Origin of the sequence: Streptomyces sp. CBMA152 (assembly GCF_014596475.1) — a bacterium.
Classification (GTDB): domain Bacteria; phylum Actinomycetota; class Actinomycetes; order Streptomycetales; family Streptomycetaceae; genus Streptomyces.
In genome coordinates this window covers 230,687-448,844 of record NZ_MECJ01000015.1, presented here as the reverse complement: position 1 = coordinate 448,844, position 218,158 = coordinate 230,687, and the positions used below count along the sequence as shown (strand labels likewise).

The 218,158-nt window shown below is 69.6% G+C and carries 257 protein-coding genes, 1 tRNA gene and 2 pseudogenes (2 of these 260 cut by a window edge); 65 read left to right on the top strand and 195 right to left on the bottom strand.

All coding sequences use genetic code 11. The features are described from left to right. A protein-coding gene (locus tag BG418_RS15630; RefSeq protein ID WP_188274445.1) for a hypothetical protein crosses the window boundary here: on the bottom strand, positions 1–143 show its 5' portion. Its footprint begins 994 nt before the window's first position; the window shows 143 of its 1,137 coding nt (coding positions 1–143); its start codon is at positions 141–143; its stop codon lies off the left edge, out of view. Then, positions 140–1,144: a 5-dehydro-4-deoxyglucarate dehydratase gene (locus BG418_RS15625; protein WP_317453661.1), complete on the bottom strand. Its 1,005-nt coding sequence runs from the start codon at positions 1,142–1,144 to the stop codon at positions 140–142. The genes BG418_RS15630 and BG418_RS15625 overlap by 4 nt, the downstream gene beginning before the upstream one ends. A 247-nt stretch (positions 1,145–1,391) precedes the next feature. On the opposite strand from BG418_RS15625, the gene BG418_RS15620 reads away from it, so the two are divergent. The 3 genes from BG418_RS15620 to BG418_RS15610 all read left to right on the top strand — a co-directional run bounded on the left by BG418_RS15620 (position 1,392) and on the right by BG418_RS15610 (position 4,689). After that, positions 1,392–2,216: an NAD(P)-dependent oxidoreductase gene (locus BG418_RS15620; RefSeq protein ID WP_188274444.1), complete on the top strand. Its 825-nt coding sequence runs from the start codon at positions 1,392–1,394 to the stop codon at positions 2,214–2,216. Positions 2,217–2,294: 78 nt separating this feature from the next. After that, positions 2,295–3,494, top strand: coding sequence for a TerD family protein (locus BG418_RS15615; protein WP_188274443.1), 1,200 nt, complete (start codon positions 2,295–2,297; stop codon positions 3,492–3,494). A gap of 568 nt (positions 3,495–4,062) precedes the next feature. Continuing rightward, complete coding sequence (locus BG418_RS15610) at positions 4,063–4,689, top strand: GntR family transcriptional regulator (RefSeq protein WP_188274442.1); 627 nt, start codon at positions 4,063–4,065, stop codon at positions 4,687–4,689. 400 nt (positions 4,690–5,089) lie between these two features. Here BG418_RS15610 and BG418_RS15605 read toward each other — a convergent pair whose 3' ends face one another. Continuing rightward, positions 5,090–5,440, bottom strand: coding sequence for a hypothetical protein (locus tag BG418_RS15605; protein WP_188274441.1), 351 nt, complete (start codon positions 5,438–5,440; stop codon positions 5,090–5,092). A gap of 135 nt (positions 5,441–5,575) precedes the next feature. Between BG418_RS15605 and BG418_RS15600 the strand changes: the two genes are divergently transcribed. Both BG418_RS15600 and BG418_RS15595 read left to right on the top strand, forming a co-directional pair. Then, positions 5,576–5,821, top strand: coding sequence for a GntR family transcriptional regulator (locus BG418_RS15600; protein ID WP_188274440.1), 246 nt, complete (start codon positions 5,576–5,578; stop codon positions 5,819–5,821). Between the two features lie 241 nt (positions 5,822–6,062). Then, complete coding sequence (locus tag BG418_RS15595; RefSeq protein ID WP_188274439.1) at positions 6,063–6,260, top strand: hypothetical protein; 198 nt, start codon at positions 6,063–6,065, stop codon at positions 6,258–6,260. Positions 6,261–6,379: 119 nt separating this feature from the next. Here the strand turns inward: BG418_RS15595 and BG418_RS15590 are convergent, their stop codons facing one another. Beyond that, positions 6,380–6,520, bottom strand: a complete 141-nt coding sequence (locus tag BG418_RS15590) for a hypothetical protein (RefSeq protein WP_188274438.1) — start codon at positions 6,518–6,520, stop codon at positions 6,380–6,382. Between the two features lie 23 nt (positions 6,521–6,543). Beyond that, positions 6,544–7,347 carry a phage antirepressor KilAC domain-containing protein gene (locus tag BG418_RS40885; protein ID WP_188274437.1) on the bottom strand — a complete coding sequence of 268 codons (804 nt, stop codon included), beginning with the start codon at positions 7,345–7,347 and terminating at the stop codon, positions 6,544–6,546. Positions 7,348–7,489: 142 nt separating this feature from the next. Between BG418_RS40885 and BG418_RS40880 the strand changes: the two genes are divergently transcribed. Beyond that, complete coding sequence (locus tag BG418_RS40880) at positions 7,490–7,951, top strand: DUF6233 domain-containing protein (RefSeq protein ID WP_188274436.1); 462 nt, start codon at positions 7,490–7,492, stop codon at positions 7,949–7,951. Positions 7,952–7,970: 19 nt separating this feature from the next. Here BG418_RS40880 and BG418_RS15575 read toward each other — a convergent pair whose 3' ends face one another. Next, positions 7,971–8,945 carry a tyrosine-type recombinase/integrase gene (locus tag BG418_RS15575; RefSeq protein WP_188274435.1) on the bottom strand — a complete coding sequence of 325 codons (975 nt, stop codon included), beginning with the start codon at positions 8,943–8,945 and terminating at the stop codon, positions 7,971–7,973. A gap of 391 nt (positions 8,946–9,336) precedes the next feature. Beyond that, positions 9,337–10,170 (bottom strand): hypothetical protein, encoded by an 834-nt coding sequence (locus tag BG418_RS15570; protein ID WP_188274434.1) that lies wholly within the window; start codon positions 10,168–10,170, stop codon positions 9,337–9,339. Between the two features lie 155 nt (positions 10,171–10,325). Between BG418_RS15570 and BG418_RS15565 the strand changes: the two genes are divergently transcribed. The 5 genes from BG418_RS15565 (at position 10,326) to BG418_RS15545 (ending at position 15,223) form a co-directional block, all read left to right on the top strand. After that, the gene (locus BG418_RS15565) at positions 10,326–10,547 is read left to right on the top strand and encodes a hypothetical protein (protein WP_188274433.1); all 222 of its coding nucleotides are present in this window, start codon (positions 10,326–10,328) and stop codon (positions 10,545–10,547) included. Positions 10,548–10,863: 316 nt separating this feature from the next. Continuing rightward, positions 10,864–11,712: a hypothetical protein gene (locus tag BG418_RS15560; protein WP_188274432.1), complete on the top strand. Its 849-nt coding sequence runs from the start codon at positions 10,864–10,866 to the stop codon at positions 11,710–11,712. Continuing rightward, positions 11,712–11,972, top strand: coding sequence for a hypothetical protein (locus BG418_RS15555; RefSeq protein WP_188274431.1), 261 nt, complete (start codon positions 11,712–11,714; stop codon positions 11,970–11,972). The genes BG418_RS15560 and BG418_RS15555 overlap by 1 nt, the downstream gene beginning before the upstream one ends. 56 nt (positions 11,973–12,028) lie before the next feature. After that, positions 12,029–12,592 carry a hypothetical protein gene (locus BG418_RS15550; RefSeq protein WP_188274430.1) on the top strand — a complete coding sequence of 188 codons (564 nt, stop codon included), beginning with the start codon at positions 12,029–12,031 and terminating at the stop codon, positions 12,590–12,592. 132 nt (positions 12,593–12,724) lie between these two features. Then, positions 12,725–15,223 (top strand): DEAD/DEAH box helicase, encoded by a 2,499-nt coding sequence (locus BG418_RS15545; protein ID WP_188274429.1) that lies wholly within the window; start codon positions 12,725–12,727, stop codon positions 15,221–15,223. Positions 15,224–15,340: 117 nt separating this feature from the next. Here BG418_RS15545 and BG418_RS15540 read toward each other — a convergent pair whose 3' ends face one another. The 18 genes from BG418_RS15540 to BG418_RS15455 form a co-directional block, all read right to left on the bottom strand. Beyond that, the gene (locus tag BG418_RS15540) at positions 15,341–15,820 is read right to left on the bottom strand and encodes a hypothetical protein (protein WP_188274428.1); all 480 of its coding nucleotides are present in this window, start codon (positions 15,818–15,820) and stop codon (positions 15,341–15,343) included. A gap of 121 nt (positions 15,821–15,941) precedes the next feature. Further along, positions 15,942–16,166 (bottom strand): hypothetical protein, encoded by a 225-nt coding sequence (locus tag BG418_RS15535; RefSeq protein WP_188274427.1) that lies wholly within the window; start codon positions 16,164–16,166, stop codon positions 15,942–15,944. Beyond that, positions 16,163–16,852, bottom strand: coding sequence for a collagen-like protein (locus BG418_RS15530; protein ID WP_317453660.1), 690 nt, complete (start codon positions 16,850–16,852; stop codon positions 16,163–16,165). Before BG418_RS15530 ends, BG418_RS15535 begins: the two co-directional genes overlap by 4 nt. Then, positions 16,849–17,163 carry a hypothetical protein gene (locus BG418_RS15525; RefSeq protein ID WP_188274426.1) on the bottom strand — a complete coding sequence of 105 codons (315 nt, stop codon included), beginning with the start codon at positions 17,161–17,163 and terminating at the stop codon, positions 16,849–16,851. Before BG418_RS15525 ends, BG418_RS15530 begins: the two co-directional genes overlap by 4 nt. Positions 17,164–17,175: 12 nt before the next feature. After that, the gene (locus BG418_RS15520; RefSeq protein WP_188274425.1) at positions 17,176–17,532 is read right to left on the bottom strand and encodes a hypothetical protein; all 357 of its coding nucleotides are present in this window, start codon (positions 17,530–17,532) and stop codon (positions 17,176–17,178) included. Between the two features lie 12 nt (positions 17,533–17,544). Next, complete coding sequence (locus BG418_RS15515; RefSeq protein ID WP_188274424.1) at positions 17,545–18,402, bottom strand: glycoside hydrolase family 25 protein; 858 nt, start codon at positions 18,400–18,402, stop codon at positions 17,545–17,547. Positions 18,403–18,449: 47 nt separating this feature from the next. After that, complete coding sequence (locus BG418_RS15510; protein WP_188274423.1) at positions 18,450–18,980, bottom strand: hypothetical protein; 531 nt, start codon at positions 18,978–18,980, stop codon at positions 18,450–18,452. Positions 18,981–18,992: 12 nt separating this feature from the next. Further along, the gene (locus BG418_RS15505; RefSeq protein ID WP_188274422.1) at positions 18,993–22,442 is read right to left on the bottom strand and encodes a hypothetical protein; all 3,450 of its coding nucleotides are present in this window, start codon (positions 22,440–22,442) and stop codon (positions 18,993–18,995) included. 39 nt (positions 22,443–22,481) lie between these two features. Further along, entirely contained in the window at positions 22,482–25,772 is a 3,291-nt protein-coding gene (locus BG418_RS15500) for a phage tail tape measure protein (RefSeq protein ID WP_188274421.1), read from the bottom strand. Positions 25,773–25,816: 44 nt separating this feature from the next. Further along, entirely contained in the window at positions 25,817–26,263 is a 447-nt protein-coding gene (locus tag BG418_RS15495; RefSeq protein ID WP_317453659.1) for a hypothetical protein, read from the bottom strand. 247 nt (positions 26,264–26,510) lie between these two features. Beyond that, positions 26,511–26,855 (bottom strand): hypothetical protein, encoded by a 345-nt coding sequence (locus BG418_RS15490; protein WP_188274420.1) that lies wholly within the window; start codon positions 26,853–26,855, stop codon positions 26,511–26,513. An 83-nt stretch (positions 26,856–26,938) separates the two neighbouring features. Continuing rightward, on the bottom strand, positions 26,939–28,084 hold the full coding sequence (locus BG418_RS15485; RefSeq protein ID WP_188274419.1) for a phage tail tube protein: 1,146 nt from the start codon (positions 28,082–28,084) through the stop codon (positions 26,939–26,941). Further along, a complete protein-coding gene (locus tag BG418_RS15480; protein ID WP_188274418.1) occupies positions 28,081–28,293 on the bottom strand; it encodes a hypothetical protein in 213 nt (70 codons plus the stop codon). Before BG418_RS15480 ends, BG418_RS15485 begins: the two co-directional genes overlap by 4 nt. Before the next feature lie 65 nt (positions 28,294–28,358). After that, positions 28,359–28,841, bottom strand: coding sequence for a hypothetical protein (locus tag BG418_RS15475; protein ID WP_188274417.1), 483 nt, complete (start codon positions 28,839–28,841; stop codon positions 28,359–28,361). Between the two features lie 6 nt (positions 28,842–28,847). After that, a complete protein-coding gene (locus tag BG418_RS15470; protein ID WP_188274416.1) occupies positions 28,848–29,381 on the bottom strand; it encodes an NUMOD3 domain-containing DNA-binding protein in 534 nt (177 codons plus the stop codon). A gap of 2 nt (positions 29,382–29,383) precedes the next feature. After that, on the bottom strand, positions 29,384–30,046 hold the full coding sequence (locus tag BG418_RS15465) for a hypothetical protein (protein ID WP_188274415.1): 663 nt from the start codon (positions 30,044–30,046) through the stop codon (positions 29,384–29,386). A gap of 44 nt (positions 30,047–30,090) precedes the next feature. Further along, positions 30,091–30,375 (bottom strand): hypothetical protein, encoded by a 285-nt coding sequence (locus BG418_RS15460; RefSeq protein WP_188274414.1) that lies wholly within the window; start codon positions 30,373–30,375, stop codon positions 30,091–30,093. Further along, positions 30,362–30,619 (bottom strand): hypothetical protein, encoded by a 258-nt coding sequence (locus BG418_RS15455; protein WP_188274413.1) that lies wholly within the window; start codon positions 30,617–30,619, stop codon positions 30,362–30,364. Before BG418_RS15455 ends, BG418_RS15460 begins: the two co-directional genes overlap by 14 nt. 733 nt (positions 30,620–31,352) lie before the next feature. Between BG418_RS15455 and istA the strand changes: the two genes are divergently transcribed. Beyond that, positions 31,353–32,891 (top strand): IS21 family transposase, encoded by a 1,539-nt coding sequence (gene istA / locus BG418_RS15450; protein ID WP_188274506.1) that lies wholly within the window; start codon positions 31,353–31,355, stop codon positions 32,889–32,891. Continuing rightward, entirely contained in the window at positions 32,891–33,682 is a 792-nt protein-coding gene (gene istB, locus BG418_RS15445; RefSeq protein ID WP_188274412.1) for an IS21-like element helper ATPase IstB, read from the top strand. The genes istA and istB overlap by 1 nt, the downstream gene beginning before the upstream one ends. A 237-nt stretch (positions 33,683–33,919) precedes the next feature. On the opposite strand, the pseudogene BG418_RS41190 reads toward istB, so the two are convergent. From BG418_RS41190 to BG418_RS15320, 28 genes and pseudogenes are all read right to left on the bottom strand, one after another. Beyond that, positions 33,920–34,039, bottom strand: a pseudogene (locus BG418_RS41190) (HNH endonuclease signature motif containing protein); the annotation flags it as partial. A gap of 276 nt (positions 34,040–34,315) precedes the next feature. Then, positions 34,316–35,671: a hypothetical protein gene (locus BG418_RS15440; protein WP_188274411.1), complete on the bottom strand. Its 1,356-nt coding sequence runs from the start codon at positions 35,669–35,671 to the stop codon at positions 34,316–34,318. Between the two features lie 116 nt (positions 35,672–35,787). After that, complete coding sequence (locus tag BG418_RS15435; RefSeq protein ID WP_188274410.1) at positions 35,788–37,548, bottom strand: hypothetical protein; 1,761 nt, start codon at positions 37,546–37,548, stop codon at positions 35,788–35,790. Beyond that, the gene (locus BG418_RS15430; protein WP_188274409.1) at positions 37,548–37,763 is read right to left on the bottom strand and encodes a hypothetical protein; all 216 of its coding nucleotides are present in this window, start codon (positions 37,761–37,763) and stop codon (positions 37,548–37,550) included. Before BG418_RS15430 ends, BG418_RS15435 begins: the two co-directional genes overlap by 1 nt. A gap of 7 nt (positions 37,764–37,770) precedes the next feature. Beyond that, positions 37,771–38,262 (bottom strand): hypothetical protein, encoded by a 492-nt coding sequence (locus BG418_RS15425; protein WP_188274408.1) that lies wholly within the window; start codon positions 38,260–38,262, stop codon positions 37,771–37,773. Positions 38,263–38,278: 16 nt separating this feature from the next. After that, the gene (locus BG418_RS15420) at positions 38,279–39,040 is read right to left on the bottom strand and encodes a hypothetical protein (protein ID WP_188274407.1); all 762 of its coding nucleotides are present in this window, start codon (positions 39,038–39,040) and stop codon (positions 38,279–38,281) included. 14 nt (positions 39,041–39,054) lie between these two features. Next, positions 39,055–39,336 (bottom strand): hypothetical protein, encoded by a 282-nt coding sequence (locus tag BG418_RS15415; protein ID WP_188274406.1) that lies wholly within the window; start codon positions 39,334–39,336, stop codon positions 39,055–39,057. A 76-nt stretch (positions 39,337–39,412) separates the two neighbouring features. Further along, a complete protein-coding gene (locus tag BG418_RS15410; RefSeq protein ID WP_188274405.1) occupies positions 39,413–39,571 on the bottom strand; it encodes a hypothetical protein in 159 nt (52 codons plus the stop codon). Positions 39,572–39,597: 26 nt separating this feature from the next. Beyond that, a complete protein-coding gene (locus BG418_RS15405) occupies positions 39,598–41,121 on the bottom strand; it encodes a phage portal protein (RefSeq protein ID WP_188274404.1) in 1,524 nt (507 codons plus the stop codon). Next, positions 41,109–42,656: a terminase large subunit domain-containing protein gene (locus tag BG418_RS15400; RefSeq protein WP_188274403.1), complete on the bottom strand. Its 1,548-nt coding sequence runs from the start codon at positions 42,654–42,656 to the stop codon at positions 41,109–41,111. Before BG418_RS15400 ends, BG418_RS15405 begins: the two co-directional genes overlap by 13 nt. Positions 42,657–42,678: 22 nt before the next feature. Next, positions 42,679–43,179 (bottom strand): hypothetical protein, encoded by a 501-nt coding sequence (locus BG418_RS15395; RefSeq protein WP_188274402.1) that lies wholly within the window; start codon positions 43,177–43,179, stop codon positions 42,679–42,681. Between the two features lie 10 nt (positions 43,180–43,189). Further along, the gene (locus BG418_RS15390) at positions 43,190–43,591 is read right to left on the bottom strand and encodes a hypothetical protein (protein WP_188274401.1); all 402 of its coding nucleotides are present in this window, start codon (positions 43,589–43,591) and stop codon (positions 43,190–43,192) included. Positions 43,592–43,701: 110 nt separating this feature from the next. Continuing rightward, positions 43,702–43,860: a hypothetical protein gene (locus BG418_RS15385; RefSeq protein ID WP_188274400.1), complete on the bottom strand. Its 159-nt coding sequence runs from the start codon at positions 43,858–43,860 to the stop codon at positions 43,702–43,704. Positions 43,861–44,001: 141 nt separating this feature from the next. Next, entirely contained in the window at positions 44,002–44,196 is a 195-nt protein-coding gene (locus tag BG418_RS15380) for a hypothetical protein (RefSeq protein ID WP_188274399.1), read from the bottom strand. 74 nt (positions 44,197–44,270) lie between these two features. After that, entirely contained in the window at positions 44,271–44,786 is a 516-nt protein-coding gene (locus BG418_RS15375) for a hypothetical protein (protein ID WP_188274398.1), read from the bottom strand. Then, positions 44,783–44,941 (bottom strand): hypothetical protein, encoded by a 159-nt coding sequence (locus BG418_RS39875; protein WP_223184813.1) that lies wholly within the window; start codon positions 44,939–44,941, stop codon positions 44,783–44,785. Before BG418_RS39875 ends, BG418_RS15375 begins: the two co-directional genes overlap by 4 nt. 63 nt (positions 44,942–45,004) lie before the next feature. Next, on the bottom strand, positions 45,005–45,577 hold the full coding sequence (locus BG418_RS15370) for a ParB N-terminal domain-containing protein (RefSeq protein WP_317453658.1): 573 nt from the start codon (positions 45,575–45,577) through the stop codon (positions 45,005–45,007). Between the two features lie 323 nt (positions 45,578–45,900). Beyond that, on the bottom strand, positions 45,901–46,224 hold the full coding sequence (locus BG418_RS15365; protein ID WP_188274397.1) for a MerR family transcriptional regulator: 324 nt from the start codon (positions 46,222–46,224) through the stop codon (positions 45,901–45,903). Positions 46,225–46,314: 90 nt separating this feature from the next. Beyond that, positions 46,315–47,022 carry a hypothetical protein gene (locus BG418_RS15360; protein ID WP_188274396.1) on the bottom strand — a complete coding sequence of 236 codons (708 nt, stop codon included), beginning with the start codon at positions 47,020–47,022 and terminating at the stop codon, positions 46,315–46,317. Between the two features lie 237 nt (positions 47,023–47,259). Continuing rightward, the gene (locus BG418_RS15355; RefSeq protein ID WP_188274395.1) at positions 47,260–47,739 is read right to left on the bottom strand and encodes a DUF6221 family protein; all 480 of its coding nucleotides are present in this window, start codon (positions 47,737–47,739) and stop codon (positions 47,260–47,262) included. A gap of 2 nt (positions 47,740–47,741) precedes the next feature. Beyond that, positions 47,742–48,173: a hypothetical protein gene (locus BG418_RS15350; protein ID WP_188274394.1), complete on the bottom strand. Its 432-nt coding sequence runs from the start codon at positions 48,171–48,173 to the stop codon at positions 47,742–47,744. Beyond that, on the bottom strand, positions 48,170–48,367 hold the full coding sequence (locus tag BG418_RS15345; protein ID WP_188274393.1) for a hypothetical protein: 198 nt from the start codon (positions 48,365–48,367) through the stop codon (positions 48,170–48,172). Before BG418_RS15345 ends, BG418_RS15350 begins: the two co-directional genes overlap by 4 nt. Positions 48,368–48,422: 55 nt before the next feature. Beyond that, on the bottom strand, positions 48,423–48,827 hold the full coding sequence (locus BG418_RS15340) for a hypothetical protein (protein ID WP_188274392.1): 405 nt from the start codon (positions 48,825–48,827) through the stop codon (positions 48,423–48,425). A 55-nt stretch (positions 48,828–48,882) separates the two neighbouring features. Next, positions 48,883–49,116 carry a hypothetical protein gene (locus BG418_RS15335; RefSeq protein WP_188274391.1) on the bottom strand — a complete coding sequence of 78 codons (234 nt, stop codon included), beginning with the start codon at positions 49,114–49,116 and terminating at the stop codon, positions 48,883–48,885. Further along, positions 49,113–49,313: a hypothetical protein gene (locus tag BG418_RS15330; protein ID WP_188274390.1), complete on the bottom strand. Its 201-nt coding sequence runs from the start codon at positions 49,311–49,313 to the stop codon at positions 49,113–49,115. The genes BG418_RS15335 and BG418_RS15330 overlap by 4 nt, the downstream gene beginning before the upstream one ends. Before the next feature lie 27 nt (positions 49,314–49,340). After that, complete coding sequence (locus tag BG418_RS40535; RefSeq protein ID WP_262928586.1) at positions 49,341–49,475, bottom strand: hypothetical protein; 135 nt, start codon at positions 49,473–49,475, stop codon at positions 49,341–49,343. Then, positions 49,472–49,834 carry a hypothetical protein gene (locus BG418_RS15325; RefSeq protein WP_188274389.1) on the bottom strand — a complete coding sequence of 121 codons (363 nt, stop codon included), beginning with the start codon at positions 49,832–49,834 and terminating at the stop codon, positions 49,472–49,474. The genes BG418_RS40535 and BG418_RS15325 overlap by 4 nt, the downstream gene beginning before the upstream one ends. Positions 49,835–49,882: 48 nt before the next feature. Beyond that, positions 49,883–50,269 (bottom strand): hypothetical protein, encoded by a 387-nt coding sequence (locus tag BG418_RS15320; RefSeq protein WP_188274388.1) that lies wholly within the window; start codon positions 50,267–50,269, stop codon positions 49,883–49,885. Positions 50,270–50,380: 111 nt separating this feature from the next. Here BG418_RS15320 and BG418_RS15315 point away from each other — a divergent pair, with 111 nt between their 5' ends. The 3 genes and pseudogenes from BG418_RS15315 to BG418_RS40530 all read left to right on the top strand — a co-directional run bounded on the left by BG418_RS15315 (position 50,381) and on the right by BG418_RS40530 (position 51,324). Continuing rightward, positions 50,381–50,599 (top strand): hypothetical protein, encoded by a 219-nt coding sequence (locus tag BG418_RS15315; protein WP_188274387.1) that lies wholly within the window; start codon positions 50,381–50,383, stop codon positions 50,597–50,599. After that, positions 50,596–50,850, top strand: a pseudogene (locus tag BG418_RS41185) (endonuclease domain-containing protein); the annotation flags it as partial. The gene BG418_RS15315 and the pseudogene BG418_RS41185, both read left to right, overlap by 4 nt. A gap of 210 nt (positions 50,851–51,060) precedes the next feature. Further along, positions 51,061–51,324 carry a hypothetical protein gene (locus BG418_RS40530; protein WP_262928585.1) on the top strand — a complete coding sequence of 88 codons (264 nt, stop codon included), beginning with the start codon at positions 51,061–51,063 and terminating at the stop codon, positions 51,322–51,324. A gap of 110 nt (positions 51,325–51,434) precedes the next feature. Here the strand turns inward: BG418_RS40530 and BG418_RS15305 are convergent, their stop codons facing one another. The 23 genes from BG418_RS15305 to BG418_RS15195 form a co-directional block, all read right to left on the bottom strand. Next, positions 51,435–51,599 (bottom strand): hypothetical protein, encoded by a 165-nt coding sequence (locus tag BG418_RS15305; protein ID WP_188274385.1) that lies wholly within the window; start codon positions 51,597–51,599, stop codon positions 51,435–51,437. Positions 51,600–51,602: 3 nt separating this feature from the next. Next, positions 51,603–51,908, bottom strand: a complete 306-nt coding sequence (locus tag BG418_RS15300; RefSeq protein WP_188274384.1) for a hypothetical protein — start codon at positions 51,906–51,908, stop codon at positions 51,603–51,605. Between the two features lie 11 nt (positions 51,909–51,919). Next, positions 51,920–52,138, bottom strand: coding sequence for a hypothetical protein (locus BG418_RS15295; RefSeq protein WP_188274383.1), 219 nt, complete (start codon positions 52,136–52,138; stop codon positions 51,920–51,922). 69 nt (positions 52,139–52,207) lie between these two features. Further along, positions 52,208–52,510, bottom strand: a complete 303-nt coding sequence (locus BG418_RS15290; protein ID WP_188274382.1) for a hypothetical protein — start codon at positions 52,508–52,510, stop codon at positions 52,208–52,210. A gap of 2 nt (positions 52,511–52,512) precedes the next feature. Then, positions 52,513–52,701, bottom strand: coding sequence for a hypothetical protein (locus tag BG418_RS15285; RefSeq protein WP_188274381.1), 189 nt, complete (start codon positions 52,699–52,701; stop codon positions 52,513–52,515). A gap of 16 nt (positions 52,702–52,717) precedes the next feature. Then, positions 52,718–53,230 (bottom strand): hypothetical protein, encoded by a 513-nt coding sequence (locus tag BG418_RS15280; RefSeq protein WP_188274380.1) that lies wholly within the window; start codon positions 53,228–53,230, stop codon positions 52,718–52,720. Next, positions 53,230–53,634 (bottom strand): hypothetical protein, encoded by a 405-nt coding sequence (locus BG418_RS15275; protein ID WP_188274379.1) that lies wholly within the window; start codon positions 53,632–53,634, stop codon positions 53,230–53,232. The genes BG418_RS15280 and BG418_RS15275 overlap by 1 nt, the downstream gene beginning before the upstream one ends. 202 nt (positions 53,635–53,836) lie before the next feature. Continuing rightward, positions 53,837–56,017 carry a hypothetical protein gene (locus BG418_RS15270; RefSeq protein ID WP_188274378.1) on the bottom strand — a complete coding sequence of 727 codons (2,181 nt, stop codon included), beginning with the start codon at positions 56,015–56,017 and terminating at the stop codon, positions 53,837–53,839. 61 nt (positions 56,018–56,078) lie between these two features. Next, complete coding sequence (locus tag BG418_RS15265; RefSeq protein ID WP_188274377.1) at positions 56,079–56,690, bottom strand: hypothetical protein; 612 nt, start codon at positions 56,688–56,690, stop codon at positions 56,079–56,081. Between the two features lie 24 nt (positions 56,691–56,714). Further along, a complete protein-coding gene (locus BG418_RS15260; protein WP_188274376.1) occupies positions 56,715–58,070 on the bottom strand; it encodes a hypothetical protein in 1,356 nt (451 codons plus the stop codon). 85 nt (positions 58,071–58,155) lie between these two features. Beyond that, positions 58,156–58,335, bottom strand: a complete 180-nt coding sequence (locus BG418_RS15255) for a hypothetical protein (protein WP_188274375.1) — start codon at positions 58,333–58,335, stop codon at positions 58,156–58,158. 32 nt (positions 58,336–58,367) lie between these two features. Further along, positions 58,368–58,529 (bottom strand): hypothetical protein, encoded by a 162-nt coding sequence (locus BG418_RS15250; protein ID WP_188274374.1) that lies wholly within the window; start codon positions 58,527–58,529, stop codon positions 58,368–58,370. A 17-nt stretch (positions 58,530–58,546) separates the two neighbouring features. Further along, positions 58,547–58,990: a hypothetical protein gene (locus BG418_RS15245; protein ID WP_188274373.1), complete on the bottom strand. Its 444-nt coding sequence runs from the start codon at positions 58,988–58,990 to the stop codon at positions 58,547–58,549. Continuing rightward, positions 58,990–59,190, bottom strand: a complete 201-nt coding sequence (locus BG418_RS15240) for a hypothetical protein (protein WP_188274372.1) — start codon at positions 59,188–59,190, stop codon at positions 58,990–58,992. Before BG418_RS15240 ends, BG418_RS15245 begins: the two co-directional genes overlap by 1 nt. Before the next feature lie 37 nt (positions 59,191–59,227). Then, positions 59,228–59,440 carry a hypothetical protein gene (locus tag BG418_RS15235; RefSeq protein WP_188274371.1) on the bottom strand — a complete coding sequence of 71 codons (213 nt, stop codon included), beginning with the start codon at positions 59,438–59,440 and terminating at the stop codon, positions 59,228–59,230. A 103-nt stretch (positions 59,441–59,543) separates the two neighbouring features. After that, complete coding sequence (locus tag BG418_RS15230) at positions 59,544–59,753, bottom strand: hypothetical protein (RefSeq protein WP_188274370.1); 210 nt, start codon at positions 59,751–59,753, stop codon at positions 59,544–59,546. Position 59,754: 1 nt separating this feature from the next. Continuing rightward, positions 59,755–60,039 carry a hypothetical protein gene (locus BG418_RS15225; protein ID WP_188274369.1) on the bottom strand — a complete coding sequence of 95 codons (285 nt, stop codon included), beginning with the start codon at positions 60,037–60,039 and terminating at the stop codon, positions 59,755–59,757. Next, the gene (locus BG418_RS15220; protein WP_188274368.1) at positions 60,039–60,380 is read right to left on the bottom strand and encodes a hypothetical protein; all 342 of its coding nucleotides are present in this window, start codon (positions 60,378–60,380) and stop codon (positions 60,039–60,041) included. Before BG418_RS15220 ends, BG418_RS15225 begins: the two co-directional genes overlap by 1 nt. Next, positions 60,380–60,595 (bottom strand): hypothetical protein, encoded by a 216-nt coding sequence (locus BG418_RS15215; RefSeq protein ID WP_188274367.1) that lies wholly within the window; start codon positions 60,593–60,595, stop codon positions 60,380–60,382. The genes BG418_RS15220 and BG418_RS15215 overlap by 1 nt, the downstream gene beginning before the upstream one ends. Continuing rightward, the gene (locus BG418_RS15210; protein ID WP_188274366.1) at positions 60,592–60,804 is read right to left on the bottom strand and encodes a hypothetical protein; all 213 of its coding nucleotides are present in this window, start codon (positions 60,802–60,804) and stop codon (positions 60,592–60,594) included. Before BG418_RS15210 ends, BG418_RS15215 begins: the two co-directional genes overlap by 4 nt. Next, positions 60,804–61,073, bottom strand: coding sequence for a hypothetical protein (locus tag BG418_RS15205; RefSeq protein WP_188274365.1), 270 nt, complete (start codon positions 61,071–61,073; stop codon positions 60,804–60,806). The genes BG418_RS15210 and BG418_RS15205 overlap by 1 nt, the downstream gene beginning before the upstream one ends. Then, a complete protein-coding gene (locus tag BG418_RS15200; protein WP_188274364.1) occupies positions 61,073–61,495 on the bottom strand; it encodes a hypothetical protein in 423 nt (140 codons plus the stop codon). Before BG418_RS15200 ends, BG418_RS15205 begins: the two co-directional genes overlap by 1 nt. Further along, positions 61,495–61,695 (bottom strand): helix-turn-helix domain-containing protein, encoded by a 201-nt coding sequence (locus BG418_RS15195; RefSeq protein ID WP_188274363.1) that lies wholly within the window; start codon positions 61,693–61,695, stop codon positions 61,495–61,497. Before BG418_RS15195 ends, BG418_RS15200 begins: the two co-directional genes overlap by 1 nt. Positions 61,696–61,870: 175 nt before the next feature. On the opposite strand from BG418_RS15195, the gene BG418_RS15190 reads away from it, so the two are divergent. From BG418_RS15190 to BG418_RS15165, 6 genes are all read left to right on the top strand, one after another. Next, positions 61,871–62,401 (top strand): GntR family transcriptional regulator, encoded by a 531-nt coding sequence (locus tag BG418_RS15190; RefSeq protein WP_188274362.1) that lies wholly within the window; start codon positions 61,871–61,873, stop codon positions 62,399–62,401. A 1-nt stretch (position 62,402) separates the two neighbouring features. After that, entirely contained in the window at positions 62,403–63,164 is a 762-nt protein-coding gene (locus tag BG418_RS15185) for a GntR family transcriptional regulator (protein WP_188274361.1), read from the top strand. Positions 63,165–63,309: 145 nt separating this feature from the next. After that, entirely contained in the window at positions 63,310–63,813 is a 504-nt protein-coding gene (locus BG418_RS15180) for a hypothetical protein (RefSeq protein ID WP_188274360.1), read from the top strand. A 339-nt stretch (positions 63,814–64,152) separates the two neighbouring features. Beyond that, a complete protein-coding gene (locus tag BG418_RS15175; RefSeq protein WP_188274359.1) occupies positions 64,153–64,587 on the top strand; it encodes a hypothetical protein in 435 nt (144 codons plus the stop codon). A 455-nt stretch (positions 64,588–65,042) separates the two neighbouring features. Next, entirely contained in the window at positions 65,043–65,333 is a 291-nt protein-coding gene (locus BG418_RS15170) for a hypothetical protein (RefSeq protein WP_188274358.1), read from the top strand. 704 nt (positions 65,334–66,037) lie between these two features. After that, positions 66,038–66,319 (top strand): hypothetical protein, encoded by a 282-nt coding sequence (locus BG418_RS15165; RefSeq protein ID WP_188274357.1) that lies wholly within the window; start codon positions 66,038–66,040, stop codon positions 66,317–66,319. Positions 66,320–66,375: 56 nt separating this feature from the next. Here BG418_RS15165 and BG418_RS15160 read toward each other — a convergent pair whose 3' ends face one another. Both BG418_RS15160 and BG418_RS15155 read right to left on the bottom strand, forming a co-directional pair. Continuing rightward, complete coding sequence (locus BG418_RS15160; protein WP_223184812.1) at positions 66,376–66,852, bottom strand: DUF6083 domain-containing protein; 477 nt, start codon at positions 66,850–66,852, stop codon at positions 66,376–66,378. A 178-nt stretch (positions 66,853–67,030) separates the two neighbouring features. After that, positions 67,031–67,411: a DUF732 domain-containing protein gene (locus BG418_RS15155; protein ID WP_188274356.1), complete on the bottom strand. Its 381-nt coding sequence runs from the start codon at positions 67,409–67,411 to the stop codon at positions 67,031–67,033. A 409-nt stretch (positions 67,412–67,820) separates the two neighbouring features. Between BG418_RS15155 and BG418_RS40525 the strand changes: the two genes are divergently transcribed. After that, positions 67,821–67,955: a hypothetical protein gene (locus BG418_RS40525; protein WP_262928584.1), complete on the top strand. Its 135-nt coding sequence runs from the start codon at positions 67,821–67,823 to the stop codon at positions 67,953–67,955. Here BG418_RS40525 and BG418_RS15150 read toward each other — a convergent pair. From BG418_RS15150 to BG418_RS15035, 24 genes are all read right to left on the bottom strand, one after another. Next, positions 67,952–68,395 (bottom strand): RNase adapter RapZ, encoded by a 444-nt coding sequence (locus tag BG418_RS15150; RefSeq protein WP_223184811.1) that lies wholly within the window; start codon positions 68,393–68,395, stop codon positions 67,952–67,954. The genes BG418_RS40525 and BG418_RS15150 overlap by 4 nt on opposite strands. 65 nt (positions 68,396–68,460) lie before the next feature. Continuing rightward, the gene (locus tag BG418_RS15145; protein ID WP_188274355.1) at positions 68,461–68,751 is read right to left on the bottom strand and encodes a hypothetical protein; all 291 of its coding nucleotides are present in this window, start codon (positions 68,749–68,751) and stop codon (positions 68,461–68,463) included. Positions 68,752–68,803: 52 nt separating this feature from the next. Further along, complete coding sequence (locus BG418_RS15140) at positions 68,804–69,256, bottom strand: hypothetical protein (RefSeq protein WP_188274354.1); 453 nt, start codon at positions 69,254–69,256, stop codon at positions 68,804–68,806. A 114-nt stretch (positions 69,257–69,370) separates the two neighbouring features. After that, positions 69,371–69,604, bottom strand: a complete 234-nt coding sequence (locus BG418_RS15135) for a hypothetical protein (protein WP_188274353.1) — start codon at positions 69,602–69,604, stop codon at positions 69,371–69,373. Next, positions 69,601–69,750 (bottom strand): hypothetical protein, encoded by a 150-nt coding sequence (locus BG418_RS15130; protein WP_188274352.1) that lies wholly within the window; start codon positions 69,748–69,750, stop codon positions 69,601–69,603. The genes BG418_RS15135 and BG418_RS15130 overlap by 4 nt, the downstream gene beginning before the upstream one ends. Then, positions 69,747–71,195: a hypothetical protein gene (locus BG418_RS15125; protein ID WP_188274351.1), complete on the bottom strand. Its 1,449-nt coding sequence runs from the start codon at positions 71,193–71,195 to the stop codon at positions 69,747–69,749. Before BG418_RS15125 ends, BG418_RS15130 begins: the two co-directional genes overlap by 4 nt. Beyond that, the gene (locus tag BG418_RS15120) at positions 71,192–71,416 is read right to left on the bottom strand and encodes a hypothetical protein (protein ID WP_188274350.1); all 225 of its coding nucleotides are present in this window, start codon (positions 71,414–71,416) and stop codon (positions 71,192–71,194) included. The genes BG418_RS15125 and BG418_RS15120 overlap by 4 nt, the downstream gene beginning before the upstream one ends. Further along, entirely contained in the window at positions 71,413–71,727 is a 315-nt protein-coding gene (locus tag BG418_RS15115) for a hypothetical protein (protein WP_188274349.1), read from the bottom strand. The genes BG418_RS15120 and BG418_RS15115 overlap by 4 nt, the downstream gene beginning before the upstream one ends. Beyond that, entirely contained in the window at positions 71,724–71,948 is a 225-nt protein-coding gene (locus BG418_RS15110; RefSeq protein WP_188274348.1) for a hypothetical protein, read from the bottom strand. Before BG418_RS15110 ends, BG418_RS15115 begins: the two co-directional genes overlap by 4 nt. After that, positions 71,932–72,213 carry a hypothetical protein gene (locus tag BG418_RS15105; protein ID WP_188274347.1) on the bottom strand — a complete coding sequence of 94 codons (282 nt, stop codon included), beginning with the start codon at positions 72,211–72,213 and terminating at the stop codon, positions 71,932–71,934. Before BG418_RS15105 ends, BG418_RS15110 begins: the two co-directional genes overlap by 17 nt. Positions 72,214–72,367: 154 nt before the next feature. Continuing rightward, on the bottom strand, positions 72,368–72,610 hold the full coding sequence (locus tag BG418_RS15100) for a hypothetical protein (protein WP_188274346.1): 243 nt from the start codon (positions 72,608–72,610) through the stop codon (positions 72,368–72,370). Further along, complete coding sequence (locus BG418_RS15095; protein ID WP_188274345.1) at positions 72,610–72,795, bottom strand: hypothetical protein; 186 nt, start codon at positions 72,793–72,795, stop codon at positions 72,610–72,612. The genes BG418_RS15100 and BG418_RS15095 overlap by 1 nt, the downstream gene beginning before the upstream one ends. Further along, complete coding sequence (locus tag BG418_RS15090; protein WP_188274344.1) at positions 72,792–73,280, bottom strand: helix-turn-helix transcriptional regulator; 489 nt, start codon at positions 73,278–73,280, stop codon at positions 72,792–72,794. Before BG418_RS15090 ends, BG418_RS15095 begins: the two co-directional genes overlap by 4 nt. Beyond that, a complete protein-coding gene (locus BG418_RS15085; protein ID WP_188274343.1) occupies positions 73,277–73,483 on the bottom strand; it encodes a hypothetical protein in 207 nt (68 codons plus the stop codon). Before BG418_RS15085 ends, BG418_RS15090 begins: the two co-directional genes overlap by 4 nt. Beyond that, positions 73,480–73,932 (bottom strand): LuxR C-terminal-related transcriptional regulator, encoded by a 453-nt coding sequence (locus tag BG418_RS15080; RefSeq protein WP_188274342.1) that lies wholly within the window; start codon positions 73,930–73,932, stop codon positions 73,480–73,482. The genes BG418_RS15085 and BG418_RS15080 overlap by 4 nt, the downstream gene beginning before the upstream one ends. Then, entirely contained in the window at positions 73,929–74,366 is a 438-nt protein-coding gene (locus BG418_RS15075) for a DUF4326 domain-containing protein (protein WP_188274341.1), read from the bottom strand. The genes BG418_RS15080 and BG418_RS15075 overlap by 4 nt, the downstream gene beginning before the upstream one ends. Beyond that, positions 74,366–75,112: a hypothetical protein gene (locus tag BG418_RS15070; RefSeq protein WP_188274340.1), complete on the bottom strand. Its 747-nt coding sequence runs from the start codon at positions 75,110–75,112 to the stop codon at positions 74,366–74,368. The genes BG418_RS15075 and BG418_RS15070 overlap by 1 nt, the downstream gene beginning before the upstream one ends. Further along, on the bottom strand, positions 75,097–75,357 hold the full coding sequence (locus BG418_RS15065) for a hypothetical protein (RefSeq protein WP_188274339.1): 261 nt from the start codon (positions 75,355–75,357) through the stop codon (positions 75,097–75,099). The genes BG418_RS15070 and BG418_RS15065 overlap by 16 nt, the downstream gene beginning before the upstream one ends. 94 nt (positions 75,358–75,451) lie before the next feature. Then, the gene (locus BG418_RS15060) at positions 75,452–75,685 is read right to left on the bottom strand and encodes a hypothetical protein (protein WP_188274338.1); all 234 of its coding nucleotides are present in this window, start codon (positions 75,683–75,685) and stop codon (positions 75,452–75,454) included. A 290-nt stretch (positions 75,686–75,975) separates the two neighbouring features. Then, the gene (locus BG418_RS15055; protein ID WP_188274337.1) at positions 75,976–76,455 is read right to left on the bottom strand and encodes a hypothetical protein; all 480 of its coding nucleotides are present in this window, start codon (positions 76,453–76,455) and stop codon (positions 75,976–75,978) included. Continuing rightward, positions 76,452–76,733 carry a hypothetical protein gene (locus BG418_RS15050; protein WP_188274336.1) on the bottom strand — a complete coding sequence of 94 codons (282 nt, stop codon included), beginning with the start codon at positions 76,731–76,733 and terminating at the stop codon, positions 76,452–76,454. The genes BG418_RS15055 and BG418_RS15050 overlap by 4 nt, the downstream gene beginning before the upstream one ends. Then, positions 76,730–77,368 carry a hypothetical protein gene (locus BG418_RS15045; protein WP_188274335.1) on the bottom strand — a complete coding sequence of 213 codons (639 nt, stop codon included), beginning with the start codon at positions 77,366–77,368 and terminating at the stop codon, positions 76,730–76,732. The genes BG418_RS15050 and BG418_RS15045 overlap by 4 nt, the downstream gene beginning before the upstream one ends. Positions 77,369–77,478: 110 nt before the next feature. Continuing rightward, the gene (locus BG418_RS15040) at positions 77,479–78,894 is read right to left on the bottom strand and encodes a DnaB-like helicase C-terminal domain-containing protein (protein WP_317453657.1); all 1,416 of its coding nucleotides are present in this window, start codon (positions 78,892–78,894) and stop codon (positions 77,479–77,481) included. Next, the gene (locus BG418_RS15035; protein ID WP_188274333.1) at positions 78,891–79,253 is read right to left on the bottom strand and encodes a hypothetical protein; all 363 of its coding nucleotides are present in this window, start codon (positions 79,251–79,253) and stop codon (positions 78,891–78,893) included. The genes BG418_RS15040 and BG418_RS15035 overlap by 4 nt, the downstream gene beginning before the upstream one ends. Before the next feature lie 703 nt (positions 79,254–79,956). Between BG418_RS15035 and BG418_RS15030 the strand changes: the two genes are divergently transcribed. Beyond that, complete coding sequence (locus BG418_RS15030) at positions 79,957–80,217, top strand: type II toxin-antitoxin system prevent-host-death family antitoxin (RefSeq protein ID WP_188274332.1); 261 nt, start codon at positions 79,957–79,959, stop codon at positions 80,215–80,217. A gap of 119 nt (positions 80,218–80,336) precedes the next feature. Here the strand turns inward: BG418_RS15030 and BG418_RS15025 are convergent, their stop codons facing one another. The 29 genes from BG418_RS15025 to BG418_RS14885 form a co-directional block, all read right to left on the bottom strand. Beyond that, positions 80,337–82,022, bottom strand: a complete 1,686-nt coding sequence (locus BG418_RS15025; protein ID WP_188274331.1) for a DNA cytosine methyltransferase — start codon at positions 82,020–82,022, stop codon at positions 80,337–80,339. Then, positions 82,022–82,999 carry a hypothetical protein gene (locus BG418_RS15020; RefSeq protein ID WP_188274330.1) on the bottom strand — a complete coding sequence of 326 codons (978 nt, stop codon included), beginning with the start codon at positions 82,997–82,999 and terminating at the stop codon, positions 82,022–82,024. The genes BG418_RS15025 and BG418_RS15020 overlap by 1 nt, the downstream gene beginning before the upstream one ends. Further along, complete coding sequence (locus tag BG418_RS15015) at positions 82,996–83,301, bottom strand: hypothetical protein (RefSeq protein WP_188274329.1); 306 nt, start codon at positions 83,299–83,301, stop codon at positions 82,996–82,998. Before BG418_RS15015 ends, BG418_RS15020 begins: the two co-directional genes overlap by 4 nt. Next, complete coding sequence (locus BG418_RS15010; protein WP_188274328.1) at positions 83,298–83,513, bottom strand: hypothetical protein; 216 nt, start codon at positions 83,511–83,513, stop codon at positions 83,298–83,300. Before BG418_RS15010 ends, BG418_RS15015 begins: the two co-directional genes overlap by 4 nt. Then, a complete protein-coding gene (locus BG418_RS40875) occupies positions 83,510–83,959 on the bottom strand; it encodes an SLOG family protein (RefSeq protein WP_188274327.1) in 450 nt (149 codons plus the stop codon). The genes BG418_RS15010 and BG418_RS40875 overlap by 4 nt, the downstream gene beginning before the upstream one ends. Continuing rightward, positions 83,956–84,294: a hypothetical protein gene (locus BG418_RS40870; RefSeq protein ID WP_188274326.1), complete on the bottom strand. Its 339-nt coding sequence runs from the start codon at positions 84,292–84,294 to the stop codon at positions 83,956–83,958. Before BG418_RS40870 ends, BG418_RS40875 begins: the two co-directional genes overlap by 4 nt. Further along, complete coding sequence (locus BG418_RS40865) at positions 84,291–84,698, bottom strand: hypothetical protein (protein WP_188274325.1); 408 nt, start codon at positions 84,696–84,698, stop codon at positions 84,291–84,293. Before BG418_RS40865 ends, BG418_RS40870 begins: the two co-directional genes overlap by 4 nt. Then, positions 84,695–85,129 carry a hypothetical protein gene (locus BG418_RS14990; RefSeq protein WP_188274324.1) on the bottom strand — a complete coding sequence of 145 codons (435 nt, stop codon included), beginning with the start codon at positions 85,127–85,129 and terminating at the stop codon, positions 84,695–84,697. Before BG418_RS14990 ends, BG418_RS40865 begins: the two co-directional genes overlap by 4 nt. Continuing rightward, a complete protein-coding gene (locus BG418_RS14985) occupies positions 85,126–85,428 on the bottom strand; it encodes a hypothetical protein (RefSeq protein ID WP_188274323.1) in 303 nt (100 codons plus the stop codon). Before BG418_RS14985 ends, BG418_RS14990 begins: the two co-directional genes overlap by 4 nt. Further along, positions 85,425–85,919, bottom strand: a complete 495-nt coding sequence (locus BG418_RS39865; protein WP_223184810.1) for a hypothetical protein — start codon at positions 85,917–85,919, stop codon at positions 85,425–85,427. The genes BG418_RS14985 and BG418_RS39865 overlap by 4 nt, the downstream gene beginning before the upstream one ends. Next, a complete protein-coding gene (locus BG418_RS14975) occupies positions 85,916–86,266 on the bottom strand; it encodes a hypothetical protein (protein ID WP_188274322.1) in 351 nt (116 codons plus the stop codon). The genes BG418_RS39865 and BG418_RS14975 overlap by 4 nt, the downstream gene beginning before the upstream one ends. 63 nt (positions 86,267–86,329) lie before the next feature. Then, the gene (locus BG418_RS14970) at positions 86,330–86,953 is read right to left on the bottom strand and encodes a hypothetical protein (protein ID WP_188274321.1); all 624 of its coding nucleotides are present in this window, start codon (positions 86,951–86,953) and stop codon (positions 86,330–86,332) included. After that, complete coding sequence (locus tag BG418_RS14965; RefSeq protein ID WP_188274320.1) at positions 86,950–87,840, bottom strand: hypothetical protein; 891 nt, start codon at positions 87,838–87,840, stop codon at positions 86,950–86,952. Before BG418_RS14965 ends, BG418_RS14970 begins: the two co-directional genes overlap by 4 nt. Further along, complete coding sequence (locus BG418_RS14960) at positions 87,837–88,715, bottom strand: PD-(D/E)XK nuclease-like domain-containing protein (protein ID WP_317453656.1); 879 nt, start codon at positions 88,713–88,715, stop codon at positions 87,837–87,839. Before BG418_RS14960 ends, BG418_RS14965 begins: the two co-directional genes overlap by 4 nt. Further along, positions 88,712–89,056: a hypothetical protein gene (locus BG418_RS14955; RefSeq protein WP_188274318.1), complete on the bottom strand. Its 345-nt coding sequence runs from the start codon at positions 89,054–89,056 to the stop codon at positions 88,712–88,714. Before BG418_RS14955 ends, BG418_RS14960 begins: the two co-directional genes overlap by 4 nt. Positions 89,057–89,172: 116 nt before the next feature. After that, the gene (locus BG418_RS14950; protein WP_188274317.1) at positions 89,173–89,361 is read right to left on the bottom strand and encodes a hypothetical protein; all 189 of its coding nucleotides are present in this window, start codon (positions 89,359–89,361) and stop codon (positions 89,173–89,175) included. Further along, positions 89,358–89,693 (bottom strand): HU family DNA-binding protein, encoded by a 336-nt coding sequence (locus BG418_RS14945; RefSeq protein ID WP_188274316.1) that lies wholly within the window; start codon positions 89,691–89,693, stop codon positions 89,358–89,360. Before BG418_RS14945 ends, BG418_RS14950 begins: the two co-directional genes overlap by 4 nt. A 105-nt stretch (positions 89,694–89,798) precedes the next feature. Further along, entirely contained in the window at positions 89,799–90,263 is a 465-nt protein-coding gene (locus tag BG418_RS14940; RefSeq protein ID WP_188274315.1) for a hypothetical protein, read from the bottom strand. After that, complete coding sequence (locus tag BG418_RS14935) at positions 90,260–90,631, bottom strand: hypothetical protein (RefSeq protein ID WP_188274314.1); 372 nt, start codon at positions 90,629–90,631, stop codon at positions 90,260–90,262. The genes BG418_RS14940 and BG418_RS14935 overlap by 4 nt, the downstream gene beginning before the upstream one ends. Next, the gene (locus BG418_RS14930) at positions 90,628–91,014 is read right to left on the bottom strand and encodes a hypothetical protein (protein WP_188274313.1); all 387 of its coding nucleotides are present in this window, start codon (positions 91,012–91,014) and stop codon (positions 90,628–90,630) included. Before BG418_RS14930 ends, BG418_RS14935 begins: the two co-directional genes overlap by 4 nt. After that, on the bottom strand, positions 91,007–92,086 hold the full coding sequence (locus tag BG418_RS14925) for a phage Gp37/Gp68 family protein (RefSeq protein ID WP_188274312.1): 1,080 nt from the start codon (positions 92,084–92,086) through the stop codon (positions 91,007–91,009). Before BG418_RS14925 ends, BG418_RS14930 begins: the two co-directional genes overlap by 8 nt. Next, positions 92,086–92,625 carry a hypothetical protein gene (locus BG418_RS14920; protein ID WP_188274311.1) on the bottom strand — a complete coding sequence of 180 codons (540 nt, stop codon included), beginning with the start codon at positions 92,623–92,625 and terminating at the stop codon, positions 92,086–92,088. The genes BG418_RS14925 and BG418_RS14920 overlap by 1 nt, the downstream gene beginning before the upstream one ends. Beyond that, complete coding sequence (locus BG418_RS14915; protein ID WP_188274310.1) at positions 92,626–92,940, bottom strand: hypothetical protein; 315 nt, start codon at positions 92,938–92,940, stop codon at positions 92,626–92,628. Then, a complete protein-coding gene (locus tag BG418_RS14910; protein ID WP_188274309.1) occupies positions 92,937–93,164 on the bottom strand; it encodes a hypothetical protein in 228 nt (75 codons plus the stop codon). Before BG418_RS14910 ends, BG418_RS14915 begins: the two co-directional genes overlap by 4 nt. After that, a complete protein-coding gene (locus BG418_RS14905; protein WP_188274308.1) occupies positions 93,161–93,730 on the bottom strand; it encodes a hypothetical protein in 570 nt (189 codons plus the stop codon). Before BG418_RS14905 ends, BG418_RS14910 begins: the two co-directional genes overlap by 4 nt. A 208-nt stretch (positions 93,731–93,938) precedes the next feature. Continuing rightward, positions 93,939–94,181 (bottom strand): hypothetical protein, encoded by a 243-nt coding sequence (locus BG418_RS14900; protein WP_223184885.1) that lies wholly within the window; start codon positions 94,179–94,181, stop codon positions 93,939–93,941. Between the two features lie 5 nt (positions 94,182–94,186). Then, the gene (locus tag BG418_RS14895; RefSeq protein WP_223184809.1) at positions 94,187–95,014 is read right to left on the bottom strand and encodes a BRO family protein; all 828 of its coding nucleotides are present in this window, start codon (positions 95,012–95,014) and stop codon (positions 94,187–94,189) included. Positions 95,015–95,117: 103 nt separating this feature from the next. Beyond that, on the bottom strand, positions 95,118–95,393 hold the full coding sequence (locus BG418_RS14890) for a hypothetical protein (RefSeq protein WP_188274307.1): 276 nt from the start codon (positions 95,391–95,393) through the stop codon (positions 95,118–95,120). Positions 95,394–95,395: 2 nt separating this feature from the next. Further along, positions 95,396–95,641, bottom strand: a complete 246-nt coding sequence (locus BG418_RS14885) for a helix-turn-helix domain-containing protein (protein ID WP_188274306.1) — start codon at positions 95,639–95,641, stop codon at positions 95,396–95,398. A 162-nt stretch (positions 95,642–95,803) separates the two neighbouring features. Here BG418_RS14885 and BG418_RS14880 point away from each other — a divergent pair, with 162 nt between their 5' ends. The 3 genes from BG418_RS14880 to BG418_RS14870 all read left to right on the top strand — a co-directional run bounded on the left by BG418_RS14880 (position 95,804) and on the right by BG418_RS14870 (position 99,507). After that, positions 95,804–96,253, top strand: coding sequence for a helix-turn-helix transcriptional regulator (locus BG418_RS14880; protein WP_188274305.1), 450 nt, complete (start codon positions 95,804–95,806; stop codon positions 96,251–96,253). 424 nt (positions 96,254–96,677) lie between these two features. Beyond that, the gene (locus tag BG418_RS14875) at positions 96,678–97,985 is read left to right on the top strand and encodes an integrase (protein ID WP_188274304.1); all 1,308 of its coding nucleotides are present in this window, start codon (positions 96,678–96,680) and stop codon (positions 97,983–97,985) included. A gap of 301 nt (positions 97,986–98,286) precedes the next feature. Next, the gene (locus tag BG418_RS14870) at positions 98,287–99,507 is read left to right on the top strand and encodes a beta-ketoacyl synthase (protein WP_188274303.1); all 1,221 of its coding nucleotides are present in this window, start codon (positions 98,287–98,289) and stop codon (positions 99,505–99,507) included. Positions 99,508–99,519: 12 nt separating this feature from the next. Here BG418_RS14870 and BG418_RS14865 read toward each other — a convergent pair whose 3' ends face one another. Next, complete coding sequence (locus BG418_RS14865) at positions 99,520–100,074, bottom strand: TetR/AcrR family transcriptional regulator (protein WP_223184884.1); 555 nt, start codon at positions 100,072–100,074, stop codon at positions 99,520–99,522. Between the two features lie 204 nt (positions 100,075–100,278). Here BG418_RS14865 and BG418_RS14860 point away from each other — a divergent pair, with 204 nt between their 5' ends. Then, the gene (locus BG418_RS14860; RefSeq protein ID WP_188274301.1) at positions 100,279–101,736 is read left to right on the top strand and encodes an MFS transporter; all 1,458 of its coding nucleotides are present in this window, start codon (positions 100,279–100,281) and stop codon (positions 101,734–101,736) included. A gap of 188 nt (positions 101,737–101,924) precedes the next feature. After that, positions 101,925–104,036, top strand: a complete 2,112-nt coding sequence (locus BG418_RS14855) for a protein kinase domain-containing protein (RefSeq protein ID WP_188274300.1) — start codon at positions 101,925–101,927, stop codon at positions 104,034–104,036. 114 nt (positions 104,037–104,150) lie between these two features. On the opposite strand, the gene BG418_RS14850 is transcribed toward BG418_RS14855, so the two are convergent. After that, complete coding sequence (locus tag BG418_RS14850) at positions 104,151–105,590, bottom strand: hypothetical protein (RefSeq protein ID WP_188274299.1); 1,440 nt, start codon at positions 105,588–105,590, stop codon at positions 104,151–104,153. Positions 105,591–105,951: 361 nt separating this feature from the next. On the opposite strand from BG418_RS14850, the gene BG418_RS14845 reads away from it, so the two are divergent. After that, the gene (locus tag BG418_RS14845) at positions 105,952–107,790 is read left to right on the top strand and encodes an endonuclease/exonuclease/phosphatase family protein (protein ID WP_188274298.1); all 1,839 of its coding nucleotides are present in this window, start codon (positions 105,952–105,954) and stop codon (positions 107,788–107,790) included. A gap of 191 nt (positions 107,791–107,981) precedes the next feature. Further along, positions 107,982–109,541, top strand: coding sequence for a N,N-dimethylformamidase beta subunit family domain-containing protein (locus BG418_RS14840; protein ID WP_188274297.1), 1,560 nt, complete (start codon positions 107,982–107,984; stop codon positions 109,539–109,541). A gap of 9 nt (positions 109,542–109,550) precedes the next feature. On the opposite strand, the gene BG418_RS14835 is transcribed toward BG418_RS14840, so the two are convergent. Together BG418_RS14835 and BG418_RS14830 are read right to left on the bottom strand one after the other, a co-directional pair. Then, entirely contained in the window at positions 109,551–110,213 is a 663-nt protein-coding gene (locus BG418_RS14835; protein WP_188274296.1) for a hypothetical protein, read from the bottom strand. Then, positions 110,210–110,392, bottom strand: a complete 183-nt coding sequence (locus BG418_RS14830) for a hypothetical protein (protein WP_188274512.1) — start codon at positions 110,390–110,392, stop codon at positions 110,210–110,212. The genes BG418_RS14835 and BG418_RS14830 overlap by 4 nt, the downstream gene beginning before the upstream one ends. Before the next feature lie 156 nt (positions 110,393–110,548). Here BG418_RS14830 and dapA point away from each other — a divergent pair, with 156 nt between their 5' ends. After that, the gene (gene dapA, locus BG418_RS14825; RefSeq protein ID WP_188274295.1) at positions 110,549–111,421 is read left to right on the top strand and encodes a 4-hydroxy-tetrahydrodipicolinate synthase; all 873 of its coding nucleotides are present in this window, start codon (positions 110,549–110,551) and stop codon (positions 111,419–111,421) included. Between the two features lie 109 nt (positions 111,422–111,530). Here dapA and dapD read toward each other — a convergent pair whose 3' ends face one another. Both dapD and BG418_RS14815 read right to left on the bottom strand, forming a co-directional pair. Continuing rightward, complete coding sequence (gene dapD, locus BG418_RS14820; protein ID WP_188274294.1) at positions 111,531–112,526, bottom strand: 2,3,4,5-tetrahydropyridine-2,6-dicarboxylate N-succinyltransferase; 996 nt, start codon at positions 112,524–112,526, stop codon at positions 111,531–111,533. Between the two features lie 10 nt (positions 112,527–112,536). After that, the gene (locus BG418_RS14815) at positions 112,537–113,769 is read right to left on the bottom strand and encodes an MFS transporter (protein ID WP_188274293.1); all 1,233 of its coding nucleotides are present in this window, start codon (positions 113,767–113,769) and stop codon (positions 112,537–112,539) included. Positions 113,770–113,873: 104 nt separating this feature from the next. Between BG418_RS14815 and BG418_RS14810 the strand changes: the two genes are divergently transcribed. After that, complete coding sequence (locus BG418_RS14810) at positions 113,874–114,761, top strand: winged helix-turn-helix transcriptional regulator (protein ID WP_188274292.1); 888 nt, start codon at positions 113,874–113,876, stop codon at positions 114,759–114,761. A 3-nt stretch (positions 114,762–114,764) separates the two neighbouring features. Here the strand turns inward: BG418_RS14810 and BG418_RS14805 are convergent, their stop codons facing one another. The 10 genes from BG418_RS14805 to BG418_RS14760 all read right to left on the bottom strand — a co-directional run bounded on the left by BG418_RS14805 (position 114,765) and on the right by BG418_RS14760 (position 122,421). Continuing rightward, positions 114,765–115,088, bottom strand: a complete 324-nt coding sequence (locus BG418_RS14805) for a multidrug efflux SMR transporter (RefSeq protein ID WP_188274291.1) — start codon at positions 115,086–115,088, stop codon at positions 114,765–114,767. Between the two features lie 54 nt (positions 115,089–115,142). After that, entirely contained in the window at positions 115,143–115,679 is a 537-nt protein-coding gene (locus BG418_RS14800; RefSeq protein WP_188274290.1) for a TetR/AcrR family transcriptional regulator, read from the bottom strand. Positions 115,680–115,851: 172 nt separating this feature from the next. After that, entirely contained in the window at positions 115,852–116,190 is a 339-nt protein-coding gene (locus BG418_RS14795; protein WP_067157773.1) for a metal-sulfur cluster assembly factor, read from the bottom strand. Beyond that, a complete protein-coding gene (gene sufU, locus BG418_RS14790; RefSeq protein WP_188274289.1) occupies positions 116,187–116,651 on the bottom strand; it encodes a Fe-S cluster assembly sulfur transfer protein SufU in 465 nt (154 codons plus the stop codon). The genes BG418_RS14795 and sufU overlap by 4 nt, the downstream gene beginning before the upstream one ends. A 12-nt stretch (positions 116,652–116,663) precedes the next feature. Continuing rightward, positions 116,664–117,920 carry a cysteine desulfurase gene (locus BG418_RS14785; protein ID WP_188274288.1) on the bottom strand — a complete coding sequence of 419 codons (1,257 nt, stop codon included), beginning with the start codon at positions 117,918–117,920 and terminating at the stop codon, positions 116,664–116,666. Further along, positions 117,917–118,681, bottom strand: a complete 765-nt coding sequence (sufC, locus tag BG418_RS14780) for a Fe-S cluster assembly ATPase SufC (RefSeq protein ID WP_188274287.1) — start codon at positions 118,679–118,681, stop codon at positions 117,917–117,919. The genes BG418_RS14785 and sufC overlap by 4 nt, the downstream gene beginning before the upstream one ends. A gap of 7 nt (positions 118,682–118,688) precedes the next feature. Then, the gene (locus BG418_RS14775) at positions 118,689–119,009 is read right to left on the bottom strand and encodes a non-heme iron oxygenase ferredoxin subunit (RefSeq protein WP_188274286.1); all 321 of its coding nucleotides are present in this window, start codon (positions 119,007–119,009) and stop codon (positions 118,689–118,691) included. After that, the gene (gene sufD, locus BG418_RS14770; protein WP_188274285.1) at positions 119,009–120,190 is read right to left on the bottom strand and encodes a Fe-S cluster assembly protein SufD; all 1,182 of its coding nucleotides are present in this window, start codon (positions 120,188–120,190) and stop codon (positions 119,009–119,011) included. Before sufD ends, BG418_RS14775 begins: the two co-directional genes overlap by 1 nt. A 63-nt stretch (positions 120,191–120,253) precedes the next feature. Then, positions 120,254–121,675: a Fe-S cluster assembly protein SufB gene (gene sufB / locus BG418_RS14765; RefSeq protein ID WP_188274284.1), complete on the bottom strand. Its 1,422-nt coding sequence runs from the start codon at positions 121,673–121,675 to the stop codon at positions 120,254–120,256. Beyond that, positions 121,672–122,421, bottom strand: a complete 750-nt coding sequence (locus tag BG418_RS14760) for an ArsR family transcriptional regulator (protein ID WP_188274283.1) — start codon at positions 122,419–122,421, stop codon at positions 121,672–121,674. Before BG418_RS14760 ends, sufB begins: the two co-directional genes overlap by 4 nt. A gap of 350 nt (positions 122,422–122,771) precedes the next feature. Here BG418_RS14760 and BG418_RS14755 point away from each other — a divergent pair, with 350 nt between their 5' ends. From BG418_RS14755 to BG418_RS14745, 3 genes are all read left to right on the top strand, one after another. Continuing rightward, positions 122,772–123,695, top strand: coding sequence for an ABC transporter ATP-binding protein (locus BG418_RS14755; RefSeq protein ID WP_188274282.1), 924 nt, complete (start codon positions 122,772–122,774; stop codon positions 123,693–123,695). Beyond that, a complete protein-coding gene (locus BG418_RS14750) occupies positions 123,695–124,462 on the top strand; it encodes an ABC transporter permease (protein ID WP_188274281.1) in 768 nt (255 codons plus the stop codon). Before BG418_RS14755 ends, BG418_RS14750 begins: the two co-directional genes overlap by 1 nt. 109 nt (positions 124,463–124,571) lie before the next feature. Further along, positions 124,572–125,567 carry a COX15/CtaA family protein gene (locus tag BG418_RS14745; protein WP_223184806.1) on the top strand — a complete coding sequence of 332 codons (996 nt, stop codon included), beginning with the start codon at positions 124,572–124,574 and terminating at the stop codon, positions 125,565–125,567. On the opposite strand, the gene BG418_RS14740 is transcribed toward BG418_RS14745, so the two are convergent. The 3 genes from BG418_RS14740 to BG418_RS14730 all read right to left on the bottom strand — a co-directional run bounded on the left by BG418_RS14740 (position 125,541) and on the right by BG418_RS14730 (position 128,130). Continuing rightward, positions 125,541–126,644: an amidohydrolase gene (locus tag BG418_RS14740; RefSeq protein WP_188274280.1), complete on the bottom strand. Its 1,104-nt coding sequence runs from the start codon at positions 126,642–126,644 to the stop codon at positions 125,541–125,543. The genes BG418_RS14745 and BG418_RS14740 overlap by 27 nt on opposite strands. An 88-nt stretch (positions 126,645–126,732) precedes the next feature. Further along, a complete protein-coding gene (locus tag BG418_RS14735) occupies positions 126,733–127,083 on the bottom strand; it encodes a hypothetical protein (protein WP_188274279.1) in 351 nt (116 codons plus the stop codon). Between the two features lie 93 nt (positions 127,084–127,176). Further along, entirely contained in the window at positions 127,177–128,130 is a 954-nt protein-coding gene (locus BG418_RS14730) for a heme o synthase (protein WP_188274278.1), read from the bottom strand. Positions 128,131–128,486: 356 nt separating this feature from the next. On the opposite strand from BG418_RS14730, the gene tkt reads away from it, so the two are divergent. From tkt to pgl, 5 genes are read left to right on the top strand one after another with little or no spacing between them, the layout of a single operon-like run. Next, the gene (gene tkt / locus BG418_RS14725; protein ID WP_188274277.1) at positions 128,487–130,574 is read left to right on the top strand and encodes a transketolase; all 2,088 of its coding nucleotides are present in this window, start codon (positions 128,487–128,489) and stop codon (positions 130,572–130,574) included. A 35-nt stretch (positions 130,575–130,609) separates the two neighbouring features. Continuing rightward, a complete protein-coding gene (gene tal, locus BG418_RS14720) occupies positions 130,610–131,728 on the top strand; it encodes a transaldolase (RefSeq protein ID WP_188274276.1) in 1,119 nt (372 codons plus the stop codon). A gap of 4 nt (positions 131,729–131,732) precedes the next feature. After that, positions 131,733–133,265, top strand: a complete 1,533-nt coding sequence (gene zwf, locus BG418_RS14715) for a glucose-6-phosphate dehydrogenase (protein ID WP_188274275.1) — start codon at positions 131,733–131,735, stop codon at positions 133,263–133,265. Further along, positions 133,262–134,329: a glucose-6-phosphate dehydrogenase assembly protein OpcA gene (opcA, locus tag BG418_RS14710; RefSeq protein WP_188274274.1), complete on the top strand. Its 1,068-nt coding sequence runs from the start codon at positions 133,262–133,264 to the stop codon at positions 134,327–134,329. Before zwf ends, opcA begins: the two co-directional genes overlap by 4 nt. Next, complete coding sequence (gene pgl / locus BG418_RS14705; protein ID WP_188274273.1) at positions 134,326–135,108, top strand: 6-phosphogluconolactonase; 783 nt, start codon at positions 134,326–134,328, stop codon at positions 135,106–135,108. The genes opcA and pgl overlap by 4 nt, the downstream gene beginning before the upstream one ends. Positions 135,109–135,184: 76 nt before the next feature. On the opposite strand, the gene BG418_RS14700 is transcribed toward pgl, so the two are convergent. The 15 genes from BG418_RS14700 to BG418_RS14630 form a co-directional block, all read right to left on the bottom strand. After that, positions 135,185–136,030 carry a poly-gamma-glutamate hydrolase family protein gene (locus BG418_RS14700; RefSeq protein ID WP_188274272.1) on the bottom strand — a complete coding sequence of 282 codons (846 nt, stop codon included), beginning with the start codon at positions 136,028–136,030 and terminating at the stop codon, positions 135,185–135,187. Positions 136,031–136,151: 121 nt separating this feature from the next. After that, positions 136,152–137,813: a glucose-6-phosphate isomerase gene (gene pgi / locus BG418_RS14695; RefSeq protein WP_188274271.1), complete on the bottom strand. Its 1,662-nt coding sequence runs from the start codon at positions 137,811–137,813 to the stop codon at positions 136,152–136,154. A gap of 57 nt (positions 137,814–137,870) precedes the next feature. Further along, the gene (locus BG418_RS14690; protein ID WP_188274270.1) at positions 137,871–139,094 is read right to left on the bottom strand and encodes an MFS transporter; all 1,224 of its coding nucleotides are present in this window, start codon (positions 139,092–139,094) and stop codon (positions 137,871–137,873) included. Positions 139,095–139,261: 167 nt separating this feature from the next. After that, complete coding sequence (locus BG418_RS14685) at positions 139,262–139,597, bottom strand: RNA polymerase-binding protein RbpA (protein ID WP_003976875.1); 336 nt, start codon at positions 139,595–139,597, stop codon at positions 139,262–139,264. 110 nt (positions 139,598–139,707) lie between these two features. Continuing rightward, the gene (gene secG / locus BG418_RS14680; protein ID WP_188274269.1) at positions 139,708–139,944 is read right to left on the bottom strand and encodes a preprotein translocase subunit SecG; all 237 of its coding nucleotides are present in this window, start codon (positions 139,942–139,944) and stop codon (positions 139,708–139,710) included. A 109-nt stretch (positions 139,945–140,053) separates the two neighbouring features. After that, on the bottom strand, positions 140,054–140,830 hold the full coding sequence (tpiA, locus tag BG418_RS14675; protein WP_188274268.1) for a triose-phosphate isomerase: 777 nt from the start codon (positions 140,828–140,830) through the stop codon (positions 140,054–140,056). 5 nt (positions 140,831–140,835) lie between these two features. Beyond that, positions 140,836–142,047 (bottom strand): phosphoglycerate kinase, encoded by a 1,212-nt coding sequence (locus BG418_RS14670; protein ID WP_188274267.1) that lies wholly within the window; start codon positions 142,045–142,047, stop codon positions 140,836–140,838. Positions 142,048–142,164: 117 nt separating this feature from the next. Then, positions 142,165–143,172, bottom strand: a complete 1,008-nt coding sequence (gene gap, locus BG418_RS14665; protein ID WP_188274266.1) for a type I glyceraldehyde-3-phosphate dehydrogenase — start codon at positions 143,170–143,172, stop codon at positions 142,165–142,167. 258 nt (positions 143,173–143,430) lie between these two features. After that, positions 143,431–146,379 carry a M14 family metallopeptidase gene (locus BG418_RS14660; RefSeq protein ID WP_188274265.1) on the bottom strand — a complete coding sequence of 983 codons (2,949 nt, stop codon included), beginning with the start codon at positions 146,377–146,379 and terminating at the stop codon, positions 143,431–143,433. Positions 146,380–146,603: 224 nt separating this feature from the next. Further along, the gene (whiA, locus tag BG418_RS14655; RefSeq protein WP_188274264.1) at positions 146,604–147,593 is read right to left on the bottom strand and encodes a DNA-binding protein WhiA; all 990 of its coding nucleotides are present in this window, start codon (positions 147,591–147,593) and stop codon (positions 146,604–146,606) included. After that, positions 147,584–148,606 (bottom strand): uridine diphosphate-N-acetylglucosamine-binding protein YvcK, encoded by a 1,023-nt coding sequence (gene yvcK, locus BG418_RS14650; RefSeq protein WP_188274263.1) that lies wholly within the window; start codon positions 148,604–148,606, stop codon positions 147,584–147,586. The genes whiA and yvcK overlap by 10 nt, the downstream gene beginning before the upstream one ends. Continuing rightward, positions 148,603–149,544, bottom strand: a complete 942-nt coding sequence (gene rapZ / locus BG418_RS14645) for an RNase adapter RapZ (protein WP_188274262.1) — start codon at positions 149,542–149,544, stop codon at positions 148,603–148,605. The genes yvcK and rapZ overlap by 4 nt, the downstream gene beginning before the upstream one ends. Beyond that, positions 149,541–151,592 (bottom strand): excinuclease ABC subunit UvrC, encoded by a 2,052-nt coding sequence (gene uvrC, locus BG418_RS14640; RefSeq protein WP_188274261.1) that lies wholly within the window; start codon positions 151,590–151,592, stop codon positions 149,541–149,543. The genes rapZ and uvrC overlap by 4 nt, the downstream gene beginning before the upstream one ends. Before the next feature lie 133 nt (positions 151,593–151,725). After that, the gene (locus tag BG418_RS14635) at positions 151,726–152,532 is read right to left on the bottom strand and encodes a hypothetical protein (RefSeq protein ID WP_188274260.1); all 807 of its coding nucleotides are present in this window, start codon (positions 152,530–152,532) and stop codon (positions 151,726–151,728) included. 5 nt (positions 152,533–152,537) lie between these two features. Then, positions 152,538–153,203, bottom strand: coding sequence for a papain-like cysteine protease family protein (locus tag BG418_RS14630; protein WP_188274259.1), 666 nt, complete (start codon positions 153,201–153,203; stop codon positions 152,538–152,540). 365 nt (positions 153,204–153,568) lie between these two features. On the opposite strand from BG418_RS14630, the gene BG418_RS14625 reads away from it, so the two are divergent. After that, positions 153,569–154,495: a hypothetical protein gene (locus BG418_RS14625; RefSeq protein ID WP_188274258.1), complete on the top strand. Its 927-nt coding sequence runs from the start codon at positions 153,569–153,571 to the stop codon at positions 154,493–154,495. A 21-nt stretch (positions 154,496–154,516) separates the two neighbouring features. Here BG418_RS14625 and BG418_RS14620 read toward each other — a convergent pair whose 3' ends face one another. Then, on the bottom strand, positions 154,517–154,945 hold the full coding sequence (locus tag BG418_RS14620) for a Rieske (2Fe-2S) protein (protein WP_188274257.1): 429 nt from the start codon (positions 154,943–154,945) through the stop codon (positions 154,517–154,519). A 335-nt stretch (positions 154,946–155,280) separates the two neighbouring features. Between BG418_RS14620 and BG418_RS14615 the strand changes: the two genes are divergently transcribed. Next, entirely contained in the window at positions 155,281–156,183 is a 903-nt protein-coding gene (locus BG418_RS14615; RefSeq protein ID WP_188274256.1) for a carbohydrate kinase, read from the top strand. Between the two features lie 241 nt (positions 156,184–156,424). On the opposite strand, the gene uvrA is transcribed toward BG418_RS14615, so the two are convergent. Next, positions 156,425–159,370 (bottom strand): excinuclease ABC subunit UvrA, encoded by a 2,946-nt coding sequence (gene uvrA / locus BG418_RS14610; protein WP_317453655.1) that lies wholly within the window; start codon positions 159,368–159,370, stop codon positions 156,425–156,427. Between the two features lie 196 nt (positions 159,371–159,566). Between uvrA and BG418_RS14605 the strand changes: the two genes are divergently transcribed. From BG418_RS14605 to BG418_RS14595, 3 genes are all read left to right on the top strand, one after another. Next, complete coding sequence (locus tag BG418_RS14605; protein ID WP_188274254.1) at positions 159,567–160,253, top strand: maleylpyruvate isomerase family mycothiol-dependent enzyme; 687 nt, start codon at positions 159,567–159,569, stop codon at positions 160,251–160,253. A gap of 21 nt (positions 160,254–160,274) precedes the next feature. Then, on the top strand, positions 160,275–160,931 hold the full coding sequence (locus tag BG418_RS14600; RefSeq protein ID WP_188274253.1) for an MBL fold metallo-hydrolase: 657 nt from the start codon (positions 160,275–160,277) through the stop codon (positions 160,929–160,931). 164 nt (positions 160,932–161,095) lie between these two features. Beyond that, positions 161,096–162,373, top strand: coding sequence for an MFS transporter (locus BG418_RS14595; protein WP_188274252.1), 1,278 nt, complete (start codon positions 161,096–161,098; stop codon positions 162,371–162,373). A 6-nt stretch (positions 162,374–162,379) separates the two neighbouring features. Here the strand turns inward: BG418_RS14595 and BG418_RS14590 are convergent, their stop codons facing one another. The 6 genes from BG418_RS14590 to BG418_RS14565 all read right to left on the bottom strand — a co-directional run bounded on the left by BG418_RS14590 (position 162,380) and on the right by BG418_RS14565 (position 169,912). Continuing rightward, positions 162,380–162,685: a hypothetical protein gene (locus BG418_RS14590; RefSeq protein ID WP_188274251.1), complete on the bottom strand. Its 306-nt coding sequence runs from the start codon at positions 162,683–162,685 to the stop codon at positions 162,380–162,382. A 128-nt stretch (positions 162,686–162,813) separates the two neighbouring features. Further along, positions 162,814–163,794: a TerC family protein gene (locus BG418_RS14585; protein ID WP_188274250.1), complete on the bottom strand. Its 981-nt coding sequence runs from the start codon at positions 163,792–163,794 to the stop codon at positions 162,814–162,816. A 312-nt stretch (positions 163,795–164,106) separates the two neighbouring features. Beyond that, positions 164,107–166,026: a TerD family protein gene (locus BG418_RS14580; protein WP_188274249.1), complete on the bottom strand. Its 1,920-nt coding sequence runs from the start codon at positions 166,024–166,026 to the stop codon at positions 164,107–164,109. Positions 166,027–166,148: 122 nt separating this feature from the next. Beyond that, positions 166,149–166,727: a TerD family protein gene (locus tag BG418_RS14575; protein WP_188274248.1), complete on the bottom strand. Its 579-nt coding sequence runs from the start codon at positions 166,725–166,727 to the stop codon at positions 166,149–166,151. Positions 166,728–166,846: 119 nt separating this feature from the next. Next, positions 166,847–168,979: an excinuclease ABC subunit UvrB gene (gene uvrB, locus BG418_RS14570; RefSeq protein WP_188274247.1), complete on the bottom strand. Its 2,133-nt coding sequence runs from the start codon at positions 168,977–168,979 to the stop codon at positions 166,847–166,849. A gap of 72 nt (positions 168,980–169,051) precedes the next feature. Continuing rightward, positions 169,052–169,912: an MHYT domain-containing protein gene (locus BG418_RS14565; protein WP_188274246.1), complete on the bottom strand. Its 861-nt coding sequence runs from the start codon at positions 169,910–169,912 to the stop codon at positions 169,052–169,054. Positions 169,913–170,213: 301 nt separating this feature from the next. Here BG418_RS14565 and BG418_RS14560 point away from each other — a divergent pair, with 301 nt between their 5' ends. After that, entirely contained in the window at positions 170,214–170,792 is a 579-nt protein-coding gene (locus BG418_RS14560) for a methylated-DNA--[protein]-cysteine S-methyltransferase (RefSeq protein ID WP_188274245.1), read from the top strand. Positions 170,793–170,864: 72 nt separating this feature from the next. Here the strand turns inward: BG418_RS14560 and BG418_RS14555 are convergent, their stop codons facing one another. Then, complete coding sequence (locus tag BG418_RS14555) at positions 170,865–171,254, bottom strand: cupin domain-containing protein (protein ID WP_188274244.1); 390 nt, start codon at positions 171,252–171,254, stop codon at positions 170,865–170,867. Between the two features lie 186 nt (positions 171,255–171,440). Between BG418_RS14555 and BG418_RS14550 the strand changes: the two genes are divergently transcribed. Together BG418_RS14550 and BG418_RS14545 are read left to right on the top strand one after the other, a co-directional pair. Beyond that, entirely contained in the window at positions 171,441–172,346 is a 906-nt protein-coding gene (locus BG418_RS14550) for a pseudouridine-5'-phosphate glycosidase (RefSeq protein WP_188274243.1), read from the top strand. 98 nt (positions 172,347–172,444) lie between these two features. Beyond that, positions 172,445–173,335, top strand: a complete 891-nt coding sequence (locus BG418_RS14545) for a carbohydrate kinase family protein (protein WP_223184868.1) — start codon at positions 172,445–172,447, stop codon at positions 173,333–173,335. Positions 173,336–173,380: 45 nt separating this feature from the next. On the opposite strand, the gene BG418_RS14540 is transcribed toward BG418_RS14545, so the two are convergent. Continuing rightward, positions 173,381–174,019 carry a uridine kinase gene (locus tag BG418_RS14540; protein WP_188274241.1) on the bottom strand — a complete coding sequence of 213 codons (639 nt, stop codon included), beginning with the start codon at positions 174,017–174,019 and terminating at the stop codon, positions 173,381–173,383. 82 nt (positions 174,020–174,101) lie between these two features. Next, positions 174,102–174,761, bottom strand: coding sequence for a helix-turn-helix domain-containing protein (locus tag BG418_RS14535; protein ID WP_188274240.1), 660 nt, complete (start codon positions 174,759–174,761; stop codon positions 174,102–174,104). Positions 174,762–174,888: 127 nt separating this feature from the next. On the opposite strand from BG418_RS14535, the gene BG418_RS14530 reads away from it, so the two are divergent. After that, positions 174,889–176,100 carry a pyridoxal phosphate-dependent aminotransferase gene (locus BG418_RS14530; RefSeq protein WP_188274239.1) on the top strand — a complete coding sequence of 404 codons (1,212 nt, stop codon included), beginning with the start codon at positions 174,889–174,891 and terminating at the stop codon, positions 176,098–176,100. A 411-nt stretch (positions 176,101–176,511) separates the two neighbouring features. On the opposite strand, the gene BG418_RS14525 is transcribed toward BG418_RS14530, so the two are convergent. Then, complete coding sequence (locus BG418_RS14525) at positions 176,512–177,246, bottom strand: hypothetical protein (RefSeq protein ID WP_188274238.1); 735 nt, start codon at positions 177,244–177,246, stop codon at positions 176,512–176,514. A gap of 143 nt (positions 177,247–177,389) precedes the next feature. On the opposite strand from BG418_RS14525, the gene BG418_RS14520 reads away from it, so the two are divergent. Continuing rightward, positions 177,390–178,139, top strand: a complete 750-nt coding sequence (locus BG418_RS14520) for a DUF2293 domain-containing protein (protein WP_317453664.1) — start codon at positions 177,390–177,392, stop codon at positions 178,137–178,139. Here BG418_RS14520 and BG418_RS14515 read toward each other — a convergent pair. The 5 genes from BG418_RS14515 to BG418_RS14495 all read right to left on the bottom strand — a co-directional run bounded on the left by BG418_RS14515 (position 178,037) and on the right by BG418_RS14495 (position 186,080). Further along, entirely contained in the window at positions 178,037–179,281 is a 1,245-nt protein-coding gene (locus BG418_RS14515) for an SWIM zinc finger family protein (RefSeq protein ID WP_188274237.1), read from the bottom strand. The genes BG418_RS14520 and BG418_RS14515 overlap by 103 nt on opposite strands. Next, a complete protein-coding gene (locus BG418_RS14510; RefSeq protein ID WP_188274236.1) occupies positions 179,278–182,124 on the bottom strand; it encodes a DEAD/DEAH box helicase in 2,847 nt (948 codons plus the stop codon). Before BG418_RS14510 ends, BG418_RS14515 begins: the two co-directional genes overlap by 4 nt. 101 nt (positions 182,125–182,225) lie before the next feature. Continuing rightward, positions 182,226–183,710 (bottom strand): carboxylesterase/lipase family protein, encoded by a 1,485-nt coding sequence (locus BG418_RS14505; protein WP_188274235.1) that lies wholly within the window; start codon positions 183,708–183,710, stop codon positions 182,226–182,228. A gap of 16 nt (positions 183,711–183,726) precedes the next feature. Beyond that, complete coding sequence (locus tag BG418_RS14500) at positions 183,727–184,776, bottom strand: alpha/beta fold hydrolase (protein ID WP_188274234.1); 1,050 nt, start codon at positions 184,774–184,776, stop codon at positions 183,727–183,729. Positions 184,777–184,814: 38 nt separating this feature from the next. After that, entirely contained in the window at positions 184,815–186,080 is a 1,266-nt protein-coding gene (locus BG418_RS14495; protein WP_317453654.1) for a lipase, read from the bottom strand. A gap of 268 nt (positions 186,081–186,348) precedes the next feature. Here BG418_RS14495 and BG418_RS14490 point away from each other — a divergent pair, with 268 nt between their 5' ends. After that, positions 186,349–186,738, top strand: a complete 390-nt coding sequence (locus BG418_RS14490; protein WP_223184804.1) for a hypothetical protein — start codon at positions 186,349–186,351, stop codon at positions 186,736–186,738. Positions 186,739–186,802: 64 nt separating this feature from the next. On the opposite strand, the gene BG418_RS14485 is transcribed toward BG418_RS14490, so the two are convergent. Next, positions 186,803–187,720 carry an acyltransferase domain-containing protein gene (locus BG418_RS14485; RefSeq protein ID WP_317453653.1) on the bottom strand — a complete coding sequence of 306 codons (918 nt, stop codon included), beginning with the start codon at positions 187,718–187,720 and terminating at the stop codon, positions 186,803–186,805. Positions 187,721–187,839: 119 nt separating this feature from the next. On the opposite strand from BG418_RS14485, the gene BG418_RS14480 reads away from it, so the two are divergent. Beyond that, positions 187,840–188,100: a DUF6343 family protein gene (locus BG418_RS14480; RefSeq protein WP_188274233.1), complete on the top strand. Its 261-nt coding sequence runs from the start codon at positions 187,840–187,842 to the stop codon at positions 188,098–188,100. 58 nt (positions 188,101–188,158) lie between these two features. Here BG418_RS14480 and BG418_RS14475 read toward each other — a convergent pair whose 3' ends face one another. The 5 genes from BG418_RS14475 to rpsA all read right to left on the bottom strand — a co-directional run bounded on the left by BG418_RS14475 (position 188,159) and on the right by rpsA (position 192,454). After that, positions 188,159–188,533 carry a tetratricopeptide repeat protein gene (locus BG418_RS14475; protein WP_188274232.1) on the bottom strand — a complete coding sequence of 125 codons (375 nt, stop codon included), beginning with the start codon at positions 188,531–188,533 and terminating at the stop codon, positions 188,159–188,161. A gap of 94 nt (positions 188,534–188,627) precedes the next feature. Then, entirely contained in the window at positions 188,628–189,014 is a 387-nt protein-coding gene (locus BG418_RS14470) for a DUF3592 domain-containing protein (protein WP_188274231.1), read from the bottom strand. Between the two features lie 98 nt (positions 189,015–189,112). Next, positions 189,113–189,715, bottom strand: a complete 603-nt coding sequence (coaE, locus tag BG418_RS14465) for a dephospho-CoA kinase (protein WP_188274230.1) — start codon at positions 189,713–189,715, stop codon at positions 189,113–189,115. A 36-nt stretch (positions 189,716–189,751) separates the two neighbouring features. After that, on the bottom strand, positions 189,752–190,633 hold the full coding sequence (locus tag BG418_RS14460) for a PAC2 family protein (protein ID WP_398998950.1): 882 nt from the start codon (positions 190,631–190,633) through the stop codon (positions 189,752–189,754). A gap of 312 nt (positions 190,634–190,945) precedes the next feature. After that, positions 190,946–192,454 carry a 30S ribosomal protein S1 gene (gene rpsA / locus BG418_RS14455; RefSeq protein ID WP_101387822.1) on the bottom strand — a complete coding sequence of 503 codons (1,509 nt, stop codon included), beginning with the start codon at positions 192,452–192,454 and terminating at the stop codon, positions 190,946–190,948. A gap of 369 nt (positions 192,455–192,823) precedes the next feature. Between rpsA and BG418_RS14450 the strand changes: the two genes are divergently transcribed. Together BG418_RS14450 and BG418_RS14445 are read left to right on the top strand one after the other, a co-directional pair. Continuing rightward, positions 192,824–193,642, top strand: a complete 819-nt coding sequence (locus BG418_RS14450; RefSeq protein WP_188274228.1) for a class I SAM-dependent methyltransferase — start codon at positions 192,824–192,826, stop codon at positions 193,640–193,642. Positions 193,643–193,787: 145 nt separating this feature from the next. Beyond that, positions 193,788–196,448, top strand: a complete 2,661-nt coding sequence (locus tag BG418_RS14445) for an ATP-dependent RNA helicase (RefSeq protein WP_188274227.1) — start codon at positions 193,788–193,790, stop codon at positions 196,446–196,448. A 105-nt stretch (positions 196,449–196,553) separates the two neighbouring features. Here the strand turns inward: BG418_RS14445 and BG418_RS14440 are convergent, their stop codons facing one another. From BG418_RS14440 to polA, 4 genes are all read right to left on the bottom strand, one after another. After that, positions 196,554–197,543, bottom strand: a complete 990-nt coding sequence (locus BG418_RS14440) for a DUF3068 domain-containing protein (protein WP_188274226.1) — start codon at positions 197,541–197,543, stop codon at positions 196,554–196,556. 15 nt (positions 197,544–197,558) lie between these two features. Next, positions 197,559–197,714, bottom strand: coding sequence for an SPW_0924 family protein (locus tag BG418_RS14435; RefSeq protein ID WP_188274225.1), 156 nt, complete (start codon positions 197,712–197,714; stop codon positions 197,559–197,561). A gap of 154 nt (positions 197,715–197,868) precedes the next feature. Beyond that, positions 197,869–199,557, bottom strand: coding sequence for a lytic transglycosylase (locus BG418_RS14430; RefSeq protein ID WP_188274224.1), 1,689 nt, complete (start codon positions 199,555–199,557; stop codon positions 197,869–197,871). A gap of 312 nt (positions 199,558–199,869) precedes the next feature. Beyond that, the gene (gene polA / locus BG418_RS14425; RefSeq protein WP_188274223.1) at positions 199,870–202,581 is read right to left on the bottom strand and encodes a DNA polymerase I; all 2,712 of its coding nucleotides are present in this window, start codon (positions 202,579–202,581) and stop codon (positions 199,870–199,872) included. A gap of 132 nt (positions 202,582–202,713) precedes the next feature. Between polA and BG418_RS14420 the strand changes: the two genes are divergently transcribed. From BG418_RS14420 to BG418_RS14385, 8 genes are all read left to right on the top strand, one after another. Then, positions 202,714–204,996 (top strand): FdhF/YdeP family oxidoreductase, encoded by a 2,283-nt coding sequence (locus tag BG418_RS14420; protein ID WP_188274222.1) that lies wholly within the window; start codon positions 202,714–202,716, stop codon positions 204,994–204,996. A gap of 53 nt (positions 204,997–205,049) precedes the next feature. Then, positions 205,050–205,517 carry a PaaI family thioesterase gene (locus tag BG418_RS14415; RefSeq protein WP_188274221.1) on the top strand — a complete coding sequence of 156 codons (468 nt, stop codon included), beginning with the start codon at positions 205,050–205,052 and terminating at the stop codon, positions 205,515–205,517. Between the two features lie 55 nt (positions 205,518–205,572). Then, the gene (locus tag BG418_RS14410; protein WP_188274220.1) at positions 205,573–206,232 is read left to right on the top strand and encodes a hypothetical protein; all 660 of its coding nucleotides are present in this window, start codon (positions 205,573–205,575) and stop codon (positions 206,230–206,232) included. A 617-nt stretch (positions 206,233–206,849) separates the two neighbouring features. Beyond that, on the top strand, positions 206,850–208,073 hold the full coding sequence (locus BG418_RS14405) for a branched-chain amino acid ABC transporter substrate-binding protein (RefSeq protein WP_188274219.1): 1,224 nt from the start codon (positions 206,850–206,852) through the stop codon (positions 208,071–208,073). Between the two features lie 143 nt (positions 208,074–208,216). Then, entirely contained in the window at positions 208,217–209,149 is a 933-nt protein-coding gene (locus BG418_RS14400) for a branched-chain amino acid ABC transporter permease (RefSeq protein WP_188274218.1), read from the top strand. 5 nt (positions 209,150–209,154) lie between these two features. Next, positions 209,155–210,942, top strand: a complete 1,788-nt coding sequence (locus tag BG418_RS14395; RefSeq protein WP_188274217.1) for a branched-chain amino acid ABC transporter permease — start codon at positions 209,155–209,157, stop codon at positions 210,940–210,942. Positions 210,943–210,947: 5 nt separating this feature from the next. Further along, positions 210,948–211,898 carry an ABC transporter ATP-binding protein gene (locus BG418_RS14390; RefSeq protein ID WP_188274216.1) on the top strand — a complete coding sequence of 317 codons (951 nt, stop codon included), beginning with the start codon at positions 210,948–210,950 and terminating at the stop codon, positions 211,896–211,898. After that, positions 211,895–212,611, top strand: coding sequence for an ABC transporter ATP-binding protein (locus BG418_RS14385; protein ID WP_188274215.1), 717 nt, complete (start codon positions 211,895–211,897; stop codon positions 212,609–212,611). The genes BG418_RS14390 and BG418_RS14385 overlap by 4 nt, the downstream gene beginning before the upstream one ends. A 179-nt stretch (positions 212,612–212,790) precedes the next feature. On the opposite strand, the gene BG418_RS14380 is transcribed toward BG418_RS14385, so the two are convergent. Next, positions 212,791–213,444, bottom strand: coding sequence for an ANTAR domain-containing response regulator (locus BG418_RS14380; protein WP_188274214.1), 654 nt, complete (start codon positions 213,442–213,444; stop codon positions 212,791–212,793). A 102-nt stretch (positions 213,445–213,546) separates the two neighbouring features. Here BG418_RS14380 and BG418_RS14375 point away from each other — a divergent pair. After that, positions 213,547–213,619: transfer RNA gene (locus BG418_RS14375), tRNA-Leu, on the top strand. Positions 213,620–213,639: 20 nt separating this feature from the next. Here BG418_RS14375 and BG418_RS14370 read toward each other — a convergent pair. Together BG418_RS14370 and pyk are read right to left on the bottom strand one after the other, a co-directional pair. After that, positions 213,640–214,605 carry a DUF4331 family protein gene (locus BG418_RS14370; protein ID WP_188274213.1) on the bottom strand — a complete coding sequence of 322 codons (966 nt, stop codon included), beginning with the start codon at positions 214,603–214,605 and terminating at the stop codon, positions 213,640–213,642. Positions 214,606–214,753: 148 nt separating this feature from the next. Next, on the bottom strand, positions 214,754–216,190 hold the full coding sequence (gene pyk, locus BG418_RS14365) for a pyruvate kinase (RefSeq protein WP_188274212.1): 1,437 nt from the start codon (positions 216,188–216,190) through the stop codon (positions 214,754–214,756). 238 nt (positions 216,191–216,428) lie between these two features. Between pyk and BG418_RS14360 the strand changes: the two genes are divergently transcribed. Continuing rightward, positions 216,429–218,158: the 5' portion of an NPCBM/NEW2 domain-containing protein gene (locus BG418_RS14360; protein WP_188274211.1), read on the top strand. The gene runs 400 nt beyond the window's last position; only the first 1,730 of its 2,130 coding nucleotides appear in the window; its start codon is at positions 216,429–216,431; its stop codon lies off the right edge, out of view.

Below are 218,158 nucleotides of genomic sequence, written 5' to 3'. Positions count from 1 at the left end.
CGCGGGTGGCGCGGAGTGAGGGCCCGGGTCGAGTGGTACGCGGCGGCCAGCGTCACCTGCCGCACCCCGAGGTCCGCGATCCGCGCGGCCGCGTCCGGGTCGCCGACGACGTCCCAGGGGTAGAGGAACGCCGACGCCTTCACGAGCCCGCGCCGCCCGACTCGACGACGCCCGTCCCCGAACCCGGCTCCGCCAGCAGCGCCCGCCCCCGCTCGATCAGCGTCCCCAACTGCTTCACGTGGTACGCATCCGGCTCGCTCAATGGCGGACGCACCTCGCCCACGTCCAGACCGGCCAGCCGCACCCCCGCCTTGACCAGCGAAACGGCGTATCCACGGCCCTGGTTGCGCAGTTCGACGAGCGGGACGTAGAAGCCGTCCAGGAGGCGGTTCACCGTGTCGTCGTCGCCGCTGTTCAACGCCCGGTGGAAGGCCAGCGCGATGTCGGGCGCGAAGCAGAAGACCGCCGAGGAGTAGAGCGTGACGCCGATGCCCCGGTAGGCGGGGCCGGTCAGTTCGGCGGTGGGCAGGCCGTTGAAGTAGAGGAAATCCCGACCGGGGAGCTCCCTGCGTACCGTGCTGACGATCCGCTGCATCAGATCGAGGTCGCCGATCCCGTCCTTGAGGCCGATGACGCCGTCGACTTGCGCGAGCCGGACCACGGTCGCGGGCGTGAGGACCGCGTTGTCGCGCTGGTAGACGATGACGTCTAGGGAGGTCGCGGCGGCGAGCGCGCTGTAGTGGCGCAGCAGGCCCTCCTGGTCGGCGACGACGAGGTACGGCGGCAGGGCGAGCAGCCCGTCGGCGCCCGCGTCCTCGGCGAGCTTCGCGTACTGGATGGCGACGGCCGTCCCGTATCCGGCGCCCGCCACCACCGGCACCAGCCCCGCGGCCTCCTCCACGGCGGCCGCCACGCACGCGTGGAACTCGTCCGGCGTGAGCGCATGGAACTCACCGGTCCCGCAGCACGCGAACACCGCGCCCGCGCCTGCCTCGATGCCGCTTCTGACGTGCGTACGGAAGGCATCGAGGTCGAGGCCGCCGTCCGGCCCGAACGGGGTCACGGGAAAGAACAGCAGGCCGTCGAGCCGGGCGGCGAGCGGGGCCGCCGAGTTCACAGGCGTCGCGGGTGTCACGGGCGTCACGGGCGCTCCCAGGGCAAAGACCGGCGTGCACAATTCTGATTAGTGTACATATCTCTGAACGCCGCCACGCTAAGGCAGCCGCTCGACGGCGGTCAAGACGCGAAACGGCGGCGTGCGGGGCTTTTCACGGGCTCCGCGCCACACTTGACGAGCTTGAAGCACGCTCCTTAGCGTGACCATGGATATGAATGGCATTCATGAATACGTATCCCGCCGCGTCCCGCCCGCGCACCGAGGAGATCCGCCCATGCCCGCTCCCCGTACCGTCCTGCTGACCGGCGCCGCCGGCGGACTCGGCACCCTGATGCGCGAACTGCTCCCGGCGTACGGCTACGACCTGCGCCTCTTCGACGTAGTACCCATCCCCGGGGAGCCGGACGCGATCACCGCCGACCTCGCCGACAAGGACGCGCTGCGCGAGGCGGTACGGGGCGTCGACGCGGTCCTGCATCTGGCGGGCATCTCACTGGAGTCGTCGTTCGACAAGATCCTGCGGGCCAACATCGAAGGCACGTACAACGTGTACGAGGCCGCGCGCGAGGAGGGCGTCGCGCGCGTGGTCTTCGCCTCCTCCAACCACGCGGTCGGCTTCACCCCCCGGCCGGAGGGCGACACGCCGCTGGAGCCGGGCGCCCTGATCCCCGTCGGCACCCCGCACCGTCCGGACACGTTCTACGGCCTCTCCAAGGCGTTCGGCGAGGACCTGGCCCAGTACTACTGGGACAAGTACGGCCTGGAGACCGTCTCGGTGCGGATCGGCGCGTGCTTCAAGGAGCCGACTTCCGTACGGATGATGTCGGTCTGGATGAGCCCCGGCGACGGCGCGCGCCTCTTCCACGCGGCGCTGACCGCCGAGCGCGTCGGCCACACCGTCGTCTATGGCTCCTCCGCCAACACCCGCCTGTGGTGGGACCTCTCGTCGGCGCGGGCGCTGGGATACGAGCCCCAGGACGACTCCGAACCGTACGCGGAGAAGCTGATCGCCGAGGAGGGCGAGCTCGACCCCGGCAACCCTGAGCACGCCTGTCTCGGCGGCCACTTCACCACCGATCCGCCGATCTGGCCGCACTGAGCCAGGCCACCGGAAACGGGGGACGAGATTCGCGGGACGTTCAAGGAACCGTAAAGCCGCGCCGCTCGTTCCCGTGACATGACCGCTATGACACCTGGCTCGAACCTTCCGCTCCCGACCGCCCGCGTGGCGGTGGATGTCGCCGCTCCGGTGCGGCTCGACGTGTCGGGCCTGCTGCTCACCGCCGACGGCAAGGTGCGCTCCGACGACGACTTCATCTTCTACAACCAGCCGTCGGGCCCCGGTGTCACCCACCGGTCCGGCGGCGGCAGCGCGCCGGACGCGATCGTCGTGGACACGTCGACGGTGCCGCCGGGCATCGAGAAGATCGTGGTCACCGCGAGCCCCGACGCCGCGGGCCAGACCTTCCAGGGCATCGAGCCCACGGCCACCCTGCGCAACGCCGACGACGGCAGCGTGATCGCCACGTTCACCCCGCCGCAGCTCGGCTCCGAGACCGCGCTGGTCGTCATGGAGGTCTATCTGCGCGGCGGCGCGTGGAAGGCGCGCGCGGTGGGCCAGGGTTACGCGAACGGACTGGCGGGCATCGCCACGGACTTCGGCGTCTCGGTCGAGGAGGAGCCCGCCGCCGCGCCCGCGCCCGCAGCCGCCCCCGTCGCGCCCGTGGCCGCGCCGCCCATGCCCTCGGCTCCCCCGACTCCGGTCCCGGCTCCGGCCGCGCCCGCCGCCGCGCCGAGCGGGAAGATCAACCTGGACAAGGGCCGGGTCAGCCTCCAGAAGAACCAGACCGTGTCACTGGTCAAGGGCGGCCGTCCGCTGCTCTCGCAGGTCAAGATGGGCCTCGGCTGGGAGCCCGCGTTCCGGGGCAAGGACATCGACCTGGACGCCTCGGTCATCGCCTACGGCCCGCAGCGCAACCACCTGGACAGCTGCTACTTCGGCAAGCTCTCCATCCTGAACGGCGCGATCAAGCACTCCGGCGACAACCTCACGGGCGAGGGCGCGGGCGACGACGAGGTGATCGTCGTCGACCTGGGCCGTATCCCGGCCGAGGCGACGGGCCTGGTCTTCACGGTGAACTCGTTCTCGGGCCAGAAGTTCACCGAAGTGGCCAAGGCGTACTGCCGGTTGATCGACGCGAGCACGGGCGAGGAACTGGTCCGCTTCGACCTGACCAGCGCGGAGCCGCAGACCGGCGTCATGATGGCCAAGTTGATCAAGCAGTTCTCCGGCGAGTGGGAGATGACGGCGCTGGGGAACTTCGTGAAGTCCCGGACGGTACGGGGGATGGTGAAGCCGTCGGCCGAGGCGCTGTGAGTTTTCGCAGCTCAGAGCTGCATTCCTTACAGACAGCGGGCCCCGCTGGCGCACGTCGCCCCTTCGGGCCGTGAGTTGGAGATCGATTGGGCCTCGTAAGGTAACTAGCGTTTCCTCGCAGTATCTAGCAGTTTCGCGTAGCTGAGCGGAGATCATTGCCGGTCGGATTTCCCATTCGCTCCCCAGTCGATCACCTCCGCCCCCACGACAGCACAGAAAAGCCGCTCCCCGGATCGCCCACTTGGGAGGTGGGACGGCGTTCCAGGGAGCGGCCATCTGCACAACGAGCGTCATCCATCCGGATGGCGCTCGTTGCGGTCACCCGATCGTGCGATTTCCCCGCCTGTCTTGCCACGGCGAGAGCGGCCCGCCCGTCTTCCACTAAAGGGGTGCAGTGGCCGACGGGCGGGCCATCGCCGCTCCAGGCACCTGATCCCGAGGCGGCGAGCTGTACCCCTGCGGCATGCCTGTGGCACGTGATGGACCGCAGGGGAGATCTTGATATATCAAGGTGCTCTGGTGGCTTTTAGCCTGTCGACCTCATCAGCAAGATCGCCGAGGGGTCGCGATGTCAGCAGCTGCGGTGCACCGCAGCATCGCCGCCGCCCTCGCCCGCCGCATCCACGACGGCGAGTGGGCTCCGGGCGAACAGATCCCCTCCCGCGCCGACATCGGCGCCCAGTACGGGGTGCACGAGCAGACCGTCCGCCTGGCCATGCTGATCCTGCGGCGCCAGGGCCTGGTCGAAGGCGAGAAGCGCAAACGACTGTTCGTGGCCTACCCTCCGGCCGTGCGCACGCTGACCGACCCCGACGCCCCATGGCCCCACGGCTCGGAGACCTACGGCGTCGAACGCTGCCGCGCGAGCGACGACGTCGCCGACCGGCTGGGCATCGGAGTCGGGCTGACGGTGTACCGCGAGACACAGGAGTGCTGGGATCCCGGCGGCCGGTCGGCCATGCTGGTGACGACCTGGTGGCGCGGAAAGCGGCAGCCGCACGCGACGTGGCTGGCAGATCTCGGGATCGCCGCTCTGGCTGAGGTGCAGGCCCACGCCCTGGGACTGACGGTGGACACGCTCGCGTACCGAGTGGTGCGGACGCGGCTGGATGCGGCGGGACTTCCGGTGGAGACGGCTGATCTGATCCTCCCGATGGACCGGTGGCTGATCCGTCTGCGGCCGGCCTCGCCCTGACGGTGTATCGGGCGGGTGGGCGGGCGCGGCTCGCATGATGACCCCCGTGGACGCGCTGGCGGGTTCTGGGCAGGGCGGCGCTGTACGTCAGGTGCGTGTGCCTCGGGCGACCTTACGGTTGTCACCCTGCCTGGCATATGCAGCTGATCGCTAGAGGTGTGCAGTGCATATATCTACGTGAGCGCCAGGTACCCCCGCCTGCATTGTTCACACCCGGTGCGCAATTTTCACCGTATGTAGCGGCGATGGCCAATGGTCGACCGCGACTGCCGCCGTCCCCTCGATACGCAATCCGGGTGCCGGTACTGGTCGGGCCGCACGCCATCGGGCGCGTACTCGGCGCCGGGGACGATGACAGCGTCATCCTTGATCGCCTGATCGCAGATAACGCAGATCCGGATCACGACTCCATCCCCAGGGACGAGACCTCGGCGGCCGCGCAACCGTCGTGGACGTACCGGGCGACCATGCTGCCGTCCTCGCCGACGAGGAGGGAGTCGGCGACGCTGGCGCCCGGCTCACGGCAGACCGCGCACACGCGGTGCGACGCCGGGTCGGCAGTGGTCAGCCGGTAGAGGACCGGCACGCCCCGGTCGCGGGCGCACAGGCCGTGCGCGTACACGGACTTGTCGGGTCCGGAAGTGCTGGGGATGATGCCGACGCAGCAGTCGGCGCCGGGCTCGCTGCAGTAGGTACACAGATGGGTCTGCGCCTCTTCGCCAGCGGTCGTGGCGTCCGTAGAATTCGTCATGTCGACTCCCACACAGTCGTCCGCGCCCGGGGCCGGTCACACGGCCGCCGGGGTTAATTGAGACCGCAGGATACTGCGGTCTACCGCACTGTACTGCGGTCGCGCGGTGTACTGCAGGCACCTAGCGTCAACCGCATGAGTGTGGATCTTGACCGGACGCGGCCCATCTGGAGGCAGATCGCGGCGATCATCGCCGGACGGATCAACGACGGCACCTACCCCGTCGGCAGCAAGGTCCCGTCCGTCGTCGAGATCAGCACCGAGTTCGAGGTGGCCTCCTCCACCGTGCAGAAGGTGATGGCACACCTGAAAGCCGAGGGGTTCGTCCGCACCGAGGTCGGGCTTGGCACGTTCGTCGCCGACCGACCCGAAGAAGGCTGATCCCCGCACCTCGCTTGTCCGACCGTCGCCATAGACTTGATCTATGCCCCCGACTCCCCTGCCTGACGGCACTGTGCGCCCGTCTGCCGTGGTCAACGAGGAGATCAGGAGACTGTGGGAGCATGCGCCGCTGACGCCAGCCGACGAGGAGCACTACCGGTGGCTGCTCGTCGAATGGGCTGAGGCCACGCGGCGCGAGGCGGCTAGGGGCTCTGTCAGTCCCGCCGCTTAAGATCCGTCGGTGGCTATCGAACTGTCTGACGAGTTGATCGAACTGGAACGCGCGGCATGGACGGAGATCCAGGCCGGTGCGCTGACCGTGGACACCGCGAACGCGGCCCAGCTCGCCGTAACCGAGCACGCGACCGCGACCGGACAAGACCGGGCCGCGGTCGAAGCCGACCTGAAGAAGCAGGTCCGGCACACGGACGACGCGTAGGAACAGCAAGGCCCCGCCCCCGTGCGCTGTACGGGGGCGGGGCCTTCAGCAGCAGCATCCCGACTTGCTCGGAATGACTGTTGGGATCACGGTAGCGGGCGGGACTGACAACGGGTGGGTCAGCGGGGCCAAATCACGGTCGCGGCGAGCGTGACCGCGATGCCGCAGACGGTCAGCGTCACCACCACGTCGAGGTTGTCGGCGATGGCATCGGCCACCCGACTGTTCCACCGCCAGTACGCACGGATAGCGCGGAGCATGACGTGCACGATGCCCTCCTCGGTCAGGCGGCGGACCGCTTCTCCCACATGTCGACGACCAGGTCGATGCCCTGCGCGGTGGCGTAGGCCGTGGAGAAGGCCCAGCCGTTCTTCGTCTCCTGCTTCACGGTGAAGTGGCCCGAGTCCTGGTACGCCTTCCGCGGCATGTTCCGGTTGCCGCCGCCCTGGGACGTCTGCTTGCGGAAGACACCGTTCTCGACGAGCCAGCCGGTGAGGGACTTGACGTTGGTGTGGAGCAGGTCGGCGAGCTCCGTCATGCCGCAGAGCCCCTCGCAGTTGAGGAACTCCTCCCACTTGCCGGCCTTGGGGGCCAAGACCTTGTTCTCGGCTTCCAGGGCCTTGTTCTGCCGGACCTTGTCGAGGAGGGCGACGAGTGCCTCCTCGTAGTCCTGCGGGAGGACTGGTGCGGTGATGGCTGCGGTCTCGGCCTTGCGGGTCTGGATGGCGAAGTACGTCTGAGCGGCGGCGACCTCGGGCTTCCGGGGGTCACCGTTCATGGCGACCATGTACGCGCCGTACCGGGTGAGCTTGTAGTTGACGCGCTCCGTGTCAGGCACGTTTCCGCTGGTCGTGACGGGTTCCCGGCGCCGCGAAGCGTGCAGGTCGGCGGTCTGGCCGCTGTTTTCGATGGCTATCCGGGCGCGCTCGATGGAGTCGACGAAGCGCTCCCAGCGGAGGTAGCCGAGGAGAGGCTGGAGGTCGCGGGCGGACCACCATTCGCCAGTGGCGTCCTCGCGTCGGATCTGGTCGAAAGGACTTCCGTCCCCGCTGTTGACGTTAGGTACAGGAAGGTTAGGGTTGGGCACAGGAAACCTCATTCCTTGATCCAGGCCCCCGGCGGATGGCGTTCCGCGTGGGGGCTGATCTTTGTCCCGGTTCCGATCCGCGTGTGCGATTCGGTAGCGCAGCATTCTACGGCTCCGGGGCGGCACTGACGGGGAACCCCCCGTGGCGCAGTCGACGGCCCGCACGGGCGACCTCGTCCGTCTCCCCCGTCGGCATGGCGATCAGATCCGCCGTAAACTCGAACACGTGACCGATCAATCGCTTCGTCTGCACGAGCTGACCCTGCAGCTCGGCCAGCTGGAATTTCTGGCCCGCGTCCAGGAACAGCAGCTGGCGCAGACCCGGCGATGGATCACGGCGAAACAGAACGAGATCAGCAGCGAGGAGCATCGAGCAGCCCGCGCCGCCCAGCCGCCCCCGGAGTGGCTGATCCAGACGGGCATCGGGATCGGGCCGCCCACCGTCCACACCAGCCTGACCGACGGCGCCGACCAATGCTGGGCGCGGGCCGGCAACGAACGCTGTCGGCCTGCTACGCAGGAGCAGGCTCGGCAGGCGCTCACCGATGGCGGGCGGGCCTGCGAAACCTGCCGGCCCGACACCGCCCTCGGGATCCTCGACTGATCAGCGGTGTCGCGCTGGGTCAGCGCTGCGCGTCGCCCGGGGCGAGCAGGCTGGTGAGTTCGGCAATGGACTCGGCGGACGGCTTGAAGTACCTACGGACGCTCTCCGGCTTCTTGTGCCGGGACTTCGCCATCAGCATCAGCAGTGAGGCGCCCTGCTCGCCGAGGTGGGTGAGGCCGGAGCCGCGGTACTCGTGCAGGTCCCAGCCGGTCCCAGGCCCTGCTGTTGCCGTTGCCTCGTCGAGGAGGGCGCGGGCCTGGCCGTAGGAGAGGCGGACTAGACCGGTGTCAGGGCAGATGTCGCGGGGACTGAGGACCTTGCCCGGGCCGGGGCGTCGATGGGTGACGAACACCGGGCCTCGTGTTCGGCCGCGCAGCAGGCGCGGTAGGAGACGGGCGGTCCCGGCGTCCCAGTAGACGGTCTCCAGGACGAAGTCCTCCCGGGACTGGCCACGGCGGCGGACCTTACTTCGCGCGCCCTTGGCCTTGACTGGGCAGCGGCGCCCCGCGAAGTCGAGTTCCTCGATGTTGACGCCGAGGATCTCGTCCGATCGTGCGCACGTCTCGTAGAGCATCCGCCACAGCGTCTTCTCCCGCACGTGCACGTCGCGGCGGGCGATGAGCCGGTCGATGGCCATCTTGGAGCGGGTCGGGGTCTCGGAGTCGGGCACCGCCAGCCGCTTCACCCAGGCCGGGACCGCCGGGCCGTCGTATCCGTACTCCGCGCACCAGCCGAGCCACGAGAGCACTGACGCGCGCCGTGCGTTCCAGGTGTTCACCGCTGAGGTGCCCCACAGCAGTTCCAGGGCTTCGCCGATCTCGTCGTCCGTGACGGACGCCAGTGGCCGGCCCTCGCCGAGCTGCTCGGCGGTCTTCCCCACTCCGATCCCGTAGTTGCGGACCGTGTTCGGGTTGCCGAGCGAGTCGAGGAATGCGTCGGCCGCGGTGCGGACGGTCAGTGCCTTCCCGGTCGGCAGTTGTACGAGGGTGCCCACGATCCTCCTTGCCACAGATAACGGGGCCGCTTCGCGCACGCTCCGGGTGCCGTTCTCCCTGCTCGCATTCGGCTGTTCCACAGATAATAGGGCATTATCTGTGGGAAAATCAGGGGTACTTGCTACCGATCCGACCTCAAAGGAGCGTCATGGCAAACGCGTTTGAGTCCCTGAAGGTTCATGTGGAGGCCAGTGGGTGGGCGTTCGCGCTCGGCCACCTTGAGTAGTGGCGCCAGTCCCGTCCCGACGGCACCCTCGACGACTACCTCGCCGAGGTCCGCCAGGAGACCGCGAAAGCGAAGGCGCGCTTCGTGGAGATCGAGATAGAGAACGGCTCAACGCGAGAGTCCGCCGAGAGGGCGGCGCAGCTCATGCGCTGAAGCCAGGCGGGCTAGCCCACGTCGACCGTCGGGTCCTGAGCCCGGGCGAGGACGCTGCCTCCGTCGATGGGGAGGAGGAGTGTGAGGGCGTCGAGGAGCTTGTCGAGTGTGTCGGCGGCCTCGGCGCGGCCCCAGCTGCGGGCGGTCTCCACCCGGCTCATCTGCGGGTTGCTGTCGATCGCATCGGTGTAGGCGGCCAGCGCATCCCGCCGGGGCAGTGAGTCTCGGAGTTCTCCGAGCAGGGTGCGCATCTCATGGAGCGTGGTGGCGTAGCGCTCGGCGGCGATGACCCGCTCACCCTGGGGGACTGCCGGGTCGAGAGCCGTTTCCCGCAGGAATGAGTTGGCGGCGAGTCCGTCGAGCGCGTCAGCGAGTGCCCGGCGGCCGAGGTCGGTGAGGCCGGGGGTGGGCAAGGCCTGGTCGACGGCGTCACGCAGCCACTTTGCGCGCCTGATCTGCTGGCGGCGCGCGTCTTCCTCGACCCGGGCAAGAGTGTCATCTGGCAGGCGGACCTCGACCTTGGGGCCGACCGTGGGGCGGCCAACGGCGGCCGGCGGAGCGGCTTCCGCCTCGGCGGCGATCTCCGCACGGATGCGGGTCGCCTGCTCGGAGAGAACGTAGTAACAGCGCCCGTTCACCGCGATCTCGTCGATGAGTCCCTTCTCCCGCCACACGTCGACGCCGGGGAGCGAGGGGACCTTGAAGCCAGCGAGCGGGCAGGCGACGACGTAACGGCCAGCCAGCGCGGGGCGGTCGGCGCGGTGGCGTGTGTATTCGAGGCGGGCGCGCGCGATGTCGCGGAGGAGGGTCTGGTTCAGGTCGCTGGCGCTGATTCGGTCACTCATGTGCCGGTCCCCGATCTCGTCGTGGTGGCGGGCGTGGGCCGCTGCCCCTACGCGAATTTCCGCATGCGTTAATCCTAGCGAGGAGTTTCCGCATGCGTCAATCCTCTGAGCCTGCCCAGATGCTCGACGCCTGAGCGCAGCGCACTCTGGGATGTATGGACGGGGCGCCGATCGTCGTGCACCGGCCGCGTGGGACGGGTGGTCGGCGGGTGACGGTGCGCGGGCAGATCATCGGCCTCGCGCACTCCGACCGCGTCCTGGTCGAGTTCCTGCGGCAGGCCGGGATCGACGAGACGACAGCCGAGGCGATGGTCGACGGAGACTCGCGGCTGATCGAGTGGCGGGGCGGGCGGGCGCACGAGTACGAGGCGGCGTGAAGGCTGCCGGGCCTGGGGGAAGCAGTACGGCCGGGCCCGTTCCCTGCGAAGAACCCGACCCGGCCGTGTTGTAACTGGCGCTGAGGCCGGGCCCGTGTACTTCGCGAGGACCCGAGCCCGGCCTCGTCCCGGCAACGCAGTCACAGCCAGAACCGTGCTTGAGAGGACCAGTTCTGGCGAGTGCGCCACACGCGACTGACCTTATCCACGGGTGGGCGGCGGGGGTGGGAGTTCGGGAAAGAATCTTGGTTCACCCTCTTGCCAGTTCGCTGTACGTACAGCAATCTGAAAGTACCGCAAGGGAGAGGGGAATTCGATGAACACCACGACTGCCGCGCTCGAAGCCCGCGTCACCGTCCCCACCATCCGCACCTGGTGCCGGATCGGCGCCGTCGCCGCCATCAAGCAGGCCGGCCGCTGGGTCATCGACACCGCCTCCCTCCGCGCCCGCATCGCCATCGGCCACCGGAGGTCCCGCATGAGCGACCAGCCCACCTACCGCGTCCAGGAATCCCAGGTCACCCGCTACGGCAACGAGTACACCGTCTATCGCATCACTCGCACCGACGGCACCCCCGCAGGATTCGGTCCCGGCCAGGACAGCCGCATCTGGTCCGCCGAATTCAGCACCCGCAATCGTGCCGAGTTCTACGCCGAGTTCTACGAGCGCACCCCCGAGGGCTACCGCCTGGAGTACTACCGGCCCCCCGCCCGCTCCATCGGCGTCGACCCGGAGTGGCAGGTGAAGGGCGGCCTGACCGGCGACCCTCGCGACATCAACGCGAAGCTGCCAGCCGACTGGACCAGTGAGGGCACCAAGTGGGCGGAGGGCACCACACTCGTCGACGCACTCGTCAGCTGGGTGGAGCGGCACACTGCGGGAGCCGCCCAGCGAATCCAAGAGCAGGCCGAGAAGGACGCGATCGAAGCCGCCGAAGAGGCTGTCCGTGAAGCCCGCCGCGAGCAGCTCGCCGAAGCCCAGCGCCAGAAGGGGGCACTGGCCACGCCGCGCCAGGTCGACTACATCGTCCAGCTCCTCGCGGTCCGCGAGCGCACGGGCGAAGGCGGCGGCTTCTTCATCGGCCCCAAGGACCGGGCCGGCATCGAGCTGCTGTCCAAGGCTGAGGCCTCCTCCTACAGCACCTCCCTGAAGGGCGACTACTGATGACCGCCTCCTTCCGCGTCTCTCAGAACTCCAGCAAGGAAGACCTGCTGGAGAAGATCGACAGCCAGAAGCGTCACATCGCCAACCAGCTCAACAAGATCGAAAGGCAGCGCCATCAGATCAACATCCTGAACAACCGCGTCATCGAGCGGAACAACACGATCGCCGCGCAGGACCGGGTGATCGCGGAGCAGGGCGACGAGCTCCACGAGCTGCGCGGTGCGCTCGCCCGCCTACAGCAAGCCTCGAAGGCCGACTGAGGAACGCACGCCACCTCCCGCCCGCCCCGCCCCTCTCCCAGACAGGAACGATCACCATGTCCTACACGACGACCACGAGCTACGGCACCTGGTGCAACCGCGTCGCGCAGTACAGCACCAGCCCCGACGCCGACGTCGCCGACTACGTCGGCAGTGGCGACTCCGAGTGGGTGGAACGCCTGCAGGCGTCCGGCGCCCTGGAGCAGATGCAGAGCGACTTCCGGGCCGCGATCAACGCGGCGCTGCCCCCCAGCATCTCCCTGTGCGGCGACGAGTTCATCGGCCCCGCCTACCCCGAGGACGGCGAGTTCGACGACTACCCCAGCGACGAGGACGGCAGTCTCGACTTCAAGGCCATGGTCGAGGACATCGACCTCGCGGAGATCGTGGAACGCAACGACCCGGTCACCCTGGAGGAGATCGGACGCTGGGAGATGAAGTCGAAGGCCCAGAACCCCGCCAAGGCTGCTTCGATGGCGATGCACCGGGCGGGACTGAAGCCCCTCACCTACCTGCCCCACCCCGTTTCGGGACGACCCCAGGCCATCTACCTCAAAGGCGACGTGCAGGAAGCCCTCGCCAAGCGCCCGGGACGTGGCAAGCGCACCGAGCAGGCCTGATAGCGCGATGACGACTCAGGCGAGCTATTCACGCGCAATCCTGCCCTGGCAGCGCATGCCAGTCCGTATCGTGCCCGTATCTCGCCCGCTCACCGGCCGCCATCGTGGCGGACAACGCCCGAAGGGGGCTTCATGACCGTCCAGTTACGTCCCTACCAGCAGGAGGCGGTCACCGCGATCACCGCTGACCTGTCACGGGGAGGAACGGGGCAGCTGCGTGCGGCCTGCGGCAGCGGCAAGACAATGATGGGCGTGCACGCGGTGCGCCGCATGACCCCGGGCCGGGAGCCGGTGGCGGTCCTGGTGCCGTCGCTGGCGCTGGCCGCGCAGACCGTCCAGGTCTGGCGGTCCCAGCACGCTGAGGCGCTGTCCGTGCTGGCCGTGTGCTCGGACGACACGGTGACCGGCGACAGCCCTGTTCACATCGAAGACGTGGACGCCCCTGTCACCACCGACGCGGCACGCATCGCGCGCTGGCTGCAGGAGGAATCGACCGGCCCGCGGCTCATCGTGTCGACCTACCACTCCTGCCGACGCCTGTCCGAAGCCCTGCACCACACCGGCACCGTTCTGCACACGCTGATATACGACGAAGCGCACCACCTGACCGGGCCGACTGACGCGGCGCTGCGCGAGGTCACCCAGCCGCGCCTCCTCCCCGCCAAGCGACGGCTGTTCATGACCGCCACGCCGCGTGTGTACGCCGGCCAGGCACGCGCCGACCTGATCTCCATGGACGACACCGGTCTCTTTGGAGAGGTGCTGTACGACTACCCGTTCTCCCGGGGCATCGCGGAGGGCTACCTGGAGGACTACCGCGTGTTCGTGGTGGGGATCGCCGCCTCGGAGTCGAGGGCGCTGCTCGCCGACACCGAGCGCGACTACGTCGACGGGCCCGGCGCCCCGTCCTTGCAGACTCTGGTGGCCCAGGCCGCCCTGGTCAGGGCGGCCCAGCAGTTCGGGGTGCGGCGGGCCGTCGTCTTCCACCACCGGGTGCAGGACGCGGCCGAGTTCGCCCGCACGCTGCGCAGGACGGCGGCGATCGTGGCGCCGGAGCTGAGCCCACCGCAGTCTGCCATCGTGCACGGCACGATGGCGCAGGCGGTGCGCGAGAAGATCCTGGACCAGCTACGTCATCCAGGTCCGGGCGAATGGGTCAGCGTCTCCAACGTGCGCGTCCTGGGCGAAGGTGTCGACGTTCCGGCTATCGACGCGGTGCTGTTCGCGCACGCCAAGTCCAGCGCCGTCGACATCGTGCAGGCCGTCGGCCGGGCTTTGCGGCCTCACCCTGACACGCCGGGCCCCTCCACTGTCATCGTTCCTCTCATTCTTCCGCCCGAGGAGAATGAGGTCGGCGACCTGGAACCCGGTGACTACAGCACGGTCTGGGAAGTCCTTCGCGCTCTGCGCGCCCATGACGCGGTCCTCGGCAGCGAACTCGACCGCCAACGCAGCCATGGCCATTCTGACGAGGTGCGGCTTCCCTCGAAGATCACCGTGCAGTTGCCGCCCGGCACCAGCGCCGATGTCCTGCGTCAAGTCAGTCTGATGCTGGTCCGCCAGACCACGTCGTCGTGGTGGGACGGCTATGCCGCAGCCTCCACGTGGCACGCCGAACACGGGCACCTCGACATCCCCTTGCGCCACTCCACCGCCGCCGGCTTCAAGCTGGGGCAATGGCTGGCCAAGCAGAGAGAGTTCCGCCGCAAGGGCTGGCTCGCCCCCGACCGTGTCCAGTCCCTAGAGAAGCTGGGCATCACCTGGGACCCCAGCGAAGCGCGCTGGCAGGCCGCCTACCGCAAGGCCGTCGCCTTCCACGCCGAGCACGGGCACCTCGATATCAACTCCAAGCACCCACAACTCGGCAACTGGATCCTTCACCAGCGCCGCTACCGCCAAGAGGGGACGCTCGCCGAACACCGGATCGCCGCCCTCGACGAGATCGGCATGATCTGGCAGCACCGCACCAACGCCTGGCAGCGCAACCTCGACGCCCTGGCCGCCTACGCCGAGGAACACGGGACCACGCTGGTGCCCCAGCGGTACGTCACCCCCGAGGGGCTGCGCCTAGGCGCATGGCTGTCGCAGATGCGGGCCAAGCGCGCCGCCGGGAAGCTTCCCGCCCAGCGGATCGCCGACCTGGAGGACGCCGGTGTCGTCTGGCGGGTGGAGGTGCCCACGCGCACCGCCCGGGCGCTGGCCGCTGCCGCTTCCTGGCACGAGCAGCATGGGCACCTCGACGTCCCCTACACCGACCGGTATGACGACATACCCCTGGGGAACTGGCTCGCCCGTCAGCGGTCAGCGCACGCCAAGGGGGAACTCCCTACGACAGTCAAGGAGGCACTGGACGCCCTCGGTTTCTCCTGGGCCGACAAGCCGCCCCGCAAGCCCGCAGCCCGAGACCCCGAAACCGTTCGATCCCGCAGTAACGCAGTCTGGCAGCGCGGCTACGCCATCGCCGTCGCCTTCTTCGACCAGCACGGACACCTCACGCCACCCGCCAGGTGCACCTTCGGTGGGATTCGCATCGACGCATGGGTGGCCCGACAGCGCGCCGCACGCCGCCAAGGAAGCCTGTCCGACGACCGGATCCGCGCCCTGGACGCCCTCGGCATCAACTGGAACTGATCTCTCGCGAACAGCCGACGACGAACCCACAGGATTTCCTGCACGTCAAGTCTTCTTGCAGAACATGCAAACGGCCCCCGCCGCCCGAAGGCAGCGGGGGCACGACAACTAGCGCTTCTACGTGTCTGGTTGGGCGTCGTGGGCGGTGACGACTTCGGCGGGGGGCGCCATGTCGTGCCGCCACACCCGCAGCGGCTCCCAGAGTGGGCCCGGGAGGACGTGCACGCCTAGGTGCGTTCTGTGGTGAGTTGGGCACAATACTTCCAAATTGCCCGGTCCTTCGATCCACTCCGCGAACTGATCATCATTCTCGAAGTGATGCCCGAACGCCTGCGATGCGAGCTCCAGGTCGACGCCCCCGGCCAGCGAGAACTCCACGTGCGTGTGGTGGAGTTCCATCGGCCCCGGGAACGTGCAGCCGGGGATCGCGCACTTCAGTAGGCCGAGCCGTCGCAGCCGCTCCTTCGCCGCGTGGAACAGGTGATAGTGCGGATCATGCTCGCGCGGCTCGTGGGCAGGGATCGAGGCTATCCAGTGCGCCGAGCCAGCCTGTTGATGGGCCTCGACTATGTCGGGCGTCTCGTCGTGCTGCGTCATCAGACGCTCCAATCGGGGCCGGCGCCCCGCCGCGCCGGAGCGGGCGGGGCTGTTCGCCGCCGGGGTTCAGAGGGACAGGTTCAGCGAGAGCAGGAGGTGCAGGACCAGCGACAGCATGCGATCACCTCCCTCCCGAATCGGCTTCCCCGGCGATGACGGCCTGGGTTTCGGCGTGGCGGCGGTCGACGTGCCGACGCAGCGCCACGTGCTGGGCGACCAGCGCCGGAGTCCCCCAGATCACCGACGCCTCAAGGTTCCCGGCAACGTCCGGCCAGTGGCACAGCAGCAGGTAGGCGTCGAGACCAGCGACGACGAGGGCGGCGATCGCCCACCAGGTTCGGGTCACGGGAGCCTCCGGTACATCGACGACATCGCCAGCACCCCCACCCCGAGCAGGCCGCGCCTGCGCGACTTGGGCGACGGGGACGGCGAGGGGCTGCTGGTGGGCGTGCAGCTGTAGCGGGGCGCGTTCGGGTCGAAGCCGGAGACGGGCACGCAGCTGTAGGTCACGCCCTGCGGGTCGGTGTACGTCCAGCCGGCGGGCGGCTGGCCGTCCTTCCCGTCCTTGCCTGGTGCCCCGTCGGCGCCATCCTTGCCTGGATTCCCGGGAGTTCCGGGAGCTCCGGACGGGCCGACAATGCCCGGCTGGCCGGAGGGTCCCGCCGCCCCCGTCGGTCCGATGGAGCCGTTGATGCCCGGCGCGCCCGTGGCGCTGATCCCCGCCTGCCCGGTCGGGCCGACCGGTCCCGTGGGCCCGACGGGTCCGGGCTCGCCCTGCGGTCCGCGTGGTCCGGTGACGGACTGGCCCGGATCCCCCCGCGACCCAGGCGGCCCCGCGATCGGCTGATGCCCAAGCCCCTGCACCTGCCGGGCGAGCGCATCTCTGGCGCCGTTGGCGGTCCGCAGATCATGACCCAGGGACTGCATGGTGACGACGATCCAGCACAGCACCCCAACAGCGGCAAGGACCCCCAGGGCGAACCCGATGTCGGTGCGTCGGTGGCTCCCGGCCGGTGATGCGTGGTCACTCACACCCCGGCTCCCCTCGTCGAGAGGTACACCTGCAGCAGGATCACAAGGACAGGCACGACCAGGCCCGACAGGATCAGGCGTCGGTCGGCGGCGCGCAGCCGTTCCTGGTCCCGCCGCGCGTCCTCAATGCTCTTGACCCGCTCCAGGAGCGCCTTGTAGGCGTCGTCGCGTTGGGCCTGCTCGATCTGGTAGCGCTCCATGGAGACGCGGGAGTCGACCCGGGCGCCCATGACGTGAAGGTCGTCGCGGACATCGCCGTAACGGTCCTCTAGACGGCGGACCAGCTCGCCGATGGTCGGAAGGTCGGGCATGCCCGTCTCCGATCAAACAGCAGTCGGACGGCTGACGGCCGGGGCCGGGACCTTCGCGGTGACCTGGGTGCGGGTGTAGGCGGCGACGAGGGCGGAGGCGAACGTGAACACCACGGCCTGGGTATCGGCGGACCAGTGCAGACCAAAGCCGACGGCTGCGGCCATGGCTGCCTGGGTGAGGCCGAGGAGCGCCGCGCCGATTCCGTCGTGGACCTGGTAGGCGATGACGACCGCTACGGCTGCGGCGGCGACCGTGTTGACGGCGGCCTGCTGGTCTGCGGTGGTGTGGAGCCAGAATGCACTGACCAGCTTGACAGCGGCGGCGATGAGGCCGAGGACGAGGGCCGGCTCTCTCCCGAGGATCTTCATGGTGGCGGCCTTTCAGGCGTGAGGGTGGGCGAGGGCGTTGCCGAGCTCGGCGAGGGCCGCCTGGGCTCCGGCCTGGGCGGCGGCGGTGATTTCCTCGGCGGTGAGTCCCCCCTGCGCCGAGAGCGCGGCAACCTCGGTTGCCAGGGCGTCGACCTTGCCCGCGAGCGCCTTCACGGCCGCCGTAGCGCCGGCGGCATCGGCGAGGGTCTGGTGGACATCCGGGTGGTCGCCGTTGCTGTAGGCCCAGACGGCCTTGACGTCAGCGGGGGTGAGCGGCATTTCGGCCTCCGAGGATTGGAGCGCCCACGATCGGAGCGCATTGCTGTCGAGGTGGCAGTAGTCGTGATCGAGGCCACCGGACTCGCTGTACTGGTGGAAGAGCCACGGGGCCTGGATTCCGGGGTCGCCTGCGGGGCGTCCGGCGGTGGCGATCCACAGGAAGTCGCCGTAGAAGTTGCTGGTGTCGACGTTGTGCCAGTAGTCGGTGTTGGCGTACATCCCGACGGGGTTGTACGGCATGCGGCTCTTCACGTGGCGCAGCCACGCGTCCTTGTACGCGGCCTGCGCTGCCTTCGACACGTTCTGGTTGGCGTTGTCGTAGCCCTCCCAGTCGAGGACGATGACGTCTCCGTGCTGCCAGTTGACTTGAGAGAGGAAGAAGTCGGCTTCGTCCTGGGGGCTGTTGGCCATGTGTGGGTAGTGGTAGCCGCCCCACACCAGACCGGCGGCCTTCGCGTGATCCCGCTGGGTGATCCATACGGGGTTGATGTACGACAGTCCTTCGGTGATCTTGACGAAAGCGAAGGACAGGCCAGAAGTGTCAGGGGTCGCCGACTGGTACGAAGCCCAGTCCTGCCCGTAGGTCCCCACGTCACAGTCCCTTCTCAGTGATAGGTCGGGGGCGGGTGGTAACCGGATCAGCGGGAGATCCAGTAGACGCCCATGCAACTCGATGCGTCAGTGCCCACGAAAGTGTTGATCGCGCCGCCGGAATTCTGATATCCGGCGACGTCGACCCAATCGTTGACCGCACAGGTCTGGATGGCCCAGGAGGTGCCGGACCAGACGCCCGCGCTGGAGGTCTGCTGCTGAATGTGCGAGCCCCTGATCACGGTCCCATTGAGGCCCATACGGACACCGCGAACGCTCGTGGTGTTGGCGACGAACGCGCTAACACCGAGCAGGAGATAGGTACCTGCGACCTGAACCGTGTAGCGGTTCGTATTGGTGACGGTCGAGTGGCCACCATCCCCGTCCAATACCTCGGTGTCGAGCGTGAGCGACGTCCAGGTGTTATTTGAGATGGACTGGGCGCTCCCCTGATAGCCGAAGAACAGGGGCCGCAGAGTCTCGTAGTCGCCGAGCGCTTTGACGTTGGCATTCCACAAAGCGCCGGTGAGGAAATTACCCGGAGCCTCCTGGGCTATGACGGGCACGGTGCGGGCCATTTCCGCCCCCTCTCAGTAGGCAAAGGCAATCGCATCGAAAGCGCTGACGGCGTCCCAGGCGGTGGGGTCGGTGGTCCCGGCGGGCAGCGGCTCGCACACGGTGTCGCCGTTGGTGTGGGATTTGGTGGTGGCGCCGGTGAGGGTGACGGTCGCGGTGGTCCAGCCCGGCGATGTCGCGCCGACCGAGCCGATGGTGACCGTCTCCTGGTTGGCACTCCCCTGCCCGAGGACCAGCTGCTGGCCAGGCCACAACTGCTGCGAGGCCAAATTCGTCGTGTCCGCGCCTGCGTTGATGGTGATCGACGTGACACCCGATGCCGGGGAGCCGTTCAGGGTGGTGTGGAACGACGCGAAGATCCCGTAGGGGGTGAGGTCGGCCGGGGACAGCTGGAGCGTGACTGCCGCGCCGGCGGTGTCGTCGAGCTGCCAGTCGATCGCCTCGACGAAGCAATCCACTGTGATCGCGGGGACGCCCGGTGGGCGCCGCATCACCCGCACCCGGCTGCCGAGCTCCAGACTCAGCATCACCGGCCACAACGCCGGATTCGACGCCGGATTCAGCTTGATCGCACTCACGCGGGTTGCGGGCGCCTTGTACCGGGAGAGGAGATACGATGCCGCGTCCTGGCATTCGAGGGCTGACGACGCATTCACCGACCGGGTCAACGTGCTGGGAAAATACCGGGTGATTGACGCCTTGTCGTTGGCGGTGAAGGTCTGCCCGGTGCCAGTCTGCGTGACCGTGATTTGGTTGGCCAGTCGCGTCGGGTCGTAATCCATTTTGCAGTCTTCATACGGATACTCGCCGAGATCCGTCCGCTCCCCGAAGATCAATACGGGGGTGGTGGCGTTGTAGCGGGCGCTGCGCGGGCGGAACGTCAGCGTGCCGTCACGCGATACGAAGTGCTCGCCGTTCTCCGTCTCCACCACCGCCTGCAACGCGGTGACGACGTCCTGGCCCGAGAATGATGCCGGGCCCATCGACGTGGTCAGTCCGGCCTGGGCATTCCATGCGCCGGTGTACCCACACCAGCCAAGGATCCGCGTATACCTGAAATTCGTGGGGTCCCCTGTAAGGGAGTTCTTCCAGGCCGAGTAGATCGCCACATTGTCCGCATTGTTGAACCATACGGGCCACTCAGCAGCGAAGGCCACGTCGCCTTGGAAATTGTCGCCAGCCGCGCCGCCGAGGCCGAGGTCGTACCAGGCACCGATGGAGTCGGAGACGAGTCCGGTCGGCGTAATGGCGCTGCTGAGGCCGGTGTAGAACCAGTTGTTGCCGTCAAGGGACACGCGCGCCTGGGCGTTCGCGGCGTCGTAGGCGAAGAGGGCCCAGTGCCAGTTCCCATCGTTTACCGACGGGACGGAGCCATCGTTGGCGGTGAATGACATGACGGCTTCGACGTTCGTCGGGCCGCCGATGACCAGCACCAGCTTCCCGGTGCTGCTCACGGACAGAAAGATCCGCGACCCGGTGGCAAGGGCACCAGTTGGCGCATGCTGGCGGTCCATGCAGGACCAGATGCACGCCGCATCCGAGGGCAGCGGACCCGTGTAGCGGAAAGCGATGGCGCGCGTCCACTCTGCCGGGTTCGCCGGGCCGACGATTCCGGAAGTCGTCAGGTCGATGACACTGGACGCAACGACGGCGCCAACGCCGGGGCTGGGGTTGGTGATGGTGGTGACGGTCGCCCCGCCGCTGCCGGTGAAGATCCCGTTGACGGTGTCCGTCGCGGTGATCTGCGTGCCGGGTGCAACGGATCCGGCGCCGTTCTTCGACTTGGTGATCTTCGCGGCGGGGTAGACGCCGAGGCGGTCCACGAACGTCGTCGACCCGGAGGGGTCGCTGAGCGGGAAGAGGAAGCGGGGGCTGAATGCGGCGAGCGACAGTTGCTGGGTGAGGATGTCGGTCAGCAGCACCCGCGACAGCAGGGCGAGCGCGTCCACGCAGGTGGGGTTCACCGTGCCGTAGGTGCCCGACATCTCCCACTCGGGACTGAATCGTTCGACGTACCCGCTGTAGATCGGATACCAGACGCCGGGGACAGTCCACGACGATGCGGTAGCGCCCTTCTCCAACTGCCAGCCATCGACCTGCACACTGCACGTCGCGGCGGCCGTCACCGCGACCGCGACACCGACGTCGATGCCCATCGCACCCGTCGGCGCCGTCGCGGTGACGGTGAGCTGGGTCCATCCGGCCGTGGTGCTGCCCGTGAGCGTGGTGGTGGTGCCGTAGGTGAACGAGGTGGCTGACGCGCCGGCCGTCATATACCAGCCGACGAACGCCTGCACCGACAGCGATGTGGACGCGGTGATGTTCCTGACCTGCATCTGCATCGTGTACGTCTGGCCGGGGATCGCCGAGAACCGGGGCGTGTGCGCGATCCGCGTGGGAGCCGTCGACCCGGACGGCACAGCGAACTGCAGTACGCGGCCGCCCTGCCAGGCGTCCGTGGCCGCGACGATGGCACCGTTGGTGGAGTCGGTGACGCTGAAAATGTCGGGGCCCACGCCCGATCCGTCGACGGTGCCGAGCGGCCAGCCCCCCAAGTCGCCGCCGGTGGCGTGCACCTGGTCCAAGAGGTTTCGAGTCGGCGGCCACTGGGCGCGGAGCCGGTAGGGCTGATAGGGGGCGATCCGCCCGTACCAGGGGCCCGAGCTGTTGGTGGGGTCGAGGGCCGCGTCGGTGTTGGCGAGGCGGGTGGTGAGTTCCCCGGCGCGGACCTGGTCGAGTTCGTACTGGCGGCCGCGCCGCGTGGTGGTGGTGCCGCGCGTGCGGTTGGTGACCTCGACGTAGCGGTCGAGGGGGATGTCGCCGCCGTTGGCGTCCCAATATGCGCCCCAACCGTGTTCGAGCGTCGGCCAGTTGGGGTTCGCCGTCCCGCCGAGCGGGGTGTTGATGTGCGCGATCGTGGCGACGAGCCCGGCCACCTCGGTCGCACCGGCCGACGTTTGGATGGCGGCGGTCATGGCGGTGGCGCCCCAGCTGTAGGTGCTGGAAGTCTGCTGGGTCCAGGTGATGCCGTCGGGGGCGGTGTCGGCGTACCAGGTGCCGCTGTTCTCGCGGATGCGCCACCAGCGGTGGGCGTGCGGGTCGTAGGGCGGAAGCGTCGTGGTGGCGGTCGTTCCAGCTGTCTGGAGCGTCATCTTGAAGATGCCGCTCTCGACGCGGATGGCGACGGAGTTGTTGGCGTCGACGCGCAGCACGAGCGCGGTTTTGGTGGTGCCCGCGCCGTTGGGTACGGCGGCGATCTGCGCGTAGATGCTGGAGCCGGTGGCGTCGTACAGGCTGGTCGTGCCGAACGAGTTCGTGGTGCCGCTGACCGTGGGCTGGGCCAGCGTCACCAGGTCGTTCGTCGTGTCCAGCGTCGCCGTACCGGTGATGGAGTTCCAAAGCGTCGTGTTGATCGCCGCGCCGGTGAACGCGTCCGAGAATGTGGCCAGCTTGGGGTTGGGCACCAGGCACCTCCGGGGTGTGTCGGGGGCGCCTGGTGGCGCTCATCGGCCCCGGTAGCCGGGGTAGGTGGCGGAATTGCGCATACCGCGCCGCTCGAAGGACGCCTCGATCTCCCGGGCGATGCCGTCGATCGTGGCCACGCTGCCCGCAACCTTGATCTCGTAATGGTTGTGGACCACCGTGGATCCGCCACCACCACCGACCCCAGCCACAGCCGGACGGGAGGCGCCGAGCCCGCCGGAGGTGTTCAGCGAGAGGCTTGCGGAGGCGCTGCCGGTGAGGCGGGCCATGGCAGCGGCCACGTCACCGGTGCCACCGGTGATGCCCTGGGCCATCAGGCGCGCAATGTTCCTGCCGCCGATCTCCGGCGCACCGGAGCCCGACAGCGGGCCCTTTTTGGCTGGTGACCAGGGCAGGTACGACTTGATGTTGCTGACGACGCCGCTGATCGCGTTTCCGACAGAGCCGATCATGCTCCAGACCCCGTCGATCAGCCCCTGAATGATGTTCCGCCCCGCACTCCACAGCAGGGAGCCCGTGTTACCAAGGGCTCCCAGGATCCGTCCGGGGAGACCCCCCAGCCAGGAGACCATGCTGCGCGCGGTACTGGCCGCGCCGGACAGGGCCTGCCAGAAGGCGTTGCTGGCCCACGACCACAAGCGGCTTCCGAGGGAGGCCAGCGCGGAGAGGATGCGGCCCGGGAGTCCGGCAGTCCAGCTGATCAGTTGGCCGCCGGTGCTGACCACGGCGCGATAGGCGGAAGTGAACGCGTCGCTGATCTGCCGCCAGTATTTGACGATCAGCAGGACGGCGATGCCGATCGGGCCCGTCAAGATCGCCAGAAGTAGCGGCCAGTGCGCCTTCAGCCAGCCGACGACCGTACCCGCCGCCCCGACAATCGCGTCGAAGATGGTCTTGAGGAGCGTCCAGGCAGCCGACGCCGCAGCCTTGATCCCGCCCCAGGCCACCGACCAGGCGGTCTGGAACCACGTCGTCTTGGTCGCCACCCACACGATCGCCGCGACCAGCGCCGCAATCGCCAGGACGATCAACACAATCGGAAACGCGTCCATGACCACGTTCAGGACGGCCTGAGCACCCTCCCAGATGGTCGTGGCCACGGCAGCCAGTTTCTCCGCCGTGGCGAATTCCTTCACGGCCCGCCCGGCCGCGGCCATACCCTTCCCGGCCTCCTTGAGCCCCTTGAACGCATCCCTGATGCCCTCGATTTGCTTGAGCGGGAACCCGAGGATCGACGTCGCGAGATTGACGATGCCGGTGGCTGCCTTGACACCCCCGACAATCATGAGCTTCGCGGCCAGACCGCCAAGGACGACGTCGGCGAACGCCTTCACTAGGCCCTTGTTGTGGTCCAGGAAGTCCGCGAACCCCTTCAAAGCCGGGCCGACGACATCAGCGAGGATCTTCCCCGCCATCTGCAGGGCGCCAACGAGCGCCCCTCCGATCTGCGCGGCGACCGGACCAAGGGCCTGAGCCACGCCGTGCAGCGCCTTCCCCGCGTCCAAGGCAAACGACTTGAAGTCATCAGCGACGTGCCGCAGTTGCTGACCGAGCTTCTCCCAGCCCGTCATCTGCGGAGCACTGCCACCCTTGGACTTGCCTTCGTTGGCCTTGCCGGTGAAACCGGCAGCGATCCCGGAGAACATTCCGCCCAGGGACTTCGCGATAGGCGCGCCGTGCTTCTCGACCAAGGTGATGAATTTGCTCACCTGCGGGATCAGCGCGTCACCGATCCTGATGCCGAGGTTCTCGGCCCCTGCCTTGATCTGCTCGAACTGGAACTTCAGCGTCTTGGTGGTCTGCTGCCACGCCTGCTGGAAATGATCCATTGACGAGTCGTGGCTGATCGCGTTGAATTTCTGCTTCACCCCGTCGAGGTTCTGCATCAGCGACATGATCGCCTTGTCGGAGCGGCCACCACCAAAGACCTTCGCCAGGACACTGTCCGCCTCCGTGCCGGAAACCCCAGCCGCCTTGAGGTGGTCCTTCAAATCCTTGAGCGCGACGTACAGGCCATCGGGCTTCTTCAGATCCAGCGCGAGCTGGTTCTGCGTGATGTTGGCCTTCTTCATCGCCTCTTGCATGGCCGAGCTGGACGCCGAGACGTCCGAGGAAGCCACCCCAAGGCCCTCAAGCATTTTCGCGGCCTGCCCGGACGGCGTGGTCATCATCGAGATGCCCATCGTCAGCCGGGTCGCAGCGACCTCCGCGCTGTTGCCTCGGTCCGTCAGATAGGCCAGGCCGGCGCCCATCGAGTTGACGGAGATGCCCATCTGCGCGGCCGTCGGCGCCCAGTTCTTGATCGAGGCGTTGAGATCCTGGAAGCGCATGTCGCCCTCACCGACAATGGCGTTCAGGTCCGCCATCGTCGGCCCGGCCTGCGAGGCGGACATGTTGAACGCCTTCATCACCGATGACAGCGAGTAGGTGGTGTCGTCCAGCGACGCCCCGGAGATCTGCGCCTCCATCGCCGCGTACTTCACCGCCTGCAAAGAAGTCTTCAGATCCAGGCCGGCAGAGACCGGGTGGTACAAGGCCTCGGCCATCTGGGTGCCGGACACGCCCACGGACGTCGCGGTCTGCAGCACCTGGCTCCGCATCGCCTGAACCTGGGCGATCGGGGCGCCCGCTGCGGTGCTGATCCTGGTCATCTGCGTCTGGAAGTGCACCGCCAGATCGGTTGATGCGATCCCGATACCGGCGAGGCCGAGCGCACCCCACTTTTTGACCTTGTCGAACACCGGGCCCAAGCCGAGCCACTTTGCGCCCAGGGCGTCCGCGCCAGCGGCGGCCCGCCGTGACGACCGCTCGGAGGCGACGGCCATCTCGTCCATCGCTGTCGCGGCGGCCTTCGCGGACTCGGCCACCCGCACCAATGCCGCCGTGGCTTCGTCCGCGCCCGCCGCGACGCTGACGCCGACGGAACGGGCCTCGGTGTCCAGGGCTGTGATGCCCTCGCGGGCCGCAACGGTGGATGCCTCCACGGATACGGCCATCCGGTCCGCTGCCGTGCCGATCGAGGCCATACCTGCCTCGACCGATGCCGCAGCCGTATCCGTGGCCGTGGCGATCGACCGGCTGGCCCTCGCCACGCCCTGAAGCTGCTTTTTTGCGACGCCTGCAGACTCAGCGACGGACGAGAGCGAACTGGCGGACGCGCGCATGGCCGAGAACGCCTCGTCAGTTGCGGCGGCGGCGGCCCGCGCGGCCTCTCCGAGCCGTTCCAGGCCCGCGACCATCTTGTTGATCGCGGTCAGGACGCTGGTGGCACTGGCGGTGAACTCAACGGCGATCGGCGGCAAACCCGACACAACCCGCCTCCGATCCGCAGGAGAAGGGTGTGGTCGGGCGGCGCTCAGATACGAAGCGCGGTGCCCCAGGAACGCTCGAACACGGCAATCAGCGCCGTGTCCCGCAGCAGGTCATCGGCCGCAGGCCGCAGGTAGGGGCGCTTAGGGATCCGCGAACGGTGCCCGCGGCCTGCCATGCCGCCTTCTTCCTGGATCCGGGCGTATACGGTCGTCGGCCCTACTACCGCAGACCACATGCCCGCCCCGGCCTGCACCGGCGCCGTGCTCTGGAACGACGACCGCAGCCGGCCCGAAATCAGGGCCGGTGGCTGGCCGGGTGGGGACGGGGTGGGGGTGCCGCGTTGGTGGGAATAGCGGGACAGGTTCGACCGGGCTCGTCCCTCAAACAGGGCCATGCCCTGGTCGAGGGCCCTTGGGGTGGCCGCCTCTACCCGGGTCGCCATGGCGTGCAGGGCGGCGATGCACTCGCTGATGCCCGTTACTGCGCTCACGGGGCACCTGCCTTGGAATAGCTCCTGGTGTTTGCCTCGTGCTCCGCCTCGCGCCGCGCGCAGATGAGGTCCCAGACATAGCGGCGCACGTACCAGGGCGTTTCCTGGAGCGCCTGCCACGTCCAGCCCATCTCCCGCATCACCTCGAAATCAATGAGCTCCTCGGGTGCCGGGCCGGATGACCACGTGCCGTCGTAGATGCTCTGGGCTGGCCAGAGGACATCGTTGAGGTACGGGTCATCCAGCCCTAGATCCCCGGGGCGACGACGCCCTTGATGGCCTCGCTGATCTTGTTGAGTATTTCGAAGGGCAGCTTGGCCACCGACTGCGCGGTAGCGGGCAGCGGAAGAGGCGGCAGGTCGTCGGCGTTCGAAGTGCCGTCGTAGACATGCCAGGCCTTGATCATGCTGGCGATGACCGGGTACATGGCTTTGAGGGTGTCGATCCCAGACGCCTCGTCAGCAACATCGGGTGCCAGCTCTTCGACGGGCAGCGTCCGGGGGTTCTTAATGATCACATGGATGGGGGTGTCGCCTTCCTCGGTCAGGTCGGGGAAGTCGAAGCGAATGGTTCGGTTGGCGTACCCGGGCATGGTGGTGCTCCTTGCAGAGGGCGTTGAGGGCGTGGTCCCTGGCCGGGCGCGACGCCCTCACGCGCGGCCCGGCCAGGGAGTCGTCAGTACTGCGTCGAAGTGAAGTTCTTCAGGACGGCCTGGACGGCGCCGCCGTCGGTGGTGTTGTAGATCCCCGAGAGGCTGAAGTCGGCCTGCACGTAGGGCTGACTGAGGTCGCGCTTGCCCTTGATCCAGCCGGACTTGGACATGGTGAGCGACAGGGACTGGCCGCCGCGCGGAACCGGCTGAGCGAGGGAGGCGGTGCAGGCGGTCTGCGTGTAGTTGATGTACAGGTTCATGTCGAGCTGGTTCTCGAAAATGGCCTTGTAGGTGCCGTCCACCTCGATCGGCCCGGCGAAAACCTCGCGGGGCGTCTGAACGCCGTCCGAGGACGCAATGGCCTCCGTGGCGCGCTTGATGGTGGCGTCGTAGGTGAGGCCGCGCGTCGAGGACGAGCCGCCGTTGGTCATGTTCCAGGACCAGCCGAGCAGCGGGTCGTAGGTGGAGAACGTCTCCGTCTGCAGGGACTGGACGACGCTGGGGAAGCTGATGTACTTGAGGGACGCGGTGACCGCGCCCTTCGGGTCGATCTTCAGCTGGAGATCGGAGAGGCGGCAGTACGAGCACGACAGCGTCTGCGTCGTGTCGTAGATCGTCAGGGAGTATGTGGGCAGCGGCGTCGTGGACTGCTTGAACGTGTGCGTGGTCTGCCCGACGACGACAACCGAGGAGCTGTGCGCCTTGGTCAGGCCACCCGCCGGTACCGTGATCGGGATCGTGTACGGTCCCGACCCGGACGGCGTGCCCGTCGTGGCGTACTCCAAGTTCCCGGCGGTGTCGATCGCGATGGTCGTACCGAGCGGGATGCTGGCCGCCGTCGAGATCGACGTCGCACCCACGATCGTCGATGACGACAGGGTGGTCGACACCCCCGCCGACACCACATCGGGGCCGATGATCCCCGCGAGGAAATGCCCGGCCAGGTCCGGGTAGGCCATCACGTCCAGCTGCCACTCGCCGTGGACGACGCCCTGGTAGACGCCCTGCAGCACGGTGTCGTTGCCCCGGTACGACTCGTCCTTGACCTCGGTATACATGTCCTCAAAATCACCCTTGGTAAAGGGGATGCCGATGGTCGGCGCCAGCCATGTACCAGGGGTGACTTCTTTGGCGAGGCCGACTGTGGCAAGACGCGAGATCTGGGTCACGGCTGCGGCTCCTCACCGGTGGGCGCCGGCGCGGGCGCGGCCTTCTTGCTGCGGGGGGTCTTGGGGGCCTCCGCCTCGGGGGCCGGGGCGTCTTCGACGGACTCGAACCCCGCGACCGGATGGGGCCAGTCGACGGTTTCGCCGGGCTGGACCGTGGCCGGGATGTCCGGCACGTCCACCGCGGCCTCGTGGGTACTGCGCTGAAGCACGGGGGCCTCCGGGCATGCGAAAGGCCCCCGGCGTGGTCGCTCGGGGGCCTGGAAGGAGTGAGGGGTCAGCCGGTGATCTCGAAGTCGTCGGCGTAGTAGGTGATCTCGCCGTGGAATTCGCCGACGCTCAGCGTCTGCTCCGGGTCGGTGAAGCGCACGATCACGTACTCCGGATTCTCGGCAACGCTGCGGAACCGGCCGCCGTGCGACTTGTCGCCGACCAGCCCGCCGATGCGTTGCAGGAGCTTGTCCACGGCCACGTCGAACGCTCTTTGATCCGCCTCGGCGATGCCTTGCCCCGAGGACAGGGGCCAGACCATTTTCAGCACGAACTCGTGGGTGGCCATGCGGCGGACGTGCGCGAACCGCTTCTCGTGAATCTGCCGCCTCAGCACGAACACGTTCGTCGAGCGCTTGCCGGGGGTTCGGGGCTGGTACGCCTGGACGTTGCCCCACGGGCCTCCGCTGCTCGCCAGCAGTGCGGGTAGCCCGTCGCCTGAAGCGGTCAGCCACGCGACCTCGCGGTCCACGGCGTCGGAGGTCGACATGCTGGCTCACCTCCTGCGGCGGCGGATGCGGATGGGCTTCGACATCCTGATGTGGTGGCGGCCGAAGTGCGTGGCCCGGTGGTGTTTGATCAGCCCGAACCGCGTGTTGTGGGCATGGTGCTTGCGCAGCCCGAAATGCGTCGACGGGCGGAAGGCGCCATACCGCCGACCACGCCTGGTGCGGTGGGCCGCTGCGGCTGCGCTTGCGGCGGCTCGCGGATGCATCGTCGTCGGATGACGGCTACCGACAGCGGTGCGGTGACGGCCCTTCAGCCGTGCGGCGATCTTGGCGCGGGTCGCGGCGGAGAGCCGATGGCCCTTGTGGTGGTGGCCCTTCAGCCGGGCGGAGATCTTCGCGCGGGTGGTCGCCGACAGGCGATGCCCTTTGTGGCGGGGATGCTTGCCCTTCAAGGCGCGGGCGATCCGGGCACGCGTCGATGCCGAAATCTTGTGGCCCTTGTGGGGGTGCTGCTTCCCCTTCATCCGGGCCGAGGCCTTCGCCCGGGCCGTGGCGGAGACCACGCGCTTGCGGCGCGCCACCGTCAACGCCTGGTGTACGGGGCGAGCATCTCCAGCGCGTCCGAACGGAGCGCATCCGGATCATGCCCCGAGCGTCCGTCCACCGGATCGAGTTGCTTCACCGCCATGCTCGCGGCCATGTACTGACAGGCCTGCACCAGATCCGCCGGCACCGTCGCATAGCCGCCCGAGTAGATCACCTGGACTGTGGTGCCCGGTGGCACGAACGTGCCCAGGGCGAAACGGCAGTGGCCGGTGTCGGGCTCGTACTGGATCGTCGAGACGGACACGGACTGCTGCCCGGAGAAGGACCTGAACAGGTTGATCGCCGAGATGCTGCCCGTCCAGAGCTCCGGGTAGCGGGGCGGGTGCTCACGGACCCAGACGTGCCGGGTCAGCAGCGTCGAGCCGAGGGACTGCGCCCGGCTGAAGCCAAGCTGGCTCGTCGGGTCCAGCGGCACGTAGGCATCCATGGCGTCCTCAATATCCATGGCGTCCGCGCGCTGCGTTTCCACGATGTTCGTGAACGGGGCCAGCCTGCGGTCACACGCTGACTCGCACGCGCGGGTCGCCTGCAACATCAAGTTCGACTGCGCCTGCACCGAATAGCCAGAGACCAGGTTCGCGAAGGGGCCCTCAGTAAACGACGCCACCGATGCAAGAGGAATTGGGCTGTCCGCAGTCACGCCCGCTCACCCCCTTCTTCCGTGGGTGGACGGGCGGGCGGCTGCTACTCGCTGATCTCGGACTGTGTCGTCTTGCGGGGGCGTCCACGCTTCGGCGCGGTGGGTGCCTCCACGACCCCGCTGTCGTTCGGGATCGGCAGCGGCTCAACGCTGTCGGCTGACACCTCGTCCTCTCCATTCGGGGCGGGAGCCTCCACGAACGAGGCGCCCGGGATGGCGACCAGGTCCAGGCCCAGGTCGTCGGGAACGCCAACGACGTCGTCCAGGGTCTCCCACGTGTAGCCGCCCGGCGCCGACGCCGGTACCCCGGCGGTCTTACGGAGCCACATCGGACGTCCTTCCTGTCTGTGCTGCCTTCTTCACGGACTTCAGCAGCCTCTTCAACAGTTTCTTCTCTGTCTTGTCGAGCTGCTTGGGGTCCTGGATGGCCTCCCACCGGCGGAAAAAGTCCTCCTCGAAGGACAGGTGCTGCGGGCAGACCATGTAGCCCTTGACGATCGTCTCCGCCGGAACCTGATCACCGTGGAACAGATCCACGACGCACCAGCCAGGCGGAGGCGGCATATCCGCCATGGGAGACCTCCAGGAATGACGAAGGGCCTTGAGCAGCACGCCCAGGCCCTTCGGATGAACCGGTCAATCAGGAGACAGCCCTCTCAGACCGCCTCTTCTCCGTCCGCACCACCTCACGCGCCTTGTTGCACGTGCGGCACTGCCGGTGCCCCTTCGAGGTCACGTAGGTGTTGGCCTCGTCGTAAGCATGACCCTGCGGGCAGTGAGTGCGCTCCGCGAAAGCAGGCCCCCGATGGGCCTGCGTCCGCCTGTACGACTCCCGGGCTTTCTCCCGGCTGCACGCCCGACACGACCGCGTACCGTCCGCCGCGAAGTGCGAGTTCTCCTCGTCCATCGCGTGACCGTGCTTGCACACATCGACCCGGTGAACGACCTGCTTGTCCTCACGTGCCCGGTACTTTCGCACCTGGGCCCGCTTGCACTCGCGACACGACCGCACGCCTCGGTTCGGATCCACGTAGGTGTTCTCCGGCGTGAACTCGTGGCCGTGCTTGCAGAACTGCTTAGGCGCCTTCGGGGTGGGCGGGTTCTCGGCGCGCTTACGAGCTTGATACTGGGCCGACTTGAGCCGCCCACATGCTCGACAGCCTCGCGAGCCGTCTGAGGGCGGCCATGTCACGCTCCTCATAGGCGGCCATTTGCCGCCCCACTCGCGGCCAAGAGATTCCCCACGTACGGCTGGTTAGGCTCCCCGCCCGTCATGGATCTGTCCCGCTTTGGGAAGTCCCGGCGGGTGAAGAACAGCAGGGAGATCATGGAGATCCTTGAGGCATACGACCTCACTGGGAGTTACCGCGCCGCGGCCGAGCTCGCCGGGTGCGACCATCACACCGTGGCCCGCTATGTGAAGCTGAGGGCCGCCGGCCAGCACCCCGACCGCCGCCGTCACCGGGCTCGGGCCATCGACGACTATCTGCCGAAAATCGAAGAACTGGTAGTCCGATCGCAAGGCAAGATCCGGGCCGATGTGGTCCACAAACGGATCGTCGCGATGGGTTTCTCCGGCGGTGAACGAACAACTCGCCGCACCGTCGCGGAGGCCAAAACCCAATTCAGATCAGGAAGGCGGCGGGTTTACCGGCCCTGGGTGACCGAGCCGGGACTGTGGCTGCAATACGACTGGGGTGACGGCCCGACCATCCAAGGACGCAAGACGACACTGTGGTGCGCCTGGCTCGCCTGGTCACGATTCCGGGTGGTAATCCCGGTCTGGGACAAGACACTTCCGACGATCACCGCGTGTCTGGACGCCACGTTCCGCCGGGTCGGCGGGGTTCCAGCCTACGTCCTGACGGACAACGAGAAGACCGTCACCACGGATCACATTGCTGGAATCGCGGTCCGCAACCCCGAAATCGTGGAGGTCGCCCGACACTACGGAACGACCATGCGGACATGCATTCCAGCCGACCCGGAGACCAAGGGCGGTTCTGAGGCCACCGTTCGCATCGCTAAGGCCGACCTGGTGCCCACGGATGTCAACCTGCTGGACCACTACAAGACCTTCGGTGAACTGGAGGCCGCCTGCCGTCACTTCTGCGAGGAGGTCAACTCCCGTATTCACCGCGCCATTCGACGCAAACCGGTCGAACGGTTGGCAGAGGAACAGCAACGACTTCATCCTCTGCCCCGTCGTCCGTTCACCGCAGCTTTCGGCACCACACGACGGGTGACCTGGGAGTCGTGCATCTCCGTGGAATCCGTGCGCTATTCAGTCCCGCACGAACTCATCGACACCAGGGTCTGGGCCCGATTCCACGGCGACGAACTGATCGTCACCGCGGTCGACGAGGGTGGTTCGGCTCGCGAGGTCGCCCGCCATCGTCGGGGCCGCCCCGGTGATCCGGTCCTTGAGGACAGCCACTACCCACCCCGCGCGGACAAAGAAGCAGATCGCATCCCCAAAGCCCGGTCTGCTGAGGAGGCAGCCTTCCTCACCCTCGGTCCTGGCGCCGCATCATGGCTCGTGGAAGCAGGCGCGGCCGGCGCCCGCCGGGTCAAAGCAAAAATGACCGAAGCCGTCGCGCTCGCCAAGCTCTACTCGGCCGCGAAAGTCGACCGGGCCCTGGGCACGGCTGCGGTCACCGGCCGGTTCGCCGAAAAGGACCTGATGTCGATTCTCGACTACCAATCTGCCCACGGTCCCACGGAAGCTGTCCGCCGCGGCGAGGACCATTCACTGCAGCCCGGCACTTCCGCCTGGGCCTCCTTCGGCCAGCCCCACCAGCCCGCCTCGGACCCGTCTGAGTACGACGAAAGTGATCTCGCCTGATGGCCGCACCACTTCGCACCGTTCCCGGCACCAACGGCGACCCTCTGGCCGAGGCACTCGAACTGACCAAACGGCTCAAACTCCCGCACCTGCGACGGGCATTGGGCGACCTCATTCCCACAGCGAAAGCACAAAGATGGGACCCAGCCGAAGTCGTCCGCGTGTTGCTGGCTGAAGAAGCTGCCGGACGAGATCGGGCTAACCTTCACACCCGCCGCAAACGAGCCGGATTCCCCACCGGGAAGACATTCGGCGACTGGGACGAACTGAAGTCATCCATTCCACGACCCACACAGGACGCGCTTAAGACACTCGAATGGATCGGCCGCCGGGAAAACTTCTGCATTTGCGGCCCCAGCGGCACCGGAAAGAGTCACTTCACCGAGGCGCTGGGCCAGACCGCAGTCGAAGCCGGCCTGACCGTTGCCTGGTTCACCATCGAGGACCTGGGTGTCCTCGTCCGACGCCACCGAGCAGACGACTCCATCGCACGGGCACTAGCGAGAATTATTCGCTCGGACCTGATCATCGTCGACGACATCGGACTCCTGCCCGTTTCCCCGGATGCCGCGGAAGGCTTCTACCGGCTCGTCGACGCGGCTTACGAGCGACGCTCAATCGCTGTCTCCAGCAACCTGCATCCCTCGGGCTTCGACGAGATCATGCCCAAAACACTCGCCACGGCCACCGTCGACCGTCTGATGCACCATGCCCATATCGTTGTCACCCAGGGAGACAGCTACCGGCTCACCCAGGCCACCAGCGGGCAGGGGGTGAGGCCCTTCAGCTGAGCTCAGCAACCTCTCGGGCGGGGAATTTAAATGACTGCCAGCGGGGAGCACTTGACGGCCACACACGGGGAAACCGAACGGCCGCCAACGGGGAGCATGAGATGGCCATTGACAGCCGTCCTTTCGAACATACAGGTTGTCGCCCGAGTACGGATGGCCATGCGGGCAGTGGGTCTTGTTGCGCTGGAAGGCTGCCCCATCTCGGCCCCCCACTCCACGCCGGAAATTCTCCTGCTGCGTAACGGGCTCAAGGTGTTCCGGATTGCAGCACGTCCGGTTCAGACACAGGTGATCGAGAACATGGCTCTCAGGGATCGGGCCCACCAGCAACTCATACGCGAACCGGTGCGCGTACACCGTTTTTGTCTCGCCGTCATGCGTGGACGACCACAGGCCGTACCTGCTACGGGTGATGGACCCTCGCCACACCCAACAACCGGTGAGCGCCACCTTCTCCACGCGCTCCCAGAACCCCACCACGCAACGCTCACTCACGTCGGATACCGCCCCTAACGGTCTCCGGCAGATGGGCGGAGTGGTGACGCACTCCACCCGTCGCCGTCAGTGGACTAGATTGCAAAACAAGCCTAGCCCATCCGTGTGAAGGCGTCTCAAAAATGCTCTGACCAGGGACTAGAGGGCGGCCACGAGGCGGGAGAGCCTGCCGCCGTACTTGACGCCGCGGAACGCAAGCGTCGTGTCAGTCACACATGCGAAGGGGAGCGTGTCGGGCGCGGTGACGGTGGGCGCGAGCGGGATGATCTGCATGTCGCGCGTGTACGGGCGGACGAGGAAGTTCTCGTCACGCGGCACCAGGTAGATGTCTTCCTGGACGCCGTTGCGGGGCTTGGCGCCGGTGTTGCCGCCCTGGTAGCCGGTCGGGCCCGTGTTGCCGGAGCTGTTGGTGAGCAGGTTCGACCCGGTGTCGATGACGCTCGTGACAGCCGTGCCGGTGGTGTCGAAGGCGTCGACGGTACCGACCAGGGTCTCCGTACCGGACGAGGTGCCGCGGTACACCTTGTACAGGATCGGGCCAGCACCGTCGGGGAGGTTCGTGGGCGTGGAGAAGCTGAGCGTCACTGTCGAGGTCGCGCCAGTGGTGACCTGGGAGACCTCCACCGACGCCTGGACCTCGCCGAACCGGGCCGCGACGGCGGACACCTGGTAGTAGTAGGTCGCCGCGGCCAAGGTGCCGCCGGTGGTGGCGGTCGCGGTGGTGACGGTGCCCATCTGGTTGCTCCGAGGGCTCAGGAACGAACTCTTGATGATCGGCACGTCGCGGTAGGTCGGCACGTTCAGGCCGGCGCCCACGACGGTGGTGGGGGCGGCGAAGCGCTGCTGGGCGATGAATGCCTGCGACACAGCCGAGGCCATGCGCGGCGACATGACGAGCATGTACTGGGAGCCGATGGGCATCGCGGCGTTGGACTCGACGAGGTCGATGAGCTGGTCGAGGTAGTGCAGTGCGAAGTTGCCGTTGATGTCGACCGCGTTGGTGTAGTTGCTGGAGCCGGTGCCTGCGGTCCAGTTGGACACGAGGTAGTCGAGGCCGGAGCAAATCGGGTACGCGCCGTTCGCGGTGGCGCCGTCGTTGCCCCAGACGAAGGAGTTTTCCAGCGTCCACAGCATCGAGCTGACGGTGCCGTCGAGTTCGATCTGACGCAGGTCGCCGACGATGTCCCTGGTCACCGTCTGGGCGAACCCGGTGACGGAGCCTACGGCCTGGAAGAGCCTGATGTTGAAGACGGCCTGCTCGTAGACGGAGTTGCCGATGGGGCGGGCGCCGCCGTCGACGACGCCGCCGGAGTCGGGCCGGTTGACGCGCCTGTTGAAGAAGTACTGCGTGCTGTTCCACTGCCGGGCCGGGATCGCGGCGAGCAGCGGCGAGTACCGGCGCTGGTACTCCAGCAGGAGCGGGCTGATGGCCTTGGGGATAAGCGGGGAGACTGTGCCCGCCGTGGTGATGGCTTCCTCCAGCTCAGTGGGCATGGAGGCACCTCCTGTTCATGCAAAGAGCCAGCGCGGCATGGGGCCGGGCGGGCTCGAAAGGTCTGGGGTTATGCGAAAGCCCCGCGCAGTGGCGGGGCCGTGGAGGTGCTTGATGCCTACTGGGCGGGCTGCATGAGCCCGTAGTTGCCGAGCAGGGTGTTGGCGCGGTCCGCGAACAGGGCGTCGGCGTCGTCCTCGGACGCGGGACCGGCCTTGTCGTTCTCGTGGACGCGGTAGCCCTTGCGCTCGGGGAGGCCGTGCTCCTTGAGGAGCGTTTCGCGCAGTTCGTCACGCTGCTTGGCCAGTGCCTCGGTGAGCTTGGTGTCGAAGGTCGCCTGGAGTTCGGCGACGGTCTCTGCGAGGGCGGCCTTGCGGGCCTTCTTCGACTCCTTGGCCCGGTTGGCCGGCTTCGGGGCGGCGGGCGCCGACTCCTTGGCCTCCGTGTTCTTGTCAGCCTTGGGGGTGTTCTCGGCGAGGGCGGCGGTGACCGGTGCCATCGCTTCCTTCAGTGCGGTGCCGAACAGGGCGCCGAGGGCGGTGATGTCGGCGTCGGTGAGGCTGCGGGCGGGGGCCGCCGTGGTCTCGTCGGTCGGGGTGGGCTCGCCCATGGCGGCCTCCTCCTCGGTGTGGGTGGTGGCCGCGCCCTGGGTGGGCGGGGCGGTCTCGGTGAGGGCGAGGGCTTCGGTGACGACGGCCGAGGTGATGACCTGGCCGGGGGTCAGCAGTCCGGCGTCAGCGGCTGCTTCGAGTGCGGCGACGTGTTCCCGTGCGAGTGGCTGGCCCGCAGCGGGCGGCGCGCTCTCGCCGCTCCCCATGTCGCCGTCAGTGTCAGCGTTGGGGGCGCCGGGCACGTCGATGTCGGCGTCCATGTCCGGGTCCATGGCCTGGAGGGCGTCGACGGCCACGGTCATGGCGGCGGCGGTGATGGTCCGGAGTTCGGCGGGTTCGATTCCGCAGGCGCGCATGGTCAGGCTGATCGGCCCGTTGTAGGCGTCGATGCAGAAGCCGGCGCCGCCGCCGGGGCCGTCGGGGTAGTACTCGCGGATCTCCCCGAGGCGGGTCGTGGTTTCCTTCATCGATCCGTCCTTGTTCCAGGTGTCGGGGATCATCGATGTGAGTCCGAGAGCCTTGGCGCGGGCCACGATGTGGGCCCGGATTTTGTCGTGGTCGGCGCCGCCGCGACCGACAGCCTTGATTGCCTTGCGCAGGTCGGACTTGGACTTGATGGGGTACGACGGATCACCCGATGCGTTCTTCATCGCCTGGCCCTTGGCGAGCGCGTCCCGCTTCTGCTTCGCCGAGTACGCCTCGCCAGGATCCTCTTCAGTGACGGGCTCCAAGGTGACCTCGACACTCTCGCTGATGGCTGTGCGCCCGTCGACCGACTCTGCGGGCGCACGGCCGTCCAGGTAGGAGGCGACGGCCACCGAGGCGCCAGGTACGCCGGGGGTCGCGGTGAAGTCCAGCGCGTCGATCTCCAGGTCCGACCCCGTCGCGACCGTCTCGCCCTCGTACTGGACTCGCTTCACGGGCCCGAGCCAGTACCCGTGGATCGACACGGACTTGAGGGCCGGGTCCTTGCCGGTGACCAGGGCGGCGATGTCGCGTCCGGCGGCCGTGTCGTACAGGTCGGCGCGGTAGCGGGCCGCTCCGTCCTCGCCGACACGGACGTCCGTGAGGCGCCCCACGATGCGGGTGCTGTCGTCACCGGCCTCGTGATGCGACCGCATGACGATGGGCAGCCCGTCGGGGTCGGCGATCCGCTCCGTCATGCGTGCCGCGGCCTTGGCGATCAGTTCGCGGGAGTACAGGCGCTTGTTGCGGCTCACACCGGGGGTGAGCATCGTGCCGTGGATCGTGGCAATGCGCTTGTCCATCAGCGCCCCCTCCCCCGTAGCTGCGTGGTGGTGGTCGGGCGGGGCTGGCGGCGTGTCCCGGCGACGAGGCGCAGAATCGCGGCCCGTACCTGCTGGTCGGTGTCGATGGCTGCGAGGAGCCGGTCGGTGAATTCAGCGTCGGCGTCGGCGGCTTCGACGTCGGCGCGGGTCACGGCCTTGCGGACGGCGCGTCTCTTGGGTGGGATCTCGTACATGGGTGCGTCACCTGCCCTGCACGGACAGTTGGAACGTCAGGGCCGAGAATGTGCCGGTCAGCGTCCAGGTGAGTCGGTAGGAGCCGCCGGAGACGATCACCGCTCCGGTTGCCATGCCCGCGCCGACGGAGAACGTGGCAGCGCCAACGGCGGTGATCGGGGACGAGGAGCCGATGGTCTGCCACACGCCGTTGGCATCCTGCTGCTGGAGGCCAATGACGACATTGGTGCCGCCCGTGAAGGCCGTCACGTTCACGCCGACGATCACCTGCGAGACGTTGCTCGTCCACGTCTGTGTCGCGGTGTTGCCGGCGCTGGTCCTCGACTGGGCAGCCTCGGTGTACTGGGCGGTCGGCGGCTGCACGACGGTGAACACGGTGGGAGAGTTCGCGATGTTCACCGCTGCGGTATTGGTGACCGTCACCGAGGTCGGGCTGCCCGAGGCGCCGATCACGTTGCCAGATCCGTCGACCGGGGTGAACACCGGGTTCGTAGGCATGCGGTGGACCTCCAGGTCAGGACACAAGGACGCAGCGACAGCGAGGATGGGCTGGGAAAGTAGGCACTGCGAACGGGCTGTACGGGCCCGCGGCCTCGTTGGCCGAACAGCGGTCGCACACCCTGTCGTCCCCGGCTGCCATCCAGCTCACCGACTGTGTACCGGCGTCGAGGTAGGCGGCGAGGAGTCCGGCTCCGTAGGCGGCGGACGCGGCGACGTCGGCGGCGAGGGACAGGTCGTAGCCGTCATCGACGACGTCCTCGGCGTCGCCTTCGGAGTCGTCAGTGCCGTCCGCCATCGCGCGCCCGGCGCGGTTCGCGGTCGCGGCGAGGGCCGTGGTGAGTACGGCGGTGGCGGTGGCATCGGCGGTCGCATCGGGCATGTCCGGGGAGGTGATGCCGTACCCGCTGTCGGGGGTGTCGTCGTAGGGGGTGTCGTCGGCCTTGTCGCGGGTGACGAGAGTGTGGCCGGTGGCCCAGCCGATGCGGTGGGCTCGTTTGGCGGCGGTGGCGATGGCGGCCCGGGTGCGTCGCCACGGGTGGGCGTGGAGGGCCGTGAGGACGATCGCGGCGGCGGCCTGGCGCCGGTGGTGGTCGACTGTTTCACCGGTCGACTGCCGCCACGCGGCGATGACGTCGGCGAGGTTGAGGTCGGCAGCGTCACGCTTCCACGCGGCGAGGATGATCGCGTCGGCGGTGGCGTGGAGAGCGGTGCGGTGGGCGTAGACCGGGCGCCACACGCCTTTGAGGTTGCCGAGCTGGAGGGTGGCGTCGGGCATGGCCACCCCCTGCGTCAGCCCGCAGAGGAGATGCGGTACTCCTCGATCACCTCGCGTACATCGTTCTCATCCCAGTCACCGGAGTCCCACCACTCAACGGCCTTCCAGACATCTGCGAGTTCCTGCGCTGCCGCCTCAGCTTCGTCGAGCAGGGCCATGACGCGGCGCGTGGCCTCGGCGACCCGTTCGGCGTAGGGCAGGCCCGCGAGGCACTTTGCCATGGCCTCGATGTCGCCGCGCTGGTCTTCGAGTCCCCCAGCGTGTGTGTGCAGGTAGTTGTAGCTGCCGCCGCTCATCCGATCTGCTTCGCGATCAGCGGGAGTACGTCCTGGGCGCGTGTCGGGTGTCCGGGTCCCATGGCGGTCACCTCCCCTACGGCTCGATCGGCGCGAGGAACTCGTCGGGGCCCGGTAGGTCATGCCGGGCCATGTAGACGGTGAGCTCGTCCATGGTGAAGAAGGGGCCGGTCGTGCGGCCCCCGTTGTGGCTGTACCAGCGGACGTGGAACCCGTTGAGTCGGTCGGCGTCCACCTCGTCGGTGTGTCCGCGTAGTGAGGTCACAGCTTGGCCAGGGCCTCGTCGAGGCAGCGCCGGTACAGGTCGTCCCACAGTTCCTCCGGCGGCTCGCCCTGGGTAGCGTCCTTGGCGAGCCCGGGCTTGTCCTCGGGGTCCTGGGGTCCGTCGCCCGTCGAGGGCGGCGCCAAGTCGTTGGGGTCCTTGGGCGTCTGGTCGGGCTGCTGCGCCTGGGCACCCAGGTTCTTGATGATGAACGACTTGGCCATGTCTTGCATGCTGCCCCAGTCCGCGACGAACGTGCGTTCCATGAAGATGGGGTCGTCGCCGCCGTCGACGGGAGGTTCGCCGATCTCGGCACGCCACCGGTTGAGGGTGTAGGCGCCGTTGTGCAGCCTTTTCTCGCGGATTTCTTCGACGACCTTCGAGTCCCGGAAGTCGATCTCTTCGAACTCCAGGTGCCAGTCGGTGATCCCGAAGCCCTGCATCAGCAGGTGGAAGTTCAGCTTCTCCAGGATCAGGTTGGCGATCGGAATGATCGTGTTGACCCTGAACGTCTTATCCTGCGCCTCACCCGTGCCGCCGCCCAGGTTGCCGGTCTCAATGATGCCAAGCTTGGCCGGCGGGACCCCGAACGACGCGATGATCTGGTCCCGCAGCTGCCGGTCCGCGTCCAGATAGTCGGCGACCTTCCGCTGATCGAGTACCTGGATCACACCGCCCATGGTGGTGATCACCGGCTCGCCGACGGCCTTCGGGCCCAGATTGAAGACGCGGTACTGTTCCCGCCACCGCTGCACGTCCGCTTCCTGCTGATGCCCCAGGTCGACGTGCACGCGCGGCGGGTCGCCCCTGCGGAAACATTCCTTCAAGGTCGCCATCGTGAAAAGCCACGCCGTGACGGGCAGCAGTGCCTTCTGTGCCGGGCTGACGCCGTACAGACCGCCGCGCGGCGCATCCAGGCTGATATGGATCACCTGGTCGGCGCCGAACTTCACGGTACGCACCCCGTCGACGTCCTGGATGTAGCCGGACACCTCACCGTGCTGGTCGGCGACCACGGTCATGGTGGTGGCGTCCAGCGTGTACAAGGCGACCGGCTCCCCCAGCAGGAGCACCACTTCCAGGTAGGCATCGCCGAACAACAGCAGATCGGTGGCCACGTTCCGCAGCAGCTGGACCATGTCCTCGCGGGCGTTGCAGAACCTCATCAGGCGCCGCAGACGAGCGACTTGGGGAGTGTCCGCTGCTGTCCCGTCTCCGGTCGGACTGTTCTCGGGCACGGCCTGCAGGCCGCCGGCCGTCACCGTCCGCGCGATCAGGTCGACGCAGGCGGACACCCAGTTGCACGACATGTACGCCTGATGGAGCTGGGCGAGAACCTGCTGCCGCTCCGACGTCGCCGACGTCAGACTGCTCGTGTTCTGGATGTTGAGTGGGAGCCCGTACTCGTACCCGATACGGCGGACCTGCGCGGGAGTCGGTGCCTCCAGCGACTCCACGACCGGAGCCGACTCCGTCACGGGGGTGCGCCCGAAGCGCTCGCGCAGCCAGGTCACAGCGCCCACGGGTCACCCCCTGACAGGATCGGGAACCCGCCGATCGACGGCGGCGCCGCGACCGGCGCCGCACCCTGAACGTTCGGGTCGAGCGCCCGCACGGCAGGCTCGGGGGCCGGGAAGTGGAAGCGGGCCCCGCCACCCAAGTTGATCAATAGGTAGCGACCGGCGTCATAGGCGTGATCCTCTGCGTGCGTGTCGACGTCCTCGGGGTTGCCGCTCATGGCGTGCGGAAGGACCGGCAGCGTGCGGATCAGGTTGGCGCAGGTCGTGAACACGTGGACCTTCGGGCAGGTCTCCCATCCCTGAGCACGATGGTGCGGACAGGCCGGCGCTTCGGCGAGGTAGGAGTGCCAGCGTTGCAGCCCGGACAGACGCGAACCGGGTCCTTTACCAGCGGCGGTGAGTGGCACGCCGTGCTGCGCGTAGACATCGGCGACGGCCTGGGCATCGCCCCGGGTGGCCCACATTGAATCGTCCGCGTACCGGGCGGCGACCTGTTCATCTGCGGCTTCGGCGGCCAGGATCCGGCGCGCCTGTTCGGCCTCGCCAACCTGGGTGGCGTACAGCTCCCGGTAGAACCAGACGCGGCCGTCCTCGTCGACGGCCGCCCACAGCACACACCAAGGGGCGGTGTAGCCCCAGTCGATGCCGACGTAGCGGCGCCAGGAGGCGGGCAGTGCGATCGGGGCGATGGTGTGCCGTTCGTGCCGCCATTCGCTGAGGGCCTGCCCCATGAACGACTCCCAGTCCCCGTCGAGGAAGGCACGGCGGAGCTTTTCGGGGAGGGCTTTGAGGTCGTCGGCGTACTCCCTGTTCACGTGCGGGTTGTCGGCAAGCTTGGACGGGATGAAGCGGACTGTCCGGCCACGCTCGTCGATGACCACGCGCTCGCCGTAGCTGGTGGCATCGACATAGCGCTGCTTGACGCCGCCGTGGCCCGGGCCACCGGGATTCGTGCCGGCTCTTACTCCGATGACGGGGACGTCACCGCGGCCGGTCCGCAGCCGGGATTCCAGGAAGGCGACGACGTCCGGCGGGGTCAGGGTGAGCTCGTCGAAGACCAGGAGCTGGTACTGGCCGCCCTGGCGCCGGGTGGAGTCCTTGAGGGATTCGGCGTAGCGGAACATCAGCAAGGATCCGTTGGGGAAGCGGAGCTCGTACTCGGTGCCGTTCCAGGAGGCGCCGAGCGCTCCCGCGTAGCCGACCGACGCGAGTTCCGCGAGCAGGGATTCCTTCAGCTCGCCGTAGGTTCGGCGGAAGGCCCCAACACGGATGCCGGGGTAGCGGACGCAGGCCCGAATGGCTTCCATCGTGAGGGCTTTCGATTTCCCGCCGCCCGCCGCGCCTCCCATGAGCACGGCGAACTCTTCAGCATCGTGGAAGAGCTGCTGGCGGGCGGTGGGCACATAGTCGAGCAGGCCGAACACGTCGATCCGGCGGAGCCGTTCGGCCTCACGCTGTCGGATCTCGGCTTGGAGTTGCTTCAGTTCCCTCAGCCGTTGCAGCTTCAGCAGGCTGAGTGAGGGTGGGGGTGACGACATTGATCGCCATCACCCCCGCTTCTTACGAAGCCTCCGGAATGACGGGCTCGCCGAGCTCCGTTGACAGCCGTTCGATCTCCGCCTCAATCGCGTCGATCGTGAGGACCTGAACCTTGATCTGATCCAGGCCCCGCAGTTTCGCGATGCGGTCGAGGATTTTGACAAGCCGGTCGATGGCGGCGAGGACGGGCCCGTCGTCTTGCAGGGGCTGGCCGGTCTCGGGGTCCTCGACGATCCGTCCGCTGGCGGTGACGACGTAGTGGCGCGCGCGGAGGATCTTGTGGGCTTCCTCGGCGAGGTAGTCCAGTTCGATCAGCTGTTCCTCGCGGTAGACCTCGACACTGGCGTGCTGTGCTGCGATCGACTCTTCGAGGGCGCGGTGGAAGTCCTTGGAGGCGGCGTTCGCGTTGGCGTAGCCGAGTTCCTCGTAGATCTGCGTGTAGGGGATCTTTCGGCGCCGGTATTCAACGAGTTTGGCTCGCCGGTCAGCGGTGGCGGCGCGTTCGGCTCGGGGGCGGGGCATCGAATCCCCCTCAGTCCCAGCCGGGCGGCAGTTGCTGCGGCGTCGGGTCGGGTTCGGGCGCGGGTGCCGGCTCGGGGGTGCAGTTGCAGCCGGGCAGGTCGGCGACGGCCGGGGCTGTGCAGGTCTTGCTGTGGATGAGCGCGGCGGATTCCCGGCTGATGGCGTGGTTGACGCAGCCGTACACGGTGCGCAGGGTCTCGCCGGGTTCAGGCATCGGGCCGAAGTCGGGCACAGGCTGCTTCTTGTCGGCGAGGAGCAGGCGTTCGTCGCGGCGTTCCTGCTCCAGGGCAAGGTGCGCGGTGAACTCGTCGTCGGTGAGCCTGCGCCGCCAGTTGACGGCGGCACGCTGCCCGCACAGGCTGCACGTCGGTCCGGCGGGTGCTGGTGCCGGGCCGGTGGTGTCAGTGTTCACGTCGTCCTCCCTGACCGTGGGGGTGTTCCGTCGCCAGGCGCTGCTGGTGCACCATGACCCGGCCAGCCTGCGGGCCCTGTCCCGGCCCGGCCGGGCGACGGAAGTTGTGATCAGACGCGTTCGCGTTCCAGCAGCATCGCCGCCAGCTGCAACCAGGAAGCCGCTAGTTCGTCGAGGCGCTCCATGAGTGGCAGGTTCGTCAGTTCGATCTCGGCGCGGTCGAGGAGTCGGGCAGCGTTAGCGATGGCCTGGTCGGCTGTCACGGTCATGCGCGCCTCCGGCTCAGCATTCGTGGGGGTGTCCCGCTGCCGGTGGCGTGGGCGCGGTGGGCAGCGGGACGTCGGGGCTCCGCCGGGGGACGGCGGGAGAAGCGGCCCCGAGACTTGGGTTGTGTCCGCCTGGGCCCCGGTTCAGCGGACGTTGACGGTGGCCTCGGTGATGAACACCGCGCGGGCGCCGGTGGCGGCCTTGAGGGCGGCGAGCGGGTCGTAGTCGAGCCGCTCGATCGCGGCGTTCAGGTCCTGCGCCTGATCGAAGATCAGCACGAAGGGGGCGATCTCGTCGATGCTGTCGGGGAGTTGCAGGATCTGGATCCGTGCCACCATCGCCACCGCCTTCAGGGGGAGCGCCCGTCGCCTGGTCTGGGGTGCGCCATCAGGCGGCGGCCGTCCGTCGTGGATCAGGCCTCGTCCCAGTCGGGATCTGGCGAGTTCGGCGGATCCTCGATTTCGACGTGGTTGAAGACCTCGCGCTCGATCCGGCCCAGCAGCCACCCCGGATGTGTCTGGAATGCTTCTAGCCGCTCAGCCACGTATGCCTGGCGGGCCCCTTCGGCAACAGCGACGCGGGCCAGATTCTTTGTGGATTGGCGACCCCATTCGATGAGGTCGCGGTCGGTGGCCTCCGCCATCCAGATCCACTTGCCGTCGCCGAGCTTGAGGATGGACCTCGGGTGGAACATGCCCGATGGCCTGCCTGGCTTGGGGCTTCTGCGTTCTCCAAATCCACGGGCCAGACTTTCGGCGAGCCGATCGAGCGTGACAGCCCGGACGTGGTCCATCAGGCTGTTGTCGGCGAGGCGTTCACGGAGTTCGGCGACCAGTTCTTTCTTCTCAAGTCGGCCTGTCACTCCGTCTGTTACGGCCTGGGCGGCTTGTTCGACGATCTCCCAGAGGCGTGCGTCTGCGGTGCTCACGGCAGGTCACGCTCCTGCCACGCGCCCACCATCTCTTGCAAGGCGGCCATGGCCTTGGCGATGGTCTGGCGGGTGATTGCCCGACCAGGGAGCGCCTCGCCGGGGTCGTACTGACGGAAGGCGACCGTGCCTTGGGTCTGGGCCAGCGATGGCACGATCTCGCAGAGGAGGTGCGTGGAGACCTTCCGCTGCCGTTCCTCCTCAGCAGCGCGAGCCTTTCACTCCGCCCAGGCGCCAGGAAGGGTCAACTCGCCCTCGACGACGCGGTCTGCGAGTTCGGGGTCCTCTGCGCGGAGCCGCGCGAGTTGCGCCTCGACGCCTTCCGCCTTGGTCTTGTTCTCGCGCGCGATTTTGTACGCCTCATCCAGAGACATAGCCCCAGCAGTAACAGCGTCAGCGAGATCGGGAGCATGCTGGAGTACCGTGGCGGCATAAGCCACCCGCGAGGCGCTGATCTTCTGGTCGGCAGCGATGCCGCGCATCGTGTTTTGCGACAAAACAGCCCGCGATTTCGCGATCACCATTGCCTGCTGGCCCTTGGTCAAGTGGCGCCGCGTGATGTTCACCGAGACGGCATATCCGTCGGGGTCATCACCGTCATAGGTGGTGAACTCCGGCTCGACCCCTGCCCGTTCACACGCAGCGAGGCGGTTCCGTCCATCGAGGATGCGGCCTTGCGGGTCCAGAACGATCAGCTGGAGCAGGCCGCGCTGCTTGATGTCTTCCGCGAGGTCTGCCAGCTCGTCGTCGGCGAGCATCGGGAACAGGTCGGCGATGGGGTGGTGGTCCACTGGTCTCCTTGGGGAACTGCGGGGGAACTGGGGTGCGCACGGCCCGGCCTGTCCGCAGTTCCCCAACCGGAACAGGCGCGGGCCGTGGCACGAAAACGCCCGGCACGCACGGTGGCCGGGCAGGTCGGGGTGTCGGGGCTGCAAGGGGTCCCGCTGCCCCGGCGGATCGAGACCGGGGCAGCGGGCTTCGGGGCCTCAGCTGGGGGTGAATGAAGTGGCCCCGAGCGGGTGAGCCCGCCCGGCCCCCACGGCCGGGCGGACCGGGCCGAGCAACAGGGGGTACTCGGGCCCGGCCTGCGAGCCGCACCGCAGGCAGTTGGGGGTCAGGCGGCGTGGGCGTGGGGTCCGCGACTGTTGGCGGCCGGGTCTGCCGGGGTGAACTTGGCGCGGGCCTTGGCTGCGGCCTGAACGGTGGGGAGGTGAAAATACGTTCCGCCGTCGCCGGTGAGCACGGGTTCGATCTTGCCTCTGCTGACCCAGACGTGGATGGTGCCGGGCTTCACTCCCGCAGTGCGGGCGGCCTCCCAGAGGTCGCCGAGCTGACTGCCGTATTCGATTTGGGTGAAGTGCAGTTCGATGCCATCGGGGTTCGGGAAGGCGACCATGGCACCCCCCGGGTACGCGAAAGCCCCCGCCGGATTGTTCACGGCGGGGGCTCCATCAGCGTGTTGTGACTCGTGTGCCACGATCAATGAACAGATTTACAGCTCAACTAGCATCCGTCAAGGCGATGTCGCTCATGCTGCGACTCCAGCGTCCCGCTGCAAGGCCTTCTGTTGTTCGTCACGGAGGGCGTCCCAGCCGTCTTTCCCGATCCATGCGGCCCCGCATGCCGGGCAGCGGATTTGTTCTTTGCCGCTGCTGGCGGTCAGTTGGACGCCGCATGTTCCTTCCTCGGCGGGGGCGGGGCAAAGGCCGACCTTCACGCGGCCCGGCCGTCGTTCAGTAGTCACCGCGGCGGTCATCTCGCCGTGGAGGCGGCGGATGTCGTCAATGTCCTGCCCGACCTCCTCGTAACTGCCAGTCGCCCACGGCAGGTTGTTGGTCAGGAAGCGGACGTGCTCGGGAACGGCTTGGGCTGGTGATCCCCGCCAGGGTGCGATGGTCCAGCCGAGCGCGGCCCGCCAGGCGTCCTCAATGTCGCGGAGTCGGGCTGCTGCGCCGCCGGGGCCGGTGAGGGCGAGGACGTCCAGGCGGGGCGGGATCGGGGGTACGCGGCTGCCGGAGGTCGCGGCGCTGGGACTGCGGGAGCCGTGCATGAGGGTGGCGGTGCGGTTCAGCTCGGCGAACAGGCCGGGGAGGGCGGCGAGTCGGGTGCGGGCCTTGTCCTCGCAGGGGCGGCAGGCGTACCGGCCGTCCTCGATTTCACTGATCCAGAGCGGTTTGGTGCACGACGTACAGGCGGGCCACTGGTAGTCGTCCAGGTTCTCGGGGGTGTGGGGCACGGCTGGCTCCTCGGCGGTGAGGCGAGTGGCGGCTGAGCCAAGTGTGCACCTGGGGCGTGACGACGCCTGGGTGTCAGCCGTGGCCTTTGGCGATCTGCCGCATAAGTGCTTCCGTCTTTGCCTGCTCGTCGGCTTGGCATTGCGCGGTAAGGGCGCGTTCTCGTCGCCAGGTCCTCGTCACCGAGACGGCCGTCCAGACGACGCCAGCGAATGCGAAGGCCGCCCACGTCCAGGAGTTCACGGTGTCTCCTCGGTCCGGCCCCAGGATTCGGCGAGCAGGCGGACCCGGCGTGCAACGCGGGCGTCCCGGCCGCAGGTGCACTCTTGCGTGCCGAACTGGCCCGCCGCGTATGCGTCGCCAGCTGGGCAGCTGTAGTACTCGTCTTCACACGTCTGGTGCTTCTCTGCGAGGAGGTCGTCGAGGAGCTTCCGGTCGGCGGCGATCCGGTGAAGTACCGCAGCGGGGTCATGCCGGACGATGTGCTCGGCCATGTACAGGCCCTCGTAGGACCCGCTCCACCGCCTATGGATCTTCCGCTTCACGCCCGGATGCGGGTCGTTCACGATGAGGATCCGGCCTTCCGTCGCCTCGTCACCGAAGGCCCATGCCGGGGATGGCGGATGGCAGCCGCACAGCTCAGCAGCTTTCTGGGCCGCCAACTCGGCCGCGTCCATGGCTTCCCGCAGCCACACGACCATGCGGTCCGTGTCCGTCACCGTCACCACCTCGCCAGTGGATGCCGCGCCTCCGCTGGTGGCGGAACCGCCGCCTGCATCGCTCCAGCCAGCGTCGCTATCAGATCATCCCCACCATCCTCGGGCCGTGTCCGCATCTCCAGCTCCCGCCAGTACGGGCCCAGAGGGTCGTTGCTCCACTCGACGGCCACCGCCGCAACCTCGCTCACCGGCTTGTCGGATGCCGAGTCGAGCGAGTGAAGGACGAACCGGGACTCCCAAATCCAGATCCCGAGCATGCTGGAGCGGCAGTCGTAGCACTCGCGTAGGAGCCACCGGTTGGGGCGCCAGGTCCCCTCACGCCATCGGCGAATCCAGTACACCGCGCGGTCAGAGGGGGCGGGCGGGGCGTCGCTCCAGTAGGCGTACCGATCGGCGACCGGGGCGGGTTTGTGGCCCCAGCGTGGAGTGGTCACGCGTTCTCCTCTGCCTGCCGTTCGCTGGCGTAGTCGGCCGCCTCGACCAGCGCTGCCGCTATTTCCCTCGCCTCGGCGTTCGAGAGGTGGATGGGGCCTTGCACGTCGAGGTACACCTGACCGGTGCCGTTTACGTGCTCAGGGCCGAGGATGACGCGATCCCCGACAAAGCCATCTTTCGCGAAGTTGCTCACCGGCGGTTCTCCATCTCGCGCATGACCTGGATGTTCTCCTGCTCGTCTTCGCCCATCAGTAGCAGCCTCGGTTCATGTCGCCGATGCAGGTGGTGTTGGCGCGGACGAGCCGGATGATGTTCTGTGCGCGTTCGGCGGCATCGCTGGCGTGGCCGCCCGGGTCGACGAGCGCGGCGACTACCAGGACGAGTTGATCGTCCGGGAGGACGCCGTAGCCCGGCATAGTGCTGTACCTGTACTCGCTGACCCATTCGATCACGGTGACCGGCCCATAGTTTCCGGCGATCTTTGTCCAGGATTCGGGGTCGTGGACGTCGGCGTCGGGCTCAACCCAGCAGGCCGGGTAGTGGCCGTCGTTCTTCCATATCGTGCCGCAGTCGTCCCGCACGACGGTACCGGCGGGCGGCTCCGGGTCGCTGGCGGTCAGGACGCGGTCGACCATCGGATGCTGTGCGCTCACCGCTCCTCCAAGGCGTCGCTGGCCGGGGCGAGTTCCTTCACGTTGTCCCCTCGGTCTACATCGTCCAAATAGGCACGATGCGATGCCAGCAGCCCGTGAACGACACGCTCCTGACGACATAGGGATCGGAGTTGAGATCGGCGTCGACAGCAACATCCACCGGCTGCGCACCACACACCGGGCACAACGGAAGCCAGGAGTTGGGGTTGTCCGGCTCCCACCGTTCACATTCCATGACGAGTGCGTCGACGACGGTCGACTCCTTGTAGACGACGATCCACTCCTTCACCGCTCCTCCGCCCATTCGAACCGCAACCCGGCGGCGCGCATGTCGGCCGGGAGCAGCGTCTCCGTCAGCTGGGCGGCGATCGCGTCGAGGTCGTCCCGGATCCGCTCCCGGCCCGTAGCGACGTCGGCGCGGTTGACGCGGTACACCTGCTCGACAAGGGCCATCAAGGCGTCATCGTCGGGCGCGAGTTCGCTCATGGCGCCCAGTATGCGACTCCAGCCCGGCTACTGGTCGTCGTCCCCGTCGACGTCATCGTCCGCAGCGTCGTACTGGTCGGCGTAGTAGGCCCGGTCGGCCCGCGCGCACTCGTCGGGCGTCTCCTCCCACCACGGGAGGAGACGGGGCGGCGGCGCGGTCACTTGGTGGCCAGCCAGAGGGCGGCGACGAGGAGCGACTGCCCGCTCGCCTCACCCAGCTTGGTCAGCTCGCGGGGCGTGGTGTCGATCGCGGCGAGGACGGCGCGGGCGGTGTCGGGCAGGTCGGGGTCGTGGGGCTGGACGCCGAGGCCGAGCAGGCGGGCCATGACGTTGCCGCGCCGCATGGTGAACGCGTCGGCCCGGTTGTCGTCGTCGTGGCCGATCGCCCGGTCGTAGCCGACGGGCAGGCGCCGTCGGTCGACCTGCGACAGGTACTCGACCGCGGCCGCCTGCACGACACTGCGGCGGGCGGGGGTCATGCGGGTGAGCGCGGTGAGGGCGTGGCGGGTCTGACGGGTCATGACGACTCCAGCGTAGGCAGGACAGGCGGACGAGGCGGCGAAGTTGGACTAGGCGACCTCCGCGAACGAGGTGGCGGCGTAGGGCTGGGTGGCCTTGTAGCTGTGAAGCGCGGTGTACAGGGCGGGGTCGGCCGGGTCATAGACGTAGACGTGAATCCAGCGGCCGGTGGTGCGGTGCTGACTCCAGACGCGGACCGTGTCGGCGCCGAGGTGGCAGGCGCGGTACGCCTTGGCGACATGGCGGCCATACCAGGACTTCTGTCCGTCGGGGAGGTCGCCGGCGCCGATGCGGTCGAGGATGTCGCCGGTCCTCACGAGGCGGCCGGTGTTGACGTGGGCGCCGATGATGCCGGAGAGCGTGGCGTAGCCGAGCGGGCGGCTGGTGGTGAGGGCGGCGCGGATGCTGCGGCGGATCGCGGCGACGGTGTGGTTCATGGGGTCCCCCTTGTTTCGGCGTCTCCAGTGAGACCAATGTATGCCTACTCAGTTCTCCTGTCTACACAGTTGGCACACCTAGTTCGCCTACAGGGGTGGCACACTGGAGTCATGGCAGACATCGACGCACAGAAGATCGAAGAGATCCGCGCCCTCACCGAACGCATGGCCGCAGACCGGGCACGCATCTTCGATCTAATCCCGCAGGTCTTCCCAGAGAAGCGCGGCGAGGAGCAGGTGCGCGGGCGGCTCAACGAGGTCGTCAAGGCGTCCGGATTCACCCGCGAATACGTCGCCCGCATCCGCGATGGGAAGGTGAAACCCTCGTGAGGCGTAGCGACGGAGCGGCATTCAGGAGAGCGCAGAACCGCCACTCCCGGTCCGGAAACCCATGCCACCACTTCATCTACCACCGGCTCACGTGCGATGAGTACGACGAGATGTGGTCGCGCGCAGCTGGTCGCTGCGAGATCTGCCAGACACCCGCGCCCGAGACGGGCGGGCGGCGCCTCGTCGTGGACCACTTTGAGTCGTGGCAGCCCAGGCTTCGGGCAATCCGCGGGATGCTCTGCGACGCTTGCAACTCGACTATGTCCTGCCTCGACGGCACGAAAAGATGGGGGCCGAGGCGCAGCGCACTGGAGCCCCGAGCCCGCGCGTATCAGGCGCGAGCGCTCCGCAGCCTTCCACTCGACCAAATTGCCCTGATAGAGCAGGTCCAGGAACAGCAACGAGACCGGCTAGCTGGGACCCCGGCACGAGCACCACGTAAGCAGCAAGGTGAAGCGCACGTGAGCGAGCAGCCCGACGAGTACGAGATCCGCGCCCGCGTTCTTCGCATCCTCGCCAAGCGCCACCGCTTGAGGGCTGCGGCGTTGGAGGCGTCGGCCGAGATGGTGCTCACCACCCGGTCCATCGAGCGCTTCATGAACCTGCTGACCGAGGCGGAGGCCCGGGACGTCGCCGAGCACCCGGACTTGGCCGAGCTGAACGTGCAGTTGGACGGCTTCTACAGCGCGGATCCGGCGCGCCCCCGCGAGGAGCCCACCGCATGACGACGGCCCCTGCCGGGGATGGCAGGGGCCGCAGGGTGGCTGGCTAGACGTCGGAGTCGATGGGCTCGCCCTGCCGGTCGAACCAGATCTGTCGGCTGAACATCACGCCATCATTCTCCGAGCTGCACGGCTTCGTCGCGGGCTTGGTCGAAGGCGTCGGCGCAACGCTCGCAGAGGTAGTCACGCCCTTGGGTGAACTGGCCCGCACAGCCTTCCGCCTCGCAGCCGACATCGTCGTCGGGCCACGCGGTCGCGGTCGGCTCGGTGATGTCCACGGGTCAGTCGCCGACCATGTCTCGGTACTCGCTGGTCATGTCCCAGAGTGGCGTGAGGAGTTCGTCGGCCTTGCGGAGGAAGACGCCGCGCTCGATGCCGTCCGCGTTGATGGCCTCGCCGAGCAGCGTGCCGGCCGTCTCCAGGTCTTCGTGGCCGTTGATGCCAGCTATGTCGAAGTTCCTGGCCGCGCTGTCGAGTTGGCCGACGAGCGCGTCGAGGTCGGTGGCGGGGGCCTGTTCGGCGACGTAGGCGATGTCCTCGGCGTAGCGGCGGACGAGGTCGTCGGCGGTGATCGTGGCGGTGGTCATGGTGGTCTCCTCTAGTTCGGGTAGGCGGGGCCGTCGTATTCGACGGCGCAGATCTGTGCGTCGAGGTGTTCCTGCTGGGTGCGGAGTACGTCGGTGACGATGCAGTCGATGCTGTTCGTCGAGTTGAAGCTGAGCAGTCGCTTGGTGCGGCGGTCGTACAGCCGGTAGTGGATATCGGTGAACTTCCTGCCGCGTTCCGGCAGCGGCTCGCCATTCCAGGTGTCGGGCATGTGGTCTCCTCTACTGCTGGTTGATGGTTTTGGCCAAGAGGCCGCGGGTGTGCGTGTCCTGGATGCGGGTCAGGTCCACTCCCAGTTCTGTCCAGCGCGCGCGGCGCGGTTGGCGGCGTCTCCGAGTTCGGCGGCGAGGTCGCCCCAGTCGGCGGCCATGAGGCGGTGACGGGCGCCCTTGTGGAGCAGGTCGCCGATGCGGCCGGCTTCACGGGGCGGGACGCTGGCGATGTCGGCAAACGAGCCGTCGAACAGGTCAGCGATCTCCCGCCATTCGGCGGCGGTGAGGACGTGGGCGAGCTGCTGGCCGAGGTTGCTGATGGTGAGCGCGGAGCGGGGGCCCTTGGCGCCATGGCTGATGCTGATTCCCATAGTCACCGCCCCTTTGCTGCGCCGTGGGGACGGACTTCGCCGTCTTCCTCCAGGACGATCTGATCGTGGTCAGCGCAGAAGTACTTGTCTTTGGCCTTGCGTTCGGCGCAGTACTCCGACCACGGCATGCCGTAGGCGATTTGGTATCCGCAGATCTGGCTGCCGGGATCGGGGTTGGTGCGTTGCGTCATCATCGGTCTCCCTGGATCAGATGCTGCGGTTGTGGGCGAGTTCGGCGGCGCGGTCGAATGCCAGGAGAACGGGCGCGACGCTGGTCTGCTGCGCGTTCCAGCTCGGAATCGTCTCGGCCTGCCAGTGGCGCCGGATGGATTCGAGGAGCAGGACGCTCGCGTCATAGCCCTGCTGGCGGCTGGCTGCTTCGAGGCGGATTGCGTGTTCGGGGCAGATAGCGCCGGAGTCGTCGTACAGGGCGTCGCGGCACCAGCCGTCGGTCTCGATCCGGATGCGGGCCCGGTGCAGGAGCGCGGCGATCGGCGTGCTGTACGGGCTGGGGCACGGCACAGGCAGGGCAGGGGGCGCTGCGCCGACTGCGGGCGCTTCGGTGGCGATGTGGGCGCTGTTGATGTCGACGGCGAGGACGGCTATGCGGCAGCGCCCGTCCATTTCGGCGAGGGTCAGCGCCATCCGGGCATCGAGGCTGAGGTCGCCCGGCGCAACGGCCGGTGACGACTTCGTACCGGTCTCGGCAACAGTGATCATCAGACGCGCCAGGAGTTGAGGCGGCCGCGTTTCTGCGGGTCGCTGCCCTGGCGGACGCGCTTGTCGAGACCGCGGAGTTCGGCTTCGTCGAGGAAGGCCTCGTAGTCGCTGCCGAGCGGGGCATCGTCCTGGGGGCCGGGCGACGCGATGTTCCGTAGCCCCTTGGGCGGCCTGGTGTGGATCGGTCCGTCGCGCAGGACGATGCCCTCGACGGACTGACCCCCGACCATGGCGCCGCCGAGGAGGGGGTGGTCGCCGGTGACGGTGTACTCGCTGTAGAGGTGGCTGTCCTCGTAGGGGGCGATGTTCTTGGCTACGTCGAGGGTGACGTAGAAGGTGTCGCCCTTTTTCAGTTCGCGGCTGGCCTTCTTGGCGTCGCGGCGGGTGCGGTCGTAGGTGGTCATCAGGGTCTCCTGTTTACGGTGTTTATGATGGTTTGTTCACTCGGACAGGGCGTGGTTTGCCCCGGTCTGCACCCCAGGCGGGGTTGGATAGGGGGTGGACACGGCCCGGGCGGTGTCCGGGTGTCGTTCGGCCTGTCCGGGTGGATAGACCGGGGCATACCGGCTGATGTCCGGGTACTGATCTCGGGGCAAAGCTCACATATCAGTTGCCTTCGAGGAGGCTCAGCGCGTCGGCGATATCGGCCTTCTGGTAGCCGTTCACGCGGCCCACGCCGTCGATGTCGACCTTGACCGTGCCGCCCGCCCCCGCGTCGCGCAGGAGCTTGCCGAGCCGCGTCTCGGTCATGGTGTCGCCGATGAGTTCCGTCATCTCGGCCAGTTGGGCCACGTCCCGACCCAGCTCGCGCATCGCGGCGAGCGCACCGCGGCAGGCATCCATCTGCATGCGCTCCTCGGGCGTGTGGTGCAGCACGTTGCGGCCCGGCACTCCGTCTCGCTTCGGGCCGCCCGCCGCCGACGACAGGCCGGTGGCGTTGAGGAGGTGCTGCTCGATCGGGTCGTCCCACTGCCCGGCCAGCCGGCCCGCCGTCTCGCGGATCTTCGCGGCCTTCTCCAGCAGCATGGTGATCTCGTCGCGCTCGTCCTCGTCCAGATCGAAGCTGCGAGCCAGGTCGGTGACCCCGGCAAACGGGTTCACCAGCCAGCCGAAGCCGGGGCGCGGAGGATCGAACTTGCTGGCATCCCGGCCGGCGCCCGCCTGCCCTGCGCCGAGGATGGCGTTGGACTGGGTGGCGTTCTCGACGCGCATCGCCCACTTTGCCCCAAGGTTCGCGGACAGGGCCTGCGGGATGACGTCGACCTCCGGGTACTGAGTGATCAGCACGAGGATGATGCCCGCTCCGAGGGCGACCGCGGACAGTTCGATCAGCGCTTCGAGGATCTCTTCACGCAGCGGCTTGCCCGGCCGCGTGTAGGTGGCGAGCTCGTCGATGACGAGGAACTCCAGGCCGCCGATCTGCTCGATGATGGTGGCGACCAGCTTGCTCTTGCCGAGATCGTTGAGGGCACGTTCACGCCGGTCCTTGTCGGCGAGCAGTGCCTTCAAGAGCGCCAGCAGGCGGGCAGGGTCGGGCTTGAAGTAGGTGCTGGCGACGCCCGCCTTGGCGTAGGGGTTCCACTCCGCGTTCTGCTTACCGGCCACGATCCGCAGGTTGATGCGCGGGTCAAAGCCGGCGCCCACGACCAGGTTGGAGGCGCCGACGCCCTTCCCGGAACGAGCGGTGCCCGCGATGACGAACGACTGGTTGTTGATGGCCAGCCGGATGGTGATGCCGCGCTTGTTCCAGCCGACGGGTACGCCGTCCTTCCAGGCGTCCAGCTGAGTCGGCTTCCGAAGGAGCGGGGAGGGGCGTGTGGCCGCGAATGGATCCGTGTCGGTCAGCCACAGCGAGGTGCGCGCCTCCGTCCCTGCCTTCTCGACGTCGACCATGGACACGTCGCGGCCAAGGGCTCCGGCCAGCTTGGGCAGCTTCTTCTTCAGCTCGGCAACGGTGGTACGCGGCGGCAGGTCGAAGACGACAGTGGTGTTGCCGTCCTTCTCCCGCTGCGGCACGGCCAGGATCTGGATCTGCTCGTTCGGCCTGACCTCGCCAATGTTGCGGAGCGCCTGGTCAAGCTCCTCAACCGTGAGCGCGGGCGGCGGCGGGGCGTTGAAGTCCCGCTGTCCGGTCGGCTGTTCGGACTTCGTCATGCTCACCGGCGAGGCCAGCTGCACCGGGATGCTCGGGGCAGATGCAGGCTGGCCGTCGACGAAAGGGCGCGACACGAGGTACCAGCCGTAGCCAGCCGCCGTACCGAGGGCGGCGAGGACGAGCGGCTGCCCGTGGGCGGCCATCTCTATCGCCGTTCCGAACGTGGGCAGGGAGGCGAGGCCGCCACCGGCAAGGATCGCGGCGCGGCCGGCCCGCTTCCCGTGCCGCACATTGTTGATCTCGCGGTCGGTGGGCGGCAAGGGGGGCGTGGCTCGAAGGTGTTCGAGCCTCGACTCTGCTGCGGCAACGCGCCCGCCCGCCGTGGCGACGGTGCCGAAGCCGATGGCCTCTCCGGCTTCGGCGCGCCTCTCGGCGTGTCGGAAGTGTCCGCGTGCTTCGGCGACGGCCCGCTCCTGGTGGGCGACCTTCGCGGCGTGCTGGCGCTGCTTCTTCTCGGCGGCGATCTGGATGACGTCGGCCTCGTCGAGGTCGCCGGCGGCGAGCCACTCTCCGACGCGGGCTCGGGCGTGGCCGCGCTGCACACCGAACGCGGCCTTCATCCGGTCGCCGCGGGATGGTTCCGTGGCCTTTTCCGGCTGCTGCTCGACGGTGGGCTCTGTCTCGGTGGCCACTGGCCTGATTCCTTCCGTGGATTGGGGGGCGAGGCCTGGGTTGGGCCCCGCGGGCGGGTGGCTACAGGCCGCCGAGGACTCCGCTGAGGGAGCCGACGAGGGAGTTGGTCACCTGGTGGCCCATGGTGCCGACGACGGTTCCGGCGAGGGAGATGCCGAGCAGGGCGACGATGACCGCGTCGAGGGCCTTGATGTGGCCGTGCTTGACCTTGAAGAAAACGATGATGCCGAGGACGAGGATGGCGGTGGCGCCGACGGCGATGTACCCGCCGCCTGCCTGGGTGGTGACCTGCTGCGGGTTGTAGCCAGCCGGGTTGTACGCGCCAGCCGGTGTGCTGCTGTTGGGGTTCTGGATGGGGGCGCCCTGGCCGCCGCCGTCGGGGACGACGCCGGTGCCGACGGCCGGGCCGGCGCCGGGCGTCGCGTCGGTCTTGAACGCGGTGACGGTGGCGACGTGCTCGACGCTGGCCGTGTGGCCGTAGCCGCCCATGCCGGTGATCCGGACGGTGCGCCCGTCGGGCAGTCGGATGGGCGCGGTGGCGGCACGGTGGGCGACGGTCTGGGTTGCGGCGGACGCGGTCGGCGAGTCGACGATGGTGATCGCGGCAGCGCCTCCGAGGAGGGCTACGGCCGCACTGCCCGAGACGGCGATCCGACGGATGGCGGCGTTCATTGTGATCTCTCCTTGAGGGGTGGGCTAGTTGTCGCTCGGGCGGGAGTTTTCGGGTGCGGCGAAGGGGTGGTGCGGGGCTCCGTCGACGGTGCGTCGGGCGGCCGTCGTGCGGCCGATCTGACGCCTGGCCCCTTCGCTGTACGGCGGGGTGTCGCCGGGCCTTCGGACGGGCGGCGTGCTGCCGTTGTTGCGGCGTCCGTCGGGGGCGCCAGGGTCCTTCTTCTGGCGGGGCTTGATTTGGGAATCGACCAGCGATCGAGGACCAAGAACTGGCGCCTGCGCGGCGGTCGCCGCGCGCGCTTCGGCGGCGCGGGACTGGGTGTCGATGTCGAGGGTGACGCCGACCTGCCGGAAGCCGGTGACGCGGTGCCACGCCTCGGCCCAGATCTGCTCGGTGACGTGCTGGCAGCCGCGTGCTGAGCGGATCGAATTGGCGATCTTCCAGACGGCGGGATGGTGCTGCTGGCGGTCCTCGTCACGGTGCATCTGCTCGGCCTTGGTACGCGCTTCGGCAGCCTCGGCTGCGATGCGACTCCGCTCGTCGGCGGCGGCCTTTTCGGTGCGGGCCTTCGCGGCGGCTGTTGCTTCTGCCGCGGCCTGCTTCTTGGTCGCCCGGATTTCACGCCGGGACGGGATGCCGTCGGCCTTTTGGGCGATGCCGCGCTCGTAGGTCATGAGGACGACGGGGCCGCCGAGGGAGGCGATCGCGCCGATCAGTCCCGCGTTGAAACCGATCTCCGGGTCGGTCATGCCGCCGTACAGGTTGACCCCAGCGGCGATCAAAGCGCCGACCATGATCCCAATCCGGTATGGCAGGACGTCACGCCGGTGCGCCACAGCCCATGCGGCACCGAATGCCAGCGCCAGGGCGAACCCCTCCAGCAATCCGGGGGCGGCTACGAGGAAGGGATGTTGCGGGTCCCAGAAATGCTCGAACTGGACCGGCGCCGCGATGATCAGGCCGATGGCGTAGATGCCGCGCGCGCCCCACCGCCACCACCGTTCCGAGCGTTCCTGCTCGGCCAACCGCTGCGCTTCCCGGCTGGCCTTGTCAGCGGCCGTCTTCGTAACCTCATCGGTCTCGGCGTTGGAGCGGGCGATCTCGGTGTTCCTCTTCGCGACGAACGCCTCGTGACTGACCTTGTCCTTCTCCAGGCGCATCGCTGCCCGCTCGTTAGCCAGACGCTGCTTCTCGGCCTCCTCGGCGGCGCGCAGCCTTTCGGCTTCGACCTCTCCCTGTGCCTTGATGCGGATGGCCTCGGCTTCGGCTTCGGCGCGTTTCCGGATCGCCTCCGCCTCGGCCAGGGCCACCGGGTCGAACCGGGGCTCGGGCGAGGTCGCGGGCTTTCCGCTGACCTGCTTGACGACGGTGGTGGTCACGGCACTTGATCCTTTCGAGTGAGCGGGGGGCTGGCCGGTTCTCCTTGCCGCAGGGGGTGCGGGTTCCTGCGGCGCGGTCAGCCGGTCAGTCGCCGGTGATCTTCTTGCCGGATTCGAGGTACGCCTCGGCCCGGACCAGCTCGTCGGTGGTCAGGTTCCGATCGATGAGCTTCTCGGCGATCTGCTGGTCGCCGTTGGCAACGAGCACTGCTGCGACGGCGGTCCGGGCGCATTCCTTGTCGGTCTTGCGGCTGTGCCGGCCCATGGCGGGCTCCTTCCGGTCAGGCGTGCTAACGGTCAGCGGCGGAACAGTCCCGGCTTGCGGTCGCCGTAGAGACCGCTATTCGGGTCGGCGGTGTGGCTCTTGTGGACTCGGTAGCCATCGCGCGTCGTGACGGCCTTGTCGTTCTTGCCAATCGGATGTCCGCACGCCTGGCAGGGCTTGCTGAACAGGCCCATGGCGGGCCCCCTCTCAGTCAGGCGTGCTGGTGGATGTAGCGGGCGGCGGCTTGCAGCTCGTTGTGGGCGTCGCGGGCCTGATCGCCGACGGTCTTGACGTCCTCGTCAGGCACCTCGCCGAGGGCGAAGGAGTAGCCGACGAGGTCGCCGGCCAGGCGCAGGAGTTCACGGTCGTCGGTGGCGACGGTCAACGCGGTCATGCCGTCGGTGACAGCGGTGTGGGCCGCGTACCGCAGTCGGCGCGCCTCGGGGGTGTCGGGGATATCGTCCCGCTGGGCTTGGATCTTCTGGTACTGCTCTCCGCGGTGCGCGGCCGCCGCGCCAAGGACCCACACCAGGGCTTCCTTGACCTCCTCGCGGTGCGCATCCCGGCGCGAGGTCGCATGCATGGCGTACTGGGCGAACACGGCCATGGCCGCACCGGCGAGCACCCCAACAGCGCTGACGATCGCGGTACCCATCAGTCCATCAACCCGCGGTTGTGGGCCCGGAGGATCTCGGGGTTCGTGGTGTAGCGGACCTTGCAGCCGTTGACCTCGCAGCCGTAGTAGCCGTCACCCGCGTACTCCATCGTCTGGCCGCAGTGCTTCGGCAGCTTGCCCTCCTTTGCGAGCTGGGCGTGCAGCATGTCGTAGCCGTCGATCTCCTGGAAGCGGCCCATCACGGGCCTCCTTTCGTTGGTGTCGGTCGGACAGCGGTCAGGCGCCCCAGATTTCGTCGAGGTCGCGGTTGTGCTCATCGGCGATGCGCTGCCGTTCGCCCTGCTGATGCCGAATCTCGGCGTCGAGGGCGGCAGCGTCGGCGAAATTGCCGCGGTCGCGGTGGCGCTTCTGGCTGGCCTTGACTTCGCGGATGTTGTCGCTGGCCTCACGGATGGTGGTGGGGCGGCTGAAGTAGGACGTGAAGCCCACAACATCTCCTTGTTGTTGACGGTCCGCCGGTTGGCGGTCGCGCCCCGGGCGGGGGTCGATCCCGCGCCCTCGCGGCTGAATGCCGGGGCTGTCGTGCAGCGGTTCAGCGGCGTCGGATTCGATTGCCGGCCAAGACGGCGGCGCAGGTGATGAACAGGACGATCAGGGAAGCCTCGGCGCAGCCTTCGTTGGCGTGCTTCTTGGCGTGCGCCTCGCACTGCGCGCAGGGATCGTTCGCGGGGCCGATCCCGAACCAGTTGTCGCTGTGGAGCTCCGCATGCTGCTCGCACGGGTGGCAGCGTTCACCGGCCACGTCAGCCCGCCTCCCCGCCCGGCTTCGGCATGGACCAGCAAGCGGCGGCGTGGGCGTTGGCGTCGTCGCGGGCGTAGATCACGCGGCTGGAGTCGTTGTCGTAGTCGCAGCCCAGGCAGCGGTACGCGTACCTGCCGGTGCGGTACGTCTTGCTGACCTCGACGACAGCGCCGCCCCGGGTGCGGAAGCGCATGACGACCGTGTTCGTCGTTTCGGTGGTGGTCTCGGGCATCGGGGTTTCCCCTCGGCGGCGGGTCAGGAACGCGGGCAGAGCGATCAGGGACATCACAGGTCACCGCCGTTGCGGAGGTACGCCTCGAAGTCGGCGATGAGCTTGTCGCCGTCGACGGTCTCCGCCTGCATCGCCTTACTGTGCCCGGCCGCGAACTGGAGCCGCTCAACGTCGTCGAGAGACAAGAGCGCGAAACCAGCGAAGTCCCCGCCAGGGGTGAGGATCATGACCCGGGCCGCAATATCGGTGTCGGGGCTCATCGACGCCAGCGCCTTATGCAGGCTGCGGGCAGCCATGCCGTCGAGCTCGTGGGCTTGCTTGGCCCGGTCAACGGTGGCTTTGGCCCACAAGGCGGCGCAGTGCGCGTACCGGGCGCCGGGCGTCACGTCATCCATCACCGCTCACCGCCCTTCGGCGCCGGGCTGTGCGAACCGGCCGGGCACTGGTCGACCCAGCAGTGGTGCACCTGGCACTGGTCCGGCAACGGCACGAACAAGCCCTGCCACAGGGCGTCGGACATGACCGGGGCCGGGGTGCGGACGTAAGAGGCGGCCACGTGGGCCAGACGGTCCGCCGCCGACATCGCGGGGGCGGCAACAGGCGGGGTCATGACGCCTCCCCACGGTGGAACTCGCTGTCGGTGAGGATGAACGACGCGGCACCCCGGGCGTTGTGCGCGTAGTGCGCGTCAAGGCAGAGGCCCTTTGCCTCAGCGCTCGTGGCGCTGGCCAGCTTGCGGTTGATCTCCTCCAACCGGGCCGTCGCCTCAGCGTGCGCCTTCTCTGCGGCCTCGATCTCGGCCTTGCTGTAGCAGCCCATCACGCCACCGCCGCAGGGGTGTTGAACGCGTCGAGCTCGTCGACGAGCCGGGGCTCGTCGGGGTGGGCGGCATCGAAACCGGCAGCCGCCGCGACGATCGCGCTCATCGCCTCGGTGTCGCGGGCCTGCCACGCCTCGAAAAACCGGGTGTGGAGCTCGGCGGCGAGACGGTCAGCGGCCTCGGGGGATGCGACGAACGTCATCGCTCGGAGGCGGGCGGAGGCGTCGGTGGGGGTCGGGGAAAGGGTGGGAAGGGTCAGGTTCTTCATCAGGCCACCTCCGATCCGTCGTCGACGACGTACAGCAGCCCCGCGACCGCAGCCTCAAGCCGGGCTACGTTCTTCCGGACCGCCTGGACACCACTCCCGCCCGACGCCTTCGAGGCGGCCAGAGCGGCACGCGCCTCGCCGACGAAGAACCAGTCGGTCTCCGTCAGCACCGGGGCGCCGAACGACTCGATGGCGTGCAGCTCGTCGACGAGCGGCTGCTCGTCAGGGTGGGCGCGGTCGTAGTCGGCGGCCTCCGCCTGCAGACGCGACTTCGCCTTCACGTCACGGACACCGCGAGCCCTCACGTAAGCCGTCACCAGCCCGGCACGCAGCAGATCAGTGTCGGAGATGTCGGGGTTGGGGTTGCTGTCGATGGTGATCGCGGCATCGGCGTCCGCGAGGGAAAGAGTGAGGTTCTGCATCAGGCCACCGCCTTGGAGTCGTCGGTGTGGCAGCCGACTTCGGATTCGGGGATCCGGAAGGCGCCGCCGACGGCGGTGCCGGTACCCGGCTCGTAGGGCTTGCCGTGACGAAGGGCCCTCAGATGGCCCCCGTTGATCCATCGGTAGATGGTTGCGGGGTGCACGTCGAGGAGCTCCGCCACCTCCTTCACGCTCAGCATCGAGTCCTCCGTGGATTGGCTTCGCACGATGCCGCAACCATATCTGCTCGATCAGTTTTTTATCAAGGTGTTGCAGTCGTATTAGTCTGCATCCGAACCTCTATCCGTATTCATCAAGGGCTTAAGGTGGAGGTCAGGGCCCAGATGGGGCATCCGTGAAAATCAAGGAGTGCGCATGAGCGACAAATGGACAAGCACCTCACTGCCCTACGTGCGCCCCCGCCGCCCCAAGCAGGTCGACGCCTGGACCGAAGAGAGCGCCAGCCGAGGCGGATCGCAGCAACTCCTCGCCGTCGCCGAGGCGCCACCACCGCCTGAAGTCGCGCAAAATCTCGGACTTCAAGACGGCGACTCTGCCGTCGTGCGACAGCGCATCATGCGGATCGGCGGCGAGCCGGTCGAGCTCGTCGACTCCTGGTATCCGCGATCAGTCGCGGCGGGCACGCCCCTCACGGAAACCCGGAAGATCCAGGGGGGAGCCCCAACGCTTCTCGCCAACCTCGGATACCTGGCACGTCAGGTCACCGAGGAAGTCGGCATCCGCCCCGCCACCACCGAGGAAGCGTCGCAACTCGACATCCGCGAAGGCGAGAACGTCCTGACGCTGCTCCGAACCTCCCACACGCAAGGAGGTCAGCCATTCGAGGTATCGCTGATGGTCATGAAGGGACCTCGGCACATCCGCTACGAGATCGAGGTCGACTGACATGGCCAAGCACAAGGACAAGCGCCCCATTGCCGAGAGAGTCGCGGCTGACCTTCGGGCGCTCGTCATGTCCGGCGAGTTGGAGCCCGGGCAGCAGGTGCCCAGCAACAGCGCGCTGACCGAGGCATATGAGACGTCGAACGTGACCATTCAGCGCGCCCTGAACATCCTCAAGGACGAGGAACTCCTTGAAGGGCGGTCGGGCAGCGGTGTGTACGTCCGAGCGGACGCCGCGCAGATCATCACGCCCGCGTCTTACATGGCGCCGTCGGCACCCGGCGAGCCGTACCGCTGGGTCAGCGAGGCCGCTGGCCGCGAGCAGCGCGGCAGCAACAAGATCCTCCGCGTGGCGGAGGTGACACCTCCGAAGCGGGTTGCCGCCGCACTCGGCCTGGACGGAAACGGCAAGGCAGTACTGCGCTCGCGCATCGGCCTGCTCGACGATGAGCCGGCCGAGTTGGTCAACTCCTACTACCCGGTCGAGCTTGCCCGGGATACGCGGCTAGCGGATCGCCGCCGAATCCCGGGCGGATCTCCGACGCTCCTGGCAGACATGGGCTTCCCCCCGCGCGAGCAGGCCGACGAGGTGACCGCCCGCAAGGCGACGCAGGAGGAGCACGCCCTGCTGGAACTCCCTGACGACGTCCCCGTCTTGGAGGTCTTCCGGATCGTGTACAGCGACGATCGCCGTGTCATCGAGGTGAGTGACGTGGTGAAGCCGGGCCACATCTACAAGCTCGGGTACCACCTGCCCGTGAGCTGATCAGCCCCTTTAGGCGCCCCCGTCCAGTAGGTCGGGGGCGCTTTGGCGTTCCGACGGGCACGGCATCTTGATAGGTCCATGAATAAGGTCTACCGTTTCGTTGCGTGAGAGTGGCCCCGGTCACACCACGTGCCTGAGGAGAGTCATGCCTGAACCCACCCCCGACCGCACCGCGCTCTACCGCCTGTACGACATCGAGAGCGATCTGCTGTACATCGGGATTAGCCGCACCCCCGAAGATCGCTTCAAGGTTCATGCTCGCTATCAGTCTTGGTGGCACCTCGTGGAGTACATCGATCTAACCTGGCTCCCCAGTTACGCCTTGGCCAGGATCGAAGAACTCGCACGACAGCGGGCCGAGCGCCCACCGTTCAACTCAATGGATCACTCACAGTGCCGCCTGAGCTGGGACATGCCAGCACTGAAGTACGACGCCGGGCCCGAGACCGCGCTCACCGCGAAGAGGATCCGGGAGGCGCTCACAGAGGGGCGCTGGCAGGCCGGGGAGCGCCTGGCCGCGCACGTCGCTAGCCGAACCCTCGACCTTTCCCCCTACCTTGCTGCGCAAGCGCTGGAACAGCTTCACGCTGAGGGGCTTCTGCGATCGCTGTGCAAGACGTTCGTCGTCACCGAGCGACCCGTCGCATGACAAAGGCCGATGTTCGAAGTGACGGAACTCGCGCGAGTCCCGGGGCCAACTGACCCACGATCGTCCCCGACCGGCAGGTCGGGGGTGCACCACGCACGGCGGCGCGGGGATGGCCCTCGTGCCGGTACGGCAACGCGAAGGGATCCGTGATGGATCTGCGCAAGTTCGCCGTTCTGCGCGGCGACGAAGAGAACTCGTCCGGTGAGACGGGCGACGGTAGTGATGGCGGAGAGGGCAACCCCTCCCAGGGTTGCGGCGACAACTGATCTGACCTGCCGGTGATCTAGGTTCCCCGCCGCTACGGTGGCGGCGGGGAATCCCGGCTACCAGGAGGCGCGTATGGGCAGGATGTTGAACGGGACGTCGCGGGTTCATTTGGCGCCGTTCACGGTGTCGTGGGAGGACCAGGGGCAGTGCGTGCTCGCTTACGCCCGCGAGGGGGGGATGGGGATCGTCGCGGCGGTGCAGGTCCCTGAGGTGCCGTATGGGGCCCCGTCGTTGTGGGATGTGGCGGCCCGTCATCTTCCGACGAACACCACGGATCAGGACGAGGCTTATGGTCGTTGGCTGTTGTGTGCGGGCTGGAGCCGGTCGGTGCTGCCGGACCCAAACGGGCTGGATCTGACGGGTGAGGCGTGGACGGTGAACGTCTCGAAGACGGCGATGTTGAAGGCGCCGGCTTACGGCTCGGACGGCGTCTACGTCGGCTACTTGTGGTTCGACAACCCGGCGGTGAACGCGAAGGCGCAGGGGCTGTTGGGCGTCACGGTGTAGTTCCGGCCAGATCCCTCTGCCGCCTGGTCTGTCCGCACACTCCGTGGGGCGTGCGCCAGATCCTATCGATTCGGACAAGTCGACGTTCGGCATGGTCACGATCTGCATGGCTGTCGGCTGCTTCCCGTGGTCGGAGATGCGCGGCTCGCACCGCCTGCTCTACGGTCGGTTTCCTCCCGGCGCGGCACGCCGCACTTCCAACTCAGCGCACTGTCCAGTGCGTTGACCTGCGATTACGGAACATCCGGATGTCTGCGATTCGCCTGCGCGTGACGCGGTCGTCGCCGTAGTGTCCGGGCATGGAAAAGGCCGGAGCCCGAAGGCCCCGGCCAGTCAACCAGCGAGCTGGAACTCGCTGATCAGTAGAGATCCAACGGCGTAAGAAGGAGAGCTCTGCCATGCAGTCTACGACTCGTGCCGTCTTAGCGCGGCCTGTCTTGTCCCCTGCCCGTCTGATGGATGCCCCGCTCGCCGATCTCCTCGTCGAGCTGGCTGTGGACCTGTACGACTCATCGATCACCGACCCGGGGTTCTTCGGCTTCGCGGCCGTCCGAGACAGCGGCCAGATCGCGCTGGGCATGCCGTCGGGCCGTGACGAGTTCGAGCGGGACACGGTCGCCCGGATGCTGCTGGGGAAGATGCTGGACATCCCGATGCCGCCGCTCCCCGAGGGGTTCGAGACCACAGTGCTGAAAGACGGTGCGCCGGTCACGGAGAGCCCGGTTTTGGCCAACGGTCGGGCGTAGGATGTGAGTTCAGATACGGCAGCGGCCGGACGGTCATCCGTCCGGCCGCTGCTGCGTTGTGAGCGGGTTACCAGCCCGCTGCCAGTGACCCACCGCGAAGTTAGGCACTGCCATGAAGATAGCGTTCCCCATCCGCGCCTGCCAGATGGGGGCTGCCGGGTGATTGTGGTCCACCGGACGAAGCACGCGAAGAACTTCGTACAGATGGCGAACCAGACGGTCCTGGACGAGAGGCTCAGTCGGCTGGCCCGTCAGATCCTCACCGAGCTCGTGGCCCGGCCTCCCGGGTGGCAGACGACTGCTGACGCCATGGCGGACGAGGGCAAGCGGCAGCGTGGGCCACGGGCCGAGAGCCGTCGCGCGATCCGTGCCGCGTTCGCCGAGCTTGAGGAGTTCGGTTACATGATCCGGACGCGGTCGAGGATCCCGAAAGGGCAGCCGAACGGGGGCGGTTTCATGACCACTCTCGATGTCTACGACGTTCCACAAACCGGACAAAATGAGGGCGGCAGATATGAGGGGGTTGGTCGATGGACCCCCTCATGAACGAGGGGGTTCGTGAGAGGCACGTCTTTACCTAAGACGGAGTACTCAATACGGGGCCTCAAAACCGGGCTGGCTAAAACGCCTCGCTCCTGCCCGGCCTTAGTGCGTGCGCGCGCGAGGGCTTGATCGCTAGCAGGCGAGCGGAAACGGAGATCGCGATGACGAAGACCGTGCGCGTCCAGCCGCACGTCCTCGACCAGTGCCTGCGGGACCCGTTCGAGGAGATGACCTACCTCCCGAAAGACATGATCCGCAATGCTCCGCTGAGCGTCGGTGCAATCGGGCTGCTGACAGAGTTGATCGTGTCCGACGACTGGGACATCGAGAACGCGCGAGCGGCAGAGCAGGAACGGCGGGCGGCGGGGAACCCGCCGGAGGACATCGACGAGTTGGTGGCCGAGCTGGAGACCGCCGGCTACGTCACCGTCGCGGTCCGCTGAGCACGCCACGGCGTCCTCGCCCGGCGTAGGCGGAGGCGCCGACTGGTCGAGGGCGGTTAGCCGGCGTCGGGGAGTTCTCCGGGTTCGGGTAGGCGTTGTTGTTCGCGGTCCCTCTGGCGCCGGTTTTCCTCGCGCATGGCGGTCGCCCACGGCCGGGGATCCTCTGCTGGGACGTCTGGTGGGACTTCGGGGCATACGAGGCGGTGGGCGATGCGGCAGACGGCGCCGGGGGTGGGTTCGGCGTCCCAGGTGTTGTAGGCGGTGCCGTCGCTCCCGATGATCCATCGCCGTCGGGGCGGGACCCGGTGGGCGGGGGCGGTCACGCCCGGTTCGAGGAGCACCCAGTGGCCCGAGTGTGGGGTAGCGAACCGGTCCTGGGCGAGGCCACAGAAGCGGCAGTTGGGCGGGGCCGGGGGTGGCGGGGCGGTGGCGCCTTCCAGGGCGGCCTGTACGTCCGGGTCATGTGACTGGTCGGGTTCGTGGCCGGTGTAGGGCACGCGTGCCGTGTACTCGTAGTCGTCTGGGTCCCCCATGTGACCAGGGTCTTCGTCATTGCAGGGCGGGGGTAAGGGTCGATTAGGCCGGAACGGCGGGAATGTGGTGGGGCAGGGCATATGCCCGGGTGGCACGTGGGTGCGCAGCGGGCTCGATCGCCTCATAGGCCCTGACCGGACGGCGCCCCCAACCGATGTGGTCGGGGGCGCCGCACTGTCACTGCCCGAGTGCCGCGATCCACGCGTCGATGGCCTGCCCGTGCTGGGGGCAGAGTGCGGGCGCCGCGCCGATGAGCGCCCCGGTCTCTTTGGCGCTGAAGCCGAGGCGGGTCTGTGCGGCGGCATCCTCGACGGACTGGCCTTGGTCGAGGAGCTTGCAGATGTGGTGGCCTTGTTCGGCGACGATGCTGGGCGTGACGCCCTTGAGGTCGCCGGGGTCGCCCTTGGCGGCCTGGTCGGCGTAGACCGCTTCTTGGGCGGCGTTCTTGATGCTGGCGGGGTTGTTGTCGGGCTTGCTGTTGTCGGGTTTGTCGCTGCCGCACGCGGTGGCGGTGGCGGTGAGGAGCAGGATGGCGGCGAGTGGGCGTCTGACGGTCACGGGATCCCCCTGGGGTCGGTGGCCGCCTAGTCCACCGCCGGACGCAGCACTGTGGGGCGGGTGTTGCGGAGTCGTGACGGAGTGTCGCCCGCACGGGTGACGGCCCCGGACACAGCGAAGCGCCCCCGACCGTGTGGTCGGGGGCGCTGTTGCGCGTCTGCGCCAACAGGACGCGCGGTGCACGGTTGGAGCCAGTAGCACCAGGAGTCGGGTCCACCGTAGCGTCGCCGACGGCGGCTGCCCAGGTACAGCGGGATTCTGGAGCGTTTCTGCATCAACTCGACGACGGACGACGCCTGCCGTCCTAGGGCCTGTCCGGTGAGTCGCCGAAGATGTCCGGCATTGGGGTTCACGCGGAGACCGTCTTCTGCCTCTTACCTATGAGGACCCACCTACGGAAGGGAATACCGTGAGCGACGAGGACGAGGCCGTGATGCGCTGGCTGGGTGAGAGCTACCAGGGGCTGCTGGGCGAGTTGGTCGTGGTCCTTGATGTCGAAACCGGCTTGGCGTCCATCGTGGGTGACTCACCGGACAGCCCCTAGTCCTGGATGACGGGCTTGTCCACGTCGCGGTGCTCGACGTCGACGCCGACTCCGCCGGCTCGGAGTGTGGCGGCGATTTCTTCGGCGAGGGCGACGGCGCGGTGTCGGCCTCCGATGCAGCCGATGGCGATCGTCACGAGGCGTTGCCGCTGGTTGGCCGCGTCGTCGAGGAGGGTCTGGGCGTAGTTGGCGACGTGTTGGATGTTGCCGCGTGCGCCGGGGGTTGCGAGGACGTGCTGGCGCACGGTCGGGTTGAGGCCGGTCAGGTCGCGTAGTGCGGGGTCGGTGTGGGGGTTGCGCAGGTGGCGGCGGGCGTCGACGGTCAGGTCGGCTTGGGGTGCCGGTGCGTGGCCGTACCCGAATGAGGTGATCACGACCTGGATGTGACTCGTCGGGTACAGCGTGGACAGGTCCGCGGGCATGGCGCTCTCGCTCGTCATGCCTCCAGGGTCGTGGTGGTTTCCGGCGGGCGGAAGTGGTTGCCTTTTGCCTCTTTCGGCAGGCGTCAGTCGGTGCCGAGTTCATGTTCGAGTCCGGCCAGGTCGGGATGCTCCCGGAGTTCGGCGGTGTCGCGCTGGCGTTTCTCGGGGAGGTAGGCGGCGGTGAGCTCGTCGAGGGTGATGTCGAGCGCTTCGGCGAGCTGGGTCCAGTCGTGGCCGGTGTCGCCGAGGATGAGGTGCGCGGTGAGCATGATCTGCTTCTTCGTGGTCGGATCATCGACAGCCCAGCCGGCGTCGCTGAACTTGAGGGTCAGCCATTCTTCGAACTGGGTTCCTGTGGACTGGATTTCGTGCATTTCGGTCTCTCCTTGCGTCGGCGCCGGGATGGCTACTCGGCGGTCGGAATGGTCACTCGGCACCCGCGCTGATGACGGCTGCGGCGATGGCGATCCAGCCCTTGTGCCAGGACTGGTCCATCAGGTAGCCGGCGCCGGGGTCGCGTTGGAGCCAGCCTGCGTGGCCGGTGGCGGCGGCGAGCTTGACGACTCCGTGGGGTTCCTCGTTGCGCCAGTGGCCGCCTTGCCGGTCGGCGACGTAGTGGGTGGCGGCGGAGACGGCGAGACCGAGGGAGGCGCGGCGCCAGCCGATGCGGAGGCCGAGGAGCCGGTCGGCGGCGTACAGGGCGGCGGCTTGGGTGGCGGTGTAGGTGGCGACGTGGGCAGCGCAGGCGCGGGCTCCCTCGGCGCCGGGCTGGCCCTTGGCGACGGCCTGCTTGTCGATCTGCACCCAGTGGTCGGCGACTTCGTGGGATGCGGTGAGGGCGGCGTAGGCGGCGGCGAATCGTGCAGCGGTGCTGGGCATCGGCGCTCCCTGGCGGGGTGGGGTGATGCGGTGCGTCAAGCGTCCCGTCGCCCGCCTGGCCGTTGTGGGAACTGTTTCCCACAACTGGCGTGACCACGGCCACGCTTGACCGGGTCACGGGTGGGTGACCTTGAGTCGGTTGGGCCGGATGTTGGTGGCGGCCTGCGGGGTGACCGTGTAGCCGTGGCTGCGGAGCACCTGGGCGTATGCGGTCAAGTGCGCGGCTTCGTCCGGGCCGTCATGGATGACGCGGCAGGTTCGCGGGCTGTCTTCGCGGACGTGAAAGTCGTGGTGGCCTGCCTTGGTGAGGTGGTCGATGATGGCGTTGGGCGCGATCCGCCGGGTCATGGCGATTCCGTTCCGTCGAGCGCGGCGTCAAGCAGCCACTGCTGCTCAGGGGTGAGTTGGGCGTACCGGCTTGGGCTGATGCGCAGCACGGTGCAGACGTGGAGGGCACGGAAGGCTTCGGCCGCGTCGAGCCCGCGATCGGTCACGATGTCGCCTCCGTTCCGTCGATCGCGGCGAGGATGCGTCGTCCGGCTCCGGGTTCGTTGCCGTCCGAGTACGCGCCACCGGTGATCAGCTCGTTGGCGATCTCCCGCACGCTGGTGAGGGCGGCTTCGGCCTTGTTGGCGCGGTCGAAGGCGTTGACCCAGGCGGCGGTCGCGAAGTCGCTCAACCGGAAGCGCTCGACCTCCCGCCACGCCTCCAGTACGCCCTGGGCTTTGGCGAGGCGTTCTTCGGCGCTGGCCTGGTTCCACTTCCAAATCCACTGGCCGGGGGTCAGGGCCAGGTGCTCGTCGACGACGGGTTCCTCGCCGGCGCGAAGCCGCGTCACCTCGGCCCTGGCCGTCCCGGCGCGTTCGTGGTCGCGGATGCTGGCGTCGAGCATGCGGGCGCAGGAGACGCAGGTGGTCGCCCAGTTGATCGCACTCTCGTACTCGGCGAGCGTGGTCAACTCGGGCCGTATCGCGGTGAGGACGGCGTCGGCGCAGCAGTCGTATTCGTCGGCGGGGACCTGGTTGCCGAGGTGGACCATGCCGTGCTCGCGCAAGGCCGCTGCGATCCGTTGCCCCAGCCCCGACGGGGTGGTGACACCCTTCTCGCCCGCGTCGAACGCGGCTTGTATGGCGGCCGGCTCTTCGTCGGGTTCATCGACCTGGATCAGTGATGGCGCGAGTGGTGGCCCGACGTGGACGTGGCCATCTGCGGCCTGGATGGTGGCGACGGTCTCGGCCTGCCCGCAGGCGCAGCGCTGCGCAACGCCAGGTGGTGCCGCAATGATCCGGGCTGGCTCGCCGGTGGCCATGGCCGGGTCGAGGTCGGCCTCGGTGAGGTCCGAGTCTGGCTGCCGGGGCATGTCGTAACAGCTGAGCCGTTCTCGTGCCGGATTCCCGGCGTGTCCTTCCTGCCAGCCCCACCGGTACAGTCCGGCAGCCTGTTTCGTGAGGTCGGCCCAGTCGGGGGTGTGGCAGAAGACGCAGGCGCGGACGGTGAGAGGGTGGCCGCCGAGGATGCGGGATTCGTAGTGGTGCTCACACGCGGTGTTTGCGGCCACCGGCTCGATGCCGCCGCCCGAACAATCTGCTGCATCCCTGCTGGCCACGGGGTTGTTCACGGTTGCAGCGGCTTGTTCGGGCCCGGGGCATTCCCACGGGTAGCCGAGCTTCTCAACGCCGTTGGCGATGCAGCCGGGGCAGTCGTCGGCGTTGCCGCCGATGTGGACGGCCCGGTCGCCTGGATGGGCCGTGCCGTGCTGGCGGATCTCGCCGTCGAGGTGGAAGAGGGCCGTGTCGAGTCCCGCAGCGATGCCCTCGTTGGCCTGCCGCGCCTCGGGCATCGTGCACTGGGGTGCGCGCTCAACGGCCCGGTCACGGTCTTGGGCGAGCCGTTCACGAAGCGCACGGAAGGCGGCGAGGATGTCGGGCTGGTCGGTCATGGCTTCTGCTCCGGGTCGCGGTTGGTGATCAGGTCGAGGTGCTGTTCGTCGGGGAGCTGGTGGAGGAACTGGGCGTCGCCGTAGCGGGCCTGCTTGTCGGCGAGCGCTTCGGTCTCGCTGCCGCCGTCGAGGGGGGTCCAGGTGGCGGTGCACCAGGGGTCGCCGTCGAAGCGGTGAAGGCGGCCGTGGCTGAAGCACCACGCGTAGGTGACCTCGTTCACAGGTACTCCTTGTTGTGGATGTCGTTGATCGTGTCGGGCCAGTCGATGTGCGCGGGTTCGCGTGTGGCTGCCCACGAGCCGCCCTTGGCGGCGAGCTTGAAGAAGTAGCCGGGGGCGGAGCAGTGGGACTCCCAGTCGCCGGCTCCCAGGCGGTGCAGGTGGAGAAACGCCTGCTCGTCGGAGTCCAGCGGCTGCGCGGCCCCTGCGGCAACGCCCTCGGGCTGGGGGTAGTCGATGCATGTGCACTCGCGGTACTCGTCCGACCAGCCGCAGCGCCCCATGCCCCAGCAAGTCGGCGGGCGTTCGGTCACTGGGTGCCGCTCCCGCCGAAGGACATTTGGATGCTGGCGCACAGCCATGTGAGCGCGGCCTGCTCGGCAGCGGTCGGTGACCAGCCCCGAGCGTTGAGGTCGGCGCGGATCCCGTCGGCGGCGTCGTAGATCGGGGTCATCTGCTCCTGGATCATGAGCAGGTGCGACGACAACTCGTGCCGCATCCGGTCGAGTTCGGCACGGTCAGGCAGCTCGGTCATCAGGGTCTCCGTTGGTGCGGGCGGTCGGTCGGCTGCGCCACCACGCTTCGTGGAGGCGTTGGATGGTGCGCTCCCGGCGGGCCACGGCGAGTCCGGCGGCGGCCAGGAGCACGGTCTCGACCGCGAGGACGAGGCCGAGGTGCGGGGGCGGTGGGCACCCGATGTCGGCGCCGAGGAGCCACCACAGCAGTCCGGCCGGGACGCCGCCCAGGAGGAGGCCGAGGGCGGCGTACACGGTGACGGTTCGGTACGGGAGGCGGGTCACGGGGCGGCACCGGATCGGCCAGAGGCCCGTGAAGGGCCCTCAGAGGCTCCAGGAGTTCCCCGCCCCTCCCGAGCCCCAACAGCGGCTCCTGAAGCGCCCCGTGGCCCTTCTGTGGCCCCGCGTGGGGTCTGGGAGGGGTGAAGGGGCCCGGTCGTCACGGCTTCGCCCCCGTCTCGACGGTGAACGAGATGACGATCTCCGCGTCGGTGACCTTGAACCGCAGCGCGTCATCAGCGAGCGGCTGATCTCCGGCGAGGCCGTGCCGCTCCCGGTACGCCATGTCGGCGGCAGTCCACGCCTTGGCGACCTCCGCCCCCGCAGCACCCCACGGTTCGGCCGCCGGGACGATCCACTCGTAGCGGGTCGAGGTGACGGTACGGACGGTGTGCGTGGCCATCAGGTCTCCTTGGTGATCGGTTCGAGGAAGTCGGCGCACAGCGCCTCACGTTGGGCCAGGTACGTCTCGGCGGCGTCGAGGTCCTCGGGGAGGTCGCCGGACGGCCGGGTCTCCCGCAGACGCGGGGCTGGTCGCCGGTTGGCAAGCCGGGCCAGGGCCTCACGGCGGCGGTCGTCGAGGCTCATCGGTCACCACCCGCCGACCCGGCGAGGGCTTCGGGCAGCGACACGTCCTCGGCGGTGATGATCCGCAGGCGCATGGCGACCGCAACAGCCTGCGCTCGGTCTCCCACTCCGAGAACCCGATAGGCGCCCTTGAGGAGACTGTTCACGGAACTGGCGGCGAGCCCCATGGAGATGGCGATCTCATCGTTCGTCTCGCCGTTCGCCGCGCAGACCAGGGCGGCGCGCTGCCGAGCCGTCAGCAGGGCGATCGCCACGCCGCCGGGATCGAACAGGCCACGGCGGCGGGCGAGGACGATGGCGTGGACCAGGTTGCGGCCCCCAAGGGCCCTGGTGGCATGGCTCAGGTACACGTCCACCGTCGACCTGGTGACCGTGAGCGCGGTCGCAATCTCCGGCCTGGTGGCGCCCTGCGAGAACAACTCCAGCGCCTGGAGCGGCCGCTTACTGATCAGGCGCTCGACGCGCTGCCGCCCAGCCCCGGTCATGTCTGCCCCCGTTTCACGTCGCGGTCGGTGACGAGCCGGCCTCGGGCGTTGAGGTGCCCGTCGGCGAGGGCGAGGAGCCGCACGGCCCGGCGGATCACGTCCGGCGTCGCTTCGCGGCGCCTGTCGTAGTGGGCGAGGATCTTGGCGGTCTCGGGGTCGATCAGGCAGTTCAGGCGCACCATGCGGGAGGGAAGGCTCGTCACGCCGCCACCCCCCGCGTCTCGTCGCCGAGGAGGCCCTGCTGATGGGCGAGCGCCACAAGATGCGGGCGGCCGGTGGCACCGAACTCGCCGGACAGCCGGGCGATGTTGCCCTTGACCGCAGCGTGGCCGATGCCGAGCTTGCGGGCGGTCTCCTCGGTCGTCAGCCCGGCCGCGATCAACTCCAGTACGCGCAGGTCCCGTTCACGGAGGTCGACTAGCTGGCGCGGTTCGGCGCGCAGGCCGTCCATCAGCCCGTGCCGGTACGCCCAGTCGACGATCACCGTGGCGCCGTGGGCTCCCGTCGCCTGGGTGATGTCCCGGATGTGGCCCTTGACGCTCTGGTCGCTGAGGTGGAGGTGGCGGCCGATCTGCGCGTAGCTGTGGCCACGGGCGAGCCCGGCGATCACAGCAAGGTGGCGGCAGGTCAGCGGCGGCGGAAGGATGGTCATGGCGTACTCCGGTTGATCACTCGGGCGAGGGCGAGGGGGTCGGGGTGCGGGTCTTCGCCTGCCGCCACGGCGAGGTGGACGTCGCCGTGGCAGGGAAGCGCCCTGGCGCACCAGCACATGACGTCGCGGTCGGCGAGCTCGCTGCGGATGGCGGCAAGCAGCACGGGCTGGTCGGCGATCCACTCGGCGTACAGGTAGACCGCTGTCTCGTGAGCGGCGTACCGGGTGTCGCACTCCACCCAACGCTTGCCATCGGGCGGGGCCGGGGCGCGGTCCCCTGCTGTCCAGGACGCCGCCCAACCGTGCGGGGTCTGGGCGACCGCCCACGGGTTGCCCCACCGGCTGCCACGCCCGACGTACACGGGCCTACGGCCCTCGGCGTCGAGCGGCGCGGTCCAGCCGCGCTGCCGCTTGCGCTGGATGCGGGTCGACATCAGGCGCACCTCCCCGGCCAGTTGGCGGCCTGCCGGACGAGCGCCCGGACTTCTCGGGCGACGTCGGCGGGCGTGACACCGCCCCGCATCGTGACCGCTGGCTCGACGGGCTCAACGTCGACCTGCGCCTCGTCGGCCATGACGGCGCAGTCGCGGCGGTGTTCCTCGTAGGTGATGCCGGACAGGAGCGTGGTCGAAGCGAGCGGGCCGCCGCAGGTGCAACTCGGTGCCTCCTGCTGCGCCTCGTCGGCCTTGCGGCGGAGCTCATGGGCCCAGTCACACGGGCAGTCCATGAACGCTTCCTCGGCATCCGAGTGGTCCGGACAGTGAGCCGTCCAGTCATCGGCTGCTCCTCGCAGCACGGCCGCCGGATCGGCGACGAGGCTGCGCACCACCGCAACGTGCCGGGCGTGCTCGGCCTCGTACCTGGCCTTCCAGTCAATGCCGTCCGCAGCGCGGTCGGCGGGCTCGGGCAGCACGGCCAGGTCCACGGCGGGCTGCTGCGTCAGGTAGAGGCGGTCATCGACAGTCACGGTCGCCTTGTGCGCGGCTGCCGCCTCCTCGATGCGGTCCTTGAGATCGTCGAAATCAGGCTTCGCCAGATGGAACGCTTCGACGAGGATGTCGGCCGTGATGCGATCAGTCATGGTCATCTCCTTGGTGGTGGTGGTGTCCTGACGGCAGGCCCGGCGGTCTGAGCCACCGCCGGGCCGCGTGGGCGGGTGGTGGGTCAGTTCGTCGGCCACAGGAAAACCGCGGGGACGGCGTCGTCCGGGGCCTGCGTCCAGTCGTCCGGGTCGTCCTCGGCGAGGCGTTGCGACTCGGGCATGTACCACTCACCGGCCCACGTGGTGTCGGCGCGGTACATGGCGTGATGGGCTTCGACGAGGGGCGAGTAGCGGTTGCCCTCCGAGTCCTTGGCGATGATCACGATCGTGTCGCCGGGCAGACGGAGGGCGTCGAGCTGCTGGCGAAGTTCGGCGAGGGTCACAGGTGTTCTCCGTTCGGCGAGTGGGATGCGGCGGTCAACGGCAGGTGGTCCGGGTCGACGGGGCGCGGCGTCGGCGGCGGGGCAGGCGGGGTACTCACCGGGCCTCCCCGACGTACCGGTAGCCGGTGCTCGTTGGCCGGAAGCGGTTCAGACGGATACGCGTGCGGCGTCCAGGCTTGGCGTGCAGATGGCCCGTGCCGCGCGGCACGGCGAGTTCGACGAGCGCATGAGTGGCGTCGACTTCGACGATGCGCACCCGGCGGCCGAGGCTGCGCGGATCGTTGTCCTGCCAGACCTGGCCGACGGCGGGGGTGGGTGTTTCAGGCATTTCGGGTCCTTTCGGCTGAGGATCAATCACGTGGGCGGGACGGGAGGGGTACGAGGCGCTGTACGGGCCGTAGGAGCCCGAACGGGGAGCCGGAGCACCCGAGGGGCCCCGAGACGCCACAACGGCGCCAGGACGCGTCCCCGTGGGGCCCTGGGCGGCATCAGGGGACACGGATTCCGGGAGCACGGCCGTCGTCGTGGCACGGCAGGCAGTCATGCGGCGGCGCGGCGCTGGTGCGGCAGGACGACGCGCTCCAGGGCGGCGGAGATGCGGACCACGGGTCGGCTGGGTCACGTGGGCGTCCGGGCGGCCGCCAGCAGCTCCTCGTAGGCGCGGGCCGCAATCTGTAGCTCCCCGCACCGGGAGTCGCACCGCTCACCCGTCGACGGGTTCCGCACCTCGGTGCCGGCGCGGGCCAGTTGCTGGTGGTGCAGCCCGTCGTGGAGCTGTGCCGCGGTCTGCCAGGTGACGTCGCGTGCGGTCAGGGGTGGGGTGCAGGTGCAAGGTCGGAAGATCCCGCCGGCGAACAGGGTCAGCAGGTTCGTGTAGTCGTCGCGGCGCTTGGACTGGGTCCACAGCCAGCGGGCGAACGTCGGCCGCAGCGCCAGCAGCGGGACGGTGCCGTCGCCGGTGCAGTGGTGGGCGTACAAGCGGCCGTTGTTGCGGATGCGGATCTCGCCCGGGCAGTCCGCGCACCGGCCCAGGCGCGGCAGCGGGGCGGGGATGGGTGTGGTCGTGTGGGCGGGCCAGGCGGTGATGGTGATCGTCATGCGACCTCTCCCGACTGCGGCTGACAGTTGTGGCGGGCGGCCGGGTTGCCGCCGCATTTGGCGCACGTGCAGACGTCGGGCGGCGGTGTGGGGCCCGACGCCGCGGTCCCGAGCGGCCAACCGCCGACGTGGGTGATCCGGTAGGGGGCCGGTTGATCTTCGGTGGGCTGTGCGGGCGCGGGTTTGGCGGTAGCGCGGCCACTGATCTGGGCGAGGAGGGCGTCGAAGTCGCCCTGCGCCTTGATCGCGGCAACGTCTTCGGCGCTGATGTCTTTCACCAGGCGCCTGCCTCTTCGGAGTCGCCGGTGGCGCTGGCTGCTGGCCCGGAGATACGGGTGAACTTGAGCTCTGCGGAACCAGATTGGAATCCGTGCGCTTCGGCGAGACCACCGCTGCAGGCACGACAGCAGGGCGTGTCGAACCACGTAGTGCGCTGACAGTCTGGGCAGCGGACGAGCCATGCGGCGCGTCCTCGGGTGGAGCTCCACGTGGTGAATCCGCCGTGGCGCCACGCCAGGCGGCGCTTGGCGCGGTACGGCCAGTGGTCGTAGTTCTCGTCCATCGACGGGCTGAAGGGCCGCGGCGGGTGGCCGACCAGGACGAGTTCGCCACCGGGCCAGCGGCATGAGCAGTGCTGGATTCCCCGAACCTGCGGACAGGTGCAGGACAGCGATTCGCCGAATTCGAAGGCTTTCTCGATGCGGGGCACGCCGGTGCCTTTGACCTCCAGCCACGTGCCTATCTCCGGGAGCTTGAAGTCCGGCAGGTACCGCGCCCCGGACGGCAGCGTGACCATCTCGGGCTCGTACTCCCAGGTGATGCCGAGGGAGTCGAGGGTGGCGGCCCAGGATGCTTCCAGAGCGGAGCGGAAGGCTGTTCCCCGGTACACGGTCGGCAGAGACTCGAAGGTCATGTCGCCGTCGATGGCCGAACCCGTGGGGCTTTCGCGCCGAAGTCGGGCGGTCTCGATGCGGTCTGTGAGTACTTCGCCGATTGAGCGGCGAGTGGAGGCGTCCCAGGTGCTCATGCCGCGCCCCCGAGGGCATTGGTGGGCGTCCACGTGGGAGGGGCGACGGAGCGGAGCCGCCCGAACTCCCCCTGGAAGTTGAGGGTGATCTCCCGGCCCTGCTGGCCGTTGCGGTTCTTCCCGATGATCAGGTCGACGGTGCCTGCGGTCGGCCCGGTGTCAGATCCGTCGGGGGCGAGCTCGCGGTGGAGCAGGAGGATGACCGACGCGTCCTGTTCGATCTGGGAGGAGTCCTTGAAGTCAGTGACGAGGGGCTTGCGGCCGACGCTGCTCCGGTTGAACTGGGCAAGGGCGATGACGGGGACCGTGAACTCGTCTGCGATCAGCTTGAGCCCGCGGGAGATCTTTGCGACTTCCTGCGCCCGGCTGGCGTCGCCTCCCTTGCTGGACTCGGGCGTGATGAGCTGCATGTAGTCGACGACTACCAGGCCGGGTGGGGTGCCCTGGGAGACCATCCACCGGACCCGGGCCCGGATCTTCGGCACGGTGAGGGCGGCGGTGTCGTCGAGGATGAACTGGTCGGCTTTCTGGAGTCGGCCGGACACCTTCGCGATGCGGGCCCAGTCGTCGTCGGTGAGGCGGCGGCGGATCAAGTGGTCGAGCTTGACGCCTGCTTCGGCGGCCGTGAGGCGGGCGATGAGTTCCTTGCTCGTCATCTCCATCGAGGCGAACAGGACCGGCTTGCTTCGGCGTAGGGCGATGTGCGCGGCAAGGTTCATGCCGAGCAGGGACTTGCCGCCTCCGGTTGCGGCGCCGACGACAGTGAGCTCCTTGGGCTTGAACTGGACGACCTCGTTGAGGTCCTTCCATGGGGAGTCGAGGGCGTCAGGGTCGTGTCCTGCGTTGAGTTCGTCGACGAACGCCGGCCAGTTCGCGGCGACGGACAGGCCTTCCTCGGTGCTGGCGCCTGCAGCCTCGGCGAGGAGGGACTGGAGGTCTGCCGAGGCCTTGTCGAGGATGGCTTCGGGTTCGGCTTCGGCAAGCCGGGCGGCTGACGCCATTTCCGTGCCGATCTCCAGGAGTCGGCGCAGGCGGTAGAGGCGCTGGACGATGTCGGCGTACCAGGCGGTGTTGGCGGCCGTGGGGATCGTCTGGACGCAGTGGTGGAGGTAGTTGCGGCCGCCGACCTTGTCGAGGTCGCCGCTGCGCTTGAGGTGGTCGGCGACGGTGATGGGGTCGGGTCGGCTGCCGGGCTTGCCGTGGAGGTCGAGGACAGCCCGGTAGATCGTCTCGTGCTTGGGCCAGTAGAAGGCTGTCCCTTGGCCGAGCACACTTTCGGCGTCGTTGACTCCGAGGGGGGCCAGCAGCATGCCCCCGAGCACAGCCTGTTCGGCTTCCAGATTGCGGGGTGGTTCGAAGGCTGCGGGGCTGTCGAGGTCGTCGGCTGGCGGTTCGTCGAACAGGTCGGTCACGGTCGGACTCCTTGAGTGGAGGGGTGACATAGGCGACAGGGGACGAGGACGGGCAGGCCGTCGCCGTCTTCGATTTCTCGCAGTCGGCTGTCGGGATGGCAGTCGAGTTCGCCGCAGTGCGGCGGCAGGGGGGCAAGGGGCGAGTCACGGCTGGGCGGGGTGTAGCCGGGCGGCAGCGGAGCGAGTTGGCGCCAGCCGGGGATGAAGTACTTCGCGGACTCGACGCTGGTCCGGCTTGCGACTTTGACGGCGAAGTCGGTCATTGCGTTGATGCCGGACTTCTTGATCAAGGCTTCGATGACGAACCACTGGTTGCCTTCGAAGGGCCAGCGGATGTACCCGAGCCCGGCTCGGGTCATGGCGTCGATGAGGGGGCGGACGTTGCGGGGGATGCCGTAGTCGTGGTCGTGCTGCGGGCCCTCCGGCCCTCCCTCTTGCTTGCTGGGTACTGGGAATGGGGAGTGTGGGCCTGATTCCGGCCCACTAGAGGGCCTGATTCCGGCCCACTGTGGGCCTGATTCCGGCCCACTAGCGTGATCATGGTTAGTGCCTAGTGGGCCTGATTCCGGCCCACTAGCTCCGGTCCGGGAACCTTCTAGTGGGCCTGATTCCGGCCCACTAGAAGTTGACGGCCGGATGAATCCGACGGCCTTCGGAAGGCTGTAGAGAGACGACCGGGTCCCCTTTCCCTGCTCGATGATCTGAAGCTCCCCGTCCTCGACGGCCTTCTGCACGGCACCCTTCGCCACGGACCGTGAAGCGTTGAGCGCCTGCATGAAGTCGGCATAGCTGAGCCGCACCTCGCACGACGAGGAGCGCACCTGGTCCGCCACGAAGAGCAGGGCGAGCCGGGCGTTTCCCCTTGACCGGGAGTGCTTCCACACCCAGTGCATCGCGTCGAGGGTCACGTGCTTCCTTCTTCCGAGAGGGCTTCTTGCTGGTCAGCGTGGGTTTGGGCAGCCCTCATGGAGGCGGCGGGGCCTGTTGCTGCGCGGCTTCGCTCGCATCTGAATTGTACAACCCGACGGACATTACAACAGGGCTAATGTGTATCCTGGGCGCATGAGTGAGTCCGCCGTAGAGCGCATGGGAGTCTCGGAGGCCCGCGCCAACCTGACCGAGGTCATCGCGAAGGTGCGCCTGCTCAAGCTGCAGGTCGTGCTCACGCGGCGCGAGAAGCCACAGGCCGTCCTCGTCTCCCCCGAGTTCTATGAGCAGGCCCTTGAGGACCGGCGCCGTGTCGCCGCCCTCGATGAGGGCACGGTGAAACAGCGCGCTGCGCTCCTGGCGTCCATGCTCAAGAAGCTCGACGAGATCAACTGACACCGCCCCCTCCTTCCTCCTCCGCCCCGCCATGTGCGGGGCGTTGTCGTGTGCGGGCGGGGCCGGCGCGTACCGGCCCCGCGGGTGCGGCTAGTGCTGGCCGGTGTGCGGCGGGCGGGTCATGCGGCGGCTGCGAGTGCGGGTTCGGCGTGGCGGTCGATGTCGTGGCCGGTGATGGCTTCGACGAGGGCGGCGACGATGACTTCGGCGCAGTTGGGGGTGACGGCGTTGCCGTATTGGCGGACGCGTTCGCGCTTGGAGCCGAGGACGATGTAGGCGTCGGCGAAGCTCATGGCGCGTCCGATTTCGTGGGGTTCGAGCATCCGGAACAGGACGTCCTGGATGTCGACGTTGCCTTTGACGAGGGCGTACCGGTCGCGGGTGGACAGGGTCCCGACGGGTTCCCGGACGGTGCGGGCCTGACCGTTGCCGTAGTACGGAACGAGCAGGTGCTCCCACGTCACGAGGGACTGATGTCCGGCCGTGGTCATCGTGCGGAAGTACTCGTTGGCGGCTGTGCAGTGCTCGCCGCCGTTGCCCGTACTGCCCTTGTTGCGCATGACGAATGCGGGCAGGTTGGGGGTGACGAGGCCGTGGTGGTTGCCGTTGGCGGAGACCGTGCCGACGGGCTCTTCGATGGATCGGCCGCGGAGTTGGTCGCCGCCGCCGCGCATGGTGACCATGAACGGGAACCAGGCGAGGCCGGTCTCGTTGCGGGCGGTCTGGGTACGCAGGGGGCTGTTGGCGCTCGCGGGCTCTTTGCCTTCGCGGCCTTCGACGGGGATGAGGAGCGGCGGAATGGCGAGGCCGTCGTTCTCGCGGGTGGTGCGGGTCGGCATCGGGTCCGACACGGGTACGGGATCGTTGCGCCAGGTGCCGCCGGCCGGGACGACGGTGGGGACGGCGAACTTGTCGAGTCCGGCTTGGATGCGGGCGAGGGTCTTGTCGGCGAGGGGCTTGGTGCGGTCGCCGATGCGCTGTCCGGCGAGTGTCCAGTCGATGGCGACGGCTGCGGGCAGGGTCTCGGGTTCGATGATCTGGTTGCGGCAGGTGGTGTTGGGGCAGCGGTAGACGTACTGCTGGCGGTAGCGGCCCATGTCGCGGCCGGGCTGCTTGAAGCGTTGTACGGCGTTGACCCAGGTGTCGCATCCGGGGCACCAGGCGCGGGGGCGCAGCCACTTGTCCCAGTCGGGGGTGCGGCCGAGGCTCTGGTGCCAGTAGGCGACGTAAAGGCGGTCCCGGGACTGGGGAGCCTTGTGGACGGTGCGCGGGTCGGCGTGCATGGAGTTCAGCGCGATGACGCGGGTCTCATAGCCGAGCTTCTTGATCTCGCCTATCCAGCGGTCCCACTGGTCCCAGGCGCGGACGTCGACGACGTTCTCGACGACTCCGGCCTTGACCAGGCCGCCGCGTTCCTGCACGCCCCGCAGGTACATGGGGACTTCTTCCATGAGGGCCCGGGAGCGTTCGACTTCCTCGGACGGCCCGAATCCGTCGAACAGGTCGCCTTGCAGGGAGGCGTCGAAGTCACGCTTCTTGCCGCGGGCGTTGGACCACTGGGGGCACTCCGGGGACGCCCAGAAGATGTCAGTGACGGGCCACTGCGCGACGGGGGCTTCGCGGATGTCGCCGCGATAGTGGTCGACGGTCGGGAAGTTCGCGGCGTGGGAGTCGATGGCGCGCTGCCAGTGGTTGGCGGCGCGTTCGACGCGGACTCCGGGAAGGGAGTGCATGCCCTGGGAGCTGCCGCCGGCGCCGCAGAACCAGTCCATGACGGTGAGCGCGTCGTTGTCGTTGCGTGCCATCACGCCGTCACCTCCGTGTCTTCCTCGGCCTGGGTCTCGTCGCTGTCCGCTTCGGGTTCGGGGTGGCGGCCGAGTTCTTGCTGGAGGTGTTGCCGGGTGACGCCCAGGCGGTCCGCAGCTCGTTCGTAGTCGTTGCCGTGGCGCAGGAGTTCGCGGGCGTCGGCGGCGAGGATGGCGCCGCGGTTGGAGGCGGCGGCGCGTGCGGCTCCGAGCTGCCGGAGGCGTTCCGCGGGGGCCAGGTGGCGGCGTTCGGCAAGCCACGTCTCGTGGGCACCCTGGCAGCGCGGGCACATGGGGATGTGTTCGAGGGTGTGGTGCCACCAGCCGCGGTCGGTGCCGCAGTGCCCGGTCCAGTCGGGCAGGGCTTCCGGGTTGTCGATGCTGTCGTCGTCCCAGGCGGCGGGCCCGTACCATCCGTGGCTGGCGGCCTGGTTGCGGCAGCGGACAGCAATCCACGGGGTGATGCCGTGATCCTCGGCGGTGCCGATGGACGCCCACCGGTACAGGTCGCGGACGGCTCGGGCGAGGCGGGCGGTGACGTGCTCGCGGATGCGGGCGTGTTCGATGGTTTTGACGTTGCCGAAGCCGAGTTGGCGGTGGATGGACTGGACGGGCCAGCCGATCACGGCGAGCGCCTGAAGCCGACGGGCTGTTCCTGCGGCCGAGATGACGGCGCCGTCGACGTAGTCGTCGAGTTTGGGCCAGTAGTTGAGGAGCTTGCCTGCGCTCTCAATGCGGATGAGCGCTGCCGGGGGTCGCCCTTGGCCACCGTAGAGGAGGTGGTCGAGGGTTCCCCCGCTGACGTTCGCCGCGGTGGACAGGTTGGCGAGGGACATGCCGGTGGCCTGGATGGCGCGCACGTGCTGGCGGACGGGTTCAGCGTCGGTGAAGGGCTGCCATTGGCCGTAGCCGATGAGCCGGCGACGGCGGCGTGCCCATCGGGTTTTGGCTTCGCGGACGGTCTGTTCAGTGGTCACGGCTGCTCCTTCCGGCGGGGGTTGAGGGTTCCGGTGTTGCGTTCGACGGTTTCCTGGGCGGCGATGTGGCGGCAGGTCCACAGGTCGTCGATGGCCTGGTCGGTTTCGTTGAAGTCGGGTTCGGGTGTGCGGGCCATGCGGCGCTGGTCGCGGGTGGCGGTGCGCTGGCGTATGCGGCGGAGGGTGCGGTGGCCGAGGTAGAGGGCGGCGAGGATGGTCGCGTAGGGGGTGAGGGCTTCGGCGGCGCCGCAGATCGCTTCGCCGGTCTGGGCGGCGGCGAAGAACACGTCGATGGCGGTCACGGCCGTCCCTCCTCGCGGGCGTGGAGGTCGAGGCCGTGCTGCTCCTCGTGGGCGGCGGTCTCGGCGGTCCGCTGCTGCTGTCGCTGCCGGTGGTGGCGGCGGATGCCGTCGATGGCGAGGTAGAGGAGGACGCAGACGGCGGCTGCGGCGAGGATCCAGTAGGCGACGGTGGCGACCTGGGCGAGGCGGATCCAGAAGGCGCGGGCGCTCATGCCGCCTCCTCGTACCGTCGGACGGGGATCCCGGCGGTTTCGGCGCGGCGGATGCAGTCGGCGGTTCCGGTGGACTGTCCGCGGTGGAAGGCGAGGCACAGCAGGGGGCCGGCGTTGACCATCTGCTGGTTGCGGCGGTGTCCGGCGGTCGGGCACCAGGTGTAGCCGCGGCGTTCCTTGCGGTGCCCGGGCGGGCAGTTGTTGGCGCAGTCGGTCCACTGGGCGTCGATCTGGTCGTGGCCGACGCCGTCTTCCTGGTGGGCGCGGGCCCAGATCCCGGCGAGGTGGTCGGCGCCGACGGCACCGCCGTGCATGACGGTGATCCCGCAGTGTCCGTCCTGTGTGGCGTCGTGCCAGGTCTCCAGGAGCGCGTCGTTGAGGGTGAGGACGTCGTCCCAGGAGCGGGAGCCGGTCACGAGGATCAGGGCGAGGTAGGGGCCGTTCACGCTGCCCTCCCCTGCATTGCTTCCGTGGTGCCGCGCCAGCGCCGGCAGGCGGACTTGTCGCGGGCGAGACCGAAGCCGTCGCAGCGGATGATGTGGTCGCGGTGAAGGCTTGCCATGAGCCGCGCCCAGTCGAGTTTCTGGCTCGGCGGCTCGGGGAGGTCGTGCTGTTGGGCAACCTTCCAGCAGAGGAAGGGGCGGCCAGCCTTGGCGACCTCGACGAACACGGGGCGGACGATGGACTCCCACGCCTCGTAGTCGTCGATGGAACGGCGGCTGACGGCGGGGGCCGGGGCGGCGAACTCGGTCCCGTCGAACGCGGGCTGCACGTGACTCACGAGACGTCTCCTTCGTTGCCAGCGGGCAGCGCCTCGATACGCAGGCCGGGCTGCTCTGTGTGGACGGTGTGGGTGCGGCCGTCGGGCGACTTGACGATGAAGCCGAGGCCGCGGTTACCGGCGCTGGACCACTGCCAGGCGTCCGCGATCTCGCCTTCGAACGTGACGCGGACCTTGGTGCCCTTGCGGGCCAGCGCCCTAAGCCGGGCTTCCTCGTCGCTGAGGGCGTGCATGGGCCGCTGCTTCGGCGCGTGCATGACGGTGACGCGGGTGGGGCGCAGGCCGGGGACTGGGTTCTCGCAGCGGCAGGCAATCTGTTCCGGGGTCGGCGGCTGGACCTTGCAGGATTTCCGGCAGCGACCGCAGTACCAGACCATCAGCGTCGTCTCGGGGAGAGTGGTCACTGGTTGCCTCCGGGCCTGCGCATGCTGGTGACGGAGATCGCGCCGGGTGTGCCGACGGGGACGTAGACGACGCGCCAGTCGCCGTCCCAGGCGCAGCCGCACGGGTGGTCGGGGTGCGGGTGGCGCAGGAAGACTGCGTACTGGTCGACGGGGAGCGGCTGCCGGTCCGAGTGGTCCTGGCCGTAGTCGTGGCGCTTCAGCCATGCGTTGGCGGCTGCCCACATCGCGGTCCGGGCGTGGCCGTGGCCGAGCGCGACCATCTCGTTCGGCGGGTCGTCTTCCTCGCCGATGCCACAGATCAGCAGACCGTTGTAGTTGAGGAAGCCAGCCTCGACCGCAGACTCACCGTCCGGGGTCCACAGCTGCTCGTCGGGCTGCGTGACGCCGTGCTCGTCCTCACGGGTTGCGATCGTGTACTGGGTGGAGGTCACGACGTGGCCTCCTCGCTGCGGGCACGGGCCTGGACGACCCAGCCCCAGGGCTCGTTGTCGCGGGTGAACGGCGCCACGTAGCGCAGCAGGTAGCCGTCGCCGGAGGGGCGAACGCCCCCGCCGTGGATCACATCGCCCGCGTCGATCACCTGGGTGGGCTCGGCGCCCAGCTGTTCGCAGAGTCCGGCGACGGGATCGAGGCCGTACTCCTCCAGCCGGTTCAGGGCGTCGGCGAGGTTCTGCCAGAGCGCGTACTCGATGGCGTCGTACATGCGGGCGTCGGTCGGGTTGTCGGTCATCGTGTCGCTCCGATCTGTTCCAGCAGCGGCCCCGAGTCGAGCTGGCCGTCTTCGTCTTCGAGGGCGGAGAGGCTGTGGCAGCGGGCGCACAGCTGGATCTCCTTGAACTCCATCCAGCCGTCCGGCATCCACGAGAAGGAGAAGAGCGGGCGCGTCTGGCGGCAGCGTCCGCAGCGCCCCTCGGGCGGGGTCGTGCCGGGCTTCGGTCCGCGGTCATGGAGGGCTGCGACAGCGGCGACCGTGTCGTCGAGGACACCGACGAGGAACGCGGCATGGCCGACGCAGGCGTTGCACCAGGTCAGCCCGTCGGGGGGTTCTGCGGGGAGCGGGTCGAGGATGACGGCCGGGGACTGGGTGACACCCCAGCCCGGGGTTCCGCACAGGCCCTGCTTGCCCGCGAACCGTCCGGTCTCGCGCATCACGTGGAGGCGGCGGACCTGGGCGGCACGGCGGCCGGTGGCGGCGTGGTAGCCGCGGTAGAAGGCCCTCATGACGCGGCCTCCCGCCGGTGCGAAGCGCGCTCCTTGAACTCCGTGATCCACTGCTCGGGGTCGAAGCTGAGAGCGAGCGCCGCGCGGTACGTCGGCCCCGCCAGATCGCCGAGCGTCAGGGTGTCGTTGAGGTGTTCGGCGAGGTCGTCGGCGAGGTCGGGTGCGTTCTGGCGCAGCATTTCCATGGCCATCGCGGCGACGTGCCCGTTGACGGCGGCGTGCGTGTGGGCTTCGCGCAGCCAGCGGTTGTTGATGTTCTCGCTCGCGAGCAGGTCCGCTTCGATCGAGGAGCGGAGCATCGTCTCGATGAACTCGCGGGGCGTGCTGGGTGTGTGGAACGTGGTCATGCGTGGTCTCCTGGGGCAATGGGGCGGCCGCATTGCCCGCGGCCGCCCCGTGGCGTGTGCGGGCTAAAACGGGGGCTCGGACGGGTCGGCGCCGAGGGTGAGTTCGCTGATCCGCTTCTCGATGTCGCTGGCGAGGTTGGCGCCCGCATGCTTCAGGGCGAAGGTGATCGTCTGACCCACGCCCTGGGCGTCGCCTTTACTGAGGAGCGCGGCGGCCAGGTAGTCGACGAGGACCCGGCGGACGGGCTCGGGGATCTCGGCGGTGATGTCGGGCTTGGCTGCCCACGGGTCGGCGGGTACGGCAGAAGCGGGCGCCTTGTAGGCGGACCGCGGGTCCCACCCGTCGTCGGAGAGGCGGGCGTCGACGAGGTTGTCGATGTTGCAGTCGGCTTCGTCGAGCGCCTTGGTGAGATCAAGCCCTGCCCGCCAGCGATCCTTCTCCCTGCTGGCGAGGGCCTTGGCGACGTGCTGCGACACGGCCTCACGGGTCGCGTACTCGCGGCGCCGGAGCAGGGTGATCACGTCCCGCAGGTCGGCAGTCGTCGCTGCGTGCTCTTCGTTGCGGGTGAGGGTGGCGTAGACCTGGGCGGCGGTCAGGGCGCGGGTTGGGTCGCCCCCGGGGCGGACGTGTTCCTTGGCGGCGACGGCGAGGAGCTCTTCGGCCTTTGCGCGGTGGTCGGTGCTCATGCCGCACCGCCCTTGCTGCCGGGCTGGGCGACGTCCTGGCCAGCCCACGGGTCGTCATCCGGGGGCGCCTGCTGCTTGCGGCCGCCACTGCTCTTGTTGGTGATCTCGGCGCCGGTGATGCGGGCTTGCGGGAACGCCTCGTCGACAGCGATCTCGCGGCGCTGGATCGACTTGTGGGTGATGAGCAGCTGGGCGATGTCGGCGCCGGTCCACTGGGCGCGGGGCCGGCCGAGCTTCTGCTCCAGCCGGTCGGCGTTGATGCCGAGCTGCTGGAACACCTTCACGGCTCCGTCAACGCGATCCGGGAGGGGCTTGCCGTCACCCTTGCTGAGGGTCTCCCGGCAGAGGTCTTCGGCCTCGTCGATGAAGAATTCCGGGATCACCGCGAAGATTGCTTCGCGGAGGCGGCGGGCGCCGTTGTTGGCGTTGTTGTCGTAGATGTCGCGAAGGTCGACGAGCGGGCTGACCTTGTTGTTGGCGAACTTGGCGTGAGGGACGATGAAGGTGAGCACGTGCCGGGTGTTGGCCTCGACGTCCCACGCCCACGCCTGCATCTCGGACTGGTGGAACTCGTCGTCGCGTCGCAACTCGGAGACGCCGTACTGGATGTTCCCCCACGCCTGGGCGAGGGTCTTGGCGAGGTGAATGGTGGAGCCGGTGACCTTGCCCCCGGCTCGCGGGAACTCGTAGAACGCTTTGTCGGCGAGGGCCATCGATCCGCAGGCGGACTGCATGGCGGTGCGGGAGCGGCCAATATCGCGGGGGAACTGTCGGGCCACATAAATGGCGGCCTGAACCTCGGCGACGGCGCGGGACTGCTCGACAGCGGTCTGCTGTCCGAGACGGTCGACGCCAGGCGCGGCGGGCATCTGGGCGGGGAAACTCATGGCAGGTAGATCTCCTTGTCGCGGTTCTCAGCCCATCCGGGCAGCGGGAGGTAGTTGGGTTCTTCGTCGGCGTAGCCGGGCCAGCGGCCGGTGCGCGTGCATTCGGCGAAGGTCTCGATGGCGTGCCGGTTCTTGGCGCCGGCGATGATGCGGGACCCGAGTTCGATGCCGATGACGTTGACGAGATAGGGGGCCTTCTTCTCCTGGGCGATCAGGAGGAGTTCGGCGTTCTGGTCGCCGAGCCCGAGGGCCCGGGCGCCGGTCTCGTACCAGTCGGCCTGGCAGTTGTAGCCGTACTTCTCGATGTCCTTCCGCATGGCGTCGTTGCTGGCGTCGGTGGTGGTCTTGTAGTCGGGGATGATCAGGCGCCCGGATTGAACGGACGGGAGCCAGTCGAATCGGACGCGGCGGCGGATGCCGGTTGCTTCGTCGATCCAGAAGCCCGATTGCTCGGGTGCTCCGTAGGCGGGGTCGAGGAGTGCGGCGGCGAGGGGGTGGCGGCGGATGGCGGCGGCCATGTCCTTGACCATCTGCATCTCGTGGTCCTTGAGCGGGATCCCTCCCCGCTCGCGGATCTCGGCGATGTGGGCCTTCGCCTTGCCCGTGTCCCAGCGGGGTCCGGGGACGACTTCGAGGTCGGGCCCGTTACCGAGGACGGTCTTGTGGGCCGCGTTCCCGTGGTCGAAGGTCTTGCTGGTCGGCTGCGGGTTGTCCTGCTCCCAGCGGAACTTTGCGGGACATGACGGGGGCAGCAGCTTGCGGGCTCCCGACGAGGAGAGGCTGGTCCTGTCGGCGTGATACTCCTCGTTCGACAGGTCCGTGTGCAGGCCCAGTCCGGGCGCGGTCGGCGCTTCGGCCTCCACGGCGGCGGTCACAGGACGCCGTCCAGGGGCACGGGCCGGGCGCACGCCTCGCATAGCCCGCCGTCGGTGAACGGGCCGTCTTCGCTCCGGCAGCGGGTGCAGTGGATCGCGGGTACTCCGGCAATGCGCTGGAGGGCGGGGATGCCGTCGGGGTCGAGGTTGGCGGCGATGAACGCGGCCGCGTAGTCGGGGTAGGCGTTGGCGAGTTTCGCGGTGTTGGCCATGTCGGCGGCGGCGAAGGCTTCCATCAGCCGCTGGGTGAAGCTGCCAGGCTGGTGGCCGCCGTTCTGGCCGTAGTGCCACAGGACGTGGCGGGCGGTCTCGGGCGGGATGGTGGGCTTGTTGATGCTCATGTGGCTCGTTTCTGGGTGTGGGTCCCCAGGCCCGCCCCGGAAATGGGGGTGGGGCGGGCCTGGGGGTGGCCGGAGCGCCCGGGGGGGGCGGTGGCGCTCAACGGCCGGTCTGGGGGTTAGGGGACGAACAGGTCGGAGAGGAAGTCCCCGACCAGGTCCGTGACTTCGGCGATCGTCTCGGCGCACCAGACGATGACCGCGACGGCGGTTCCGACGACGAGCGCCCAGCCGATGTCGACACCGACCGCCCAGGTGATCGCGGTCGTGGCGGCGCCGAGGAGTAGACCGATCAGGAAACGGATCACCGACCGGCCCCGACCCGACGGCCCTTGGCGGCCTTGCGCCTGCTGGCCTGCGGGTCACCGGCGGCGATGATCTGCCGAGCCCTCGCCGACACCCGGAACCGCATGCGCGCCATGGCGGGGGCCTGGATGATTTCGCCGGTCCTCGGATTGCGGCGCTTGCCCGCGACGGTCTTCGTGGCGCGGAAGGTTCCGAAGTTGGTGACCGTGACGTCTCCGCCTGCGGTCACGGTGGCCAGGATGGTGTCGAGGGCAGCGGTGACGGCGGCAGCGGCCTGGCGGCGGTCGAGGCCCGTACTGTCGGCGACGGCGTCGATGAGCTGCGTCTGGTTCATGCGGTACTCCAGGGATGGGTGAGCCCGAAGGCCGGGCTGATACGAAGTGGTGGCCCGCCGCGCCGTGGGTACGACGTCACCGCGACGCGGCGGGAGAGGGTGGGGTCAGGCAGGCCGGTCGAGGAGGGGGAGTTCCTGCGTGGTGTCGCTGCTGGTGTCGCGGTACGGCACCGGCGAGACGAACGGCAGCTCGTAGCTGGGCGAGAAGGGCCGCACGAGCTGGGTGTCGACCGCGTAGATACGTGGCCGGGCCAGGGTGACGGCAGTACGAAGCCGCTGATGCTCGACGCCCGCGTCGATCACCTTCCGCTGAAGGCGCTTCACCTCGGCGACGGCCCGGTCCCGTTCCTGGGTGAGCTGTGCGACGCGGATGCTGTCGGAGCAGGACCGGATCAGCACCCAGCGCGCCTCGCTCTCCAAAACCTCGTTCGCGGCGATGAGCTCGGAGTTGTCAGCCCTAACCCTCGCGTTGGCAGCCGTCAGCGTCAGAATCCGGTCCTTGAGGCTCTGCACGCTCTGCCCCGCATGCCGAGCACGCCGGGCATGCCGCGCCACATCGATGACGGTCACGAGGCCACCCCCGCCCGCAGCTCGACGACAGTGGCACGCAGGTAGTCGACGACGTGCTCCTGGTCGTGGCCGTCAGACCAGGAGATCGCGTCCTCGCCGAGGCGGTCCTGGAGGAGGTCGACGACCGCGTACAGCAGCGTCGTCTGCTCCGCCGTGGGCTGGTCGACCGTGTAGCGGGGCTGGCCGTAGATGACGTGGCAGGCCGCCCCGACCGTGCACGTCGGACAGTCCCCCAGCGGCGTCCCGCCGTCTGCTGCGTCTTCGTCGTACAAGGCGCCCTTGTGGAGGCCGACGCGGGCGATGTGGTCGGCCATCTGCTCCAGCGCATCCGCGATGTCAGTCAGCGACGGGATGATGGTGGTGGTCATGCGGGCACCCCCAACGACGCTTCGTAGTCGGCGTTCTCGGCCCTCAGGCGGGTGACTTCGCCGCCGATACGTTCGCGGATCATCCGCTCGTGCAGCGGGAGGATTGCGGCGACCCAGTGCTTGATCGAGTCGTAGATCGAGCTCTCGGGGTCCACGGCGTTCTCGGCTGCAGCGGCCGCGTGCACCAGCTCGCCCCACTCCGTCGCGGTCAGCTCAATGCCGTGGCGGTCAGGCGAGTTGAGGATCCGCTCCATCTCGGCCCCCACCTCGTCGGGTACATCGGGGCGGTAGCGCAGCAGACCCATGCGGCACAGACGGTTCGCGAGATCCGCGCGGTCGTCCTGCGCCCGCTCCAAGGCTTCGCTCACGGTCAACTCAGACATGGGCCACCTCCTTCGGGAATGCGTCGTGGGTACGGCCGTCGAGCTCGCGGCCAGCGGCCTTCTTGCCGACGCGGGCCAGCTCGACGCGATGGCCGAGGTCGTCGACGGGTTCACCGGCGAGGAGCGTGCCCTTGGTGGTGCCGCCGATGACGAGGTAGCCAGTGGGCGCGTACTCGCCGAACTGCTTGAAGAAGAACGGCACGTCGGCTGCGGCGCACTGGTCGCGTAGGGATGTCGCCCACTGGGGTGCCATCGGGCGAGCGCCGTGTCCGGACTCGCCGCCGACGATCACCCAGTCGATACCGTGGAACCTTCGGCAGCAGTCACCGGCATGGACGTAGGAGGCGGTCAGTCCGTGGCCGCGCTCACTGCCCATGGGGATGACGGCCTGCTTCAGGTCGACGGGCCCGAAGAGGGGTTCGCAGGACAGGAACCGGACGGCCGCAGGTGTCTGCAGAAGGGCGGGGATGCGGATGTTCGCCCACTTCTGGTCCTCCACGCTGACGCCCATCCACACGTTGGGCAGGGGCCAGATTCCACGGCCGTACACGCGCTGTTCCGCGTTATCCGGGACACCGGAGATACGGTTGGGGTTGGCCTTGGACACAGCCCAGGCCATGCCCGAGCGGAGGTGTTCCCCCGGCTGGTGGCCGCACCTGCAGGGGCCGCCGATCATCGACCGCATGCGGGCGTGCCGCTTGGTGAGGATCTGGTACGTGTGCTGAGGGGTGAGGGCCATCACCGCGAAAACCTGCGCGATGTACTCAGCGGGGACGTCCTTGTGGAACAGGTCGCTGAGCGAGTTCACGAAGATCCGGCGTGGCTTCTTCCAGCGCAGGGGCTGGGTGAGCCGTTCCGGGAGCAGGTTGATCTTCCCGGTCCAGTCGAGGCGGCCGCCGATCCGGTCCACGGTCCCGGCGAACGCCTCGGAGATCGTCGGGTTGGGGTTGTTCGAGCGGATCCGAGCCTGGGTGATGGCGTAACAGTTGTCGCACCCCGGGCTGACACGATCACAGCCGATGATCGGCGACCAGGTCTTGTCAGCCCACTCGATGCTGGTGTCAGTGGCCATCAGATCCACCGCCGTTCCATGTGCGCCGGCACCCGAGGCCGCCGAGCCGTCAGCGACCCGTCGGCCGCCCGCCACGTCTGCGCGACACTCCAGTCCGCAACGAACGCCGCCTGCAGCAGCCGCACGATCTGCGGAGTCGAACCCGGCGGCGGCTTCAACCGCTCGCCCCGGGCGTTCCGCACCAGCACCAGAAACACGTGCTCGACCGGTTCGGCGTCCGGCGCCTCCAGATCCGCCCACATCGGGACAACCAGGACCGTCGCGGCGCCCGGGACGAGCCGCTGCAGCCGGAAGCCCAAGTACTTCTGGTGGTGGCGGCGCGACGCGGCCGACGAGCGGCGCGGATGGGTTGTCAACATCTCCGACTCACGGACATGGGGGCGGCGGGAGAGCGCCACCGCTTCGAGGTACTCGCCGCGCACCGTCCTGGGCCACTGCGACACCTGGGGGCCGAACTCCCGCATGTACTCGGCGTCGACCTCGGCAATCGCATCGACCTGCAGGTCCGGCAGCGGGCGTTCGATCAGCGGGGTGGCCATCTACGCCACCGCCCCAACGAGCAGAGCCTGATTCGGCCCGTAGGCGACGAGCTCGACGGTGATCCCGTCCCGGACGGCAGTGCCGCGCAGCACGAGCGTCGTGTCGCCGCTCATGAGATGGTGCCGGACCGTAGCCGGGGCGATGTCCAGCGCCGCGCGCCACGCCTCGAAGTCCCCGAAGTCGTTGTGGAACGAAAGCTCGATCTGTTCCGGATAGATCGAGTTGATGGCGACGTGCCCGGCAGGCAGCAGTGGGAACTCGACAATCAGCTGTTGCAGGACATCCGTTGGACGAGACAGTTCGGTCAGCTTCATGACGCCCTCCCGGGCTGCCAGTCGGGATAGTCGGCGTCGCACGAGCACGCCTCGGGGTGAGCGGTCGCCAGGTCGCGGAACACGCTCGCGAACCAGTCGTGCCGCTCTTTCAGCGGCGCAGACTCCGCCACCGGATGGGCCAGCAGCCCCAACAGATGCGCCTCCGCCTCCACCACCACGAGCGGGGCATCCAGGCGGGCGATCGGATTCGTCGGAGGCGTCATGACGACCCACCCGCCTCGGGCTCGTCACCGATCGGCACCGGCAGCGCGCCCAGAGCGGACACGGCGGCCGCGGTCGAGGCGATCGGGGCGGCGTCGTCAGTAGCCTCAACGTGGCCGACGTACTGGTGGAGATCCCAGTCGTCCTCGTAGTAGGCGATGGGCTCCCACACGTCGTTGAAGAACCGCCAGCCGAGCGCGGCCCGCTCACCGTTCTCCGGATGCGTCGTGATGACGTCGACACGGAACCGCCAGCCGTAGCTGCCCAGGTAGGTGCGGCCGACCTCGAAGAACTCGCTGGCGTCGACCACCTCCGCCGTGACGCCATACGGGGCCTGCGGGCCGTCCTCGGCCAGACGGACATCCACCGCCCGCACGGTCTTGGCAACAAGCTCCGGTGACTCACCGTCGGCGAAGCGCGGCAGCTCGGCACGGTGCACATCCGCCGCAGCCTCGGCACGGACGTGCGCGTCATGCTCGGCGAGGAACGCGCGGGCGTCCTCCTCGTACATGGACGCGCCTTCGCGGATCGCCTGCACGATGTACTCGGTCTGATCGGCGGGCTTCATGACGCCCTCCGATCCTGCTGCGTCGGCAGCGGGTGCACCTTCAGGTACCGGCGGGTCTTCGCGAACGCGGGGTGCCGGATCTGTCGCGCCCCCACCGGGAAGCCGTCCTCAGCCGCCACCTGCGCCGCCACGTCGCTGTCGACCGGCAGCGAGTAGCGAATACAGCCGGGAAGGTGGATGCGCGGGTTGTCCGTACCGCAGTCACAGGTCATCGCACACCGTCCAACCGGACGCGCAGCCCCGGGTTGTAGGCGGCGAGGGTCTTGTTCGCGCGGGCCAGACCAGACAGCGCGACCTCACGAGTGGCGCCACGTACCGGCTCCAGCCCGTACAGCGCACGCTCGGCAGCCGCAGTGAACGCCACCGCCCGCTGCACCCGCACGGGCAGCCCGTCGAAAATGCGGTCTGCGATCCGGTCCGGCTTCGACACCGGCCTCGACGTCAACGCCATCGCGATCACGACGCGCCTCCCTGCACGGGAACCGCCGGGACCTGCACCGGGGCCGTACCGCCGAGCCGCTTGTGCAGCTCGTGCAAGCCCTTCACCGTCACCCGCACCTGCGGCGCATCCAGCACCAGTTCGCCCGTGCGCGGGTGGTAGTGCGACGACGGCAACTCCGACAACCGCCCCGCCTCAATCGCCGACTGGAACGCCCGCGTGCGATTGTCAGCGAGCTGCCGGTACGTCCACTTCAAGTCGGCGAGCAGCGTGAACAGCCGGTCCCGACCCAACTTGATCGACGGATCGCGGGCCAGGATCTTCGCCGCATCCGCCACCGAGAAATCACCCTCGGCAGCAGCCAGCGTGTTCCACGAGGTCGCCGCCGGCTCCAGCTCAGCAACCCAGGACTCCAGCGCCTTCGTCTCCCGGACCTTGCCGAGAAGCGCGACCAGCGCCTCCTCGTAGTCCTGCGGAAGAGCAGGGGCGACTGGCTCCAGCGAGTACGAGCCCGTGCGGCGGATGGAGGGGATGACCTCGTGGGTGATCCAGCGGCGGAACGACTTCACGCGCGGCGACCGGGAGATCAGCATGAGTGCGTACACGCCCGGCTCGGAGACCACGACCATCTGCTGTGGACCGCCAGGGGTGTCCACGGCCATGGACGCCCTCTCGTCTCCGTCGAGCTGAATGAGCGCGTCGCGGTACTTGCTGATGCCCACGACATCGCAGGCGTCCTTACCGACGAACCACGGCTCGCCGTCGATCATCACGGACCGCACATGCTGCGCGGTCTCCGGGAACGTGAACACCAAAGGGGTGCTCGGGGATGGGACCATGGTCATGGTCCACTCCTGTTCTCTCAGGGATGCGGGTGGATCTGCGCGGCCATCGGCCGCAGTGGCCCCGGCTGCCGGTGTAGGGCCGGCGGTTGGGGCCGCATAGCCGCTAAGCGGCGGAACGGGCCGGCGTCGACGCCGGCTTGCGGGGCCGTCGCGCGGGACGCCTCCACTGGGCGGTCTGCCGGTGCATCCTGCGGATCTCGGCGCGCTGCTGGCGGCTGAGCCAGATCGACTTGCCGTAGCGGTCGTGCGGGAAGCCGCCGTGGTTGATGCCGTCTCGGAGCCATCGCTCGCCGCAACCGATGTCCTTGGCGGCCGCGGCGACCTTCATGAAGTCGTCGTGCTCGTCGGTGTCGGCGGGCGGGTTCTGGGCGGTGGGCATGTTCACCTCGTTTCGGGGGGCTCGGCCGGTGGGGCGAGGAGCCGTTCGTCGGTGGAGTTGAGTGCCGTGCGGAGCCGGACGTAAGGCGCGGGTCTCATGCGCTGCCGAGTGCTGGTTTCCAGCCGCTGGAGATAGCTGCGGCTGATGCCTGCTGCTTCGGCGGTCTCCTTGATGCCGAGTCCTTGGCGCATGCGGTCCTCGCGGAGTGCAGCCCCGTTCACCTGGAAGGTGGCTGGGGGTGGTTCCATGGAGAGAACCTAGCTGTTTCTAGTAGCCATTTCTAGCAGTACGCGACAGTAACTTGTAATTTCTCGCAGTTGCTAGCACCTGCCAGGCCGGTGAGCCGCTAAGGATTGGCCAAGTTCTAGGTGTTCCTGGCTGTTCCTGGCAGGTCCTGCGATGATGTGGACATGGGCTCCCCACACGACGAAGCCGCACTTCAACGACTCGCCGCCGCCGTAAGGCAGCGCAGGGTCCAGCTGAAGATGTCCAAGATCGACGTAGCCCGCGCAGCCGACGTCACCATCACGACCTACGGAAAGATCGAACGCGGCGAGTCCGTGCGCGACGTCACTTACGGCAAGGTCGAGCCGGTACTCCAGTGGGCCGACGGCTCCTGCCGCGACATCCTCGACGGCGCCTCGGCAATGCCCGTCGCCCCTTCCCCCGTCGCAGGAGCCGTCTACGCGGAGATCGACGAGGCGACCCTGGAGGAGGACTTCGTCGAGTCGCTGCGGTCCGCAGTCATCGCCGTGTCCGACGACACGACGACGGCCGACATCAGGAAGCTGACCGAGGCAGCCCTGGAGGAGTGGAAGCGACGCCGGGCCGCAAACCCTGGCATCACCGACACGAATTGACCGGCTCTGCGGTACAACCTTTCGGGTTTACCGATTTGTTACGTGGCGTTCGATAAGCGCATGGGTCGAAACCAGCCACAACAAGCCGTCAACGTGCAACCATCAACCACCACTTGGGAGGTTCCCCTCGATCCCGAAAGGGGGAGCCATGCACGAAATGCTCCTGGTCGACCTGGGTTCGCAGTTCTTCGGACTCCGAGCCAAGATCGGTGGGAAAATCGTGTGCATAGCGACGCCAAGAGTCCAGCACGAGCGCGATGCTAGAACCGTCGTTCGTGGCCTGATCCGGCGTCAAGGAGGCGACTGCGCCAGCTGCAAAGGCTGCATCATCGGCCAGCGCAGCGACGAGGCGTAGCCGCAGCGGAGGACCGGCGGTAGGGGTGCCAGCCGGTCACCGCTCACCAGCCGCAGCGAGGGGGTCCGCATGCCATACGTCGAACAGCGCGGCAACAAGTTCCGGGTCAAGTGGTGGGCCGGCGAGTACCTGGACAACGGGAAGAAGAAGTACGAGAGCGAGTCGGGCTTCGACGACTACGACACCGCATACGACTACGGTCTGGACCGGGAGTACGAGGTCCGCCACGACAAGCACGTCCCGAAGGGCCGCGGCGACATCCTGATGAAGGACTACACGCTGCCGATCTGGCTGGAAGCGCAGGACCTGCGGCCCGGGTCCATCAAGCGCTACAAGTCGATGATCAAGTGCCACGTTGATAAGCAGTGGGGTAGACGCCGCGTCGGTGACATCACCACCCCCGAGTACGACGCCTGGAAGAAGGCCCTCAATCAGCGGGTCGCGCGGGGCGAGCTCGTCAAAACCTACGTCGATGACATCCTCATGATCTTCGGCATGATCATGGGTGACGCTGTCGTGCGCTACAAATACCGCACCGAGTCACCCGTCCCGCAGGCCACCCCGCGCCGCGGCAAGTACGTGAAGAAGGCGCGCAAGAAGAAGCGGCCGCTCGCGATGGGCCCCGTCTACCAGCTGGCCGTGAACGCGTACACGGTGTGGGGGTACACCGGCTGGGTGTACATCTGGGATGCGGCCTTCCAGGCCCAGCGGCCCGGCGAAATGTACGGACTGCAGAAGTGCTACGGCAGCCCAGCGTGGCCCGAATGCGAGCCCGATCCGGAGCTACGTGCGGAGTCGCTGGAGCGTTACACGAAGATGCCCGCCACCCGGGTGCAGTACCAGCACCAGTGGGTGGACGGGAAGCCGACGCTGACCAGCCCCAAGTACGACTCGTACCGCACCCTGGTCCGGGCCCCGTTCCTACAGGAGATGCATGTCGCGCTGGCCGCCTCGCATGCCTCGCCATGGACGTTCCCGGCCATGAACGGCGGCCCGCTGCTGTCGGCTTGCTTCAACCGCGACTACTGGTGTCCGATCCGTGACGGCTCCCCCGAACGTGATGCGCGCCAGGACTTCCTGCGTCCGGCGATTCCTGCCGTCCAGGAGTTCTCGGCCACCGAGGAGCCGATCTACCGTCTGCGGCACTGGATGAAGGAGTGCCTTGAGGAGGACGGGCATTCGGAGACCGCGATCGAGACGCGGATGGGGCACGAGATTGCGGGCGTGCGGGGGTTGTACGGCAACCTGACCATCAAGATGGAGCAGGATATCGTTGAGGCGCAGCAAGAGCGGTGGGACTCCTTCCATCGTGCTGCGGGGGGCCTGTGGATGCCCCCGTTTCCCACTCCTCTCCCAGTTGACCAAGTAGACGCCTAATCTGTGCAGCTCAGAGGCCATGAATCGCGACCTGTCCGATGATGGCCAAGTTGATCAAGCAGTTCTCCGGCGAGTGGGAGATGACGGCGCTGGGGAACTTCGTGAAGTCCCGGACGGTACGGGGGATGGTGAAGCCGTCGGCCGAGGCGCTCTGACGGGTGGTGGGCCCCGCAGCTGACGGCCGGGCCCGCCTCACCCACCCCGGGGCGACCACACCTGTGGAAACCCCACAACACCCACCGGACAAATCGATCCCCTTGGACCATCCCCCGCATCCGCCTCCGCCTGGCAGGCTCGGGGCATGAGCGATCTTGAAGACGTACTGGTGACCGGGCTCGGCGCGATCACCCCCCTCGGCACCGACACCGCGTCCACCTGGTCGGGGCTGCTCAGTGGCACGTCCGGGGTGTCCCTGCTCGCCGAGGAGTGGGCGGAGCGGCTGCCGGTCCGGGTCGGAGCGGCACTGTCCGTCGACCCGGCCTCGCTGCTCGACCGGGTCGAGGCCCGCCGCCTTGATCGATGTGAACAACTCGCCCTGATCAGCTCCCGTGAGGCCTGGCGGGACGCGGGCGCCCCCGAGGTGGAGCCCGAGCGGCTCGCCGTGGTGATCGGCACCGGCACCGGCGGCGTACTGACCACGCTGGGCCAGGACGACACGTACGAGAAGGGCGGCGCCCGCAGGCTCTCCCCGTACGCCGTGCCGATGCTGATGCCCAACGGGCCGGCGGCCTGGGTCTCCATCGACCTCGGCGCGAAGGGCGGCGCGCGCACCCCCGTGAGCGCCTGTGCGTCCGGGGCCGAGGCGATCGCGATGGGGCTCGACCTGATCCGTGCGGGCCGGGCCGATGTGGTGGTCGCGGGCGGCACGGAAGCCTGCCTGCACCCGTTCACGCTCGCCGCGTTCGCGCAGATGAAGGCGGTGTCGACACAGGGGGACGACCCGGAGTCGGTGTCCCGGCCGTTCGACGTGGACCGCAGCGGGTTCGTGATGGGCGAGGGCGCGGGCGTGCTGGTCCTGGAGCGGGCGGAGTTCGCGCGGGCGCGGCGGGCGCGGGCGTACGGGGCCGTGGCGGGGGCGGGCGTGACCTCCAGCGCCGACCACATCACCGCGTCCGACGTGTCCGGGCAGGTCCGGGCGATCGAGACGGCGCTGCGGGACGCCCGGTTGAGCCCGTCCGACATCGGCGTGGTGCACGCCCACGCCACCTCGACGCCGCCGGGCGACCTGGCCGAGGCGGAGGCGGTGGCCCAGGCGATCGGCACGCATCCGGTCGTCACCGCGACGAAGTCGATGACCGGCCATATGCTCGGCGCGTCCGGCGCGGTGGGCGCGATGGCGGCCCTGCTCGCCCTGCACGAGGGCACCGTCCCGGCCACCCGCAACCTCGACCGCCTGGACCCGGCGGTCACGCTCGATGTGGTCGCGGGCACCAACCGTACGGGCCAGTGGGACGCGGCCCTCGCCAACTCCTTCGGTTTCGGCGGCCACAACGTCAGCCTGGTGCTCAAGCGGACGACCTGAGCCCGGCCGGGGTCAGGCGGAGGTGCCGATCCCCTCGATGAGCAGCGTCAGATAGCGGCCCACGTCCTCGGGCCCGCCCCGGGAGAGCTCGGCGGCGGTGGCGAGGGCGTGGGTCAGGCGCAGGAGTTCGGTGCGCTTGAGGTCGCGGCGGACCGCACCCGCGTCCTGGGCGGCGGCGAGCAGCCGGTCGGCGGCGCCCTTCAGGGATTCGCTGCACGCGGACAGGACCGGCGAGCTGCCGTCGGTGACGGCCGCACCGAGCAGCGCCTTGAGCCCGCGGATGCGCATCATCTGGTCGGCAAGCTCGGTCAGCCAGGCGGTCAGCGCCTCACCGGGAGGCAGCTCGGCCCTCAACTCGTCGGCCCGGGCGGAGATTTCGTCGATGCTCTCGACGTACACGCCCTCAAGAAGGGCCTGGCGGGTCGGGAAGTGCCGGTAGAGCGTGCCGGATCCGACGCCCGCACGCTTGGCGATGTCGTCCAGGGACGCCTGCTCGCCGTGTTCCGCGAAGGCGACCGCCGCCTCCTTGAGGATGCGCTCGTAGTTGCGCCGGGCATCGGCCCGCATCGGCTTGACCGCCGCCGCACCGACCGCCGTCACGCCACCCGCCGAAGCCTTCGTGCCACCCGCTCCCGCCTGCGTCATCTGGTTCCTCCTTGCGAACCGGGGACTGTCTCCGTATCTTACCTGACATCAAACGGAGACAGTCCCCGCTTGAGGTGCCGCTTCGCGCTGCCCTCATACCGGGGGCTTCCAGTACGGGAGTTGACCATGCCGTCCGCGCGTTCCGCCCAGACCGTCGCACCCTCGGGCGCGACCCAGCAGCCCCCGGCCGACACGGCACGGACCCAGCGCCCCGGTGCCGTCCTGGCCGTCATCGTCACGGCGTACCTGATGGTCGGCGTCGACTCCACCGTCGTCAACGTCGCCCTGCCCGACATCCAGCACGACCTGCACTTCAGCACCACCTCGCTCTCCTGGGTGCTCAACGCGTACACCCTCGCCTTCGGCGGTCTTCTGCTGCTCGGCGGCCGGATCGGCGACATCGCGGGCCGCCGCCGCACGCTCACCATCGGCGTCAGCGTGTTCGCGCTCGCCTCCCTGCTCGGCGGACTGGCCGACGGCGGCGGCTGGCTGCTCGCCGCCCGCGCGCTCCAGGGCGTCGGCTCGGCGCTCACCGCGCCCAGCACGCTCGCGCTGATCACCACCAACTTCGAGGAGGGGCCGCGCCGCAACCACGCCCTGTCGATCTACACCTCGGTCGCCTCCATAGGCGCGTCGCTGGGCCTCGTCCTCGGCGGCGCGCTCACCGCGTGGGCGTCCTGGCGCTGGGCGCTGCTGATCAACGTGCCGATCGGCGTCGCCGTCGCGCTGGCGCTGCCCCGGTACGTACGCGAGACACCGCGCCGACGCGGACACTTCGACGCGGCGGGCGCGCTGACCGGGACCGCCGGAATGACGGCCCTCGTGTACGCCTTCGTGCGGGTCGCGGAGCGCGGCTGGAACAACGGCGTCGCCGAGCTCTCGTTCGCGCTGGCCGGTGTGCTGCTCGCCGCGTTCGTGTACGTCGAGTCACGGGCCGCCCAGCCCATCGCACCGCTGCGGCTGTTCAAGGACCGCAACCGGGCGGGCGCGTACATCGACATCCTGCTGCTGCCGGCCGGGATGTTCGGGGCGTTCTTCTTCCTGACGCAGTACGTGCAGCACGTGCTCGGATACGGGCCGCTGCGCGCGGGCTTCGCGTTCCTGCCGCTGACCGTCGCGATGTTCACGGTGCTCCGGTTCGTACCGAAGCTGCTCCAGCGGTACGGGGCGAAGCCGGTGCTGGTGACCGGGATGTCGCTGATGGTCGTCGCGGGCTTCTGGCTGACGCGGCTGCGCGCCGACGGGGACTACGTGTCCGGGGTGCTCGGGCCGATGGCGGTGCTCGGTGTGGGCGTCGGGCTCAGCTTCATGCCACTCAACGCGACGATCCTGACCGGGGTGGGGGCCGCCGACGCCGGGGCCGCGTCCGGACTGCTCCAGACGCTCCAGTGGCTCGGCGGGACGCTCGGGCTCTCCGTCCTGGTGACGGTGGCGGGCACGGCCACCCGGGGCTCGTCCGGGACCCCGGCCGAGGTGATCACGCTGAGCGCGACGAGTGCGTTCGGGGTGGGCGCGCTGATCGCACTGAGCGCGGTGGTGGTCGCGGCGGTGGTGATCAAGAGCAAGGGGCGGACGGCGCACTGAGCCGCGCGGACCGGGTCCAGCTCATTCCGGATGGCCCGCCTTCTCCGGGGGCGGACCTCGCGCTGATCACCCCGCCCATCGGGACGCATCTCACACCCCGGTATCTTCGTCCCCGCAACCGACCGGCGCGCCCCCGGCGTCGCACATCCTGACGACTGTGGGACTTGAGGGATGGACCAGGAGGTGCGGTGCGGGAGATCGGCGGGTACCGGCTCGTCGCGCTGCTCGGCGAGGGCGGTGCGGGGCAGGTGCATCTCGCCCGGGCCGGGTCGGGGCGGCTCGTCGCGCTGAGGACCGTGCACACGCGGCTCGCGGCCGACCCCCGCTTCCGCGAGCGGCTGCGCCGCGAGGTGGTCGCGGCCCGGGCCGTCGACGGGCCGTACACCGCCGGGGTGCTCGCGGCCGACCCGGACGCCGAGCCGCCGTGGCTGGCCACCGCGTACTGCGCGGGCCCCTCCCTCTCCGAGGCGGTCTCCGCGCTCGGGCCGCTCGACGAGGGTCAACTCGCCGCACTGGGCGCCCTGTTGGCGCAGGCGCTGACGGCCGTGCACGCGGTCGGCCTCGTCCACCGCGACCTCAAGCCCGCCAATGTGATCGTGACCCGGGACGGGCCGAAGGTCATCAACTTGGGGATCGCCAAGGGGATCAGCGGTTCCGGGGACGACTCGACGGTCGGCTCGCCCGGGTTCATCGCGCCCGAGCAGTTGACCGGCGACGCCGAAAACGGCCCGGCCGCCGATGTGTTCGCGCTCGGCGGGCTGCTCGCGCTCTGCGCCACCGGCCGCAACCCGTTCGGCGCGGGCAGCGCCCCCAAGGTCCTCCACCGCACCCTGCACGACGAGCCCGACCTCGACGGGGTGCCGGGCACCGACTGGCGCGAGTTCCTCGGGCGCTGCCTCGCCCGCGACCCGGCCGAGCGGCCCACCGTGGCCGAGGCCCTGGCCTGGTGCGCCGCGCGCGGCACGCCCGAGCCCTGGTGGGAGCGGGAGCCGGTCACCGGCCTGATACGCCAGCACGAGGAGGCCACGGCCGAACTGGTCGCGGCGGCACCCGTTCCCGAGGAACCGGTCCCGACCCCCGAGGCACCGGCCGCCGTCCCGGACACAGCCGCCGCCACCCCGCCGACCACCCGCCGCCGCTTCCTGCTCTGGTCGGCGTCCGGCGCCGTCGCCGCCACCGGGATCTCGACGGCAGTAGCGCTGGAGGGCGGCGGCAACGCGTCAGGGACGGCCACGGACACGAAGACCACGTCCTGGCCGCGCGGACGCACCGTATGGACCCGCGAGGTCGGCGACCTCCAGCACGGCGGCTCGCTGCTGCGCCACGGCGACGCGCTCTACGTCCACGACACCACGAAGCTGACCCGGCTCGACCCGGCGACCGGCGCGGTCCGCTGGCAGCGCGACGCGCACGGCGTCACCCAGGTCGTGCCGCACGACAAGGACCTCGTCCACATCGTGCGCGCGGACCAGCACGGCGCCCCGACCCTGGCCGCGCTCGACGCGACCACGGGCGACATCCGCTGGGAGACCCGTGGCCCGGTCGCCGAACTGGACGGCTCCTCCGGCCTGTTGGCGCTCGGCGACAAGGTCGCGTGCCTGGTCACGTACGAGTCGTACGGTACGGAGGGGCGCTCGTGGCGCGCGTACGGCTACGACCTGCTGACCGGCGCCCCGCTCTGGTCCCACGAGGGCACGGCGGCGGGGGTGACGGCACTGCGGCACGCGGGCGGACGGTTCGCGATCGCCGCCTCCACCCACTCCCCGTCGGACCCGCTGTATGTGCTGCGGGCCTCCGACGGCCACCAGGAGACGACGATCGAGGGCGGCGCACTCCGGCCCGACGCCCACCCCGGGGCCGTCGGCACCGGCTACTTCGCGGCGGGCGAGGCGGTCAGCGCCGTCGACCTGACGACCCGCACCACGCTGTGGTCCCGAGGCGTCACCGCTTCCGTCTCGGTGACGCCGACGGCCACCGGCGAACTCGTACACGCCGGTTCGCCCACGGAGTTGTGCGCCCTGGACGCGACCACCGGAAGAACGCGCTGGCTGCGTACGGACGTAGCCCGGATCACGACGCCGGGCAGCACCCCACCCCTACTGGCGAACGGCCACCTGTACGCCACAGGCCCCGAGCCCGGCACCGGCCAACCCGCCCTGCACGCCCTGGACCCGGCAACGGGAAAGCTGGTCTGGGCGACACCGTTCGAGGGCCACGGCGAGGTGTACGGCACGGCGGGGGACGGCTTGGTGCACATCTACGCAGGCACCACCCTGACAACGTTCAGCGCGCCGAGCTAAACGCTGTACCCGCACCCCCAGGAGGGCCCGAAGGGCCCTTTCAAGGGGCGCGGGGAACGGCGCGACCAGCCCCCACCGGCCCGCAGCCAAAGCCCGGGCACCGCACCTAAAGCGCTACGCCCGCGACCGGGCCTTAAACGCCGCTTTACGCGCTTCCTTCGCCACCTTCTTCTCCGGATGCAGCCGCCCCATCGCCTCCAGGACGTCCGCCGTAGCGGGGTGGTCGACCCGCCAGGCCGCGTCGAAGAAGCCGCTGTGCTGGCCGACGAGCCCCTCCACCAGGCCCTGGAGCTCCTCCAGATCCCCGTCCACCGCCAGCTGCGCGGCGATCGTGTCCACGGCGAGCCAGAACACCATGGCCTCTGGCGGCGCCGGAACGTCCGCCGCGCCGCGCTCGGCGAGCCAGACCCGGGCGAGGCCGCCCAGCTCCGCGTCGTCCAGGACCTCGCGCAGCGCGGGCTCGGCCTCGGGGCCGGTCAGGGCGAGCGCCTGCTGGCAGTGCAGCCGGCGCAGCGGTCCGCGCTCGTCCGAGCCACGCGCCGCCGCCAGCAACTCACGTACAGCGGAGGGCAGTTCATGCCGGGCCAGCCACTGCTCGGTCTCCGCGCGGGCGGCCGCCTCCGGGTAGTACGCGATGCCGTCGAGCAGCACGTCCGCGCCCTTGTCCGCGAGGTCGCCGACGGCCGGCGCCTCCACGCCCGCCTCCAGCATCCGGGCCCGTACGCCGTAGAGACCCAGCGGGGTGAGGCGGACCATGCCGTACCGGGCGACGTCCTCGTCGTCGACGGGCGGGGCGGGCTCCTCGCCCTCCTCGGCCATCAGCGCCTCGTCGACCGGCCGGTACTCGACCAGGCCGATCGGTTCCAGGAGCCGGAACTGGTCGTCGAGGCGCATCATCGCGTCCGAGACCTGCTCCAGGATGTCGTCGGTGGGCTCGCCCATGTCGTCGGGGACGATCATCGACGCGGCGAGCGCGGGCAGCGGCACCGGGCCGTCGCCCGCGCCACCCTCGGTCACGGTGAGCAGATAGAGGTTTCCGAGGACGCCCTCCAGGAAGTCCGTCTCGGCCTGGGGGTCCCATTCGAGCCGGTCGAAGTCGACCTCGCCGTCGTCGCCGATCAGATCGGCGAAGTCGTCGAGCACGGGGGCGGTCGCGTCCGCGAAGACCGCGTCGAACGCGTCCAGCCAGGTGGTCAGGACATCCTGCGGGGAGCCGGAGGTGAGCAGGGCCAGCGCCTCGCCCTGGGTGGCGCTGCCCTCGCCGTCCTCGTCCTCGGCGTCCTCCACGTCGACCAGCGAGGCGTCGACAGCGACCCGCCAGGCCTCGCTCGCGTCCGCCCAGCCGTCCTCGTCGGCCGGCAGGCCCAGTTCGGCGGCAGCGGCGGGCAGTTGCTCCTCGACGAGCTCGCCCCCGGCCCCGACCCGGGTGTCCGGCCCGGCCCAGCGGGCGAGCCGGACCGCGCGGGCGAGCAGCGGGGCGGCGAGCGCGTCGCGCGCGAGTTCGGCCTCGGAGTGCAGCCGCACCGGCGGCAGGGTCGGGCGGTCTCCGGACATCTGTGGGGTACTCCTCGGCGAAGCGGTCTGGATCGAGAGGCACCCAGCGTAGACGCATTTCACCGGGTATCGCCGCGCCCGGCCACGCCCCCGTTCGGCCCGGCGACGGGTTCCGGCCGGGGGCGCGACCGGTTGCGTACGAAAACCGCGGCGGGCACCCGGCACCCCGGGGCCGCCGGTTCATCTTCCCGTCGGGTTCCGGCCACCCGGCGACCCTTGACAACTGCCCCGCCCAGCCAAGAGATTGACGCGCGTAGAACTACACAGCGAGCTGCATCCCGAGCTTCATGTGGAACTACGACGCGCCACCGCACGGGCGCGGCACGACACCCGTCCTCCCTCATCCCTTCGGAGTTCCTTGATGCCCGTTCCGAGAACCGCCGCCGTCTCCGCCGTCGTCGCCGCCGCGCTGGGCGCCGGTCTGCTCACCGGCACCTCGTCGGCCGCCGCCGGCCCGGCCGCCCCCGTCACGGCCCGCATCCACGACATCCAGGGCACCACCCGCACCTCGCCGCTGGCGGGACAGCAGGTCACCGAGGTCCCGGGCGTCGTCACGGGCGTCCGGACGTACGGCTCGTCGAAGGGCTTCTGGTTCCAGGACACCGCTCCGGACGACAACCCGGCCACCAGCGAGGGCATCTTCGTCTTCACGGGCTCGGCCCCGACCGTGGCGGTCGGCGACGCGGTGAAGGTCGCCGGCACGGTCACCGAGTACGTCCCGGGCGGCCTGTCCTCGGGCAACCAGTCGCTGACCCAGATATCCAAGCCGACCGTGACCGTCGTCTCGTCCGGCAACGCGGTGCCCGCGCCGGTGGTCATCACGGCCCGTTCCGTGCCCGGCCGCTACACCCCGGCGGGCGACCCGGCCGCGGGCAACAGCGTCAACGGCCTCACCCTCCAGCCCAGGAAGTACGCCACGGACTACTACGAGTCCCTGGAGGGCATGAACGTCCGCATCGGCACCTCGCGCGTGGTCGGCCGCACCGACCAGTACAACGAGCTCTGGGCGACGGTGAAGCCCAACGAGAACAAGACCAAGCGGGGCGGCACGCTCTACTCGTCGTACGACGCCCAGAACACCGGACGCCTCCAGATCCAGAGCCTGATCCCGACGGCCCAGCAGCCGTTCCCCAAGGCGAACGTCGGCGACACCCTGACCGGCACCACCGAAGGCCCCCTGGACTTCAACCAGTTCGGCGGGTACACGATCGCCGCCCGCACGCTGGGCACGGTCAAGGACAACGGCCTCAAGCGCGAGAGCACCCGCAAGCAGCGCACCGGCGAGCTGGCGGTCGCCACGTACAACGTGGAGAACCTGCACCCGACCGACCCGCAGACGAAGTTCGACGCGCTCGCCGACGGCATCGTCACCCACCTCGCCTCGCCCGACATCGTGGCCCTGGAGGAGATCCAGGACAACAGCGGGGCGAAGAACGACGGCACGGTCGACGCGTCCGACACGATCAAGAAGTTCACGGACGCGATCGCCGCGAAGGGCGGCCCGGCCTACCAGTGGCGCTCGATCAGCCCCGAGAACGACAAGGACGGCGGCGAGCCCGGCGGCAACATCCGCCAGGTGTTCCTCTTCAACCCCGCGCGCGTGTCGTTCACGGACCGGCCCGGCGGCGACTACAAGACCGCCGTCGGCGTCACCGGCGCCAAGGGCCACCCGGCCCTCACCCTCTCCCCCGGCCGCATCGACCCGGCCAACCCGGCGTGGGTGGACAGCCGCAAGCCGCTCGCGGGCGAGTTCGTCTTCAAGGGCCGTACGGTCTTCGTCATCGCCAACCACTTCGCGTCCAAGGGCGGCGACGAGTCGCTTCTCTCGCAGCACCAGCCGGTGCCGCGCTCCTCGGAGGACAAGCGGCTGCTCCAGGCGCAGGCCGTGAACGGCTTCGTCAAGCAGCTGCTCGCGGTCGACAAGCACGCGCGCGTGCTCGCGATCGGCGACATCAACGACTTCGACTTCTCGGGCACGACCAAGGCCCTGGAGAACGGCGGCGCGCTGCGCACCGCGTTCCGCTCGCTGCCGAAGAAGGAGCGTTACTCCTACGTCTACCAGGGCAACACCCAGGTCCTGGACCAGATCCTGACCAGCCCCGCCATCCGGAACTTCGCCTACGACAGCGTGCACATCAACGCGGAGTTCGCCGACCAGACCAGCGACCACGACCCGCAGATCATCCGCTTCCGCCCGTAGGCCAAGGATGCGGCTCCGCGCCCCTTTCAGGGGCGCGGAGCGCTCAGGCGGCCGGGGCGCACCGACCTCAAGCTCGCTTGAGGTCAAGTCCATAGATCATGTCATCCGACAATTTCCGGCCATGATCCCGCACACTGGACCGGTCCGGCGGAAGTCCCCGGACGCAGCTGTTCAGGGGAGCGGAGTACGTCATGGACCGCGCGGCCTTCAGTCGCAGGATCTTTCTCGGGGCGGCGGGCGCCGTCGCGGCGGCCGGGGCCGCGGGCTGCTCGTCCGACGGCGGGCCCGCGACCGGCACCCGCAAGGACCCCGGCGCGTCACCGGGCACCGAGGGCCCGGCCAAGGAGAACGACCGCCCGGGCGATGCCGGATGGCGGCTCAAGGGGCGCGGCGCCAAGAACGAGATCGAGGGGTTCGCGGACCGCACCGGCGTCGCGCGGGGCGAGGCGTTCCGCCTCCATGTGCACACCACCGCCCCGACGTTCCGGGCCGAGGCGTTCCGGATGGGCTGGTACGGGGGCGCGCTGGCCCGCAAGGTGTGGGAGTCGGGCACCCTCAAGGGCGTCCGCCAGCCCGCCGCGAAGGTGGCCGAGCACACCAACACCGTCACCGCGCCCTGGTCCCCGACCGCCGAAGTCCCCACCAGGGACTGGCCGGAGGGCGCGTATCTGATCAAGCTGACGGCGTCGACCGGCGGCCAGCGCTATGTCCCGGTCACCGTGCGCTCCGCCACCACCAAGGGCCGGGTGGTGCTGGTGAACGCGGTGGCGACCTGGCAGGCGTACAACGAGTGGGGCGGCTACAGCCTCTACAACGGCCCGAGCGACGACGACGGCGACCGCTCGCGCGCGGTCAGCTGCGACCGCCCGTACGACCGCGACGGCGACGGCCTGTTCCTCACGTACGAGCAGCCGGTCGTGGCGCTCGCCGAGCGGCTCGGCCTGGAGCCCGCGTACGTCACCAACATGGACATCGAGCGCGATCCCAGGATCCTGGCGGGTGCCACGGCGGTGATCTCGCTCGGCCACGACGAGTACTGGACGCAGGCCATGCGCGACCGGGTCACCGCCGTCCGTGACGCGGGCACCAATATCGCGTTCCTGGGCGCCAACGCGTGCTTCCGCCGGATCCGTCTGGAGAAGACGGCGCTCGGCGAGCAGCGGCTCATCGTCTGCTACAAGAACGACTGGCCCAAGGACCCGGGCCGGGGCGAGGGCGAACCGCCGACCACCAACTTCCGCGAACCCCCGCACGCCCAGCCGGAGAACTCCCTCACCGGCACGCTCTACGAGTCCAACCCGACCACCGCCGACTATGTGGTCACCTCCCCCGCCCACTGGCTCTTCGCCGGAACGGGAGTGAAGCAGGGCGCCAAGTTCCCTGGCCTGGTCGGCACCGAGTACGACCGCGCCAACGGCGACGAGACCACGCCCCGCCCCATAGAGGTGATCTCGCACTCGCCGCTGACCTGCCGGGGCGTGCACTCGTACGCCAACTCGGCCTACTACACGGTGAAGTCGGGCGCGGGCGTCTTCAACACCGGCACCATGCGCTGGGTCCAGTCGACGATCGGCGAGGGCGGGCACGGCATCGACTCCCGTACGGCCGCGTTCACGTCGAAGGTCACGGAGAACCTGCTGCGGGCGTTCGCGGCCGGACCGGCCGGGCGGGCGCACCCGGCCAAGGACAACCTGGACTCCTTCCACCCGTACGCGGGCGACCCGACCTGGTCCCACCACAACCTCTGGTAACCGCGAGGATCAGCCGTCCTTCTCACCCAGGCGCGCCAACTCGCTCTGGAACCAGTCCAGTCGGGCCTGGAGCAGCGCCGCCTCGGCGACGAGCTCCGGCACGGTCCGGCCCGGCGGCGGAGCGCCGACGTCGGGTCCTGGCGCGGCGAGCACTTTCAAGCCCTCACCGCCGCGCGTAGCGAAGTCGGCGAAGGACACGGTCACGCGCGGCCCGGCGCACACCGCGCAGACCGGCTCCACCACCCGCCACCCCGGCCGCCCCCAGCCCGCGTCGGCGAGCCCGGACGCCCGGCGCCCGCAGCGGCACGGCCCGGCGGTCGCGGTGCACACCCGCTGACGGGCGTACCGCGAGCCGCGCTCGAACCTCATGTACCGCCCGAGCACCGCGACTTCCAGGAGCAGCGCGCCCCGGTGCTCGGCCACGCAGGTCAGCGCGTACGCCTCGGAGCGCTCGTGCAGACAGTGGAAGCCGCAGTCGCAGAGCCGCGAGGGCGAGCGATGGCGCCGCCCGTAGGCGCAGCGCGCCTCGTCCAGCACGCCGTACGGGAGCGCGGCGCCCAGCGAGACGCCCAGGAAAGCGGCCCGGGAGCCGTCCTGGGAGAGCGCCGGGTGGGCGATCTTGTAGCCGGTGGGCGGCTCCGTCGGGCGTTCCTCGGGGAGCCGCAGCCTCATCGGCCCGCCGTCACCTCGACGGGAACCTCGGCCGGGATCTCCTCGGACGCGAGGACGGCCTTGGCCCGTCCCGCATCCTCGTCCCGTACCGAAACGTCGGGCTGTTCTTCCGCGACACCAGTGGCGAGAGCCTTGCCGAGCCTCATGACGACCTCCGACGAGTACGACGGTACGGGCATGAACGGACACACCGGTCTCTCATGGTGACGTACGACGTGCCGCAGGCCAAGAGCGCCCGGGAAGAGGCCGGTTCAAGAACACTTCAGCACCACTTGTCATTCACCCCAAGAAATTCTAAGTAGACCTTCACCATTCATACGACCCAGACTTCACGAGTGACCCACTCACGCCCTTTCGGGCGCGCACTTTGCGCCATGATCACGCCCTTCACCGCCGACGACGAACTCGACCTGGACGGCGCCCAGCGGCATGCCGCGCGCCTGGTGGCCGAGGGCTGCGACGGCCTGGTCCTGAGCGGCACCACCGGCGAGTCGCCGACCACGACGGACGCGGAGAAGGCCGCGCTGGTCCGGGCGGTGCGCGAGGCGGTGGGCGACGACGTGCGCGTCCTGTCCGGGGTCGGCACCGCGTCCACCCGGCACACCGTCGAGCTGGCCCGCCAGGCCGAACAGGCGGGCGCGGACGGCCTGTTGGTGGTGAGCCCGTACTACAGCCGCCCGCCGCAGGACGCGATCGAGGCACACTTCCGTACGGTCGCGGACGCCACGGGGCTGCCGGTGATGCTCTACGACATCCCCGGCCGGGCGGGCGTGCGGATCGGCACGGACACGCTGCTGCGGCTCGCGGACCACGAGCGGATCGTGGCGGTCAAGGACTGCGCGTACGACCTGCTCGGCTCGACCAAGGTCATCGGCCGCACCTCGCTGGCGTACTACTCGGGCTGCGAGGAGATGAACCTCCCGCTGTACGCGGTGGGCGGCGCGGGATACGTCAGCACGGTCGCCAACGTGGCCCCCCGCCAGATGCGCGCCCCCCTGGACGCCCACGACAGGGGCGAAGTGGCCGAGGCGACCCGCCTCAACCACCTCACGCTCCCCCTGTCGGAACTGATGATGTCCTCGGGCCTACCGGGCACGGTGACGACCAAGGCGCTGCTGAGCAACCCGGTGAGGGAACCCCTGCAACCGGCGTCCCCGGACCAGGTCGCCGTGTTGCAGAGGGCATACGACGACCTGATCCACGACTAGCCAGGGCCGCAGGGCTGCTGGCTCTTACTACGCAGTGGGCCGAGCGCAACCCCCTAGGGGCGCGGGGAACTGCGCGACCAGCCCACCACGGTCCGCACCCGAAAACGCGTCAGTTGTGACTGTGCAGAATCTCGTTAAGCCCACCCCACACGGCATTGTTGGGCCGAGCCTCAACAGCGCCCGTAACCGAGTTCCGCCGGAACAGAATGTTCGACGCACCCGAAAGCTCACGAGCCTTCACGATCTGCCCATCGGGCATCGTCACCCGCGTACCGGCAGTGACGTACAGCCCGGCCTCGACGACACACTCATCGCCGAGGGCGATACCCACACCGGCCTCGGCGCCCACGAGGCACCGCTCGCCGATCACGATGCGGACGTTGCCGCCACCGGACAGCGTGCCCATCGTGGACGCGCCGCCCCCGATGTCGGACCCGTCGCCGACGACGACACCGGCGGAGATCCGCCCCTCGACCATCGACGTCCCCAAAGTCCCCGCGTTGAAGTTCACGAAGCCCTCGTGCATCACGGTCGTGCCCTCGGCCAGGTGCGCACCCAGGCGCACCCGGTCGGCGTCGGCGATACGGACTCCCTTGGGGGCCACGTAGTCCGTCATGCGCGGGAACTTGTCGACGGACGTCACCTGGAGGTGGAGTCCGGCGGCGCGGGCGTTCAGCCGTACGGTCTCCAGCTCGTCGACGGCGACCGGGCCGAGCGAGGTCCAGGCGACGTTGGCGAGCAGGCCGAACATGCCGTCCAGGTTCTGGCCGTGCGGCTTGACCAGGCGGTGCGAGAGCAGGTGCAGCCGCAGGTAGGTGTCGTGCGCGTCGAGCGGCTTGTCGTCGAGCGAGGCGATGACCGTACGGACGGCGACGACCTCGACGCCCCGGCGCGCGTCGACGCCGAGCGCGGCGGCGGCGCCCTGGCCGAGGAGGGCGGTGGCCTGGTCGGCGGTGAGCCGCTCGGTGCCGGCCGGGCCGGGCTCGGCCACCAGCTCGGGGGCGGGGAACCAGGTGTCGAGAACGGTGCCGTCGCCGGCGATGGTGGCGAGGCCGGCGGCGACGGCGCCGGTGGAGCGAGAAGCAGTAGCAGTCGTGTCGGTCATAGCGGAAAACCTAACCGGCGGCGGCCCGCCGGGGCCAACCGGTCTCATGTGACGGGCGCGCGTCACCCCCGGTCAGCGGGGTCCGCAGCCCCCGCGCCCGCAGCACGGCGAGCCCGGCGAGACCCGCGAGGGCGGCGCACACGGGCCAGAGAAGGCCGGGCGCGGCGGTGTAGAGGGCGCCGCCGAGCGGTGGGGCGAGCACCTGGCCGCTGATGGAGGCGCCCGCGTACAGGCTCTGGAAGCGGCCCTGGGCGTGGGCGGGCGCCTGGTCGGCGACGTACGCGGTGGCGGTGGTCTTGTACAGGATCTCGCCGAGGGTGAGCGACACCATCAGCGCGACGGCCCAGCCGATCGAGGCGCCCGGGATGAGCATCGCGTAGCCGAGGCCGACCAGGAGCAGCCCGCAGCCGACGATCGACAGCGGCGCACGGCGGCGCAGCACCTGGACGGCGGGCAGTTCGAGGCAGAGGATCACTCCCCCGTTGATCGCGATCAGCCAGCCGTACACATGGGCGTCCAGGCCGTGGTCGGCGAGGAAGACGGGCAGGGTGGAGTACTGCTGGCGGTAGACGAGGTCGACGCAGACGATCGCGGCGAGCAGGACGAGGACGGCGGGCCGGGCCCGCAGTTCGCGCCACAGGCCCGGGGCGCCGGGGTCGTACGAAGGCCGGGTGTGCGCGGCCGCGCGGGCGGGCAGCACCCGGGCCGCGTACGCCGCGAAGAGCAGGGTGCCGAGGCCGTCGGCGGCGAACAGCCAGCCGTACGACCACTGGGCGGCGACCAATGCGCCGAGCGGCGGCCCAACGGTGAACCCCGCGTTCGACGCGAACCGCATGACGGCGAACCCCTGGCGGCGGCTGCCCTCGGGGACGGAGACCGCGACGAGCGCGGAGTTGGCCGCCCGGACCACGCCCGAGGCGTACTGGGCGAGCGGCAGCGCGGCGTACAGCGCGGCGGTCGGCAGCAGTCCGAGGACGGACAGGAGCGCGCCGCTGACGACCGCGCCCGCGAGCAGGGCGCGCCGGTGGCCGTAGCGGTCGCCGAACGAGCCGCCGGTGAAGTTCCCGGCGACCAGTCCGATGCCGCCGACGCCGCTGATCACTCCGGCCTGGGCGACGCTGAGGCCGCGCGGGCCGGTCAGGTACACGAAGAGATAGACGAACGTGAAGCTGACGACGGCGTTGAAGAAGATGCCGAAACACAACAGCCGGACGGTTCTCGGCACCGCGCGCAGAGTCCTCACGCCGTCTCCCCCTGAGATCGTTGCACTATGAGTGAGTTCCTTATGGGAACGGACTATGTCAGCATGAGGGTCGCAGGTCAACGGCGTACGCAAGGATGGGAGTCATGCCTCAACGCACCCGTCTGAATGACGAGCACTGCGCCATCGCCCAGGCCCTGGACGTGGTCGGCGACTGGTGGACCCTGCTGATCGTGCGCGACACCGCACGCGGGGTGCACCGCTTCGACGCGCTCCAGCGCGAGCTCGGCATGTCCCGCAAGGTGCTCGCCGAACGGCTGAGGCTGCTGGTGGAGACGGGGGTGCTGAGCCGGGAGCCGTACCAGGACCGCCCGGTCCGGTACGAGTACCGGCTCACCCCGCGCGGCCGTGCCCTGCTGCCCGTACTGATCGCACTCCAGGACTGGGGAGACACCTGGGTGCTGGGAGAAGGAGAGACGATGGCCACGGCGACTCAGGCGTCCGGGGAGACCGAGCGAGTGCGGGAGCTGGTCGGCACGAAGGTGCCGGAGCTTCAACTCACCGACTACGACGGCGAGTTGAGGGACCCGGTGGCGTCCGGAACGCCGTACACCGTGCTGTACTGCTTCCCCGGCGCGTACGCCCGCAAGGACGCCTATCCGCCCGGCTGGGCGGGGATTCCGGGGGCGCCCGGCTGCACCCTGGAGTCGTGCACGTTCCGCGACCAGCTCGCCGAGTTCACGGCGGCGGGCGCGACCGTGCACGGGGTGTCCAGCCAACGCCCGGACGAGCAGCGGGCGTTCGCGGACAAGGAGCGGCTGCGCTTCCCGCTCCTGTCGGACGCGGACCTCACGCTGACGGCCGCGCTGCGGCTGCCGACGTTCCGCACGGCGGGGGTGAGCCGCCTCAAGCGCCTGACGCTGGTGATCGACGCGGACCGTACGGTGATCGAGGCGCTGTACCCGATCACCGACATCGAGGAGAGCGTGCGAGGGGCGCTGGCGGCGGTGCGCCGGGCGGGGACCGCGGGCTGAGCCTCAGTGCGTGGCGCCGCCCATGTTGACCAGCACCACGCCACCGATGATCAGCGCGATCCCGGCGAACTTGGCGGCCGTCATCGTCTCGCCCATGAAGAGCATCCCGATGGCGGCGATGACGGCCGTACCGGCACCGGACCAGATCGCGTACGCGGTGCCCACCGACATCGACTTCAGGGTCAACGACAGCATGTAGAAGGCGAAAAGGTACCCGCAGACGGTGACCAGCGAGGGCGCGAGCCTGGTGAACCCCTCGCTGTACTTCATCGCGGAGGTGGCGGCGATCTCCGACGCGATGGCGCAGGAGAGCAGGACGTACGGCATGCGGACAAGCGTACACAGCGATGCGTACGCCCGTACATAACGACAGGGTGAACGTCAGGGCAGCATTCGGGCAAGCAGCATGCGCGCGTACTCCTCGTCGTAGTCGCCGCCCGTCAGCAGCGCCTGCAGACAGATCCCGTCCATCAGCGCGACCAGGCCGCGCGCGGTCACCGGGTCCGTGTGCCGGGCCAGCACCTCGGCCACGCCCTCGGCCCACTCGGCGGCGACGGGCCGCAGCGGGGGCCGCCGGAGCGCGGCGAGATAGAGCTCGTACTCCAGCTCCACGCGCGCCCGGTCCCCCGCGATCCACTCGCCCATCAGGCGCGCGAGCTCGGCGGCCACGTCCACGCCGGGCTCCTCCAGCGCGCCGCAGTCGCGGATCGCGGCGGCGAACCCCTCGTTGGCCTGCCGCAGCGCGGCGACCATCAGCTCGTCGAGCGTCTTGAAGTGGTACGTGGTGGAGCCGAGCGGCACATCGGCCTCGGCGGCGACGCTGCGATGGCTGAGCCCGGCGATCCCGCGCTCGCCGACCACCCGGATCGCGGCGTCGATGATGCGCCCCCGCCGCTCGGGGTCGTACCGACGGGCCATCACTCACACGTCCCCGGGTCGCACACCATGCCCCCGACCGTACCGGGCCCGGCTACCCGGGCAGTTCGCGCGTCCAGCCGTACGCGATACGGACGGGAGACGCACAACGCCGGACGGCCCTCGCGCGAGCAAACGCGCAAGGGCCGTCCGGCGTACTGGTGCGACGGGGTGGTCAGACGTTGAAGCCCAACGCCCGCAGCTGCTCGCGCCCGTCGTCCGTGATCTTGTCCGGGCCCCACGGCGGCATCCAGACCCAGTTGATCTTGAGCTCGTTGACGATGCCCTCGGTCGCGGACTTCGCCTGGTCCTCGATCACATCGGTCAGCGGGCAGGCCGCCGACGTCAGGGTCATGTCCAGGGTGGCGACGTTGGAGTCGTCGATGTGGATGCCGTAGATGAGGCCGAGGTTGACGACGTCGATGCCCAGCTCGGGGTCGACGACGTCGTACAGCGCCTCGCGGACTTCTTCCTCGGAGGCCGGCTTCAAAGTGGCCTCTGCGTTCTCGGTCATGCGCTCTTCCTCTCGGCTCCGGCACCCAGTGCCTGGGCCGTCGCGTCCTTCCAGGCCATCCAGCTCAGCAGAGCACACTTCACGCGCGCGGGGTACTTGGAGACGCCGGCGAACGCCACCGCGTCCTCCAGCACCTCCTCCATCGCGTCGTCCGGCTCCAGCTGGCCCTTGGACTGCATCAGCTCCAGGAACGTCTCCTGGATCCGCTGCGCCTCGTCGAGGTCCTTGCCGACCAGCAGGTCGTTGAGGACCGAGGCGCTGGCCTGGCTGATCGAGCAGCCCTGCCCCTCGTACGAGATGTCCGAGATCTGCGAACCCTCGTACTTGACGCGGAGAGTGATCTCGTCGCCGCACGTCGGGTTCACGTGGTGCACCTCGGCGTCACCGTCCCGCAAGCCCCGGCCGTGCGGATGCTTGTAGTGGTCCAGGATGACGTCCTGGTACATCGAATCCAGCTTCACGTCGTTTAACCCCTAGCCGAAGAAGTCTCGTACGTGCTCCAGCCCGCTCACCAGGGCGTCGACCTCGGCGGGCGTGGAGTACAGATAGAAAGACGCTCGCGTGGTCGCGGGAATTCCGTAGCGCAGGCAGACCGGGCGCGCGCAGTGGTGGCCGACCCGGACCGCGATGCCCTGCTCGTCCAGGACCTGGCCCACGTCGTGCGGGTGGATGTCGCCGAGGACGAAGGAGATCGCGGCGCCGCGGTCCTCGGCCGTGGTGGGGCCGATGATCCGCAGGTCGGGGACCTCAAGGAGGCGCTTGACCGCGTACTCGGTGATCGCGTGCTCATGCGCGGCGATCTTGTCCATGCCGATGGCGGAGAGGTAGTCCACGGCCGCGCCGAGGCCGACGGCCTGGGCGATCGGGGGCGTACCGGCCTCGAACTTGTGCGGCGCCGGGGCGTAGGTGGACGAGTGCATCGAGACCGTCTCGATCATCTCGCCGCCGCCCAGGAACGGCGGCAGGTCCTCCAGGAGCTCCTGGCGACCCCACAGCACGCCGATGCCCGTCGGGCCGCACATCTTGTGGCCGGTGAAGGCCACGAAGTCGGCCTGGAGCGCCTGCACGTCCAGCGGCATGTGCGGCGCGGCCTGGGAGGCGTCGACGCAGACCAGCGCGCCGACCTCCTGGGCGCGGCGCACGATCGCCTCGACCGGGTTGACGGTGCCCATCAGGTTGGAGACCAGCGTGAAGGAGACGATCTTCGTCTTCTCGGTGATGATCTCGTCGATGTTGGACAGGTCGAGACGGCCGTCGTCGGTGAGGCCGAACCACTTCAGCTTCGCGCCCGTGCGCTGCGAGAGCAGCTGCCACGGCACGATGTTGGAGTGGTGCTCCATCTCCGTGATGACTATCTCGGTCTCGTGGTCCACGCGGTAGGGCTCGTCCGCCCAGCCCAGCATGTTGGCGACCAGGTTGAGCGACTCCGAGGCGTTCTTGGTGAAGATCACCTCGTTGCGGCTCGGCGCGTTGACGAACGCGGCGACCTTGTCGCGCGCGCCTTCGTACAGGGCCGTGGCCTCCTCGGCCACCGTGTACACACCACGGTGGACGTTGGCGTTGTGCCGCTCGTAGTACTCGTTGAGAGCGTCGAGCACCTGGCGCGGCTTCTGCGAAGTCGCCGCGCTGTCGAGGTACACGATCTTCTTCCCGTCGTGGACCACGCGGTCCAGCAAGGGGAAGTCCTTGCGGATCGCCTCGGTGTCGAGGAGGCCCGGCAGAATCGTCACTCGGAAGCGCCGCCCTTCGTGTAAGCCTCGTAGCCCTCGTTCTCCAGCTTGTCGGCGAGCTCGGCGCCGCCGGACTCGGCGATCCGGCCGTTCGCGAAGACGTGCACGAAGTCGGGCTTGATGTAGCGCAGGATGCGCGTGTAGTGCGTGATCAGCAGGGTGCCGACCTCGCCGGTCTCGCGGACGCGGTTGACGCCCTCGGAGACGATGCGCAGCGCGTCGACGTCCAGACCGGAGTCGGTCTCGTCGAGGATCGCGATCTTCGGCTTGAGGAGCTCCAGCTGAAGGATCTCGTGGCGCTTCTTCTCACCGCCGGAGAAGCCCTCGTTGACGTTGCGCTCGGCGAAGGCCGGGTCCATCTGGAGCTGCTCCATCGCGGACTTGACCTCCTTCACCCAGGTACGCAGCTTCGGCGCCTCGCCGCGCACGGCGGTGGCGGAGGTGCGCAGGAAGTTGGAGACCGAGACACCGGGGACCTCGACCGGGTACTGCATGGCGAGGAAGACACCGGCGCGGGCGCGCTCGTCGACGGACATCTCCAGGACGTCCTCGCCGTCCAGGGTGACCGTGCCGCTGGTGATCGTGTACTTGGGGTGACCCGCGAGCGAGTACGCGAGGGTGGACTTGCCGGAGCCGTTGGGGCCCATGATGGCGTGGGTCTCGCCCTGCTTCACGGTCAGGTCGACGCCCTTGAGGATCTCCCGGGGGCCGTTCTCGGCTTCCACGGAGACGTGCAGGTCGCGGATTTCAAGCGTTGCCATGGGGACTTCAGTTCTCCTGGGACACGGAGACGAGAACATCGTCCCCTTCGATCTTTACGGGGTATACGGGCACGGGTCGCGTCGCGGGCAGGCCGGAGGGCTTGCCGGTGCGCAGGTCGAAGGTGGAGCCGTGCAGCCAGCACTCGATCTGGCAGTCCTCCACCTCGCCCTCCGACAGCGAGACGTTCGCGTGCGAGCAGATGTCGTGGATCGCGAACACCTCGCCCGACGTGCGGACGACCGACACCGGCGTGCCGTCGAGTTCCACCCGCTTCGGGGTGTCCTCCTCCAGCTCGCTCAGTGCGCAGACGCGGACGAAGGCGGTCATCAGACGGATGCCTCCAGCTCCGCCTCGATCTTGGCGAGCAGGCGCTCCTCGACGTCCGCGACGCCGACCTGCTGGACGAGCTCCGCGAAGAAGCCGCGGACCACCAGACGGCGGGCCTCGGCCTGCGGGATGCCGCGCGCCATCAGGTAGAACAGCTGCTCGTCGTCGAAGCGGCCGGTGGCGGAGGCGTGACCGGCGCCGGCGATCTCGCCGGTCTCGATCTCCAGGTTCGGCACCGAGTCGACCCGCGCGCCGTCCGTGAGGACCAGGTTGCGGTTCATCTCGTAGGTGTCGGTGCCCTCGGCCTTGGCCTGGATGAGGACGTCGCCGATCCACACGGCGTGCGCGTCGTCGCCCTGGAGGGCGCCCTTGTACACGGCGTTGGACTTGCAGTGCGGCGTGTTGTGGTCGACGAAGAGCCGGTGCTCCTGGTGCTGGCCCTTGTCGGTGAAGTACAGGCCGAAGAGCTCGGCCTCGCCGCCGGTGCCCGCGTAGGAGACCCGCGGGTGCAGCCGGACCAGGTCGCCGCCGAAGGTGACCACGACGGACTTGAAGGAGGCGTCCCGGCCGACCAGCGCGTTGTGCTGGGAGACGTGGACGGCCTTGTCGTCCCAGTCCTGGACGGAGACGACGGTCAGCTTGGCGCCGTCGCCCAGGATGTAGTCGACGTTGGCCGCGAGGACCGCGTCGCCGGTGTGGTCGATGACCACGACAGCCTCGGCGAACGCGCCGAGCTCGATGACCTGGTGGGCGAAGACGGTGCCGCCCTCGCCGTGCACGGCGATACGGATCGGCTCGGTGAGGACCGACTCCTTGGGGACGGTGACGACCGAGGCCTTCTCGAACGAGGAGTACGCCTGGGCGGCGACGCGGTCGACCGGCGTACCGGCCCTGCCGAGCCGCGCGTCGTCGCGGCCGACGGTCTCGACGACGACGCCCTCGGGAGCCGTCACCTCGACGCGCACGCCGTCGCCGGTCGCGATCGCGGTGCCGTCGTGCAGCCCGCGCAGCCGCTCCAGCGGCGTGAAGCGCCACTCCTCCTCGCGGCCGTGCGGGACCGGGAAGTCCGCGACGTCGAAGGACGGGGGCGCGCTCATGCGCGTGGCGACGGTCGACTCGGCGGCCACCGCGATCGAACCGGCGGTGGTGGAGCCCGCCGGGATGTTCTGAGCCTCAGCCATGGCTGTCGTAGTGCTCTCTTCCTGGATCAGTCTGCGTTCACTGCTGCGGGGACGGTCGCCGTACTAGCCGACCGAGCCCTCCATCTGCAGCTCGATCAGCCGGTTGAGCTCAAGGGCGTACTCCATGGGCAGCTCCTTGGCGATCGGCTCGACGAAGCCGCGCACGATCATCGCCATCGCCTCGAACTCCGTCAGACCGCGGCTCATCAGGTAGAAGAGCTGGTCCTCGGAGACCTTGGAGACGGTCGCCTCGTGGCCCATGGACACGTCGTCCTCGCGGACGTCGACGTACGGGTAGGTGTCGGAGCGGGAGATCGTGTCGACGAGCAGCGCGTCACAGAGCACGTTCGACTTCGATCCGGCCGCGCCCTCGCCGATCTCGACCAGACCGCGGTACGAGGTACGGCCGCCGCCGCGGGCCACCGACTTGGAGACGATGTTGGACGACGTGTTCGGCGCCATGTGGACCATCTTGGAGCCGGCGTCCTGGTGCTGGCCCTCGCCCGCGAAGGCGATGGACAGGGTCTCGCCCTTGGCGTGCTCGCCCATCAGGTAGACGGCCGGGTACTTCATGGTGACCTTGGAACCGATGTTGCCGTCGATCCACTCCATGGTCGCGCCCTCGTACGCCACGGCGCGCTTGGTGACCAGGTTGTAGACGTTGTTCGACCAGTTCTGGATCGTCGTGTAGCGGCAGCGGCCGCCCTTCTTGACGATGATCTCCACGACGGCGCTGTGCAGCGAGTCCGAGGAGTAGATCGGCGCGGTGCAGCCCTCGACGTAGTGGACGTAGGCGTCCTCGTCGACGATGATCAGCGTCCGCTCGAACTGGCCCATGTTCTCCGTGTTGATACGGAAGTAGGCCTGCAGCGGGATGTCGACGCGGACACCCTTGGGCACGTAGATGAACGAGCCGCCGGACCACACGGCCGTGTTCAGCGACGCGAACTTGTTGTCGCCGACCGGGATGACCGTGCCGAAGTACTCCTGGAAGAGCTCCGGGTGCTCCTTCAGCGCGGTGTCGGTGTCCAGGAAGATGACGCCCTGCTGCTCCAGGTCCTCACGGATCTGGTGGTAGACGACCTCGGACTCGTACTGGGCCGCGACACCGGCGACGAGGCGCTGCTTCTCCGCCTCGGGGATGCCGAGCTTGTCGTACGTGTTCTTGATGTCCTCGGGCAGGTCCTCCCAGGACTCCGCCTGCTTCTCCGTCGACCGCACGAAGTACTTGATGTTGTCGAAGTCGATGCCGGAGAGGTCGGAACCCCACTTGGGCATGGGCTTGCGGTCGAAGAGGCGCAGGCCCTTGAGGCGCAGCTTCAGCATCCACTCGGGCTCGTTCTTCTTCGCCGAGATGTCGCGGACGACGTCCTCGGAGAGCCCGCGCTTGGCAGTGGAGCCCGCCGCGTCGGAGTCGGCCCAGCCGTACTCGTAGTTGCCCAGGCCTTCAAGTTCGGGGTGGGCAGTCTCCGTGGGGAGAGTCATGCGGGGTTCCTCCCGGCCGTGCTTGTGGATGCTGATTCGGTGGTGGTCTGTGGTGCGCTGTGCGGGATGAACGTCGTGCACACCCCGTCGCCGTGGGCGATGGTGGCCAGACGCTGCACATGGGTCCCGAGGAGGCGGGAGAAGAACTCCGTCTCCGCCTCGCACAGCTGCGGGAACTGCTCGGCGGCGTGCGCGACCGGGCAGTGGTGCTGGCAGAGCTGCTCACCCCGTCCGGGGAGGGGAGCGCTGCGTGCCGTAGCAGCGTACCCGTCGGCGGTCAAGGCCTTGGCCAGAGCCTCGGTGCGCTGCTCGGGCCCGGCCGCGTCGATCGCTTCGCGGTACGTCTCGGCCTGCGCCTCGATGCGGGCGCGGGCGAACGCCACGACGGCCTCTTCGCCCGCGGCGCCGCCGCCGGCCGACCGCTCGATCCAGCGGAGCGCGTCGACGGCCAGCTTGTCGTACGACTGGTCGAAGGCGTCCCGCCCGCAGTCGGTGAGGGCGAAGACCTTCGCGGGCCTGCCACGGGTCCGTGCCCCGTACACCCGCTGTTCGCGGGGGGCCACGACCTCGTCGGCCACCAGTGCGTCGAGATGGCGGCGGACGGCGGCCTGGGTGAGGCCGAGGCGCTTCGCGAGGTCCGCGACGGTGGAGGGCCCATGGTCCAGGATGGAGCGCGCGACCCGGTTGCGGGTGGACCGCTCACCGGTCGCGAGTTCCTCCTGCGGAGCCTCGCCAACGTTTTTCACAACACCATTGTTGCGTAATTCCTCAGAGCCTGACAAGCCACGTCCCGATCACCGAACGGTGCGGTGCATCACTTAGGCATACCTAAGGTGACCTGCGGAAACGATCTTTGATCGATCAATTGAGACATCCTCGAAATGGACCCCGGCGACCGGTTTGACCTCGACGTATGGCCGCGCCGGGACGCTTTTCGGCTACCCGTGGGCGATCACTTTCGGCCGGGTCGCCGAGGGGCTCGGCGGGGCCCCGCGATGGCCGGAAATCAAAGGTCACGCATCCGCGCGTCCGTGCCTCCGTACGACCCCCGCCCCACGGTCCGGACCCCTTCCCGCGCTGCCTAGACTTGCCCGTCATGAAGAGCGAGCCCGTCGTCCAGGTGACCAACCTGGTGAAACGGTACGGATCGAAGACCGCCGTCGACGGCCTCGACCTGCGCGTCGCCGCCGGTACCGTCACCGCCGTCCTCGGCCCCAACGGTGCCGGCAAGACCACCACGATCGAGACCTGCGAGGGCTACCGCCGACCGGACGCGGGCACCGTCCGCGTCCTCGGCCTCGACCCGGTCACCCAGGCCGAACAGCTGCGCCCGCGCATCGGCGTGATGCTCCAGTCCGGCGGCGTCTACTCCGGCGCCCGCGCCGAGGAGATGCTGCGCCACATGGCCACCCTCCACGCCCACCCGCTGGACGTGCCCACGCTGATCGAGCGCCTGGGCCTGGAGAGCTGCGGCCGCACCACCTACCGCCGGCTCTCCGGCGGCCAGCAGCAGCGCCTCGCGCTCGCCATGGCCGTGGTCGGCCGCCCCGAACTGGTCTTCCTGGACGAGCCGACCGCGGGCCTGGACCCGCAGGCCCGCCGCTCCACCTGGGACCTCGTACGGGAGCTGCGCGCCGACGGCGTCTCGGTGGTCCTCACCACGCACTTCATGGACGAGGCCGAGCAGCTCGCCGACGACGTCGCCATCGTCGACGCGGGCAAGGTCGTCGCCCAGGGCTCGCCCGAGACGCTGTGCAAGGGCGGCGCCGAGAACACCCTGCGCTTCACCGGCCGCCCGGGCCTGGACCTCGCCTCCCTCCTCAAGGCGCTGCCCGACGGCACCGCCGCCGCCGAGCTCACCGCGGGCGCCTACCGCATCAGCGGCACCGTCGACCCGCAGCTGCTGGCCACCGTGACCTCGTGGTGCGCGCAGCACGGGGTGATGCCCGACGGGATCTCTGTCGAGCGCCACACCCTCGAAGACGTTTTTTTGGAGCTGACCGGCAGGGAGCTGCGCTGATGAGTGCCGGTACGTACACGCCGAACCCGGGGGCGGCCCCCGTCGGCCGGATGATCAAGGCGCAGACCGCGCTGGAAACGCGGATGCTGCTGCGCAACGGCGAGCAGCTGCTCCTGACGGTGATCATCCCGGCGCTGCTGCTCGTCCTGTTCAGCGCCGTCGACATCATCGACACCGGCAAGGGCAAGTCGGTGGACTTCCTGACCCCGGGCATCCTGGCGCTCGCGGTGATGTCCACCGCCTTTACCGGCCAGGCCATCGCCACCGGCTTCGAGCGTCGTTACGGGGTGCTCAAGCGGCTCGGCGCCTCGCCGCTGCCGCGCTGGGCGCTGATGACCGCGAAGACGCTGTCGGTGCTGGTCACCGAGGTGCTCCAGATCATCCTGCTCACCGTGATCGCCTTCGCGCTCGGCTGGTCGCCGCACGGCAACCCGTTCGCGGTGCTGCTGCTCATGGTGCTCGGCACGGCCGCGTTCTCCGGGCTCGGGCTGCTGATGGCGGGCACGCTGAAGGCCGAGGCGACGCTGGCCGGGGCCAACCTGGTGTTCCTGCTGCTGCTCGTCGGCGGCGGGGTCATCGTGCCGATGGACAAGTTCCCGGGCGGGGTGCAGGACGCGCTCGGCCTGCTGCCCATCTCCGCGCTCTCGGACGGCCTGCGGGACGTGCTCCAGCACGGCGCGGCCATGCCGTGGGGCGACCTCGGGATCCTGGCGGTCTGGACGGTGCTCGGCCTCGGCGCGGCGGCGAAGTTCTTCCGCTGGGAGTGAGCCCCTCTCCCGCTGAGAGTGAGCCCCGCTTCCGCTGGAAACAAGGGGTCCCGGCGGCGGGAGCCCCCCTCGTGAAAACATGCACAAACGGCCCCCTACGATAGAGCCCATGCCGAACGTGACCCGAGCCGATGTGGCTCAGGCGGTGCGCAACCCGCTCGCCTTCATCGCCGAGCGGTGGACCCCGTCGCCGCGGACCGTCCAGCGCGCGGCGCTGTCCGCCGTCGTCATGGCCGTCGTCATCGTGGTGACCGGCGGCGCGGTGCGGCTGACCGGGTCCGGGCTCGGCTGCCCGACCTGGCCCAAGTGCACCGACCAGAGCCTGACGCCGACCAGCGCGATGAACTTCCACAGCGCCGTCGAGTTCGGCAACCGGATGCTGACGTACGTCCTGTGCGCGGCGGTCGGCTGGGCCATCGTCGCGGCCCGCGCGGCCAAGCCGTGGCGCACCGGCGTCACCCGGCTCGGCTGGGCCCAGTTCTGGGTGGTCATGGGCAACGCGATCCTGGGCGGCATCGTCGTCCTGGTCGGCCTCAACCCGTACACCGTCGCGGCCCACTTCCTGCTCTCCACCGCGCTGCTCACGATCGCGATGCTGACCTGGCAGCGCACCCGTGAGGGCGACGGCGCGCCGCGCCCGCTGGTGGGCAAGGCCGTGGTGCAGCTGACCTGGCTGCTGGTGGCCGCGGCGGGCGCGCTGGTCGCGGTCGGCACGGTCGTCACCGGCGCCGGGCGGCACGCGGGCGACTCCAGCGACGTCGAGCGCATCCCGCTCAACTGGACCATGATCAGCCAGCTCCACGCGGACCTCGCGTGGGTCGTGGTGGCGCTCACGGTCGCGCTCTGGTTCGTCCTGAAGGCGGTCGACGCCCCGGTCGGCCCGCGCAACCGCGCCCGGGACCTGTTCCTGGTGCTGATGTCGCAGGGTGTCGTGGGCTATGTGCAGTACTTCATGAAGACCCCGGAAGCCCTGGTCGCGCTGCACATGTTCGGCTCGTGCCTGGTGTGGATCGCCGTGGTGCGCGTCCTGCTGTCGCTGCGCGAGCGCCCGGACGCGACCGCGCCGATCCCGGCCCAGTCAGACCCGGCTCTCACCCGCGCCTGACAGCCCGTACACCCGTCGCGCGTTGCCCGCCGCGACCATCGCGGCGACCCGCTCCGCGTCCGTACGCGCCCACGCGCCCTCGGCGACCCACGCCCCCAGGACCCGGCTCAGGGCCTGGGTGAACAGGCGCGCGCTCACCACGTGCAGCTCGGGCAGCCCGCGCGCGCCGCTGGAGTAGAGCAGCTTCCCGAACGGCGCGAGCTCCAGCAGCTCCGCCAGTACGTCGGCGGCCCGCGCGCCCGTACGCACCAGGGCTGGGCCCACATCCGCGTACACATGCGGGAAGACGCTCGCCAGATGGGCGGCCTGGCGGTGGTACGGATAGCCGTGCAGCAGCACCAGATCCGTGCCCAGACCGTTGGTCGCGGCCGCGAACGCGGCGAGCCCGGTCGGGTCGTCCATGCCGAGCCTCAGCTGGAGCGGCCGCCCGGACGCCACCGCGCTCCACAGCACATGCCGCAGCAGCACGGGGTCCTCCAGGGGCTCCTGGATGCGGCGCCGGGTGAGCCAGCGGCCCGCCGCGCCGCGCACCTCGCCCGGGCCCGGCGGATCGGCGTCGAGGCCTTGGCGCACGGCCGAGACGGAGACGAACGCGACGGCGGAGGCGGCCGCGGTGTGCACAGCCTCGGCGAGGTTGGCGAGGAAGGAGTCGACGGTGCCCGAGGTGTCGGCGACCTGCTCGGCGAGGAGTTCGAGCCGGACGATCTCATGGGCGTCGGCGGCCCCGGCGGCGGCGATCTCGCCCGGCCCGGTCAGATCCCCGGGCAGGCCCGTGTCCACCAGATAGGTGGAGATCCCCGAGCCGCGCAGCAGCCGCCGGCCGGTCTCCAGGACGCCCAGTTCACGTCGGCGGGCGAGATAGCGGGCCGGGGCGCAGTGCGCGTCGAGGCCCAGCAGCGGCGGGCACCAGCGGCGCACCGCGAAGCCGGTCTGGGTGTCGAAGAACGTGGTGCCGGGGGCGGGCGGGCCGCCGGTCCGGCCGAGCTGCGTCTCGAAGGTGCCGAGCCCCAGCTCCGTACGGAGCACTCCGTGGCAGCACTGGTCCACCAGGTCCGGTGGGGGCACAGCGTCGATCATCCGGGACTCCCTGGGTGGATGTGCTTCCACCCCTCCTAACGGGTGAGTCCCGGATCAGTGTTGCTGGCCGTATGTTCGCCTTGTGGGATCAGGCGTTCTTCGGCCCGCCGAGCTGGAGGCCCGCCATCCGGGTCCACTCGTAGCGCCCGGTCTTCACCTTCGCCGCGAACTCGCCGTCGAAGTCGTCGTGGACGGTGATCCCGGCCTTCTCCACGGCGCTGCGCGCGATCTCGTACGTGGGGGCCACCAGGTCGCCCCAGCCGCCGTCCTCGCCGACGAGCACGATCCGCGCGCCCTTCTGGCCGATGTACGCCACCTGGCCCTCGGCGCCGCCGTGCTCCTTGGCGAAGTGGCCGATCTGCTTGGCGAGCGTGGTGGCCCGTCGCTCGGCCTTGGCGGTCTGCTTCTCGTCAACCTGGGTGTCTGCGGTCTCTGCCATGTGCAGGATGCTACTCGCGAGTAGATCAACGCGCGACGGGCGGAACGCGTGGTCTGTGCCACGCGTTCCGCCCGTCGGCGAAAGTACTGGTGATCAGCGCAGGAACGGGTCCACGGCCACCGCCACGAACAGCAGCGACACATAGGTGATGGACCAGTGGAACAGGCGCATCTCCTTGAGCTTGGCGCCCGTCACCTCGGCCTTGGCGCGGGTCTGCAGCCCGTGCGCCTCCCACAGCCAGAAGGCGCCCGCGAGCAGCGCCACCGACGTGTAGAACCAGCCGGTGTAGCCGAGCGGGGTGAGCAGCAGCGAGACCGCGACCATCACCCAGCTGTAGAGGACGATCTGCTTGGCGACGACCTTGTTGGAGGCGACGACCGGCAGCATCGGCACGCCCACGCGCGCGTAGTCGTCCTTCACCTTCATCGACAGCGGCCAGTAGTGCGGCGGCGTCCAGAAGAACATGACGAGGAAGAGGATGACCGGCGCCCACGACATCGAGTTCGTCACCGACGACCAGCCGATGAGGACCGGCAGACAGCCGGCGATGCCGCCCCAGACGATGTTCTGCGAGGTGCGGCGCTTCAGGAGCATCGTGTAGACGACGACGTAGAAGAGCAGCGCACCGAGCGACAGCGCGGCGGACAGCCAGTTGACGAGCAGTCCGAACCACACGGTGGAGACGACGCCGAGGGTGAGGCCGAAGGCCAGGCACTCGCGCGGCGACACCATGCCGGTGACCAGCGGCCGCTGCGAGGTGCGGTCCATCAGCGCGTCGATGTCGCGGTCGATGTACATGTTCAGCGCGTTGGCGCCGCCGGCCGAGAGATAGCCGCCGACGGTGGTCGCCACCACCAGCCACAGCGACGGCACGCCCTGCTCGGCCAGGAACATCACCGGAATGGTGGTGATCAGCAGCAGTTCGATGATCCGCGGCTTGGTCAGTGCCACGAACGCCTTGACACGGGCCCCGAACGGCCGATGGCCCCCCGGGCTGGGAGTCAAGACGACCCCTGCGGGTCGGGACTCGACGGCCGTCACGCACACCCCTGACAGAGAATTCCCAGCAAGTCCCGGGCAACCAAGAAAGGGCTGGGCCCGGCACGTTTCCGGGCGTGAAGGCCCGGTAAAGACTTGCGCGTACCACGCCACTCTAGACGTTGCCGATACGCCGCCCTTCGCGGGGGTGGGCTCGTGTTGGGGGCGGGTCGCCGCGACTTCGCCATGACCTCCGGGCGACTTCGCCATGAGGCGCAAATGAGCACTTCCGGGCACTCTTGATGTGTGCGTCCCAACCAGCGGGCACTCGAAAAATTGAGCGTTCCGGCGGGGGTAGGCTCGACAGCGCCCGGTGCGCCCTCAGACACCGGGATTCACCATGTGGAGAGGAGCCCTGACTCAGGGTGAGCACCAAGCCGACCACCACAGACCTCGAGTGGACCGAACTGGACCAGAGGGCCGTCGACAACGGCCGCGTACTGGCCGCGGATGCTGTACAGAAGGTCGGCAACGGCCATCCTGGTACGGCGATGAGCCTGTCCCCGGCCGCGTACACCCTCTTCCAGAAGGTGATGCGCCACGACCCGGCGGACCCGGACTGGACCGGCCGCGACCGCTTCGTGCTGTCCGCGGGCCACTCGTCCCTCACGCTCTACATCCAGCTCTACCTGGCCGGGTACGGCCTGGAGCTCGATGACCTCAAGGCGTTCCGGACCTGGGGTTCCAAGACCCCCGGCCACCCGGAGTACGGCCACACCAAGGGCGTCGAGACGACCACCGGCCCGCTGGGCCAGGGTGTCGCCAACGCCGTGGGCATGGCCATGGCCGCCCGCTACGAGCGCGGCCTGTTCGACCCGGAGGCCGCCCCCGGCACCTCCCCGTTCGACCACTTCGTCTTCGCGATCGCGGGCGACGGCTGCCTCCAGGAGGGCATCTCCGCCGAGGCGTCCTCGCTCGCCGGTCACCAGAAGCTCGGCAACCTGGTCCTGCTGTGGGACGACAACCACATCTCGATCGAGGGCGACACGGAGACGGCCGTCTCCGAAGACACCATGAAGCGGTACGAGGCGTACGGCTGGCACGTCCAGCGCGTCGAGCCGCAGGCGAACGGCGACCTCGACCCGCAGGCGCTGTACACCGCGATCGAGGCCGCCAAGGCCGAGACCGGGCGCCCCTCCTTCATCGCGATGCGCTCGATCATCGCCTGGCCCGCCCCGAACGCGCAGAACACCGAGGCCGCGCACGGCTCGGCGCTCGGCGACGACGAGGTCGCGGCGACCAAGCGCGTCCTGGGCTTCGACCCGGAGAAGACCTTCGAGCTCGCCGACGGCGTCATCGAGCACACCCGCGCCGCCCTGGACCGCGGCCGTGAGGCCCGCGGCGAGTGGGAGAAGTCCTTCGCCGCCTGGCGCACCGCCAACCCGGAGCGCGCCGCCGAGTTCGACCGCATCGCCGCGGGCGAGCTGCCGGCCGGCTGGGAGGAGCAGCTCCCGGAGTTCGAGACGGGCAAGGGTGTCGCCACCCGCGCCGCCTCCGGCAAGATCCTCCAGTCGCTGGGCGCGGTCATCCCCGAGCTGTGGGGCGGCTCGGCCGACCTCGCGGGCTCGAACAACACGACGATCGACAAGAACTCGTCGTTCCTGCCCGTCGGCAACCCGCTCCCGGAGGCCGACCCGTACGGCCGCACGATCCACTTCGGCATCCGCGAGCACTCGATGGCCGCCGAGATGAACGGCATCGCGCTGCACGGCAACACCCGTATCTTCGGCGGCACCTTCCTGGTGTTCTCCGACTACATGCGCAACGCCGTACGTCTGTCCGCGCTGATGCACCTGCCGGTGACGTACGTGTGGACGCACGACTCCATCGGTCTGGGCGAGGACGGCCCGACCCACCAGCCCGTCGAGCACCTGGCCTCGCTGCGCGCGATCCCGGGCCTCAACGTGGTGCGCCCGGCGGACGCCAACGAGACCGTCATCGCCTGGCGCGAGATCCTCAAGCGCTACACCAAGGTGTTCGGCAAGGGGGCCCCGCACGGCCTCGTGCTGACCCGTCAGGGCGTGCCGACGTACGAGCGCAACGAGGCGGCCGCCAAGGGGGGTTACGTCCTGTTCGACGCCGAAGGCGGCGACGCCCAGGTCGTGCTCATCGGCACCGGCTCCGAGGTCCAGCTCGCCGTCGAGGCGCGCGAGCAGCTGCAGGCCGCGGGCGTCCCGACCCGCGTGGTCTCGATGCCGTGCGTCGAGTGGTTCGAGGAGCAGGACCAGGCGTACAAGGACAGCGTCCTGCCGCCGTCGGTCAAGGCCCGGGTCGCGGTCGAGGCCGGCATCGGCCTGACCTGGCACCGGTACGTGGGCGACGCGGGCCGCATCGTCTCGCTGGAGCACTTCGGCGCTTCGGCGGACGGCAAGGTCCTGTTCCGCGAGTTCGGCTTCACCGCCGATCACGTGGCCGCCGCCGCCCGGGAATCTCTCGCCGCCGCGGCGCGCTGACGCCGGTATACGAACTAGTAGGAGATGCAATTCTCATGACAGACGCACTCAAGCGCCTCTCCGACGAGGGCGTGGCGATCTGGCTCGACGACCTGTCGCGCAAGCGGATCACGTCCGGCAACCTCGCCGAACTGATCGACCAGCAGCACGTGGTGGGCGTCACGACCAACCCGTCGATCTTCCAGAAGGCGATCTCCTCGGGTGACGGCTACGAGCAGCAGCTCGCCGACCTCGCCACCCGCAAGGTCACCGTGGACGAGGCCATCCGCATGATCACGACGGCGGACGTGAGGGACGCCGCCGACATCCTGCGCCCGGTCTTCGACGCCACCGAGGGCCAGGACGGCCGGGTCTCCATCGAGGTGGACCCGCGCCTGGCGCACAACACCGCGGCCACCGTCGCCGAGGCCAAGCAGCTGGCCTGGCTGGTGGACCGGCCGAACACGCTCATCAAGATCCCGGCGACCAAGGCGGGCCTGCCCGCGATCACCGAGGTCATCGGCAAGGGCATCAGCGTCAACGTCACGCTGATCTTCTCCCTTGAGCGCTACCGCGAGGTCATGGACGCCTACCTGGCCGGTCTGGAGAAGGCCAAGGAGCGCGGCCTGGACCTCTCGAAGATCCACTCCGTGGCGTCCTTCTTCGTGTCCCGCGTGGACACCGAGATCGACAAGCGGATCGACGCGCTGGGCACCGACGAGGCCAAGGCCGCCCGCGGCAAGGCGGGTCTCGCCAACGCCCGTCTCGCGTACCAGGCGTACGAGGAGGTCTTCTCCTGCGACCGCTGGACCGCGCTCGACAAGGCGCACGCCAACAAGCAGCGCCCGCTGTGGGCCTCGACCGGCGTGAAGGACCCGGCGTACAAGGACACCCTGTACGTCGACGACCTGGTGGCGCCCAACACGGTCAACACCATGCCGGAGGCCACCCTGGAGGCGGCCGCCCACCACGGCGAGATCACCGGCAACACGATCGCCGGCACCTACGAGCAGGCCCGCGCCGAGCTCGACGCGGTCGAGAAGCTGGGGATCTCGTACGACGAGGTCGTGCAGCTCCTTGAGGACGAGGGCGTCGACAAGTTCGAGGCGTCCTGGAACGACCTGCTCAAGTCGACCGAGGCGGAGCTCCAGCGCCTGGCACCTTCGGAGGCATAGGACCTTGACTGCGATTCGCGCAGCGAATCCGCTTCGTGACGCCGCCGACCGACGGCTCCCGCGCATCGCGGGGCCGTCGGGCCTGGTGATCTTTGGCGTCACAGGCGATTTGTCCCGTAAAAAGTTGATGCCCGCCGTGTACGACCTCGCCAACCGTGGTCTGCTTCCGCCGGGCTTTTCCCTGATCGGTTTCGCCCGCCGCGAGTGGCAGGACGAGGACTTCGCGCAGGAGGTGCACGACGCCGTCAAGGCGCACGCGCGCACGCCCTTCCGTGAGGAGGTCTGGCAGCAGCTCATCCAGGGCATGCGCTTCGTCCAGGGCGACTTCGACGACGACAACGCCTTCGAGCAGCTGAAGTCGACGATCGCCGAGCTCGACAAGGCACAGGGCACCGGCGGCAACTTCGCCTTCTACCTCTCGGTGCCGCCGAAGTTCTTCCCGCAGGTCGTCCAGCAGCTCAAGAAGCACGGGCTCGCCGACCAGAAGAACGGCGCCTGGCGCCGCGCGGTCATCGAGAAGCCCTTCGGCCACGACCTGGTCTCCGCCAAGGAGCTCAACCAGGTCGTCCACGAGGTCTTCCCGCCGGACGAGGTCTTCCGGATCGACCACTACCTCGGCAAGGAGACCGTCCAGAACATCCTGGCGCTCCGCTTCGCCAACACCATGTTCGAGCCGCTCTGGAACCGGTCGTACGTCGACCACGTCCAGATCACCATGGCCGAGGACATCGGCATCGGCGGCCGCGCCGGCTACTACGACGGCATCGGCGCCGCCCGTGACGTCATCCAGAACCACCTCCTCCAGCTGCTCGCGCTGACCGCGATGGAGGAGCCCTCCTCCTTCGGCGCGGACGCGCTGGCGGCCGAGAAGACCAAGGTCCTGGGCGCGGTACGGCTGCCCAAGGACCTGGGCGCCAACACGGTCCGCGGCCAGTACGCGGCCGGGTGGCAGGGCGGCGAGAAGGCCGTCGGCTACCTCCAGGAAGACGGCATCGACCCCAAGTCGAAGACCGACACCTACGCCGCCGTGAAGCTGGAGATCGACAACCGCCGCTGGGCGGGCGTCCCGTTCTACCTGCGCACCGGCAAGCGTCTGGGCCGTCGCGTCACCGAGATCGCGGTGGTCTTCCAGCGCGCCCCGCACTCCCCCTTCGACCACACGGCGACGGAGGAGCTGGGCCAGAACGCGCTGGTCATCCGGGTCCAGCCGGACGAGGGCGTGACCGTCCGCTTCGGCTCCAAGGTGCCCGGCACCTCGATGGAGGTCCGGGACGTCTCGATGGACTTCGCCTACGGCGAGTCCTTCACCGAGTCCAGCCCCGAGGCGTACGAGCGGCTCATCCTCGACGTCCTGCTCGGCGACTCCAACCTCTTCCCGAGGGTGGAGGAGGTCGAGCTGTCCTGGCAGATCCTCGACCCGATCGAGCAGTACTGGGACGCCCACGGCAAGCCCGCGCAGTACCCGTCGGGGACCTGGGGCCCGGTCGAGGCGGACGAAATGCTCGCACGAGACGGACGGAGCTGGCGCCGGCCATGAAGATCGACCTTACGGACACCACGGCCAGCAAGATCAACAAGGCACTGGTCCAGGGCCGCCGTGCCATCGGCACGCCGGCCGTGGGCATGGTGCTCACCCTGGTCATCGTCACCGACGAGGAGAACGCCTACGACGCGCTGCGCGCGGCGAGCGACGCCTCGCGCGAGCACCCCTCGCGCAAGCTCGTCGTCATCAAGCGCGTCTCGCGCTCGCCCCGCGACCGCACCCAGTCGCGCCTGGACGCCGAGGTGCGGGTCGGCGCGGACGCGGGCACCGGCGAGACCGTCGTCCTGCGGCTGTACGGCGAGGTCGTCGACCACGCCCAGTCGGTGGTGCTGCCGCTGCTGCTGCCCGACGCGCCCGTCGTCCTGTGGTGGCCGGTCAGCGCGCCGATCGACCCCGCCAACGACCCGCTGGGCACCCTCGCCCAGCGCCGGGTCACCGACACCTACGCGGCCGAGCAGCCCATCCATGAGCTGACCGCCCGCGCCGAGACCTATACCCCGGGCGACACCGACCTGGCCTGGACCCGCATCACGCCCTGGCGTTCGATGCTGGCCGCGGCCCTGGACCAGGTGACGTGCAAGGTGACCTCGGTCGAGGTGGAGGGCGAGGAGTTCAACCCGAGCTGCGAGCTGCTCGCCATGTGGCTCGCGGACCGGCTCGACGTGCCGGTGCAGCGTTCGATGTCGTCGGGCCCGGGCCTGACCGCCGTACGCATGGAGACGGACTGCGGCCCGATCGTCCTCGACCGCGCCGACGGCTCGCTGGCCACGCTCTCGATGCAGGGCCAGCCGGACCGCGCGGTGGCGCTGAAGCGGCGCGAGACGGCCGAGCTCATCGCCGAGGAGCTGCGGCGCCTGGACCCGGACGACACGTACGCGTCCGCGCTGAAGTTCGGCGTGGCGCGGCTGTCGTCGGGTCCGGCGGCGGACGGGGCGGGTGCTTCGGCGACCGCCGACGCGTCGTCGTCCTCCGGCTCGTCGGCTGCGGATGCGGGTGCGGCCGCCGACGCCAAGCCCGCCGCGAAGAAGGCTCCGGCCAAGAAGGCGGCAGCGAAGTGAGTACCCCTCAGCTCGTCGTCCATCGCGACAAGGAGCTGATGGCGCAGGCCGCGGCGGCCCGGCTGATCACGAAGATCGTGGACGCCCAGGCCGCCCGCGGCTCGGCGTCGGTGGTCCTCACCGGCGGCCGCAACGGCAACGGGCTGCTCGCGGCGCTCGCCTCCTCCCCGGCCCGGGACGCGATCGACTGGTCGCGGCTCGATCTGTGGTGGGGCGACGAGCGGTTCCTGCCCGAGGGCGATCCGGAGCGCAATGTCACGCAGGCCCGCGCGGCCCTGCTGGACGCGGTGCCGGTCGACCCGAAGCGGGTGCACGCGATGCCCGCGTCGAACGGCGCGTACGGCAACGACGTGGAAGCGGCGGCCGCCGCCTACGCCGAGGAGCTGGCCGCCGCGGCCGGTCCCGAGGACCACGGGGAGGTGCCGACGTTCGACGTGCTCATGCTGGGCGTCGGCCCGGACACCCATGTGGCGTCGCTCTTCCCGGAGTTGCCCGCGGTGCGCGAGACCGAGCGGACGGTGGTCGGGGTGCACGGCGCGCCCAAGCCGCCGCCGGTGCGGATCTCGATGACGCTGCCGGCGATCCGCGCGGCCCGCGAGGTGTGGCTGCTCGCGGCGGGCGAGGACAAGGCGCAGGCCGCGGCCATCGCCCTGTCGGGCGCGGGCGAGATCCAGGCCCCGGCGGCGGGCGCGTACGGACGTGGCCGCACCCTGTGGCTGCTCGACTCGGCGGCGGCCTCCCGGCTGCCGCGCGCGCTGTACCCGCCGGCGTCGCCCTGACACCGGCGTCACCGCTGAACGCACGGGCCCGGTCCACCTGTTGGTGGACCGGGCCCGCTGTGCGTTGTGGCGCGCGTCAGAGGATGTTCTGCTCGCCGCCCGAAGCCTCCAGGCGGGCGATGGCGCTGCGGACGGCGGCCACGAAGTCGTCGTAGACGGCGGTGGTGCTGGTGGCGCGGCCCTTGATGGTGTTCACGGTGAACATCAGCTTGCGCAGCTCGGTCGTGAGCTCCAGCTGGACGCCCTTGGCGAGCAGGGTCCGGTTGCAGATGTTGGCCTGGTCGGTACCCGCCAGGTCCGGCTTGGTCGAGCCGTCGATGGTCTGGAACCCGGCGGCGCGCAGCGCGTCGTGCAGATACGTCTTGAAGGTGGTGTTGAGACCGCCGACCACGATCGCCTCGGGGCGCGAGGCGGGCGCCCCGGCCTGGGCGGAGGTGCAGCCGTGCAGGCTCACCACGTTGAGGTTCGCGGCGGCGATGGACAGGGCGATCTTGTCGTCGCAGTTCTTCGAGGTGACGTGCAGCTCGCTGTTGTCGGAGCTGCGGATGGCCTCGAACATCCAGTAGTCGTACGCCGGGCCGCCCTTGGCCGCGAGCGTCGCCGGGTCGTATCCGGCGATGCCCAGGCAGAGCTCGGAGGTGCCGCCCTCGATGCCGCCGCCGTGCAGCGCGAGGATCGCGGTGCGGCCGTACGGAAAGGCCGTCTTCTGGTCGCTGTCGAGCTGCTCGTGCCGCTTGTACCGTCTGGCGAAATCCGTTCCCTCCTTCCCGGCGAGCCGGGTGTAGAGGTCGGTGTTCGAGGAGTAGAGGTCCTTGGCCCCGGTGGCATGGGCGGCAGTCGCGCCGACCCCGCTCAGCAACGGGCCACTGACGGCGGCGGTGGCCAGTGCGGTGAGGACCGTACGACGGCTGGTGGAAGTCATACGACAATGATCCATACCGTGCACAACACGGACATAGCGGGGGTGCCTTTCGGCCAACTATGGCGGGGCCCCACCGCGCGGGGGAGCGGGCGGCGCGGGCCACCCGCTCCCCGTCATCGCATCAACGGCCGCGCAGCGAGCGGTACTTGGCGACCAGAGCCTTGCTGGACGCGTCGAGGCCCGGCACGTCCGCGCCCTCGGTCAGGGCGGGCTCGACGCGCTTGGCCAGCACCTTGCCGAGCTCCACACCCCACTGGTCGAACGAGTCGATGTTCCAGATGGCGCCCTGCACGAACACCTTGTGCTCGTACAGCGCGATCAGCTGGCCGAGGACGGACGGGGTCAGCGCCTTCGCCAGGATCGTGGTCGTCGGGTGGTTGCCCCGGAACGTCTTGTGCGGCACCAGCTCCTCGGACACGCCCTCGGCCCGCACCTCGTCCGGCGTCTTGCCGAAGGCCAGCGCCTGCGTCTGGGCGAAGAAGTTGGCCATCAGCAGGTCGTGCTGGGCGACGAGGCCCTGCTCCAGCTCGGCGACCGGCTCGGCGAAGCCGATGAAGTCGGCGGGGATGAGCTTGGTGCCCTGGTGGATCAACTGGTAGTACGCGTGCTGCCCGTTGGTGCCCGGGGTGCCCCAGACGACCGGGCCGGTCTGCCAGTCCACCGCGTTGCCGTCGCGGTCCACGGACTTGCCGTTGGACTCCATGTCGAGCTGCTGGAGGTAGGCGGTGAACTTCGACAGGTAGTGGCTGTAGGGCAGGACCGCGTGCGACTGGGCGTCCCAGAAGTTGCCGTACCAGACGCCGAGCAGACCCAGCAGCAGCGGCACGTTCTCCTCGGCGGGCGCCGTGCGGAAGTGCTCGTCGACCAGGTGGAAGCCGTCCAGCATCTCGCGGAACCGGTCCGGGCCGATGGCGATCATCAGCGACAGGCCGATCGCCGAGTCGTAGGAGTAGCGCCCGCCGACCCAGTCCCAGAACTCGAACATGTTGGCCGTGTCGATACCGAAGTCCGCGACCTTCTCGGAGTTGGTCGACAGGGCCACGAAGTGCTTGGCGACGGCCTCCTGACCGGCGCTCAGCCCGCCGAGCAGCCAGCTCCGCGCCGAGGTGGCGTTGGTGATGGTCTCGATGGTGGTGAAGGTCTTGGACGCGATGATGAACAGCGTCTCGGCCGGGTCCAGGTCGCGGACGGCCTCGTGGAGGTCGGCGCCGTCGACGTTGGAGACGAAACGGACCGTCAGCCCCCGGTCGGTGAACGAGCGCAGCGCCTCGTACGCCATCGCGGGGCCCAGGTCGGAGCCGCCGATACCGATGTTGACGACGTTCTTGATGCGCTTGCCGGTGTGGCCGGTCCACTCGCCGGAGCGGACGCGGTCGGCGAAGCCCGCCATCTTGTCCAGGACCGCGTGCACACCCGGCACCACGTTCTCGCCGTCGACCTCGACGACCGCCTCGCGCGGGGCGCGCAGCGCGGTGTGCAGCACCGCGCGGTCCTCGGTGGTGTTGATCTTCTCGCCGCGGAACATGGCGTCCCGCAGCCCGGCCACGTCCGCCGCCGCGGCCAGCTCGCGCAGCAGCGCCAGGGTCTCGTCGGTGACGAGGTGCTTGGAGTAGTCGAGATACAGGTCGCCGACCCGCAGGGTGTACCCGGTGCCCCGCTGGGGGTCGGCGGCGAACAGTTCGCGCAGATGGGTGTCGCCCAACTGCTCGCGGTGCTTGCCCAGTGCGGTCCACTCGGGCGTCTGGTTGAGCCTGCTGCGGCCTTCGTTGTTCTTCTCGGACATCAGCCCACTTCTCTCAGTACTCGCGTGCCTGCCCCGCTGCTCGACCAACCTAATTGATCAGGACGTAAGGGCAGGAATCAGAGCGCCCACCGCGGCCAGGAACAAGCCGGACGCCAGCAGGGCCGGTGTGTTGAGCCCCCAGGAGGAGGCCGCCGTGCCGCCCATGACGGCACCCAGCGGCGCCCCCGCGACGGCGAGCGTGCGGAACGCCGCGCTGGTCCGTCCCAGCATCGCCTCGGGACTGCGCTCCTGCATCAGCGTCACCTGGTTGACGTTCCACACCATTCCCATCAGACCGAACACCGCCATGGCGGCGATCGATACCCACAGTTCGCGCACCGACCCCATGGCCGCCAGGCACCCCGTCTGGACCGCGCCGGCCAGCAGCACGCTCCGCATCCGGCCAAGGCGCCTCGCGAGGCGCTGGGTGAGCAGGCCGCCCACCACGCTGCCCGCCCCGTACGCCGTGATCGCCGCCGCGTAGCCGCCGTGTCCTGAGTGCAGCCAGCCGGTGATGTGCAGGACGAGGGTGGCGATGAGCGCGCCCATGCCGATGTTGCAGAGGGTGGTGGCGACGCAGAGGGCGCGCAGGGCCCGGTCGGCCCACAGGGTGCGCAGCCCCTCGGCTATCTCGCCGCGCAGGGTGGAGCCGGGTGCGCGGGCGGGCCGGTCGGGAGCCGCCGCCCGCAGCGAGGCCACCAGGGCCGCCGCGAGCACATAGCTGGCCGCGTCCGCCGCGTACGGCACACCGGCGCCCGCCGCGAGCAGCAGCGGCACCAGCGGGGCGGCGAGGAAGCCGCCGGCTATCTGCTGGCCGGTCATCAGGCGGGCGTTGGCCCGGCCGAGCGCGGGCTGCGGCACGAGCGCGGGCAGCAGGGCGGTGGCCGCGTTGTCGAAGAGCGTCTGCAGCGAGGTGAGTGCGAAGGCGAGCGCGATGAGCAGTGCTATCGAGGCGTGCCCGAGCGCGACGGCCACCGCGAAGGCCGCCACCAGCGCGCCCCGCACCAGGTCGACCGCCCACATGGCCCGGCGCTGGTCCACCCGGTCCGCGACCGCGCCGCCGAGCAGCCCGAACAGCAGCCAGGGCAGAAAACCGCACGCCGTCACCAGCGCGATCAGCATCGGATCGCTGGTCAGCGACGCCGCGAGCAGGGGCAGCGCGGCACCGCGCAGCGAGTCCCCGAACCGCGAGACCACGGCGGCGATCCACAGCCGCCCGAACCCACCACGCCAGGCGGGCACCTGGGCCACCGCACGCTCGACCGCCTCGACTGCTGCCACAACTCCCCCTGGTGAACGACTGATTCACACGGTAGGGGGAGCCACTGACAACGCCCCTCGAAGACGGTGGAGAGGGCGGGCGGACGGCGCGCACCGGACAGCGGACGTGCCGGATCGACCGAAGGGCCCGGCAGGCGAACCGAGTTCGTCTGCCGGGCCCTTCGTTGTCAGATCTCGCCGCGGAGCTTGGCGAGCGCCTCCGCGAGGATCGCCTCGCCGTCCGCGTCGCTGCGCCGCTCCCGCACGTACGCGAGGTGGGTCTTGTACGGCTCGGTGCGCGGCGGGTCCGGCGGGTTGTCCCGGTCCTGCCCGGCCGGGAAGCCGCAGCGCGGGCAGTCCCACGTCTCCGGAACCTGTGCGTCACTGGCGAAGCTCGGCTGCGTCTCGTGCCCGTTCGAGCACCAGAAGGAGATGCGGAGACGCGGCGCGGACTCGCCGCGCTCGGCCTCCCCCATCGGCCCCGCTCCGACCCGGCTTCCCCGGATCGCGTTGCCACTTGCCACGGTCGTAACTCCCTGCGTGATGGTGCTCGAAGATGCCCCAGTCTACGTAAGGCCCAACGCGCGTCCAGCGATTGTAGTTACACCCCACCCGTGAACGCGGAAGACGTCCGTTACTTGTCGAGCTTCATCAGCAGACCAAGTACGACAATGCTCGCGAACCACAACAGACCGACCACGACGGTGATCCGGTCCAGGTTGCGCTCGGCGACCGAGGAACCGCCGACGGACGACTGCATTCCGCCACCGAACATGTCGGAGAGGCCGCCGCCCTTTCCCTTGTGCATCAGCACCAGCAGCATCAGCAGCAGGCTGAAGACGATCAGGGCAATCGAGAACCCGACAATCACGGCTGGACCAACTTCCTAGGACTGAATGTCGACGGGGGCCGGGGGGACGTATTCCATAATCCCGAGCCCGACCCCCGCAAGGGTACGACGGATCCGCGCTACCGCATACTCACTGGTCGCGGAAGCGGACGATCTTGACGAACTCGTCGGCGTCCAGCGCGGCACCGCCCACCAGGGCGCCGTCGACGTCCGGCTGCGCCATGATCGCGGCCACGTTAGAGGCCTTGACCGAGCCGCCGTACTGGATACGGACCTTTTCGGCCAGCTCCGGGGAGTACAGCTCGGCGAGGCGGCCTCGGATCGCGCCGCACACCTCCTGGGCGTCCTCGGGGGTCGCGACCTCGCCCGTACCGATGGCCCAGACGGGCTCGTACGCGATGACGATGGACTCGGCCTGCTCGGCCGGGACGTCCTTGAGGCCGCCGTCCAGCTGGTTCAGCGTGTAGGAGACCTGGTCACCGGCCTTGCGGATGTCCAGGCCCTCGCCGACGCAGAGGATCGGGGTCAGGCCGTGCCTGAACGCGGCCTTCACCTTGGCGTTGCAGAGCTCGTCGCTCTCGGCGTGGTACTGACGGCGCTCGGAGTGGCCGACGGCCACATAGGTGCACTTCAGCTTGGCCAGCATCGGGCCCGAGATCTCACCGGTGTACGCACCGGAGTCCTGCGCCGAGATGTCCTGGGCGCCGTACTTGATCTTGAGCTTGTCGCCGTCGACCAGGGTCTGCACCGACCGCAGGTCCACGAAGGGCGGCAGGACCGCGACCTCGACGGCGTCGTAGTCCTTGTCGGCGAGGGCGAAGGCGAGCTTCTGGACGTGCGCGATGGCCTCAAGGTGGTTGAGGTTCATCTTCCAGTTGCCGGCCATCAGCGGGGTACGCGTGGTCACGGTGTTCAGTCCTCCAGTGCGGCAAGGCCGGGAAGCGTCTTGCCCTCAAGATATTCGAGGCTCGCGCCGCCGCCGGTCGAGATGTGACCGAAGGCGTTCTCGTCGAAGCCGAGCGTGCGCACGGCGGCGGCCGAGTCGCCGCCGCCCACGACGGTGAAGCCGTCGCAGTTGAGCAGCGCCCGGGCGATCGCCGAGGTGCCGCCCGCGTAGTCGGGGTGCTCGAAGACACCGACCGGACCGTTCCAGAAGACGGTCTCGGCGTCGGCGATCTTCGACGCGTACAGCTCACGGGTCTTCGGACCGATGTCCAGACCCTCCTTGTCGGCGGGGATCTTGTCCGCGTCGACGGTGACGAAGTCGGCCGGGGCCTTGGTCTTCAGGTCCGGGAAGTCGGCCGAGGCCAGGATGTCGACCGGCAGGACCAGCTCGACGCCGGTCTTCTCGGCGCGCTCCATGTACTCCGTGACGACCGGGATCTGGTCCTCCTGGAGCAGCGAGATACCGACCTCGTGGCCCTTGGCCTTGAGGAAGGTGTACGCCATGCCGCCACCGATCAGGATGCGGTCGGCCTTGCCGAGCAGCTGGTCGATCACGGCCAGCTTGTCGGAGACCTTGGCGCCGCCGAGGACGACCACGTACGGGCGCTTGACGTCGTCCGAGAGCTTCTTCAGGACGCCGACCTCGGTGGCGATGAGGAAGCCGGCCGCGTGCGGCAGGCGCGCGGGCAGGTCGAAGACCGAGGCGTGCTTGCGGTGCACCGCGCCGAAGCCGTCGCCCACGTAGAGGTCGGCGAGCTCGGCGAGCTGATCGGCGAAGGCGCCGCGCTCGGCGTCGTCCTTGCTGGTCTCGCCCGCGTTGAAGCGCAGGTTCTCGATCACCGCGACCTGGCCGTCGGCGAGAGCGGCGACGGTCTCCTTGGCGGAGGCGCCGACGGTGTCGATGGCGAACGCGACGTCCGCGCCCAGCAGTTCGCCCAGGCGTGCGGCGGCCGGGGCGAGCGAGAAGGCCGGGTCCGGCGCGCCCTTGGGGCGGCCCAGGTGCGAGGCGACGACCACGCGCGCGCCGGCCTCGGCGAGCTTCGCGACGGTCGGCAGGACGGCGCGGATACGGCCGTCGTCGGTGATGTCGCTGCCCGCCAGCGGCACGTTCAGGTCGGCGCGGACGAAGACCCGCTTGCCCGAGACGCCTTCGGCGAGAAGTTCGTCGATCGTCTTCATATGTTTCTGCGACTCCTTGGAGAAGGACGAGGCAAGCCACAGGGCTCGTGCGGCGCATCGTTGCGCTGCCCGAGCCCTGTGCTCACATCGAGATGCCTGCCCTGAGACTTATCAGACTTAGAGCTGGCCGCCGACGAAGACGGTCAGGTCGACGAGGCGGTTCGAGTAGCCCCACTCGTTGTCGTACCAACCGAGGATCTTGACCGACTTGCCTTCCTGGACCATGGTCAGGGAGGAGTCGAAGGTGCAGGACGCCGGGTCGCCGACGATGTCGGAGGACACGATCGGGTCCTCCGTGTACGCCACGATGCCCCGCAGATCGCCGTCGGCGGCCTTCTTGAACGCGGCGTTGACCTCGTCCTTGGTGACCTCGCGCTCCAGCTCCACGACCAGGTCGGTGGCCGAGCCGGTCGGGACCGGGACGCGCATCGCGATGCCGTCGAGCTTGCCCTTGAGCTTCGGCAGGACCAGGGCGGTGGCCTTGGCGGCACCGGTCGTGGTCGGGATGATGTTCTCGGCGGCGGCGCGGGCGCGACGCAGGTCCGAGTGCGGGAAGTCCAGGATGCGCTGGTCGTTCGTGTACGCGTGGACCGTCGTCATCAGGCCCTTGACGATGCCGAAGTTCTCGTCGAGAACCTTGGCCATCGGCGCCACACAGTTGGTGGTGCAGGAGGCGTTGGAGATGACGTGGTGGTTGGCCGCGTCGTACTTGTCCTGGTTGACGCCCATCACGATGGTGATGTCCTCGTCCTTGGCCGGAGCCGAGATGAGGACCTTCTTCGCACCACCCGCGATGTGCTTGGCGGCGTCGGCCTTCTTGGTGAAGATGCCGGTCGACTCGATGACGATGTCGACGCCCAGCTGACCCCAGGGGATGTCCGCCGGGTTGCGCTCGGAGAGCACCTTGATGGTGTGGCCGTCGACCGTGATGGTGTCGGCGGTGTGGGTCACCTCGGCCTTGAGACGACCCAGGATGGTGTCGTACTTCAGCAGGTGTGCAGTGGTCGCGGTGTCACCGAGGTCGTTGACAGCCACGATCTCGATGTCAGCACCCTGCTCCAGCAGCGCGCGGAAGTAGTTGCGCCCGATGCGGCCGAAGCCGTTGATGCCTACGCGGATCGTCACGAACCGATCTCCTCGTGGTACGCCGGGTTTCGCACGCCGGCGAGTTTCAATTTGGGATGTCCCCGACCGCTTACGACCCTACCTCTCCCCGAGCCGTGGAGTGACATCGAGCGCATTCGGCCCAGCGGGGCGGTCACCCGTATATGACCGACGGCCCGTACCTACCAACGGGTACGGGCCATCGGGGGGACTTTCGTCCCCACTACCGAGCGTGACCGGTGGTGATTGGTCGGTCGGTGGGGCTTGACACGGACGGGATCAGTCCCGCAGTGCGCCGAGCGCCTTGGCGATCACGTTCTTGCGGTCGACGGCCGACGGGATGTGCTCCAGGCCGAAGCCGAGCAGCACGGTGTCGTGGGTGGTGACGGCCGCCTGGGAGTGGAACAGCGCCTGGGAGCGGGCCCAGTCGCCGACGTTGCCGGGACTGCCCGCCGGCGGTCCGGGCACGCGCCACGCGCCGAGCGACGTCTCGAAGCCCTCGGCGCCCTGGGCTGCGCCGCCGATGACGAGCTTGGTGTCGTCGACGAACGCGCCGACGCCGCCGGTGCCCGGGTCCGACACGTACGAGATCGAGAGCTCGACCTGCTTGCCCGCGTAGGCACCGAGGTCGACGTTCACCGGCTGCCAGCCGTTGGAGGAGCCGGTGAACCGGTTCCAGGCGCCCGAGGTGCCGGTCGCCTTGCAGGCACTGCCGCCGACGGTCAGGTAGTGCGCGAGGAACGGGTGGGCCTGGACGTAGTAGCCCTGCTCGCACTGGGTGGGCACCGTCTGGCTGGTACCGCCGTTGGTGTCCGGCAGGGTCGTCCAGTCCTCCTGCCCGACCGTGTGCGCCTCGACGATCACGTTGTCGAAGCCGGGCTCGGTGTCATAGCTGAGCTGGAACTGCAGGCTCGGCTTCGCGGCCGCCGCCGTGCCGCTCAGGTCGACGGTCCGGGACAGTCGCATATAGGCGTTGTCCTGGTGCTTGGCCGCCGCGAACCAGTCGCCCGCGGCCGGCTCGAACGGGGTGCGGATCCCCGGGTAGCTGCCCGCGGCCGCGCTCTTGAACTGCGGGAACTGGTCGGGCTTGAGGGTGTCCGAGGTGATCGTGTACGCCCCGGCCAGGTTCAGCGGGTTGTCCGCCGCGTCGCCGAGCGTGGCCTTCGCGCCCGCGAGCGCGCCGGCGCCCTGGAAGGCGGGCGGGGACTTGAGGCCGACGCGGCTGTAGGCGCCGAGGTAGTACTGGGCGAAGTCGTTGGAGTCGGCCCCGCCGAGGTCGACGCTGCCGCCGGCCTTCTCACCGGCGTTGACGAGCTTGCCGCCCTCGTTGAGGAAGTCGCGCACGGCCATGGTGACCGCGGCGGTGGGCCGGTCGGCGCCGGTGTACCAGACGGCCGTCCTGAAGTGGCTGAGCACGCCGAGCGCGCTCGGGGTGCCCTGGGTCGCCACGTCCCAGACCGCGGACTTGCGGCCGTTGTCGGCGAGCGCCTTGGTGTACTCGGCGACGTGCTTCGCGGGCGCGGTGCCGCCCTCCTCGGCGATCACCAGGGTGTCGCCCTTGGGCCGGTCGGCGACCGTGTACGTGAACGGTGTGCTGGAGGTGGGCTTGCCGGCCCGGGTGCGGCCGGTGTACCAGACCTCGACCTTGGAGCCGACGTCCGCGCCCTCGATCGTGGCCCGGTACTGGTCGAAGGAGATGTTGTCGTCGCCGCCGTAGACGTCGCCGCCCTTCCAGGGCGAGAGGTCCTCGGTCTGCGTACGGCCGCCGTCGATGCGGTAGTTGAGGGTCTTGTCCCGCACCGACTTGCGCGCGGTGACGGCGACTTCCTGGTCCTCACCACGGGCGTACGAGGTGGTGAAGGTGTCCGGGGTGAAGTCGGGCGCCTCGATGCCGACCGGGGAGACCGGCTGGTCGGGGGTGCGCGCGGTGTCCGCGACGGCCAGCGCGAACGGGAGGTTCTTGGTGAACTCCTGCTGGATCAGCTTCTCGCTGTCCGGGAAGTTGAAGACCGACTGGCAGTCGCCGGGCTTCCACTGGTCGTTGGGGTCGATCGCCGAGGCGGTCTGGCAGGTCGACATCTCCGGCGTGAACATGTGGATGCCGTTGACGTTGGCCGCGTGGCCGTCGGCCTCGCCGTTGGTCGTGTACAGCTCGGAGGAGAGCTGGGAGCGGTAGCCGGGGATCGCGGGCTTGTCGGGCGTACCGGCGAGCGCCTTGTACAGGACGTCGTCCGGGGTCGGGGTGGCGACCTGCCAGCCCACGCCGTACAGCAGCAGTTCGGCCGCCGAGTGGTAGTTGATCGCGTAGGTGAAGCCGATCCGCTTCTCGAACGAGTCCATCGCCCTCGTCTCCGGCTCGGAGGCCGGGGACGGGCCGCGGTAGGTCTCGTCGGCGGGGTCGGGGGACGAACCCTCGTTGTCGTAGCCCCATTTGTACGGGAAGTTACGGTTGGGGTCGACGCCGTCGCCGACGGTGATCTTCCCGTCGCCGTTGTTGTCGCGCAGGTTCTTGCGCCACAGCCGCTGCTGGGTGCCGGTGAAGGTGTAGTCGTAGCCGTCCGGGTTGGCGGAGATCACGAACCACAGCTCGGTGGAGTTCACGATCTTGGTGACCCGGGGGTCCTTGCCGTAGTTGTCGAGGTAGTAGTGCATCAGCCGCCGGGTCATCTCCGGGGTGATCCACTCACGGGCGTGCTGGTTGGACAGGTACAGCACGGAGGGCTTGGAGCCGTCCTTCGCCTTGTTCGCGCCCTTGGTGAGCTTGAGGGCGAGGATGTCCTGGCCCCGGACCGTCTTGCCGATCGACTCGACCTTGGTGAGGTCCGGGTGGGCGATCCCGGTGTTGACGATCTCCTTCTCCAGGCCGTTGTCCCCGCTGTAGGGGCGGAAGACCCCGTCGCCCTGGGCCTTCACGCGCTTCTCGGTCGCGGCCGACAGGGTGTGCTCGGTGATGTCGACGCCCTGCTTCTTGAGCGCGCCAGCCTGCTGCTTGGTGAGGTACAGCTCGACGGTGGCGGATCCCTTGGCGGGTACCTGCGCGGTCAGCTCCTGGCCGTCCGCGCCCTGTTTGAGCAACAGCGGCAGTTGCGACTGGTTGACGTTGGCGTGCCAGACGGAGAGTCCTTCGCCGCCACTGCCACTCGAACCCGCCTGGGCGGCGGGTGCCGCCGCCAGACCGGCCGTGAGCAGTGAAGCCGCGGCGAGGATCGCTCTCGCTCTGCGTCTCATTGGCCCCCCTTGCTGTTGTGTGCCACGAAAGTGACAGACGCCAGGCTCATGACACTTCATGATCATGTCAATACGTCGCGAAGGGTGCGGAACCGGAACCGGCGCCCACACAAGTGGGCGCCGTTCACGGCGAGTTGGACCCTAGGCGTACGCGGGGGTCATCGGCGGGCGGCGACGCGCGCCGGGGCGGGAAGATCGCCCGATCAGCCGACCGGGCCGCCCCTTCAGCCGACCAGGCCGTCCGCCATCTCCTCGGTGAGGTTGGACTCGGTACCGGGGATGCCGAGGTCCTGGGCCCGCTTGTCCGCCATCGCGAGCAGCCGGCGGATCCGGCCCGCGACCGCGTCCTTGGTCAGCGGCGGGTCGGCGAGCGCGCCCAGCTCCTCCAGGGAGGCCTGCTTGTGCTCCATGCGCAGCCGCCCGGCGGCCGCCAAGTGCTCCGGCACCTCGTCGGCCAGGATCTCCAGGGCGCGCTGCACCCGGGCCCCGGCGGCGACGGCGGCCCGCGCCGAGCGGCGCAGATTGGCGTCGTCGAAGTTGGCCAGCCGGTTGGCGGTGGCCCGGACCTCGCGGCGCATCCGCCGCTCCTCCCAGGCCAGCACCGACTCGTGCGCGCCGAGCCGGGTCAGCAGGGCGCCGATCGCGTCGCCGTCGCGGACGACCACGCGGTCCACGCCGCGCACCTCGCGGGCCTTGGCGGCGATCTGGAGCCGGCGGGCCGCGCCGACCAGGGCGAGCGCGGCCTCGGGGCCCGGGCAGGTCACCTCAAGGGAGGACGAGCGGCCCGGCTCGGTGAGCGAGCCGTGGGCGAGGAAGGCCCCGCGCCAGGCCGCCTCGGCGTCACAGGTGGCCCCCGAGACCACCTGCGGCGGCAGCCCCCGGATGGGTCGGCCGCGGCCGTCCACCAGACCGGTCTGGCGCGCCAGCTGGTCGCCGCCCGCCACCACCCGTACGACGAAGCGCGAACCGCGGCGCAGCCCGCCCGGAGCCATCACGATCAGCTCGGAGCTGTGCCCGAAGATCTCCAGGATGTCCCGCTTGAGCCGGCGCGCCGCCATCGCGGTGTCCAGCTCCGCCTCGATCACGATGCGACCGCTGACCAGGTGGAGGCCGCCCGCGAACCGCAGGATCGACGAGACCTCCGCCTTTCTGCAGCAGGTCCGGGTGACGGGGAGCCGGGAGATCTCATCCTTCACCGCTGCCGTCATCGCCATGGGCCGATCCTTCCATGCATCCGAAAAATACGGTCGTACGCGGCGGCCAACAGCTCCCGGTCGTGCTTCGGGGACCCGTCGAGGGCGGCGACCGCCGCCAGCTCGACCACGGCACCGAGCTGCTTGGCTGCGTCGGCGAGGGACTCGCGGTCGGGCACGGCGGCCTCGTCGGCCAGCACCACGTCCAGGGCGAGTTTAGGGGCGTGTCGTCCCAAAACCTCCAAATGACGCTGCGGAGAGAAGCCATCGGTTTCACCGGGCTGGGGTGCCAGGTTCAGCGAGAGGACCTTGCGGGCCTTGGTCACGGTGAGCGCGTCGAGCAGATCGGGGACCAGCAGGTGCGGGATCACCGAGGAGAACCAGGAGCCGGGACCCAGCACCACCCAGTCCGCGTCCAGGACGGCCTCCACCGCCTCCGGGACCGCGGGCGGGTCGTGCGGGACGAGGTGCACGGACTGCACCTCGCCCGGGGTGAGCGCCACCGTGGCCTGGCCACGCACGGTGTCCACGTCGGTCGGCCGGGCCGGGTCGTGGCCCTTGACCAGCGCCTCCAGCTCCAGCGGGACGGCGGACATCGGCAGCACCCGGCCGTGCGCGCCGAGCAGCTTGCCGACCAGGTCGAGCGCCTGGACATGGTCGCCCAGCTGCTCCCAGAGGGCCACGATCAGCAGATTGCCGACCGCGTGCTCGTGCAGATCGCCCTTGGACTGGAAGCGGTGCTGGATGACCCGGGCCCAGGTCTGCCCCCAGTCGTCGTCGCCGCAGAGCGCCGCCAGCGCCTTGCGCAGATCGCCCGGGGGCAGCACGCCCAGCTCCTCCCGGAGCCGGCCGCTGGAACCGCCGTCGTCGGCCACGGTGACGACGGCGGTCAGGTCGCCGGTGATCCGGCGCAGCGCCGCGAGCGACGCGGAAAGACCCATGCCGCCGCCGAGCGCGACGACCTTGGGCTGGGCGCCACGCTTGCGGCCGGTGCGCAGCACCGGTCCGCTCGTGCGCCGTCGGTACACCTTCACTCGCGCCCCATGTCCCGGTGGACGACGACGGTCTCGATCCCCTCGGAGGCGAGGCGGGCGGCGAGCTTCTCCGACATGGCGACCGAACGGTGCTTGCCGCCGGTGCAGCCCACGGCGATCGTCACGTACCGCTTGCCCTCGCGGCGGTAGCCCGTCGCGATCAGCTGGAGCAGCTCGCTGTACTGGTTGAGGAACTCCTTGGCGCCCGGCTGGTTGAAGACATAGCCCGACACCTCCTCGTTGAGACCCGTGTACGGGCGCAGCTCCGGCACCCAGTGCGGGTTCGGCAGGAAGCGGCAGTCCACGACCAGGTCGGCGTCGACCGGCAGGCCGTACTTGTAGCCGAACGACATCACCGTGGCGCGCAGCTCCGGCTCCTCGTCCCCGGCGAACTGGGCGTCCATCTTGGCGCGCAGCTCGTGGACGTTGAGGCTGGAGGTGTCGATCACCAGGTCGGCGTCGCCGCGCAGCTCGCGCAGCAGATCGCGCTCGGCGGCGATGCCGTCGACGATCCGGCCGTCGCCCTGGAGCGGGTGCGGCCGGCGGACCGACTCGAAGCGGCGCACCAGCGCGTCGTCGGACGACTCCAGGAAGACGATCCGCCGGGTGACCTGCTTGGAGTCCAGGTCGGCCAGCGACTCGCGGAGGTTGTCGAAGAAACGGCGGCCGCGCACGTCGACGACGACGGCGATACGGGCCACATTGCCCTGGGACCGGGCGCCGAGCTCCACCATGGTGGGGATCAGCGCGGGCGGCAGGTTGTCGACGACGAACCAGCCGAGGTCCTCCAGGCACTTGGCGGCGGTGCTGCGCCCGGCGCCGGACATCCCGGAGATGATCACCAGCTCGGGGATGGCCGGTTCGGCGGCGTCGTTCGTCGTGCCCGTACTCACGTGTGCTGCTCCAGCTTCTTCGTCTGTTCGGTCGTGCTCAGTCATTTCGCGGATCCCCCGTCGTCCTCTTCAATGATCTCTCCTGTCGCCGTGTTCACGGCGGGTGCGGCCGGGGCTACCTGCGCCAGGGCCGCGGCCACGGTCTCGGCCGTCTTGCGGCCTATCCCGGGAACTTCACAGATCTGCTCGATTGTCGCCGACCGGAGCTTCTTCACCGAGCCGAAATGCTTGACCAGCGCCTGTTTCCGGGACTCGCCCAGGCCCGGCACCGCGTCCAGCGGGCTGGCCTTGAACCGCTTCGTCCGCTTGGCCCGCTGATAGGTGATGGCGAACCGGTGAGCCTCGTCACGCACGCGCTGGAGCAGATACAGCCCCTCGCTGGAGCGGGGCAGCACGACCGGGTCGTCGTCACCGGGCAGCCAGACCTCCTCCAGACGCTTGGCCAGACCGCACACGGCCACATCGTCCATGCCCAGCTCGTCCAGGGCCCGCTTGGCGGCCGCGACCTGCGGCTGTCCACCGTCGACCACGACGAGCTGCGGCGGATACGCGAACCGTTTCGGCCGCCCGTCCTCGGTCCGGGGCCCCGTCTCCACGGGAGCCTCACCAGGGGCCGGAACCTCACCGGAAGGGGCCGGTCCGCCCGGGGCGCCCTCGGTGTCGCCCTCACCGTCCGCCCACTCCCCCAGCCGGGCGCTCTCGGCCAGATACCGCTTGAAGCGGCGGGTGATCACCTCGTGCATGGACCGGACGTCGTCCTGGCCCTCGAAGCCCTTGATCTGGAAGCGCCGGTACTCGCTCTTCCTGGCCAGGCCGTCCTCGAAGACGACCATGGACGCCACCACGTCCTCGCCCTGGAGGTGCGAGATGTCGAAGCACTCGATCCGCAGTGGCGCGCTGTCCAGCTCCAGGGCCCCGGCGATCTCCTCCAGGGCGCGCGAGCGGGTGGTCAGGTCGGAGGCGCGCTTGGTCTTGTGCAGGGCGAGCGCCTGCTGGGCGTTGCGCGCGACCGTCGCCATCAGGTCCTTCTTGTCGCCGCGCTGCGGAACGCGCAGCGAGACCTGCGACCCGCGCCGCTCGGCCAGCCAGGCGCCGACCGACTCGGGGTCCTCGGGCAGCGCCGGGACAAGCACCTCCTTCGGTACGGAGTCGCCGGTCTCCTCCCCGTACAGCTGCTGGAGCGCGTGCTCGACCAGGCCCGCCGTGTCGACGGCCTCGACCTTGTCGGTGACCCAGCCGCGCTGGCCCCGTACACGTCCGCCGCGCACATGGAAGATCTGCACGGCCGCCTCCAGCTCGTCCTCGGCGACCGCGATCAGGTCCGCGTCGGTGGCGTCGGTGAACACCACCGCGTTCTTCTCCAGGGCGCGGCGCAGCGCCCCGATGTCGTCGCGCAGCCGCGCGGCCCGCTCGTACTCCATCTCCTCGGCCGCCGCCGCCATCTCCTTCTCCAGGCGGCGGATGTACGTGCCGGTGCGCCCGGCCATGAAGTCGCAGAAGTCCTCGGCGAGTTCGCGGTGTTCCTCGGGGGTGACCCGGCCGACGCACGGGGCGGCGCACTTGCCGATGTAGCCGAGCAGACAGGGGCGGCCTATCTGGGCGGAACGCTTGAACACCCCGGCGGAGCAGGTCCGTACGGGAAAGACGCGGAGCATCAGGTCGACGGTCTCGCGGATCGCCCACGCGTGTCCGTACGGCCCGAAGTAGCGCACGCCCTTCTTCTTGGCGCCGCGCATGACCTGGACCCTCGGGTACTCCTCGTTGAGGGTGACCGCGAGGTACGGATAGCTCTTGTCGTCGCGGTACTTGACGTTGAACCGGGGGTCGAACTCCTTGATCCACGAGTATTCGAGCTGAAGCGCCTCGACCTCGGTGGAGACGACCGTCCACTCCACGGAGGCGGCCGTGGTCACCATCGTGGCCGTGCGCGGGTGCAGGCTGGTGAGCGGCTGGAAGTAGTTCGCCAGCCGCTGGCGCAGGGACTTGGCCTTGCCGACGTAGATCACCCGGCGGTGCTCGTCCCGGAATTTGTAGACCCCCGGCGAGTCGGGGATCTGTCCCGGCTTGGGGCGGTAGCTGGAGGGGTCTGCCATGCCCACCACCCTACTGGCGGGCAGTGACAACGCGGTTTTAAGGGGCGCGGGAAGGTGCCGCTTTTAAGGGGCGCGGGGAACTGCGCGACCAGCCACGCACGATCCGCAGCCGATCACGCAGTCCGAGGAGGGCTTACGCCCGGTTCACCCCACGCCTGCGGCGCAGAGCCACCGCGCCCAGCCCGAGCGCGCCGAGCGCACCCGCACCGGCCGTCACGGAGGTGGCCGTCACCGCGCCATGCCCGCCGGTGGCGGACGCGGCGGCCTGGCCCCGCGCCTCAGAGGGCGTCTGCCCATACCCCCCGGCCTTGCCGGACTTCGCGTACGCGGAGCCGGGCAGCTTGTCCCCGTAGGCGAGCTGAACGCGCTTCTGATACGCGGCCAGGGTGGTGCCCCGGGCACCCACGGCCTTCACCGCGTCCTCGTCCAGCGGCAGCACACTCGCCCCCTTCTGGACGTACCACGCGTTGATCTGCGGCTCCTGGAACACCGTGCCGCCCGGCAGCCGCTTCGCGCCCGCCGCGGCATAGCGGGACTCGTCGTCACCGGTGGCGATGTTCACCACCTTCCAGGTGGTGCCCTGCGGCACGGTCCACAGGGAGGCCTTCTGGCCGTCGGAGGAGACGGCCGTGGAGGCCAGGTACTCCAGCTTCGCGACCGGCGCGCCCGCCTTCCCGGCGACGAACTCCGGGGAGAGCGTGTAGACGGGCACCGCGTCGCCCTGGATGCGCGGGGCGACGGCCGCGAGGGCCACCTTGCCGTCCCGGGCGAAGAAGCGGGAGAGCGTGGAGAGCGTCGCGGGAGAGGTGGCCGCCTGGTGGGCGGCGGCCTTGGAGTCGGCGGACGCCGAGGGGGTCTCGGCGGCCGACGCGTACGAGGCGGCGAGGCCGGTGAGCAGCGCCGCCACGGCGGCGCAGGAGGACAGACGTCGGATGCTCATCGTCGTCACGCCCCGATCCGGTAGAGCGAGTGGGTCCAGGAGAACGAGTCGTTGTCGACGTACCAGTCGTGCGACGCCCAGTTGTAGCGGTTGCTGGAGGGCCAGGGGTCGCCCCAGTACACCCAGCTGTTGGCGGTGTCGTACCCGTACAGCACATGCATGTGACCGCCGCCGCTGGACCACTGGATACGGGTCTCGACCGGCCGGTTGGCGTTGATCTCGGTCTGTACGGTCGAGTAGCGCAGCCAACCGCTCACATATGAGCCGGAGTTGATCCCGGCCCAGTCGAGCGCGTTCTGCACATTGCCCAGGTCCGCCTGCGAGTTGGGGCAGTCGTACCCCTGCTGGCGGCCGAAGGCGGCGTTGCAGAACTGGTTCTGGCTGTAGTTCCGCCCGAACCAGGTGGCGATGGTGTTGCCACTGGCGGCCCAGCACCAGTTGTTCTTCTGCTGGGCCTGCATGGTGATGTCGAGCCGCTTCGACGTTGCGGCCGTGGCGGACGGCGTGTCGGTGGCGGTACGGGTGTCGGTGGCGGTACGGGTGTCGGTGGCGGTGGCGGCTGTGGTGGTGCGGTGTTCCTGCGGGGATGCGACGGCTGTCGCCGTGGGGGCGGCGAGCAGGGCCGTCACCACGAGGGCGAGGGCGGAAAGCCGTCTCTTGCGGTTGTGCATCGCGTTCCTCCCGAAGCGGGGGGTGTGGGGATGGAGGAGCGCGTCCGGACGCTTTCGATGAGCATCGAACGTTGTCGTGGGCCGGTCAACGCGCTTCAATGCGAGGTGAGACGCGGGTGTGAACGGAATGGCCGACATGTGAACGGACCTTCCGGGCCCACCAGGCCGCCCGGGTCCTCCGGCGGCCCGTGACCACCCCTCGCCGTGAACGTTCACTGTGCGGTCCGCACCACCAGCGGCGGCCCGGCGGTGAAGTCCGTCCCGGGGGCCCGGTTCACTCCGACCGTCCCGACGTCCCGGCGTCCCGGCGTCCCGGCGTCTTCCTGGTATTCCGTCCGTTCCGAGCAGTCCCGAGGAGTTCCCCCATGCTCCACACCGATGCCGATCTGGCACAGGTGCTGCACACCGGCCCGTTCCACCTGGCGCTGCGCGCCGCCCTCTCCGTACGCGGACTCCCACTCCAGCGAGTCCAGCACCATCTGGCCGGGCGTGGCGTCAAGGTCGGTGTGACCAGCCTGAGTTACTGGCAGCAGGGCGCCCGACGGCCGCAGCGCGCCGAGTCGCTGCGGGCGGTACGCGCCCTGGAGGAGGTCCTGGGACTGCCGGAACGCTCGCTGCTTCGGCTGCTCGACGACGGCGAGCGCGGGGCCGAGGCGGAACGTCCCGCCGCCCGCTCCTACCGCTCCCTCGTCGAGGCGTCGGGGGTCGTGGAACGGCTGATCACCGACCTGGAGTCACCCGTGGACGGCGGACTGCACACCGTCGGCCACCATGAGCGCGTACGCATCGGGGCGGGGCGGGAACTGCTCGGCCGCGACTCCCAGCAGGTGGTCCGCGCCCATCGCGACGGCGTCGACCGCTATCTCGCCATCCACCACGGCGACCCCGGCTGCGACCCGTCCCGGGTCGAGGTGCACGCGGCCGAGAACTGCCGTACCGGACGGGTGCGTTGGGACGCCGCGACCGGTGTCCTCATCGCCGAGCTGCTCTTCGACGCCCGGCTGCGGGCCGGCGAGACGTACCTCTTCGGCTACGGCTTCGAGGACGGCACGGCCGGGCCGAGCAGCGAGTACGTACGCGGCTTCAGCTTCGCGGGCGGGCAGTACGTGCTCCAGGTCCGCTTCGACGAGCACGCGCTGCCGGTACGCTGCCGCCGCTTCGCCCAGACCTCGGCGGGTTCGACCCGCTCCGGCCGGGGCGACCTCACGCTCAGCGGCCAGCACCGCACGGTGCACCTGGTGGAACAGGGGGTGCGGCCGGGGATCCTGGGGATCGACTGGGGGTGGGCGTGAGGCGGCCTTGAGCGGCAGCGGTCAGGCGTCGGGGCCCGCGACCAGTCGGCCGTTCTTCACCTTCACGGGGACGGACGGCAGCGGCACGGTCGCCGGGCCGTGCACGGGCTCGCCGGTCATCACATTGAAGCGGCTGCCGTGGCAGGGGCAGTTGCCGTGCCCGTCCTCGATCTTGTCGAGGAGGCAGCCGGCGTGCGTGCACTGCGCGCTGAACGCCTTGTACTCGCCCTTGGCTGGGCAGGCGACCATCACGCGCTGCTCGCGGTAGAGCTTGGCGCCGCCGACCGGGATCTCGTCGGGCGCACCGAGCGCGACGGGCGCGGTCGGGGTCGGCGTCTGGGCGTGGCCGAGCTTGGAGTCGGTGGAGCAGGCGGCCACTCCCAGCCCGGCGGCCCCGGCGAGGGCCGCGCCTTTCAGCACGGTGCGGCGGGCGGCGGGCTGGCCGGACATGGCTTCTCCACAGGTCAAGGGGGTCGGATGACCCGTCCGACGATACCGGCGCCGACTGTGCGCCCGGCGCGGGGGCCGGGGGTGGAGCGCGTACGGGGCAGGACCGGGAGCAATACCCGCAGGTCGGGCGGGTCGGACAGGGGGAGGGTGGGGAACGGGGGCCGGGTGGGGCCGAGCGGGATGGAGGCTGACGGGCCGGACGGCTGGACGGGCTGACGGGTCCCCTCCGGGGCAGGGCCGGGTGGGGCCGAGCGGGATGGGGGCTGGCGGGCCGGAGGTGGTCGGGCGGGCCGGAGGGCTGACGCGTCCCCTCCGGATGGGTGTACGTTCGCCGCGTGATCGTCGTCGCCGGAGAAGCCCTGATCGACCTGGTCGCCACGAGCCCCGGCGACCGGCTGAGCCCGTTGTCGCCCCGGCTCGGCGGCGGCCCGTACAACACGGCGGTGGCCCTGGGCAGACTCGGCGCCCGGACCGCGTTCTGCTCCCGGGTCTCGACGGACGGCTTCGGCGAAGCGCTCGTCGACGGCCTGCACGCCGCCGGGGTCGACACCTCCCTCGTACAGCGCGGCCCGGAGCCGACGACACTCGCGGTCGCGACGATAGGCCCGGACGGGGCGGCGGGGTACGGCTTCTACGTCTCCGACACCGCCGACCGCCTCTTCGAGCTGCCACCCGAACTCCCCTCCGTCGTAAAGGCGTTGGCGTTCGGCACCTGCTCGCTGATCCTTGAGCCGGGGGCGAGCGCGTACGAGGCGCTGCTGCGGCGGGAATCGGGGCGGGGCGTCTTCACCCTGCTCGACCCGAACATCCGCGCCGGCCTGATCCCCGACCCGGCCGCCTACCGGGCCCGCTTCCGCTCCTGGCTGCCGTACGTCTCCCTCCTGAAGCTGTCCGAGGAGGACGCGGCGTGGCTGGGCGGCGACGTGGAGGGCTGGCTGGCGGCGGGGCCGGAGGCGGTGGTGCTGACCCGGGGCGCGGCGGGGCTGACGGCGTGGACCCGCTCCGGGGAGGAGATCTCCGTCCCCGGCGAACCGGTCGAGGTGGTCGACACGATCGGGGCGGGCGACACGGTGAACGCGGCGCTGCTGCGTGTGGTGGCGGGGCGGGGCCCACTGTCCGCAGCGGAGTGGTCCGACGCCCTCCGGTACGCGGCCAGGGCGGCGGCCCTGACCTGCACGAAGGCGGGCGCGCAACCGCCACACGCGGCGGAGCTTTCCCCCACCCCGCCCCTTCCCTGAACCCTCCGGGGGCTGTTGTTCGGCTGCGGATGGTGCCGGGTTGCTCGCGCAGTTCCCCGCGCCCCTAAATGCCTAGGGGCGCGGGGAACTGCGCGACAAGCCCCCACCGGCGGCCAGCCAAAGAACCCGGCCGCCCGCCCAGGGCTTTAGGGAAGGGGCGGGGTGGGGAACTCGCCCGCCGCAGGCGGCAACCGGACGGCCAGGGAGCCCCCGGGGGGGCGAACCCCCGGGACCGAGCGGCTCAGGCCTTCCGCGCCCGGGCCGCCGTCTTCTTCGCCACCGCCTTCTTCGCCACCCGCTTCGCAGGCTTCCGCACCGGCGCAGCCGGCTCCGCGTCACTGATCCGGTCCGCGCCCAGGATGTCGCGCAGGAACTTCCCCGTGTGGCTCGCGGCCACCGACGCGACCTGCTCCGGCGTGCCCTCGGCGATCACCAGACCACCGCCGCTGCCGCCCTCCGGGCCCATGTCCACGACCCAGTCCGCCGTCTTGATGACATCGAGGTTGTGCTCGATGACGATCACCGAGTTCCCCTTGTCGACAAGACCCGACAAGACCTTGATCAGCTTCGAGATGTCCTCGAAGTGGAGACCGGTCGTCGGCTCGTCCAGCACGTACACCGTCCGCCCGGTCGACCGCTTCTGCAGCTCCGACGCCAGCTTCACGCGCTGCGCCTCACCGCCCGACAGCGTCGGCGCGGACTGGCCGAGCCGGACGTAACCCAGCCCCACCTCGTTCAGCGTCCGCAGATGACGCGCGATCGTCGGCACCGCCTCGAAGAACTCCAGCGCCTCCTCGATCGGCATGTCGAGGACCTCGGAGATGGACTTGCCCTTGTAGTGGACCTCCAGCGTCTCTCGGTTGTAGCGCGCCCCGTGGCAGACCTCGCACGGCACGTACACGTCCGGCAGGAAGTTCATCTCGATCTTGATCGTGCCGTCGCCCGAGCAGTTCTCGCAGCGGCCGCCCTTGACGTTGAAGGAGAACCGGCCGGGGAGGTAACCCCGCACCTTCGCCTCCATCGTCTCCGCGAACAGCTTCCGTACATTGTCGAAGACACCCGTGTACGTCGCCGGGTTCGACCGGGGCGTACGGCCGATGGGCGACTGGTCGACGTGGACGACCTTGTCGACGAGGTCGTCGCCCGCCACGCGCGTGTGCCGCCCGGGCACGGTCCGCGCGCCGTTCAGCTCACGCGCGAGGTGCGTGTACAGGATGTCGTTGACCAGGGTCGACTTTCCGGAGCCGGAGACACCGGTGACCGCGGTCAGTACGCCGAGCGGGAACGAGACGTCGATGTCCTGGAGGTTGTTCTCCTTGGCGCCGTGCACGGTGAGCTTGCGCGACGGGTCCGCGGGGCGGCGTACGTCGGGCAGCGGGATGGACTTCTTGCCCGCCAGGTACTGCCCGGTCATCGACTCCTTGTTGGCCAGGAGCTGCTTCAACGGGCCGCTGTGGACGACCTTGCCGCCGTGCTCACCGGCGCCCGGGCCGATGTCGACGACCCAGTCCGCCACCTTGATCGTGTCCTCGTCGTGCTCGACGACGATGAGCGTGTTGCCCATGTCGCGGAGGCGGACCAGGGTCTCGATCAGACGGTGGTTGTCGCGCTGGTGCAGGCCGATCGACGGCTCGTCCAGTACGTAGAGCACGCCGACCAGGCCCGAGCCGATCTGGGTCGCGAGCCGGATGCGCTGGGCCTCGCCGCCCGAGAGCGTCCCGGCGGCGCGGTTGAGCGAGAGGTAGTCCAGGCCGACGTCGACGAGGAAGCGCAGCCGCTCGTTGACCTCCTTCAGGACCCGCTCGGCGATCTTCTTGTCGCGCGCGTTGAGCTTCAGCTCGCCCAGGAAGTCGGCGCAGTCGCTGATCGACATCGCGGAGACCTCGGCGATGGACCGGTCCATCACGGTCACCGCGAGGACCAGCGGCTTCAGCCGTGTGCCCTCACAGGTCGGGCAGTGGACCTCGCGCATATAGCCCTCGAAGCGCTCGCGCGCCCCGTCGGACTCCGCCTCCGAGTGGCGCCGCTTGACGAACGGCACCGCGCCCTCGAACGACGTCGTGTACGCGCGCTCACGCCCGTACCGGTTGCGGTAGCGCACCTCGATCTGGGTCTTGTGGCCGTACAGCAGCGCCTTCTTGGCGCGCTGCGGCAGCCCCGCCCAGGGGATGTCCGTACGGAAGCCGAGCTCGTCGGCGAGCGCGCCGACCAGGCGGGCGAAGTAGTCCTTGGTGTGACCGAGCGACCACGGCGAGACCGCGCCCTCGTCGAGGGACTTCTCCTCGTCGGGAATGATCAGCTCGGGGTCGACCTCCATGCGCGTGCCGATACCCGTGCAGTCCGGGCAGGCGCCGAAGGGCGAGTTGAAGGAGAAGGAGCGCGGCTCCAGCTCCTCGAAGGACAGATCGTCGTACGGGCAGTACAGATGCTCCGAGTACATCCGCTCGCGCTCGGGGTCGTCGGCGGCGAGGTCGACGAAGTCGAGCACCACCATGCCGCCGGAGAGCCCCAGCGCGGTCTCCACCGAGTCGGTGAGGCGGCGCTTGGCAGAGTCCTTCACGGTGAGGCGGTCGATGACCACCTCGATGGTGTGCTTCTCCTGCTTCTTCAGCTTGGGCGGCTCGGAGAGCTGGATCGTCTCGCCGTCCACGCGCGCGCGGCTGTAGCCCTTGGTCTGCAGGTCGGCGAAGAGGTCGACGAACTCGCCCTTGCGCTCGCGCACCAGCGGCGAGAGCACCTGGAAGCGGCTGCCCTCCGGCAGTTCCAGCACCTTGTCGACGATGGCCTGCGGCGACTGGCGGGTGATCGGCCGACGGCACTCGGGGCAGTGCGGCTTGCCGATGCGCGCGAAGAGCAGGCGCAGGTAGTCGTAGACCTCGGTGATCGTGCCGACCGTCGAGCGCGGGTTGCGCGAGGTCGACTTCTGGTCGATGGAGACGGCGGGCGAGAGACCTTCGATGAAGTCGACGTCCGGCTTGTCCATCTGGCCGAGGAACTGGCGGGCGTACGAGGAGAGCGACTCGACATAGCGGCGCTGCCCCTCGGCGAAGATCGTGTCGAACGCGAGGGACGACTTGCCCGACCCCGAGAGCCCGGTGAAGACGATGAGGGAGTCGCGCGGGAGGTCGAGCGAGACGTTCTTGAGATTGTGCTCGCGCGCGCCACGGACGATGAGACGGTCGGCCACGCCGGTCCGCACCTTTCTTGGAGAGAAGCAGGGGGCGGAACCCCCGTCTCAGACTATGGGGGGGTCGCCAGGGCGATGGTTCGGTTTACAGCCAAGGATGCCTGATGCCACTGACGAGCCTATAGCACGCGCATTCGATTTACGGACTCGTCCAACCGGCTTCACCCGAATGAGTGGCGGGGCTATCGTCGGCCTCATGATTGATCACGCCCACGACCTGGACTCTGTACGGGAAGCCACCGACCGGCTGCTCAGCGCAGCCGCCGCACTGGACAACGCGGCGGTCGCCGCGCCGTCACGGCTGCCGGGCTGGAGCCGCGGCCATCTGCTCGCCCATGTCGCCCGCAACGCGGACGCGCTCGTCAACGTGCTCGCCGGGCGCCCCATGTACGAGAGCGGTGAGGCGCGTGACGCCGACATCGCGCGCGACGCGGCCCGCCCGCTCGACGTCCACCTCGCCGACCTGCGCGAGAGCGCGGCCCGCTTCCAGGAGGAGGGCGCCCGGCCCGCCGACTGGAGCCGCACGGTCGAGCTGCGCAACGGCGTGAAGGACTCCGCCTCCCGCATCCCGTTCCGCCGCCTGATCGAGGTCGAGCTGCACCACGTCGACCTGGGCGTCGGCTACGAGCTGGAGAACCTGCCGGACGAGTTCGTGCGGCGCGAGATCCAGTTCCTGGCCGACCGCTTCAGCGGCAACCCGACGGTCCCGCCGATCACCCTCACCGGCAACAACGGCCACACCCTGCGCACCGGCGGCGACGCGGGCACCCCGGTCACCGTCGGCGGTTCCCCCTGGGACCTGCTGGGCTGGCTCGCGGGCCGCCGCGACGGCGCCGCCCTGGAGGTCTCCGGCGGCTCCCTGCCCGCCCTGCCGCCACTGTGATCACCGGGCTAGGCTGAAGCCATGACGTACAGCGGAGCGGTGAAGGTCGGCGGTCCGGCGGATGTGCACGAGCTGCCGGATCTGATGATCTCGAAGGTCGCGGTCGGCGCGATGGACAACAACGCGTATCTGCTGCGCTGCCGGGCCACCGGCGAGCAGCTGCTGATCGACGCGGCGGCCGAGCCCCACACCCTCCTGACGCTGATCGGTGACGACGGCATCAAGTCCGTCGTCACCACCCACCGTCACGGCGACCACTGGCAGGCACTCGCCGAGGTCGTCGCCGCCACCGGCGCGACGACCTACGCGGGCCGCCACGACGCCGACGGCATCCCGGTCCCGACCGACGTCCCCGTCGAAGACGGGGACACGATCCGGGTCGGCCGGGTCGAGCTGACCGCCCGCCATCTGGTCGGCCATACCCCCGGCTCCATCGCGCTGGTCTACGACGACCCGCACGGCCACCCGCACCTGTTCACCGGCGACTGCCTCTTCCCGGGCGGCGTCGGCAACACGCACAAGGACCCGAAGGCGTTCGCCAGCCTCCTCCACGACGTCGAGACCAAGCTCTTCGCCGTCCTGCCCGACGAGACCTGGGTCTACCCGGGCCACGGCAACGACACCACGCTCGGCGAGGAGCGCCCGAAGCTGCCGGAGTGGCGCGCCCGGGGCTGGTAGCCCGCCCGGACCGGCGCGGGATGCCTTCGGGGCGGCGAAACCCCGTACCACCAGCTCACTTCTCCCGCGCTCGCGCTTCCGCACGCCCCCCGTAACCGCCGACGATCACGGGTAGTTGGCGCGATATGCGCTCCTCACCCATCTCTCCCGTCACACCACCCTCGATGCTGCGGCTCGCCGGCGCCTCCCTGGCGGGCACCGCGGTCGAGTTCTATGACTTCTTCGCGTACGGGACGGCCGCCGCGCTCGTCCTGGGCCCGCTGTTCTTTCCCACGTTCTCCCCGCTGGCCGGAACTCTGGCCGCCTTCGCCACCTTTGGGATCGGGTTCCTCGCCCGGCCGCTCGGTTCTGTCGTCTTCGGTCACATCGGTGACCGCTACGGACGCCGCCCGGTGCTCTTTCTCTCGCTGTTCCTGACCGGTGCGACGACGGTCGCCGTCGGCTGCGTACCCCCGTACGCGACGATCGGCGCGGCCGCGCCCGTACTGCTGCTGCTTCTGCGCTTTCTGCAGGGACTCGGGGTCGGCGGCGAGTGGGGCGGGGCGGTCCTGCTGGCGGTCGAGCACGCGCCCGCACGGCGCCGGGCACTGTGGTCGTCGTTTCCGCAGATGGGCCCCTCGGTGGGGTTCCTGCTGGCCAACGGCCTGATGCTGGCTCTGTCCGCAGGACTGAGCGACGCCGAGTTCCGGGACTGGGGGTGGCGAATTCCCTTCTGGGGCGCGGGAGTTCTGGCCGCGGGCGGACTGCTGCTGCGCTCGTCCCTCGCCGAGACCCCGCAGTTCCAGGAGATCCGCGAACCGGCCAGGCTGCCCCTGATGGAGGTGGCCCGCGACCACTGGCGCCTCGTCCTGCTGACCGCCGGGGCGCTCTCGATCGGATACGCCGTGTTCTACGCGGTCACCACCTGGTCCCTCGCCTACGGCACCGTACAGCTCGGCGTGAGCCGTACGGTCATGCTCGTCTGCATCATGGCCGCCGTCGCCGTCGAGGGCGCGGTGACGCCGCTGGCGGCCCTGCTCGGCGACCGCTACGGTCGGCGGCCGCTCTGCCTCGTGGGCTGCACGGCCAGCGCACTGTGGATGTTCCCGATGATCGCGCTGCTGGAGACCGCCGAGCCACTGCTGATGTTCGCCGGTTTCCTGGGCGCGATGCTCGCGTTCATCACCACGTTCGCGGTGATCGCCGCGTATCTGCCGGAGCTCTACGAGCCCCGGGTGCGGTGCACGGGCGCGGCCGTCGGCTACAACCTGGGCGGGGTGCTCGGCGGGGCGCTGACCCCGGTCGTGGCGACCGCGCTGGCGCGCGGCGACGGGCCGCCGTGGGGCGTCGCGGCCTATCTGACCGGGGTCGCGCTGCTGAGCCTGGGCTGTTTCGCGCTGCTGCCGGAGACCCGTCCGGCGCCGTCACCGGCCGAGACGGGAGCGGAGCCGGCACCCGCGTGACGCGGCCTACAGGTCTCCCTGCTCCTGGATGTCACAGTTGGTGAAGGCGGGCGCCCGGGTCGAGAGCGCGGCGAGCTGCTTGGAGAGTTCGGTGGTCTCGGGGTTGTCGCTGTTGGCCATGGCCTCCTCGTACGAGTCGAACTCGACCACCGCCAGATAGCGGTTCGGGTTGTCCCGGTCCTTGAGCAGGGTGCGGCGGACGGGCGCGATCTTGCGGCCCTCGGCGCGCGCCTTCTCCTCGTACCTGCGGATGAGGTCGCGCATCTCGTCGGCGCGCTCGGTCTCGAAGTCGATGATCTGCGCGAACTTCATGGGTTCCTCCTGGTCCGCGGCGCTCCCGCGAACCGGGAGCTCTCCCGTCCAAGCAAACACCGGCCGGCGGTCCCGGCAACCGCGATTCCGTCCGGCCGGTGTACGTGATTCCGCTACGCCGTACGAGGTCAGACCTCGACGTTCTCCGGCCGATCCACCTCGGCCGGAGCCTGCTTCCTGGTGGCCATCAGGCTGGTGACGGTGGTGATGACCAGCACGCCGCAGATGACGCCGAGCGAGAGGGGGATGGAGATCTCGGGGACGTTCACCCCGTTCTCGTGCAGCGCGTGCAGCACCAGCTTCACGCCGATGAAGCCGAGGATCACCGACAGGCCGTAGCTCAGGTGAACCAGCTTCTTGAGCAGCCCGCCGATGAGGAAGTACAGCTGGCGCAGGCCCATCAGCGCGAACGCGTTGGCGGTGAAGACGATGTACGGGTCCTGGGTCAGGCCGAAGATCGCCGGTATGGAGTCCATCGCGAACAGCACGTCGGTGGTGCCGATGGCGAGCATGACGACCATCAGCGGGGTGAGGATCCGCTTGCCGTTGCGCTCGATGAAGAGCTTGGTGCCGTGGTACCGGTCGGCGACACCGAACCGCTGCTCGATGGACTTGAGCAGCCGGTTCTCCTCGAACTCCTCTTCCTCGTCGCCGGAGCGCGCCTCCTGGATCAGCTTCCACGCGGTGTAGATCAGGAACGCGCCGAAGAGGTAGAAGACCCACGAGAAGTTGGCGATGACGGCGGCGCCGGCCGCGATGAATATCGCCCGCAGCACCAGGGCTATGAGCACACCGAAGAGCAGCACGCGCTGCTGGAGATGGCTCGGCACCGAGAACTTCGCCATGATCAGGATGAAGACGAAGAGGTTGTCGACGGAGAGCGACTTCTCGGTGATGAAGCCCGCGAAGAACTCGCCGGACGCCTGGCTGTTGCCGAAGATCAGCAGGCCGATGCCGAACAGCGCGGCGAGCACGATCCAGACGACCGTCCAGATTCCGGCTTCTCTGACCGACACGTCATGGGGCTTGCGCCCGATGAAGAAGTCGACCGCGATGAGGGCGCACAGACCGAGAATGGTCAGCACCCACAGGGTCAAGGAAACGTCCACTGTGCCTCCGGCTTCGTACCGCTACTGATCAGCGTCGTCGCTGCCGGAGGTCTCCTCCACCCGGGCACGTGCCGTGCCGCGAGCCGGTGTCCCGGGACCGGTCGATCGGTCCGTACTGACGGGAACGCCGCAGTCGGGAGTACTCCCCTCCGATATCGGAAGCCTACCCCAATCACCAAGAGAAGGTAAAGGGATGGGTAAGGGAAAGCCAAGTCGGTGGATGTGCAAGGGGAGTACGAAGGGGCGCGCACGAGCCCGCGCACGCCCCTCGCCTCGTCCGGCCCCGCTCTGCGGCCCCGCTCCGCGGCCCGCTCAACGGGGCCAAGCGCGGCGGGCCTCGGCGACCTGCCCGAGCACCTTCCCGAGGATCGCGCTGCCGGGCGGCACCAGCGGCGGCTCGTACGTCCAGGTGTGCCCCACCCAGGGATCCGCGAGGTGGTCGTCCGGGACCGGTGTGAGCCGCAGCAGCGAGCGCCACAGCGGCTGGAGCACCGGGCCGTACGCGCTGGCGTCCTCTCGGTCCGCGACCATCAGCAGATGGACCCCGACCGACGGGCCCTCGTCGGCGAGATAGCGCAGCTGGTTCACCGCGCGGTCGTCGAAGCCGTGCGGGAAGTCGTTGACGATCAGCAGCTGCTCGGCCATGTCCATGCCGGGCGGCAGCGCGTCCGCCCCGGCACCGCCGCGCGCGGCCATCTGCAGCAGGTCGAGGCGCTCGGTGAGCCCGGTCAGGACGGCCGCCACGCCCTGGGCGCCGACGGCGGGCGGCGCGGCCAGCACGCCCGACCCGGTCAGCGGGGCGAGGGCGCCCGCCGCCGCGCCCGCCGGGTCGATGACGTGCACCGCGAACTCCCCCGCCGGATAGACCGCGAGCAGCCGCGCCGCGAGCGCCACCGCCGTCTCCACGGCAAGACCCTTGACCTGCTCGGCGTCCATGAAGTCGGTGGCCTCGGCGTCGGACCGGCCGGAGTCGATCCACAGTCCGCGCTCAAGGGGCAGCCGCACCAGCATCGGAATCCGCAGCTCGGGCCGCTCCGGCAGCCGGAGGTCGCCGACGCGCAGCGCCATCGGGATCTCCATCGGGGTGCGGTAGCCGTGCCAGACGGGGTTGTCCCAGCTCGCGTAGGCGGGCGGCAGGGCGGGCTCGACGACCTCGGACTCGGCGGTCAGCTGCGCCACGTCCCGGTCGAAGGCCTCCTGGGCCCGGCCGACCAGCTCCTCGCGGCGCGCGGCGGCCTCCTCGCGCGCGTGGTCGCCGGTGGAGCCGATCCGGCTGCGCGGATCGGAGAGGACCCGGTCGAGCTCCTGCTCCATCCGCGAGTCCGCGAAGTCGACGGCGCTGCGGTACGCGGCGGTGGTGCGGGCCAGGTCCTCGAACATGCCCCACACCTGGTTGTAGAGCCGCTCGTCCATCGACCACCCGGTGGCGTCGCCCGCTACCGGACGCGGCGGCTCACCGGGGGCCGCGGGCGGGGCGGTGGGCGCCGGCGGGGGCGCGCTGGTCTGGCGGCGCGGGTGCGCGTAGTCGATGGGCCCGGCGCCTGTGAGGGGCCGCTGGGCGGCCGTCTGTGGCGGTGCGGTGTCCGCCTGGCCGCCGTCTGTCCCTGCTGTACTCGCCGCCCCGGCCCGCACCCGGGCCTCGTCGGACGTACGGGGCGGGGGCGCCGCGACCGAGCGGGAGGCGCCGAGCGCGACCGCGTCGAGGATGGTCTCGGCGAGCTGACGGGCCTGCGGAAGCCCCTGGTCGACGAGCATGTCAGCGAGGCCGCCCGCGTAGCCCTGGCCGATCGCGCGGACCTTCCAGGCGCCGTTGCGCAGGTACAGCTCCAGCGCGACGACCGCCGACTCGGCGTCCAGGCCGGTGATCGTGTAGCTGACGACTTCTGTGCCGTCGAGACCGGTGACGGCCACGAAGGGCGCGGCCACGGCGGCGAACCGGCTGGGCCCGGCGGTCCCGAGCGGCAGCGCGAGCAGCACGCTCACCCGGTGCACCTCCTGCGGCAGCGCCTCCAGGTCGACGGCGAGCCGGTGGTCGGCGGCAGCCTGCCGGGACACCTCCAGGCCCGGGAGCGTGGGCGAGCCGGGGTGCGCGACCCACTCCGTCCCGCGCACCGTGCCGGTCTCGTCCCCGAGGGTGGCGCCCGCGACGACCGGCGTACCGGCCGACACCCGGATCTCCAGTCGGGTCCGGGGCAGGGGGTGGTTCTGTCCCCGTACCAGCTCGGCCGTCATCGCTCTTGTCCCCTCGTCGAGTTGCCGGTGGTGCACGTGGTGCGCGACAGCTCCCGGCGGCGTACCTCCGGGAGCTGCGATGACGGCCGTGGCGGCCGGTGGTGCCTGCGTGCGGGCCGCGCCTACAGGTGCGGCAGGATCGCCGGCATCAGGTCCTGGAAGGTGCGGCCGTTGGACGGGTTGCCGATGGCGGTCATCTGCCAGCCGGCGCCCGAGCGGTGCACCTTGGCCATGATCTGCGCCGTGTACTGACCGCCGCCGTCCAGCGTGTAGCGCGCCAGCTCCTGGCCGTTGGTCTCGTCGACGATGCGGCAGAAGGCGTTCTGCACCTCCTGGAACGTCTGGCCGGTGAACGAGTTCACCGTGAAGACGATCTGGTCGATGTGGACCGGGACGCGCTGGAGGTCGACCAGGATCGACTCGTCGTCACCGCCCTGGCCCGCGCCGCCCACCAGGTTGTCGCCGGTGTGGCGCACCGAGCCGTCGTCGCTCACGAGGTGACGGAAGAACACCACGTCCACCGGCTGCTTGTCGGCGAAGAGCACCGCCGAGGCGTCCAGGTCGATCTCCCGGGTGCGCGAGCCGAACAGCCCGCGGCGCGGCGCCGCCTGCCAGCCGAGCCCCATCCGCACCGCGGTCAGGGTGCCGCCACCCTGCTTCTCCAGGCTGATCGCCTGGCCCTTGGTCAGATTGACCGTCACGCGCTGTCCCCTCTCCGCTTTCTTACGTTCTCCGGGCCGAACCCTACGCAGTGGCGCGACGGGCGCCACCACGCAGGCCTGTTTTGTGGCGGTCTTGCAACACACCGGGCGCGGCCCGCTCAGGCCTGGCCCGCCTCCCGCATCTGCCGCAACTCCTTCTTCAGCTCCCCGACTTCGTCCCGCAACCGGGCGGCGATCTCGAACTGCAGCTCGGCGGCCGCGGCCCGCATCCGGTCGGTCATCTCCTCGATCTGCTCGGCGAGTTGAGCGGCCGGACGGTCGGTCAGCACCTCGCCGCCCTTGCCCGCCTTCGCCTTCGACTTCGCCGCCTTGGCGCCGAGGGAGGGCACCGGGGCCTTGGCTCCCTTGCCGTCCTTGCCCTTGCGGTAGCCGGAGCCGAGCAGCTGCTCGGTGTCGACCTCCTCGCGCGCGATGGTCGCGACGATGTCGTTGATCTTCTTCCGCAGCGGCTGCGGGTCGATCCCGTGCTCCTTGTTGTACGCGACCTGCTTCTCCCGGCGGCGGTTGGTCTCCTCGATGGCCTTCTCCATCGCCGGGGTGATCTTGTCGGCGTACATATGGACCTGGCCCGACACGTTGCGCGCCGCGCGGCCGATGGTCTGGATCAGCGAGGTGCCCGAGCGCAGGAAGCCCTCCTTGTCGGCGTCGAGGATCGCGACCAGCGACACCTCGGGCAGGTCCAGGCCCTCGCGGAGCAGGTTGATGCCGACCAGGACGTCGTACTCGCCCGCCCGCAGCTCGCGCAGCAGCTCGACCCGGCGCAGCGTGTCGACGTCGCTGTGCAGGTACCGCACCTGGATGCCCATCTCCAGGAAGTAGTCGGTCAGGTCCTCGGCCATCTTCTTGGTGAGGGTGGTGACCAGGACGCGCTCGTCCTTCTCGGTGCGCTTGCGGATCTCGTGCACCAGGTCGTCGATCTGGCCCTCGGTGGGCTTGACCACGACCTCCGGGTCGATCAGGCCGGTGGGGCGGATGATCTGCTCCACGAAGCCGTCGCCGCGCGACAGCTCGTACTTGCCGGGGGTCGCGGAGAGGTAGACGGTCTGGCCGATACGGCCCAGGAACTCCTCCCACTTCAGCGGCCGGTTGTCCATCGCGGAGGGCAGCCGGAAGCCGTGGTCGACCAGCGTCCGCTTTCGGGAGGCGTCGCCCTCGTACATCGCGCCGATCTGCGGGACGGTGACGTGCGACTCGTCGAGGACGAGCAGGAAGTCGTCCGGGAAGTAGTCGAGGAGGGTGTTGGGGGCGGTGCCGGGTTCGCGGCCGTCGAAGTGCATCGAGTAGTTCTCGACGCCCGAGCAGCTGCCGATCTGGCGCAGCATCTCGATGTCGTACGTGGTGCGCATCCGCAGCCGCTGGGCCTCCAGGAGCTTGCCCTGCTTCTCCAGCTCGGCCAGGCGCTGCTCCAGCTCCTTCTCGATGCCGTTGACCGCCTTCTCCATGCGCTCCGGGCCCGCCACGTAGTGGCTGGCCGGGAAGATGTAGAGCTCGCGGTCCTCGCTGATGACCTCGCCGGTGAGCGGGTGGAGGGTGGAGAGCGCCTCGATCTCGTCGCCGAACATCTCGATCCGGACGGCCAGCTCCTCGTAGACCGGGAAGATCTCGATGGTGTCGCCGCGCACCCGGAAGGTCCCGCGCGCGAAGGCCACGTCGTTGCGCGTGTACTGGATGTCGACGAAGCGGCGCAGCAGCTGGTCGCGGTCGATCTCCTCGCCGACCTTGAGCGGCACCATCCGGTCCACGTACTCCTGCGGAGTACCGAGGCCGTAGATGCACGAGACGGAGGCGACCACGATCACGTCCCGGCGGGTGAGCAGCGAGTTCGTCGCCGAGTGGCGCAGCCGCTCGACCTCCTCGTTGATCGAGGAGTCCTTCTCGATGTACGTGTCCGACTGCGGGACGTACGCCTCGGGCTGGTAGTAGTCGTAGTACGAGACGAAGTACTCGACGGCGTTGTTGGGCAGCAGCTCGCGGAACTCGTTCGCCAGCTGGGCCGCCAGCGTCTTGTTCGGCGCCATGACGAGCGTGGGGCGCTGGAGCTTCTCGATCATCCAGGCAGTCGTCGCCGACTTTCCGGTGCCGGTCGCACCCAGCAGGACGACATCCTTCTCACCTGCGCGGATGCGTCGCTCCAGCTCGGCGATGGCCGCCGGCTGGTCGCCGCTGGGCTGGTAGGGACTGACGACCTCGAAGGGCGCCACCGTACGTTCGATCTTGGAAACGGGCCGCATGGAACCACCGTACGACCCCCCACTGACACTCGGGTCCGATCGGCCCGCGGGCGGGGCTCGCCGGGCCCACGATCACCAGTCGTGCGGGGACGAGGAACCCTCGCCGGGCTGGTGCCGAGCCGACCACGCGGTCGGCTCGGGGAACGACGGCAGGTGCCGGGGAACGGGCGCCGGGCGGGGCGGCCGCTTCTCCCAGTCGGGCCTGCCCATCACCACCAGCGGGTCGAACATCACGACCACGCCGGCGAGGACCAGGAACGCGACCGGGCCGATGAGCATCGGCGCCAGCACCGTGGCGGGGGAATCCCCCGCCGACGGTCCGGCGCCCTCGTGCAGATGGACGCTGAGCGCGGCCATCCCGGTGTAGTGCATACCGCTCACGGCGAGGCCCATGACGACGCTGGCCCCGAGGCTGGCCAGGAAGCCGTGGACGGAGACGGCCGCCCAGAGGGCGGCGGTGGCGGCGACGACCGCGATCACCACGGAGAGGCTGACGGTGAGGGTGTTGTACTCGAACTGCCCGTGCAGTCGAATTCCGGCCATCCCGAGGTAGTGCATGGACGCCACCCCGAGGCCGGTGATGGTCCCGCCGGTGACCAGCGCCATCGGCGTCGCTCCCCGGTAGCCGACGATGAAGATGCCGATGCCGACCATCACGATGGCGAGGCCGAGACTCGCGAACGTGATCCCCCGGTCGTAGCTCAGAACCTCCTGGCGGACCGTGAACCCCATCATCGCGATGAAGTGCATGGTCCAGATGCCGGAGCCGATGGAAGTGGCGCCCAGCGCCAGCCAGCCCGCCTTGAACGAGCGCTCCGTGCGCAGCGATCTGGCGGTGCAGCGCAGCCCGAGCGCACCGCCCAGACAGGCCATGAGGAACGCCACGACTGGCGTGACGATGCCGTAGGAGAAGCCGTCGACCGTCCCGTGCATATCCGTGTGCCCTTCACCCCGTACCGACTACCGACTGAAGAGGCCGACTGTGTCGCTCAGGCCCTGGTTCGGGGCGACATTAAGGCTCGCCGAGCGACAGGCAAACATTTTCACGCCATTTTGTCGACACCCTGAATGCGAGGTGCGGTCCGGGTGGTTCCGTTTCGGTCGCCGGGACGTGTCCGGTTGGTGCGGATTGAGCGTCCGGTGACCGGACGGACGGGTGCGGGTACGGCGGTTCGAGAGGTCGGCGTACGACGGCCCGGCGGGCGTTGTCAGTGGGGGGTCGTACGGTGGCGACATGAACAGCAACGGGCAGTTCGAGCAGGCCTCGCAGGAGCCGGGGCGGGTGGTGTGGGCAGTCGTGGGCAGCGACATCGGGCCCCTGCTGCTCGCCGCGACCGAGCAGGGCCTGGTGAACGTGGTCTTCCACGCCGACGAGGCGATCCGGGACAGGGCCCTGCGGGGTCTGTCGGCCCGGCTGGGCGCCGAGCCGACGCCCGCGCGGCCCGGCGACGCGGGCCCGCTGGCCGAGCCCATACGCCAGTTGGAGGCCTACTTCTCCGGTGAGCTGCGCGCGTTCGAGCTGCCGCTGGACTGGACGCTGTCCTCCGGGTTCAACCGCCAGGTGCTCCGCGAACTGGAGGCGACCGTTCCGTACGGAGCGGTGGTGGGGTACGGCGATCTGGCCGAGCGCGTCGGACAGCCCCGGGCGGCCCAGGCGGTCGGCGCCGCCATGGGCTCCAACCCGCTGCCGGTGGTGGTGCCCTGCCACCGGGTGGTGGAGAGCGACGGCGGGCTCGGCGGGTTCGGCGGCGGCCTGGAGACCAAGCGGAAGCTGCTCGCCCTGGAAGGGGTGCTGCCGCAGCCGCTGTTCTGAGGCGCGCGCGTCCGAGGCCGGGGCCCTTCGGTGCCCCGGACCGGAGCGGGCGCCACGGGATGGCGGCGGGCGCTACAGGCTGATGTGGTACGCCTTGCGCAGCGTCTCGTGGACGGTCCACGTCGTACGGTCGCCCTCGCGCAGCACACAGGCGTCGCCGGGGCCGATCTCCAGGGTGTCGCCGCCCTCCACCTCGACGGTCGCGCGCCCGCTCACCACGACGAACAGCTCATTGGCCTCGATGTCGGTGACCACGCCCGGCGTGATCTGCCAGATACCGCGGATCTGCTTGCCGTCGGGCGACTCCCAGAGCACCTTGCCGGTGACCACCGGGTCGCCGGAGACGATCTGGGCGGGGTCGAGCGGTTCCGGCTCCAGCTCGGTGCCCGGGATGTGGACCACGAAGGAGGCGGGCGACGCCGCGTCGGCGGAAGGGGTGTCGAGCTGATCATTGGTCGTCATGGCGGGCCAATCTAGCCAGGCCCTCGACGCCACCTCTGGCCGGGACCGCCGACCGGGAGCAGACTCCCCGTGAGTGGGTCGCGGGGGCGGGCCCCGTAGGCCTCGCGGCCTCCGCCTCCGCGCGCCTCGCACGGGTGATCGCCGCCGTGACGTTTACGCGGCACACGCGCGCGCCAGGGATGGTGCATGCCCTACGACGACGTACTCAAGGTGTCCGAGAAGGTGCGGGAAGCCCTGACCGACGGGCGTCCCGTGGTCGCTCTGGAGTCCACGATCATCGCGCACGGCCTGCCGCGCCCGCGCAATCTGCGGGTCGCGACGGAGCTGGAGGAGCTGGTACGGGGCCAGGGCGCCGTCCCCGCCACGATCGCCGTCCTGGACGGGCTGCCCCATGTCGGCCTCGACAAGGATCAGTTGGAGCGGGTCGCGAGCGGTGGCATGCGCAAGTTCGGCCACCGGGATCTGCCCATGGCGCTGGCCTCGGGCGTGAGCGGGGCGACCACGGTCTCCGCGACCGCGCATCTCGCCCACCGGGCGGGGATCCGCGTCTTCGCCACCGGCGGGCTCGGCGGGGTGCACCGGGGCTGGACCGAGACGCAGGACGAGTCGGCGGACCTGCGGCTGCTGGCCCGGACGCCGATCGCCGTGGTGTGCGCCGGGGTCAAGTCGATCCTCGACGTGCCGGCCACGCTCCAGCGGCTGGAGACGCTGGGCATCGGGGTGGTCGGATACGGCACGGAGTTCTTCCCCGGGTTCTATCTGGCCAGCTCCGGCGAGCCGGTGGACTGGACGGTGCGGTCGCCGCAGGAGGCCGCCGAGGTGGTGCGGGCGCATGACGCGCTGGGCCCGGACTCCGCGCTGATCGTGGCCAATCCCGTCCCGGAGGCCGAGCAGTTGGACCCGGCGCTGCACGACCGGGTGCTGGCCGAGGCCCTGACCGAGTGCCGCGAACTGGGCATCACCGGCCAGGCCGTCACCCCGTTCCTGCTCGACTACCTGATGCGGCACACCGAAGGGGCGTCGCTGGAGGCGAACGTGGCAGCGGTGCGGGGCAACGTACGCCTCGCGGCGGCGATCGCGGCGGCGCTGTGAGCGATGCGGCGGATGGTGCGGCGGGCCGCCTTGCCGGCGACCCTGCGGATGCGGCCGCCTCCGCCCGTACGGACCTCCAGGGCCGCGCGCGGCGTGGGCTGCTCGTCGTCGGGGACGTCGTGACCGATGTCATCGCCCGGCACCGGGGACCGCTCGCGGCGGCGACGGACACGGCGGCCGAGATACGCACCGTCCCGGGCGGGGCGGGCGCCAACGCGGCCTGCTGGGCGGCCCATTCGGGCTGCGCGGACGTACGGATGCTGGGCCGGGTCGGGAGCGACGCGGTCGGCTGGCACGAGCGGGTGCTGCGGCGCGCGGGCGTGCGGCCCCTGCTCGTCCCCGACACGGCGGCGCCGACCGCCACCGTCGTATCGCTGGTCGACACCGCGACCGCCGAGCGCACCTTCCTCACCGACAGCGGCGCCGTCCTGCGCATAGCCCCCGCCGACTGGAACCCCGCGTTCCTCGACGGGATCGGCCATCTCCACCTCTCCGGCTATCTGTTCTTCGCCGACGTCAGCCGCGAACTCGCCATCGCCGCCTGCCGTTCGGCGCGGGCCGCCGGGGTGCCGGTGAGCCTGGACCCGGCCTCGGCGGGCTTCCTCGCGGAGCTCGGCGCCGAAAAGTTCCTGGCGGCAGCCGAGGGCGTGGACGTCCTCCTGCCCAATGCCGACGAGGCGCGCCTGCTCACCGGGTTGCCCGAACCAGCCGACGCCGCAGTCGAGTTGAGCCGACGATTCCCCCTGGTCGCGGTCACGCTGGGAGCGGTGGGCGCGTTGGTGGCGGCGGATGGAGACGTGGTGGCCCGGGTTCCCGCCCCGCCGACGGCCTCAGCCGTCGACTCGACGGGCGCGGGCGACGCGTTCACCGGCGGCTTCCTCGCCGCGCGCCTCGCGGGCGCCCACCCGGCCGAGGCCGCGGCGGCAGGTTGCCGGGCGGGGGCGGAGGCGGTGACGCTGGTGGGCGGACGGCCACCGGTACGCGACTGACGACGGCGCACACGACCGACACCGCACCCCTGCGATTCGGCGGCCCTAACGGCCGGAACCCGTCCCGCTCCACGCCGGATGCCTCGGGTCGTCGGCGCGCACGACGACGTCGGCGGCCTCTCCCGGCCGCACCTCCTCCTCGTACCGTTCGAACGCGGGAAGCGTCCACAGGGCGCTGTCCTGCGTACGCCGCCGCAGCGCGCCCGGCGACAGGCGGACGTGCACGGTGAGGTCGAACGGAAACCAGCGCCCCAGCAGCATCGGCCCGTGCAGCAACAGCACTCCTCCCTTCGGGAGGAGTTGATAGGAGCTGCGGGTCGCCCGGTCGGTCACCGGGTCCCACAGGTCCGGCAGCACCCGTCCGGTGCCCCCGGGCTCCAGCGGGTCGAAGACCTCCCGCCACAGCGCGGCGGTGTCGAACCAGCCGTCCACGTACGTGTCCGGGTCCTCGCGGCCGTACTCGTACCGCAGCGAGGCGGGCCGAAGAAAGCCCTCGGTGGACAGGACCAGGACCGACCGGCCCCGTACGCGCAGGGCCCCCGCGACCGCCTCCGCCAGCTCGCCAGGCCGGGCGGCGGGCGCGCCGTCGACGCCGACACGCAGCCAGGGCTCGGCCTCCATGTCCATGGCCCGGTCCGCCAAGGCCTCGGTCAGCCGTTCCCAGGTGATCGCTTCGAGTCGCACGCCTCCATGATGCGCGCAGCTCAAAGTGGTGCGACGCGTGGCACCGCCTGCGTCGACATCTGAAGTGGCATACGGCGCGCGGTCACTCGCCCCGCAGCGCCACCGCGACCGGCCCGTCGCCGGACACCTCGATCCTGCCGTCCTTCACGCCCTCCTCGACCATCAGCGTGCCCTCGGCGAGCGCGCGGCACGTATCGGCGTCCATGACGAGCCGCGCGTCGGCGTCGGGCGCGGCCCCCTCCCCGTAAACCGGCCCCAGGCCGGCCGACGGCCCGTCGCCGCCGATCCGTACGTGGAACTCGCCCTCGTCCAACCGCACATCGAGGACGGCGGGCGCGTCCGGAAGCCCCCGCAGCCGCCGGATCAGCGGGATCGCGAACCAGTGCGCGCGCACGGCGTCGGTGAGCCGCCGCTCCGCCAGCTCCGGCGCGCCCCAGGCGGCGAGGGCGGTCAGTACGGGCAGCAACTCATGTCCGCGCGCGGTCAGTTCGTACACGGTCGCCACCCCGGGCGGTGGCAGCTTGCGACGGGTGGCCAGCCCCTCGCGCTCCATGTCCTTGAGCCGGGAGGCGAGAACGTCCGTGGAGACACCCGGCAGATCTGCGTGCAGATCTGTATAACGACGCGGTCCGGCGAGGAGTTCCCGGACGATCAGCAGCGTCCACCGGTCCCCGACGGCATCGAGGGCGCGGGCCGCGGCGCAGTACTGGTCGTAGCTTCGACGACGTGGCTGACGTGGCATACGACGCAGTCTAGACAAGATGTTGGACTTTCCAAGCTCCCACTTGGTAAAACCAAGCAAGCACTACGAGAGTGACGCCAGAGGGATCTGACGCCAGAGAGATCTGGGAACCCGGGAGGGCCACGGCATGGAGTTCCGGCAGTCGAGCAAGCTGAACGAGGTCTGTTACGAGATCCGCGGCCCGGTGATCGAACACGCCAACGCGCTGGAGGAGGCGGGCCACAGCGTGCTGCGCCTCAACACCGGCAACCCGGCGCTCTTCGGCTTCGAGGCGCCGGAGGAGATCGTCCAGGACATGATCCGGATGCTCCCGCAGGCTCATGGCTACACCGACTCGCGCGGCATCCTCTCGGCTCGCCGCGCGGTCGTCCAGCGCTACCAGGCGATGGGGCTCCCGGACGTCACGGTGGACGACGTCTTCCTCGGCAACGGTGTCTCCGAGCTGATCTCCATGGCCGTACAGGCGCTGCTTGAAGACGGCGACGAGGTCCTCATCCCGGCGCCCGACTACCCGCTCTGGACGGCCGTCACCACCCTCGCGGGCGGCCGGCCGGTGCACTACCTCTGCGACGAGTCGGCCGAGTGGTACCCCGATCTCGATGACATGGCCGCGAAGATCACGGACCGCACCAAGGCCGTGGTCATCATCAACCCCAACAACCCCACGGGCGCGGTCTATCCGAAGGAGATCATCGAGGGAATCCTGGATCTGGCCCGCCGCCATCACCTGATGGTGCTCGCGGACGAGATCTACGACCAGATCGTGTACGACGACGCCGTGGCGCACACCGCCGCCGCGCTCGCCCCCGACCTGGTCGTCCTGACCTTCAGTGGCCTCTCCAAGACGTACCGGGTGGCGGGGTTCCGCTCCGGCTGGATGGTCGTCACCGGCCCCAAGCGGCACGCGAAGAACTATCTGGAGGGGCTGACCATGCTCGCCTCCATGCGGCTGTGCCCCAACGCGCCCGCCCAGTACGCGATCCAGGCCGCACTGGGCGGCCGGCAGTCCATCAGGGAACTGACCGCGCCGGGCGGCCGGTTGCGCGAGCAGCGCGACCGGGCCTGGGAGAAACTGAACGAGATCCCGGGCGTGACGTGCGTGAAGCCGAAGGGCGCACTGTACGCGTTCCCCCGGATCGACCCCAAGGTTCACCCGATCGAAGACGACGAGAAGTTCGTGCTTGACCTGCTGCTGCGGGAGAAGATCCAGGTGGTGCAGGGCACGGGCTTCAACTGGCCGCGCCCGGACCACTTCCGGATCCTGACGCTGCCGCACGCCGACGATCTGGACGCGGCAATCAGCCGGATCGGGCGCTTCCTGAGCGGATACCGCCAGTAGCGTCCGGGGCGCGGTGGGGACACGTAGGAAAAGGGGCGGAAAAGGAGCGGACCCGGGGGGCGTAGCCGGCCCCCGAGTCCTGTGTGATGCCACCGAATTGCACACGCCGAAACGCTTGAGAACCCAGGTCAGTTTTATGTCGCCGCATCCTGCCTTTAGACGACCGCGGATCGAAGCTCCACGGGCCGGAGTCGAACCGGCATCTCGACGCACAAGGGCCTGGGCCCGGTTGGTCCGGCGATCGGCGGCGAATGCTGAGTCTGGAGCAATAGTCTGAGATTGATGACGGCACCCGCGTCTCGCGAGGCCGCACAGTCACGACGAACTTCAGTTTCAGCTTTGCGCTCCTCGCGCACCCCAGCCGTGAACGCGTCACAGCCGGGGAGTCTCTGACGCTATCTGTTCAGCCGGTCACTGGCTGAACAGATAGCCGAATATCGCGTCACCCACGCGCTGGTCGGTGACGTCGATGCCATTGGCCTCCTCGCGGGCGAACTTGACCGCCTGCTGCACCTTCTCGACCCGGGCGAGCAGTTCGTTGACCCGTCGGGCGGGCAGCGCGCCGGAGAACTTCACGGTCGTCCAGTAGCCGACCGGAACGTCCTCGTAATACACCTCGACCTGGGCCGGATGCTTTTCGGTAGCCTCCGCCTTGACGTGGTTGCGCGGCACCTTCTTCGTACGCAGTGTCCGTACCGGCTCGGTCTTCCAGGAGTCGGTGGACGGGTCCTGCGCCCATGACTCGGCGGCGTCGAGCACCGGCAGCCTGCGCACGAACGCATTGATGTCCGCGAGCTGCTTCTCAAGAAAGAGCAGATACGAAACCGGGGCCCCGGTGACGAGAACTCGCCCGTCGACCGTGATGTCGGCGCGAGCCTCGCAGTTCGCCCAGTCCTTGGTGGCGGTCACATCGAAAAGCCGGGTGAGCGTCACCGCGGTGTCGCGCAACACGTCCTCGGCCTTGACCTGCACCAACGTCGACTCGGGCGGCAGCTGCTCGCCCTCCTCGTCCTTCGGCTGGTAGGTCCGGGAGATGCCGGCCAGCAACGCGGGCTTCTGCAGGCCGTGCTGAGCTGACGTCAGGTCCTGATGGGACTTCGACTTGATTCCCTTTTCGACTGCGATGATCTGATTGAGTTTCGCCACGTGATGAACGCTAACAACGCCAACGCGGTTTGCACGAACGATTATTGAGGGATCGAGAAGGGGAGGGAGACCTCGTTCGCCGCATCTCGCGTGCCGGCGCCTCGGGTTCCCGGTTCCGGACTCCCACCGAGAGGGGGCCGCCCATTCTCGTCATAGAACCCCGAGGACGTCACCGCTGCGCCGAATGCGAGCAGGGCCCGCTCCCCCGGCTCGTCCTGGATTCGGGCGCGCCACGATGTCTGGACTGCGCGGACCTCGGCCATCTCGTCTTCCTGCCGCGCGGCGACACGGCCCTGACGCGCCGCGCCCGCGAGGAGAGCACGCTCGCCGCCGTCGTGATCCGCTTCAACCGCCGTCGGCGCCGTTACGAACGTCAGGGCGTCCTCGTCGAGGAGGCCGCGCTCGCCGCCGCCGAACAGCGCTGCCTGGCCGACGCGGAGGCCCGCGCACGCCGCCGCGCACGCGACGCGCTCCGGCGGGCCGCCGAGGACGTGCGCTTCACCGCCGGTTTGGAGGCCGAGATCCTGCGCCTGTTCCCCGGCTGCCCGCCCGATCGGGCCCGCGACATCGCGACCCACGCCTCGGTGCGCGGCAGCGGCCGCGTGGGCCGCAGCGCGGCGGGCCGCGCCCTGGACGAGGACGCGGTCACAGCCGCGGTCCGCGCGTCCGTACGCCACCTGGACACGCCGTACGACGAACTCCTCATGTCCCGCGTCCCCCGCAACCGGGCCCGGGCGCGGGTGGCGGCCGAGATCAAGGCGGTACTCGCGGCGTGGGCGGCGGGGCTGGGTTACACCTCGTCGGCCGACGGGCGCAGGGATATCGCCTCCACCGGATCCCGCCCCGCCCTCCCCCGGGGCCACCAGTCCTCGCGATCCGGGTCGGACTCGTAGGGGTACCAGAGGCCGTCGCGGCCGTAGCGGAGTTGAGTGGTGGGGGTGGAGAGGTGGTTGCGCCAGGGGCGGAAGCCGGGGTGGCCCGCGGCCGCCAGGGCCGGGCGTGCGCGGTCGAAGGGGCCGGCCGGGGGGTCCCAGGGCTCTTCGAGCACCGCGAGGGCCGCCTGGCCGCCCTGGCGCCAGGCCGCCACCGCGCGGGCCAGGTCGGTGGGGGTGCGGTCGGTGGCCCGGGACAGCGCGGCGTACAGCGCCCGGGTCGTGGAGGTGACGCCCGAACCGGGGTGCGCCGCGGCCAGGCGGACCGCGTCCTGCCAGGTCGTCAGGGGGGCGATCGGGTCCTCGCCGGTGGTCAGCAGGGCGTGGGCGCGGGCCGCCGCCTCGGTGGCCAGTAGGTCGAGCGCGAGCGGATCGGGGGCGCCCGGCAGCGCGGGAAAGGCGGGCGGGTGGCCCGCGCGCGCCGGGGGCGGGAACGGCGGCGGAAGCTCGGGCCGGGTGCGGGGCCGGACCGCCTCGCGGGCGGCGACGGTGGGGAGTTCGGGCGCCGGGGTGTCCCGCTCCACCACCATCCGGGCGGTGTTGCGGCGGGTGAGCGCGGCGAGCGTCTCCTGCTCGCCCCGGCCGCGCATCAGCAGCAGGACGAACGGGTCCTCGTCGAGGAGCCGCGCCGTCTGGTAGCAGAGCGCCGCCGCGTGCTTGCAGGGGTAACCGTCGTCCGGGCAGGAGCAGTCGGGGATCAGATCGCCCGAGCCGGGCAACAGGTCGACCTGGTCGGCGAGCGTGTGCGGCAGGTCCTTGTCGAGCAGGGCCGCGATATGGGCCGGGTCCTGCGCGGCCGTGTCCAGGAAGTCCTCCCACGCCTGGTCGGGGAGGGTACGCAGACGCAGTTCCGTACGGTAGGGGCGGGGGCGCGAACCATGGACGTACGCGGCGATCCGGCCGGGCGTGACCGTGATCGCGTCGACATGGCCCGATTCCGCGTACTTCCGGCCCCGGGCCAGCCTGGCCGGGTCCAGGGCCAGTCCCTCCAGCGCCTCGACCCAGGCCCCGCCCCACCACGTACCGGTCCGCTCCGTGCGGGCGCCCAGCGCGGGGAAGGTGCGGCGGCGGTCGTCGTACCGCTTGACCGGCAGAGGGCTCATGCGGTCCTCCGCAGGGAGATGAGGTCCGCCAGTTCGCGGTCGGTGAGTTCGGTCAGGGCGGCCTCGCCGGAGCCGAGTACCGCGTCGGCCAGGGCGCGCTTGGCGGCGAGCATATCCGCGATGCGGTCCTCCACCGTGCCCTCGGCGATCAGACGGTGGACCTGCACCGGCTGGGTCTGGCCGATGCGGTACGCGCGGTCGGTGGCCTGTTCCTCGACGGCCGGGTTCCACCACCGGTCGTAGTGGACGACATGGCCCGCCCTGGTGAGGTTGAGGCCGGTGCCGGCGGCCTTCAGGGAGAGGATGAAGACCGGCACCTCGCCGGACTGGAACACGTCCACCAGCCGGTCCCGCTCGGCCACCGGCGTTCCGCCGTGCAGGAGTTGGGAGGGGACACCGCGCGCGGTGAGGTGCGCGGAGAGCAGCCGGGCCATCGACACGTACTGCGTGAAGACGAGGACCGAGCCGTCCTCCGCGAGGATCGTGTCGAGGAGCTCGTCCAGGAGGGCGAGCTTGCCGGAGCGGGCGTGCAGGCGGGGCGCGGATTCCTTCAGGTACTGAGCGGGGTGGTTGCAGATCTGCTTGAGGGCGGTCAGCAGTTTCATGATCAGGGCACGGCGGGCGATGCCCTCCGCCGCCTCGACGCCGGCCATCGCCTCGCGGACGACCGCCTCGTAGAGGGAGGCCTGTTCGCGGGTGAGCGGGACGGGGTGGTCGGTCTCCGTCTTGGGCGGCAGCTCGGGCACGATGCCCGGATCGGACTTCTTCCTCCGAAGGAGGAAGGGACGGATGAGTCGGGACAGGCGCTCGGCGGCCGCCTCGTCCTCGCCGTTCTCGACGATCCTCGCGTGGCGTGCGCGGAACGACTTGAGCGGGCCGAGCAGCCCCGGCGTCGTCCAGTCGAGCAGGGCCCACAGCTCGGAGAGGTTGTTCTCGACCGGAGTGCCGGTGAGGGCGATCCGCGCGGGCGCCGCGATGGTGCGCAGGGCCTTGGCGGTCGCCGAGAACGGGTTCTTGACGTGCTGCGCCTCGTCGGCGACGACCATGCCCCAGGTGTGCGCGGCCAGTTGGGGCGCGCTGCCGCGCATGGTGCCGTACGTGGTGAGGACGAAGCCGCCCTCGGCGCCGGTCAGAGTGCGGCCGCTGCCGTGGAAGCGGCGGACCGGGACCCCGGGTGCGAACCGGGCGATCTCCCGCTGCCAGTTGCCGAGCAGCGAGGCCGGGCAGACCACCAGCGTCGGCTCGGTGCGGGCGCGTCGCAGATGGAGGGCGATCACGGTGATCGTCTTGCCGAGGCCCATGTCGTCGGCGAGGCAGCCGCCGAGGCCGAGCGAGGTCATCAGGTCGAGCCAGGCGAGCCCGCGCAGTTGGTAGTCGCGCAGGGTCGCGTCCAGACCGGCGGGCTGGACAGTGGTCCGCGGGCCGTCGGTGAGGCGGTCGCGCAGCACGGCGAGCGCGCCCGCCGGAACCGCCTCGACCATCTCGCCGTCGACCTCGGCGGTGCCGGTGAGCGCGACCGAGAGCGCGTCCACGGGGTCGAGCAGCCCCAGGTCCCGCTTGCGGGCCTTGCGTACGAGCTCGGGGTCGGCCACCACCCACTGGCCGCGCAGCCGCACGATCGGGCGGTGGGCCTCGGCGAGCGTGTCCATGTCGGACTGGCTCAGCGGCTCGCCGCTGAGCGCCAACTCCCAGTTGAAGGAGAGCAGTTCACCGGCGTCGAAGAACGCTGTGCCGTCCGTCGCGGAGCCGGGTGCGGGCCGCACGACAGCGGTGGCGGTCAGTCCACGGGCCAGCTCGCGCGGCCAGTGCACGGACACTCCTGCCGCGTCCAGGCGCGTCGCGGCGGCGCCCAGCAGGTCGTACAGCTCGCTCTCGGTGAGCGCCAGCACGTCCGGTACGGACCGTTCGAGCAGCAGGCCCAGCGGTGGCCACACGCGGGCCGCGCGGCGCAGCGCGAGCAGCGCGTCGATCCGCGCGCGGGGGCCGAACGCGTCGGCCCGCTCACCCGCCCACAGCCCGGCCGCGTCGATGACCAGGGTGGGGTCGGCGAGGCTGTGGACCTGGACGATCGCCGAACCGGCCCGCCGCGCGCCCTCCTCCTCGTCGCTGTCGAACAGCCCGTATCCGGAGAGGTCGAGCCGCAGCGAGACGCGGACGCCCGCGTCCATGCCGGCGGCGGCCTCCGCGGCCCATACGCGCGCGGTGGGCAGATGCTGGGGCTCGGCCGCCGCGAACGCCGGTCCCGCCGCGTGGGCGGCGGCCGGGGTGCGCGGGAGGCTGTCCGCGACCGCGTCCAGGAAGGCCCGCAGCAGCGCCTCCGGCTCGGGCAGCCGCAGGGAGCCGCGGCCGGGGGCGGGCACCCCGTACGCCTCGTACGGCATCGCGGCGGCGATCGCGCGCAGCTGCGCGATGTCGTCGGCGTCCAGCGGGCCCGCCCGCCAGGCGTCGTGGTCGGTCCCGGTCAGACCGGGCAGCAGCCTGCCGCGCGCCACGAGGTGCAGGGCGTGCAGCGCGGCGGCGCCCCAGGCGGCGGCCGCCGGGTGCGCGGCGGGGTGGTGGCGGGCCCGGACCAGCAGGGGCAGGGCCTCGACGACGGGCAGCAGCCGGGCGGCGACGGTACGGCTGCGGGCGCCGCCGCCGTGGCGCCGGACGACGGTCAGGTCGACCACCTCGGCACCCGCGCCGAGGTACGGCTCGGCGGCCGAAGCGCCCGGCAGCGCCCCGCCCGCCGGGTCCCAGAAGGCGACCTTGCCCTCGCGCGGCAGCCCGGCGGGCAGGAACACCGCGGCGGCGGACACGCCCGGCTTGGGCGCGAACGCCATCGTCGGCTCGGTCTGCGTCATGGTCCGGTCACCTCCCCTCGTCCGTAGAGCCGTGGATCAGCGGACGATCCGCGACTGACCTACGACCTTACGGGCGGGGTCTGACAATCGGGCATCGCGACCTATCGCACCCCCTCCCACAAGGCACGTTCCGCCGCACGCGGGTCCCGCGCGACCTCGGTGGGAGTGTCGGGCGAGGCACCGAAGACCATCGTCGTGCGGGTCTCCGGGTCGTACACGTCCCAGCCCGGATCTCCCGTCGCGGCGAAGGCCACCCACGCCGCGTGCATGGCGTCCGCGACGGCCTGCGGCGGGCTGTCGCCGAGCATCGGGGCGTTCGCCGGGTCGCGCAGGTTGTCGAAGACGAACGCGATCTCCGCGCTGTGGCAGGCGCCGAGCAGGCCCCCGTACGACGGCGAGCGCCAGGCGAACTCGTACATGTGTGAGCCGGGGACCGACTCGGCGGCGCGGATCGCCGGGATCCGGTAGAACCAGTCGGTCGCCACCGCGTCGAAGAGCTCGCCGGGGGCGGCGCCGGGACGGCTCTCGGCGTAGACGGGCAGGGCCTTGTCAGGATCGAGCCCGTACTCCGCCGTCGTGTGCCGCAGCTTCTCCTCGGGTAGGAGGTGCAGGCGCTCGGTGGGGACCAGGAAGAGGCGGTACTCCTCGCGGTTGCTGCCGACGAGCAGTTCCACCCCGCGGTCCGGGGACGGCAGCGGCAGCGCGTCCAGGACCGGCTCGAACGGCATCATGTTGAGGATCGCCTCGCCCCACAGCGCCGGGTCGGGGTGGGCGCCCATCTCGGCGCGCAGACCCGCCTGGGCCGGCAGCAGGTCCGCGAAGGGAACCCGGGCGAACGCCTCCGTGAGCGCCGTCCCCGTGGCCTCGATGCCCAGCTTCGCCGCGAGCCGTGCGGTGATCAGGTCGGCCGTGTCCGGCGGCAGGAAGTGGTGGGCGGCGCCGCTCTGCAGGATCGCCCGGCAGAACAGCCCACGCGCGCGTGGCATCGCGAGGAGCGTGCCGATGCTCATCGCGCCCGCCGACTCGCCGAACACCGTCACGCGGTCCGGGTCGCCGCCGAAGCCCTCGATGTTGTCGCGGACCCACTCCAGGGCGGCGATCTGGTCGAGCAGCCCTCGGTTGTCCGGCCTGCCCGGGAGTCGCAGGAAACCGTCCGTGCCGAGGCGGTAGTTGAGGCTCACGAAGACGACGCCGTCGCGCGCGAAGGACGTCCCGTCGTACACGGACACCGCGCCCGAGCCGTTGGAGAACGCCCCGCCGTGCAGCCAGACCAGCACCGGAAGGCCGCCGCCCGGCCCCGGGTGCGGGGTGCGGACGCTGAGGTTCAGGCAGTCCTCGCCCTGCCCGCTGTCGGCGTCGGGGATCAAGGCGTGCATGGGCGGTGCGTACGGCGCCCTGGGCGCGGACGGGCCGTGGCCGAAAGCGTCGCGTACACCGTCCCAGGGGGCTGCCGGGGCCGGTTCGAGGAAGCGCCGTGGCCCGAACGGCGGTGCCGCGTACGGGATGCCGAGGAAGGACGTCACCCCGTCGCTCCCGGTGCGTCCTCGGACCATCCCCTGCCGGGTCGTGCACACGCGCGTGCCCATCGATTCCATCCGCGCCTCAGACTCCTTCGGCCAGCGTCTCCAGCAGGGCCTCGCCGAACTCCTTGGGGCGTTCGACGTGCACCGCGTGCCCGGCTCCGGGCACTGTCACCTCTCGTACCCTGCCGCCCACGCGCGCGTAAAGGCCGAGAACATGCCGTGTCTGGCCAACCATCGGCTGCGCCGGGGTGCCGTCCCAGCCGGGCACCGCGCCTATCGCGCCGAGGTGGGCGAGGTCGAAGAGCGACGTGTCGGAGACGATCACGTCGTCCTCGCCGCGCACCCAGGTCACCGGCGGCTTGACCGGCAGCTCGGCGACCGCCGTGTGCAGGTCGTCGACGCGGAAGCGGGTGGGAGCAAGGCAGTTGAGGACCCCGCGTGTGCCGGGGGCAATGCCGGGCCACGCGCGCGAGGGGCGGCTGTCGCCCGGGTAGTGGTCGTCCCCGACGCGCGTACTGAGCATCGACTCGACGTACTCGTCCTCGCGTTCGGGCCGCAGCGGCGGCTTGACGTAGTACGAGGTGAGGACGGTGCGGGGCGAGAGCGGGGAATCCTCGCCCCGGTCGCCCTCGGCCAGCAGCCGGACGAAGTCGGGGTGGGCGGTGCCGCCGCCGGACCCGACCCCGTCCGGCGAGTTGAGCCGCCCGTCCACGCCGTGGGTGCCGCCGAACCCGTACGGGGACACGGGGTTGACCAGGGTCAGCGAACGGACGGCAGCGGGCCGGTTCTTCATGTGTTGCAGCACCACACCACCCCCCATGGACCAGCCGACCAGGTGTGTTCGCTCCATATGAAGCGCGTCGAGGAGCGCCGCCAAGTCATCGGCGTAGTCGCACAGTCCACGGGTCGCGTCCACCGGCAGCGGGTCGGTGCCGCCGAAGCCGCGCAGATCGACCGCGATCGGCCGGTAGCGCTCGGGCAGGGCGAGCATGGCGTCCTGCCAGAAGACGGACGACGAAACGTTTCCATGCACAAAGACGACCGGTTCGCCCGCGTCCTTGGAAACGTCCTCCAGGATGTGCTGGGTGAGGCGGGCGGTGGGCACCCGGCGTGCGGTCAGCGTGGTCATACAGGCCGTCCTCGGGCTCGGGGAGGGGGTCGGGGCGGTCAGGAGAGCCAGGAGGCGACCTGGGCCTCCGATGCGCTGTTCCAGCCCAGTTCGAGGTGGTTGGCGCCCGCCACGGTGGCCGTGGCGCCGACCTTGGCGATGCCCGTGGTGTCGAGGGCGCTGGAGACGAAGACGACCCCGTCGCTGGGGCCGCGGTTCTCGTTGAAGATGCCGATGACGTCCGGCGAGCCGCCCGCCAGCAGGTAGGTCGTGACAGAGGCGGGGATTCCGGCCCGCTGAAGCGGGCCGACCAGCGAGCCCGCGTCGATGGCCGCCTGGATGCCGTCGCCCGCCGTGTAGAAGCCCTGGCCTCCGTAGTACGTCGTGTACCAGTCCTGCGCCGTCTGGTCGACGCCGTACACGCCGTCCCAGCGGGCCAGCATCTGCCGCTGGCCGGGGTAGTCGTCATAGCCGCCGGAGGGCGTCATGGAGAACTCGGGATGCGCCGTGTACGTCCCGTAACAGGTCATCCGGGAGTGCGGCGAGGGCGCGTTGATCTTGCCACCGCACTCCGGCCAGATGGAGAAGTCATGGGCCCAGCCGTGGGCGTACGGGTAGTCGAAGCCTCCGTTGGGGCCGCCGAGCGTGATCAGCTTCCGTACGTCACCGGCGTACGCGCGGCCCCAGGCGGGCTTGAGTGACGAGACGTACGCGCGCGTGGACATCTCCCCCTTGCTCCAGCCGACCAGGTCCACCTGGGACACGCCGAGCTTCGCCTTGATGAGCGCGACCGCGTCGCCGACGGCCTGCGCCTGCATCAGGTTGTCGCCCTGCTTGTGGGCGAAGCCGATGGCGAAGACGCGGTGGCCCCGGGCCGAGAGGTACTGCATCAGACCGGTCGAGGGGCACGACAGCGCGCCGCAGCCATAGCCGCCCGCCTCGCCGGGGTTGGCCCACGCCCGGTCGGCGGTGTCGTTGGCGCCGTGCACCAGGAGGACGGGGGTGGCCTTGGCCCCGGTGTTCCAGCCGGGCGCCGAGTAGAGCAAGAAGCGGTCCGAGGTGGGGCGGGCGACGCCACCGAAATAGGTGACACGTACGCCGTCCTGGTTTCCGCGCCCGTCCGGCGGGTAGCCTTCGGCGGCCGTCGCCTGGAAGCCGGGGGTGGTGTCGCGGTAGCGCTCGACCTTCTCCCAGCCGTTGGTGACAGTGCCGGCTCCATAGGCGCCCTCCAGGGTGAGGTACGACGGCGCTGCGGCGCTCACGGAGGGGGCGCTCGCGGCGGTGACGCCGGCTCCGGTCACCAGTGCCCCGAGTGCTGCCGTCACGGCCAGCACAGCCCGCCACCCCGCACTGTGTCTGCTTCGCACGTCCGTGCCCCCTCGCCTAGGCTGATCCGACTCCGCGGTAGACGCTAGGCAGGCGGTGTACTGCTGGGGGATATGGGCGCACCACACAAGCGGATGCCCGGATGTGGGTGCTCATCATGTGGGTCATGTCGCCCGGCCGGCCGCGCACCGGATGCCCGGTGACCGTCCAGCGGTAAGAGTTGCGGTACTGACCGCCGCAGCACTGCCGTACAGACGAGGACCGCTCATGTCCGTGCCTGTTCCCCAGCCCGTGTCGCCCCTGTCCGCGTCGGCGCGTTCCGCCGCCACGCGCAGGCGGCTGGGGCTCGCCGCCGGTGCGGCGCTGCTCACGCTCGCCGCCACGGCCTGCTCAAGCCTCGACCGTACGGCGGTCGGCACCTTCTCGTACTCGACCGCGGCGGAACGTATCGTCAAGATCAGCAGCCCGCCCGTCAAGGGCTGTCATCTCATGGCTCCGGCCGGCGCGACGGCCGTGCTCAACAACACGCTGTCCGATGTGCGCGTCTACCGGACGCCGGACTGCAGCGGCGACGAGATGAAGTACATCCCGAGCCGCCTCTCCGACAACATCGCGCCCAACACCCTGCCCTGGCGCAGTTACGCCTTCGTCCACTGACGGGCGGCCAGGACGGCCCGGGCGGGCTCGGGAGCGCCGGTCGGCGCGGGGGCACGCAGGGCCGTCACAGCTCGAACCAGCCGTGTCCGCAGTACCAGTGCCCGCCCGCGAGCAGATGGCCCGCCACAGCGCGCTCCACGGGCGTGCGCTGAAGCAGGGTCTCGACCGGCAGGTCCGGATCGCCGAAGACGAAGCCGACCGGGAGCCGGTCGTACACCTCCGCATCCTGGAACGAGGTCCGGAACCGGCGCTGAAAGCACAGGATGTTGGAGTCCTCCGGCAGGTACTTCTCCAGCTGCGCGTCGAGCAGCCAGGAGTCGCAGACAGCGACCCGATAGGGCTCGTCCGGATAGTGGCGCGCGAAGAACTCCCTGGCCAGCGCGAGCGAGGCATCGCACGCCTGTGATGTCAACGGGCCACGGAAGTCCGGCACATGGATGCTCAGACAGGGGTCCCCCTCCCCCAGAGGCAGCCCCGCCGCGCTCAGCGCCTCGCCCGTCTGCCGCCAGAGCCGGGCACGCTGGAACTGCAACCGGCCCAACTGGTAGATCTCGCCACGGAAGTGCAGCGCAAACCAGTGCGGCTTGACCAGTCCGGCATTGCCGTACCGTCGCCGGTGCAGGGCCATATGCCGCCCGAGGTCGGCGAGGGTGCGGCGGGTGACGTCGGCGGGCACGCCGCGTTCGCGGTGGTACGCGCGCGTGAAGGGCAGCGCCGCCAGGAGCACCACGATGGGGAGCAGCCGCCCGGCCTCACCCAACCCCTCCGGGACAGGAGGAAGTTCACGACCGCCGGCCACGACACCGATGTCGTGCACCAGCTCCCGTACGGACCGCTCCACGAACGCCCGCAACTCCGGATCGTTCTCCACCCGCCGCGCCAGCGCGATCAGTTCATTGATGTCCTCGTGCGGTACGGCCAGGTCGAGCAGCGTCTCGGGCAGCTCGTCCCCGACCGGCAACAGCGCATCCACGTCCACCATGCGCGTCACCCTATGCGGCACCGTGGCGCGAAGCGGCGGGTTGCCGGGCACCCGCACCGTGCACGACGGATGGATCCGGCCACTCGGTGGGTAAAATCCACCTAGAAGAGGCGATGGCCATGCGCACTGGGAGTGAACCCACGACTGCGCGCAGTCCACTGCGGATGCGGTTCTGGCTGAGCGTATGGGGGCTGATCTGGGCCCTCGCGGGCACGGCGGGCTTCGCTGTGGAGCACCGCCCCGGCTGGATGGCCGCCTGCGCGGTCCTGGCCGCGGTGATCACGACCGACCTCTGCATGATCATCCACCACATCCACCAGGGCCCCCATTACCAGCCCGGCCCGGACATCCCACCGTACGAGCCGCCCCGGCGGCGCTAGGGCCGGTCCGGCGGTCCTCGCCAGGGTCGCCGCCCCCCCCAGGCATCGGGCCTGCGCCCTACGCGTCACCCGCCGTGTCGAAGCGGGCCGCTTCCAGGTACTCCGGCTTGGGGTCCAGGGCCGCCGCCAGGCGGAAGTGGCGCAGGGCCTGGTCGGGCCTGGTCGTGCGCTCGTAGGTGCGGGCCAGGGCGAAGTGGGCGAACGCGTTGTCCGGTTCGCGCTCCAGGACGAGCTGGAACTCCAGCTCGGCCGAGCGCAGTTGGGCCGCGGCGAAGAAGGCACGGGCGCGCAGCAGCCGGGCCGCGGTGTTCTCGGGGTGGGCCGCGATGACCGAGTCGAGGAGCTTCACCGCGCCGCGCGGGTCCTTGGCCGCGAGCAGGTGCTCCGCCGCGCGGAAGTCGATGACATGCGTTTCCGGGGTGCTCTCGGCCACGGTCGAGTCCTTTCCCTTGCTGCGCGTTGACAACGCACTGCCCAGTTGGGTTATTCCATATGCGCACCGCCCGCCATCGAGTCCGCCCGTGCCGTCACAGGGCGGCCACCGCCAGAATCAGTCCCACGGCCAGTACGGCGGCTCCTGCCGCTATGAACGAACGGTCCAGGCCCATGCGTTCCCGGCCGAGCAGGATCACTTCGCGCGGGTCGGCGGGGTCGTAGGAGAGCCGGACGCGGCCGCCGGGTGTGAGCGGCTCGCGGCGGGACGGCGGGACCGGGGACGGCAGTTCGAGGACTCGGCCGTCGACCGTCTCGTACTGCAGGAGCGGGCGTCCGGAGCCGGGCGGTGCGGGCTTGACCAGCGCCCAGGCGAGCCCGCCCGCCGCCACGAGGCGCCGGGTCTCCCGCAGCCCGTAGGCCCCGGCCAGTAACGCCACCAGGCCGCCGAAGGCCGTGAAACCCGCCAATACGAAGAGCACATCGCGATCGTATTCCTCGTGGGAACGGATCGGGGTGCGGTTTTGGCACGACCCATACGGGAGTGGTCATTCGCGGCCATCCGCCGCGCTATCGGGCGCTATTGCTGGGCCGCGCGCTCCACGAGCTTGCCCCACACCTTCCTGACCTGGGGTTCCAGCGCCTCCAGGGGGCCGTCGTTGTCGATGACCAGATCCGCCACCGCGAGGCGCCGCTCACGGGTCGCCTGGGCCGCCATACGGGCCTCGGCCTCGGACTTCGTCATGCCGCGCAGCCGGGTCAGGCGGTCGAGCTGGGTGGCGGGGGCGGCGTCGACGACGACCACTAGGTCGTAGAGGGGGGCCAGACCGTTCTCCGTCAGGAGCGGGACATCGTGGATCACCACCGAGTCGGCGCCCGCGGCCGCCTCCAGCTCCGCCGAGCGGGCGCCTACCAGCGGGTGGACGATCCCGTTCAGAACCGCCAGTTTCTCGGGGTCGGCGAAGACGATCGCCCCCAGGGCCGGGCGGTCCAGAGCGCCTTCCGGCGTCAGGATGCCCGCGCCGAACGCCTCGATCACGGCCGCAAGCCCGGGGGTTCCGGGCGCGACGACCTCGCGCGCGATCTTGTCGGCGTCGATCAGTACGGCTCCGTACGAGACGAGCAGCCGTGACACTTCGCTCTTACCGGCACCGATTCCGCCGGTCAGGCCCACCTTCAGCATGAGCGGCAGCCTAGGGGATGCCGCTCATGCCGTCGGTCACAGGTCTCCTTCACGCTCCGCGAGGAACCGCTCGAACTCCCGGCCCAGCTCGTCCGCCGACGGCAGGTCCGCCGGTTCGGCGACCAGGTTGCCCCGGGTCTCGGCGCCCGCGATCGCGTCGTACTGGTGCTCAAGGCCCTGTACCAGGGTGACCAGTTCCTCGTCACCCTCGCCGATCTGGCGCTCGATCTCGGTCTGGGTGCGCTGCGCCTCGGTCCGCAGACTGTGGGCGACGCTCGGCAGCACCAGGCCCGTCGCCGCCGTGATCGCCTCCAGGGCGGTCAGCGCCGCGTCCGGGTAGGCCGAACGCGCCACATAGTGCGGAACGTGCGTGGCGACGCCCAGGACGTCGTGGCCCGCTTCCATCAGCCGGTACTCGATCAACGACTCGGCGCTGCCGGGAACTTGGGCCTCGTCGAAGGGCGAGCGGTGACCCGGCATCAGATCCGTGCGGTTGCCGTGCGGGGTGATGCCGACCGGGCGGGTGTGCGGAACACCCATGGGGATGCCGTGGAAGTTGACCGAAAGGCGTACGCCGAGACGCTCGACGATCTGCCGTACGGCGACCGCGAAGCGCTCCCACTCGACGTCCGGCTCCGGGCCCGACATCAGCAGGAACGGCGCGCCCGTGGCGTCCTGCACCAGACGCACCTCGATCGCGGGCGTCTCGAAGTCCGTCCAGCGGTCCCGCTTGAACGTGAGCAGCGGGCGGCGGGCGCGGTAGTCGACAAGTCTGTCGTGGTCGAAGCGGGCCACCACCTGGTGGGGCAGGGTGTCCAGCAGCTTCCCGACGATCTGCTCGCCGGTCTCACCCGCGTCGATGTATCCGTCGAAGTGGTACAGCATGACCAGGCCTGCCGACTCCTGCGCGAGCGCCATGTCGACGACTGCGAGGCCCTTCGGCTCCCATTCGTACAAACTCTGCGGATCAAGCACGATTACCGCTCCTCCTCGTGTTCGTAGGGAAGAACGCCCCATGGGACAACGGCATTCCCGCGCGCGTCCGTTTCACATGCCGTTCTCATGACGGCCGGACGGACTCCTCGTCGCGGCATTCCGGGCCTGGTCCAGACCTTGGCATGCTCAGGCGTCGGCCTTGTGGAGTGCCCGTACCCCACAAACGATGTAAGGCCCGCTCCCCATTGGGGAGCGGGCCTTACATTCGGCTATCTACCAGCTGGGGTCAGAGCGTCAGCTCTGGCCGCCCGCCAGCTTCTCGCGCAGGGCAGCCAGGGCCTCGTCCGACGCCAGGGCGCCGGAGTTGTCGTCCGACTCCGAGGAGTACGAACCACCCGAGATGCCGGCACCGGCGTTGCCACCGGCGGCCGGGGCGGCAGCACCCTCGGCAGCGGCGGCCTCGTCGGCCTCGCGGGACTTGATGACCTGGGCCTGGTGCTGCTCGAAGCGCTGCTGCGCCTCGGCGTACTGGCCCTCCCACGCCTCGCGCTGGGTCTCGTAGCCCTCGAGCCAGTCGTTGGTCTCGGGGTCGAAGCCCTCGGGGTAGATGTAGTTGCCCTGGTCGTCGTAGGACGCGGCCATGCCGTACAGGGTCGGGTCGAACTCGACCGACGCCGGGTCGGCACCGAAGGACTCGTTGGCCTGCTTCAGCGACAGCGAGATCCGGCGACGCTCAAGGTCGATGTCGATGACCTTGACGAAGATCTCGTCGTTGACCTGGACGACCTGCTCCGGGATCTCCACGTGGCGCTCGGCCAGCTCGGAGATGTGGACCAGGCCCTCGATGCCCTCGTCGACGCGCACGAACGCACCGAACGGAACGAGCTTCGTGACCTTACCCGGGACGACCTGACCGATCTGGTGCGTACGGGCGAACTGCTGCCACGGGTCCTCCTGCGTCGCCTTCAGCGACAGGGAGACACGCTCGCGGTCCATGTCGACGTCGAGGACCTCGACGGTGACTTCCTGGCCGACCTCGACAACCTCGGACGGGTGGTCGATGTGCTTCCAGGAGAGCTCGGAGACGTGGACGAGACCGTCGACGCCACCCAGGTCCACGAAGGCACCGAAGTTGACGATCGAGGAAACGACGCCGGAGCGGACCTGACCCTTCTGGAGGGTGGTGAGGAACGTCTGGCGAACCTCGGACTGGGTCTGCTCCAGCCAGGCACGGCGGGACAGGACCACGTTGTTGCGGTTCTTGTCCAGCTCGATGATCTTCGCCTCGAGCTCCTTGCCCACGTAGGGCTGGAGGTCGCGGACGCGGCGCATCTCGACGAGGGAAGCCGGCAGGAAGCCACGGAGGCCGATGTCGAGGATGAGACCACCCTTGACGACCTCGATGACGGTACCGGTGACGATGCCGTCTTCTTCCTTGATCTTCTCGATGGTGCCCCAGGCACGCTCGTACTGAGCGCGCTTCTTCGAGAGGATCAGGCGGCCTTCCTTGTCCTCCTTCTGGAGAACCAGGGCCTCGATCTCGTCGCCGACCTTGACGACCTCGTTCGGGTCGACGTCGTGCTTGATCGAGAGCTCGCGGCTCGGGATGACGCCTTCGGTCTTGTAACCGATGTCGAGCAGGACCTCGTCCCGGTCGACCTTCACGATGACGCCGTCGACGATGTCGCCGTCGTTGAAGTACTTGATCGTCTCGTCGATCGCGGCGAGGAAGGCTTCCTCGTTACCGATGTCGTTGACCGCAACCTGCGGGGTGGTGGCGGTGGTCTCGGTGCTGCTCGTCATGTGGGAAAGGGCTCCGGTACGGACATGAAGTCGTAGGTACTGCTACGCCGAAAGCCCGTATCGCCTCTGCAGAAGCCGGACAGCCTAGGAAACGCCCGACCCGGCGGACCGGGGGCGCCTCGAAACCGAGGGGACATACAACAGTGGGAGCGCGCCTGCTACGTCTGAGGTGCGCAGGCTCGCAGCGCAACTTGTAGCATACGGGGGCAGCCGGACAGGGTCAATGCGCGAAGGCGCACACCCGGGGCGGATCCCCGCATTCCCGGCACAACTAAGGTTCTCCGAGGCCACGTAGGCCCAAGCAGGCCCCTGCAGAACGCGATGGACCATCCGCGTTCACGCTCTGCGCAAACTACAACGACGGGCACGATGATCCAAGAGCACGAGGCCGAATACGAGCCCGAGGCGACCCGGCGTGACGCCGGGGACGCGGAGAGCAGCCGCGCGAGCCGTGGCTGGTGGGACCGGAACGCCGACGAGTACCAGACCGATCACGGAGCGTTCCTGGGGGACGACCGGTTCGTCTGGGGCCCGGAGGGGCTGGACGAGGCGGAGGCCGCGCTGCTGGGCCCTGTGGAGTCCCTTAAGGGACTGGACGTCCTGGAGATCGGCGCCGGAGCGGCCCAGTGCGCGCGCTGGCTGGCCGCACAGGGCGCCCGCGCGGTCGCCCTGGACCTCTCGCACCGCCAGCTCCAGCACGCTCTGCGCATCGACGGCGGAGCGGTTCCGCTGGTGGAGGCGGACGCGGGGGCGCTGCCGTTCGCCGACGGCTCCTTCGACCTCGCCTGCTCCGCCTACGGTGCGGTCCCGTTCGTGTCCGACCCCGTGCGGGTCTTCCGGGAGGTACGCCGGGTGCTGCGGCCGGGCGGGCGCTGGGTCTTCAGCGTCACCCACCCCATCCGCTGGGCGTTCCCGGACGAGCCGGGCCCGGAGGGCCTGAGCGTGGCCGCCTCCTACTTCGACCGCACGCCGTACGTGGAGCAGGACGAGACCGGGCACGCGGTGTACGTGGAGCACCACCGGACGCTGGGCGACCGGGTCCGGGACGTGGTGGCCGGGGGCTTCCGGCTGGTCGACCTGGTCGAGCCCGAGTGGCCCGCGTGGAACACACAGGAGTGGGGCGGCTGGTCCCCGCTGCGGGGCAATCTGATCCCTGGCACGGCGATCTTCGTGTGCGAGCGGGACTGAGGGTGGGGGCGCGCGGTCGCCCCGGCCTGGTTCGGGGCACGGTCACCCCCCTCCCCTGAGCCAGGTCCGACCATTAGTCATACAAACCGGCGGGTCTGTGGACAACCGGAAACGGGCCCGGGCCGGGACGTACGAGACTGTGGACGTGATCCGAACCGACGTGATCGAGCGTCTTCCCGTACGCCATGCCGTGCCCGAGTTGCTGAGCGCACTCGACGAGCGCGGCACGGCGGTCCTGTCCGCGCCCCCGGGCACCGGCAAGACCACGCTGGTGCCACTGGTACTGGCCGGGCTGACCGGGATAGGGCCGCGTCGGCGGGTGCTGGTGGCCGAGCCCCGGCGGATGGCCGTGCGGGCGGCGGCGCGCCGGATGGCATGGCTGCTCGGCCAGGAGGTAGGGGACGCGGTCGGCTTCTCGGTGCGCGGCGAACGGCGCACCGGCCCCGGCACGCTCGTCGAGGTGGTGACCACGGGTGTCCTGCTCCAGCGACTGCAACGCGACCCCGAACTCGCCGGTGTGGACGTGGTGTTGCTCGACGAATGCCACGAGCGCCATCTCGACGCGGACACCGCGATCGCGTTCCTCGTGGACGTGCGGGCCACCCTGCGCCCTGAGCTCCAGCTGATCGCGGCATCCGCGACCAGTGACGCGGATGCCTGGTCGCACCTGCTGACCGTGCTGGACGGCACGGGCCCCGCTCCGGTGGTGCGGAGCACGGGCCAGGGCCACGGGGCGGCGTTCTACTACGCCCCGCCGCCCGCCGGGATCCGTCCCGCGCACGGCACCTGGGTGGACCCGCAGCTGCTGCGCCATGTGGCGGCGACGGTCCGGCTCGCCCTGGAGGCGCACGACGGGGATGTGCTCTGCTTCCTGCCCGGGACCGGCGAGATCGCCCGGACGGCCGGAATGCTGGACGGAGTGGACGCGGAGGTCCTGCAACTGCACGGAAGAGCTCCGGCGGCGGTCCAGGACGCGGTGCTGCGGGGCGGTGACGGGCGCCGTCGGGTGGTCCTGGCGACCTCGGTGGCGGAGTCGAGCCTGACCGTGCCCGGGGTCCGGATCGTGGTCGACTCGGGGCTGGCGCGCGAGCCGCGCGTCGACCACGCTCGGGGGCTCGGCTCGCTGGCGACCGTTTCGGTGTCGGACGCGGGGGCGACCCAGCGCCTGGGCCGCGCCGGACGCGAGGCGTTCGGCACCGTGTACCGCTGCTGGGCCCCGGCCGACGACACGCGGCGGCCGCGCTTCCCGTCTCCGGAGATCAAGATCGCGGACCTGACGGCCTTCGCGCTCCGGGCGGCGTGCTGGGGCGATCCGACCGCGCAGGGTCTGGCCCTGCTCGACGCCCCGCCCGCCGGGGCGATGGCGGCGGCCCGTTCCGTACTGACCGCGATCGGCGCGGCGGACGAGGCAGGCCGGGCCACCGACCGGGGCGTACGGATGGCCCGGCTCGGGGTGCACCCCCGACTGGCCAGGGCGCTCCTCGACGGAGCCGCCGAGGTGGGCGCCCGGCGAGCCGCCGAGGTGGTGGCCCTGCTGAGCGAGGAACCGCCGAGGGAGTACGGGGACGACCTGACGGCGGCGTGGCGCACGGCCCGCCGGGGCGGCGACGGGTACGCGGCTCGTTGGCGCCAGGAGGTGCGGCGGCTGACGTCGGCGCTTTCCGGGCCGACGGGTGGTGCCGCGACAGAAGGCGGTGGGCCCGGTCTGGATTCTGGCGCTCCGGGCGCAGCTGGCGGTGGCCCGGGGTCGAGTGCGGGTCGTTCGGACTCGGGCACCAGCCGTCCCGGGTCGAATGCCAACGGCCCCGGATCGCATGCCAACGGTCCCGGATCCGATGACGCCGTGGCCGGGCTGGTCACCGCGCTGGCGTTTCCGGAGCGGGTGGCGCGGGCTCGGGGTGAGGGTGCCCATCTGATGGTGTCCGGCACTCGTGCCGAGTTGTCCCAGGGGTCGGGGCTGCGGAGCGCGGGGTGGCTGGCGGTGGCCGTCGCGGATCGGCCGGTGCGGGCCGCGTCGGCGCGGGTGCGGCTCGCCGCGGTGGTCGACGAGGACATCGCACGCCTGGCGGCCGGGCCACTGCGGACCGAGGGCGAGGAGGTGCACTGGGAGGACGGTGATGTGGTCGCCCGGCAGGTGGAGCGACTGGGCGCGGTGGAGCTGGCGATACGGCCGTTGAAGGAGCCCGACCCCGCGCTGGTGCGGCGGGCACTGCTGGACGGGCTCGAAGAGGAGGGCGTCGGGCTGCTGCGCTGGTCGCGGGAGGCCGAGGGCCTGCGGGAGCGACTGACGTTCGTGCACCGGACGCTGGGTGAGCCGTGGCCGGACGTGTCGGACGCCGCGCTGCTCGCGCGGGCCGGGGAGTGGCTGGAGCCCGAGCTGTCGCGGGCCCGGCGCCGGGCGGATCTGGGGCGGCTGGACGCCGGGCAGGCGCTGGCCCGGCTGCTGCCCTGGGCGAGCGGGGAGGCGGCGCGGCTCGACGAGCTGGCGCCGGAGCGCATAGAGGTGCCCAGCGGGTCGCGGATCAGGGTGGAGTACGGCGGTGCGCAGCCTGTGCTCGCGGTGAAGCTCCAGGAGATGTTCGGGCTTGAGGGGACACCAAAGGTCGCCGGGGTGCCGGTGCTCATACATCTGCTCTCCCCGGCGGGCCGGCCGGCCGCTGTCACCGCCGACCTGGCGAACTTCTGGCGGGAGGGGTACCGCGCGGTCCGGGCCGAGCTGCGCGGGCGCTACCCCAAGCACCCCTGGCCGGAGGACCCGTCGAAGGCCGAGCCGACCCGGCACACCAACGCCCGCCTCAAACGCTGACCGTCCCGGTCACTGACGGCACGGGTCACTGACGGCACGGGTAACGGACCGCACCGGTAGCTGACCGCACTGGTAACCGACCGCTCCGGTCGCCGGCCGTCCCGGTCACACGCCGACCGGCGTCGGCTCAGTGTCGGCCGCCGGGGCCGGGGCGGCCGGGCGGCGGCTGCGGGCCTCCAGCCAGAGGGAGAGGGCGAGCAGTGCCGTACCGAGTCCGAGGAAACCCCATGGGAGATAGGAGGTGAGCAGCAGGACCAGGGTGCGGTTCTTCTTGATCAGAGCGACCGTGTGGTCCACGTAGTCCTCGCGCATCTTCACATGCCCGGAGAACACAGTGATCTTGTCCTTGCCGAACAGGGCCGTGGCGTTGTGGAGTTCGTCCTGGTGGATCTCCTCGCCGTTGACCGGGCCGCCCGTCACGGGGTCGACCCAGAACATCCGCTTGGTGCTGTACCACCGGGTCAGGCCGGTCTGCTTGACCACGTCGGCGGTGACACCGAGGGGCATGGTCTTGGGGAAGGGGACCTGGGTCCAGGGGATGGTCTGCTCGAAGTAGTAGACCTTGAGCCCGTGGAACGTGGTGGTGCCCATGTAGTGGATGGGGGCGGTGGTGCGGGTCTGGGCGTCGAAGTACTCGTAGTCCCGTTTCTCGGTCAGGAACGGCCACTTGAACTCGATGCCGTCGCGCCTGACCGGGTCGCCGTCGACCGTCTCGCCGGTGGCGTGGACCGGGGCCTGGCTGTGGGCGTCGAAGATGTAGCGCTCGGGGATCTTGGAGACGAACTGGCCCTTGTCGTCCAGGACATAGGACAGGGCGTCCCAGACGACGACGTCCTTGCCCGCGGTCTTCTCGATCTTCCGGGACTCCGCGACGTTGCCCTTGAGGGTCTGCACGATGGTCACCTTGGGCACCGTGACGGAGGTGAGGTGCTGGTAGTCGATGAGAGTGGCGTTCTTCGCCTCGAGCACCGTCTCCTGGTACTGGCTCGGCGGGACCTTGGCGAGCCGGGGGAAGGCGTACCAGCGCAGCAGCGGGGAGAGCGCCGCGAAGAAGACGGCGAGGGCGAGCAGGATCAGGCTGGCTTTGCGTCGCATGCGGCCGGCTCTCCTCTACTTCCCGGGCGTGATCGCCCCGGGTGCGCTGGGGACGGTGGTGAGCAACGGGTTGGGCGAGGTGGTGCCCTCGGGCCCGCCGATCGCCGAGACGGTCAGGACGATGGCGAGGGCGGCGGCGAGCCCGATGGCCGCGGCGATGAGGGCGCGCATGCTCGGCCTCCCGGAGAACTGATGGGGCGTCAGGATTGGGGCACCGTAGCAACGCGGAGGTGAGATGAGAACACGCAGGACCGCCCCCGCTGCCGGGTGGGGCAGCGAGGGCGGTCCTGGAAGAGACGCGGCGGGTTCCGCGTGGTGAGGGCGGTCAGGCCACCGTGAGCTTGACGTCGAGGGTGGCGCCGCCCGGGGTGGTGAGACGGAGCACGAAGGTACCGGTCTGACCGTCCGCGTAGACCTTGGGGAGCTTCAGCACGCCGTTGGCGTCGGTCTTCAGGTCCTTGAGGGTCCGGATCGGGTTGCCCTTGTCGTCCTTGAAGTAGGGGCCCTTGTCGTTGACCTTCGGGTCGGCGGGCGTGGCGCCGGGGGCGGTGGGCTCCGGGGTCACGATCATCGCGGCGGCCACCGCGATGCCGGGGACGACCGCTCCCTTGTACGTGGCCTTGACCTCCACGTAGTTGGCGAACTCGGTGCCGGGGGCGGCCTTCAGGTCCTTGGTGTCGATGCGCGCCAGGGCGTCGGCCTGGCGGGCGTTGACGGTGGCGGTCCACTTGATCTCGGGCAGCGAGGTGCCGACCACGGTGGCCCGGACCGTGAAGGTGCCGGTCTGCTCGCCCGCCTGCAGGGCGGGGGCGGTGGCCCGGCCGTCGTTGCCGGTGGTGACGGTGACCTGCGTGGCGCCGCCCGCGAACTTGGCGTCGGTGGCACCGATGACCTGGAAGCGGACGACCGCCTTGGCCATCGGCAGGCCGAGCTGGTCCTTGACGCGGACCTTGGCCTGTCCGGCGAACTGCGAGCCCGCGGTGGCGGCCAGCGGCGCGGTGCCCGCGTCCTCGAACGTGCTCGCCTGCTTCGACGGCAGCGGCTTGGGCGAGCCGGAGTCGCCCGGAGTGGGCTTCGAGGGCTCCGTGGGCTTCGGCGTCGGGCCGGGCTTCGACGGGGTGGGCTTCGGCGTCGGAGTCGGGGTCGTCGACGGGCTCGGGCCGGTGCCGGAGGGCCGACGGCTCGGGGTGTCGCTGCGGCTGCCCGGCAGGGTGCCCGTGCCGTTCGGGATCTCGTGCGTGCCGCGCTTGTAGTAGTCGAACCACGACAGGACGGTGCTCAGGTATTCCTGCGAGTGGTTGTAGCTGAGCACCGCCTTGTCCAGGTCGCTCTGGAGCGCGAGGTCGCGGGTGCTGCCGCAGAGGTAGTACCCGGCCGCGAGGGAGGCGTCGTAGACGTTGTTGGGGTCCTTGACGCCGTCGCCGTTGCCGTCGCGGCCGGAGCTCGCCCAGGTGGAGGGGATGAACTGCATGGGGCCGACCGCGCGGTCGTGGACCTTGTCACCGTCGTAGAGGCCGCCGTCGGTGTCGGGGATGTTCTCGAAGCCCACGCCGTTGAGGACCGGGCCGAGGATCGGGGTGAGCGTGGTGCCGTTGGCGTCGACGCGGCCGCCGTTCGCATGGCCCGACTCGACCTTGCCGATGGCCGCGAGTATCTGCCAGGGCAGGTGGCAGGACGCCTTGTCGCGGGCGAGCGCCGCCTCGGCCTTCTTGTAGGCGTCGAGGACGGTCGCGGGTATGCCCTGCGAGTCGGCGCCGGTGATGGGCGAGGCGGTGGTCGGGGCGCCCGGCGGGTTCGGGGAGACGAGGGGCGGAAGGTCCGTGTAGTACGGCGAGTTACCGCTGGCCGGGGCATTGGGAGTGGGCGTCGGGGTGCCCGACGCCGCCTGGTCGCTCGCCGGGCCGTTGGTGAGAACGCCCGGCCCCTGGGAGGCGGAGAGCGCTGCCACCGCCGCCGCGGCCACCGCGGTCGTGGTCGCTCCCCTGCGCAGTCGTCGGCCTATCTGCGGTGCCATACGTCGAGCCCCTCCCCGTGGTCAGCAGTTCGCGCTCCCCAGCGCTAGGACTCAGGAGACCCTACGGCACCCACGGGGTGTCGCGACACTGCCTCCTGAGCCTTATTCACCTTTTCACCGCTTCGTCACCCCGGGGTTGCCCAGGTATGGCGCAATCAGTGCCCCGCCGTACCCGTCGGGGCTGCCCTGCCTGACAGACCACATGGCGCGCCCACATGACAGGTCGGTATGACACGTGAATCTGCCCGCCGGGTGCGGCACCCGGCGGGCAGTCGGTCCGGGCCCGGTGTCCCGGGCCAGTGTTCCGTGCGGTCAGTGCGCGGCGGACTCCCAGTCCGCGCCGGCGCCCACCGACACATCCAGCGGAGCGCGGAGTTCGACCGCCGAGGCCATCTCCCGGCGGACCAGGGCCTCGACCTTCTTGCGCTCCCCCGGCGCGATCTCCAGGACGATTTCGTCGTGGACCTGGAGCAGCATGCGGGAGTTCAGACCCTCCTCGGTCAGGGCGCTGTCCACCTTCAGCATGGCGACCTTGACGATGTCCGCCGCCGTGCCCTGGATCGGGGCGTTGAGGGCCATCCGCTCGGCCATCTCGCGCCGCTGGCGGTTGTCGCTGTTGAGGTCCGGCAGATAGCGGCGCCGACCCAGCATCGTCTCCGTGTACCCCGTGGCCCTGGCTTCCTCGACCACGCGCTGGAGGTAGTCCCGCACGCCGCCGAAGCGCTCGAAGAACGTGTCCATCAAGCCGCGTGCCTCGGCCGCCTCGATGTTCAGCTGCTGGGAGAGGCCGAACGCCGAGAGCCCGTAGGCCAGTCCGTACGACATCGCCTTGATCTTGCGGCGCATCTCCGGGTCGACGTGGGTCTTGTCGACGCCGAAGACCTGGGACGCGACCGTCGTGTGCAGGTCCTCGCCGGAGGCGAAGGCCTCGATCAGGCCCTCGTCCTCCGAGAGGTGGGCCATCACGCGCAGCTCGATCTGGCTGTAGTCGGCGGTCAGCAGCGACTCGAAGCCCTCGCCGACGACGAAGCCGCGACGGATGGCCCGGCCCTCGTCCGTACGCACCGGGATGTTCTGGAGGTTGGGGTCGGTCGACGACAGGCGGCCGGTCGCCGCGACCGTCTGGTTGAAGGTGGTGTGGATGCGCCCGTCCGCCGCGACCGTCTTGATCAGGCCCTCGACGGTGACGCGCAGCTTCGCCTGCTCGCGGTGGCGCAGCATGATGACCGGCAGCTCGTGCTCGGTCTGGGCGGCCAGCCACGCCAGCGCGTCCGCGTCCGTCGTGTAGCCGGTCTTCGTCTTCTTCGTCTTGGGCAGGGACAGCTCGCCGAAGAGGACTTCCTGGAGCTGCTTGGGCGAGCCCAGGTTGAACTCATGGCCGACCGAGGCGTGCGCCTCCTTCACGGCCTGCTGCACCGCGCCCGCGAACTGCTGCTCCATCGCCTCCAGATGGGCGCGGTCGGCCGCGATGCCGTACCGCTCCATCTTGGCGAGCAGGATCGAGGTGGGGAGCTCCACTTCGTGGAGCAGGTCGGTCGCGCCCACCTCGCCGAGCCGCTGCGTGAACGCGTCGCCGAGGTCGAGGACCGCGCGCGCCTGCGTCATCAGGGCCTCGGCCTCGGCCTGGTCGTCCGCGCCGAAGGCGAGCTGTCCGTCGGCCGCGCCCGCGGGGGCGAGCTCGCGGCCCAGGTACTCGACGGACAGCGCGTCCAGGGCGAAGGAGCGGCGGCCGGGCTTGACCAGGTACGCGGCGAGCGCCGTGTCCATGGTGACGCCCGCGACGCTCCAGCCGTGCTCCGGGAAGACCCGCATCGCGGCCTTCGCGTTGTGCAGGACCTTGGGCTTCGCGGCGTCCGCGATCCAAGCGGCGAAGGCGCGCTCGTCGGCCTCGTCGAGCGCGGCCGGGTCGAACCAGGCGGCCGGGCCGTCGGCGGCGGCCAGCGCGATCTCGGTGACGCTGCCGGTGCCCAGCGCCCAGGTGTCGACCGACGCCAGGCCCAGCGGCCCGGAGCCGTGCTCGGCCAGCCACGGGGCCAGCTCGCCCGCGCCCAGGACCGCGCCGTCGAGCTCCACGCCCGCGGCGGGGGCCGGGGCCTCCTCCTCGCCCGCGCCCGGGTCGACGGCGAGCAGCCGCTCGCGCAGGGACGCGTTGCGGATCTCCAGTACGTCGAAGAAGCCGGTCATCGCCGACCGGTCGTACGGGGCGCGCTCCAGGTCGGCCGGGCCCTTGGGCAGCTCCACGTCGCGCACCATCTCGGTGAGGCGGCGATTCAGGCTGACGGACTCCAGGTGGTCCCGGAAGTTCTGCCCGGCCTTGCCCTTGACCTCGTCGGCGCGCTCGACCAGCTCGGCGAACGAGCCGAACTGGTTGATCCACTTCGCGGCGGTCTTCTCGCCGACGCCGGGGATGCCCGGCAGGTTGTCGGACGGGTCGCCGCGCAGCGCCGCGAAGTCCGGGTACTGCTGCGGGGTCAGGCCGTACTTCTCCTCGACCTTCTCCGGGGTGAAGCGGGTCAGCTCGGAGACGCCCTTGGTCGGGTACAGCACGGTCACGTGCTCGGAGACCAGCTGGAAGGAGTCGCGGTCGCCGGTGACGATCAGGACTTCGAAGCCGGCTGCCTCGGCCTGGGTGGCCAGGGTCGCGATGATGTCGTCGGCCTCGAAGCCGTCGACCGCGAACCGGTCGACGTTCATCGTGTCGAGCATCTCGCCGATCAGCTCGACCTGGCCCTTGAACTCGTCGGGCGTCTTGGAGCGGTTGGCCTTGTACTCCGGGAACTCCTCGGAGCGCCACGTCTTGCGGGACACGTCGAACGCGACCGCGAAGTGCGTGGGCGCCTCGTCACGCAGCGTGTTCGCCAGCATCGACGCGAAGCCGTACACGGCGTTGGTCGGCTGACCGGACGCGGTGGTGAAGTTCTCCGCGGGCAGCGCGAAGAACGCCCGGTACGCCAGGGAGTGCCCGTCCATGAGGAGCAGGCGCGGTCGGTTGTCTGGGGTCTTCTTCGATGCTGTCTCAGCCACGTCCCCGATCCTGCCACGCCCCACTGACAATCCCCGCCAGTGCGCTCCCGGGACCGCGCCGGGACGGTTGTCAGTGGTCCGTGACAGGATCGGAAACGTACGGATCGCACACGTCGCTCGAAGGGGAGCGCCATGGCCACCAAGCCGCCCGCAGGGGACCCGGTTCAGGACGCGCCGCAGGTCGCGCCGCCCAAGCACGCCGCGGCCGGGCTGCCCGCCATCGGGTACACGGCGCTGGTGGCCCAGCAGCAGATGGGTGCGGTCCGGGCGACGCGGACCCTACTCAAGGTCAACCAGAAGGACGGCTTCGACTGTCCGGGCTGCGCCTGGCCGGAGGGCGACAAACGCCACATCGCGGAGTTCTGCGAGAACGGGGCGAAGGCGGTCGCCGAGGAGGCGACGCTGCGCCGCGTCACCCCCGACTTCTTCGCCGCGCACCCGCTCGACGACCTCGCCGGGCGCAGTGGGTACTGGCTGGGCCAGCAGGGCCGGATCACCCAGCCCATGTATCTCCCCGAGGGCGCCGACCGCTACGAGGCGGTGACCTGGGAGCGAGCCTTCGAGATCATCGCGGCCGAGCTCAAGGCGCTGGACTCGCCGGACGAGGCGCTCTTCTACACCTCGGGCCGCACCAGCAACGAGGCCGCGTTCCTGCTCCAGCTCTTCGCGCGCGAGTTCGGCACCAACAATCTGCCGGACTGCTCCAACATGTGCCATGAGTCGTCGGGTTCGGCGCTCACGGAGACCATCGGCATCGGCAAGGGCAGCGTCTCCCTGGAGGACATGCACCAGGCCGACCTGATCATCGTCGCCGGGCAGAACCCGGGCACCAACCACCCCCGGATGCTCTCGGCCCTGGAAGAGGCCAAGCGGGCGGGCGCGAAGATCATCTCGGTGAACCCGCTGCCCGAGGCGGGCATGGAGCGCTTCAAGAACCCGCAGACCGCCAAGGGCCTCGCGCTCGGCGGCCAGGCGCTCAACGACCTCTTCCTCCAGATCCGCATCGGCGGCGACCAGGCCCTGTTCCGTCTCCTCAACAAGCTCATCGTGGAGACGGAAGGCGCCGTGGACGAGCTGTTCGTCCGCGAACACACCCATGGATACGAGGAGTTCGCGGCCGCCGCCCGGGCCGCCGACTGGGACGAGACGCTGGCCGCGACCGGCCTCACGCGCGCGGAGATCGAGCAGGCGCTGTCCATGGCGCTCGCCTCCAAGCGGACCATCGTGTGCTGGGCGATGGGCCTGACCCAGCACAAGCACGCGGTGGCGACGATCCGGGAAGTGGTCAACTTCCTTCTGCTGCGCGGCAACATCGGCCGCACCGGCGCGGGCGTGTGCCCGGTGCGCGGCCACTCCAACGTCCAGGGCGACCGCACCATGGGCATCTTCGAGCGGCCCGCGCCCGCGTTCCTCGACGCCCTGGAGAAGGAGTTCGGCTTCGCCCCGCCCCGGCACCACGGATACGACGTGGTGCGCTCCATCGAGGCGCTGCGCGACGGCAAGGCGAAGGTCTTCTTCGCGATGGGCGGCAACTTCGTGGGGGCCACGCCCGACACCGAGGTCACCGAGGCCGCGATGCGCCGGGCCTCGCTCACTGTCCATGTCTCCACCAAGCTCAACCGGTCGCACGCGGTGACCGGCCGGCGCGCGCTGATCCTGCCGACGCTCGGCCGCACCGACAAGGACGTACAGAAGAGCGGCAAGCAGTTCGTGACCGTCGAGGACTCGATGGGGCTCGTGCACTCCTCGCGCGGCAACCTGAAGCCCGCGAGCCCGCATCTGCTCTCCGAGCCCGCCATCGTCGCCCGCCTCGCGCGCGCCACGCTGGGCGCCGACTCCACGGTGGACTGGGAGGAGTTCGAGAAGGACTACGCGACGATCCGCGACCGCATCGCGCGCGTGGTCCCCGGGTTCGAGGACTTCAACGCGCGCGTGGCCAGGCCCGGCGGTTTCCAGCTGCCGCACGCGCCGCGCGACGAGCGCCGCTTCCCCACCAAGACCGGTAAGGCCAACTTCACGGCCGCGCCCGTGGAGTACCCGACGGTGCCCGAGGGCCGGCTGCTGCTGCAGACCCTGCGCTCGCACGACCAGTACAACACCACGATCTACGGCCTCGACGACCGCTACCGGGGCATCAAGGGCGGCCGCCGGGTCGTGCTGGTCAACGCCGAGGACGCACGCGAGCTGGGCTTCGCGGACGGGGCGTACGTGGACCTGGTCAGCGAGTGGAAGGACGGCGTGGAGCGGCGGGCGCCCGGGTTCCGGGTCGTGCACTACCCGACCACGCGGGGCTGCGCGGCGGCGTACTACCCGGAGACGAACGTGCTGGTGCCGCTGGATTCCACGGCGGACACCAGCAACACCCCTGCCAGCAAGTCCGTGATCGTACGTCTGGAACAATCGGCGACCGTCTAAGCGTTCGCTCAGACACGGCCAGAAGGAACCGGACCACGATCGGAGTCCCGCCCATGGGTGAGCAGAGCAAGGTGAAGTTCCCGCAGGAGGTCATCGACGAGTACGCGGCGCTGGGGATCGACCTTCCCGCGCTGTTCTCCGCGGGTCACCTCGGCACCCGTATGGGCGTGGAGGTCCTGGAGGCCTCGGCGGAGCGGGTCGTCGGGACGATGCCGGTCGAGGGGAACACCCAGCCGTACGGGCTGCTGCACGGCGGTGCCTCGGCGGTGCTCGCGGAGACCTTGGGGTCCGTGGGGGCGATGCTGCACGGGGGCATCTCGAAGGTCGCGGTGGGTGTCGACCTGAACTGCACGCATCACCGCGGGGTGCGGAGTGGGCTGGTCACGGGGGTGGCCACGCCGGTGCATCGGGGGCGGTCCACCGCGACGTACGAGATCGTCATCACGGATGAGGACGGCAAGCGGGTGTGTTCGGCTCGGCTGACGTGTCTGCTGCGGGACGCCGAGGGCGCCAAGGCCTGACGGCTGCTGGCCGCACCGTCTTTACGGCGGGGGCGGGCGGTGCCACGCTGCGGGCATGAGCGGCATCGGGCCCGTCGAGCCGGAGGAGTCGGCCGACGGTGGCCCGTGGGCCGGGCCGCCGCAACCGCCGGACGTGGTCGGCGGCCGGGGACGGGGCCGGGGTAGACGGAGACTCGTCGCCGCCCTCCTCGCCACCGCCGCCGCCCTGCCCCTCCTCCTCTGGCCCACCCGCCCCGGCCACAACACCCCCCGCCCGGCCCCCGGCCCCCCGCTCCCCCGGTTCTGGCCCGCGCAGACCGTCTCGCTCCACTACGTGGGACTCGACGAGCCGATCGCCGCGTACAAGGCCTCGGCCGTGTTCGCGTTCCTGCTCACCACCGATCCCCGGCACGACGGTTCCGTGACGGTTGATCAACTCGCCCAGGCGTTCCCGGAGATCGGGACCAGTACCGTTCCCGCCGTGCCCTTCACCGTGCCCGCAGGCGGTACCGTGCGCGTGGTCGTGCGGCTCACCGCCCGCGCCTGCTCCGGGTTTCCGCTCGACCCGGATCTGCCGTACCTGGATACGACGCTGACCAACAACTACGCGACCGAGCAGCACAGTTACCTCTTCGACGGGCGCTACGCCAGCGACCTCTCCCGCTACCTGCACACCATCTGCGCGTCAACACCCTTGACCCGTACGGCAGTTGTGTCACCGATCGTGACGCCCTAACGTTCCCCCCACGGCGACCCCGTCGGGAACCGGACAGCGTGCCGCACCACGGTACGAACGCCTCCGGTTCCTCTTAGATGGGCGGAACGACAACCCACCGCGCGCGCCTCGCTCCCTCCGGCCGCCACATCCGTCACCCCGCCCACACCCCCGCGGAGAAGCCTTCCGGCCACTCCCGACCGTAACGCTCCGTAACATGCGCGAATTACGCAAACGGGATCAGTTGCTCCGGTACGCCGCCGCGAGGACGGCGCGGAAAGCGCATAGATCCAGGTGGCACGCACAAGACCTTCAAGACCCGGCACATGCCGGTGTCAGTAGCAAGAACGACCCAAGCCCCTTAGCGGAACTGGGAATTCTCAGCATGTGGGCACCCCTCCACCTCACCAATGCCCCCATCTGTCCACAGAGTTCCCGCGCCGGTGTCCGCTCCCCATAACAAGAAAGTCACATCCTGACCTTCCCTGGTCCCCGACTCGGTCACCTGCGCTTAGAGTCACGGCCAGTCACCGCGCCGCCGGGCGCGTCTGCTGCACGGCCACCGGTACCACCCCAGTACGGCCCGGCGAGTCACACGGCGCCTCAGCGGAGGCGTCGCGCCAGGGAGAGGACATATCGTGCGACACCGTTCCTTGCTCATACTCACCACCGTGCTCACCACGGGGGCGCTCACCCTCACCGCCTGCGGGTCGCGCGGCGGCGGCGGCTCAAGCAGCGACAAGAACACCACCGTCGTGATCGGTGTGGACGCGCCCCTGACCGGCCAGAACTCCGCGACCGGCCTCGGCATCCAGTACGGCGTACAGATCGCCGTCGACGACGCCAACGCGAAGAAGCTGGTCCCGGGTGTCACCTTCAAGGTCAAGGCCCTGGACGACAAGGCCCTGCCGCCGACCGGCCAGCAGAACGCCACCGCGCTCGTCGCCGACAAGGACGTCCTCGGTGTGGTCGGCCCGCTGAACTCCGGCGTGGCCCTGACCATGCAGCAGGTCTTCGCCACCGCCAACCTGGTCGAGATCTCCCCCTCGAACACCAACCCCACCCTGACCCAGGGCAAGGACTGGGCGGCCGGGAACAAGACCCGCCCGTTCAAGACCTACTTCCGCACCGCCACCACCGACGCCATCCAGGGCGGCTTCGCGGCGGACTACGCCCTCAACGGCCTCCACAAGAAGAACGTCTTCGTCGTCGACGACAAGCAGACGTACGGCGCCGGCCTGGCCACGCTCTTCAAGCAGGGCTTCACCAAGGCCGGCGGCAAGGTCGCGGGCGAGGACCACGTCAACGTGGGCGACAAGGACTTCGCCGCCCTGGTCACCAAGATCAAGAACTCGGGCGCCGACCTGGTCTACTACGGCGGCCAGTACGACGAGGCCCAGATCGTCACCAAGCAGCTCAAGGACTCCGGCGCCAAGATCCCGCTCTTCGGCGGCGACGGAATCTACAGCGACACCTTCATCACCACCGCCGGCAAGGCGGCCGAGGGCGACCTCGCGACCTCCGTCGGCGTCCCGGTCGACACCCTGGACGCGGCGAAGACCTTCATCCAGACGTACAAGGACAAGAAGTACCCGGGCGACTACGGCACCTACGGCGGCTACTCGTACGACGCCGCCACCGCCATCATCAAGGCCGTCGGCAACGTGGTGAAGGACGGCAAGGTCCCGTCCGACGCCCGTCAGAAGATCGTCGACGAGGTCCAGAAGGCCCAGTTCCAGGGCATCGCCGGCGCGGTCGCCTTCGACCAGTACGGCGACACCACCAACAAGCAGCTGACCGTCTATCAGGTCACCAACGGGAAGTGGAAGGCCGTCAAGAGCGGCACGTACAACGCCGGCTGATCCAGCCCGCGCCAGCACCACCTGATCCACAGCGACACCTGATCCACCGCACGACAACAGGGCCGCGCGGCCACGACCACCCGTCCGACCGCGCGGCCCGACGTCTACTTCCTGCACGCTCCCCATCCCATGGAGGCCTTGCGGTGCACACTCTGCCGCAGAACCTGGCCAACGGGCTGCTCCTCGGCTCGATGTACGGGCTGATCGCCATCGGCTACACGATGGTGTACGGCATCGTCCAGCTCATCAACTTCGCGCACGGCGAGATCTTCATGACCGGCGCCTTCGGCGGCCTCACGGTCTATCTCTATGTGCTCCCCGACGGCATATCCATGTGGATAGCCCTCCCCCTGATGCTCATCGGCGGCGCGATCGTCTCCGTACTCATCGCACTGGGAGCGGAACGGTTCGCCTACCGACCACTGCGCGGCGCGCCACGCCTGGCGCCACTGATCACCGCGATCGGACTCTCGCTCGCGCTCCAGCAGGCGGTCTTCAACTGGTACCCGAAGGCCAAGAGCGACGAGAACTTCCCGCAGATCCCCGGCGGCCCCTTCCACATCGGGTCGGTCACCTTCGGCACCGGTGACATCTTCCTGATCTCGGCGGCGCCGCTCTGCATGGCCGCGCTCGCCCTGTTCGTCCGCTCCTCCCGCACCGGCCGCGCCATGCAGGCCACCGCGCAGGACCCGGACACCGCCCAGCTGATGGGCATCGACACCAACCGCATCATCATGATCGCCTTCGCCATCGGCGGTCTGTTCGCGGCGGTCGCCGGTATCGCCTGGGGCCTCAAGTACGGCTCCATCAAGTACGAGATGGGCTTCCAGGCCGGTCTCAAGGCGTTCACCGCCGCGGTCCTCGGCGGTATCGGCAACATCTACGGCGCGATGATCGGCGGCGTGGTCCTCGGCCTCGCCGAGACCATGGCCAGTGCCTACATCGCCAACGTCCCCGGGATGCAGCAGCTCGGCGGCTCCGGTTGGGCCAACGTCTGGGCCTTCGTCCTCCTCATCCTCGTCCTGCTCTTCAGGCCACAGGGCCTGGTGGGCGAACGCGTCGCGGACAGGGCGTGATCGACATGACCACCAGCACCACCAACGGCGTCACCGAAGCGGCCACCGAGCAGCGCGGTCTCGTCCCGCTGCCCGCGCCCGTCGCCCGGCTGCTCGTCGCGGTCGGCGCCGTCGCCACCATCGCCTCCACGTTCCTGGCGTGGACCTGGACCGCCGACTTCCCCGGCGACCTCACGGTCACCGGCTACCCGGCCGGACTGCAGACCCTCACCATCGTCGGCGCGGCGCTCACCCTGCTCTACGCCCTCAACCTGTGGGACATCCAGGGTCTGCGCTGGCTCAACCCGGGCCGCTCCCACAACCCCGTGCTCCTGGCGGCGGTCTCCGCGTTCGCGGTGGTCTGGTTCACCGCCATCGCCATCTCGTACGACCTCGGCGGCCTCGCCAACCTCGAACCCGGCGCGTACATCGCGGCCGTGGCGGCGCTCGTTCCGGTGATCGGGGCGCTGGCCCTGCCGCGCCCCGGCAGGTCCCTGCGCGACCACATCGCCAAGCCGGACGACATCCCGCCCGCCGCGCCGCTGCCCGGCTGGGCCCAGCGCGTGATCATCTCCCTGGCCACCGCACTCGGCCTGGTCGTGTTCACGTACGGCATCGGCGTGAACGACGACGAGAGCGAGACCTTCATCGGTCTGCTGCTGCTCGTGCTGTTCGGATCGATGGCGCTGTTCGCCGCCGGGCTCTTCGAGCGGTTCACCGTACTCAACGTGCGGCACAAGGGGTTCGCGACCACCGCCGTCTTCCTGGCGGCCGTGATCTTCCCCTTCACCCAGAGCGAGGACCACAACGCCAACCTCGGCGCCAACATCCTCATCTTCGGCACCGTCGCCCTCGGCCTCAACATCGTCGTCGGCCTCACCGGACTGCTGGACCTCGGTTACGTGGCGTTCCTCGGCGTCGGCGCGTACGCGGCCGCCCTGGTCTCCGGCTCCGAGTTCTCCCGGTTCTCCGGCGTCCAAGTCCCCTTCTGGGCTGCCGCGTTGATCGGCATGAGCGCATCCCTTGTCTTCGGCGTCATCATCGGCGCCCCGACCCTGCGGCTGCGCGGCGACTATCTCGCCATCGTCACCCTCGGCTTCGGAGAGATCTTCCGGATCACCGTCAACAACCTCGACGGCGGCTCCGGCCCCAACCTCACCAACGGCCCCAACGGCATCGCCAACATCCCGGACCTGGAGATCTTCGGGTTCAACCTCGGCAGCGCCCATGAGATCGCGGGCCGTACGATCGGCCGCTTCGGCAACTACCTGTTCCTGATGCTGCTGATCACGGCGCTGATCGTGCTCGTCTTCAACCGCGCCGCGAACTCCCGTATCGGCCGCTCCTGGATCGCGATCCGCGAGGACGAGACGGCCGCGACCGCCATGGGCATCAACGGCTTCCGGGTCAAGCTCATCGCCTTCGCCCTCGGCGCCTCCCTCGCGGGCCTCGCCGGTACGGTCTTCGCCCACGTCAACTACAGCGTGGTGCCCAGCCCGTTCCAGTTCGCCGGAGCCGCGCCGCCCAACTCGGCGTTCCTCCTGGCGGCCGTCGTCCTCGGCGGCATGGGCACGGTCAGCGGCCCGCTCCTGGGCGCGGCACTGCTCTACCTGATCCCCGAGAAGCTCGGCTTCCTCAAGGAGTACGAACTCTTCGGCTTCGGTGTCGCCCTCGTCCTGCTGATGCGGTTCCGCCCCGAGGGCATCGTCGCCAACCGGCGCCGCCAGCTCGAATTCCACGAGACCGGCCAACTGGACGTGCCCGAACAAGGGCTCCCGGACACCACCGTCGGCGTCACCAAGGCGGAGGCGTAACCATCATGACCACCACCATCGCCCCCAGCCCGGTGCTCGAAGCGTCCGGCGTCACCATGCGCTTCGGCGGTCTGACCGCCGTCCGCAACGTCGACCTCACCGTCAACAGCGGCGAGATCGTCGGTCTCATCGGCCCCAACGGCGCCGGCAAGACCACCTTCTTCAACTGCCTCACGGGCCTTTACGTCCCGACCGAGGGCAAGGTCTCGTACAAGGGGACCGTGCTGCCGCCCAAGCCGCACCTGGTCACCCAGGCCGGTATCGCGCGCACCTTCCAGAACATCCGGCTCTTCGCCAACATGACCGTCCTGGAGAACGTCCTGGTCGGTCGGCACACCCGGACCAAGGAAGGCCTCTGGTCCGCGCTGCTGCGCGGCCCCGGCTTCAAGAAGGCCGAGGCCAAGTCGCGTGAACGGGCCATGGAACTCCTGGAGTTCATCGGTCTGCAGCACAAGGCCGACCACCTCGCCCGCAACCTTCCCTACGGCGAACAGCGCAAGCTGGAGATCGCCCGGGCGCTGGCGAGCGAGCCCGGCCTGCTGCTCCTGGACGAGCCGACGGCCGGAATGAACCCGCAGGAGACCCGTGCCACCGAGGAGATGGTCTTCGCCATCCGGGACATGGGCATCGCCGTGCTCGTCATCGAGCACGACATGCGCTTCATCTTCAACCTGTGCGACCGGGTGACCGTGCTGCTCCAGGGCGAGAAGCTCGTCGAGGGCACCTCCGACGTCGTCCAGGGCGACGAGCGCGTCATCGCGGCGTACCTCGGCACCCCGTTCGAGGGCGCGCCGGGCGCGGAGGAGATCGCGGAGGTGGAGGCGGCGGAGGCCGCCGGAGGCGGCGACAGGGAGGACGCGGTATCGGATGCCGCGCCCGAGGCCGCCGAAGCCGCCGAGGAACCGGCCGAGGCCGACGCTCCAGGAACGACCCGTACTGAAGGAGACTCCCAGTGACCGCACTTCTGGAAGTCGAGGACCTCCGCGTCGCCTACGGCAAGATCGAGGCCGTCAAGGGGATCTCCTTCACCGTCGAGGCCGGGCAGGTCGTCACCCTCATCGGCACCAACGGCGCCGGCAAGACCACCACGCTGCGCACCCTGTCGGGGCTCCTCAAGCCCTCGGCCGGAAGGGTGCTGTTCGACGGGAAGCCACTCGCGAACATCCCCGCGCACAAGATCGTCTCGCTGGGCCTCGCCCACTCCCCCGAGGGACGGCATATCTTCCCGAGGCTGAGCATCGCCGAGAACCTCCAGCTCGGAGCGTTTCTCCGCAATGACAAGGCCGGGATCGAGAAGGACGTCCAGCGTGCCTACGACATGTTCCCCATCCTGGGCGAACGCCGTAAGCAGGCCGCCGGCACCCTCTCGGGCGGTGAACAGCAGATGCTCGCGATGGGCAGGGCGCTCATGTCCCAGCCCAAGCTGCTGATGCTGGACGAGCCGTCGATGGGCCTCTCCCCGATCATGATGCAGAAGATCATGGAGACCATCGTCGAGCTCAAGGCCCAGGGCACCACCATCCTGCTCGTCGAGCAGAACGCCCAGGCCGCGCTGTCCCTCGCGGACCACGCCCACGTCATGGAGGTCGGCGAGATCAAGCTCTCCGGCTCCGGCCAGGACCTCCTCCACGACGAGAACGTCCGCAAGACGTACCTGGGCGAGGACTAGCGCTCCGCGAGGATGCGGGTCTTTGTCTGCGGGCCGGTGGGGGCTGGTCGCGCAGTTCCCCGCGCCCCTGAAAAACAAGGGCCTGGCCCGTACCGCCGAGCAAGGCGGTACGGGCCAGGCTTTTAGGGGCGCGGGGAACTGCGCGACCAGCCACAGACAACCCGCAGCCGAACAACCCGCTACGAACCCTTCGCGGCCTTCTTCTCTTCCGCGTCCTCGATGACCGCCTCGGCGACCTGCTGCATCGACAGTCGGCGGTCCATGGACGTCTTCTGGATCCACCGGAACGCCGCCGGCTCCGTCAACCCGTACTGCGTCTGCAGAATCGACTTGGCACGGTCGACCAGCTTGCGCGTCTCCAGGCGCTGGGAGAGATCCGCGACCTCCTGCTCCAGCGCCTTCAGCTCGGTGAAGCGCGACACCGCCATCTCGATCGCGGGCACCACGTCGCTCTTGGAGAACGGCTTCACCAGATACGCCATCGCCCCCGCGTCCCGCGCCCGCTCCACCAGGTCGCGCTGCGAGAACGCGGTGAGCATCAGGACCGGCGCGATGGACTCCTTGGCGATCTGCTCGGCGGCGGAGATGCCGTCCAGGATCGGCATCTTCACATCGAGGATGACCAGGTCGGGCCGGTGCTCCCGGGCCAGCGCGACGGCCTTCTCCCCGTCCCCGGCCTCGCCGACGACCGCGTAGCCCTCTTCTTCGAGCATCTCCTTGAGGTCGAGGCGGATCAGCGCCTCGTCCTCGGCGATGACGACGCGGGTCGTCAGCGGCGGGACGTGCGACTGGTCGTCGTCGGCGGCGGGCTGGGGCGACTCGGGGGCGGTCACGGGGGCTCCTAAGTGCGGGGCAAGTACTGCTTCCCAAGAGCGTACCCAGCTGCGGTAAGGTGTGGTCACGGCGGGTAGCCGCCTACCTTTGGTTTAAAGGATGCCCCGGTAGCCCAGCGGTAGAGGCAATGGTCTCAAACACCATCCAGCGTCGGTTCGAATCCGACCCGGGGTACTTTTCGAGCGAATCCATGGTCACGCCTCCTTGAGGTGTGGCGTGCCCAGATACGGGAATTCCGGCAGCAGGTCCGTGTGCGGGCCGATGTGGTCCGTGGGGACCTTCCCGCCGGAGACCATGGCGAGCCGCGCCGATGTGACGTCGTCCGTCAGAGTTCGGCCGTTGGGATACGCGGCGGGCTTGCTCCGGTCGTAGCGCAGGATGTCGGGCAGCACCGTGCGCAGAACCTCTTCCGCCAGTTCCTCGCTGTAGCCGCCGGTGTGCCGCAGTACGGCCGTCCAGGGCGCGAGGTAGGTGTCCCAGTCGTCGACCGGTTCGCCCGCGTTGTACGCGTCCTTGGCGTCCTCGGCGTTGAAGTACGCCGTGAGCGAGGGGTGCCCGCCCCGGTCCACCGACGTGAGCTCCCCGCCCTGGTGCACGCTGACGCGGGCCCAGACGCCGATTACCGGCTGGGCGCCGAGCTCCATGTCGGGCATTTCGAGGACGATGCCGAAGACGTTCTTGTCGGCGCCCCAGTCGGTGCCGGTCCACTGGAAGTCGTTGACGATGCCGAAGAGGTCGGCGAAGAACGGGTCGCTGCGCAGCCCGGCCGAGACCATGTACGGGCCCGCCTCGGTGACCACGGGGTGCGGGCCGAAGCTGACGGGTGCGTCGACGAACAGCGGGGTGCCGGCGGCTTCGTGGGCGCGGGCCTCCTCGCCGGTGGCGCGGTGGACGGTGAGGGTCTGCTCGCCGTCGTCTGCGGGGTCGGAGAAGGTGAAGCTGTAGGCGATGTGGGCCTGGTGGTCGCCGACGGTGTCGATGTTGATCCGGTACACGGCGTCGGGGTGGAAGGCCCGTCCGCCGGTGGGGGCGTCGGGGTTGACGTTCATGATCAGGACGGTGCGGCCGCCCGGCACCGTGAAGGCGAACAGGTCGGTGAGGTCCAGGCGCGCGTCGCCCATGGGTGAGCGGAGGTCGGGCCCGCTGAGGTGATGTGACATGGCGTCAGCCTGCTGGCGGCGCGGCCCGTGACGTCGGGACCGGGCCGTCGGGTCATCCCTTCGGCCCGGCCCGCTCCCCGGTGTGGGCGATGCGCCCCTTACTCGTACGACCGCATGACGCGCTCTCGTACACCCGTCGCACGGTGTGTCAGCTCTTCGGACTGTCGTCCTCGCCGATGTGGTGGACGCGCACGAGGTTGGTCGAGCCGGGGACCCCGGGCGGGGAGCCGGCCGTGATGACCACGATGTCGCCCCGCTCGCAGCGGCCGATCTTCAGGAGTTGTTCGTCGACCTGGGCCACCATCGCGTCCGTGGACTCGACGTGCGGGCCGAGGAACGTCTCCACGCCCCAGGTGAGGTTGAGCTGGGAGCGGGTGGCCGGGTCGGGGGTGAAGGCGAGCAGCGGGATCGGCGAGCGGTAGCGCGAGAGGCGCTTGACGGTGTCGCCGGACTGGGTGAAGGCGACGAGGTACTTGGCGTTGAGGAAGTCGCCCATCTCGGCCGCCGCGCGGGCGACCGCGCCGCCCTGGGTGCGGGGCTTGCTGCGTTCGGTGAGCGGCGGCAGGCCCTTGGCCAGCACGTCCTCCTCGGCGGCCTCGACGATGCGGGCCATCGTGCGGACCGTCTCGATGGGGTACTTGCCGACGCTGGTCTCGCCCGAGAGCATCACCGCGTCCGTGCCGTCGATGACCGCGTTGGCCACGTCGGAGGCCTCGGCCCTGGTGGGGCGGGAGTTGTCGATCATCGAGTCGAGCATCTGGGTCGCCACGATCACCGGCTTGGCGTTCCGCTTGGCCAGCTTGATCGCGCGCTTCTGGACGATCGGGACCTGTTCGAGCGGCATTTCGACGCCCAGGTCGCCGCGCGCCACCATGATTCCGTCGAAGGCGGCCACGATGTCGTCGATGCTGTCGACGGCCTGCGGCTTCTCGATCTTCGCGATGACGGGGATACGGCGGCCCTCCTCGTCCATGACGCGGTGGACGTCCTCGATGTCGCGGCCGCTGCGGACGAAGGAGAGCGCGATGATGTCGGCGCCGGTGCGCAGGGCCCAGCGCAGGTCGTCGACGTCCTTCTCGGAGAGCGCGGGCACGGAGACGGCGACGCCGGGCAGGTTGAGGCCCTTGTGGTCGGAGACCATGCCGCCCTCGACGACGCGGGTGCGCACGCGCGGTCCGTCGACGCCGACGACCTCCAGGGCGACCTTGCCGTCGTCGACGAGGACGCGCTCGCCGGGGGTGACGTCCTCGGCGAGGCCGGAGTAGGTGGTGCCGCAGGTGTGGCGGTCGCCCTCGACGTCCTCGACGGTGATGGTGAACTCGTCGCCGCGTTCAAGGAGTACGGGACCTTCACGGAAACGCCCGAGCCGAATCTTCGGGCCTTGAAGGTCGGCGAGTACACCGATACTGCGGCCCGTTTCGTCGGACGCCTTGCGGACGCGGTGATACCGCTCCTCGTGATCGGCGTACGTGCCGTGGCTGAGATTGAAGCGGGCGACGTCCATTCCGGCCTCGACCAGTGCCTTGATCTGGTCGTACGTGTCGGTGGCGGGCCCCAGGGTACAAACGATCTTTGCTCGGCGCATGCTTCGAGCCTAGGGCTTACCGGTCGGTAGAGAATTCGTCCCGCATGACTACTCAACAACCTTTGCATGAAGGCTTATTGACAACTGTTGAATTGTGCGCCGGGGCGCTCCGATGAGCGGAAAGCACTGCCTTCGGACCCGGCGCACACCCTTGACATGTTCCGGTCCTGACGCTGAAATATGTTCGTTTTCGTTTGAGCTCGTTGAATTCGGCGCCACCACACCGACGGAGCCGCACATGTCATCGTTCAGAAAGTTCAGAAAACGGGCCGGCACCGCACTCGCCACGATCCCCCTGCTCGCCGGCGGCCTGGTCGCCCTCGCCGCCACGGCCGCACCGCCCGCCGCGGCCGTCGACAACGGCCAGGCCCGCACCCCGCAGATGGGGTTCAACAACTGGAACTCCACGCACTGCCGGGCCGAGTTCAACGAGGCCATGGCCGAGGGCATCGCCGACACGTTCGTCTCGCAGGGCCTCAAGAACGCCGGGTACACCTACGTCAACATCGACGACTGCTGGGCGCTGCCCAGCCGGGACGCGAGCGGCAACCTCGTGCCCGATCCCGTGCGCTTCCCCCACGGGATCAAGGCCGTGGCCGACTATGTGCACTCCAAGGGCCTGAAGTTCGGGCTCTACTCCAGCGCGGGCACCAAGACCTGCGACGTCCAGGGCTTTCCCGGCGGGCTCGGCCATGAGCAGCAGGACGCCAATCTGTGGGCGTCGTGGGGCGTCGACTACCTCAAGTACGACAACTGCAACAACAGCGGCGTGGACGCGCAGCAGCGCTACAAGGCCATGGGCGACGCCCTGAAGACCGCCACGCGCGCGACCGGCCGCCCGATCCTCTACAGCATCTGCGAGTGGGGCTCCAACCAGCCCTGGACCTGGGCGCCGAACGTCGGCAACTCCTGGCGGACCACCGGCGACATCAGCGACAACTGGTCGAGCATGATCTCCATCGCGCACCAGAACCAGTCGCTCGCGCCGTACGCGGGCCCCGGCGGCTGGAACGACCCCGACATGCTGGAGGTCGGCAACGGCGGCATGACGGACACCGAGTACCGCACGCACTTCAGCCTCTGGTCGCAGATGGCCGCGCCGCTGCTGATCGGCAGCGACCTGCGCAGCGCCAGCGCCTCGACGCTCGCGATCCTGAAGAACACCGACGTGATCGCGGTGGACCAGGACGCGCTCGGCAAGCAGGGCACGGTCGTGTCGAACTCCGGCGGCCTGGTCGTGATGTCCAAGCCCCTTGCGGACGGCGGCCGTTCGGTCACGCTCACCAATGAGAACACCAGCGCCCGCACCATCTCGACGACCGTGAAGGACATCGGCATCGGCGGCGCCTCGTCGTACGCGCTCAAGGACCTGTGGTCGAAGGCGACCAGTACGACGAAGAACGCGATCAGCGCGTCCGTGCCCGCGCACGGCACGGTGATGTTCCGGGTGACGCCGGGCAGTCCGGTGCCGCCGCCGACCGGCGTGAACCAGCTCAGCGACCTGCCGTGGACGTCGGCGGTCGGCGGCTGGGGTCCGGTCGAGCGAGACCGCAGCAACGGCGAGCAGGCGGCGGGCGACGGCCACACCCTGACCATCGGCGGCGTCACGTACGCCAAGGGCCTGGGCACGCACGCGCCGAGCGACATCTCGTACTACCTGGGCGGCAGTTGCTCCACGCTCGGGGTCGACGTGGGCGTCGACGACGAGGTAACGAACAACGGATCCGTGGTGTTCCAGATCTGGCGCGACTCCACCCTGGTGGCCGACAGCGGGCTGCGCACGGCCGCCGATCCGCCCAAGCACCTGACCGCCGACCTCAAGGGCGGCACCAAGCTGCGGCTCGTGGTGACGGACGGCGGCGACGGCATCAACTTCGACCACGCCGACTGGGCCGACGCCAAGCTGGCCTGCGGCCACGGCCCCTCGGCCGGTACGCATGACATCAGCGACCTGACGTGGGAATCGGC

Excerpts from the sequence above, each read along its gene's own strand:
- BG418_RS15620 (WP_188274444.1), top strand. The coding sequence starts at position 1,392 with ATGCCCGCTCCCCGTACCGTCCTGCTGACCGGCGCCGCCGGCGGACTC.
- BG418_RS15615 (WP_188274443.1), top strand. The coding sequence starts at position 2,295 with ATGACCGCTATGACACCTGGCTCGAACCTTCCGCTCCCGACCGCCCGC.
- BG418_RS15610 (WP_188274442.1), top strand. The coding sequence starts at position 4,063 with ATGTCAGCAGCTGCGGTGCACCGCAGCATCGCCGCCGCCCTCGCCCGC.
- BG418_RS15605 (WP_188274441.1), bottom strand. The coding sequence starts at position 5,440 with ATGACGAATTCTACGGACGCCACGACCGCTGGCGAAGAGGCGCAGACC.
- BG418_RS15600 (WP_188274440.1), top strand. The coding sequence starts at position 5,576 with ATGAGTGTGGATCTTGACCGGACGCGGCCCATCTGGAGGCAGATCGCG.
- BG418_RS15590 (WP_188274438.1), bottom strand. The coding sequence starts at position 6,520 with ATGCTCCGCGCTATCCGTGCGTACTGGCGGTGGAACAGTCGGGTGGCC.
- BG418_RS15570 (WP_188274434.1), bottom strand. The coding sequence starts at position 10,170 with ATGAGTGACCGAATCAGCGCCAGCGACCTGAACCAGACCCTCCTCCGC.
- BG418_RS15565 (WP_188274433.1), top strand. The coding sequence starts at position 10,326 with ATGGACGGGGCGCCGATCGTCGTGCACCGGCCGCGTGGGACGGGTGGT.
- BG418_RS15560 (WP_188274432.1), top strand. The coding sequence starts at position 10,864 with ATGAACACCACGACTGCCGCGCTCGAAGCCCGCGTCACCGTCCCCACC.
- BG418_RS15555 (WP_188274431.1), top strand. The coding sequence starts at position 11,712 with ATGACCGCCTCCTTCCGCGTCTCTCAGAACTCCAGCAAGGAAGACCTG.
- BG418_RS15550 (WP_188274430.1), top strand. The coding sequence starts at position 12,029 with ATGTCCTACACGACGACCACGAGCTACGGCACCTGGTGCAACCGCGTC.
- BG418_RS15545 (WP_188274429.1), top strand. The coding sequence starts at position 12,725 with ATGACCGTCCAGTTACGTCCCTACCAGCAGGAGGCGGTCACCGCGATC.
- BG418_RS15540 (WP_188274428.1), bottom strand. The coding sequence starts at position 15,820 with ATGACGCAGCACGACGAGACGCCCGACATAGTCGAGGCCCATCAACAG.
- BG418_RS15525 (WP_188274426.1), bottom strand. The coding sequence starts at position 17,163 with ATGCCCGACCTTCCGACCATCGGCGAGCTGGTCCGCCGTCTAGAGGAC.
- BG418_RS15520 (WP_188274425.1), bottom strand. The coding sequence starts at position 17,532 with ATGAAGATCCTCGGGAGAGAGCCGGCCCTCGTCCTCGGCCTCATCGCC.
- BG418_RS15510 (WP_188274423.1), bottom strand. The coding sequence starts at position 18,980 with ATGGCCCGCACCGTGCCCGTCATAGCCCAGGAGGCTCCGGGTAATTTC.
- BG418_RS15490 (WP_188274420.1), bottom strand. The coding sequence starts at position 26,855 with ATGCCCGGGTACGCCAACCGAACCATTCGCTTCGACTTCCCCGACCTG.
- BG418_RS15475 (WP_188274417.1), bottom strand. The coding sequence starts at position 28,841 with ATGTCGACCTCCGACGCCGTGGACCGCGAGGTCGCGTGGCTGACCGCT.
- BG418_RS15460 (WP_188274414.1), bottom strand. The coding sequence starts at position 30,375 with ATGTGGCTCCGTAAGACCGCCGGGGTACCGGCGTCGGCGCCGGGCGGC.
- BG418_RS15455 (WP_188274413.1), bottom strand. The coding sequence starts at position 30,619 with ATGGCGGATATGCCGCCTCCGCCTGGCTGGTGCGTCGTGGATCTGTTC.
- istB (WP_188274412.1), top strand. The coding sequence starts at position 32,891 with ATGGCCGCACCACTTCGCACCGTTCCCGGCACCAACGGCGACCCTCTG.
- BG418_RS15440 (WP_188274411.1), bottom strand. The coding sequence starts at position 35,671 with ATGCCCACTGAGCTGGAGGAAGCCATCACCACGGCGGGCACAGTCTCC.
- BG418_RS15435 (WP_188274410.1), bottom strand. The coding sequence starts at position 37,548 with ATGGACAAGCGCATTGCCACGATCCACGGCACGATGCTCACCCCCGGT.
- BG418_RS15430 (WP_188274409.1), bottom strand. The coding sequence starts at position 37,763 with ATGTACGAGATCCCACCCAAGAGACGCGCCGTCCGCAAGGCCGTGACC.
- BG418_RS15425 (WP_188274408.1), bottom strand. The coding sequence starts at position 38,262 with ATGCCTACGAACCCGGTGTTCACCCCGGTCGACGGATCTGGCAACGTG.
- BG418_RS15420 (WP_188274407.1), bottom strand. The coding sequence starts at position 39,040 with ATGCCCGACGCCACCCTCCAGCTCGGCAACCTCAAAGGCGTGTGGCGC.
- BG418_RS15415 (WP_188274406.1), bottom strand. The coding sequence starts at position 39,336 with ATGAGCGGCGGCAGCTACAACTACCTGCACACACACGCTGGGGGACTC.
- BG418_RS15400 (WP_188274403.1), bottom strand. The coding sequence starts at position 42,656 with ATGTCGTCACCCCCACCCTCACTCAGCCTGCTGAAGCTGCAACGGCTG.
- BG418_RS15395 (WP_188274402.1), bottom strand. The coding sequence starts at position 43,179 with ATGCCCCGCCCCCGAGCCGAACGCGCCGCCACCGCTGACCGGCGAGCC.
- BG418_RS15385 (WP_188274400.1), bottom strand. The coding sequence starts at position 43,860 with ATGACCGTGACAGCCGACCAGGCCATCGCTAACGCTGCCCGACTCCTC.
- BG418_RS15380 (WP_188274399.1), bottom strand. The coding sequence starts at position 44,196 with ATGGTGGCACGGATCCAGATCCTGCAACTCCCCGACAGCATCGACGAG.
- BG418_RS15330 (WP_188274390.1), bottom strand. The coding sequence starts at position 49,313 with ATGAGCGAACTCGCGCCCGACGATGACGCCTTGATGGCCCTTGTCGAG.
- BG418_RS15325 (WP_188274389.1), bottom strand. The coding sequence starts at position 49,834 with ATGACCCGTCAGACCCGCCACGCCCTCACCGCGCTCACCCGCATGACC.
- BG418_RS15320 (WP_188274388.1), bottom strand. The coding sequence starts at position 50,269 with ATGAACCACACCGTCGCCGCGATCCGCCGCAGCATCCGCGCCGCCCTC.
- BG418_RS15315 (WP_188274387.1), top strand. The coding sequence starts at position 50,381 with ATGGCAGACATCGACGCACAGAAGATCGAAGAGATCCGCGCCCTCACC.
- BG418_RS15300 (WP_188274384.1), bottom strand. The coding sequence starts at position 51,908 with ATGACCACCGCCACGATCACCGCCGACGACCTCGTCCGCCGCTACGCC.
- BG418_RS15295 (WP_188274383.1), bottom strand. The coding sequence starts at position 52,138 with ATGCCCGACACCTGGAATGGCGAGCCGCTGCCGGAACGCGGCAGGAAG.
- BG418_RS15290 (WP_188274382.1), bottom strand. The coding sequence starts at position 52,510 with ATGGGAATCAGCATCAGCCATGGCGCCAAGGGCCCCCGCTCCGCGCTC.
- BG418_RS15285 (WP_188274381.1), bottom strand. The coding sequence starts at position 52,701 with ATGACGCAACGCACCAACCCCGATCCCGGCAGCCAGATCTGCGGATAC.
- BG418_RS15280 (WP_188274380.1), bottom strand. The coding sequence starts at position 53,230 with ATGATCACTGTTGCCGAGACCGGTACGAAGTCGTCACCGGCCGTTGCG.
- BG418_RS15275 (WP_188274379.1), bottom strand. The coding sequence starts at position 53,634 with ATGACCACCTACGACCGCACCCGCCGCGACGCCAAGAAGGCCAGCCGC.
- BG418_RS15265 (WP_188274377.1), bottom strand. The coding sequence starts at position 56,690 with ATGAACGCCGCCATCCGTCGGATCGCCGTCTCGGGCAGTGCGGCCGTA.
- BG418_RS15255 (WP_188274375.1), bottom strand. The coding sequence starts at position 58,335 with ATGGGCCGGCACAGCCGCAAGACCGACAAGGAATGCGCCCGGACCGCC.
- BG418_RS15250 (WP_188274374.1), bottom strand. The coding sequence starts at position 58,529 with ATGGGCCTGTTCAGCAAGCCCTGCCAGGCGTGCGGACATCCGATTGGC.
- BG418_RS15245 (WP_188274373.1), bottom strand. The coding sequence starts at position 58,990 with ATGGGTACCGCGATCGTCAGCGCTGTTGGGGTGCTCGCCGGTGCGGCC.
- BG418_RS15240 (WP_188274372.1), bottom strand. The coding sequence starts at position 59,190 with ATGGGCCGCTTCCAGGAGATCGACGGCTACGACATGCTGCACGCCCAG.
- BG418_RS15225 (WP_188274369.1), bottom strand. The coding sequence starts at position 60,039 with ATGTCCCTGATCGCTCTGCCCGCGTTCCTGACCCGCCGCCGAGGGGAA.
- BG418_RS15220 (WP_188274368.1), bottom strand. The coding sequence starts at position 60,380 with ATGGATGACGTGACGCCCGGCGCCCGGTACGCGCACTGCGCCGCCTTG.
- BG418_RS15215 (WP_188274367.1), bottom strand. The coding sequence starts at position 60,595 with ATGACCCCGCCTGTTGCCGCCCCCGCGATGTCGGCGGCGGACCGTCTG.
- BG418_RS15210 (WP_188274366.1), bottom strand. The coding sequence starts at position 60,804 with ATGGGCTGCTACAGCAAGGCCGAGATCGAGGCCGCAGAGAAGGCGCAC.
- BG418_RS15205 (WP_188274365.1), bottom strand. The coding sequence starts at position 61,073 with ATGAAGAACCTGACCCTTCCCACCCTTTCCCCGACCCCCACCGACGCC.
- BG418_RS15200 (WP_188274364.1), bottom strand. The coding sequence starts at position 61,495 with ATGCAGAACCTCACTCTTTCCCTCGCGGACGCCGATGCCGCGATCACC.
- BG418_RS15195 (WP_188274363.1), bottom strand. The coding sequence starts at position 61,695 with ATGCTGAGCGTGAAGGAGGTGGCGGAGCTCCTCGACGTGCACCCCGCA.
- BG418_RS15190 (WP_188274362.1), top strand. The coding sequence starts at position 61,871 with ATGAGCGACAAATGGACAAGCACCTCACTGCCCTACGTGCGCCCCCGC.
- BG418_RS15185 (WP_188274361.1), top strand. The coding sequence starts at position 62,403 with ATGGCCAAGCACAAGGACAAGCGCCCCATTGCCGAGAGAGTCGCGGCT.
- BG418_RS15180 (WP_188274360.1), top strand. The coding sequence starts at position 63,310 with ATGCCTGAACCCACCCCCGACCGCACCGCGCTCTACCGCCTGTACGAC.
- BG418_RS15175 (WP_188274359.1), top strand. The coding sequence starts at position 64,153 with ATGGGCAGGATGTTGAACGGGACGTCGCGGGTTCATTTGGCGCCGTTC.
- BG418_RS15170 (WP_188274358.1), top strand. The coding sequence starts at position 65,043 with ATGGATGCCCCGCTCGCCGATCTCCTCGTCGAGCTGGCTGTGGACCTG.
- BG418_RS15165 (WP_188274357.1), top strand. The coding sequence starts at position 66,038 with ATGACGAAGACCGTGCGCGTCCAGCCGCACGTCCTCGACCAGTGCCTG.
- BG418_RS15160 (WP_223184812.1), bottom strand. The coding sequence starts at position 66,852 with ATGGGGGACCCAGACGACTACGAGTACACGGCACGCGTGCCCTACACC.
- BG418_RS15150 (WP_223184811.1), bottom strand. The coding sequence starts at position 68,395 with ATGACGAGCGAGAGCGCCATGCCCGCGGACCTGTCCACGCTGTACCCG.
- BG418_RS15145 (WP_188274355.1), bottom strand. The coding sequence starts at position 68,751 with ATGCACGAAATCCAGTCCACAGGAACCCAGTTCGAAGAATGGCTGACC.
- BG418_RS15140 (WP_188274354.1), bottom strand. The coding sequence starts at position 69,256 with ATGCCCAGCACCGCTGCACGATTCGCCGCCGCCTACGCCGCCCTCACC.
- BG418_RS15135 (WP_188274353.1), bottom strand. The coding sequence starts at position 69,604 with ATGACCCGGCGGATCGCGCCCAACGCCATCATCGACCACCTCACCAAG.
- BG418_RS15125 (WP_188274351.1), bottom strand. The coding sequence starts at position 71,195 with ATGACCGACCAGCCCGACATCCTCGCCGCCTTCCGTGCGCTTCGTGAA.
- BG418_RS15110 (WP_188274348.1), bottom strand. The coding sequence starts at position 71,948 with ATGACCGAGCTGCCTGACCGTGCCGAACTCGACCGGATGCGGCACGAG.
- BG418_RS15100 (WP_188274346.1), bottom strand. The coding sequence starts at position 72,610 with ATGGCCACGCACACCGTCCGTACCGTCACCTCGACCCGCTACGAGTGG.
- BG418_RS15095 (WP_188274345.1), bottom strand. The coding sequence starts at position 72,795 with ATGAGCCTCGACGACCGCCGCCGTGAGGCCCTGGCCCGGCTTGCCAAC.
- BG418_RS15090 (WP_188274344.1), bottom strand. The coding sequence starts at position 73,280 with ATGACCGGGGCTGGGCGGCAGCGCGTCGAGCGCCTGATCAGTAAGCGG.
- BG418_RS15080 (WP_188274342.1), bottom strand. The coding sequence starts at position 73,932 with ATGACCATCCTTCCGCCGCCGCTGACCTGCCGCCACCTTGCTGTGATC.
- BG418_RS15075 (WP_188274341.1), bottom strand. The coding sequence starts at position 74,366 with ATGTCGACCCGCATCCAGCGCAAGCGGCAGCGCGGCTGGACCGCGCCG.
- BG418_RS15060 (WP_188274338.1), bottom strand. The coding sequence starts at position 75,685 with ATGCCTGAAACACCCACCCCCGCCGTCGGCCAGGTCTGGCAGGACAAC.
- BG418_RS15055 (WP_188274337.1), bottom strand. The coding sequence starts at position 76,455 with ATGACGATCACCATCACCGCCTGGCCCGCCCACACGACCACACCCATC.
- BG418_RS15045 (WP_188274335.1), bottom strand. The coding sequence starts at position 77,368 with ATGACCTTCGAGTCTCTGCCGACCGTGTACCGGGGAACAGCCTTCCGC.
- BG418_RS15035 (WP_188274333.1), bottom strand. The coding sequence starts at position 79,253 with ATGACCCGAGCCGGGCTCGGGTACATCCGCTGGCCCTTCGAAGGCAAC.
- BG418_RS15030 (WP_188274332.1), top strand. The coding sequence starts at position 79,957 with ATGAGTGAGTCCGCCGTAGAGCGCATGGGAGTCTCGGAGGCCCGCGCC.
- BG418_RS15025 (WP_188274331.1), bottom strand. The coding sequence starts at position 82,022 with ATGGCACGCAACGACAACGACGCGCTCACCGTCATGGACTGGTTCTGC.
- BG418_RS15010 (WP_188274328.1), bottom strand. The coding sequence starts at position 83,513 with ATGAGCGCCCGCGCCTTCTGGATCCGCCTCGCCCAGGTCGCCACCGTC.
- BG418_RS14985 (WP_188274323.1), bottom strand. The coding sequence starts at position 85,428 with ATGACCGACAACCCGACCGACGCCCGCATGTACGACGCCATCGAGTAC.
- BG418_RS39865 (WP_223184810.1), bottom strand. The coding sequence starts at position 85,919 with ATGAGGGCCTTCTACCGCGGCTACCACGCCGCCACCGGCCGCCGTGCC.
- BG418_RS14975 (WP_188274322.1), bottom strand. The coding sequence starts at position 86,266 with ATGACCACGTTCCACACACCCAGCACGCCCCGCGAGTTCATCGAGACG.
- BG418_RS14970 (WP_188274321.1), bottom strand. The coding sequence starts at position 86,953 with ATGAGCACCGACCACCGCGCAAAGGCCGAAGAGCTCCTCGCCGTCGCC.
- BG418_RS14965 (WP_188274320.1), bottom strand. The coding sequence starts at position 87,840 with ATGAGTTTCCCCGCCCAGATGCCCGCCGCGCCTGGCGTCGACCGTCTC.
- BG418_RS14955 (WP_188274318.1), bottom strand. The coding sequence starts at position 89,056 with ATGAGCATCAACAAGCCCACCATCCCGCCCGAGACCGCCCGCCACGTC.
- BG418_RS14945 (WP_188274316.1), bottom strand. The coding sequence starts at position 89,693 with ATGAACCAGACGCAGCTCATCGACGCCGTCGCCGACAGTACGGGCCTC.
- BG418_RS14935 (WP_188274314.1), bottom strand. The coding sequence starts at position 90,631 with ATGACCACCACCATCATCCCGTCGCTGACTGACATCGCGGATGCGCTG.
- BG418_RS14930 (WP_188274313.1), bottom strand. The coding sequence starts at position 91,014 with ATGTCTGAGTTGACCGTGAGCGAAGCCTTGGAGCGGGCGCAGGACGAC.
- BG418_RS14925 (WP_188274312.1), bottom strand. The coding sequence starts at position 92,086 with ATGGCCACTGACACCAGCATCGAGTGGGCTGACAAGACCTGGTCGCCG.
- BG418_RS14920 (WP_188274311.1), bottom strand. The coding sequence starts at position 92,625 with ATGGCCACCCCGCTGATCGAACGCCCGCTGCCGGACCTGCAGGTCGAT.
- BG418_RS14915 (WP_188274310.1), bottom strand. The coding sequence starts at position 92,940 with ATGAAGCTGACCGAACTGTCTCGTCCAACGGATGTCCTGCAACAGCTG.
- BG418_RS14910 (WP_188274309.1), bottom strand. The coding sequence starts at position 93,164 with ATGACGCCTCCGACGAATCCGATCGCCCGCCTGGATGCCCCGCTCGTG.
- BG418_RS14905 (WP_188274308.1), bottom strand. The coding sequence starts at position 93,730 with ATGAAGCCCGCCGATCAGACCGAGTACATCGTGCAGGCGATCCGCGAA.
- BG418_RS14900 (WP_223184885.1), bottom strand. The coding sequence starts at position 94,181 with ATGGCGTTGACGTCGAGGCCGGTGTCGAAGCCGGACCGGATCGCAGAC.
- BG418_RS14895 (WP_223184809.1), bottom strand. The coding sequence starts at position 95,014 with ATGACCATGGTCCCATCCCCGAGCACCCCTTTGGTGTTCACGTTCCCG.
- BG418_RS14890 (WP_188274307.1), bottom strand. The coding sequence starts at position 95,393 with ATGCCCACCGCCCAGAACCCGCCCGCCGACACCGACGAGCACGACGAC.
- BG418_RS14885 (WP_188274306.1), bottom strand. The coding sequence starts at position 95,641 with ATGGAACCACCCCCAGCCACCTTCCAGGTGAACGGGGCTGCACTCCGC.
- BG418_RS14880 (WP_188274305.1), top strand. The coding sequence starts at position 95,804 with ATGGGCTCCCCACACGACGAAGCCGCACTTCAACGACTCGCCGCCGCC.
- BG418_RS14875 (WP_188274304.1), top strand. The coding sequence starts at position 96,678 with ATGCCATACGTCGAACAGCGCGGCAACAAGTTCCGGGTCAAGTGGTGG.
- BG418_RS14870 (WP_188274303.1), top strand. The coding sequence starts at position 98,287 with ATGAGCGATCTTGAAGACGTACTGGTGACCGGGCTCGGCGCGATCACC.
- BG418_RS14865 (WP_223184884.1), bottom strand. The coding sequence starts at position 100,074 with ATGCGGGCCGATGCCCGGCGCAACTACGAGCGCATCCTCAAGGAGGCG.
- BG418_RS14860 (WP_188274301.1), top strand. The coding sequence starts at position 100,279 with ATGCCGTCCGCGCGTTCCGCCCAGACCGTCGCACCCTCGGGCGCGACC.
- BG418_RS14850 (WP_188274299.1), bottom strand. The coding sequence starts at position 105,590 with ATGTCCGGAGACCGCCCGACCCTGCCGCCGGTGCGGCTGCACTCCGAG.
- BG418_RS14845 (WP_188274298.1), top strand. The coding sequence starts at position 105,952 with ATGCCCGTTCCGAGAACCGCCGCCGTCTCCGCCGTCGTCGCCGCCGCG.
- BG418_RS14840 (WP_188274297.1), top strand. The coding sequence starts at position 107,982 with ATGGACCGCGCGGCCTTCAGTCGCAGGATCTTTCTCGGGGCGGCGGGC.
- BG418_RS14835 (WP_188274296.1), bottom strand. The coding sequence starts at position 110,213 with ATGAGGCTGCGGCTCCCCGAGGAACGCCCGACGGAGCCGCCCACCGGC.
- BG418_RS14830 (WP_188274512.1), bottom strand. The coding sequence starts at position 110,392 with ATGCCCGTACCGTCGTACTCGTCGGAGGTCGTCATGAGGCTCGGCAAG.
- dapD (WP_188274294.1), bottom strand. The coding sequence starts at position 112,526 with ATGACCGACACGACTGCTACTGCTTCTCGCTCCACCGGCGCCGTCGCC.
- BG418_RS14810 (WP_188274292.1), top strand. The coding sequence starts at position 113,874 with ATGCCTCAACGCACCCGTCTGAATGACGAGCACTGCGCCATCGCCCAG.
- BG418_RS14805 (WP_188274291.1), bottom strand. The coding sequence starts at position 115,088 with ATGCCGTACGTCCTGCTCTCCTGCGCCATCGCGTCGGAGATCGCCGCC.
- BG418_RS14800 (WP_188274290.1), bottom strand. The coding sequence starts at position 115,679 with ATGGCCCGTCGGTACGACCCCGAGCGGCGGGGGCGCATCATCGACGCC.
- BG418_RS14795 (WP_067157773.1), bottom strand. The coding sequence starts at position 116,190 with ATGACCGAGAACGCAGAGGCCACTTTGAAGCCGGCCTCCGAGGAAGAA.
- sufC (WP_188274287.1), bottom strand. The coding sequence starts at position 118,681 with ATGGCAACGCTTGAAATCCGCGACCTGCACGTCTCCGTGGAAGCCGAG.
- BG418_RS14775 (WP_188274286.1), bottom strand. The coding sequence starts at position 119,009 with ATGACCGCCTTCGTCCGCGTCTGCGCACTGAGCGAGCTGGAGGAGGAC.
- sufD (WP_188274285.1), bottom strand. The coding sequence starts at position 120,190 with ATGGCTGAGGCTCAGAACATCCCGGCGGGCTCCACCACCGCCGGTTCG.
- sufB (WP_188274284.1), bottom strand. The coding sequence starts at position 121,675 with ATGACTCTCCCCACGGAGACTGCCCACCCCGAACTTGAAGGCCTGGGC.
- BG418_RS14755 (WP_188274282.1), top strand. The coding sequence starts at position 122,772 with ATGAAGAGCGAGCCCGTCGTCCAGGTGACCAACCTGGTGAAACGGTAC.
- BG418_RS14750 (WP_188274281.1), top strand. The coding sequence starts at position 123,695 with ATGAGTGCCGGTACGTACACGCCGAACCCGGGGGCGGCCCCCGTCGGC.
- BG418_RS14745 (WP_223184806.1), top strand. The coding sequence starts at position 124,572 with ATGCCGAACGTGACCCGAGCCGATGTGGCTCAGGCGGTGCGCAACCCG.
- BG418_RS14740 (WP_188274280.1), bottom strand. The coding sequence starts at position 126,644 with ATGATCGACGCTGTGCCCCCACCGGACCTGGTGGACCAGTGCTGCCAC.
- BG418_RS14735 (WP_188274279.1), bottom strand. The coding sequence starts at position 127,083 with ATGGCAGAGACCGCAGACACCCAGGTTGACGAGAAGCAGACCGCCAAG.
- tal (WP_188274276.1), top strand. The coding sequence starts at position 130,610 with ATGACAGACGCACTCAAGCGCCTCTCCGACGAGGGCGTGGCGATCTGG.
- opcA (WP_188274274.1), top strand. The coding sequence starts at position 133,262 with ATGAAGATCGACCTTACGGACACCACGGCCAGCAAGATCAACAAGGCA.
- BG418_RS14700 (WP_188274272.1), bottom strand. The coding sequence starts at position 136,030 with ATGACTTCCACCAGCCGTCGTACGGTCCTCACCGCACTGGCCACCGCC.
- pgi (WP_188274271.1), bottom strand. The coding sequence starts at position 137,813 with ATGTCCGAGAAGAACAACGAAGGCCGCAGCAGGCTCAACCAGACGCCC.
- BG418_RS14670 (WP_188274267.1), bottom strand. The coding sequence starts at position 142,047 with ATGAAGACGATCGACGAACTTCTCGCCGAAGGCGTCTCGGGCAAGCGG.
- BG418_RS14660 (WP_188274265.1), bottom strand. The coding sequence starts at position 146,379 with ATGAGACGCAGAGCGAGAGCGATCCTCGCCGCGGCTTCACTGCTCACG.
- whiA (WP_188274264.1), bottom strand. The coding sequence starts at position 147,593 with ATGGCGATGACGGCAGCGGTGAAGGATGAGATCTCCCGGCTCCCCGTC.
- rapZ (WP_188274262.1), bottom strand. The coding sequence starts at position 149,544 with ATGACTGAGCACGACCGAACAGACGAAGAAGCTGGAGCAGCACACGTG.
- uvrC (WP_188274261.1), bottom strand. The coding sequence starts at position 151,592 with ATGGCAGACCCCTCCAGCTACCGCCCCAAGCCGGGACAGATCCCCGAC.
- BG418_RS14635 (WP_188274260.1), bottom strand. The coding sequence starts at position 152,532 with ATGAGCATCCGACGTCTGTCCTCCTGCGCCGCCGTGGCGGCGCTGCTC.
- BG418_RS14630 (WP_188274259.1), bottom strand. The coding sequence starts at position 153,203 with ATGCACAACCGCAAGAGACGGCTTTCCGCCCTCGCCCTCGTGGTGACG.
- BG418_RS14625 (WP_188274258.1), top strand. The coding sequence starts at position 153,569 with ATGCTCCACACCGATGCCGATCTGGCACAGGTGCTGCACACCGGCCCG.
- BG418_RS14620 (WP_188274257.1), bottom strand. The coding sequence starts at position 154,945 with ATGTCCGGCCAGCCCGCCGCCCGCCGCACCGTGCTGAAAGGCGCGGCC.
- BG418_RS14605 (WP_188274254.1), top strand. The coding sequence starts at position 159,567 with ATGATTGATCACGCCCACGACCTGGACTCTGTACGGGAAGCCACCGAC.
- BG418_RS14600 (WP_188274253.1), top strand. The coding sequence starts at position 160,275 with ATGACGTACAGCGGAGCGGTGAAGGTCGGCGGTCCGGCGGATGTGCAC.
- BG418_RS14595 (WP_188274252.1), top strand. The coding sequence starts at position 161,096 with ATGCTGCGGCTCGCCGGCGCCTCCCTGGCGGGCACCGCGGTCGAGTTC.
- BG418_RS14590 (WP_188274251.1), bottom strand. The coding sequence starts at position 162,685 with ATGAAGTTCGCGCAGATCATCGACTTCGAGACCGAGCGCGCCGACGAG.
- BG418_RS14580 (WP_188274249.1), bottom strand. The coding sequence starts at position 166,026 with ATGACGGCCGAGCTGGTACGGGGACAGAACCACCCCCTGCCCCGGACC.
- uvrB (WP_188274247.1), bottom strand. The coding sequence starts at position 168,979 with ATGCGGCCCGTTTCCAAGATCGAACGTACGGTGGCGCCCTTCGAGGTC.
- BG418_RS14565 (WP_188274246.1), bottom strand. The coding sequence starts at position 169,912 with ATGCACGGGACGGTCGACGGCTTCTCCTACGGCATCGTCACGCCAGTC.
- BG418_RS14560 (WP_188274245.1), top strand. The coding sequence starts at position 170,214 with ATGAACAGCAACGGGCAGTTCGAGCAGGCCTCGCAGGAGCCGGGGCGG.
- BG418_RS14555 (WP_188274244.1), bottom strand. The coding sequence starts at position 171,254 with ATGACGACCAATGATCAGCTCGACACCCCTTCCGCCGACGCGGCGTCG.
- BG418_RS14550 (WP_188274243.1), top strand. The coding sequence starts at position 171,441 with ATGCCCTACGACGACGTACTCAAGGTGTCCGAGAAGGTGCGGGAAGCC.
- BG418_RS14535 (WP_188274240.1), bottom strand. The coding sequence starts at position 174,761 with ATGCCACGTCAGCCACGTCGTCGAAGCTACGACCAGTACTGCGCCGCG.
- BG418_RS14530 (WP_188274239.1), top strand. The coding sequence starts at position 174,889 with ATGGAGTTCCGGCAGTCGAGCAAGCTGAACGAGGTCTGTTACGAGATC.
- BG418_RS14515 (WP_188274237.1), bottom strand. The coding sequence starts at position 179,281 with ATGAGCCCTCTGCCGGTCAAGCGGTACGACGACCGCCGCCGCACCTTC.
- BG418_RS14510 (WP_188274236.1), bottom strand. The coding sequence starts at position 182,124 with ATGACGCAGACCGAGCCGACGATGGCGTTCGCGCCCAAGCCGGGCGTG.
- BG418_RS14505 (WP_188274235.1), bottom strand. The coding sequence starts at position 183,710 with ATGGGCACGCGCGTGTGCACGACCCGGCAGGGGATGGTCCGAGGACGC.
- BG418_RS14500 (WP_188274234.1), bottom strand. The coding sequence starts at position 184,776 with ATGACCACGCTGACCGCACGCCGGGTGCCCACCGCCCGCCTCACCCAG.
- BG418_RS14490 (WP_223184804.1), top strand. The coding sequence starts at position 186,349 with ATGTCCGTGCCTGTTCCCCAGCCCGTGTCGCCCCTGTCCGCGTCGGCG.
- BG418_RS14485 (WP_317453653.1), bottom strand. The coding sequence starts at position 187,720 with ATGGTGGACGTGGATGCGCTGTTGCCGGTCGGGGACGAGCTGCCCGAG.
- BG418_RS14480 (WP_188274233.1), top strand. The coding sequence starts at position 187,840 with ATGCGCACTGGGAGTGAACCCACGACTGCGCGCAGTCCACTGCGGATG.
- coaE (WP_188274230.1), bottom strand. The coding sequence starts at position 189,715 with ATGCTGAAGGTGGGCCTGACCGGCGGAATCGGTGCCGGTAAGAGCGAA.
- BG418_RS14460 (WP_398998950.1), bottom strand. The coding sequence starts at position 190,633 with ATGGCGCTCGCGCAGGAGTCGGCAGGCCTGGTCATGCTGTACCACTTC.
- rpsA (WP_101387822.1), bottom strand. The coding sequence starts at position 192,454 with ATGACGAGCAGCACCGAGACCACCGCCACCACCCCGCAGGTTGCGGTC.
- BG418_RS14450 (WP_188274228.1), top strand. The coding sequence starts at position 192,824 with ATGATCCAAGAGCACGAGGCCGAATACGAGCCCGAGGCGACCCGGCGT.
- BG418_RS14440 (WP_188274226.1), bottom strand. The coding sequence starts at position 197,543 with ATGCGACGCAAAGCCAGCCTGATCCTGCTCGCCCTCGCCGTCTTCTTC.
- BG418_RS14435 (WP_188274225.1), bottom strand. The coding sequence starts at position 197,714 with ATGCGCGCCCTCATCGCCGCGGCCATCGGGCTCGCCGCCGCCCTCGCC.
- BG418_RS14430 (WP_188274224.1), bottom strand. The coding sequence starts at position 199,557 with ATGGCACCGCAGATAGGCCGACGACTGCGCAGGGGAGCGACCACGACC.
- BG418_RS14420 (WP_188274222.1), top strand. The coding sequence starts at position 202,714 with ATGGCCACCAAGCCGCCCGCAGGGGACCCGGTTCAGGACGCGCCGCAG.
- BG418_RS14415 (WP_188274221.1), top strand. The coding sequence starts at position 205,050 with ATGGGTGAGCAGAGCAAGGTGAAGTTCCCGCAGGAGGTCATCGACGAG.
- BG418_RS14410 (WP_188274220.1), top strand. The coding sequence starts at position 205,573 with ATGAGCGGCATCGGGCCCGTCGAGCCGGAGGAGTCGGCCGACGGTGGC.
- BG418_RS14395 (WP_188274217.1), top strand. The coding sequence starts at position 209,155 with ATGACCACCAGCACCACCAACGGCGTCACCGAAGCGGCCACCGAGCAG.
- BG418_RS14390 (WP_188274216.1), top strand. The coding sequence starts at position 210,948 with ATGACCACCACCATCGCCCCCAGCCCGGTGCTCGAAGCGTCCGGCGTC.
- BG418_RS14370 (WP_188274213.1), bottom strand. The coding sequence starts at position 214,605 with ATGTCACATCACCTCAGCGGGCCCGACCTCCGCTCACCCATGGGCGAC.
- pyk (WP_188274212.1), bottom strand. The coding sequence starts at position 216,190 with ATGCGCCGAGCAAAGATCGTTTGTACCCTGGGGCCCGCCACCGACACG.